At 42.3% G+C, this 230,686-nt stretch carries 194 protein-coding genes, 2 pseudogenes and 1 riboswitch (1 of these 197 cut by a window edge); of the genes and pseudogenes, 103 read left to right on the forward strand and 93 right to left on the reverse strand.

Going from position 1 to position 230,686, the window contains the following annotated elements; translation table 11 throughout:
• Window positions 1-225 precede the first annotated feature (225 nt).
• Complete coding sequence (locus ORI98_RS07450; protein WP_306134805.1) at window positions 226-1,236, forward strand: hypothetical protein; 1,011 nt, start codon at window positions 226-228, stop codon at window positions 1,234-1,236.
• 450 nt (window positions 1,237-1,686) lie between these two features.
• Here the strand turns inward: ORI98_RS07450 and ORI98_RS07455 are convergent, their stop codons facing one another.
• The 4 genes from ORI98_RS07455 to mtnC all read right to left on the reverse strand — a co-directional run bounded on the left by ORI98_RS07455 (window position 1,687) and on the right by mtnC (window position 5,249).
• Window positions 1,687-2,538: an AraC family transcriptional regulator gene (locus ORI98_RS07455; protein ID WP_063883835.1), complete on the reverse strand. Its 852-nt coding sequence runs from the start codon at window positions 2,536-2,538 to the stop codon at window positions 1,687-1,689.
• 92 nt (window positions 2,539-2,630) lie between these two features.
• Window positions 2,631-3,452, reverse strand: coding sequence for a GNAT family N-acetyltransferase (locus ORI98_RS07460; protein ID WP_306134806.1), 822 nt, complete (start codon window positions 3,450-3,452; stop codon window positions 2,631-2,633).
• Between the two features lie 343 nt (window positions 3,453-3,795).
• A complete protein-coding gene (locus ORI98_RS07465) occupies window positions 3,796-4,227 on the reverse strand; it encodes a bifunctional diaminohydroxyphosphoribosylaminopyrimidine deaminase/5-amino-6-(5-phosphoribosylamino)uracil reductase RibD (RefSeq protein ID WP_306134807.1) in 432 nt (143 codons plus the stop codon).
• A gap of 344 nt (window positions 4,228-4,571) precedes the next feature.
• The gene (gene mtnC, locus ORI98_RS07470) at window positions 4,572-5,249 is read right to left on the reverse strand and encodes an acireductone synthase (RefSeq protein WP_306134808.1); all 678 of its coding nucleotides are present in this window, start codon (window positions 5,247-5,249) and stop codon (window positions 4,572-4,574) included.
• Window positions 5,250-5,692: 443 nt separating this feature from the next.
• Between mtnC and ORI98_RS07480 the strand changes: the two genes are divergently transcribed.
• The 5 genes from ORI98_RS07480 to ORI98_RS07500 all read left to right on the forward strand — a co-directional run bounded on the left by ORI98_RS07480 (window position 5,693) and on the right by ORI98_RS07500 (window position 11,392).
• Window positions 5,693-6,853, forward strand: a complete 1,161-nt coding sequence (locus ORI98_RS07480) for an alpha/beta hydrolase-fold protein (protein WP_261298365.1) — start codon at window positions 5,693-5,695, stop codon at window positions 6,851-6,853.
• Window positions 6,854-6,940: 87 nt separating this feature from the next.
• Entirely contained in the window at window positions 6,941-7,390 is a 450-nt protein-coding gene (locus ORI98_RS07485; RefSeq protein WP_261298364.1) for a dCMP deaminase family protein, read from the forward strand.
• Window positions 7,391-7,747: 357 nt separating this feature from the next.
• Complete coding sequence (locus ORI98_RS07490) at window positions 7,748-8,074, forward strand: cytochrome c (RefSeq protein ID WP_371931134.1); 327 nt, start codon at window positions 7,748-7,750, stop codon at window positions 8,072-8,074.
• A gap of 161 nt (window positions 8,075-8,235) precedes the next feature.
• Window positions 8,236-9,963 carry a DUF3373 domain-containing protein gene (locus ORI98_RS07495; protein WP_261298362.1) on the forward strand — a complete coding sequence of 576 codons (1,728 nt, stop codon included), beginning with the start codon at window positions 8,236-8,238 and terminating at the stop codon, window positions 9,961-9,963.
• A 46-nt stretch (window positions 9,964-10,009) separates the two neighbouring features.
• Window positions 10,010-11,392 carry a tetrathionate reductase family octaheme c-type cytochrome gene (locus ORI98_RS07500; protein ID WP_371931138.1) on the forward strand — a complete coding sequence of 461 codons (1,383 nt, stop codon included), beginning with the start codon at window positions 10,010-10,012 and terminating at the stop codon, window positions 11,390-11,392.
• Between the two features lie 125 nt (window positions 11,393-11,517).
• Here the strand turns inward: ORI98_RS07500 and hutI are convergent, their stop codons facing one another.
• Window positions 11,518-12,744: an imidazolonepropionase gene (gene hutI, locus ORI98_RS07505; protein WP_261298360.1), complete on the reverse strand. Its 1,227-nt coding sequence runs from the start codon at window positions 12,742-12,744 to the stop codon at window positions 11,518-11,520.
• A gap of 117 nt (window positions 12,745-12,861) precedes the next feature.
• On the opposite strand from hutI, the gene hutC reads away from it, so the two are divergent.
• The 3 genes from hutC to hutH all read left to right on the forward strand — a co-directional run bounded on the left by hutC (window position 12,862) and on the right by hutH (window position 16,865).
• The gene (gene hutC, locus ORI98_RS07510; protein WP_261298359.1) at window positions 12,862-13,569 is read left to right on the forward strand and encodes a histidine utilization repressor; all 708 of its coding nucleotides are present in this window, start codon (window positions 12,862-12,864) and stop codon (window positions 13,567-13,569) included.
• A 69-nt stretch (window positions 13,570-13,638) separates the two neighbouring features.
• Complete coding sequence (gene hutU / locus ORI98_RS07515) at window positions 13,639-15,324, forward strand: urocanate hydratase (RefSeq protein WP_306134810.1); 1,686 nt, start codon at window positions 13,639-13,641, stop codon at window positions 15,322-15,324.
• A gap of 2 nt (window positions 15,325-15,326) precedes the next feature.
• A complete protein-coding gene (hutH, locus tag ORI98_RS07520) occupies window positions 15,327-16,865 on the forward strand; it encodes a histidine ammonia-lyase (protein ID WP_306134811.1) in 1,539 nt (512 codons plus the stop codon).
• Between the two features lie 57 nt (window positions 16,866-16,922).
• Here the strand turns inward: hutH and ORI98_RS07525 are convergent, their stop codons facing one another.
• Window positions 16,923-17,456, reverse strand: coding sequence for a TonB-dependent receptor (locus tag ORI98_RS07525; RefSeq protein ID WP_306134812.1), 534 nt, complete (start codon window positions 17,454-17,456; stop codon window positions 16,923-16,925).
• A 206-nt stretch (window positions 17,457-17,662) separates the two neighbouring features.
• On the opposite strand from ORI98_RS07525, the gene ORI98_RS07530 reads away from it, so the two are divergent.
• Window positions 17,663-18,928 carry a mechanosensitive ion channel family protein gene (locus ORI98_RS07530; protein ID WP_306134813.1) on the forward strand — a complete coding sequence of 422 codons (1,266 nt, stop codon included), beginning with the start codon at window positions 17,663-17,665 and terminating at the stop codon, window positions 18,926-18,928.
• A 75-nt stretch (window positions 18,929-19,003) separates the two neighbouring features.
• Here the strand turns inward: ORI98_RS07530 and ORI98_RS07535 are convergent, their stop codons facing one another.
• From ORI98_RS07535 to ORI98_RS07555, 5 genes are all read right to left on the reverse strand, one after another.
• Complete coding sequence (locus tag ORI98_RS07535) at window positions 19,004-19,561, reverse strand: lysophospholipid acyltransferase family protein (protein ID WP_306134814.1); 558 nt, start codon at window positions 19,559-19,561, stop codon at window positions 19,004-19,006.
• 275 nt (window positions 19,562-19,836) lie between these two features.
• On the reverse strand, window positions 19,837-20,304 hold the full coding sequence (locus tag ORI98_RS07540) for a DUF2489 domain-containing protein (protein WP_261298353.1): 468 nt from the start codon (window positions 20,302-20,304) through the stop codon (window positions 19,837-19,839).
• 68 nt (window positions 20,305-20,372) lie between these two features.
• Window positions 20,373-20,927 (reverse strand): Der GTPase-activating protein YihI, encoded by a 555-nt coding sequence (yihI, locus tag ORI98_RS07545; protein WP_261298352.1) that lies wholly within the window; start codon window positions 20,925-20,927, stop codon window positions 20,373-20,375.
• Window positions 20,928-20,981: 54 nt separating this feature from the next.
• Window positions 20,982-21,644: a class I SAM-dependent methyltransferase gene (locus ORI98_RS07550; protein ID WP_261298351.1), complete on the reverse strand. Its 663-nt coding sequence runs from the start codon at window positions 21,642-21,644 to the stop codon at window positions 20,982-20,984.
• Window positions 21,645-22,473: 829 nt separating this feature from the next.
• Window positions 22,474-23,094 (reverse strand): cytochrome c, encoded by a 621-nt coding sequence (locus ORI98_RS07555; RefSeq protein WP_261298350.1) that lies wholly within the window; start codon window positions 23,092-23,094, stop codon window positions 22,474-22,476.
• Between the two features lie 252 nt (window positions 23,095-23,346).
• Between ORI98_RS07555 and yihA the strand changes: the two genes are divergently transcribed.
• Window positions 23,347-24,003 carry a ribosome biogenesis GTP-binding protein YihA/YsxC gene (gene yihA, locus ORI98_RS07560; protein WP_261298349.1) on the forward strand — a complete coding sequence of 219 codons (657 nt, stop codon included), beginning with the start codon at window positions 23,347-23,349 and terminating at the stop codon, window positions 24,001-24,003.
• A 1,275-nt stretch (window positions 24,004-25,278) separates the two neighbouring features.
• Here the strand turns inward: yihA and polA are convergent.
• Window positions 25,279-28,044, reverse strand: coding sequence for a DNA polymerase I (gene polA, locus ORI98_RS07565; protein ID WP_261298348.1), 2,766 nt, complete (start codon window positions 28,042-28,044; stop codon window positions 25,279-25,281).
• A 523-nt stretch (window positions 28,045-28,567) separates the two neighbouring features.
• Between polA and elbB the strand changes: the two genes are divergently transcribed.
• Window positions 28,568-29,221: an isoprenoid biosynthesis glyoxalase ElbB gene (gene elbB / locus ORI98_RS07570; protein ID WP_306134815.1), complete on the forward strand. Its 654-nt coding sequence runs from the start codon at window positions 28,568-28,570 to the stop codon at window positions 29,219-29,221.
• A gap of 70 nt (window positions 29,222-29,291) precedes the next feature.
• On the opposite strand, the gene glpG is transcribed toward elbB, so the two are convergent.
• The 5 genes from glpG to ORI98_RS07595 form a co-directional block, all read right to left on the reverse strand.
• Window positions 29,292-30,134: a rhomboid family intramembrane serine protease GlpG gene (glpG, locus tag ORI98_RS07575; protein WP_306134816.1), complete on the reverse strand. Its 843-nt coding sequence runs from the start codon at window positions 30,132-30,134 to the stop codon at window positions 29,292-29,294.
• Window positions 30,131-30,439 carry a thiosulfate sulfurtransferase GlpE gene (gene glpE, locus ORI98_RS07580; RefSeq protein ID WP_261298345.1) on the reverse strand — a complete coding sequence of 103 codons (309 nt, stop codon included), beginning with the start codon at window positions 30,437-30,439 and terminating at the stop codon, window positions 30,131-30,133. The genes glpG and glpE overlap by 4 nt, the downstream gene beginning before the upstream one ends.
• A gap of 109 nt (window positions 30,440-30,548) precedes the next feature.
• Entirely contained in the window at window positions 30,549-31,574 is a 1,026-nt protein-coding gene (tdh, locus tag ORI98_RS07585; protein ID WP_261298344.1) for an L-threonine 3-dehydrogenase, read from the reverse strand.
• 45 nt (window positions 31,575-31,619) lie between these two features.
• Window positions 31,620-32,813: a glycine C-acetyltransferase gene (locus tag ORI98_RS07590; protein ID WP_306134817.1), complete on the reverse strand. Its 1,194-nt coding sequence runs from the start codon at window positions 32,811-32,813 to the stop codon at window positions 31,620-31,622.
• Window positions 32,814-33,092: 279 nt separating this feature from the next.
• The gene (locus tag ORI98_RS07595) at window positions 33,093-33,749 is read right to left on the reverse strand and encodes a TetR/AcrR family transcriptional regulator (protein WP_261298342.1); all 657 of its coding nucleotides are present in this window, start codon (window positions 33,747-33,749) and stop codon (window positions 33,093-33,095) included.
• Window positions 33,750-33,882: 133 nt separating this feature from the next.
• Here ORI98_RS07595 and waaA point away from each other — a divergent pair, with 133 nt between their 5' ends.
• Window positions 33,883-35,148 carry a lipid IV(A) 3-deoxy-D-manno-octulosonic acid transferase gene (gene waaA, locus ORI98_RS07600; RefSeq protein ID WP_306134818.1) on the forward strand — a complete coding sequence of 422 codons (1,266 nt, stop codon included), beginning with the start codon at window positions 33,883-33,885 and terminating at the stop codon, window positions 35,146-35,148.
• A gap of 6 nt (window positions 35,149-35,154) precedes the next feature.
• On the opposite strand, the gene ORI98_RS07605 is transcribed toward waaA, so the two are convergent.
• Window positions 35,155-35,889 (reverse strand): 3-deoxy-D-manno-octulosonic acid kinase, encoded by a 735-nt coding sequence (locus ORI98_RS07605; RefSeq protein WP_306134819.1) that lies wholly within the window; start codon window positions 35,887-35,889, stop codon window positions 35,155-35,157.
• 102 nt (window positions 35,890-35,991) lie between these two features.
• Here ORI98_RS07605 and ORI98_RS07610 point away from each other — a divergent pair, with 102 nt between their 5' ends.
• From ORI98_RS07610 to ORI98_RS07620, 3 genes are all read left to right on the forward strand, one after another.
• The gene (locus tag ORI98_RS07610; protein WP_261298339.1) at window positions 35,992-37,023 is read left to right on the forward strand and encodes a glycosyltransferase family 9 protein; all 1,032 of its coding nucleotides are present in this window, start codon (window positions 35,992-35,994) and stop codon (window positions 37,021-37,023) included.
• A gap of 138 nt (window positions 37,024-37,161) precedes the next feature.
• Complete coding sequence (locus ORI98_RS07615; protein WP_306134820.1) at window positions 37,162-38,241, forward strand: glycosyltransferase family 9 protein; 1,080 nt, start codon at window positions 37,162-37,164, stop codon at window positions 38,239-38,241.
• A complete protein-coding gene (locus ORI98_RS07620) occupies window positions 38,234-39,178 on the forward strand; it encodes a glycosyltransferase (protein WP_306134821.1) in 945 nt (314 codons plus the stop codon). The genes ORI98_RS07615 and ORI98_RS07620 overlap by 8 nt, the downstream gene beginning before the upstream one ends.
• A 162-nt stretch (window positions 39,179-39,340) precedes the next feature.
• Here ORI98_RS07620 and ORI98_RS07625 read toward each other — a convergent pair whose 3' ends face one another.
• Window positions 39,341-40,147 (reverse strand): glycosyltransferase family 2 protein, encoded by an 807-nt coding sequence (locus ORI98_RS07625; RefSeq protein ID WP_306134822.1) that lies wholly within the window; start codon window positions 40,145-40,147, stop codon window positions 39,341-39,343.
• Window positions 40,148-40,457: 310 nt separating this feature from the next.
• Here ORI98_RS07625 and coaD point away from each other — a divergent pair, with 310 nt between their 5' ends.
• Window positions 40,458-40,964 carry a pantetheine-phosphate adenylyltransferase gene (coaD, locus tag ORI98_RS07630; protein WP_306134823.1) on the forward strand — a complete coding sequence of 169 codons (507 nt, stop codon included), beginning with the start codon at window positions 40,458-40,460 and terminating at the stop codon, window positions 40,962-40,964.
• 4 nt (window positions 40,965-40,968) lie between these two features.
• The gene (locus ORI98_RS07635) at window positions 40,969-42,462 is read left to right on the forward strand and encodes a capsule assembly Wzi family protein (RefSeq protein WP_306134824.1); all 1,494 of its coding nucleotides are present in this window, start codon (window positions 40,969-40,971) and stop codon (window positions 42,460-42,462) included.
• 81 nt (window positions 42,463-42,543) lie between these two features.
• On the opposite strand, the gene mutM is transcribed toward ORI98_RS07635, so the two are convergent.
• From mutM to ORI98_RS07675, 8 genes are all read right to left on the reverse strand, one after another.
• Complete coding sequence (mutM, locus tag ORI98_RS07640; protein WP_306134825.1) at window positions 42,544-43,359, reverse strand: bifunctional DNA-formamidopyrimidine glycosylase/DNA-(apurinic or apyrimidinic site) lyase; 816 nt, start codon at window positions 43,357-43,359, stop codon at window positions 42,544-42,546.
• A 71-nt stretch (window positions 43,360-43,430) separates the two neighbouring features.
• Window positions 43,431-43,880 carry a hypothetical protein gene (locus tag ORI98_RS07645; protein WP_261298334.1) on the reverse strand — a complete coding sequence of 150 codons (450 nt, stop codon included), beginning with the start codon at window positions 43,878-43,880 and terminating at the stop codon, window positions 43,431-43,433.
• A gap of 59 nt (window positions 43,881-43,939) precedes the next feature.
• Window positions 43,940-44,923: a GTP 3',8-cyclase MoaA gene (moaA, locus tag ORI98_RS07650; protein ID WP_261298333.1), complete on the reverse strand. Its 984-nt coding sequence runs from the start codon at window positions 44,921-44,923 to the stop codon at window positions 43,940-43,942.
• 86 nt (window positions 44,924-45,009) lie between these two features.
• The gene (locus tag ORI98_RS07655; RefSeq protein WP_306134826.1) at window positions 45,010-46,821 is read right to left on the reverse strand and encodes a bifunctional molybdopterin-guanine dinucleotide biosynthesis adaptor protein MobB/molybdopterin molybdotransferase MoeA; all 1,812 of its coding nucleotides are present in this window, start codon (window positions 46,819-46,821) and stop codon (window positions 45,010-45,012) included.
• A 17-nt stretch (window positions 46,822-46,838) separates the two neighbouring features.
• Window positions 46,839-47,447 carry a molybdenum cofactor guanylyltransferase MobA gene (mobA, locus tag ORI98_RS07660; RefSeq protein ID WP_306134827.1) on the reverse strand — a complete coding sequence of 203 codons (609 nt, stop codon included), beginning with the start codon at window positions 47,445-47,447 and terminating at the stop codon, window positions 46,839-46,841.
• On the reverse strand, window positions 47,431-48,183 hold the full coding sequence (locus ORI98_RS07665; protein ID WP_371931135.1) for an ATP-binding cassette domain-containing protein: 753 nt from the start codon (window positions 48,181-48,183) through the stop codon (window positions 47,431-47,433). The genes mobA and ORI98_RS07665 overlap by 17 nt, the downstream gene beginning before the upstream one ends.
• The gene (locus ORI98_RS07670) at window positions 48,183-48,890 is read right to left on the reverse strand and encodes an ABC transporter permease (RefSeq protein WP_261298330.1); all 708 of its coding nucleotides are present in this window, start codon (window positions 48,888-48,890) and stop codon (window positions 48,183-48,185) included. Before ORI98_RS07670 ends, ORI98_RS07665 begins: the two co-directional genes overlap by 1 nt.
• Complete coding sequence (locus ORI98_RS07675) at window positions 48,887-49,678, reverse strand: substrate-binding domain-containing protein (RefSeq protein ID WP_261298378.1); 792 nt, start codon at window positions 49,676-49,678, stop codon at window positions 48,887-48,889. Before ORI98_RS07675 ends, ORI98_RS07670 begins: the two co-directional genes overlap by 4 nt.
• A gap of 336 nt (window positions 49,679-50,014) precedes the next feature.
• On the opposite strand from ORI98_RS07675, the gene ORI98_RS07680 reads away from it, so the two are divergent.
• Both ORI98_RS07680 and ORI98_RS07685 read left to right on the forward strand, forming a co-directional pair.
• On the forward strand, window positions 50,015-51,391 hold the full coding sequence (locus tag ORI98_RS07680; protein ID WP_261298329.1) for a sigma-54 dependent transcriptional regulator: 1,377 nt from the start codon (window positions 50,015-50,017) through the stop codon (window positions 51,389-51,391).
• Between the two features lie 44 nt (window positions 51,392-51,435).
• Window positions 51,436-53,523 carry a cache domain-containing protein gene (locus tag ORI98_RS07685; protein WP_280925408.1) on the forward strand — a complete coding sequence of 696 codons (2,088 nt, stop codon included), beginning with the start codon at window positions 51,436-51,438 and terminating at the stop codon, window positions 53,521-53,523.
• A gap of 428 nt (window positions 53,524-53,951) precedes the next feature.
• Here the strand turns inward: ORI98_RS07685 and ORI98_RS07690 are convergent, their stop codons facing one another.
• The 4 genes from ORI98_RS07690 to ORI98_RS07705 all read right to left on the reverse strand — a co-directional run bounded on the left by ORI98_RS07690 (window position 53,952) and on the right by ORI98_RS07705 (window position 59,955).
• Entirely contained in the window at window positions 53,952-54,428 is a 477-nt protein-coding gene (locus ORI98_RS07690; protein WP_306134828.1) for a GNAT family N-acetyltransferase, read from the reverse strand.
• Window positions 54,429-54,734: 306 nt separating this feature from the next.
• The gene (locus ORI98_RS07695) at window positions 54,735-55,397 is read right to left on the reverse strand and encodes a 7-cyano-7-deazaguanine/7-aminomethyl-7-deazaguanine transporter (RefSeq protein WP_261298326.1); all 663 of its coding nucleotides are present in this window, start codon (window positions 55,395-55,397) and stop codon (window positions 54,735-54,737) included.
• Between the two features lie 232 nt (window positions 55,398-55,629).
• The gene (locus ORI98_RS07700; RefSeq protein WP_261298325.1) at window positions 55,630-58,797 is read right to left on the reverse strand and encodes an efflux RND transporter permease subunit; all 3,168 of its coding nucleotides are present in this window, start codon (window positions 58,795-58,797) and stop codon (window positions 55,630-55,632) included.
• A 9-nt stretch (window positions 58,798-58,806) separates the two neighbouring features.
• Window positions 58,807-59,955 carry an efflux RND transporter periplasmic adaptor subunit gene (locus tag ORI98_RS07705; protein WP_306134829.1) on the reverse strand — a complete coding sequence of 383 codons (1,149 nt, stop codon included), beginning with the start codon at window positions 59,953-59,955 and terminating at the stop codon, window positions 58,807-58,809.
• A gap of 630 nt (window positions 59,956-60,585) precedes the next feature.
• Here ORI98_RS07705 and ORI98_RS07710 point away from each other — a divergent pair.
• Window positions 60,586-61,203, forward strand: a complete 618-nt coding sequence (locus tag ORI98_RS07710; RefSeq protein WP_306134922.1) for a TetR/AcrR family transcriptional regulator — start codon at window positions 60,586-60,588, stop codon at window positions 61,201-61,203.
• 12 nt (window positions 61,204-61,215) lie between these two features.
• Here the strand turns inward: ORI98_RS07710 and ORI98_RS07715 are convergent, their stop codons facing one another.
• Both ORI98_RS07715 and ORI98_RS07720 read right to left on the reverse strand, forming a co-directional pair.
• Complete coding sequence (locus ORI98_RS07715) at window positions 61,216-61,905, reverse strand: DNA-3-methyladenine glycosylase I (RefSeq protein ID WP_261298323.1); 690 nt, start codon at window positions 61,903-61,905, stop codon at window positions 61,216-61,218.
• Between the two features lie 84 nt (window positions 61,906-61,989).
• A complete protein-coding gene (locus ORI98_RS07720) occupies window positions 61,990-62,520 on the reverse strand; it encodes a thioesterase family protein (protein ID WP_261298322.1) in 531 nt (176 codons plus the stop codon).
• A 149-nt stretch (window positions 62,521-62,669) separates the two neighbouring features.
• Window positions 62,670-62,863, forward strand: a riboswitch (FMN riboswitch).
• Window positions 62,864-62,956: 93 nt separating this feature from the next.
• Between ORI98_RS07720 and ribB the strand changes: the two genes are divergently transcribed.
• Entirely contained in the window at window positions 62,957-63,613 is a 657-nt protein-coding gene (gene ribB / locus ORI98_RS07725) for a 3,4-dihydroxy-2-butanone-4-phosphate synthase (RefSeq protein WP_261298321.1), read from the forward strand.
• Window positions 63,614-63,736: 123 nt separating this feature from the next.
• Complete coding sequence (locus tag ORI98_RS07730; RefSeq protein WP_261298320.1) at window positions 63,737-64,213, forward strand: DM13 domain-containing protein; 477 nt, start codon at window positions 63,737-63,739, stop codon at window positions 64,211-64,213.
• Between the two features lie 190 nt (window positions 64,214-64,403).
• On the opposite strand, the gene prlC is transcribed toward ORI98_RS07730, so the two are convergent.
• A complete protein-coding gene (prlC, locus tag ORI98_RS07735; protein WP_306134830.1) occupies window positions 64,404-66,443 on the reverse strand; it encodes an oligopeptidase A in 2,040 nt (679 codons plus the stop codon).
• A gap of 367 nt (window positions 66,444-66,810) precedes the next feature.
• Here prlC and ORI98_RS07740 point away from each other — a divergent pair, with 367 nt between their 5' ends.
• The 4 genes from ORI98_RS07740 (at window position 66,811) to ORI98_RS07755 (ending at window position 70,819) form a co-directional block, all read left to right on the forward strand.
• On the forward strand, window positions 66,811-67,506 hold the full coding sequence (locus tag ORI98_RS07740; RefSeq protein ID WP_261298318.1) for a hypothetical protein: 696 nt from the start codon (window positions 66,811-66,813) through the stop codon (window positions 67,504-67,506).
• A 99-nt stretch (window positions 67,507-67,605) separates the two neighbouring features.
• Window positions 67,606-68,136 carry a hypothetical protein gene (locus ORI98_RS07745; RefSeq protein WP_306134831.1) on the forward strand — a complete coding sequence of 177 codons (531 nt, stop codon included), beginning with the start codon at window positions 67,606-67,608 and terminating at the stop codon, window positions 68,134-68,136.
• 78 nt (window positions 68,137-68,214) lie between these two features.
• The gene (gene gorA / locus ORI98_RS07750; RefSeq protein WP_261298316.1) at window positions 68,215-69,570 is read left to right on the forward strand and encodes a glutathione-disulfide reductase; all 1,356 of its coding nucleotides are present in this window, start codon (window positions 68,215-68,217) and stop codon (window positions 69,568-69,570) included.
• Between the two features lie 547 nt (window positions 69,571-70,117).
• A complete protein-coding gene (locus ORI98_RS07755) occupies window positions 70,118-70,819 on the forward strand; it encodes a DUF6445 family protein (RefSeq protein WP_306134832.1) in 702 nt (233 codons plus the stop codon).
• Between the two features lie 55 nt (window positions 70,820-70,874).
• Here the strand turns inward: ORI98_RS07755 and ORI98_RS07760 are convergent, their stop codons facing one another.
• Together ORI98_RS07760 and ORI98_RS07765 are read right to left on the reverse strand one after the other, a co-directional pair.
• Window positions 70,875-71,369: a hypothetical protein gene (locus ORI98_RS07760; RefSeq protein ID WP_261298314.1), complete on the reverse strand. Its 495-nt coding sequence runs from the start codon at window positions 71,367-71,369 to the stop codon at window positions 70,875-70,877.
• A 17-nt stretch (window positions 71,370-71,386) separates the two neighbouring features.
• Window positions 71,387-72,196, reverse strand: coding sequence for a cytochrome c3 family protein (locus ORI98_RS07765; RefSeq protein ID WP_261298313.1), 810 nt, complete (start codon window positions 72,194-72,196; stop codon window positions 71,387-71,389).
• Window positions 72,197-72,729: 533 nt separating this feature from the next.
• Between ORI98_RS07765 and ORI98_RS07770 the strand changes: the two genes are divergently transcribed.
• Together ORI98_RS07770 and ORI98_RS07775 are read left to right on the forward strand one after the other, a co-directional pair.
• Window positions 72,730-73,479: a helix-turn-helix domain-containing protein gene (locus ORI98_RS07770; RefSeq protein ID WP_261298312.1), complete on the forward strand. Its 750-nt coding sequence runs from the start codon at window positions 72,730-72,732 to the stop codon at window positions 73,477-73,479.
• Window positions 73,472-73,996, forward strand: a complete 525-nt coding sequence (locus ORI98_RS07775; RefSeq protein WP_306134833.1) for a hypothetical protein — start codon at window positions 73,472-73,474, stop codon at window positions 73,994-73,996. The genes ORI98_RS07770 and ORI98_RS07775 overlap by 8 nt, the downstream gene beginning before the upstream one ends.
• 140 nt (window positions 73,997-74,136) lie before the next feature.
• Here ORI98_RS07775 and ORI98_RS07780 read toward each other — a convergent pair whose 3' ends face one another.
• The 3 genes from ORI98_RS07780 to ORI98_RS07790 all read right to left on the reverse strand — a co-directional run bounded on the left by ORI98_RS07780 (window position 74,137) and on the right by ORI98_RS07790 (window position 77,570).
• Window positions 74,137-75,555, reverse strand: a complete 1,419-nt coding sequence (locus ORI98_RS07780; RefSeq protein WP_261298310.1) for a hypothetical protein — start codon at window positions 75,553-75,555, stop codon at window positions 74,137-74,139.
• 394 nt (window positions 75,556-75,949) lie between these two features.
• The gene (locus tag ORI98_RS07785; RefSeq protein ID WP_261298309.1) at window positions 75,950-76,858 is read right to left on the reverse strand and encodes a LysR family transcriptional regulator; all 909 of its coding nucleotides are present in this window, start codon (window positions 76,856-76,858) and stop codon (window positions 75,950-75,952) included.
• Window positions 76,859-77,141: 283 nt separating this feature from the next.
• Entirely contained in the window at window positions 77,142-77,570 is a 429-nt protein-coding gene (locus ORI98_RS07790) for a hypothetical protein (protein ID WP_261298308.1), read from the reverse strand.
• A 274-nt stretch (window positions 77,571-77,844) separates the two neighbouring features.
• Between ORI98_RS07790 and ORI98_RS07795 the strand changes: the two genes are divergently transcribed.
• Both ORI98_RS07795 and ORI98_RS07800 read left to right on the forward strand, forming a co-directional pair.
• Complete coding sequence (locus ORI98_RS07795; RefSeq protein ID WP_261298307.1) at window positions 77,845-78,258, forward strand: glycine zipper family protein; 414 nt, start codon at window positions 77,845-77,847, stop codon at window positions 78,256-78,258.
• 343 nt (window positions 78,259-78,601) lie between these two features.
• Window positions 78,602-79,075 (forward strand): CYTH domain-containing protein, encoded by a 474-nt coding sequence (locus ORI98_RS07800; protein WP_261298306.1) that lies wholly within the window; start codon window positions 78,602-78,604, stop codon window positions 79,073-79,075.
• Window positions 79,076-79,311: 236 nt separating this feature from the next.
• Here the strand turns inward: ORI98_RS07800 and ORI98_RS07805 are convergent, their stop codons facing one another.
• Window positions 79,312-80,841, reverse strand: a complete 1,530-nt coding sequence (locus ORI98_RS07805; protein ID WP_261298305.1) for a DUF3612 domain-containing protein — start codon at window positions 80,839-80,841, stop codon at window positions 79,312-79,314.
• Between the two features lie 157 nt (window positions 80,842-80,998).
• Here ORI98_RS07805 and ORI98_RS07810 point away from each other — a divergent pair, with 157 nt between their 5' ends.
• Together ORI98_RS07810 and ORI98_RS07815 are read left to right on the forward strand one after the other, a co-directional pair.
• Window positions 80,999-81,517 (forward strand): malate synthase, encoded by a 519-nt coding sequence (locus ORI98_RS07810; RefSeq protein WP_306134834.1) that lies wholly within the window; start codon window positions 80,999-81,001, stop codon window positions 81,515-81,517.
• Between the two features lie 212 nt (window positions 81,518-81,729).
• A complete protein-coding gene (locus tag ORI98_RS07815) occupies window positions 81,730-82,662 on the forward strand; it encodes a YeiH family protein (protein ID WP_306134835.1) in 933 nt (310 codons plus the stop codon).
• A 51-nt stretch (window positions 82,663-82,713) separates the two neighbouring features.
• Here ORI98_RS07815 and ORI98_RS07820 read toward each other — a convergent pair whose 3' ends face one another.
• Window positions 82,714-82,896: a hypothetical protein gene (locus tag ORI98_RS07820; protein WP_261298302.1), complete on the reverse strand. Its 183-nt coding sequence runs from the start codon at window positions 82,894-82,896 to the stop codon at window positions 82,714-82,716.
• 93 nt (window positions 82,897-82,989) lie between these two features.
• Window positions 82,990-83,634 (reverse strand): paraquat-inducible protein A, encoded by a 645-nt coding sequence (locus ORI98_RS07825; protein ID WP_306134836.1) that lies wholly within the window; start codon window positions 83,632-83,634, stop codon window positions 82,990-82,992.
• A gap of 390 nt (window positions 83,635-84,024) precedes the next feature.
• Here ORI98_RS07825 and ORI98_RS07830 point away from each other — a divergent pair, with 390 nt between their 5' ends.
• Window positions 84,025-84,372, forward strand: a complete 348-nt coding sequence (locus ORI98_RS07830) for a group 1 truncated hemoglobin (RefSeq protein WP_306134923.1) — start codon at window positions 84,025-84,027, stop codon at window positions 84,370-84,372.
• Between the two features lie 24 nt (window positions 84,373-84,396).
• Here the strand turns inward: ORI98_RS07830 and ORI98_RS07835 are convergent, their stop codons facing one another.
• Window positions 84,397-85,590 (reverse strand): HD-GYP domain-containing protein, encoded by a 1,194-nt coding sequence (locus ORI98_RS07835; RefSeq protein WP_306134837.1) that lies wholly within the window; start codon window positions 85,588-85,590, stop codon window positions 84,397-84,399.
• 348 nt (window positions 85,591-85,938) lie between these two features.
• Between ORI98_RS07835 and ORI98_RS07840 the strand changes: the two genes are divergently transcribed.
• Window positions 85,939-87,237, forward strand: a complete 1,299-nt coding sequence (locus ORI98_RS07840) for an isochorismate synthase MenF (RefSeq protein ID WP_306134924.1) — start codon at window positions 85,939-85,941, stop codon at window positions 87,235-87,237.
• A gap of 74 nt (window positions 87,238-87,311) precedes the next feature.
• Here the strand turns inward: ORI98_RS07840 and ORI98_RS07845 are convergent, their stop codons facing one another.
• The gene (locus ORI98_RS07845) at window positions 87,312-88,913 is read right to left on the reverse strand and encodes an AbgT family transporter (RefSeq protein WP_306134838.1); all 1,602 of its coding nucleotides are present in this window, start codon (window positions 88,911-88,913) and stop codon (window positions 87,312-87,314) included.
• A gap of 523 nt (window positions 88,914-89,436) precedes the next feature.
• Between ORI98_RS07845 and ORI98_RS07850 the strand changes: the two genes are divergently transcribed.
• From ORI98_RS07850 to ORI98_RS07865, 4 genes are all read left to right on the forward strand, one after another.
• Window positions 89,437-89,955: a LemA family protein gene (locus ORI98_RS07850; RefSeq protein WP_261298297.1), complete on the forward strand. Its 519-nt coding sequence runs from the start codon at window positions 89,437-89,439 to the stop codon at window positions 89,953-89,955.
• A gap of 4 nt (window positions 89,956-89,959) precedes the next feature.
• Window positions 89,960-90,874: a lytic transglycosylase domain-containing protein gene (locus ORI98_RS07855; protein WP_371931136.1), complete on the forward strand. Its 915-nt coding sequence runs from the start codon at window positions 89,960-89,962 to the stop codon at window positions 90,872-90,874.
• A 108-nt stretch (window positions 90,875-90,982) separates the two neighbouring features.
• Window positions 90,983-92,383, forward strand: coding sequence for a M28 family peptidase (locus ORI98_RS07860; RefSeq protein WP_306134839.1), 1,401 nt, complete (start codon window positions 90,983-90,985; stop codon window positions 92,381-92,383).
• Between the two features lie 20 nt (window positions 92,384-92,403).
• The gene (locus ORI98_RS07865; protein ID WP_306134840.1) at window positions 92,404-92,646 is read left to right on the forward strand and encodes a hypothetical protein; all 243 of its coding nucleotides are present in this window, start codon (window positions 92,404-92,406) and stop codon (window positions 92,644-92,646) included.
• A gap of 86 nt (window positions 92,647-92,732) precedes the next feature.
• On the opposite strand, the gene ORI98_RS07870 is transcribed toward ORI98_RS07865, so the two are convergent.
• Window positions 92,733-93,575 carry a 23S rRNA (adenine(2030)-N(6))-methyltransferase RlmJ gene (locus tag ORI98_RS07870; protein ID WP_306134841.1) on the reverse strand — a complete coding sequence of 281 codons (843 nt, stop codon included), beginning with the start codon at window positions 93,573-93,575 and terminating at the stop codon, window positions 92,733-92,735.
• 133 nt (window positions 93,576-93,708) lie between these two features.
• Between ORI98_RS07870 and ORI98_RS07875 the strand changes: the two genes are divergently transcribed.
• Entirely contained in the window at window positions 93,709-94,467 is a 759-nt protein-coding gene (locus ORI98_RS07875; protein WP_306134842.1) for a class I SAM-dependent methyltransferase, read from the forward strand.
• Window positions 94,468-94,662: 195 nt separating this feature from the next.
• On the opposite strand, the gene ORI98_RS07880 is transcribed toward ORI98_RS07875, so the two are convergent.
• The 6 genes from ORI98_RS07880 to ORI98_RS07905 form a co-directional block, all read right to left on the reverse strand.
• Window positions 94,663-95,490 carry a heme ABC transporter ATP-binding protein gene (locus ORI98_RS07880; RefSeq protein WP_306134926.1) on the reverse strand — a complete coding sequence of 276 codons (828 nt, stop codon included), beginning with the start codon at window positions 95,488-95,490 and terminating at the stop codon, window positions 94,663-94,665.
• A gap of 130 nt (window positions 95,491-95,620) precedes the next feature.
• Entirely contained in the window at window positions 95,621-96,637 is a 1,017-nt protein-coding gene (locus ORI98_RS07885; RefSeq protein WP_306134843.1) for an iron ABC transporter permease, read from the reverse strand.
• A gap of 65 nt (window positions 96,638-96,702) precedes the next feature.
• Window positions 96,703-97,605, reverse strand: coding sequence for a hemin ABC transporter substrate-binding protein (locus tag ORI98_RS07890; protein WP_306134844.1), 903 nt, complete (start codon window positions 97,603-97,605; stop codon window positions 96,703-96,705).
• A gap of 60 nt (window positions 97,606-97,665) precedes the next feature.
• Complete coding sequence (locus ORI98_RS07895) at window positions 97,666-98,088, reverse strand: biopolymer transporter ExbD (RefSeq protein ID WP_261298290.1); 423 nt, start codon at window positions 98,086-98,088, stop codon at window positions 97,666-97,668.
• Entirely contained in the window at window positions 98,085-98,864 is a 780-nt protein-coding gene (locus ORI98_RS07900) for a MotA/TolQ/ExbB proton channel family protein (protein ID WP_306134845.1), read from the reverse strand. Before ORI98_RS07900 ends, ORI98_RS07895 begins: the two co-directional genes overlap by 4 nt.
• Window positions 98,865-98,885: 21 nt before the next feature.
• On the reverse strand, window positions 98,886-99,650 hold the full coding sequence (locus ORI98_RS07905; RefSeq protein WP_306134846.1) for an energy transducer TonB: 765 nt from the start codon (window positions 99,648-99,650) through the stop codon (window positions 98,886-98,888).
• 362 nt (window positions 99,651-100,012) lie between these two features.
• On the opposite strand from ORI98_RS07905, the gene ORI98_RS07910 reads away from it, so the two are divergent.
• The 5 genes and pseudogenes from ORI98_RS07910 to ORI98_RS07930 all read left to right on the forward strand — a co-directional run bounded on the left by ORI98_RS07910 (window position 100,013) and on the right by ORI98_RS07930 (window position 106,908).
• The gene (locus tag ORI98_RS07910) at window positions 100,013-102,049 is read left to right on the forward strand and encodes a TonB-dependent hemoglobin/transferrin/lactoferrin family receptor (RefSeq protein WP_306134847.1); all 2,037 of its coding nucleotides are present in this window, start codon (window positions 100,013-100,015) and stop codon (window positions 102,047-102,049) included.
• A gap of 160 nt (window positions 102,050-102,209) precedes the next feature.
• The gene (gene hutX / locus ORI98_RS07915; protein ID WP_306134848.1) at window positions 102,210-102,719 is read left to right on the forward strand and encodes a heme utilization cystosolic carrier protein HutX; all 510 of its coding nucleotides are present in this window, start codon (window positions 102,210-102,212) and stop codon (window positions 102,717-102,719) included.
• Between the two features lie 31 nt (window positions 102,720-102,750).
• Window positions 102,751-103,293, forward strand: coding sequence for a heme utilization protein HutZ (gene hutZ / locus ORI98_RS07920; RefSeq protein WP_306134849.1), 543 nt, complete (start codon window positions 102,751-102,753; stop codon window positions 103,291-103,293).
• A 987-nt stretch (window positions 103,294-104,280) separates the two neighbouring features.
• Window positions 104,281-106,314 carry an EAL domain-containing protein gene (locus ORI98_RS07925; protein WP_306134850.1) on the forward strand — a complete coding sequence of 678 codons (2,034 nt, stop codon included), beginning with the start codon at window positions 104,281-104,283 and terminating at the stop codon, window positions 106,312-106,314.
• A gap of 106 nt (window positions 106,315-106,420) precedes the next feature.
• Window positions 106,421-106,908: pseudogene (locus ORI98_RS07930) on the forward strand (MarR family winged helix-turn-helix transcriptional regulator).
• Between the two features lie 50 nt (window positions 106,909-106,958).
• Here the strand turns inward: ORI98_RS07930 and iadA are convergent.
• From iadA to ORI98_RS07945, 3 genes are all read right to left on the reverse strand, one after another.
• Window positions 106,959-108,122 carry a beta-aspartyl-peptidase gene (gene iadA, locus ORI98_RS07935; protein ID WP_306134851.1) on the reverse strand — a complete coding sequence of 388 codons (1,164 nt, stop codon included), beginning with the start codon at window positions 108,120-108,122 and terminating at the stop codon, window positions 106,959-106,961.
• 8 nt (window positions 108,123-108,130) lie between these two features.
• Entirely contained in the window at window positions 108,131-109,579 is a 1,449-nt protein-coding gene (gene yfcC, locus ORI98_RS07940; protein ID WP_306134852.1) for a putative basic amino acid antiporter YfcC, read from the reverse strand.
• A 72-nt stretch (window positions 109,580-109,651) separates the two neighbouring features.
• The gene (locus tag ORI98_RS07945; RefSeq protein WP_306134853.1) at window positions 109,652-112,243 is read right to left on the reverse strand and encodes a TonB-dependent receptor; all 2,592 of its coding nucleotides are present in this window, start codon (window positions 112,241-112,243) and stop codon (window positions 109,652-109,654) included.
• A 347-nt stretch (window positions 112,244-112,590) separates the two neighbouring features.
• Here ORI98_RS07945 and ORI98_RS07950 point away from each other — a divergent pair, with 347 nt between their 5' ends.
• From ORI98_RS07950 to ORI98_RS07980, 7 genes are all read left to right on the forward strand, one after another.
• Entirely contained in the window at window positions 112,591-114,318 is a 1,728-nt protein-coding gene (locus ORI98_RS07950) for a cyanophycinase (RefSeq protein ID WP_306134854.1), read from the forward strand.
• Between the two features lie 67 nt (window positions 114,319-114,385).
• Window positions 114,386-115,126 (forward strand): PepSY domain-containing protein, encoded by a 741-nt coding sequence (locus ORI98_RS07955; RefSeq protein WP_306134855.1) that lies wholly within the window; start codon window positions 114,386-114,388, stop codon window positions 115,124-115,126.
• A complete protein-coding gene (locus tag ORI98_RS07960) occupies window positions 115,126-115,878 on the forward strand; it encodes a PepSY domain-containing protein (RefSeq protein ID WP_306134856.1) in 753 nt (250 codons plus the stop codon). The genes ORI98_RS07955 and ORI98_RS07960 overlap by 1 nt, the downstream gene beginning before the upstream one ends.
• Window positions 115,879-116,069: 191 nt before the next feature.
• Window positions 116,070-116,576: a hypothetical protein gene (locus ORI98_RS07965; protein WP_306134857.1), complete on the forward strand. Its 507-nt coding sequence runs from the start codon at window positions 116,070-116,072 to the stop codon at window positions 116,574-116,576.
• 93 nt (window positions 116,577-116,669) lie between these two features.
• Entirely contained in the window at window positions 116,670-118,208 is a 1,539-nt protein-coding gene (locus ORI98_RS07970; RefSeq protein ID WP_261298276.1) for an efflux RND transporter periplasmic adaptor subunit, read from the forward strand.
• Window positions 118,209-118,220: 12 nt separating this feature from the next.
• Window positions 118,221-121,355 carry an efflux RND transporter permease subunit gene (locus ORI98_RS07975; RefSeq protein ID WP_306134858.1) on the forward strand — a complete coding sequence of 1,045 codons (3,135 nt, stop codon included), beginning with the start codon at window positions 118,221-118,223 and terminating at the stop codon, window positions 121,353-121,355.
• Between the two features lie 367 nt (window positions 121,356-121,722).
• Window positions 121,723-124,191, forward strand: a complete 2,469-nt coding sequence (locus tag ORI98_RS07980) for a S9 family peptidase (protein ID WP_306134859.1) — start codon at window positions 121,723-121,725, stop codon at window positions 124,189-124,191.
• A gap of 163 nt (window positions 124,192-124,354) precedes the next feature.
• Here the strand turns inward: ORI98_RS07980 and ORI98_RS07985 are convergent, their stop codons facing one another.
• Window positions 124,355-125,272, reverse strand: a complete 918-nt coding sequence (locus ORI98_RS07985; protein ID WP_306134860.1) for a LysR family transcriptional regulator — start codon at window positions 125,270-125,272, stop codon at window positions 124,355-124,357.
• Between the two features lie 170 nt (window positions 125,273-125,442).
• Here ORI98_RS07985 and ORI98_RS07990 point away from each other — a divergent pair, with 170 nt between their 5' ends.
• Window positions 125,443-127,539, forward strand: a complete 2,097-nt coding sequence (locus tag ORI98_RS07990) for an alkyl/aryl-sulfatase (RefSeq protein ID WP_306134861.1) — start codon at window positions 125,443-125,445, stop codon at window positions 127,537-127,539.
• 58 nt (window positions 127,540-127,597) lie between these two features.
• On the opposite strand, the gene ORI98_RS07995 is transcribed toward ORI98_RS07990, so the two are convergent.
• Window positions 127,598-128,494 carry a LysR substrate-binding domain-containing protein gene (locus tag ORI98_RS07995; RefSeq protein ID WP_306134927.1) on the reverse strand — a complete coding sequence of 299 codons (897 nt, stop codon included), beginning with the start codon at window positions 128,492-128,494 and terminating at the stop codon, window positions 127,598-127,600.
• 208 nt (window positions 128,495-128,702) lie between these two features.
• On the opposite strand from ORI98_RS07995, the gene ORI98_RS08000 reads away from it, so the two are divergent.
• On the forward strand, window positions 128,703-129,671 hold the full coding sequence (locus ORI98_RS08000) for a TDT family transporter (RefSeq protein ID WP_261298271.1): 969 nt from the start codon (window positions 128,703-128,705) through the stop codon (window positions 129,669-129,671).
• A 297-nt stretch (window positions 129,672-129,968) separates the two neighbouring features.
• Here ORI98_RS08000 and ORI98_RS08005 read toward each other — a convergent pair whose 3' ends face one another.
• Together ORI98_RS08005 and ppiC are read right to left on the reverse strand one after the other, a co-directional pair.
• The gene (locus tag ORI98_RS08005) at window positions 129,969-132,362 is read right to left on the reverse strand and encodes a fatty acid cis/trans isomerase (RefSeq protein ID WP_306134862.1); all 2,394 of its coding nucleotides are present in this window, start codon (window positions 132,360-132,362) and stop codon (window positions 129,969-129,971) included.
• A 345-nt stretch (window positions 132,363-132,707) separates the two neighbouring features.
• Window positions 132,708-132,986 carry a peptidylprolyl isomerase PpiC gene (ppiC, locus tag ORI98_RS08010; protein WP_261298269.1) on the reverse strand — a complete coding sequence of 93 codons (279 nt, stop codon included), beginning with the start codon at window positions 132,984-132,986 and terminating at the stop codon, window positions 132,708-132,710.
• 325 nt (window positions 132,987-133,311) lie between these two features.
• On the opposite strand from ppiC, the gene ORI98_RS08015 reads away from it, so the two are divergent.
• From ORI98_RS08015 to hmpA, 8 genes are all read left to right on the forward strand, one after another.
• Window positions 133,312-133,758, forward strand: a complete 447-nt coding sequence (locus ORI98_RS08015; RefSeq protein WP_306134928.1) for a TlpA disulfide reductase family protein — start codon at window positions 133,312-133,314, stop codon at window positions 133,756-133,758.
• A gap of 3 nt (window positions 133,759-133,761) precedes the next feature.
• Window positions 133,762-134,001 (forward strand): DUF4266 domain-containing protein, encoded by a 240-nt coding sequence (locus ORI98_RS08020; protein WP_226412590.1) that lies wholly within the window; start codon window positions 133,762-133,764, stop codon window positions 133,999-134,001.
• Complete coding sequence (locus tag ORI98_RS08025; protein ID WP_261298268.1) at window positions 133,992-135,296, forward strand: DUF3570 domain-containing protein; 1,305 nt, start codon at window positions 133,992-133,994, stop codon at window positions 135,294-135,296. Before ORI98_RS08020 ends, ORI98_RS08025 begins: the two co-directional genes overlap by 10 nt.
• 35 nt (window positions 135,297-135,331) lie before the next feature.
• Window positions 135,332-136,246 (forward strand): FAD:protein FMN transferase, encoded by a 915-nt coding sequence (locus ORI98_RS08030; RefSeq protein WP_261298267.1) that lies wholly within the window; start codon window positions 135,332-135,334, stop codon window positions 136,244-136,246.
• Window positions 136,247-136,269: 23 nt separating this feature from the next.
• On the forward strand, window positions 136,270-136,929 hold the full coding sequence (locus ORI98_RS08035) for a response regulator transcription factor (RefSeq protein ID WP_261298266.1): 660 nt from the start codon (window positions 136,270-136,272) through the stop codon (window positions 136,927-136,929).
• A 77-nt stretch (window positions 136,930-137,006) separates the two neighbouring features.
• A complete protein-coding gene (locus ORI98_RS08040) occupies window positions 137,007-138,377 on the forward strand; it encodes a cell wall metabolism sensor histidine kinase WalK (RefSeq protein WP_306134863.1) in 1,371 nt (456 codons plus the stop codon).
• 429 nt (window positions 138,378-138,806) lie between these two features.
• Complete coding sequence (locus ORI98_RS08045; RefSeq protein WP_306134864.1) at window positions 138,807-139,280, forward strand: peroxiredoxin; 474 nt, start codon at window positions 138,807-138,809, stop codon at window positions 139,278-139,280.
• A 214-nt stretch (window positions 139,281-139,494) separates the two neighbouring features.
• The gene (gene hmpA / locus ORI98_RS08050; RefSeq protein ID WP_306134865.1) at window positions 139,495-140,688 is read left to right on the forward strand and encodes an NO-inducible flavohemoprotein; all 1,194 of its coding nucleotides are present in this window, start codon (window positions 139,495-139,497) and stop codon (window positions 140,686-140,688) included.
• 142 nt (window positions 140,689-140,830) lie between these two features.
• On the opposite strand, the gene envZ is transcribed toward hmpA, so the two are convergent.
• The 3 genes from envZ to ORI98_RS08065 all read right to left on the reverse strand — a co-directional run bounded on the left by envZ (window position 140,831) and on the right by ORI98_RS08065 (window position 143,833).
• A complete protein-coding gene (gene envZ, locus ORI98_RS08055) occupies window positions 140,831-142,165 on the reverse strand; it encodes a two-component system sensor histidine kinase EnvZ (RefSeq protein WP_306134866.1) in 1,335 nt (444 codons plus the stop codon).
• A gap of 3 nt (window positions 142,166-142,168) precedes the next feature.
• Window positions 142,169-142,894: a two-component system response regulator OmpR gene (ompR, locus tag ORI98_RS08060; RefSeq protein WP_261298262.1), complete on the reverse strand. Its 726-nt coding sequence runs from the start codon at window positions 142,892-142,894 to the stop codon at window positions 142,169-142,171.
• 243 nt (window positions 142,895-143,137) lie between these two features.
• Window positions 143,138-143,833 (reverse strand): hypothetical protein, encoded by a 696-nt coding sequence (locus ORI98_RS08065; RefSeq protein ID WP_306134867.1) that lies wholly within the window; start codon window positions 143,831-143,833, stop codon window positions 143,138-143,140.
• Between the two features lie 184 nt (window positions 143,834-144,017).
• On the opposite strand from ORI98_RS08065, the gene greB reads away from it, so the two are divergent.
• Together greB and ORI98_RS08075 are read left to right on the forward strand one after the other, a co-directional pair.
• Window positions 144,018-144,503, forward strand: coding sequence for a transcription elongation factor GreB (gene greB / locus ORI98_RS08070; RefSeq protein WP_306134868.1), 486 nt, complete (start codon window positions 144,018-144,020; stop codon window positions 144,501-144,503).
• Between the two features lie 270 nt (window positions 144,504-144,773).
• On the forward strand, window positions 144,774-146,822 hold the full coding sequence (locus ORI98_RS08075; protein ID WP_306134869.1) for a TonB-dependent siderophore receptor: 2,049 nt from the start codon (window positions 144,774-144,776) through the stop codon (window positions 146,820-146,822).
• A gap of 196 nt (window positions 146,823-147,018) precedes the next feature.
• On the opposite strand, the gene ORI98_RS08080 is transcribed toward ORI98_RS08075, so the two are convergent.
• Window positions 147,019-147,558: a response regulator transcription factor gene (locus ORI98_RS08080; protein ID WP_261298604.1), complete on the reverse strand. Its 540-nt coding sequence runs from the start codon at window positions 147,556-147,558 to the stop codon at window positions 147,019-147,021.
• Window positions 147,551-148,834 carry a sensor histidine kinase KdpD gene (locus ORI98_RS08085; RefSeq protein WP_306134870.1) on the reverse strand — a complete coding sequence of 428 codons (1,284 nt, stop codon included), beginning with the start codon at window positions 148,832-148,834 and terminating at the stop codon, window positions 147,551-147,553. Before ORI98_RS08085 ends, ORI98_RS08080 begins: the two co-directional genes overlap by 8 nt.
• A gap of 245 nt (window positions 148,835-149,079) precedes the next feature.
• On the opposite strand from ORI98_RS08085, the gene ORI98_RS08090 reads away from it, so the two are divergent.
• The gene (locus tag ORI98_RS08090; protein WP_306134871.1) at window positions 149,080-149,649 is read left to right on the forward strand and encodes a cytochrome b/b6 domain-containing protein; all 570 of its coding nucleotides are present in this window, start codon (window positions 149,080-149,082) and stop codon (window positions 149,647-149,649) included.
• 16 nt (window positions 149,650-149,665) lie between these two features.
• Here ORI98_RS08090 and ORI98_RS08095 read toward each other — a convergent pair whose 3' ends face one another.
• Window positions 149,666-152,710, reverse strand: coding sequence for a bacteriohemerythrin (locus ORI98_RS08095; protein ID WP_306134872.1), 3,045 nt, complete (start codon window positions 152,708-152,710; stop codon window positions 149,666-149,668).
• Between the two features lie 189 nt (window positions 152,711-152,899).
• Between ORI98_RS08095 and ORI98_RS08100 the strand changes: the two genes are divergently transcribed.
• Complete coding sequence (locus ORI98_RS08100) at window positions 152,900-155,239, forward strand: Tex family protein (RefSeq protein WP_306134873.1); 2,340 nt, start codon at window positions 152,900-152,902, stop codon at window positions 155,237-155,239.
• A 342-nt stretch (window positions 155,240-155,581) separates the two neighbouring features.
• Here ORI98_RS08100 and ORI98_RS08105 read toward each other — a convergent pair whose 3' ends face one another.
• From ORI98_RS08105 to ORI98_RS08115, 3 genes and pseudogenes are all read right to left on the reverse strand, one after another.
• Window positions 155,582-156,613, reverse strand: a complete 1,032-nt coding sequence (locus tag ORI98_RS08105) for an OmpA family protein (protein ID WP_306134874.1) — start codon at window positions 156,611-156,613, stop codon at window positions 155,582-155,584.
• Between the two features lie 87 nt (window positions 156,614-156,700).
• A complete protein-coding gene (locus tag ORI98_RS08110; RefSeq protein WP_306134875.1) occupies window positions 156,701-159,835 on the reverse strand; it encodes a hypothetical protein in 3,135 nt (1,044 codons plus the stop codon).
• Between the two features lie 244 nt (window positions 159,836-160,079).
• Window positions 160,080-160,606 (reverse strand): annotated as a pseudogene (locus ORI98_RS08115) (ISAs1 family transposase); the annotation flags it as partial.
• A gap of 333 nt (window positions 160,607-160,939) precedes the next feature.
• Here ORI98_RS08115 and ORI98_RS08120 point away from each other — a divergent pair.
• Entirely contained in the window at window positions 160,940-162,949 is a 2,010-nt protein-coding gene (locus ORI98_RS08120; protein WP_306134876.1) for an LTA synthase family protein, read from the forward strand.
• Between the two features lie 6 nt (window positions 162,950-162,955).
• On the opposite strand, the gene ORI98_RS08125 is transcribed toward ORI98_RS08120, so the two are convergent.
• On the reverse strand, window positions 162,956-163,399 hold the full coding sequence (locus tag ORI98_RS08125; RefSeq protein WP_306134877.1) for a hypothetical protein: 444 nt from the start codon (window positions 163,397-163,399) through the stop codon (window positions 162,956-162,958).
• 110 nt (window positions 163,400-163,509) lie between these two features.
• Window positions 163,510-164,295 (reverse strand): pimeloyl-ACP methyl ester esterase BioH, encoded by a 786-nt coding sequence (gene bioH / locus ORI98_RS08130; protein ID WP_306134878.1) that lies wholly within the window; start codon window positions 164,293-164,295, stop codon window positions 163,510-163,512.
• Between the two features lie 36 nt (window positions 164,296-164,331).
• Here bioH and ORI98_RS08135 point away from each other — a divergent pair, with 36 nt between their 5' ends.
• Window positions 164,332-165,201, forward strand: coding sequence for a ComF family protein (locus tag ORI98_RS08135; protein WP_306134879.1), 870 nt, complete (start codon window positions 164,332-164,334; stop codon window positions 165,199-165,201).
• On the opposite strand, the gene ORI98_RS08140 is transcribed toward ORI98_RS08135, so the two are convergent.
• Window positions 165,198-167,777, reverse strand: a complete 2,580-nt coding sequence (locus tag ORI98_RS08140; RefSeq protein WP_306134880.1) for a M14 family zinc carboxypeptidase — start codon at window positions 167,775-167,777, stop codon at window positions 165,198-165,200. The two genes, ORI98_RS08135 and ORI98_RS08140, sit on opposite strands and share 4 nt — an antisense overlap.
• Before the next feature lie 198 nt (window positions 167,778-167,975).
• On the opposite strand from ORI98_RS08140, the gene nfuA reads away from it, so the two are divergent.
• Both nfuA and ORI98_RS08150 read left to right on the forward strand, forming a co-directional pair.
• On the forward strand, window positions 167,976-168,554 hold the full coding sequence (nfuA, locus tag ORI98_RS08145; RefSeq protein WP_306134881.1) for a Fe-S biogenesis protein NfuA: 579 nt from the start codon (window positions 167,976-167,978) through the stop codon (window positions 168,552-168,554).
• Window positions 168,555-168,660: 106 nt separating this feature from the next.
• Entirely contained in the window at window positions 168,661-169,236 is a 576-nt protein-coding gene (locus tag ORI98_RS08150) for a type II secretion system protein (RefSeq protein ID WP_306134882.1), read from the forward strand.
• A 60-nt stretch (window positions 169,237-169,296) separates the two neighbouring features.
• Here ORI98_RS08150 and ORI98_RS08155 read toward each other — a convergent pair whose 3' ends face one another.
• Window positions 169,297-170,364 carry a PepSY domain-containing protein gene (locus ORI98_RS08155; protein ID WP_306134883.1) on the reverse strand — a complete coding sequence of 356 codons (1,068 nt, stop codon included), beginning with the start codon at window positions 170,362-170,364 and terminating at the stop codon, window positions 169,297-169,299.
• Between the two features lie 441 nt (window positions 170,365-170,805).
• Here ORI98_RS08155 and ORI98_RS08160 point away from each other — a divergent pair, with 441 nt between their 5' ends.
• Window positions 170,806-172,962, forward strand: a complete 2,157-nt coding sequence (locus ORI98_RS08160) for a TonB-dependent siderophore receptor (RefSeq protein ID WP_306134884.1) — start codon at window positions 170,806-170,808, stop codon at window positions 172,960-172,962.
• A gap of 140 nt (window positions 172,963-173,102) precedes the next feature.
• Here the strand turns inward: ORI98_RS08160 and menE are convergent, their stop codons facing one another.
• The 4 genes from menE to menD are packed head-to-tail and all read right to left on the reverse strand — an operon-like array spanning window position 173,103 to window position 178,188.
• Window positions 173,103-174,611 (reverse strand): o-succinylbenzoate--CoA ligase, encoded by a 1,509-nt coding sequence (gene menE, locus ORI98_RS08165; protein WP_306134885.1) that lies wholly within the window; start codon window positions 174,609-174,611, stop codon window positions 173,103-173,105.
• A gap of 8 nt (window positions 174,612-174,619) precedes the next feature.
• A complete protein-coding gene (gene menC / locus ORI98_RS08170; protein ID WP_261298620.1) occupies window positions 174,620-175,645 on the reverse strand; it encodes an o-succinylbenzoate synthase in 1,026 nt (341 codons plus the stop codon).
• Window positions 175,646-175,654: 9 nt separating this feature from the next.
• Entirely contained in the window at window positions 175,655-176,449 is a 795-nt protein-coding gene (menH, locus tag ORI98_RS08175) for a 2-succinyl-6-hydroxy-2,4-cyclohexadiene-1-carboxylate synthase (protein ID WP_261298621.1), read from the reverse strand.
• Entirely contained in the window at window positions 176,449-178,188 is a 1,740-nt protein-coding gene (menD, locus tag ORI98_RS08180) for a 2-succinyl-5-enolpyruvyl-6-hydroxy-3-cyclohexene-1-carboxylic-acid synthase (RefSeq protein WP_261298622.1), read from the reverse strand. The genes menH and menD overlap by 1 nt, the downstream gene beginning before the upstream one ends.
• A 425-nt stretch (window positions 178,189-178,613) precedes the next feature.
• On the opposite strand from menD, the gene ORI98_RS08185 reads away from it, so the two are divergent.
• Complete coding sequence (locus ORI98_RS08185; protein WP_261298623.1) at window positions 178,614-179,444, forward strand: HDOD domain-containing protein; 831 nt, start codon at window positions 178,614-178,616, stop codon at window positions 179,442-179,444.
• A 53-nt stretch (window positions 179,445-179,497) separates the two neighbouring features.
• On the opposite strand, the gene ORI98_RS08190 is transcribed toward ORI98_RS08185, so the two are convergent.
• Window positions 179,498-179,932 (reverse strand): Lrp/AsnC family transcriptional regulator, encoded by a 435-nt coding sequence (locus ORI98_RS08190; protein WP_261298624.1) that lies wholly within the window; start codon window positions 179,930-179,932, stop codon window positions 179,498-179,500.
• Window positions 179,933-180,072: 140 nt separating this feature from the next.
• Between ORI98_RS08190 and yjeH the strand changes: the two genes are divergently transcribed.
• Complete coding sequence (gene yjeH / locus ORI98_RS08195; RefSeq protein ID WP_306134886.1) at window positions 180,073-181,362, forward strand: L-methionine/branched-chain amino acid transporter; 1,290 nt, start codon at window positions 180,073-180,075, stop codon at window positions 181,360-181,362.
• 7 nt (window positions 181,363-181,369) lie between these two features.
• Here yjeH and ORI98_RS08200 read toward each other — a convergent pair whose 3' ends face one another.
• Together ORI98_RS08200 and ORI98_RS08205 are read right to left on the reverse strand one after the other, a co-directional pair.
• Window positions 181,370-181,819 carry a TerB family tellurite resistance protein gene (locus tag ORI98_RS08200; protein WP_261298626.1) on the reverse strand — a complete coding sequence of 150 codons (450 nt, stop codon included), beginning with the start codon at window positions 181,817-181,819 and terminating at the stop codon, window positions 181,370-181,372.
• A gap of 111 nt (window positions 181,820-181,930) precedes the next feature.
• Window positions 181,931-182,464 carry a DUF2780 domain-containing protein gene (locus tag ORI98_RS08205; RefSeq protein WP_261298627.1) on the reverse strand — a complete coding sequence of 178 codons (534 nt, stop codon included), beginning with the start codon at window positions 182,462-182,464 and terminating at the stop codon, window positions 181,931-181,933.
• Window positions 182,465-182,622: 158 nt separating this feature from the next.
• Between ORI98_RS08205 and ORI98_RS08210 the strand changes: the two genes are divergently transcribed.
• The 3 genes from ORI98_RS08210 (at window position 182,623) to ORI98_RS08220 (ending at window position 185,960) form a co-directional block, all read left to right on the forward strand.
• On the forward strand, window positions 182,623-183,357 hold the full coding sequence (locus ORI98_RS08210) for a hypothetical protein (RefSeq protein WP_261298628.1): 735 nt from the start codon (window positions 182,623-182,625) through the stop codon (window positions 183,355-183,357).
• 219 nt (window positions 183,358-183,576) lie between these two features.
• Window positions 183,577-184,995, forward strand: coding sequence for a tetratricopeptide repeat protein (locus tag ORI98_RS08215; RefSeq protein ID WP_306134887.1), 1,419 nt, complete (start codon window positions 183,577-183,579; stop codon window positions 184,993-184,995).
• A 230-nt stretch (window positions 184,996-185,225) separates the two neighbouring features.
• Complete coding sequence (locus ORI98_RS08220) at window positions 185,226-185,960, forward strand: EAL domain-containing protein (RefSeq protein ID WP_306134888.1); 735 nt, start codon at window positions 185,226-185,228, stop codon at window positions 185,958-185,960.
• Window positions 185,961-186,359: 399 nt separating this feature from the next.
• Here ORI98_RS08220 and ORI98_RS08225 read toward each other — a convergent pair whose 3' ends face one another.
• Window positions 186,360-186,722 (reverse strand): hypothetical protein, encoded by a 363-nt coding sequence (locus ORI98_RS08225; RefSeq protein WP_306134889.1) that lies wholly within the window; start codon window positions 186,720-186,722, stop codon window positions 186,360-186,362.
• 92 nt (window positions 186,723-186,814) lie between these two features.
• On the reverse strand, window positions 186,815-187,783 hold the full coding sequence (locus tag ORI98_RS08230) for a LysR family transcriptional regulator (protein ID WP_306134890.1): 969 nt from the start codon (window positions 187,781-187,783) through the stop codon (window positions 186,815-186,817).
• Window positions 187,784-187,907: 124 nt separating this feature from the next.
• Between ORI98_RS08230 and ORI98_RS08235 the strand changes: the two genes are divergently transcribed.
• On the forward strand, window positions 187,908-189,107 hold the full coding sequence (locus ORI98_RS08235; RefSeq protein ID WP_261298634.1) for a multidrug effflux MFS transporter: 1,200 nt from the start codon (window positions 187,908-187,910) through the stop codon (window positions 189,105-189,107).
• Window positions 189,108-189,167: 60 nt separating this feature from the next.
• On the opposite strand, the gene ORI98_RS08240 is transcribed toward ORI98_RS08235, so the two are convergent.
• Complete coding sequence (locus ORI98_RS08240; RefSeq protein ID WP_306134891.1) at window positions 189,168-190,115, reverse strand: hypothetical protein; 948 nt, start codon at window positions 190,113-190,115, stop codon at window positions 189,168-189,170.
• Window positions 190,116-190,189: 74 nt separating this feature from the next.
• Between ORI98_RS08240 and ORI98_RS08245 the strand changes: the two genes are divergently transcribed.
• The 7 genes from ORI98_RS08245 (at window position 190,190) to ORI98_RS08275 (ending at window position 196,213) form a co-directional block, all read left to right on the forward strand.
• Window positions 190,190-190,804: a tRNA-uridine aminocarboxypropyltransferase gene (locus tag ORI98_RS08245; protein WP_306134892.1), complete on the forward strand. Its 615-nt coding sequence runs from the start codon at window positions 190,190-190,192 to the stop codon at window positions 190,802-190,804.
• Window positions 190,801-191,172: a hypothetical protein gene (locus tag ORI98_RS08250; protein WP_306134893.1), complete on the forward strand. Its 372-nt coding sequence runs from the start codon at window positions 190,801-190,803 to the stop codon at window positions 191,170-191,172. The genes ORI98_RS08245 and ORI98_RS08250 overlap by 4 nt, the downstream gene beginning before the upstream one ends.
• 29 nt (window positions 191,173-191,201) lie before the next feature.
• Window positions 191,202-191,861, forward strand: a complete 660-nt coding sequence (locus ORI98_RS08255; RefSeq protein ID WP_306134894.1) for a class I SAM-dependent methyltransferase — start codon at window positions 191,202-191,204, stop codon at window positions 191,859-191,861.
• A 370-nt stretch (window positions 191,862-192,231) separates the two neighbouring features.
• Complete coding sequence (locus ORI98_RS08260) at window positions 192,232-193,560, forward strand: pitrilysin family protein (protein WP_306134895.1); 1,329 nt, start codon at window positions 192,232-192,234, stop codon at window positions 193,558-193,560.
• A complete protein-coding gene (locus tag ORI98_RS08265) occupies window positions 193,557-195,002 on the forward strand; it encodes a pitrilysin family protein (RefSeq protein WP_306134896.1) in 1,446 nt (481 codons plus the stop codon). Before ORI98_RS08260 ends, ORI98_RS08265 begins: the two co-directional genes overlap by 4 nt.
• Window positions 195,003-195,096: 94 nt before the next feature.
• Window positions 195,097-195,702, forward strand: a complete 606-nt coding sequence (locus ORI98_RS08270) for a hypothetical protein (protein WP_306134897.1) — start codon at window positions 195,097-195,099, stop codon at window positions 195,700-195,702.
• Window positions 195,683-196,213: a hypothetical protein gene (locus tag ORI98_RS08275; protein ID WP_371931137.1), complete on the forward strand. Its 531-nt coding sequence runs from the start codon at window positions 195,683-195,685 to the stop codon at window positions 196,211-196,213. The genes ORI98_RS08270 and ORI98_RS08275 overlap by 20 nt, the downstream gene beginning before the upstream one ends.
• 53 nt (window positions 196,214-196,266) lie before the next feature.
• Here ORI98_RS08275 and ORI98_RS08280 read toward each other — a convergent pair whose 3' ends face one another.
• From ORI98_RS08280 to ORI98_RS08305, 6 genes are all read right to left on the reverse strand, one after another.
• Entirely contained in the window at window positions 196,267-196,605 is a 339-nt protein-coding gene (locus ORI98_RS08280; RefSeq protein ID WP_306134899.1) for a DUF2956 domain-containing protein, read from the reverse strand.
• Window positions 196,602-197,066: a tRNA (uridine(34)/cytosine(34)/5-carboxymethylaminomethyluridine(34)-2'-O)-methyltransferase TrmL gene (gene trmL / locus ORI98_RS08285; protein WP_261298645.1), complete on the reverse strand. Its 465-nt coding sequence runs from the start codon at window positions 197,064-197,066 to the stop codon at window positions 196,602-196,604. Before trmL ends, ORI98_RS08280 begins: the two co-directional genes overlap by 4 nt.
• Before the next feature lie 108 nt (window positions 197,067-197,174).
• On the reverse strand, window positions 197,175-197,822 hold the full coding sequence (locus ORI98_RS08290) for a hypothetical protein (RefSeq protein ID WP_261298646.1): 648 nt from the start codon (window positions 197,820-197,822) through the stop codon (window positions 197,175-197,177).
• A 166-nt stretch (window positions 197,823-197,988) separates the two neighbouring features.
• Window positions 197,989-199,353: an ATP-binding protein gene (locus ORI98_RS08295; protein ID WP_306134900.1), complete on the reverse strand. Its 1,365-nt coding sequence runs from the start codon at window positions 199,351-199,353 to the stop codon at window positions 197,989-197,991.
• Window positions 199,353-200,039: a response regulator gene (locus ORI98_RS08300; protein WP_306134901.1), complete on the reverse strand. Its 687-nt coding sequence runs from the start codon at window positions 200,037-200,039 to the stop codon at window positions 199,353-199,355. The genes ORI98_RS08295 and ORI98_RS08300 overlap by 1 nt, the downstream gene beginning before the upstream one ends.
• 83 nt (window positions 200,040-200,122) lie before the next feature.
• Entirely contained in the window at window positions 200,123-201,559 is a 1,437-nt protein-coding gene (locus tag ORI98_RS08305) for a cytochrome C biosynthesis protein (protein ID WP_306134902.1), read from the reverse strand.
• 279 nt (window positions 201,560-201,838) lie between these two features.
• On the opposite strand from ORI98_RS08305, the gene ORI98_RS08310 reads away from it, so the two are divergent.
• Window positions 201,839-202,327, forward strand: coding sequence for a Spy/CpxP family protein refolding chaperone (locus ORI98_RS08310; RefSeq protein WP_306134903.1), 489 nt, complete (start codon window positions 201,839-201,841; stop codon window positions 202,325-202,327).
• A gap of 179 nt (window positions 202,328-202,506) precedes the next feature.
• Window positions 202,507-203,376 (forward strand): cation diffusion facilitator family transporter, encoded by an 870-nt coding sequence (locus ORI98_RS08315; protein WP_306134904.1) that lies wholly within the window; start codon window positions 202,507-202,509, stop codon window positions 203,374-203,376.
• 86 nt (window positions 203,377-203,462) lie between these two features.
• Here the strand turns inward: ORI98_RS08315 and glnG are convergent, their stop codons facing one another.
• From glnG to typA, 5 genes are all read right to left on the reverse strand, one after another.
• The gene (glnG, locus tag ORI98_RS08320) at window positions 203,463-204,875 is read right to left on the reverse strand and encodes a nitrogen regulation protein NR(I) (RefSeq protein ID WP_306134905.1); all 1,413 of its coding nucleotides are present in this window, start codon (window positions 204,873-204,875) and stop codon (window positions 203,463-203,465) included.
• 32 nt (window positions 204,876-204,907) lie between these two features.
• The gene (gene glnL / locus ORI98_RS08325; protein WP_261298653.1) at window positions 204,908-205,945 is read right to left on the reverse strand and encodes a nitrogen regulation protein NR(II); all 1,038 of its coding nucleotides are present in this window, start codon (window positions 205,943-205,945) and stop codon (window positions 204,908-204,910) included.
• 137 nt (window positions 205,946-206,082) lie between these two features.
• The gene (locus ORI98_RS08330; protein ID WP_306134906.1) at window positions 206,083-206,613 is read right to left on the reverse strand and encodes a DUF4124 domain-containing protein; all 531 of its coding nucleotides are present in this window, start codon (window positions 206,611-206,613) and stop codon (window positions 206,083-206,085) included.
• 428 nt (window positions 206,614-207,041) lie between these two features.
• On the reverse strand, window positions 207,042-207,362 hold the full coding sequence (locus tag ORI98_RS08335) for a pyrimidine/purine nucleoside phosphorylase (protein WP_306134907.1): 321 nt from the start codon (window positions 207,360-207,362) through the stop codon (window positions 207,042-207,044).
• 162 nt (window positions 207,363-207,524) lie between these two features.
• Window positions 207,525-209,336 (reverse strand): translational GTPase TypA, encoded by a 1,812-nt coding sequence (gene typA, locus ORI98_RS08340; RefSeq protein ID WP_306134908.1) that lies wholly within the window; start codon window positions 209,334-209,336, stop codon window positions 207,525-207,527.
• 565 nt (window positions 209,337-209,901) lie between these two features.
• On the opposite strand from typA, the gene glnA reads away from it, so the two are divergent.
• From glnA to glpK, 4 genes are all read left to right on the forward strand, one after another.
• Window positions 209,902-211,311, forward strand: coding sequence for a glutamate--ammonia ligase (gene glnA, locus ORI98_RS08345; RefSeq protein ID WP_306134909.1), 1,410 nt, complete (start codon window positions 209,902-209,904; stop codon window positions 211,309-211,311).
• A 443-nt stretch (window positions 211,312-211,754) separates the two neighbouring features.
• Window positions 211,755-213,107 carry an outer membrane protein transport protein gene (locus ORI98_RS08350; RefSeq protein WP_306134910.1) on the forward strand — a complete coding sequence of 451 codons (1,353 nt, stop codon included), beginning with the start codon at window positions 211,755-211,757 and terminating at the stop codon, window positions 213,105-213,107.
• 73 nt (window positions 213,108-213,180) lie between these two features.
• Window positions 213,181-213,609 (forward strand): nuclear transport factor 2 family protein, encoded by a 429-nt coding sequence (locus ORI98_RS08355; protein ID WP_306134911.1) that lies wholly within the window; start codon window positions 213,181-213,183, stop codon window positions 213,607-213,609.
• Window positions 213,610-213,709: 100 nt separating this feature from the next.
• Window positions 213,710-215,197, forward strand: coding sequence for a glycerol kinase GlpK (gene glpK, locus ORI98_RS08360; RefSeq protein ID WP_306134912.1), 1,488 nt, complete (start codon window positions 213,710-213,712; stop codon window positions 215,195-215,197).
• Between the two features lie 17 nt (window positions 215,198-215,214).
• Here the strand turns inward: glpK and ORI98_RS08365 are convergent, their stop codons facing one another.
• Window positions 215,215-215,496: a hypothetical protein gene (locus ORI98_RS08365; protein ID WP_306134913.1), complete on the reverse strand. Its 282-nt coding sequence runs from the start codon at window positions 215,494-215,496 to the stop codon at window positions 215,215-215,217.
• 539 nt (window positions 215,497-216,035) lie between these two features.
• Here ORI98_RS08365 and mraZ point away from each other — a divergent pair.
• From mraZ to ftsA, 13 genes are all read left to right on the forward strand, one after another.
• Complete coding sequence (gene mraZ / locus ORI98_RS08370) at window positions 216,036-216,494, forward strand: division/cell wall cluster transcriptional repressor MraZ (RefSeq protein WP_261298661.1); 459 nt, start codon at window positions 216,036-216,038, stop codon at window positions 216,492-216,494.
• Between the two features lie 21 nt (window positions 216,495-216,515).
• The gene (rsmH, locus tag ORI98_RS08375; protein WP_306134914.1) at window positions 216,516-217,457 is read left to right on the forward strand and encodes a 16S rRNA (cytosine(1402)-N(4))-methyltransferase RsmH; all 942 of its coding nucleotides are present in this window, start codon (window positions 216,516-216,518) and stop codon (window positions 217,455-217,457) included.
• Window positions 217,458-217,467: 10 nt separating this feature from the next.
• A complete protein-coding gene (gene ftsL, locus ORI98_RS08380; RefSeq protein WP_188842012.1) occupies window positions 217,468-217,782 on the forward strand; it encodes a cell division protein FtsL in 315 nt (104 codons plus the stop codon).
• An 11-nt stretch (window positions 217,783-217,793) separates the two neighbouring features.
• Window positions 217,794-219,530: a penicillin-binding protein 2 gene (locus ORI98_RS08385; protein ID WP_261298663.1), complete on the forward strand. Its 1,737-nt coding sequence runs from the start codon at window positions 217,794-217,796 to the stop codon at window positions 219,528-219,530.
• Window positions 219,527-221,038 (forward strand): UDP-N-acetylmuramoyl-L-alanyl-D-glutamate--2,6-diaminopimelate ligase, encoded by a 1,512-nt coding sequence (gene murE / locus ORI98_RS08390; protein WP_306134915.1) that lies wholly within the window; start codon window positions 219,527-219,529, stop codon window positions 221,036-221,038. The genes ORI98_RS08385 and murE overlap by 4 nt, the downstream gene beginning before the upstream one ends.
• Complete coding sequence (gene murF, locus ORI98_RS08395) at window positions 221,035-222,408, forward strand: UDP-N-acetylmuramoyl-tripeptide--D-alanyl-D-alanine ligase (RefSeq protein ID WP_306134916.1); 1,374 nt, start codon at window positions 221,035-221,037, stop codon at window positions 222,406-222,408. Before murE ends, murF begins: the two co-directional genes overlap by 4 nt.
• The gene (mraY, locus tag ORI98_RS08400; protein WP_306134917.1) at window positions 222,409-223,491 is read left to right on the forward strand and encodes a phospho-N-acetylmuramoyl-pentapeptide-transferase; all 1,083 of its coding nucleotides are present in this window, start codon (window positions 222,409-222,411) and stop codon (window positions 223,489-223,491) included. It begins immediately after the preceding gene.
• A gap of 6 nt (window positions 223,492-223,497) precedes the next feature.
• Window positions 223,498-224,817 carry a UDP-N-acetylmuramoyl-L-alanine--D-glutamate ligase gene (murD, locus tag ORI98_RS08405; RefSeq protein WP_306134918.1) on the forward strand — a complete coding sequence of 440 codons (1,320 nt, stop codon included), beginning with the start codon at window positions 223,498-223,500 and terminating at the stop codon, window positions 224,815-224,817.
• Window positions 224,807-226,021 (forward strand): cell division protein FtsW, encoded by a 1,215-nt coding sequence (ftsW, locus tag ORI98_RS08410; RefSeq protein ID WP_306134919.1) that lies wholly within the window; start codon window positions 224,807-224,809, stop codon window positions 226,019-226,021. The genes murD and ftsW overlap by 11 nt, the downstream gene beginning before the upstream one ends.
• A gap of 47 nt (window positions 226,022-226,068) precedes the next feature.
• A complete protein-coding gene (gene murG / locus ORI98_RS08415; protein ID WP_306134929.1) occupies window positions 226,069-227,133 on the forward strand; it encodes an undecaprenyldiphospho-muramoylpentapeptide beta-N-acetylglucosaminyltransferase in 1,065 nt (354 codons plus the stop codon).
• 1 nt (window position 227,134) lies between these two features.
• Entirely contained in the window at window positions 227,135-228,601 is a 1,467-nt protein-coding gene (murC, locus tag ORI98_RS08420; RefSeq protein ID WP_261298669.1) for a UDP-N-acetylmuramate--L-alanine ligase, read from the forward strand.
• 111 nt (window positions 228,602-228,712) lie between these two features.
• Complete coding sequence (locus tag ORI98_RS08425) at window positions 228,713-229,483, forward strand: cell division protein FtsQ/DivIB (protein ID WP_261298670.1); 771 nt, start codon at window positions 228,713-228,715, stop codon at window positions 229,481-229,483.
• On the forward strand, window positions 229,480-230,686 hold the 5' portion of the coding sequence (ftsA, locus tag ORI98_RS08430; protein WP_188842030.1) for a cell division protein FtsA. The gene runs 29 nt beyond the window's last position; the window shows 1,207 of its 1,236 coding nt (coding positions 1-1,207); its start codon is at window positions 229,480-229,482; its stop codon lies beyond the right edge, outside the window. The genes ORI98_RS08425 and ftsA overlap by 4 nt, the downstream gene beginning before the upstream one ends.

The following is a 230,686-nucleotide window of genomic DNA, read 5'->3' on the forward strand; positions in this document are numbered from 1 at the left end:
TATTCTTATATGTATCGGATGCGTTGCAATAAAATCTTCCATGGTTTGTCCTTGTATTTGACGGTAAACGTTAATTTTAAACAACTGTTTAACTTGCGACCAATTTAGCAACCATTGATACTGACAACAAGTATTATGCTATTGTTTTGTTATCAAATGGATTAGCGGCCCATCAAATGCCTTTGTGAATAGGTGGCTGCGTTGGTAAAAATGAGTCTGGTAGCCATGTTTGCAAGAATAAAATCGTTTAAATTACCTAAGCCTACCTTAATGCCTAAGTTGTTATTTCAACAGTTTTTTAGCCGGATTGTTGCAATTAGAGATCAGTTATCACTGGCGCAAAAATTTTATTTACTCGCTATACTGCTATTGTTGCTCAAACAGCCTTTAGCTTGGGTTGCCACAATTAGCTTATTGGCAATCTTATTAGAGTTTTGGCCTGTTTTTGAAAAGGTTTGGCATAGCCTGGCAGGCAAAGCGGTATTGCTGTTGTTTTATGCCATTATCGCCAATTTTGCGTTAGCGAATGCCAGTGCCGTCGTGAATGAAGTGGTTGGTGTGCCTGCGCAGCATTTCAATTACACCCATAACTTTGCCATTCTGCTGTACATTCCTGCCTGGTTTATCATTATTAGCGGTATTGTCATGTTTGTCGTGCAGATCATGTCGCCGATGTATTTTGTGTTGATGTGGCTGCTCAAACCCTTGGGTATTCATGCTCCTAAGCTTGTTGCTTATCAAGCTTTTCATCGTATGACCTTTATCATTAGGGTGATTTTATCCGTTATCGTGCTTTATCATTTATGGATGTTAATCGGATTAGATTTAGAAGATGAAATAGATGATCCTAAAAGCCATATCTCTCAGGTGTTAATTGACGATGATCAGCAGGTTAGGGAGGAGGTGTTAGCTCAGCTTGAGCAAGCTGATTCAGCTATAGATGAGAAGGCTTTGGCCAATGATGATGCTGACGTCCATGTGGATATCAACGCCGATGAAATTGATTTTAAGCAAGTGCATCAAGATTATTATCTTGGGGTTCGCAAAGCGATTGGGTATTTTGCCTTTAACTTTGAGGCCGATACTTTTTCCCGTTGTGACAAAGCGGAAGATGCTCATGTTGTTGAGCTAAACGATTATGAGATTTTAGAAATTGTGCCTGATAAGCAAAGCCAATATGGTTACTCATTTTTGGTTAAAAAATGTTTTTCAGCGGCATTTCCATTGAATAAATAATAGCTAACTTTTACTGTGGTTATAAATTTACCTGAGTATGAACGTCATTTGTTGATAATCATGTCTGAGCATTTTTAAACGCACTTTTGGACAAAAGTGTGTAGGCCTTCGAATGAAGGCGTTGGCATTTTGGGCTTATAACATTTGGTTGAGTTGGAATTGGGATTTGTGTTTAAAGTCGAATCTTCATTGTAGTTAAAAGCCTGCGGCTCGCTTATGTGCAGATAATCCAGCGAGACGCCGCAAGCACATCCATGTTTTGGATACTCGCTGGCTCATCTGCACCTGAATTTTTGTTTCTTCGATTTAGCATCATTGATGGCTGTGGCAAAAGCTAAACCAGAACAGAAGTTAACTCACTTTTGGACAAAAGCGAGCTAGAATAATCACGTCAATACTATCACTTTAGATTAGGTTCTGTAATGCGTTAGTGCCCATTGAATAGTTCCATCAGCCTAACTTTGATTTTGAACTAACACCACCATAGACATCAATCGTCAACCCTCGCTCTTTCTCATAAGTTTTAGGTGTAAAGCCAAGCTGTTTTTTAAGGTGGCGGATCAAGTGAGGTTGATCACTAAAACCAAATTTGAAGACAACTTCAACCCAATCTAGTTCAGTCGATTCACGTTGATAGAGATACTCTAGCATTGCTTCTAATCTATTCATCGACTGGCACTGTTTAAGGGTAAGCCCTGTGGTGCGTTGAAAGCTTCTTTCTAGGGTTCTTTGTGAACAATACAGTTTTTCACCCAGCTCAGATATCGTACTCTGGTCTAGATGTTTAAGTACATTGCGAGTGATTTTACTGTGCTGATCTTCGGTGCACTGTTCCAACCAAGGCGACAGCATCGTATCTAACTGCTCTACACACTGCTGTGGATTGGTTCGAGCCAGTTCAATCAGTCTGCTTTCATCCATACCTAATTGCTTGAACAATGTTGAGTCTTCCACTGACTCCACTTCATCTAGTGCCAAAGGATTGGCAGAAAAATCGGGTAAACAGTAAAGAGCGCCGACACGAAACTTGATACCAAGATGAACAAATGGCTTAGAGTGATCTAATTCAAAGGTCTGCCGATGTGGATAAAGCCAATGGCTGCCTTCTCCCTTCGCTATGCTCGGGTTCAGGTCATAAGAGTAGGCTTGATTGTTAGGTGAAAGAATCAAATGTGCCGATGGGTCAGGGTTGAGCTTTGGGAATTGATAAGTCTCTGAATCAGGGCGCTTATCAATCAACCAATAGCATTCTACATATTGGGAAACACATGGTGAGTTTGGCGACTTTAGCCAATGGATCATAACCAGTTCCGTTAGGTTTATTGATTAAGGGTACTATAAGTCAGATCGTCGTAAACCAAAATCCCCCTTACAACAGCAAGAGGGATAACAAGTTATTTGTTGTTAAATTCAACCTGAACAATGCGGTTTGAAGATGATAAACCCGCACGTTTAATGGCTTTTTGTGCACCTACATTACTGCTCTCAGTAGAACAGATAGGCGTTAAACCACGCTGATTAGCTGAGTTAACTAGCCAGTTAAGCATTTGAGTAGCAATGCCTTTTCCACGTTGTGATTGAGCGACAATCATGCCAAGGTCTGCATATCCCGTTTGGTACTCATCAAACAGACGGCACTCGCCCGTTGCAATAAGTTCATTCTCGCTCCAATAACCGAATAACTCTTTACGATTAATCAGGTTACCAAAGTAGCCTGTAAGCCACTGCTCTGGTGCACCGATAGTAGTGGCTGCAAACTCAACAAATTGCTCCAGTTGCCCTGACTCTGCTAGCTTTAGTTCAAACCCTGGAATAGTGCTTTGCTTACTCGCCTCTTTTTGCTTGTACATCAGAGAATTAACCTTCACTGCTGATGCGTTATCAAGGCTAAGTGATAGATACTGCGGCTCTGCTGTACTGACAAATGCGCCATTTACAGCCCCAATGACTGAGTTATTTTGTTCTGCGATAAGCGTGAACAGTTCTTTTGCATCCATTTTAGTATCATTACTCAGGTAGAACTGCAACATATAACCTTCGCCATTGATGCAGCAGTATCCAACTAGGGTTTCTTGTTCATAAAACCCAAAGTGTGTAGACATGGGTACAAATCCAAAGTGCCACATACCATCAAGAGGTGCTGTTGATTGTGCAAAATATGCTTGCTTTAGTGTGCTGATTTCTTCTAGATTTTCGATTGGTTTAATTTCTAACATCGCTTTTTACCTAATTTTTTGATTTACTGGAAAGCCTTCCATCTTTATCTAAAAAGTGCCTCGCTTTCGTATGTCACACATAATAAGCAATGTCTGCTCGCTAAGATTGAACAAAAACGACAATGTTTAAATCGGTTTTTTAGATGTTGGGCTAAGTTCGAACTAAGTGGCCCTCATAAGCAATTAATACCTTATTGAAGGTGTTTTCAAATAAGGATTAGTAATCGATTACTGCTGCTAATGAAAAACGCTTTGGGGCATAAATGGGTTAACCACCTAGCCAATTTTGGGGCAAAATCCTGTAATACATCACCATCCTCGCTAGGAACTTATGCGAGGTTAATTATGACTTTCCAAGATAAGGATACAAAAATTCACTAACTTCTTTTGAAGCGACACCGATATCCACTATTATGCCCTCTTTCTTTAGAGCATAAAGACCCTTTCCATTGTTCCTTTCATCAGGATCTAGGATAGCAACTACAACTCTCTTAATTCCTGATTTAATGATTACAGAAGAACATGCCGGAGTTCTGCCAACAAATGAACATGGCTCAAGAGTGACATATGCAGTCACTTCTTCCATAGGGCCATCATAAGCACTAATCGCTTCAACCTCAGCATGGTTGCCACCAATTCTTTGTGTGAATCCTTCGGCAATGACTTGCCCGCCTAGAACGAGAACGCAACCTACCGGAGGATTTGGTTGGCACTCAGGCAGAGCAGCCCGAGATACCTCCAATGCTTTAAGCATAAATGCCTTGTCTAGATCCATCTAAAGTATCCTTTTAAACTTTTGGTATACATTAACAAATCTATGCCAAAAGTGGTGTAATAAAGTTGAGTTCACTAAAGAATCAAACAAGGAATGGGGCAGAAATACGTTAGCCCTTAACCAATTTATTCCTCAAAACCGCCACAAAATATCAAACTATTATATAACCGCACATTAACGTGTAAGTTCGCTTTGTTATCACTAACCATAAATTTAATGAATAAGATTATTGTGTTAGATGATCTTATAACTAGTATTTGATGGCTTACTGAGGAAATAAAAATTTTGCCGATAAAAAAACGACCATTAAGGTCGTTTTGTTATGGGTTAACTATTGCTGTGAATTAGCATTTTAGCTCATCAAATGAGGTGATGATTTTGAACTTGGCAGTACGAGAATTAGGCTCTCTGACCATTTGGCAGGTTAGCATTCCTGCTGCGTCAGCCGCTTTTAGCTCCTCAACCATATCAGAGATAAACAGCATTTGTTTTGGCTTCAAACTAATGGTGTTGCAAATATTGCTATAGGCTTGTTTGTCTAATTTATTACCCGTGCGGGTATCAAAATGGCCACTAAAATGTGCGGTTAAATCGCCCGCATCTGTATGGCTGAACAGCAACTTTTGCGCATCAACTGACCCTGATGAAAAGCTGTAAATACGAATGTTAGCTGCAAGAATACGCTCAATGTTGTCAATAAAGTCAGGGTATATGTGGCCTTTAAATTCAGAACGATTATAGCCTTGCTTCCAAATTAGCCCTTGTAAGGTTTTTAATGGCGTGACTTTACGGTCTTCTTCAATCCATTGGTTAAGAATTTCAGTAACACGTTCAAGCGATGCATCTGGTTCTAAAGCAATATCTTTTACATCGCTGATGCAATAATCCACTAAGGCGTTATCTTGGTTTTGCGTTAAAAAATCAGCCATGGCTTTTTTAGAATATGGAAATAACACATCCTGAATAAAGTTAAGATCTGTGGTTGTGCCCGCTGTATCAACGATGATAGCTCTAATACTCATAATGCTTTGCGACTCCAAGGTGATGCTAATAATGAGATCCTATGCTTTATTGCGTAGCAAGGCTAGTCAAAACCCCTTAGATTTTCATATTTGTTAACTTATTCATAAGCTGCTAGTTTGTAAGCGAATAAGCTATTAAATAATCACCTGTGCTAGGGGCTGTTGATCTTTGCTGGTGGAATTTTGTTCGAGATAAAAACGAATTAAGCGCGGCGAGTGGAGTGAAGCCTAGCAATCTAAGCAAAGTTCACTCAACAAAGCGTAATTCGTTTTTAGCCGAATCCTTCGGACAGCGTTTGTTGGCCATTTTTACTTCGTTATCGGCTTATTATGTAGAATAACTACACAGCAAAGCCTCTGCCTTGTATAAATGGCCAACAATTCGCTGCAAAAACAACCTTGAAAGATCAACAGACCCTAGGTAAGTCATTCAAGGAACGAACATGATTAATATGTTGAAGCAAACTCCAACTCAGTATTTATGGGCTCTGCTGCTCTTGTTATTGCTGGTATTCTCTCCTCAATCAATAGCGCAACAAACACTTGATACTTTAAAGGTTACTTCAAAAAGTTATCAAGGCAGCGCAGATTTTTTGGTCACATTACCCAATAAATATGCTGAAAATACCGATAAAAAATATATCGTTTTGATCGATTTTCATCCCGCAAGCCAACCTTATTTAGCTGGGCTACATCATTGGATGAGCCATAACGGTGGATGGCCGTGGTTAGAAACCATTATTGTTACCGCGCCCGATGGCCATCCAGGTTTAGGTAAGCTGAAGACCTTTACTAATGCAGAGCAGGGGCAGGCATTTTTAAGCTATGTTGAGGATGACTTATTAGCTGCGATAGATAAGAAGTACCGTACCAATGGATTTAAAATACTCAGTGGATTTACCGGGAACGCTACATTAGGGTTGTTTACGTTAATACAAAGGCCGAAGCTATTTAATGCTTATATAGTCGCTAGCCCTATTTTGAGTGAAAATTATCTTTCAGTCATGAAGGACACGCCAAACTTGGTTCCAGCTCTGTCTAAGCTTGCACAACCACGAATGCTATTTCTATCGCGTGCCGATAGTGATTTTGAGCAAAAACAAATAGCCGATTTTGATAAGCTGGTAACGACATTAAAGCAACAAGCACCCAGCAATTTATTATGGAAAAGTAAGGTGTTTGAAGGTTCTTACTATATGTCACAGCCTGCATTGGCAACGATTTATGCCATTGAGCAAATATTTAATGATGTACATACCGTTATTGAGCCAGATTCTACTATTGGTAAAGCTGGGCCAGAAGCGATATATACGTATTTTCAACAAGTATCAAATAAGTATGGCTTTGACGTGAGCGCGGTAGATTCTTTACTTGCGTTGGCAAAATCTAAAACCAAGCTAGAAGATGCTTTGCTTGTTTATCAGTTTGCCGTTGAAAAATACCCGCAAAATGCCCATACCCACCATGGTTTAGCGCTAGGGTTTGCCGCAGTAGATGAAATGCCACAAGCGATAGCCGAATTGCAATTAGCACTGACGATGACAAAGCATCCTTTTTATCTACATCATTGGGGTAAATTACTTGAAGAATATCAAACTAAATAACCCTGATAAGGTGCTAAATTTCCTTTAGTTTATCAGGTATGATAGATCAGCATCTTAGCTTAATAATTAACGTAGAAGGCAGTCATTATGATTTCAAAGTGGGCAAAACGTTTTTTTCAAATGGCTGAGTTGGTCGGCTCATGGAGTAAAGATCCTTCCACGCAAGTGGGCGCGGTGATCACCAAACATAACCGCATTGTATCAGTGGGTTTTAATGGCTATCCCCATGGTATTTCTGATAGTGCAGAAACCGACGACCGGGACATGAAATTACTGAAAACCCTGCACGCTGAAGAAAATGCCATTTTGTTCGCAAAGCGCGACCTTGATGGCTGTGATATTTGGGTGACGCATTTCCCTTGCCCTAACTGCGCGGCTAAAATTATCCAAACCGGTATTACAGGGGTATTTTGCCCAGAACAAAGTGATGACTTTCTATCTCGTTGGGGGGATAAGATTAAAATCAGCCAAGAGATGTTTTTACAGGCGGGTGTTAAGGTAAATTGGCTGCCAGTTGATGAGCTGAACGAAAAGTAAACTTTGATTTCACGGTAAAAAAATCGCCTATATGGGCGATTTTTTTCATTTTAAACTTGTTTTTATTGTGCAATGTAATTGGTTTGACCGCTTCTATCTTATTGCTTTAGATATAACATCCCCTCCTAGCGCACCTTATTGCCTAACGCTAATACTGATTTGTTCTTAAAAGTCGCAATGCTATAAAAAGATCTATTAGATTTTATTCAACAATATTTTTATCAATTAGATTTTTCTCATGAATATGATCAACATCAAATAATCATCTATCACTTTTGGGTAACATCATTAACAAGGCAGATAAATAAAGATTTATTTTGCTTCAGCATAAAAATAGCAACTTTTGAGGGATAGATGATGAAACCAATACAACAATTAGGCGTAATAATTGCGGTGATATTAACCCTAGGCAGTACAGCCATGGCAGCAGAGGGCGGCAACCCTAAAAAAGGAAAACACCTTTACAAGAAAGAATGTAAAGCCTGCCACAGTGCAAATAGTGAAGGGCCAGAGTTAACGCCAATGGCAAAAACAATGGCTCAATGGGATAGATTCTTCACCCGTGATCAACACAAATCAAAACCTGAAGTTTTTAAAGCGCTATCAGAACAAGAACTAAAAGATATTCAACAGTTTTTGTATGACCATGCAGCAGATTCTGATCAGCCTCAAACCTGCGGCTAGCCCTTACATAGCTGATGTTATTGCTAAGTTTTAAATACCAGGCCATCAGCAAACCCAAATAAATGCAGAAAAAACGGGGATTAACCTCATGGACTTCTGCACCCTAAATTTAGCTAACGCGATGGATTTATCAACGTTAGCATAAAAAAGGAATCACTATTATGCGAACCTTAATATCAATTTTAGTGGCAAACGCATTAGCCATAAGCAGCATGGCTGTTGCCGCGGACACGGTACAAGTTAACGATGACGCACAAAAAATTGCTGAACTACAACGCCAACTAGCGGACATTACCGATGAGCTTGACGATATTAATAGTCGAGTTGATAAAACCGAAAGGCATACCGCGTTAGATAGAATTAGCATAACCGGTGACTTTAGAACCAAAGTCCATTCTTTGCATTACCAGAATGTTACCTGGAATCCTGCGATGAAAGTCGATTTTTCTGACTTTGGTGGCAAGGCAATGTCAGGCGCATTTGGATCGCCAACCGATGCAAACTCTCCCCTAGGGCAGATGATGATAGCTAATCCTGATTTGGCTCAAGCATTTCAAAGTGGCCAATTACAAGGTGTGATGCCCTATGTTTTAGCGCCTAAAACGATGCAAGACATAGATAATGATTTGTTTTATACCACGCGCTTACGTTTAGATTTAAAAGCCAAGGTGTGGGATAACGTCAGTTTTTCTGGTCGCTTAGCTATGTATAAAAATTGGGGCGACTCAACCGGTACACAGGTTTTCGACTCATGGCGATCATTCACTATGGACGGTACCAGCAGCGGTAACACAAGTGGCGACTGGTTAAGAGTCGAACGTGCTTATTTTGATTGGCGCAATATCGGTGGCAGCGAAACGTATTTGTCTATTGGCCGTCGACCATCAACCTATGGCCCACCAAGCCATTATCGCGAAAATGAAATGCGCGGCGGTACACCATCAGGGCATTTAGTGAACTTTAACTTCGACGGAGCAACTTTAGGTTACAACCTAGGGGAAATTACCGGTATTGATGGTCAGGTAGTGCGTTTTTGTTATGGGCAGGGCTTTGAGTCTCAGTGGGGGAATGGCGAAATGTTTGGCGACATTGTGACCAAAGATACTCACTTAGGCGGCTTTAATATTGATGTCGTCAATGATGGTAACCACTTCCTACAACTTACCCTTTTTGGTGCGAAAGATGTCAATGATGGCTTTAAAGGCACGATGGCATTTCCAACACAATTAGCGGGTATTTTTGCCCCTACCATGTATCAAGATATGCAAAAGTTCGACAACTTTAACTTTGTCACCCGGGTGCAACCTAGTGGTGTCATTGGTGACATGTATTTAGGTGGTATCGGCTATGCCTATGAAAGTGATGACGACATTAAAGTGTTTGGATCGCTTGGGTGGACACGTGCAGAACCCAATGGCAACAGCGGGTTATTTGGCGGCATGTTAAGTGATGCGGTATTTGAAGCTGAGCTGAATAGCACTGGCACTGAAATTATCATGGTACCTAAATATGCAGATGACAGTTCAACTAAGGATGGTTATGGCATTTATATTGGTATGCAAATACCTGCTCCATTTGGCAAATTTGGTTTGGAGTACAACTATGGTTCAGAATATTGGACGCCATTCACTCAAGCACAGGATGATCCGGTCGGCAGCAAACTAGCCACGCGCGGGCATGTGGCCGAGGCTTATTATATTTTTGACATAAATCCTCGTATGTTTATTAAGTTGGCAGGGCTTTATTACGATTATGAATACACGGGTAGCGGCACGCCTGTTGGCGCACCTCAGAAAATTGATGATGTAATGGCAGGCACTGCATTCTCGATGTTGCCTGTGGTTGATACAGCTTACGATGTTAATGCCTCATTAACCGTTAATTTCTAATCATGGTGTCCCAGCTTGCTGGGGCAAGGAGTGTACGATGAAAACCATGACATTATTTATGGTGTTTGCATTAAGTAGTTCGTTAGCTTATGCAAAGTTTGACCACAAAGAAGCGCTAACAGGGCCATTTACGCAAGGTACCGATGTGACATCCCAATGCATTGAGTGTCACGAAGATCATGCCAAAGAGTTTATGAAGTCATCGCATTGGACTTGGGAGTTAAAGCAAGAACTCCCAGGAAGAACAGTCATGCGCGGCAAGAAAAATAGCATTAACAACTTCTGTGTATCGATAAGCGGTAATGAGCCTCGCTGCACCAGTTGTCATGCGGGCTATGGTTGGAAAGACAATAGTTTTGATTTTTCTGACATGACAAAAGTCGATTGTTTGGTGTGTCACGATACTACGGGAACATATGTCAAAGAGCCCGCGGGAGCTGGCGAGCCTATGGCTAAAGTTGATCTGACGCGGGTGGCACAAAATGTTGGCCAGCCTGTGCGAGATAACTGCGGTACGTGTCACTTTTATGGTGGCGGAGGCGATGCGGTCAAGCATGGCGATTTAGACTCATCCATGTCTTATCCAGATAAAGCGACCGATGTACATATGGACACCGACGGTAACGATTTTCAGTGCCAAAGTTGCCATACCACTGAAAGTCATCAAATTACCGGCAATGCGATGGGCGTATCACCTGGTGGCGAAACCCCTATAGGTTGTGAAAATTGCCATGACAGTGCCCCACATCAAAATAAAAAGCTCAATACTCATACCGCTGCGGTAGCGTGCCAGACATGCCATATTCCATTTTTTGCTAAAAATGAGCCCACTAAAATGCGGTGGGATTGGTCTACAGCAGGAGAGAAACGACCAGAAACCAAAGATGAATATGGTAAAAGTACTTTCATGAATAAAAAAGGCAGTTTTGTGTGGCAGAAAAATGTGCCACCACAATATGCCTGGTATAACGGCAGTGCGGATGCTTACATGGCGGGAGATAAAATTGATCCTAAAGGTGTGGTGAAACTAACCTATCCACTGGGCAATATCGGTGATGCAAAGGCGAAAATTTACCCATTTAAAGTCCATACAGGTAAACAAATTTATGACACAAAACTCAATATTATTATTACCCCTAAAACCTATGGTGAAGGTGGCTACTGGGATAAATATGATTGGGATCTTGCTGCAGATTTAGGCATGAAAGCCAATGCCACTATGGTGGAAAAAGGCTTTAGCTATAGTGGTCAGCATGACTTTGTTGAAACTGAAATGTGGTGGCGTATTAACCACATGGTGTCACCTAAAGATCAAGCGCTGCAGTGTAACGACTGCCATAATAAAGGTCAGCGTTTAGACTGGAAAGCGTTAGGCTATGATGGTGACCCAATGAAAAACAAGCAAGGTAAGCGTCATACAGTGAAGTAACCCCCATACTCATGTATTAATCTTTAAAAGAGCTTAAATCGATAGTCGATTTAAGCTCTCATTTTATTGCAAAGCACCTTAAAGCTGCTTTGAAAAAGGCACATTTAATTCGATGTAGAGGCGGATTATTGTTGAATGATTTTGCCTGCTTTAATCACTTGTTCGCACGGATTAACCCCAAAGGTATAAGCCAATTCTGCCGGTGAACTAATGTCCCACAAACAAAAATCAGCTTGTTTACCTACCACTAAACTACCAACACTTTTTTCTATCCCCAATGCTTTCGCGGCATTGAGGGTCATGCCTTTAAGGGCTTCTTCAGGCGTTAGGCGGAATAATGTGCACGCCATATTCAGCATTAACTTGGTTGAGCAAATAGGCGATGAACCAGGATTGAAATCGCTAGCGATTACCATTGGCACTTTATATTGGCGCAGTAACTCAATGGGAGGCAATTTTGTTTCTCGTAAAAAGTAGTAGGCCCCAGGCAGTAATACGGCGCACGTTCCGCTTTCGCTAAGTGCTTTTACTCCAGCCTCATCCAAATGTTCAATATGATCAACAGATAATGCATTTAACCTGGCGGCAAGTTCACTGCCGCCAATATTAGATAATTGCTCGGCATGCAGTTTGATTGCTAAGCCGGCATTTTTGGCTGCAATGAGTACGCGCTCTGTTTGCTCAAGATTAAACGCAATACCTTCACAAAAGACATCCACGGCATCGGCAAGCTTATGTTGTATTACCTGCGGCAGCATATCGTTTATGACTAAGTCTACATAAGCATCGGGCTGAGTTTTATATTCGGCAGGAATGGCATGGGCGCCTAAAAATGTGGTTTTCACATCAATATGATGATGTTGTCCTAATGCCTTTGCTACCCGTAGTAACTTGAGTTCGGTTTCAGTATCTAGGCCATAGCCTGATTTTATTTCAACCGTTGTAACACCTTCTTTAGCTAAAGTATTTAGACGTTTACGTCCAAGATCAAATAGGGTCTCTTCATCGGCTTCTCGACAAGCTTTAACGGTTGAAATAATACCGCCGCCTGCGCGGGCAATGTCTTCATAACTAGCACCTTGTAAGCGCATTTCAAATTCATTGGCACGGCTGCCAGCAAAAACCAAATGGGTATGGGCATCAATAAGACCTGGGGTGATCCATTTACCTTTACCGCGGTAAATCGGCGTAGCTAATGCATCAAACTGAGGAAGATCTGCGCGAGGGCCTATCCAGGCCACTTTGCCGTCCTTCACGGCAATGGCTGCATTTTCAATCGCGCCATATGGCAAGGATGATGAGGCATCCATAGTGGCAACATTGACATCAATCCATACTTGGTCCCAGTTCATAGCCTTTTCTCTTCATTAATTCTTTTTGACTGTTAATCAAACAATACTTGATTAAGCTTGTATATACAAGCTAGGATGAGTGCAATAAATCTCCATTAATTGACATTGGAACATCTTATGGCGTTGGCAAAATTTGCTGAAATAAAACAATTTATCCTTGCCCGTATTGAAGCGGGTGAATGGGAAGAAAACGCCCGAGTGCCATCAGAAAATCAACTAACCGAGATGTTTAATTGTAGCCGAATGACTGCCAGACGGGCATTAACAGAATTGGTCGACGCAGGTATTTTAGAGCGAACCCAAGGGTTAGGGACATTTGTAGCTGGACTAAAATCGCAATCATCGTTACTGAATATCCGTAATATTGCCGATGAAATTAAAGAGCGTGGACACGGCTATACTGTTAAGCAACTTGAGCTAACCCAAATAGAAGCCATTGCGCCCATTGCGATTGCATTGGGGTTAGAGGTGGGCAGTTCAGTTTTTTATTCTGTGTTGATTCATTGTGAGCAAGGCTTACCTTTGCAGTTAGAAGAGCGCTTTGTGAATCCGCACTTAATTCCCGAGTATTTATCGCAAAATTTTACCCAGCAAACGCCGCATGAATATTTGTCCCAAGTGGCTCCGTTAACCGAGGCGCGCCATACTGTTGAAGCCATTATTGCCAGTGAGCAAATTCAACAACGCCTTGAAATTTCAGCAACCGAGCCGTGTTTACAAATTATTCGACGTACCTGGTCACGTAAAGGGGTAGTGAGTTTTGCCCGTTTAGTGCACCCCGGCAGTAAATTCAGATTAGGCGGCCATTTAACATTTAAACGTTAATGACAGCTGAATAACAAGCAAATAAATACCACAAAAATAAAACAAACCTAACAGGTTGAAGAGGAAAAAATGGATAAACGACATGACCCAAGCCGACGCATTATAGCCCCCCATGGCACCACACTAAGCTGTAAAAGTTGGTTAACTGAAGCGCCGATGCGCATGTTAATGAATAATCTGCACCCAGATGTAGCCGAAAGACCCGAAGATTTAGTCGTTTATGGTGGTATTGGTCGTGCAGCTCGTGATTGGCAAAGTTATGACAAAATTATCGAGGTATTGCAGCGTCTAGAAGATGATGAAACCTTATTAGTGCAATCTGGCAAACCTGTTGGCGTGTTCCGTACCCATGCCGATGCGCCTCGTGTATTGATTGCCAACTCAAACTTAGTGCCGCACTGGGCAAACTGGGAGCACTTTAACGAGTTAGACAAAAAAGGCTTGGCAATGTATGGCCAAATGACAGCCGGCTCTTGGATTTATATCGGTACCCAGGGCATTGTCCAAGGAACATATGAAACTTTCGTTTCTGTGGCAAAGCAGCATTTTGATGGCGTTGCTCAGGGCAAATGGGTATTAACTGGTGGTTTAGGTGGCATGGGCGGTGCTCAACCATTAGCTGGAACGATGGCGGGGTTCTCGGTATTAGCCTGTGAAGTTGATGAAACAAGAATTGATTTTCGTCTGCGTACTCGCTATGTCGATAAGAAAGCTAAAAGCTTAGATGAAGCATTGTCGATGTTAGAAGAGGCTAAAAAAGCCGGTAAACCTGTGTCTGTTGGCTTACTTGGTAATGCCGCGGATGTATTTAGTGAACTTGTTGAGCGTGGTATTACCCCTGATGTAGTCACTGACCAAACATCAGCACATGATCCGTTAAATGGCTATTTACCGCAAGGCTGGACTTTAGAGTATGCCGCTCAAATGCGTAAAACCGATGAAGCGGCGGTAGTCAAAGCGGCTAAAGAGTCTATGGCGGTGCAAGTTCAAGCTATGCTGACGTTACAAGACAAAGGTGCAGCAACCTTAGATTATGGCAACAACATTCGCCAAATGGCATTTGAGGTTGGTGTCAAAAATGCGTTTGATTTCCCAGGATTTGTGCCCGCTTATATTCGTCCATTGTTCTGTGAAGGTATTGGTCCTTTCCGTTGGGTCGCTTTATCTGGTGACCCTGAAGATATTTATAAAACCGATGCCAAAGTGAAAGAGCTGATACCTGATGATAAGCATCTGCATAACTGGCTAGATATGGCGCGTGAGCGCATTGCTTTTCAAGGATTGCCTGCGCGTATTTGTTGGGTTGGTTTAAAAGATCGTGCCCGTCTAGCCGCAGCATTTAATGACATGGTGAAAACCGGAGAATTATCAGCACCTGTAGTTATTGGTCGTGATCATCTTGATTCTGGCTCGGTGGCAAGTCCAAATCGCGAAACAGAGTCAATGATGGATGGCTCGGACGCCGTATCAGACTGGCCGTTATTGAATGCCTTGTTAAATACGGCTAGCGGTGCAACTTGGGTGTCTCTGCATCATGGTGGTGGCGTTGGAATGGGCTTTAGCCAACATTCTGGTGTGGTGATTGTGTGTGATGGTACCGATGCAGCCGCTAAGCGGGTTGAACGTGTGTTATGGAATGACCCCGCAACAGGTGTGATGCGTCATGCTGATGCCGGATATGATATTGCGAAAGACTGTGCTAACGAGCAGGGTTTAGATTTACCAATGGTTTCAAAAAGTAAGGCAGGGGCGTAATAATGGCTAAGCATGTTTTCACACTCACACCCGGTACGTTAACACTTGCAGAATTGCGTCAGATCAGCCGCAACTCTGTTGAGCTTAAGCTTGCCGATAGTGCCATCGCAGAAATTAATCAAAGTGCTGAGATTGTCCAGCAAGTATTACGTGAAGGTCGTACGGTTTATGGCATTAATACTGGATTTGGCTTATTGGCGAACACCAAGATTGCGCCTGATGACTTGCAATTGCTGCAGCGCTCTATTGTGTTGTCACATGCCGCAGGTATAGGACAATATATGCAAGATGCGACCGTTCGTTTAATGATGGTTTTAAAAATTAACTCATTAAGTCGTGGTTTTTCAGGTATTCGACTCGACGTTATTAATTTCCTGATTCAGTTGGTTAATGCTGGCGTTTATCCTTGTGTACCAGAAAAGGGGTCGGTTGGCGCGTCGGGAGATTTAGCACCATTGGCTCATATGTGTTTGCCATTACTCGGCGAAGGTGAAATGAGCTTCCAAGGTGAGCTCATCAGTGCCAAAGAAGGTTTAGAAATTGCTGGATTAGTGCCACTAGAATTAGCCGCAAAAGAAGGTTTAGCATTATTAAATGGCACACAAGCCTCAACGGCCTTAGCGTTAGAAGGTTTATTCAACGCTGAAGATTTGTTTGCAGCAAGCTCAGTGATTGGTGCGATGAGCGTTGAAGCCGCGATGGGCAGCCGTAGTCCATTTGATGCACGTATTCATGCCGCGCGTGGGCAAAAGGGTCAAATTGATTCTGCTGCAATTTTCCGCCATTTATTAGGCGAAAATTCAGAGATTAGCCAAAGCCACGCTAACTGTGAAAAAGTGCAAGACCCATACTCGTTACGATGTCAGCCACAGGTATTGGGGGCCTGTTTAACTCAGATCCGCCATGCTGCCGAAGTATTAGGCGTTGAAGCAAACGGCGTGACAGATAATCCATTAGTTTTCCAAGACACAGGCGATATTATATCCGGTGGTAATTTCCATGCTGAACCAGTTGCCATGGCGGCTGATAACTTAGCCATCGCAATTGCTGAGTTAGGGTCGATAGCTGAGCGTCGTATGGCGTTGTTGATTGACTCTAGTCTTTCAAAATTACCACCATTTTTGGTGAATAATGGCGGGGTTAATTCGGGCTTTATGATTGCACAGGTAACAGCAGCTGCTTTGGCTTCTGAAAACAAAACCTATGCGCATCCAGCATCGGTAGACAGTTTGCCGACATCTGCGAATCAAGAAGACCATGTGTCGATGGCAACATTTGCAGCACGTCGCTTACGTGACATGAGTGAAAATACCCGCGGTGTGTTGGCCATTGAGATGTTAGCCGCCGCACAGGGGCTTGATTTTAGATCACCGTTACAACCGAGTGATGCCGTAGCTAAAGCCAAAGCAGAACTAAGGGAAGTGGTGAGTTTTTATGATCAGGACCGCTTCTTTGCGCCAGATATTGAAAACGCCATTGAATTATTATTGCAAGCAAACTTCAATACTTACTTACCACTGGGGATGATCCCGAGTCGATAAGTATTGCTTCACAATACAAAGGGCAGCAATGCCTTTTGTATTGTGAGTAACAGCCGTTTACATCGTAAATCCAATGCTAAATATTGCCGCTTGAGTATAGGTATCATAACCTGCGCCAATAACAACGCCTTTAAATAAATCGTATCTTAGTCCTACTTCAGCGCCCCAATTTCTGTCTCGGCTACGCTCCCAAATGGGTTTGCCGTCAACATCTCTTGGTGAAATGTTATTGGTGTAATTGGTTTCATAGGTATATGCCGTTGCACCACCGTAAAGACTGAAGTCTTGCGAAAAACTGTAACTTACACCAAAGCGCCACATATATTCTTTCAGGTATGACTCTGCAGGTTTGGGCACTTCTATTGCAGTCTCATCACCTTTGCTATAGCCGATATAGTAACCCCAGTCACTGTATTCTGGGTCAAAATGCCTTGGTGCTATCGTCAGCCCCCACATTCCAGTTGTTGTATCTACATAGTCAACAAGTAGTGCTATTTCAGGTTTTAATCCGTCATGCTCAGCACTGGCGGCTACATTAGGCAAGCATCCTCCTAGAAAGGCAGGTAACATTAGTAGATAAAAACGTGTCATGGCATTCTCCAATTAAGCAATGCGAATATTGTTTAATCTTTCATATATGTGGTCAAATGATGATGCTAAAATCATTGTAAAAATAGCTGCTTGTAGCTTATTTGATGCCATTTTTTGGTGAATCAACACACTAAGAGTTAATGGGGTGTAGTCATATTGTTTGACATTCAGGCCGCATTTTCACAATCAAACGAACAGGATTTAACGTGAATACAAATTGGCGAGTTGAAGTAGCTTCTTGGCTAACAGAAATGGGCATCAATAGTCAGCCCACCGATGGTATATCAACCTCTGTGCTGTTGTTTGCATGTGTGGTGTTGGCAAGCATTGGCTATTTTATTACCCGTCGTTTTTTTGTTGCTGGTATTAACCAAGTGATTAGGCGTTCTAGTGTTACTTGGGATGATATTTTTATCCGCTTTAAGATGTTTGAACGACTTGCCATGTTAGTACCCGTGGTGATCTTAGACTTTTTATTGCCAATTATTTTAACTGAGCATGATGTGCTTAGTGCATTTTTAGATCGCGCGTTAAGCGCCATACTGGTTGTGCTGATTATTCGAGCAATTTATGCAGGTTTAAACGCGATAAATGAAATTGCAGATGTAAAACAGATTAATCGTAATTTACCCGTTAAAAGTTTTGTTCAGTTAACCAAGTTGTTTTTATTCTTTATTGGGCTGATTGTTATCATTGCTGTATTAACGGCTCAATCACCTGTGTATTTCTTCAGTGGTCTTGGGGTTGCAACTGGTTTTGTGATGCTAGTGTTCCGTGACACTATTTTAGGTTTTGTGGCGGGTATTCAATTAGCGGCAAACCGCATGGTCAGTAAAGGTGATTGGATCCAAATGGACAAATACGGTGCAGATGGTGCCGTAGAAGATGTCACACTGACAACGGTAAAAGTGCGTAATTGGGATAACACCATCACCATGATCCCAGCATATGCGTTAGTGTCAGATGCGTTTAAAAACTGGCGTGGTATGTCGGAGTCAGGTGGTCGCCGTATTAAGCGTTCAATTAATATTGATGTTAACAGTATTAAGTTTCTCAGTGATGAGGAAAAAACTCGCTTATCTAAAGTGAATTATTTGAAAGGGTATTTGCCTCAAAAATTGTCCGAAATCACCGCTGCGAATCAATTGATTAGCGATCTTGACATGCCGGTCAACGGCAGACGATTAACCAATATTGGTACTTTCAGGATTTATCTGCAGGAGTTTTTGCGCCAACATCCTAAAATCCATAAAAATATGACTTTGATGGTGCGTCAGCTTGCGCCGACAACAGAAGGCTTACCAATAGAAATCTATATCTTTACCAATGATACTCGTTGGGCTTATTACGAGGAGATCCAGGCCGATATTTTTGATCATGTCTTTGCCGTATTACCCGAGTTTGATTTACAAGCCTTCCAAAATCCAACAGGTATTGATATGCGTGCAATCAATCGTCAATCTCATAGCTAAATGTAGATGATGCTAAGGGCTGTACAGTGCAGCCCTTGTTGTATATGGACTGAGTTAGCCAACACATCAAGTGAGTTATTTTGATTTGTGATAAACAGGAATGGCCTTTGGGTGACGCCCTTTAATCGTGCGATAAAAGTCCATAAGTTGATTCATTTCTACTTCTATATCACCTGTAGGCTTAATGGCTTTGGTGATAATGATCTGCTTCTTTTTAAAGTCTAATCCCACAGGGACTATTTCAACGCCTGCTTGCAAAGCAATATGATAAAAACCACTTTTCCAGCGTGTCACCGGACTACGAGTCCCTTCTGGTGCCAATGCCAATTTATAGGTAGGGTCCTGCTTAAATAGCTGTACTGCTGCATCGACAAGATTATTATGTTTACGGCGGTCGACAGGACTGCCGCCTAATGCGCGAAAAATCCATCCCCATGGGGGAATAAATAATTGGTGTTTACCTAAAAAGTGGATAGGGGTATTCAGAGCGCCACGGGCCAAAATGCCAATCACAAAATCCCAGTTACTGGTATGGGGGCCAACGCTAATAATACAGGATTTATCAGGGCAGATATCACCCTCAAACTGCCAACCTAGTTTAGCTAATAGCCAGCTACAGAATCGATTTAACATAAATATCCTTCTATTGGCCCCAATGGCTAGTTATCTGTGCCTTATTATTATGAGGTTTAAGGTAGCAAATCTGTTTCTGTTGGCAAACCATTATGTTAGCCGCGCTAATGCTTTTGATGAAATAGGATGAAGTAATTGAGAGCGGCAAAGGTAAAATAACAGGTTTAATGTTGGCTTTTTCAACTGAGCCGACTCAGATAGTGCGAGAGATATGAACTAAAGTGTTGGCTCGGCATAGATAGTTATTCGGTGCATAAAAAGCGCTAGTTTTATACTTAATGAGTGGGCGCGTGTTCAAACTCGGCTATTTTTTTAGCTTCTTCCAAAATGGCATCACCCAAATCGGCTTCAGAGCGCATTCTGGCAAAATCCAGTTTCATTCGCTGCTGTTTCGGTAAGGCTTTACGTGCCTCCATTATCGGATGTGATTCGATTAGCTGGTAATGAGCAAATAGCTGGGGAAACAAAGGTGTCACTTGTTCTGTCATCGATAAGGCGTCAAATAGCTTACCGATACGCACAACCCCTTCAGAAAGCTCACAGCGGTCTTCTAGCATGGCAGCAGCAATATAACGAATGTCGGTGAGCACTTTTTGGCGGTGCTCATTAGCAACGGCCTGACGCTCTTCCAGAATGCGTTGATTATTGGCTGTTTGGCGTTTGAGTTTCAGTAATAACGTGGTGGCATAAGCACTCAGGGCGATAATAACAATAATGGCGATAATAATGAGAGCGGTAGACACTTCGGCTCCTTACTGAATTTGAAAAAATAAAACACTGGCGCATTAAGCGCCAGTCGATAGTTTAAGAATTAGTCTTTAGAGAAGTAATCGTTCAGAAGATTTTCACCTGACTCAAAACGTGCTAATAAATCATCATCAGAATCTGACTTAGCTGGTTTTTTGGTGTTTTTAGCGGGTTCAGTTTCATTTAACCCTAATCTTTCCATTAAGCGTTCGATTTGGTCTAATTGTAAATCCAACCATTTTTGATCTTCGGCAGATAAATCGCGACCCTCTTCTAACATATCAAGTAAGTTATTTAGGCGCGGATCATCTTCTAGCTTAAGCAGTTTCTGCTCATCAGTCATTTTAGGTTGCTTCGGCTTATCTTTTTCAGCCGGTTTAGGGGCTTTTACAACAGGAGTTAACGCCACTGGTTTTTTACTTCCATGACGAGGGTCTGTCGATTTGCCAGCACTTGAAGGTGCATTTTGCTTTAGCAAAGTTTCGTTATGACGACTACCAGACTTTTTGCCAGTTTCGCCACGTTTACCTTCAGGGTTTTTACGATCGGCTTTTTTGACTCTAGGAGCAAATTTAGGGCCGTTCTCTCCGCCCTTGCGAGTTTTTTTACTGCGCGCCATGATTATCTCAGTTACTTTTTAAAACAGATCACGTCGGCGACAAACCCACGTGCATTAAAATAGGATGCGCTTTATATCAGATCCTGATGATTTTTGCATCAAAATGAGCGCCTGCGATGCAAATAATAGCGTAAATTCGCTATTTTCGGCTAAATATTCGAAAGTTTGCTGTTGGTAGAAGCTTACATGGGTCGGATTGTTTTTGTAATGCCACTTATCAAAGTGGCTTAAATCCGTTAACAGTGGTGTGCTAATCGCTAACCAACCACCAGGTTTAACCAATCTTGATAGTAGCTGCCACTCTTTATTTGGGTTGCGAAAATGCTCAAAAACTTTATAGCTACAGACAAAATCATAGCTTTTTTGTAGCACGCGGTGATCCGCAGCAAAAAAGGGGTCGTATTGATTAACAGTGTGGCCAGATTCTTTAATCGTTTGTAGACATTGTTGATCTAGCAGTCGGCCAAAATTGAGTCCAGACAATGCACCAGCTTGTTGTTGGTTAATTTGCAATAACAAAGGCATGATAAATTGTGAAAGTTGACGCTGTTTAGCACTTTTAGGTGCGCGGCCATAACGCTGTTTTTCGACATTAGGCATCAAATGCGATTTAGGGTCTGCGATGACTAAGCCGCAATGTGGGCAAGCATAAAAAGCGCGCTTTTTATCTTGTAAGAAAAACCGAACCTGATGAGTACACAAAGGGCAGGGTATCATTAACTATATAAGTCCCTAAAAGTCATGTTTAGTAGTATATAGTGATTTATTACCATTGAAAATATTCAAGTTTGTTTGGATTTTTGTGAAAAATAGGCAAGAAAAAAGGTGGCAGTAAACTGCCACCTTAGAAACAGTGCAAAAAGCACCTTATTCTGATTCCAAGTTTCCATACTTGCTATGCGACTTCCCGGTCGGATCCTTCTTATTTTTTCAGCTTTCCATGCAGATTAATTGTTATCGGTCATCAATGACACTTTTTTAATATCCTGTTGCCTTCCTGACTTCAGCTTCCGTAGATGGTCTTCTATGACTCATCATATTCCTAATCGTCATCTGTGACGTGAGTATACAATCCGTGTATAAAGTACCTTCCAGTGATATCTAGCTTCCAGCATGTGCATCCTAAGCGTTAGCTTCCTTTGCCATAATTTGAATCATTCAAATTATTTCCTGTTGGCTTTTATCTCTGTTGCGTAAGGGAGTGCTAAATAGCGTAGCGACCAGTAGGTCTGTTCCTTACAAATTCTGACCTGGATTTCAAATTGAAATCGCGACTCTTGTTATTATTTTGGAGCGGTCTTAAGCGTATTATTATTATGGATTAACTTTATTCTTATATCTTAAATGACAATGTCCGAAATCTGTTTTCACATTATTATTTTTAGCAATAAACAGTTGGGTTCATCTCGGTACGGGGGGTATTTAACCCTAAAAGTGTAAGGGGTGTCAAGTATTGCTGGTTAAAGTTTACGTAAACGTCAACTTGATGCTAAAAATAATGGGCTAATCATGCCCATTATTTTACCCGCATTTAAATAGTATAAAATTACTTAATGCTTGAAATATATTTAGATAATGCTTCGATATCAGCATCAGATAATTTCTTAGCCACATCTTGCATCATGCCATTTAAATCGTTGTTACGATTTGTATCGCGGAACTTAGTCAGCTGGATTTTGATATAATTTGCGTGCTGACCACCTAATGCTGGGAAGCCTGCTGCTTCCATACCTTTCGCATCTGGACCGTGACAAGCAATACATGATGTAATACCACGTGCCATATCACCGCCTTTATACAGTGATTCGCCAGCAGCTGGAACATCGGCTACATCAGCAACAACTAAGGCTTGAGATGAGTAAAATGCAGCGAGATCAGCAATATCTTGATCGCTTAAGCCGATAGCCATACTACCCATGATTGGGTCCATACGGCCTTCTTTTCCACCCGTTTGCATCGCTGAGCGGAATTCTTTTAATTGCTTCTCTAAGTATGATGGGTGTTGACCTGCTAATTTCGGGTACATATCAATCATACTGTTGCCGTCAACACCGTGACAGGCAGAACATACGAGTGCTTTAGTTTTGCCTGCTTCAGCATTACCTTCAGCCATAGCAGGTGATGACATAGCGGCTACTACAGACAGCGCAAGAGCTAACTTTTTCATGGCGTTCCAACTTCTTGTTAATTTATTGTCCTGAGCTTACTAGGATGACCCGCAAGCGTGGTAAAATAGTTTTCCAAGCTACAATTTGGCCACAAATGAGATTTTTTAATCATTTTGGGGCATTTTTAATCACAATATGAAGCTTTGCTTGGGGTTATAATGTGATCTGGCTGATATTTTACACGAAAACGTGAAAAAGGCAGCACTTGAAACATAAATATGATGTTACGTAAACATTTTCTGGAGTAAACCGTGTCTGAATCTCAAATCGACTTCCGTCAAACTAAGTTTTTAATCAGTGCACCAGATATTGCACACTTAGATCAATATCTCCCTGGCGATGTCGGTGTTGAAATTGCATTTGCGGGTCGCTCTAATGCGGGTAAATCCAGTGCATTAAACGCATTAACCGAACAAAAAAGTTTAGCCAGAACCAGTAAAACCCCTGGTCGAACACAGCTTATCAACGTTTTTTCTTTAGATGCAGACCGTCGACTTGTTGATTTGCCTGGTTATGGTTTTGCCAAAGTGCCATTAGCGTTAAAAAATAAATGGCAGCAAGCATTAGGCGAGTATTTGCAAAAACGTGCTTGTTTAAGTGGTGTGGTGGTATTGATGGATATTCGTCATCCACTTAAAGATTTAGACATGCAAATGATTGAATGGGCAGTTTTTAGTGAAATTCCCGTGTTAGCTTTATTGACTAAATCTGACAAGCTTGCGCAAAACGTGAAGATGAAAACGGTCAATGCTGTGCGTAAAGATTTGGCTAAATTCGGCGATTGGGTTCAAGTTGAGCCATTTTCGTCAACGAAAGGGACTGGTAAGCCAAAAGTGCTGAGTATTTTAAATAAGTGGTGCAATCCACAATGGCTGCTTGAGCAACAAGCTCAGCGTGAACAAGAGTAATATGTAGATTTTACAATTTATCAATCGTTTAAGCGTAATGCTGTAGAGCATTACGCTTTTTTATTGTCTCTTATTTATGTGTTTATGCTGAATGATAAGTCGGAAGTATTCTAAACCGTCGACATCTTACTACCTGTTGGTTAGCTGATAATGTTTGAAATAGCACCGCTATAAAATAAGCAAAAAAAAACCGATAACCATAAGATTATCGGTATAAAATTCTTTAGCTCTTTTGGGGAGAAGCTAAATTCAACAAGACTCAAGCGTCATCAACTCAATTTAATGACTCTCAATGCGGGTATCATAGCGCGATATTAATCTTATTTAAAGTATTTACTCTAAATATTTTAAACCTTTCCTAAATGACTTACTTTTTGACTTATTACTTGAAAAAAATCCAAAAAAAAGCCCCAGCAATTAATATTGCTGAGGCGCCGAATTTGGCTAGTCACTATCGCTAGTGAAATAAAGGTTTGAAAGATTGAACATCTTAACCTCTGTACCCTACGACAAGAATAATACATCATTAGCCTTAAAATGAAAAACTGTTTTTCATAAAAAACGACAATTATGTGATGGTGAGCACACGTAAATTGTCAGTCTAGCGATGCTCAGTCATTAATAACCCTTCTTCGCGGTTCAGTGTCTTGCCCTAGATAAGCTGAACTTTGGTTAATAATTTCCATAACTCATTAATCATATTGATTACTTAACCCCAACTTGGGTTAATAGATGGTCTCAATAAGTTGAATTCCACTTATTGGCTAATTTTGTAGCAAACCTGTCATTTTTTGAAAACAAGACGAATTTACCTGTCAATCAATGATCTATTGCAAGTCAATCCAAGGCAGTTATGGTTGAAAATAGCTGCAGATGCTAGATTGACTCAGCAGATAGGTCTGGTTAGACGGCAAAAAGCAATGCGTAAGCGCCGCTTTATATGGCGTGGTTAAAATGCGGAAACAAACTTCAGCGCTTTATAGAACTTGGTGCTTGTTGGTTGCCATTATCTGCTGGTGCAGGTCTTGATGGTTTCCTTTAGTTGTGACATGAAAAAGCAGCCATAAGGCTGCTTTTTATCTAAATCGGGTCTTGGTGTTGGCTAAGTGGTACATTGCAAAACTCAATTATTCAGAATAACGACTTAAGTATTAACGCTTTTAATCTCGATTATTCATCTTTTTGGCCAAGTGCCGTTTAATTCAAACTTAGCAATAGTGCTATTAAGCCTTTTAGGATTAGCTATAAAGGCTTGTCCATCACAAGTTTGAAGGCCTAATGCGCTTGATCCCAATTATCGCCAATACCTGCTTCTGCCAGTAATGGCACATCTATTGTTGCAGCCTCAGCCATGAGCTGACAGATTTTTAGCTTCATAGTGTCAGCTTTATCAGCATCAACCTCAAAGACCAATTCATCGTGTACTTGCATGATCATGGTGATCTCACCTTGAGTCTCTTGTTTAATCCAATTTGCTACAGCAATCATTGCTTTTTTTATGATATCTGCAGCCGTGCCTTGCATTGGAGCGTTAATGGCGGCTCGCTCAGCGGCTTGACGACGCATTGCATTACGATCTTTTATTTCGGGTAAATATAAACGGCGACCATATAGCGTAGAAACATAGCCTTGTTCGGCAGCATCTGCGCGGGTGTCTTCCATATATTTTAATACGCCAGGGTAGCGAGCAAAGTAAGTGTCTATATAGGTTTGAGCTTCATTCCGTGGAATGTCTAACTGCTTGGCTAAGCCAAACGCGGACATGCCATAAATTAAACCAAAGTTTACCGCTTTAGCGCGTCGACGTTGTTCGGTGGTCACTTCTTCAAAGTGGACGCCAAATACTTCTGCAGCCGTTGCTCTGTGAATATCCTTTCCTTCAGCAAAAGCGGTTAATAGCCCTTTGTCCTGTGAAAGGTGTGCCATGATGCGTAACTCAATTTGTGAGTAATCGGCTGCGAGTATTTTTCGTCCTTCAGGGGCGATAAAGGCCTGACGAATACGACGTCCTTCTTCTGTGCGGATAGGAATGTTTTGTAAGTTAGGATCACTTGACGATAAACGACCCGTTGCAGCATTGGCCTGATGATAGCTGGTATGAACACGTCCGGTTGTTGAGTTCACCATCAATGGCAGTTTATCGGTATAGGTGCTTTTTAATTTTGCCAAACTGCGGTGCTGGAGAATGATTTTAGGTAATGGGTAATCTAGCGCCAATTCCACTAAAACATCTTCTGCTGTAGAAGGCGCCCCTTTTGGGGTTTTCTTTTTTACGGGATATTTTAATTTTTCGAAAAATATCGTTTGTAACTGTTTTGGCGATGCAAGATTGAACTTTTCTTCTGCAATCACGTAGGCGTCTTGTTCAAGCTTATCGAGCTTTTGAGCTAATTCATCACTTTGTTGGCTCAACAACATAGAGTCGATATAAACACCTTGGCGCTCGATATCAGATAACACTTGAATTAACGGTAACTCTAGCTCGTTAAATACACTGGCTAGTTGCATTTCCTTTTCCACTCTAGGCCATAAGTGCTGATGTAACCTGAGGGTGATATCAGCATCTTCAGCGGCATATGGTGCGGCGGTTTCGAGTGCTATTTGGTTAAAGGTAATTTGTTTGGCACCTTTACCGGCGATTTCTTCAAAACTGATATTTTTATGCCCTAAATACTTAAGCGCTAAGCCGTCCATATCATGGCGGGATGCTACCGAGTTAAACACATATGATTCAAGCATAGTGTCGTAACGTACCCCTTGTAGCTTAATGCCGGCATTGGCAAGAATACTGATATCATATTTAAGATTTTGGCCTACTTTTTGCGGTTTTGCGCCTTCAAGGATAGGGCGCAGTTTTTCTAACGCCTCTGCTTTATCAAGTTGTTGTGGTGCGCCAACGTAATCATGGCTTAACGGCAAATAAGCAGCTTTACCCGCTTCGATAGCAAATGAAATTCCAACTAACTCAGCATCCATATAATTTAAACTGGTGGTTTCGGTGTCCACTGCAATTAATTCTGCTTGAGATAATGCGCTAATCCATTGGTCAAGTTGTTCATGGGTCAAAATGGTTTGATAGTCTGTCTCAATCACTTCATTCTTGATCGGTTCTTCATCTGTTTCGACGATGCTTGAAGTCGCAGAGCTGGCTGGAGATGTGTTATCTAAGATTTCAGCTAACCAACGCTTGAATTCCATTTCACCATAACAGCTAATTAATTCATCACGGTTTTGCGGTTTAATATCAAGTTGATGCCAATCCTGTTCAAGCTCAACATCGGTTTTGATTGTGGCGAGTTCGTAAGACAGCTTGAGCATCTCGGCATTGTCGATAATTTTAGCTGGCATCGTTTTTGAGCCTCTAAAACCAACGTCGACAACGGAGTGGGGATCGGCAAGTAATTTCTCAACGCTACCTACCCCCGTTAGCATTGCCAAAGCGGTTTTTTCGCCAACGCCCGGTAAACCGGGAATGTTATCGGCTTTATCGCCCATGAGGGCTAAGAAGTCGATAATTAATTCTGGACCGACTCCAAATTTGGTTTTTACTTCTTCGGGACCCATTATGGTGTCTGTCATGGTATTGATTAGCGTGACATGCTCGTCTACTAGCTGGGCCATGTCTTTATCACCGGTACTGATTAACGTTGCCCGACCTTCTTTACTGGCTTGACGAGAGATTGTGCCAATTACATCGTCCGCTTCAACACCTTCAATACTGATCAATGGCAAGCCTAGTGCCCGAATAATACGGTGCAATGGTTCAATTTGGCTGCGTAAATCGTCAGGCATAGGTGGGCGTTGGGCTTTGTATTCACTGTACATATCATTACGAAATGTTTTGCCCTTGGCATCAAACACTACAGCAATGTGGGTAGGTTCATATCGAGAAAGCAAACTGCGCAGCATATTCACTACGCCGTAAACGGCTCCTGTTGCTTCGCCCTTTGAGTTAGTTAAGTGGGGAGGCGCATAGTAAGCGCGGTAAAGATAAGATGATCCATCGACCAAAATAAGCGGATTATGAGCAACTTTAGGCATAATATGAGTTCGTTTCTGCTGGGTTGAGAAGAATATACTGGATGTGAATATAGCATGAAATGGTGCGAGAATGTTTGAAGGTTATGAGTAACTTATCGCAGGCTTAGTGGTTTTAAAAAATTGCCATGACAAATAGTCACAGCCTGTGGATAAGTCTGTGAGTCATTTTATTCAAATAACAGGATAGTTTTAAATACGGCTAAAATTGAAAAACGTAACTTGTTGATTTTTAATTTTTATTTTAATTTTTGTGAGCAAGTTATAAGTTTGATAAATTACTCATATTATGTGGACTTTTTTATTTAACTGAGTTAGTCCCTTTAACGGCAAGCCGTTCAGTCAAGATATTTTTGAAGTTTTTATCGCTATCAGATACATTCATTTAGTGGGGTAAATGATCTGAAAATTTGGCGATGTAATTTTTTCAATGAGCTAAGTTAGCACGTTTTTTAATCAGATCAAGTGTTTTGTTGAGTATTTGTTATAAAATGCTCTAATCAATTTTTTAATGGAAAAACTGACTATGAAAAGCATCGCAGTATTACTGAGTGGTTGTGGGGTATTTGATGGTACTGAAGTGCATGAAGCCGTTTTAACCTTACTGGCTTTAGCGCGTGCAGGGGTTAAATATCAATGCTTCGCGCCTAACATTGAGCAAATGCATGTGGTGAATCATTTGACAGGCGAAGTGGCTCACGATGAAAAACGGAACGTATTAGTGGAGTCCGCTAGAATTGCCCGTGGTGAAGTGTTAAATGCCATCAGTTTGGACATTACCCAGTTTGATGCTTTGATTGTGCCTGGGGGATTTGGGGCCGCGAAAAATTTATCAAACTTTGCTACCAATGGCAGTGACTGTAGTATTTCGCCGATTGTGGAAACCTTTTTACGCGAATTTGCGCTAGCAAACAAACCTGTTGGTTATATGTGTATCGCACCAATGATGTTGCCGCTTATTTACCCAAATGCTAAAGGCACAATAGGCACGGACAGCGAAACAGGTCATATATTCAATGAAATGGGTGGCAAACATCATAGTGCCAGTGTTGTCGATATTGTGGTTGATGAAGTCAATAAAGTGGTCACCACACCTGCTTATATGCTGGCAAATAATATTGCAGAGGCAAATGAAGGCATTGAAAAGCTGGTTAATAAGGTTATTGCGATGATTGATTAACCTAACACTAACCCGGTTAGTAAGACTAAAAATGAAAACCACCGAAAGGTGGTTTTCCCCAAAGGCCTTTTTAGACTTGAGATGGTTTACGGCTATCAAACAGCGCCTGGGCTAAACCTACCAGTAAACCACCAACGTGCGCACCATTCGCAATTGGCATTCCGAGCAAATCAGTAAATCCAAGGACTAACCACACCATCATAAAGCCCATATAAGATGGTGGCAAACCAATGCCACAATTAGGGTTGCGCACGCCCATTAGCCAAGTGTAGCCCACAACGGCATAAACAACGCCAGACAGACCACCAAAATTAGGGCCAGTAATAAAAAATTGTAGAATATTGGGTAATGTACCGGCCATCAAAAGTAAAAACAGTAATGGCCGCGAACCCAAACGAGTCTCTATTTTTCCGCCTAAGTACCACCACCAGAGTAAATTAAAAATAATATGCATAGCAGAAAAGTGCATTAATGAAGGCGTAAATACTCGCCAAATTTCAGCTACATCACTATCTGGTACGGCCCCTGCAAAAGATAACGCGCTAAAGAGGGTATTTCCCATGCCTAGATTCATTAAGGCGTACACAAGGACACAGATAAAAAAGGTGATTAACGTTAATGGGCCAGCACCGGTAATAAATTGCTGAACAAGCCCTAGGGTACCTGAGCCATAATCAAATTTTGTCTGTGTGTTGCCATTATCCCATGAGGCTTGTAGATATTTTTCATCGTGAGGGTGCAACACAAATTGCGCAAACTCACTACGGGCGGTTGCTTCATGTTGTGGCCCAACTAACATAATGGCCACGCCTTGAGGAAGAGGCTCTATATAGCTCTCAATACCTAATCCTGTTAGGTAATCCACAAAAGCTTGTGCAGCACGAGCGTTAGGTAGTTGGCCAATTTCTATCATGCGTTAGCCAGACTCCATGCAGAATAACCGCCATCTAAACTATAAACATCATCAAAGCCCTGTTCGATAAGATAGTTTGCAGCACCTTGACTACTGACACCGTGGTAACAGACAACCACTAACGGTTTGTCCATATCGGCACTGGCGATAAACTGGGCGATATTTTCATTGGTTAAATTGGTTGAGCCTTGAATGTGAGCGGTGCTGAAAGAGGCGCCATCACGGATGTCAACAATCTGTACCTCATTTGAGTCTGTGGTCATATGGATAAGTTCGTTGACGGATAAATGCTTGAAAGTTGACATGTAGCACCTTAAAGAAAGAGATAATAGGTAAAAGCGTTAAGCTGATTATGTAATAAGGGGTTGTATTGATACAACCCCTTATTGGTATGGTTATTCGCTTAGGAATTGCTTAGTCCCAAGTTAAAATCACTTTACCCGATTGACCTGAGCGCATGGCATCAAATCCTTGTTGAAACTCGTCAACATTAAAATGATGGGTAATGATGGGTGATAAGTCTAATCCTGACTGAATTAAGCTGGCCATTTTGTACCAGGTTTCAAACATCTCACGGCCATAAATACCTTTGATGATTAACCCTTTGAAAATGACTTTGCTCCAATCGATAGCCATATCTCCACCAGGAATACCTAACATGGCAATTTTACCGCCGTGATTCATAGTATCTAGCATAGCGTGGAATGCAGAAGGCACGCCTGACATTTCTAATCCGACATCAAAACCTTCAGTCATGCCTAACTCTTTCATGACATCTTTTAAATTTTCTTTGGCAACGTTGACTGCGCGAGACACGCCCATTTTGCGAGCCAAATCTAAGCGGTATTCGTTAACGTCGGTAATCACTACATGGCGAGCGCCCACATGCTTACATACTGCTGCTGCCATAATGCCGATAGGACCTGCGCCAGTGATTAATACATCTTCACCCACTAAATCAAATGATAATGCGGTATGCACTGCGTTACCGAAGGGGTCAAAAATGGCGGCTAATTCATCAGGAATGTCAGCTGGAATTTTAAAAGCATTGAATGCTGGCAGCACTAGATATTCTGCGAATGCACCATCACGGTTAACGCCTACGCCTGAAGTGTTACGGCATAAATGGGTGCGACCGCCACGACAATTGCGGCAATAACCGCAGGTAATATGCCCTTCGCCAGAAACGCGATCGCCAATGCTAAAACCACGCACTTCTTGCCCCATACCGACGACTTCACCGACATATTCATGTCCGGCAATCATAGGAACAGGGATGGTTTTTTGTGCCCATTCATCCCAGTTGTAGATATGCACGTCTGTGCCACAAATTGCTGTTTTACGAATTTTGATTAATAAATCGTTGTGACCGACTTCTGGTTTTGGTGCATCCACCATCCAGATACCTTCTTCAGGCTTTAACTTACTTAATGCTTTCATCTTAATAACCTATTGTTGCCGAACTTAGGTTTACTTGATCTAAGATCAAATAATACCCATTTCTTTACCTATACGGGTAAAGGCACCGATAGCATGATCGAGCTGTTCACGGGTATGTGCCGCTGACATTTGCGTACGAATACGAGCTTGTCCTTTAGGTACTACCGGGAATGAGAAACCAATCACGTAAATGTTTTCTGCTAATAACTTGTTGGCAAAATCACTGGCAAGCTTCGCATCGCCAAGCATGACAGGAATAATTGCGTGATCAGCACCACCCAATGTAAACCCTGCTTCGGTCATTTTTTCACGGAAGTATCGGCTGTTTTCCCATACAGCTTCACGAAGCGCCTGGCCCGTTTTAAGCATTTCAAGCACACGAATCGATGCGCTCACAATTGAAGGTGCTAATGAGTTTGAAAATAAATAAGGGCGTGAGCGTTGACGTAACCATTCAACGACTTCTTTTTTAGCAGCAGTAAATCCACCAGATGCGCCACCTAAAGCTTTGCCTAATGTGCCTGTGATAATGTCGACTCTATCCATCACGTCGCAATACTCGTGGGTACCACGGCCGTTTTGGCCAATAAAACCAACTGCGTGTGAATCATCAACCATCACTAACGCACCGTATTTATCGGCTAAATCACATACGCCCTTAAGATTGGCAATGACACCATCCATAGAGAATACGCCATCTGTGGCAATCAAAATATTGCGTGCACCCGCGTCTTTAGCGGCTTGTAACTGAATTTCTAAATCGGCCATGTCGTTATTGGCATAACGGAAGCGCTTAGCTTTACATAAACGCACCCCATCAATAATAGAAGCATGGTTTAGCGCGTCAGAAACGATAGCGTCTTCAGCATCTAATAAGGTTTCGAATAACCCCGCGTTGGCGTCAAAACAAGAAGAATACAAAATCGTATCTTCCATGCCTAAAAATTCGCTAAGACTTGCTTCAAGTTGCTTATGAATATCTTGAGTGCCACAGATAAAACGCACAGAGGCCATGCCAAAGCCATGGCTATTTAAGCCTGCTTGGGCGGCTTTGATTAACTCTGGGTGGTTAGCTAACCCAAGATAGTTGTTGGCGCAAAAGTTGATAACTTTAGCGTGGTTAACTTCAATGGCCGTTTGTTGCGCAGAGGCAATAATACGTTCACTTTTATATAAACCGTCTGCTTTGACGTCGACGATTTGTTGATTAATGCGGTCGTAGAAAGAGGTTGAGGCCACCTGTTTTCTCCTAGATATTGGTTATTATGCTAATCCAATCCGTACGGTAAAACCTGTCTACACGGGGGACTGGAAGTTGGAGTTGATGGCATTCTAACCTGTATTTTTGTTGTCCCACAGTGTTTTTTATAGTCACAAATGCAACATGAACAAGATTAGGGCAATCGCGGCTTTCAAGTTAGAAAATCTAATGAATATTATGAAATAATTGTGAAAATAACGCCAGCAACCCGCATACAAGTGTAGCGGGTTAACGTAAAAAGGTTGGGGGATATTTATTTATGCAGCAACAGCGCGCTCTTGACTTGCCATATCACGATAGTGTTGCTCTAATCTATCAAAAGTGGCAATTGACGAAGGTGTTGAATACGCTTTAAAAATCATCATTACACGTAATAACCCATCGTAAAGAGTGGCTTTGGTAACCGTACCAATGCTGGTTTGAGTGAGTTGATAACTGATCCAAAAACTGACCATCATTTTAATCGTGTCAGCTAAGTCGACTATGCGTTCATCCTCAACGTCTAAAATACCGTCTTTTTTCAGTTTACGTAACACATCACTTGAACGATTTAATACTTGCTGTTGGGCATGAAGGTAGCGTTTTTTAAGGGCTTCATCTCGGCTAAGAATATCGGCTAAATTGGCATACATAAAGCGGAACTGCCATAAAGTATAAAACATGGCATCGAAGTAACCGATCAGCAAGTCGACAGTAATGGGCACATCATCATAGGGTTTAAAGCCAGATTCTAAATGACTTTCATATAAGCTAAATATGGAATTGATGATGTCTTCTTTATTGCGAAAGTGATAATACAAATTACCCGGGCTGATACCTAAGTGGGCTGCAATATGATTGGTTGTGGTGGCACGTTCGCCGTGCTCATTAAACAGCTCAAGGCTTGCAAAAACAATTTTATCGCGGGTTTTCATGCAGTTTCCAAATTTAACAAAAGTCATTTACGCGTTCAGCGACATGATAATCGAGCGTCCATATCCCTATGAATTATGATTATGTTAACATTGTGTTTATCTGACAAGTGAAAATCTCAAAAGTAGCCAATTAATGTCTCGAATTCTGTATTCCATTTTTCTATATCTGCTGTTTCCATTGGTTGTGATGTATTTTGCCGTGCGCGCCTACAAGAGCCAGGATTATCGTAGCCGCTGGAATGAACGCTTCGGATTGTGCAAATGGGCTAAAACCGATGTTATCTTTCATTGTGTATCAATGGGTGAAACCTTAGCCGCAGTGCCTTTAATTAAAAAGCTGATGGTGGCTTATCCTGATTATCGATTTACCATTACCACCACCAGTCCAACAGGTTCGAATGAGGTGATTAAAGCCTTTGGTGATAGCGTACAACATTGTTATTTACCGTTAGATTTTTCCTACGCGGTGAAACGTTTTTTACGTCAAACTCAACCTAAGATGCTTATCATCATGGAAACCGAATTGTGGCCAAACTTATTGTATTTTGCCGATAAACAACAGGTGAAATTGGTGCTGGCCAATGCACGTCTTTCGGCAAAATCAGCGCAAAAATACCAAGATAAAGCATGGCTAACTAAACCTATGCTAAAACGATTAACGACGCTTGCGGTGCAAACGCAAACTGAGGCAGACCGATTTGCCGCGTTGGGTATCGCAGTTGATAAAATACAGGTTTGTGGCAGTGTAAAGTTTGATTTGAGCATTGATGTACTAAAACAGCAGCAGGCGACATCACTAAGACAACAATGGCAGCGCACAGATGCGCCTGTCTGGGTGGCGGGCAGTGTGCACCCTGGCGAATTCGATGCAATGCTGAATGTGCATAAACAAATTTTAGCGCAATACTCTAATGCATTATTGATTATGGCTCCGCGCCATCCTGAGCAGTTTAACTTGGCGGCTATAACCGTTACTCAATCGGGATTGCAGTTAGCGCGACGCAGCATGAATGACGAGGTGAATGAGCAAACCCAGGTATTATTGGGCGATACTATGGGCGAACTCGTGATGCTGTATGGTGCGGCAGATCAAGCGTTTGTGGGTGGCACTTTAATTGATAACGGCGGCCATAATCCATTGGAACCTGCAGCCATGGGGCTAACGGTAACAGTAGGCCCAAATCACTGGGATTTTGCTGAAATTACCGCATTGCTTGAACAGGCGGGCGGGCTAAAAGTGGTTGCCAATCAAGATGCGCTAGCAACCACGTTACTGCATTACTTTGCCGATAAGCAGGCTTACCAACAAGCGGCACAAGCTGCGACGAATGTCGTAGAACAGAACCGCGGCGCGTTAGATAAGCAGTTCCAACTTATTGCGCAGCAGTTAAAGGGATAGCCATATTTACAGGTCAATCGGGTTGAGTGTTTGATACCCATCTAGCAATTGCTGCCAATTTTGACGATTGAATTGTAAAGCGGATAGCTTTGTTTGTTCTTTATTAAATGAGCGCAGCAATCTTTGTAAATTCGCCTGTTGCCACTTGGACTGCGGCGATTTGATTTCACCGCGGTCAAAATCAATCAAATAAAATTGCTCAGCAGAAATTAAAATGTTTTTCGCGTTGAGATCCGCATGGTATACGCCTCTCAGGTGAAATTTAGCGATAGTCTCGCCTAACTTCTTCCATAGCTGGCTCTCCATAGCTTGGTGTGCTAAATGAGCCACTAGATCTTTGGCGCCGTCAACGCGTTCAATAATAATATCGGCTCGATACCATAAACCAAAGCGTTCAATTTTTGCAGCAATCGGATTAGGTACGGCAAATCCTTCCTGATAAAGCTGGGCTAATAATGCCAACTCAGCGTATGCGCGCGTTCGGCTTAATCCTGTGTATAGGTAAGCATCACGGCTAAACTTCTCCATCAGTCCGCCACGCCAATAATGTCGTAAAACCCATTGTTGGTGTTGATGCTCAGCACCAGTTTGTACAAACCAAGTGGTATAACGTCCTTTTGATTGGCCCACCACGGCATTTTGACTTTGCCAATATTCCACCGTAAAACTATCGACAGTTAATGTTTCTGCGGATGAAGGGCACCAAGCGATGACGCCATTGGAGATAGATTTTACCTGCATGAATACTTGATAACCCTGCTAGATCAAAAAGACATTATACATTAAGATCACAGACTTGCATTCACTGGCAACCTTGCTGACTTAACCTAATGTTGGATACTCATGACGTTTGACCCTAAGAACATGAAATCATTGTGCCTTTTAAGGTTATCTGCCATTGGGGATGTCTGCCATGCCGTGGCGATGGTTCAGGCTATTCAGCGTGAATACCCTCAGTTACCTATTACCTGGGTAATAGGTAAAGTTGAATACCAGTTGTTAAAGCATCTGCCAGGGGTCAATTTTGTTATTTTTGATAAATCAAAAGGTTGGCGAAGTTATGTGGCTTTGCGTAACACATTGGCAGGACAACAGTTTGATGTGCTATTGCATATGCAGGTGGCATTAAGGGCAACAATAGCATCATTAATGATTAAGGCTAAAGTACGCATTGGTTTTGATAAAAAGCGCGCCAAGGAAGGTCAGTGGTTAGTAACAAATCACGCTATTGCACCTCAGGACACTCCGCACGTTTTAGATGGTTTTATGGGATTCGCCAAAAGCATTGGCGTGAAAGATATCGCCCCACGTTGGCATATTCCGGTGCCACAAGCTGACCAAGATTATGCTCAATCATTGATTGCTGATAATGAAAATGTGTTAGTTATCTGTCCAGCAGCCAGTAAAGCTGAGCGTAATTGGTTACCTGAACGTTATGCGGCAGTCGCGGATCATGCCGTGCTAAAAGGGTACAGGGTGATGCTGTGTGGCGGGCCGAGTGAGCTAGAACGCAATTTAGCGGCAAATATTATTGAACATGCTCAATGTGATATTGATAATCTCATTGGTAAAACTACCTTAACCCAGTTACTTGCGGTATTAAAACGCGCGAAAATTGTCATGGCTCCAGATACCGGCCCCTTGCATATGGCTGTTACTCAGAGTACTGCAGTGATTGGCTTGTATGCGCATTCCAATCCCGGCAGAACCGGCCCTTATTTTTATCGTGAAAACACGGTAAATGTTTATCCGCAAGCGATAGCCACGCAAGTGCAGGGTGACACTCCTTGGGGGAAACGAGCAAAAGGGGAACATTTAATGCAGATGATCGCGCTAGATAGCGTTATTCAAGTGTTCGATCGCATTTCATCTTAAGCATATAAATGGTATAAATAGCCTCTTCGTTCGCCGTTTATCTAAGTGCATTAATACTCGCTTTATGGATGAGTATCGAGTTATGCCAATTATGGAAAATTAATATTGCCGACTTTATGTAGCAATGGGAAAAGCTTAATGCCAAAAGCGCCTGTTATCTTGTTTGTGCCTGTTTCTTCAGAAGAAGGAATTGGGGAATACATGCGCTCTAAAATCGTGGCTGATGCGATTGTTGCGCGCTGGCCTGATGCCCATATCGAATTTGTACTAAACAGCTTTGCGCCGTATGCCAACGCCTGCCCTTATCCTGCTCATTTAGTCAATGACACACCGACAAAGCGTATTAAAGAAGTTAATCAACTTGTCACTCGTCTAAAGCCCGATTTAGTTGTTTTTGATGCAGCCGGAAGAAAAGCACAATTAAAGCATGCATATAAATGCGGTGCTAAAGTGGTTTTTGTAAGCCAGCATAGACGCAAGCGTGCTCGCGGAATGAAAATTGAGCGAGCTTTAGTGACCCATAGTCACTGGGTCGTGCAACCAGAATTTGTTATTGGTGACATTACCGCATTCGATAAATTTAAACTCAACCTTATCAAACGACCATTACCCATTTTTACCGGCTCTATTTTTGCCAAGCCAGACCGACAACGCTTGCAGCAATTACAAGCATTGTATGGCATTAAGCCTGGACAATATTTAGTGTATAGCTCTGGGTCGGGAGGTCATAAAGTGGGGGCAGAGCTTGCCGCTGATATTTTTGCTCAAACCGCTGCCAATGTATTTAAGCTAACCGGCATACCAAGTTTAATGGTCTATGGGCCTAACTACCCTAAGGCGTTACCTGAAATCGAAGGCGTGATTGCTATTCCTGCATTAACGAGCATCGATTTCATCAGTTTACTGAGTCAGGCCCAGGCCGCTGTGCTCAGTGGTGGAGATACGCTATTACAGGCGATTGCTTTGCATATTCCCACGCTTGCGGTTGCGGTATCAAAGGATCAACCCAGTCGAATTAAGCAGTGTGTCCAGCATCAATTAGTGCTGGGTTGCGATATCAATCCCAAAGATATGACTCACACAGCAAACTTATTAGTAGATGCCGATATCCGACAGAAATTGATTGATGAAATGCTCAAGCAGGGTGATGCTGAGGGGTTAGACATTTGCATGGCTGAGATCACTCGTTTATTAGGCGAGACAGTGAATAATGTCTAAAAGAATTGCACTGGCCATTGATAGTTTGGCTGGTGGTGGCGCAGAAAAAATTGTACTCACCCTTGCCCGTGAATTCAAACGCCTAGGGCATGAACCACATATTTTAGTGTTAAGTCCTCATTGTGATTACGTCTTACCCGCAGATATTCCTGTGCACTTTTGTTTTGATAAAGGTCAACGTCATATTGATGGTCTGTTGACACAACATCTTGCGGTAAAAAAGGTTAAACAATGGGTAACCAGTTTATCGAGCCTGTTAGGGTCGTTTGATGTGTTTTTTTCAAACCTAGACCGAACGAATTTATTATTCACTAAAGCTCAGGTTAAGCCGCTGTATTGTGTGATTCACAATGCCATTGAAGAAGAACTTAAGCGTGAGTTGAAACTCGGCCCTTTGGCATATTGGGCAATGTGGCGGGCAAAAAAAGCATTAAATCACCAGCAGTTAATTACTGTATCAAAAGGCATTGAAGACGATATTATTCAGCGAAAGCGTATTCAAGCAGCATCTATTCAAACCATATACAATCCGTTTGATATTGATGCTATTCGTCATAGTGCTGAGTTACCAAATCTTGATATCCCCAAAGGGGATTACATTATTCATGTTGGTCGGGTGGCAAAGCAAAAGCGGCACGATGTGCTGTTAAGTGCATTTGCTAAGATGCAAACTAAATTACCCTTAGTTTTGTTATGTAATAAGCCTCGAAAAGCGTTGGCGTTAGCTAAAAAATACGGCGTAGCAGATAGAGTCATTTGCCCTGGGTTTCAAGAGAATCCATTTACGTGGATTAAAAATGCGCGTTTATTAGTATTAAGCTCAGATTATGAAGGCTTTGGAAACGTCATCATGGAAAGTTTGATCTGTAATACACCTGTGGTCAGTACCGATTGCCCATTTGGCCCTAATGAAATACTCACCCAAGCATTCGCGTAGTTTTTAGTACCTAGGCGTGAGCCTGCTGCTTTAGCGGATAAAATGGAACTGGCATGAGTGGCTACCCTCCTATTGGTGACACAGACATATTCAAAAAAATTGAGATTGAATACAGTGCTACTCAATATCTAAAACTGATCCCTTAAATAACCTCAAACCCACTTATTTTTGTGCGAACTCATTGAGACCTAATGCGCAGTGAATACTTTTACTCATCTGAATTTGTTTGAGTAGTTTTTCATTTCGACTAAGGTTTTTTCGGCAGTTCTCTTGATGAGCTAAATGATAGGCTACAGCATAAAACTTCACCGTTTTACGTCGTCGGCCTAAATTAATGAGACGTTGGGCAAACTCTTGATCTTCTGGGCCCCAACCTTCAAATTCGGCATTAAAGCCATTAATATCAATGGCATCTTGACGCCAAAAAGCCATGTTGCACGCATGAATGCCTGTGACTGAATAAGGCGATTTCATGCTGAGTTTTTTATGTAACCATAAACATCGAATGGCGAGTTCTCTGCCTCGCGTTATGCCTAAGCTAAAAAATGACAGTGGTTTTGATGCTGGTTTACCAGCTTGTAAAAGTTGCTCGCTAAGAGGGTGACCTAGCTTAATCCTTTTACCTGTGACGAAATAACCAGGTTGAGCAACCTCGAGATGATCTGCGATAAAGTGTTTATCCAGTACCATGTCACCATCAATTAAAATAATATAGTCATGACTGGCTAAGGCAATCGCCTTGTTTCGGCTGCGTGATAATCTAAAGCCATTATCTTCTTGCCAACTATGAATGATTGGCATAGTAAATTGAGGGCGTAATAAGGCAATTAATATGGCGGTTTCTTCATTAGAGCCATCATCGGCAATGATAATTTCATCGGGCAAGTGCTGTTGGGTTAATATGCTTAGTAACACGGTTTTTAATGCAGCAGGCCAATTATAAGTTGTTATAATTAAGGTTGTTTTCATTTTGAAATTGGCTCGTTTTTGGATACTGTTTGCAGAGTAATTTATTTTAATAATTTGGCAATTTTTTCACCGTTTAGCGTTAATAGGCTGTTGTCAGATACCTTGTTTGTGTTCAAAAACGAATAAGTTTCACAAAAAGGTAGCTTAAATGTTGTGTAAATACTGGGATGCGACACAGTAGGTGATAGCTGTTTTGGCGGTTAACTTATACGTTAATCATTATTGAAAATATGCTATGTTATGCATATTAAAAATGGCAGGTGCTATTGTCGATTTACTTTCACCTCTATTGCCTTATAGCTGAGGATCTATGCACAGAAGAGCGATTTACCCAGGAACGTTTGATCCTGTCACTAATGGACATGCTGATTTAATTGAGCGCGCAGCTCGTTTGTTCAAACATGTCATTATTGGCATAGCATCTAATCCTTCTAAACAACCCCGATTCACCCTTGAAGAGCGGGTTGAACAAGTCAATTTGGTCACCGCGCATTTAGATAATGTTGAAGTGGTGGGGTTTACGGGGTTATTAGTGGATTTTGCCAAGGAGCAAAAGGCGAGTGTGTTAGTGCGTGGGTTAAGAGCAGTGTCTGACTTTGAGTATGAATTTCAACTAGCCAATATGAATCGTCGTCTAAGCCCCAATTTAGAAAGCGTCTTTTTAACCCCTGCGGAAGAAAATTCTTTTATTTCTTCAACGCTTGTCAAAGAGGTGGCGTTGCATGGGGGCGATGTGTCTCAATTTGTACATCCACAGGTGGCAACAGCACTTGCGGTTAAAATTGCGCAAATAAAAGCGCAGCAACAAGGTAAATAAAGTTATGTTAAATGGATTTAAACCCTCGTTATTGGCCATTGCATTGTCAATGTTAGCTGTTACCCAAAGTGAGCAAGCACAAGCCGCTCCCTGGGTGGATACGTCAGATATTTATTTAAGAGCCGACATTCAAGCGTTGGCAGATGCCGGCGTGATCACTGTGCCAGTTAACACGTATCCACTAATGTGGTCCGGCATTGGTGTTGATTTAAATAAAGCTGAACCATCACTCATGTCTGCCGATCTTGTTGATGCGTTTGCGCGAGTGAATTTTTATTATCAAAATGCCATGAATAACCGTGGCAATACCAAGCTAAAAGCCACAGTGGCAACCGATCCTGCTCGTTTTCAACATTTTGGTTCTGACTATCGTGAAAAAGGTGAGTTAGTCGGTAGCCATGAATATATGGGTGAACGTTTTGCTTATAAGGTGAGTGCTTCTGCAAATTATGATCCATCAGATGATAAAGACGTGCGTTTAGATGACTCATATTTGTCAATGATCTTGGGAAATTGGAGCATAACTGCAGGCACTTTGAGTCAATGGTGGGGACCGGGATTTGATTCGTCATTGCATAAGTCAAACAATGCTCGTCCAATGCCATCGTTAATGTTTAGCCGTAATAATGCTCAAGCATTTGAAACACCATGGCTATCTTGGTTGGGAACTTGGACCTTAACCGGTGGTGTAAGTATGTTTGAAAAAGAACGTTATGCACCACATGCTTTGCTGTGGAATTTGCGCAGTTCTATCAAGCCGTTAAAGCAGATAGAAATGGGGCTATCATGGACGGTACAATTTTGTGGTGAAGGGCAAGAATGTGATTTTGAGAGTGCCTGGAAGTCCATTACTGGCCAACGTGATTGTCGCGAAGAAAATGGCTTTGGTTGTAGTAACTATGGCAATCAAATGGCTGGCTTTGACATGCGTTTTAGCGAAACAATTTATGATGTGCCCGTGGGATTATATCTTGAGCGTACCTGTGAGGATTCGAAAGGTAAACCTTGGCAGATTGTAGACTGCGGCATGATGATGGGGGCAGATACCCGCTTTGCTTTTGACAGTCAACAATACAAATTGTTTTTTGAATATTCCGACACCATGGTGGCGTGTGGCACAGATCAAAACGTATTTAATTGTTTTTACGAACACAGCACTTATCAAAGTGGCTCGCGTTATTATGGCAGGGCGTTAGGCAGCACCTATGACAGCGATGCCAAAGTGTATGCTTTAGGGTTAGTCGGCCAGTTTAAGGACAGTCATGGCTTGACCTCTATTTTACGTTACGCACAGTTAAATAAAGACGGTATAAACCTAGGCGGTGAGTGGGCACCACAACCACCCAAAGAAGATCTATTGATGCTTGAAGTCTCTTACCGTATGCCGATGTTGTCTGGCATGGTGACCTTCGGTGGCACAGTGTCTAATTCGAAGTTTGAAATTGAAGATAATAAAACCGATGGCTCGGTATTTGGTAATTATGAATATCGTTTTTAAGGCTGAAACAGCTAAGCCCTAGGGCGTTATAAAAGGGAGCTTCGGCTCCCTTTTATATTTGTTTATTATGCCGACGATGATTTATCTAGCCTGACACAGTCCGCAAAAAACAGTTGTCCGCTGACCTAATTTTATCTCAGATAATAAGTTGCCGCAGGTAGTACAGGTCTCACCGCCACGACCATATACATGCAGTTTTTGGGCAAAATAACCAGGTTTACCATCAGCATTAGTAAAATCTTTAAGGGTAGTGCCACCTTGAGTAATGGCATTCGCTAAAATGGTTTTTACTTCAGTGACCAACACAGTTAACCTTGCTATATCAATGCTACCAGCCGCCGCTTGAGGATGGATATTCGCAGCAAATAGCGCTTCATTAGCGTAAATGTTACCCACTCCCACCACGATATGATTATCCATCAAACAGAGCTTTATAGCTTTTTGCTTACCCACTAACGCAGCCTGTAACTGATTAGGGTTAAAGGCGTCGGTAAGAGGTTCTGGCCCCAATTTTGATAATAATGGATGGGCCTCTTCAGGCAGTTCATACCACAACCAAGCGCCGAAACGACGTGGGTCGTTATAACGAAGAATACGACCATTTTGCAGCACTAAATCAATGTGATCATGCTTCTCAGCAGGAGTGCCACGCGGCAAAATACGTAAACTGCCCGACATGCCTAAATGCACGATAGTGATGCCTGCATCCGTATCTATTAGTAAATACTTGGCTCGGCGGCGGACGCTTTTGATAGTTTGCCCAACAATATTTTGCGCAACATCGGGCACTGGCCAACGCAGTGATGCATTACGAACTATCAGTTGTTCAACGGTTTGATCAACAAGATAGGGGGCAACGCCTTGGCGGGTGACTTCAACTTCTGGCAATTCAGGCATGGTTTATTGTTCCACTTTAGGGTTGATTGCTTTTCTTCGGCGGCTGATGTTTGGTGCTTTAAATCGCAACCCTAAGATTGTACGTTAACGATTGGCAATAGATCAGTACGTAAACTCGGGGGGATTTGATACCAATTAAAGCTGGGTGATTGCAACAAGCCTTCTTCTGCAAACAATAACCATACTTGGGCATCATCGATGTTTTCTATGGATAAGATGATTTTTATTGCTGAAGAGGTATGTACAGGCTCTGTTTCCAACGCTGAAATGGCGATGCTTTTCCAGGCCGCAACCCATTGCTTACAATTAAGCACGTTATCTGAACATTGCCACAGCCCTTGATTATTGACAAAAGATTGGGCATTAATTTGCAATTGTTTTAATGGTAATTCGCTATCAAATAGTGGCATAGCATCCGCAGGCAGTTGCGTGGTTTTGCTATCTATAAAGGTTAATACTGCAATCATCATTGCGCTGGCAAGAATAATAATCGTATTCCATTTTTTGCGTGATAAAGCCATAAACTCAACTAGGTGATTGATGATACTTCAAGTTTATCATCTATCACCCAAAATACGAATTACCCCCCAGTTGCATTCATGAATCGTAGAATTTGCACGCCTTCCTGATCAAAATGATGCGATTGAGGTTTAAATTTGATACCCGATAAAATGGCGGCTTTTAAGCGTTCAATATCGGCGGGAAACGCTCTGACTATGGCTTTTAAATCAATCGAGTTTTCATTGCCTAAGCATAATAGTAAGCGTCCTTCTACCGTTACCCTGACACGATTACACTCATGGCAAAAGTTATTACTGTGCGGCGAAATAAAGCCAATATGAATGTTACTGTCAGCCATTTTAAAATATTTTGCCGGTCCGCCAGTTCGTTTGCTTGAGGGCACTAAAGCATAATGTTGCTCGATTAATTGGCGCACTTCAGCACTTGAGCAATGCCTACTACGTTTACGTTCATCCATCACACCCAGAGGCATCTCTTCGATAAAAGCGATATCTAAGTTACGTTGTCTGCAGAAGTTGACTAAATCAATGACTTCATGATCATTTTGACCACGCAAGATAACCGCATTGATTTTTATTTTGCTAAAGCCCGCAGCAATAGCGGCATCGATACCGGCAATCACTCGCGCTAATTTGCCATTACGTGTTAGTTGGGTAAATAACGTCGGGTTCAGGGTGTCTAAGCTGATATTTAACCGAGATAAGCCATTGTCATATAGCGGTTTTGCGAGTTTTGACAAGCGTGAGCCATTGGTGGTCATCGACAAGTCTTCTAAGCCGGGTAATTTACCCAATAATTTCACCAACTGGTCGCAATCGGTGCGCACTAACGGCTCACCACCCGTTAAGCGGATTTTTTTTACGCCAAGTTCTGTAAACGCTTGTGCTACCCATGAAAGCTCTTCTAAAGATAACACTTGCTCGCGAGGCAAAAACTCAGGGTCTTCACTCATGCAATATACACAGCGAAAATCACAGCGATCGGTTACCGATAATCGCAGATATTCTACCTGTCGATTAAACCCATCTACAATTTGGCTCATATGTTACCTACTTTACCTACTACGTTTGCCTATCCGTTTGGCGGTATTGATGCAAATTAAGCATTCTCGCGAATGCTTAAATCATGTTAAAGCACAGCGGCGAATGGTTGAATAAAGACACGCTGGCCTTGAGCGATATGATCATCCTTTTCACCAATTACGATAAGGCAATTTCCCGTTACCATTGAACTCAGCATGCCAGAGCCTTGCGCCCCAGTTGAACTCACATGCACTTGGCCATCGCCAGCAATATGGTAAATACCCCGTAAAAACTCAGTGCGACCGGTTTTGCTGCGCAAAAACTCATCAGCAATTGCAGGAATATACTGAGGTTGCCATGTTTGCTCGCCAGCAAGCTTACGCAAAGCAGGTTGCACAAACTGTAAAAATGACACCATAACTGCGACAGGATTTCCGGGTAATCCAAAAAATAGGCTGTTATTTATCTTACCCACAGCCAGTGGTCGCCCTGGTCGCATATTGATTCGCCAAAAGTTAATTTCGCCAATCTTAGCTAACACTGTTTTGATGTAATCGGCGTTACCAACAGATACTCCACCGGAGCTAATGATAATGTCGGCTTGCTCAGATGCTTTAAGCAACGCAGCAGTTAATGCGGTTTCATTATCTTCAATAATGCCTAAGTCGATAATGTTACAACCCAATTTACGTGCCATGGCTTTGATGGTGTAGCGGTTTGAATCGTAAATACAGTTAGGTTTTAAAGGCTCACCAGGTTGGCTGACTTCATCACCAGTAGAGAATACCGCAACCGTTGGTGCTTTTACGACGTTAGCTTGAAAACAGCCTAATGAGGCTAACAAGCCTAACTCTGCCGCAGCCAAACGAGTGCCTTTACTAAGTGCGACAGCATTTAAAGCTATATCTTCGCCAGCTAAACGCACATGTTGGCCTATTTTAATGCTGGCCGCGTCTAATAATTTAACCTGGTTGTCTTGGATTTCGCATAGCTCTCGGGGCTGAATGGTATCGACGCCTTGTGGTACAGGAGCACCAGTCATAATACTCACGGCTTGGCCCGGTTGTACGACGTTGTCATATCCGTGGCCTGCGAGTACCTCAGCAACAACCTGTAATGGCGCAGCGCTGGCTACATCACTATACGCAAAACCGTAACCGTCCATTGCTGAGTTGGTGTACTGTGGAACGTTAACTGGTGAAATACAATCACTGGCCAGTACGCGATTATCTAATAGATCTAAGTCCACCATTTCGTGATCATTGATGGGGGATACTTGACTGAGAATATGTTTGATACCCTCAGCAACAGAAAGACCTTGCTGAACATTATGTGGTGTTTCTGCTGATGCTAAATCAATCGGCAATATCACCTCAGGTGCTTGCCAGTTTTGTTGATATTGCACCACGAAATCGGCAATTTGACCGACATTATTGAGGTCTAATCGAGTAAGTTCTCTCGGTGTTTGGGTTTCATCGCAACAGGCTATAGCGACAATGTTGTCATCATGGGTATGAATAAAAGGTTTACCGTGTGAGGCTCGATGAAGTTCAATTTTAGGTAATGCTAACTTTTTGAAACCTTCCACTAACACTATGTCGACTTTGTCGGCTTCAATCTGCTTTAGCAAATGCGGTAAGCTGGGATCAGAATCTAACGCTTCCTCAGTCATCAATGCCCAGCGAACGTGCGATGCCACCAACATTTGTTTGGCGCCAGCTTTACGCATTTCATAGCTATCTTTACCGGGTATATCAACATCAAAATTATGATGAGCATGTTTGATCACTGCTAGGCGCAGACCGCGACGATTTAGCTCAGGGATCAGTTGCTTTAATAATGTGGTTTTGCCTGTGCCACTGTATGCACAAAAGCCAAGAACGGGGATCGACAGTGGATTGTTAAACACACAAGACATAATTACCTCTATTTTAGTTACTGCGCTATTTGCTCGGCTAGTTGTTGTTTTTGTTCTGGTGTATTGACGTTAATAAATGCGCTGGGTTGATCGGCAAAACTGGTCACTTCATAGTGATGTTTAGCATACCAAAAATCGATTTTACGTTCGCCCGCATCTAAAAAGGCTTTCATGGAATCCCGTAAATTGGGTTTGAGTAATAACACCACAGGTTGCTCGCGTTTACCGTCGCTAGCCACCACAAGTTCGGCATCCGTTTGTTGCATAGTAGCCAGCATTCTACAGGCTAAGTCATGGGGCAGAAGTGGGCAGTCACAAGGCACTACCAGTAACAGATCCGCCTGAGTGTGACCCATGGCAGTGATCATGCCAGCAAGAGGACCTAAGTAACCAGAATCCATATCACTCATCACCTCATAACCAAACTCGCTATAACGCTGTTGATTTCGATTAGCGTTGATCATGATGCGCTGCACTTGCGGCGCTAAACGGTCAATAGTATGGCTTATCATGGGTTGGTTATTAAGCTCTACTAAGCCTTTATCATCACCGCCCATGCGTCTTGCCATACCGCCCGCAAGAATGACGGCTTCAATTGTTGGTGAGTGTTCATTTGGCGATGACATAGTGAGATCCCATTACTGAATTATCTTGTTGAGTGTCTAAATTAGGTACATGTTGACTGGTATGGATGACTTGATCTTTGATATGCCAATGTTGTTGACATAATGCCGTTAACCCACAGGTTTGATGGCTACTGATCAGTAAACCTGTGCCTTCAATTTTCAATTGATTGATCATCGCCAGTACCAGTCGCTGCGAATGTTTGTCCATATTTGAAATCGGCTCATCCAACATCAGCAACTTAGGCTGACAAATCCAGGCTCTTGCAATGGCAAGACGTTGGCGTTCACCGCCAGATAAATCACTGGCTGAATGTTGAAGTAAATCTGATAATTGTGCCATATTGATGGCTTGTTCAAGACGTTGTTGCAGTGCCTTAGTGCGGATTTTTCTTACGGGTAATCCATAGGTAAGGTTGTATTTTACCGTGCCATCAAACAAATAAGGGTGTTGATGTAAATAGACGGCTTTACCCAGTAATGAATCAGACTGCCACCATGCTGGCCGACTAAAACCTTGGCTGAATACATAACCTTGTGAGGGCTTGAGTAATCCAGCCAATATTTTCATCAGCGTCGATTTACCCGATCCATTATCGCCTTGCAAATAAATCACATCGCCTTCTACAAAACGCAGTTTGTGAGCACTGAATAACCTGCGAGCGTCAAATTGCATTAATAAATCAGTAGCTTCGACAGCTGCTTTAATCTGTGGCGGTAAAGATGTCGATTGGATCATTAATGGCTCCTAGGCAGGGCTTTACCCCGTAATGAACCTAGTGCGAAATTAAGCACTAATGCCAAAATCAACAATACTAACCCCAAGGCAATGGCTTGGGCAAAATCGCCTTTGCTGGTTTCTAATGCAATCGCGGTAGGAATATTGCGGGTGACATTCATGATATTCCCACCGACCATCATAGAACAACCCACTTCGGTTAAAATACGGCTGAAAGCGGCAACAATGGCAAGTAATAGGGCTACCCGTAACTCACGACACACGGTCCAAATCGCCATTAGCCAATTGGCGCCTAAGGTGCGTGATGTTTCCCATGCGCGGCGATCCACACTGGCAAATGCTGCTTGTGATAAGGCCACTAACACTGGCGCGCAAATTAACATTTGCCCAAATATCATGCCGTTTTGGCTAAATAACCATTTTAAGTCACCCATGGCACCGTTGCGCGTCAGTAATAAATACACCAACAAACCAATCACAACAGTGGGAATGGATTGTAAGGTTTGAATTAAATTAGTCACAATCCAGCGGCCAGGAAAATGCGTAAATGCGAGAAAAAATCCCAGCATTATAGAAGGAATTAAGGTGATAAAAAGTGCCGCAAACGAGACGGAAAAGGACACATTAATAATTGACCATACATCGGGGTCAAAAGATAGCAGCAAGCGAAATGCTTGCTGCAAAAGGGCTAACCAGCCTTCACTCATTTTTGATAAGTTGCCTTAAACAATTGCTCTCCTTGCACTGTGAATTCATTAATCATTTTTTGTGCTTCCGGACTGATTAACCAGTCACTTAATGCTTGTGCACCTTGATGATTTAGCTCTGGGTATTTTGTCGGGTTGATTAGCATCACTTGATAAGGATTCGCTAACTCTTTGCCACCTTCAAAACTAATGGTTAAATCCAGTTTAGCCTTAAAAGCCACAAAAGTACCACGGTCTGTTAACGTGTAAGCTTGTAACTCGTTAGCCATTAATAAGGTTTTACCCATACCTTGGCCTACTGAAGTATAACCTGCAAAATCGGTTTTTACGTTAGCTTGCTGCCATATCTCTAACTCTTTCATGTGAGTGCCAGAGTTATCACCCCGTGAGATAAAGGCGCTGGGTTTTGCTGCAATACGCTCAAACGCTTCAAGCACACTTTTAGCATCATGGGCACCTGCAGGATCATTTTTAGGTCCAAGTACCACAAAATCATTTTCCATTAAACCACGTGGTTGTACGCCATACCCATCTGCAACAAACTTAGCTTCAGCCACTGGAGCATGTGTCATAACAATATCAACATCACCCTGGCTTGCAAGTTTAATGGCTTGCCCTGTTCCGGTCGCAATAACTTGTACCGAATAACCCGATTTTTTTTCAAACGTAGGTAACAATGCGCTTAATAAACCTGAGTTTTCAGTGCTGGTGGTGGTGGCTAGTTTGATAACACTATGCGCTTCGTGCTCATGAGCTTGTAAAAACGGGCTAAAAGCCAAGCTACTCATTATGCTAAATGAGGCAGTAATACAGGCGATTTTTTTAAACATGAATCTATCCTTTTATACAGTGGTGATATGGCATTATTTAATGCAAAGAACATTAACCCTAAGGTAAATAACAGCTAATGTAGCCCAATGGCTAGCAAGTTAAATGCCAACTGCTTTAAGTGCAAATTCAGTTCACGCCAAAAGCTTAATTTGTGAAGCAGATCCCACGGTGATGAAAAACACATAAGACAAATTGTCCCAAGGTCACTTTTCAGTGGTTCATACTGACCTAACTTGTATCATAAGGTGCTAAAGTGAGTTCAAATTGAGTCAAAATGTCCAACCGGAGCGGTAATGAGTATGTCTACCAGTGTGAATACCAGCATGTCAGTGTTAATTGTTGATGATGAACCCGGTATGCGTAGTTTTTTATCCAAAGCGATGCTAAAAAAATTCGCTTTTGTGGAGACAGCATCAACAATTGCCGAAGCCGAACTACTTCGCAGTCAGGGACATTTTGATGTATTAATTGTTGATATTCGTTTACCCGATCGTTCAGGCATTGAGTGGCATGAAGCGTTAGATGACACCGACCGTCAATCCGATATTATTTTTATGACGGGCTATGCTGATATGGATGTTGCCATTAAGGCCTTACGGGCGGGAGCATCTGATTTTATTATGAAGCCATTTCATCTTGAGCAGATGATGACTGCGGTTGATCGCTGTATTGAAAAACGCTTACTTAAACGTGAAAACTTTATGTTAAAACGTGAGCTTTCCCATGGTCAATCGTCAACGATCATTGGCAGTAGTGACGCTATTAATGAAGTGAAACAAGTTATTGAGCGTGTGGCGCCTACCAATGCAGTGGTATTGATTGAGGGAGAGTCTGGTACTGGTAAAGAGCTTGTCGCTCGGCAGTTACATCAATTAAGTGGGCGAACTGGCCCGTTTGTTCCGGTAAATTGTGGTGCCATTGCACCAGAGTTATTAGCCAGTGAATTGTTTGGTCATATTGCCGGTTCATTTACTGGCGCTAAAACCTCACGGGAAGGATTATTTAATTTTGCCTCGGGTGGCACCATCTTTTTGGACGAGATTGGTGAAATGCCAATGAATATGCAAACTGCATTATTACGGGTACTAGAGCAGCGTGCTATTCGGCCCGTTGGTAGTGAAAAAGAGGTCAATATTGATGTGCGAGTGGTGGCCGCCACTAACCGTTTGCTGGTGGAAGAAGTTGAAAGTGGGCATTTTCGTCGTGACCTCTATTACCGCTTAAATGTGTTGAATATTTTGATCCCGCCTTTACGTGCTAGACCAGAAGATGTGGTTGAATTAACGCATCATTTTACTGTTCAAATCTCCAAAGATTTAGGCATTAAACCTGTGCTCTGGAGTCATGAAGACCTACAAGTATTAAAGCAACATGAGTGGCCGGGTAATATTCGTGAATTGAAAAACATGATTGAGCGTTGCATTTTGTTGGGCAAGCCGCCGGCGGAATATTGGAAAAAATCAGCTACGACTGAAACCATTGAAAACAGCGGTTATCCACTGGATTGGACTTTGAAAGCCGTTGAAAAAGAGCATGTCACTAAAGTAGTCGATGCCCATGAAGGGAATAAGTCTGCCGCAGCAAGAGATCTAGGAGTGTCTCGCAAAACGTTAGATAGAAAGTACAAAGATTGGCTAGGGCATACTTCTGATGAGCAAGAGGAAGGGTAACTGTGTCTTTTTTTAAGCGAATTTTTAATATCAGCTGGCAGCAAATGCAAGCCAAAGTGCGTTATCGGTTATTAATTTTAACACTGCTCCCTATTCTACTGACGCTTGTTAGCCTAGTTTTTATTACCATTTATTGGAATATTAGTTACACCAGCCAGCAGCTATTTATGAAGGTAAAGGCTGATTTAACCGTTGCTGAAAACACGCTGGAGCAAGTGCAAAATCGCCAAGAGCAACAACTGGTGCATGTGGCAAATTCATGGGCATTTCAAACCGCTTTTAAACAGCTACTTCAAGATAAGCACAATCAACAGGCACGTAAAACCATTGCCGAAGTGCTTAATCAAACTAAGCAACAGCTTAGTTTAGACTTCTTGCGGGTGGTCAGCGCGGAACAGCTTAATGGCGATACCGACTTAAATGCTTTGTTGCGGAAAAAAACTAAGTCACCTTCTTCAGGCATGATGGTGTTGTCACCCAAACGCTTAAAAGAGATTGATCCACAATTAGCGCAATATGCCGTCATCGATTTAAAATCGACTCAAAGGGCGCTTGAACCCACAAAAGATCAGGAAAAGCGTGGGTTAATTAGCCGCAGTGTATTGCCAATTATCAACCCAGACTCATCGGTATCTTGGTATCTTGATGGCGGAAACTTGCTCAATAGAGATACTGCGATTGTCGATTACATTCGTAACTTGGTCTACGACAAAGGCACCTTACCTGAGTTGTCTATCGGCACAGTAACCGTATTTTTAGACAATGTGAGAGTCAGTACCAACGTACCGATAAATGCTTCATCCTCGCAGTATTCAGATCAAAATCGCGCTTTGGGCACATTGGTCTCAGAAGAAGTGAGAGAAAAAGTGTTACTGGGAGGCCAACCTTGGGTAGACAGAGCATTTGTATTTAACGACTGGTATATCTCAGCCTATGCTCCCTTGCTTGATATCTACGGTAAGCGTATTGGGATGGTATATACCGGATTTTCCGAAGGGCCCTTTATCAATAATTACCTGTTAAATATCATCGAACTGGGCAGTATTCTCATGTTGGTGTTGTTTATTTCGGGGCTATTGGTTTATCGCGGCGCATATAGCTTGTTAAAACCGATTGAGCGAATTCATCACGTTGTCAAAGCGGTGCAATCTGGTGGCAATGTGCGCATTGGCGAGCTAGGGTTAGACCGAGACAACGAACTCGCAAATTTAGCCGAACAGTTTGATAGCATGCTGGATTTATTACAGCGTCGTAATTTGCAAATTCAGGCCGCGGCAGAACAGCTTGAAGTTAAAGTCGAACAAAGAACTAAAAGTCTGCAAGATAAAACGGAAGAGCTACAACGCAATGTGGCATTATTGAATGAAACCCGTCAGCAATTGGTTACCAATGAAAAACTTACCGCGTTAGGAGAGTTAACAGCAGGTATCGCTCATGAGATTAATAATCCTACCGCGGTGATTTTGGGTAACATGGAGTTATTGAAATTCGAGCTGGGTGACCAAGCTGAACAGGTTTCAGAAGAAATTGAATTGGTTATTCAGCAAGTTGGGCGGATCAGCACCATTATTCGCAGTTTATTGCAGTACAGTCGTCCGGGCGAATTTAATGCTCCGATTGAAATGCATCAGGTCACGCCCATTGTGGAAGAAGTACTAGTATTGGTGCGTCATTCAATTCAAAAGCAACAAGTGGTGCTGATTAAAGAACTCAACGCTAGTTGCCCGGTTGAGGTCAATCGTCCGCAGCTTCAGCAGGTATTAATTAACCTGGTGGTGAATGCCGCCCACGCCATTGAAGCCAAAAAAGAGCCCACTCGAGAGCGTATCTGGATCCGAACTCATGACTGGCTGCAAAACGATGAACCCATAGGGGTTAAAATTGAAGTAGAAGATGAAGGCGTCGGGATCAGTGCTGAGCAGCTGAGCCGTATTTTTGATCCTTTTTATACCACCCGCAAAGATGGTACAGGCTTGGGATTATCATTAAGTTACGGCATTATTAAGCGCCTTGGCGGCACGATTGAAGTGAAATCGACTGAAGGTAAAGGCACAGTGTTTATTATTGGACTTTACTACAAAGCCAAAGATGAACACACCAATAACCCTTACGATGGCTTACATTTTAGTTAACCTCAGTTTGGAATGGCAGTGGCGATAAAGCAGCTGCTTATTTATGCCAGATATTGTGTTAATTTTTATGAAGGAAGAATGAAAATAGGCTGGTGGTTGAGTTGTCAATACGCCTTATTACCAACTAAAAATGCCCAGTTTGAGGTAACGACTCAAATGTGAGATTTATCGTTGGCGATTATTCATCTTTGACTCAGAGCTATCATGGGATTTTTGGTAAAAAAAAGCCGGATGATTAATCCGGCCACAAAGAGTGTGTGAGCAATGTCGTGCTTGCGAACTCAGCGGAATAATAAAGGTGATGAAGCTTTAAAATGTAAACTGAGCTTTGGAACGCACATAAATAATAATCATTCTCATTATCGTTTGCAAGCATTATTAAAAAAGTTATTTAGGCTTTACATTACCATCATTCAAAGTCTGCTCGGCTACTGACTTGCTATAAGATTAAGCTGTTTTTGTAAATGCAGTTTATGCTGGCTAATATTACTTTGATCGGCTTCTATCGCCGTAATTTGATAGTGACGACTGACCAGCATATTCAACATGGCATTAAAGTGGTTACGAGTTTTTACAGATAGAGTGGCATAACCTTTATGTGCCGCCCACTTTTCTTGGTATTCCAACATCGATTTAGCTAAGCCTAACTGACGAAAATCGGGTAATACGCCACCTAACCAACTATAAAACTCAGTATCGTGTCTGGCATAGCCTAATTTGAATCCAGCGGCCTCACCTTCAACATAAGCAATTAAGATTAAGCAAGGTGTAGCGCTTAACCGCTGTTGAATATCCGCTTGGGTGTGTGGACAGTCTAATTCTGGGACTTGTTGCGTCAATTGGGCGATGAGTTGGCAAACTGTGTCGGTTGCATCGGTAAATTCACGAATTTCTAAATTGTACATCTAAGCTCTCCACAAGCGGTATTTGGGACATTTAAAGCCGGTTATTATAACAGGTCTGTCCAGTTGAGTTTATGATTAATTTAAGCCTATAGTTGAACGGAAACTCTGTTGTATCTTCAAGTGCTTAACGAGAAAGGGTGTTTTAGATAGGTACAGGTGTAGGCTGGTTTTACAATATTAGGGAATAAAAAAGCGTGATAGTTTTCACTATCACGCCATGGTAGTACTGAAATGTTGAGCTAATTTAGTTCACATAAGTAGGTGGTTTGTTATGACTACTTATCTCCGCAATGCGGCAATAGCGTGTTATAGAATTCGTACAGAGTGCTGGTGAGTACTGAGCAATTTATCTTGTAATACTCGCAGTAACACTCCGTAAGCCGGTAAGAATAACCCCAAGCTAACAATTAATTTAAAACCATAATCTATGGTGGCAATTTCAGGCCAGTGAACTGCCATAAAGGCATCTGTTGAAGCGTAAAATGCCACACTGAAAAACACCAATGTATCGACAAAGTTACCTATCAAGGTTGAAGCTGCAGGCGCAATCCACCATGCTCGTGCCTGTCTTAATTGGGCAAATACAGTGATATCCATTAATTGCCCTACAAGGTAGGCAACGAAGCTAGCAAAGGCGATACGAAAGACAAAAGTGTTTATTTCTAATAAGGCACTAAACTGCTGAAATTGTCCTTGATGGAATAATACACCAACTAAATACGACACAACTAAAGCGGGCAACATAGCTTTAAAGATAATTTGCCTAGCAGCTTGTTGGCCAAAAATACGTACCGTGAGATCTGTGGCTAAATACACAAATGGAAAGCTAAAGGCCCCCCAGGTAGTGTGATAACCAAACACTTGAAAAGGTAATTGAACCAGGTAATTGCTGGCGCAAATAATCAGTATATGAAAGCTGACTAAAAATAGCAGCGCACGACGCGTTTGCGTCTGAGTAAGTTTTAACATCTTGTGGCCTTTTTATTTGGGTTAGGCGGGGTGAGGGAACCCGCAAATTAATTGGCTTCAAGTGCATTTACACTCAAAGTCTGTACAGAGATTTATTATGATTATGGCTTGTTCATTAAACCCCATCATTATTTAAATGATAGCGGGTTTCGACAAGGGGGCGGGATAATACCATCGTCAATAAAAAAAGCCCAGCATAAGCTGGGCTAATTTTTACTCAACTCACAAGGTCTTAGTGGTCAGACTTATGTGTTGTTTCGGCTGGCGCATCAGAGGTTTTTTCCGCTTCAGCTTTATTTTTCTTGCGGCTGAATATGCTTTCTACCACAACAAAGAATAATGGAATAAGGAATATACCTAAGAATGTCGAGCTCATCATACCGCCAAGTACACCGGTACCAATGGCATTTTTACTGCCTGAACCCACACCGGTACTGAGCGCTAACGGAACAACACCGAAGCCAAATGCTAATGAGGTCATTAAGATTGGGCGTAAACGCACTCGTACAGCATGCAGTGTCGCTTCGATTAATCCTGCACCTTTATCATAGAAGTCTTTAGCGAACTCTACGATCAAGATGGCGTTCTTGGTTGCCAGCCCCACCGTGGTTAATAAGCCAACCTGGAAGAATACGTCATTAGGCAAACCGCGGCCATTCATTGCAAGTAAGGCACCAATTACCCCAAGCGGAACCACTAACACAACCGCAAATGGCACTGACCAACTTTCATATAGTGCAGCAAGTACTAGGAATACAACCAGAATTGATAATGCATACAATGCTGGAGCCTGGTTGCCTGATAAACGCTCTTCATAAGATAAACCGTTCCACTCAATACCAAATCCTGGTGGTAACTGCTCAACCATTTTTTCAATGTCGCTCATGGCATCACCGGTACTATAACCAGGAACCGTCGAGCCCTGAATATTCACCGCAGGTAAACCATTGAAGCGCTGTAATTGTGGCGAGCCATAGTTCCATGAACCTGTTGCAAAGGCTGAGAATGGTACCATTTCGCCTTTGGAGTTACGCACATACCAAGTGTCTAAATCGCTAGGTTGCATACGGTATTTCGCATCACCTTGTACGTAGACTTTTTTCACGCGACCACGGTCAATAAAGTCATTCACATATGAACCACCCCATGCAGATGCAAGTACACTATTGGCATTATTAATATCAATGCCTAATGCCCTTACTTTAGCGTGATCAATGTGAATTTCGTACATTGGCGCATCTTCTTGACCGTTAGGGCGAACACCGACTAAGTTAGGGTTTTGCGCTGCTAAACCGAGCAATTGGTTACGGGCTGCAATTAACGCATCATGGCCTTGGCCACTTCTGTCTTGAAGATACAAATCATAGCCATTGGCGGTACCCAGTTCGATTACCGCAGGCGGAACGAACGCAAATACCATGGCTTCTTTAATTTGCATAAAGTAACCCATCGCACGGCCAGAAATCGATTTAACGTCTTGCCCTGGCGCTTCACGCTCTGACCAATCTTTTAAACCAACAAATGACATCCCCATATTTTGGCCCATACCAGCAAAACTGAATCCCGCAACACTGAAAACAGATTTTACTGTGTCAGCTTCTTGGGTAAGGTAGTAATCACTGATATTTTCTAGCACTTTAACGGTGCTTTCTTGGGTTGAGTTAGTGGGCAAAATCGCCTGGGTAAATAAAATACCTTGGTCTTCATCGGGTAAGAATGCCGTTGGCATGCGCATGAAAATCCAAGCGGTTGCAATAACCAACACAAGATAAATGCCCATCATACGGAAACTACGTTTTAGAATTTTAGCGACACTGGCTTCATAACGTGATGTCATGCTATCGAACATACGGTTAAACCAACCAAAGAAGCCGGTATTAATATGCGTATGACCCTTAGGCAATGGCTTTAACATAGTGGCACACAGTGCAGGTGTTAAAATCAAGGCAACTAATACTGACAATGCCATCGCTGACACAATCGTAATTGAGAACTGACGGTAAATCACACCCGTTGAGCCAGACATAAAGGCCATAGGTACGAATACTGCTGAAAGGGTTAAACCAATACCGACAAGTGCGCCAGTGATTTGATCCATCGACTTACGTGTCGCTTCAAGAGGGCTTAACCCTTCTTCAGCCATCACACGTTCAACGTTTTCTACCACAACGATGGCATCATCCACCAACAGGCCAATCGCCAATACCATAGCAAACATGGTTAGCGAGTTAATCGAAAAGCCCGTCGCTGATAAAATCGCAAAGGTACCAAGCAATACTACAGGTACTGCAATCGTTGGGATCAGTGTTGCTCTGAAGTTCTGTAGGAACAGATACATAATCAAGAACACTAATACGATTGCTTCAATTAAGGTGTGTACTACGCCTTCAATCGATTTTTCAACGAATGGGGTTGTATCGTAAGGGTAATAAATTTCTAAACCATCAGGGAAATAGGCTTGTAATTCACCTAAACGCTCACGAATATTCTTGGCGGTATCCAGCGCGTTTGCGCCAGTTGCTAATTTAAAGGCTAATCCAGAAGCAGGCTTACCATTGTAAAACGATTCAACAGCATAGCTTTCTGCGCCAAGCTCAATTCGGCCAACATCTTCAAGATAAACGTTTGCCCCTGACGTATCAGATTTTAAGATAATACGTTTAAATTGCTCGGGCGTTTGTAGGCGGCTTTGTGCGGTCACAGTCGCATTTAGTTCTTGGCCTGCCATTGCTGGAGCACCACCAAGTTGACCGGCTGAAACCTGGGCATTTTGCTCACGAATCGCCGCCATGACATCAATACTGGTTAAGTTGTATTGGGTCAATTTTAGAGGGTCAAGCCATATGCGCATCGCATATTGCGCACCAAATAGTTGCAGTTCACCCACACCTGGTACACGGCTCATTGGGTCTTGAATGTTTGCTGCAACATAATCAGAAATATCGTTTTTTGCTAGCGAGCCATCTTCAGATACAAACGCAGCAACCATTAAAAATCCAGCACTGGATTTGTTAACATCAACACCCTGCGATTGCACTTCTTGAGGCAATAATGTCATTGCCGCCTGCAGTTTGTTTTGCACTTGTACTTGCGCAATATCAGGATCCGCTTCGGCGTTAAAAGTTAACGTCACAGTGGCATTACCAAAACTGTCACTGCTTGACGAAATATAACGTAGATGGTCAATACCCGTCATTCGTTGCTCAATAACCTGAGTAACGGTGTCTTCCATGGTTTTAGCCGATGCACCAGGATAAAACGCAGTAATCACCACGGTTGGTGGCGCAATACTGGGGTACTGAGCAACGGGAAGGCCTTTAATGGCCAATATCCCTGCTAGCATAATAAGAATTGAGATCACCCAAGCAAAAATAGGGCGATCAATAAAAAAGCGAGCCATAGTATTGTCCTATTTTTGTGGAGTTTCTTCAGTTAATACCTGTGGAGCAACTTTAGCGCCAGGACGAATTTTTTGTAAACCTTCTACGACTAACTTGTCACCAGGAGAAAGTCCATCAATGATGCGCCAGTTGTTATCAATCACTTCAGCCGTGGTAACAATGCGTACTTCGATGTTGTTGTCAGAGTTTACCACCATCGCCATCGCCTGCCCCTTAGTGTTACGCGTAATGGCACGTTGCGGCACTAATATCGCTTGAGGATCTTTACCTGTATCTAAACGGGCACGAACGTACATGCCAGGTAATAATACACCGTCAGGATTAGGGAACTCAGCACGTAATGTCACAGAACCTGTTGCTTCATCAACGCTGACTTCAGCAAACTGCATAATGCCTTGCTGATCGTAAGTAGAGCCATCTTCTAGAATAAGTGTCACCGCCGCATTATCACTTTTTAGTAGCTTGCCAGCTTTCAACTTACTTTTAAGACGTAATAGTTGGGCGCTAGACTGAGCAATATCAACATTGATTGGATCAAGCTGTTGAATGGTTGCCAATGTATTGCTTTGATTCGCTGTTACTAAAGCGCCTGCCGTCACCGATGATTTACCGATACGGCCAGAAATTGGCGCTTTTACTTCAGTATATTCAAGGTTGATTTTTGCTGTATTGATTGCCGCTTCAGCAACCGTAACAGAGGCTAAAGCTTCTTTATAAGCCGCTTTCGCTTCATCAAAATCCTGTACGCTAACCGCATTGGTTTTCACTAACGTTTGGTAACGTGCAGCTTTGGCTTTCGCTGATTCTAAGGCTGCATTAGCACGTGCTAAATCGGCTTCTGCGCTGACTAAAGCGGCTTTATAGGTAGCCGAATCGATTTGATAAAGAGACTGGCCTTTAGTCACTTCTTTACCTTCGATAAACCCACGCTCAGTAATAATACCTGATACTTGTGGACGCACTTCCGCTTCTAAAAACGATTTACTGCGACCAGGTAATTCAACTTGAATCGCTTGAGATTGGGCTTCTACAATCATTACGCCAACCGGAGTAGGTGGACGCTCTTGTTGAGCTTGCGCTCCATCGTCCTGTTTGCCACAGGCTGTTAACCACAACGACGCAGTGATGACTGCGGCAATTTTCAATGCTTTGTGCATGAGAGCTCCTACTCCTAATGTTCCTCATCTAAATTTGATTCAGTATGAGAAGTTGTGCAATTTAATTCGAACTGTCTATTTTGCTTCGTTGCGGTCATTACGCATAGTGACTATGAGTAAAGCCGAAGCGTTAAATTGTAAATAAATACGTTAACTAGCTTAGTTGATACGAAGTTGTTAACGGTTTTGGTTTGAATTATCGATTAATCGATAATGTCAGTAAAAAAGCGTCTACAAATTGTAGTTAGCTTAACTGCTAGATGTTGCAATTTCATTAGCAAAATGGTGCTACTAGCTGAAACTTTTTCTAGTATTTCATTTTTTGATAAATTTGTCTGTTATATGTTTTACTGACTTTTCATTGTAAAACAGGTGTTTGTTGGCATAGTTCTGAACTGCCATCGAATTAATCGCTTTAACCTGCAAGTCATTTAAGTCACTAGTTTGTTCACACATTAAGCTATATACCAATAAACATCATCAAGTTACTACGGGAAATGCTATAAAAAGCAATTATCCATATTTTTAATAACACAAGTAAACTATGCGGTGTAGTTTATGGATTTTAGCTTGAAAAGTAAACTGGTCAGTGTAAAATAGTTTCATTAACTTTTATGAATATATAGCGTGATGACGACTGAAATGAAAAGCCGCAGCCAGTTAAAACGACAAGCCATTATTGATGCAGCTAAACGCATGTTTAAAGACATCGGTGTCACTGCAAGTAGCATGGATAAATTGGCTGAGGAGGCGCAGGTTTCAAAGCGCACTGTGTATAATCATTTTGCCACAAAAGAAGCCTTAGTCATGCACCTAGTGAGTGAGTTATGGCAAGAAGCTATGATTAAAAACCAAGGTCGTTATCAGTCAAGTATTGCATTAGGCAGTCAATTAGCCGCCATTATGTTAACTGAAATTGAAGTCATCAACTCACAGGAACATATTGATTTAGCTCGGGTAGCGATTGGACATCTGTTTTATAGTCGTGATGAAATGACACGAGAAATTGAAAAAATGAAACAGCAAGAAACTGCGCTGATCCGTTGGATAAAAGCCGCACAGGCTGATAACAAACTGCAACTAGATGATGCCAATTTTGCCAGTGATCAATTAATGTCATTACTGAAAGGCCATTGTTTTTGGCCACAGGTACTCACTTGCAAACCGATATTGACCGATGTTGAACGTCAGCATTTAGCCCACGAAACGGCTCAGATGTTTTTAAGCCGCTACCAAGTTGCGAGTTAATCGATAAGCTATTTAAAGATGATTATCGCCTACACCCAAAGAAATAATACGGCTAATTTCAGCTAAATTGAGCCCGCTTTCCTGCTGCCAAGCATTAAATGCTACCTGTGTTTGTTTCAACCCCGTTTGTGAACTGAAGCCAGCATCAACAACTTTTTTCGCCTTTAAATAGCCTTGAACATCATTCGACAGCAAAAAAGTATCCTTACCAATCGAGCGTAAAAAATAAGGCCCTGTATTTCCGCCTAAACGGGTGCCTTGTTTTTTCAGTAATTGCCATAAACTAATAATGTCATCAGTTGGCCAGTGAGCAATAAGTTCAGCAAAGCTACCGTGCTTTGCTGATAAAGCTTGCACCATATATGCATTATCAATAATGGCTTGGGTTTTCTTTTGATGGCGAATAAGCGTGGCGTCAGTTGCACGTTGTTGAATTTGCTCGGGTGATAACATCAAGACTTTTTGCGGCTCAAAATCAAAGAAGGCTTTTTCGTATGCGGGCCATTTATTTTCGACTACGCGCCATACAAAACCACTTTGAAAAACCCGTTTAGACATAGCAGATAATAATTCGGCATCGCTATATTGGGCAATTTCATTGCTTGATAAGGTATCGGGCAATAACGCCTCAACAATCGCTAAACCGCCTTTTCGTTCACATGCGCGCGATAGAATATCGGCAAATTTTTCTAGCTTAGCCACAAATGCTCCTTACTTTTCGGATTTATTCATTTGAACATCATTAAAACAAAACAGCCATCAATACGATGGCTGTTTGAGTGTAGATTAGCTATTACGCTCTTTTTTGAGCTGTAGAAACTGCTTCCACTTCACTACTTCTGCTGGTAACTCAGGCTTGTCACCATAGTAACCCGCTTCAGAAACTAATGTTTCAATTGGCACTTGTTTACGATTACACACAAAAACACCACGTACATGAACAATACAATGTAGGCCTCTTGCCGTAATAAAGCGTTGTTCAATATAAAAGTATTTCTCATCCCAACCGACAACCTTGGTTTCTATTTCAAACTTTTCGAACGGCTTAATGTCGCGGATATAGGTAAACTCTGAAGCGTTGACAATCGGCATCCATTTCATTTTCAGAAACTTCTTCATCAATCCCATATCGGCAATCATATAGGTGCGCGCTAAATCCATAAACGCAGGGTAGCGTGAGTTGGTGAGATGCAAGTTAACATCACAATCAAATGGTAAAGCACGATAGCTAATTCGGCTGGTATCCAAAAAACTAATACCTGGGCAATGACGAATGCGCCACAAAAATAACCACACTAATCGAAAATACAGATTCATTTATTACCACTCCTTTGTGAGCGAAACAGGCTAACAGAGGTCATACCAGCTATCAAGCAGAGTTTATGTGATTTATACACACGTTTGTTTCATCACTTGATTGAACTTAGCTAGTTTGGGCTTTACTATATCCGGGCTGAATTTCCAGCATGAATTCTCAGGGCGGGGCGAAATTCCCCACCGGCGGTAAGTTGATTTACCTATTTTTAGCACTAGGTAAACAATAAAGCCCGCGAGCGCTCGATTCGTCGAGGTCAGCAGATTTGGTGACTTAGTATTACTCGTAAAGTAATGACTACTATTCCAGAGCCGACGGTTACAGTCCGGATGAGAGAGAATAGCAACATCACCAGTAGATATTTTCTGCTGGTGCGATTCTATTTGGTGTAAAACCCCTCTTCAAAGCCCTGATTCTGGTCAATTTTTAGGAGTAACCATGAATCAGTTATCTTTACTTTCACCTTTTGGTGAACCACTTACCCGAGTTGAAAAAGCCATTGAAGCGCTTAAGCAAGGCAAGGGTATCTTGTTACTGGATGATGAAGATCGTGAAAACGAAGGCGATTTAATCTATTCAGTTGAACACTTAACGGCTGCACAAATGGCATTAATGATCCGTGAATGCAGCGGCATTGTGTGTCTGTGTTTGACCGATGCACAAGCGAATAAGCTCGAGTTACCGCCGATGGTGGCAGACAACAATAGCGCGAACCAAACCGCATTTACCGTGTCGATTGAAGCCAAGGTTGGCGTAACCACAGGTGTTTCGGCACAAGACAGGGTCACGACAGTCAAAACCGCGACAGCTGCCAATGCCAAAGCCAGTGACTTAGCAAGACCGGGTCACGTATTTCCATTGCGTGCTCGCGCTGGCGGGGTATTAACACGTCGTGGTCACACCGAAGGTACAGTTGATTTAATGCAAATGGCCGGTTTAGGCGAGTCAGGGGTGTTGTGTGAAGTGACAAATGAAGACGGCACTATGGCGAAAACGCCTGAAATTGTCGCCTTTGCTTTAAAGCATAATATGCCAGTACTCACTATTGAAGATATGGTGATGTATCGTCAGCAGTTTGATTTAAAGTTGGCTTAAATGGAGTAAACCAGCGATAGCTACCATCGCTGGTTTTATTAACCCCAGTTTTGGTCAATAAACATATAACACAGCATGTTGCATCAATAATGGTGTAGCAACTCCATTTTAATTTGAGGCGTTATGCGTATTAAAACTTTGTTTTTATTAGTAAGTCACTTAGTGGTCGGGACGATGGGAGTTATACTTGGCATATATCTGTTACCCATCATTACGGCACCTGTGGCACCGACAGCCTCAGAAATATCGTTGCTTGTGACCCAAGCACAATATAAAACCACGTTTATTAGCGATCTCACAGACAGCGATATACTTCACTGGGGCGAGGGGGATGTGGCAGTAGGCCCACATTTTATTACCCTAGCTGGGACGTTGGCGCCAGGGCCAGATTATCAACTTTATCTTGCCTCCGAATTTGTTGAAACAGAAGCAGACTTTATGCGCTTAAAGTCGACAATGGTGAGAGTAGGAGAGGTGAAAACCTTCGAAAACTTTATTGTGCCAGTACCACAAAATATTGATCCAGCTAAATATAATACTGTGATTGTATGGTGTGAGTCTTTTAATCAGTTTATTACCTCAGCACAATATCAACATTAGCGTTACTGAGTGAGTTAAAACGATATAGTAAAAGCTTAAGTTAACTCGTTTACTTATCTTTTAACCCTCGATGGGGTTAAAGATGAATTCCTCGTCATTGCATAACGACTATTTATTTCGGTAGCAAGAACAAAGGCGCTATATAGCGCCTTTGGGTTAAAAGATAAGTGAATCGTTTATTTCAGATTAATTAAGCCGCGATACCGCTGTGGCGTAATAATGCATCAGTGTTTGGCTCGCGACCCATAAAGCGTTTAAAAAGCACCATAGGTTCTTCGCTGCCGCCCATTTCTAATACATTGTTTAAGAAGCTTTTTCCTGTTTCAGGGTTGAAAATACCTTCTTCTTCAAAACGTGAAAATGCATCGGCAGATAACACTTCAGCCCATTTATAACTGTAATAACCTGCAGCATACCCCCCTGCAAAAATATGGGCGAATCCATGTTGGAAACGGTTAAAGCTTGGCGGTGTGAGTACGGCAATTTTGCTGCGAACTTCATCAAGAATACCTTGAATGTTAGCTCCTTTAACTGGGTCAAACTCATGGTGCATTCTGAAGTCGAACAATGAAAACTCAAGTTGGCGTAACATCATCATGCCTGATTGAAAATTCTTAGCTGCAAGCATTTTATCAAGTAACGCTTTTGGTAAAGGTTCACCAGTTTCAAAATGGCCTGAGATTTCAGCCAAGGCCTCTTCTTGCCAGCACCAGTTTTCTAAAAATTGACTAGGTAATTCCACCGCGTCCCAAGGAACACCATTAATGCCCGATACACCGCCAACATCTACCTTGGTCAACATATGATGAATACCATGACCAAACTCATGGAATAAGGTCACCACTTCATCATGGGTAAATAATGCCGGCTTGCCATTGACTGGACCATTAAAATTGCAGGTTAGATACGCAACCGGTTTTTGAAGTCCGCTAGAGGTGATACGGCGACCACGGCAATCGTCCATCCATGCGCCGCCACGCTTACCTGTGCGGGCATATAAATCTAGATAAAAGCTACCTCTGTGGGTGTTTTCTGCATCAAAAATATGGAAGAAGCGCACATCTTTGTGCCATGAATCAAACTCTTGCTCTTCTTTAATCGTTAAGCCAAATAGTTTGTTAACGGTGAAAAATAAACCCGATAGCGCTTTGTTTTCAGGGAAGTATGGGCGCAGTAATTCTTGAGACACTTCATATTTATGTTGTTGTAGTTTTTCGGCGTAAAAACTTAAATCCCACGATGCCATTTCAGTGACATTATAATGTTCTTTGGCAAAGGCACGCAGTTCAGCGAGTTCACTTGCGGCTTGATCTTTTGAACGCTCACCCAGCTCATTTAAAAAGCCAAGCACCTGTTCTGGTGTTTCTGCCATTTTGGTTGCCAATGACTCATGGGCATAACTCTCAAAACCTAACAGGTTGGCAATTTCATGACGTAACGCCACAATTTCGTTCATGTTGTTTGTGTTATCAAACTCACCCGCATTAGGGCCTTGATCAGATGCGCGAGTCACAAAGGCGCGATAACATTCTTCACGTAACGGGCGATTTTCACTGTATGTCATTACAGGTAAATACGATGGGAAATCTAAAGTAAATAGCCAACCTGTTTGCTCGTTTGCTTCTGCCATCGCTTTGGCGGCGGCAAGTGCCGATTCAGGTAAGCCGGCAAGGTCTGCTTCGTCAGTAATCAGTTTGGTCCATGCTTGAGTCGCATCCAGTAATTGGTTTGAAAAATTACTGGTTAGCTCTGAAAGACGTTTAACAATTTCACCATAACGCACTTTATCGGCATCGCTTAAGCCAATACCGGATAATTCAAAATCACGCAGGCTATGTTCAATAACGGTTTTTTGAGCTTGGGTCAGATGCGCAAAATCGGCGGATTGATGAATAGACTTATAGGCTTCATAGAGTCCTTGGTGTTGGCCGACGTATGTGCCGTAATCAGATAGCAGCGGTAAACAGTCATCATGGGCTTCACGTAAGTCGTCACTGCTGATCACTGAATTCATGTGTGATACCGGAGACCATACTTTGCTGAGTTCGTCATCAACTTCTTCAAGCGGGGCAATCAAATTATCCCAAGTGTAAACCTTATTCTTAGCGAGGAGTTCGTCAATACAACTACGGCACTTCTCAATGGCTTGTTCCACTGCTGGCTTAATGTGTTCTGGTTTGATTTGCGAAAAAAGTGGTAATTCTGTTCCACTTTGCAATGGATTGCTCATGATGTGTCCTCGAAGAATAAGCGTATGGATACTTTATGAGGGCTTGAAGGCTGAAAATCAAGTCAAGATGGATTATCCCTTGATCATCAATAGATAAATAGGTTTCGTTATAAGTTACCTAACTTAAAAATTGCCGCAAGAAAGTGATGGTGATCTCGATTTTAATTTACACGCTATTTACACTCTCAATATTGACAATTAGATCGCAAATGCAACTCGTTATCATTCCTCTTTGCTATTTTGTTGGTTAATATAGGTAAAAAATTGTCAATCGCTGTTAACAGATAGAGTTATCACTATGATCAAACGGGCTTTTTTATCAGTAAGTTTACATAAATTTCTTGTTACTTTGATCCTATGGACAGCCATGCTGTCTTTTGGTGGCGGGATAACAACAAATGCGCAAGCTAAGACTGGGCCCGAGTTTGCATTTGACCTAGCATGGGACAGTCAATATATCTCCGAAGGGCGGGATAATTTAGACAAAGGCGGCATTGTTTGGGGAGTTGCTAGTGTTACAGATGGCGATTTAGTCACTTTTGTGGCTTTAGGTCGTGGCGATCAAACGCATTATATCGAGTGGAATTTCGGTCTTGAATATACGATTCATTTAACTGAAAAATTTGAAGCAACCCTAGGCTACCAACGTTTAGAATTTTATGGCGATGATCGTGGCTCCGACAATGAAGTATTCAGTTCATTAACTTACACAGGGGTTGATTGGCTAATACCTGCTATTCATTACACCTACGCAACAGAGGCTGGTGGCTACTTTGTGGAAGTTAGCTTACATAGCCCATGGGATATCACTGATAAATTAAGCATCACACCTTACGTTCTGCAAGGTTTTGACTTTCAATATGTTACCGAAGAGCATGATGGCGCAAATCATATACAGTTTGGTGTTGAAGCGGCTTATGCGATATCCGATAACATAGCATTGAGTGCTCATCTTAGCGTCACACAAGCCTTGGAGGATATTAAGCGTGAGGCATCTGAAAATCAGATCGTTGACAATTTAAATGAAACCTATGGTGGCGTGCATTTGAACTGGGTATTCTAGATTTTTAAGGTGGTTTGTGTCTGATAAAAATTAGACTACACTTTAAGGCGCAACAGGATGGTTGCGCTTTTCTATCGTTAATACTTGCAAGGATGCATTATGAAACCCATTCCACAGACTTACCTCTTGCCGATTGTTATCGGTGTTATCTCAATTCACCTTAACATTTTTGCCAATGATGAATTGAGTCAGCTTGCGCCTCAAACAGAATCGGCACTAAATACATTGAGTAACGAAAACATTTCTCAACTGGGCCAAGATGGAGTGTTTGACAGTGAAGGCCGGCCACTCAAAATTAACCCACCTTCATTGGCATTAGAATACTACGCAGATGAGGCTTTAGTTGACCGGACATGGGCTTCTAAATCCCAAGCTTCTAAATCCAAACCGACTAAATCAAAAAACAAAGTTTCACCAGCACTTGCGGCACATAAAGTTGCTAATGACCCTAGTTGCCGTTGGTTAGATAACCGAATTAGTTATCTGCAACGTAAACTTAGACCCGGTACCCAAAATCAACAGCATTTTGAGCGCGAAATGACAGCAAGATTAGATGAATGGAAGTGCTTGAAATGTGAGAGCAAGGGGCCATCTGAAGGTGATCATGCTCTTTGCCAATACAAGCGCTAGTAGGAGTTTTTGAATACCATCTAGCATCGAAGTCGATTCCTCCTTACAATGGCAACATCAATTGTAGCGGAGATTATCATGGCTCAACATTTTGACTATATTGCTTTGGGTGCCGGCAGTGGCGGTATCGCATCAGCAAATCGTGCAGCAATGCGCGGCGCAAAAGTATTAATTATAGAAGCCAAGCACGTTGGTGGAACTTGTGTAAACGTCGGCTGTGTGCCGAAAAAAGTGATGTGGTATGGCGCACACGTCGCAGAAGCCATGAACCTGTATGCTAAAGACTATGGTTTTGACGTTACCGTAAATAAGTTTGATTGGAATACCTTAGTTGAGAATCGCGAAGCATATATTGGCCGCATACATGAAGCCTACGGTCGTGGTTTTGCCAGCAATAAAGTGACCTTACTAAACGGTTATGGCAAGTTTGTGAACAACAACACCATTGAAGTGAATGGCGAGCATTACACCGCAGATCATATTTTAATCGCCACGGGTGGCGCGCCCACTATCCCTGATATTCCAGGTGCGCAATACGGTATAGATTCAAATGGATTCTTTGAATTACGTGTGCAACCAAAACGTGTTGCCGTAATTGGTGCCGGCTATATTGCAGTTGAGTTAGCGGGTGTGTTACATGCACTTGGCAGTGAAACCCATTTATTGGTCCGTAAACATGCACCTTTGCGTAATTTCGATCCAATTTTGGTTGATGCACTCGTTGAGGCTATGGCGACAGATGGCCCAACCTTACATACCAATAGCGTTCCTAAGCAAGTGGTTAAAAATGCAGATGGCAGCTTAACTCTTGAGCTTGAAAACGGTAACAGCTTGACGGTCGACACCCTTATTTGGGCGATTGGCCGTTCACCCGCGACTGGTAATATTGGCATTGAAAATACCGATGTGACCCTGAACGCCAAAGGTTATGTGGTAACCGATGAACAGCAAAATACTACCGCGAAAGGCATTTATTGTGTTGGCGATATTATGGAAGGTGGCGTAGAGCTTACCCCTGTTGCTGTTAAAGCGGGTCGTTTGTTGTCTGAGCGCTTATTTGGTCAAATGCCGAATGCCAAAATGGATTACTCGTTAATTCCAACTGTAGTATTTAGTCATCCGCCTATAGGTACTATGGGGTTAACTGAGCCTGAAGCCGCAGAGCAATATGGTGCAGATAATATTAAAGTGTACACATCAGGGTTTACCTCTATGTACACCGCTGTTACCGCTCACCGCCAAGCCTGTAAGATGAAACTAGTTTGTGCTGGCGAAAATGAAGTGGTTGTGGGGATTCACGGTATTGGTTTTGGTATGGACGAAATTCTCCAAGGTTTTGGTGTGGCCATGAAAATGGGGGCAACCAAAGCGGACTTTGATGCGGTAGTCGCCATACATCCAACTGGCGCAGAAGAGTTTGTTACTATGAGATAACGCCATTGAGATAGCCTGCCAGAGGTAAGTATTCTCTGCCTGTAACCTAAAAAAGCAAACCTAAGTGTTTGCTTTTTTTATTGGCTATTTTTGTTAAGTCGTGCGGTGATCATTTACTTAAATTACAGCTGGATAGCTGATAAGTGACATGGCTTATTATCAATAATCGCTGAGTTTTCGGTCAACGTTTTACTCAACGATATTGGCAATATTTTTGCAGCTTCATACTAAGGTTGAATATTAAAGTTATTTAAAATCAATACTATGACTGTTTTTATATTTGCCAGTAAAGTGTATGTTACGCTCGAGGTATTTTGCCAAGGTCATTACGCATGTAGGAATGCACCTTGGGAGTATTTTTATTCGCCGATAGCCATCATTTAATCATTGTCATTTTAGATTTAGCTGAAATAGATAGGCATTCACTAAACAATAAGATCTCAATTTATGTTGCGCTCGTATAGCTGTTTTAACCCTATTTGATTACTCATCTTAACGACTTTCGCTAAGTAGTGATAATACCGATATAAAGGACATCGTATTTCACATGTTTGTGTTAAATTCCAATATTCAGATACAGCTGACTTATATTCCTCACTCAAATGCCCGCATATGGATTATTGATGATGTGGTCGATAATTTTCACGAGATGTTAGATTACTGCTTTAACAAGGCTTATTTTAACCCGATTGGCGCAGAGGGAACCTTATTTCCTGGTGTGCGTGATGAGATGCCAAAGCCATATTATCAATTAATTAGCGCATTGTTTAATCGTCTAGCTATGCACTCTCAGGGGAGGTTGTTTAAACGGTACCAGCTAGGCAAAAGTTGGTTATCAAAAGTGACGGTATTGCCTGAAAACTTGGAAATAGTACAAACCATGCCTCACTTTGATTCATTGTCTGAAAATCATATGGCAGCAGTGCATTACTTGAATGAAAATCACTTAGGTGGGACCCATTTTTACCGTTACAAAGGCTCCTCTAAAATACATTTATCCCATGATGATAAAGATACCATTTTAAAGATGGTGGAACAGGTAAAGCAGTCTGCAGATGAAAGGAGAGGTTATATAAATGATAGTGATGCATTATTTGAAAAAGTGTTTTCAGTTGATGCCAAGCCCAACCGTTTAATTCTTTATGCAGGGAATATTATGCACAGTGCCAACATTACCTCTGTCGTGGATTTTGATAAGTCATCCCCCAATAACCGTACCACGATTAATTCATTTTTCACCATAGGGTAAAAAACTCGCGATATGAATAAAACCATCGCGAGTTAATTATGAGGCCGTAAAAGAGCTAATCTAAAAATGCCATTGGGAAATGAGCATTTTCTCCTTTCACTTCCAAAGCCACACGGAAGTTTACGATACCGATTTTCCAGGCCAGCTCATCTAACGTGAGTTGATACATGCCAGCTTTCAACTCTTCGATTACCATAACGCATTCCTCAGTATCAATACAGCTGGTTTGCTGCGCCTGATGCCAAGCTAACTTATATTTACTTGAATAAGGTCCTGGCTTTGGATACCCCATAAACAATAAGTTAAATGCATCGGCACCGATTACCGCTTTATCGTCATCGCCAGTCAGGTTAATAATCATGGTGCCACTTTCAGGATCAGTACTGACAAGGGCGACATCAATAACCGAAGTGTCTTTAATGCTAATAGTGGTTGCTGGTGGCTCAGGAGGCTCGGGGGGAGCAGTAACATTATCATCATCAGAGCTGTTGCAGCCAAAGAGTAAAACGAAACTTAATCCCATTATTAGGCTGAGTGTTGTTTTTTTCATGTGATGGCTCCTATTAATTAGTGACCGCCATGACAGGTGTCACAAGCCATGTTGGTTTTCACACTCGGTGCAAAAGTTGAGTCAGCCGTATGGCAAGATTGGCAACTTTCAACCGTTGCAGATACGGGGTGATCATTCACAGTTTCACCATCAAATGCTTTGTTTAACATCACGACTAACTCATAAACGACAGAGGCTGATAATTGTTTACAGCGCATACCTTTTTCATTGAATGTCTTACCATTCTTGCTGGCCCACAAGCTAATGGAAGAGTGACACAAAACAGTATTAGCAGCGGTTGGGCTACCTACTTTAGCGAGTGTTTCAGCTTTATCAGCCCCAATACCATTAAGGAAACTGTCAGTTTGAAGTGGTAGCGCTTCATTTTCATAAAAACGCATTACCTGACTTAAAAAACTGTTTGCTGGAGATCCATTAATAGAAAGAATATTCACTAACATACCTGCAGCATTGATATTGCCACATACCGTTCCTTCTCCTAGCATACCAGCATAGCCATAGTGCGCCATGGCGGTGGGCACTTGAGCAAATTTTTCAGCATCTGGAGAATTTGATTCGGCTAAGCTTTGAATAATGCTGTCAAATACCTGATACATACAGCCATTACCCGTTTCATAAGCGCGTTTTGCAACAACCATCGGATCTAGTTTTACATAAGCTAAGCGAGTGCCGACTTCTAGTTTCCAATCGCCAGCGTCTGTTGCAATTGCCGCTAATACGGGATTAGCTATTAACGCTCCACCTACAGCTGCTGATGAAACACCAATAATGCGTCCAATCGCTTGTCTTCTGTTTAATGTGTTCATAAATACCCTCATTTTTTCTATTATTTTCATCACAAGTAACATTGAAAGGATCTAGGATGGCTAACATAGCGGCCTTGCTTGGGTGGCGTAGTATGTAAAACCATTCGTTAGCATGAGTAACAAATGCAACTGCAAATGAAACGAACTCAACCTTGTTACTGGGTTAACTCAATGATGACGTTTAATAAAAAAAGAAATGAGGCCGAGGTCAAAGTAATTTAGCTGTCAATAAGAGCGCTAAAAATGGCGATGAACTATAAAGGTAATTCACTGCAAATGGCGGTTTTTTTAGTGGATTTATCTTAAATGTTGCCAATGGCAGAGTGTAATACTGATTACGAAGTATTTTTTTATATATTATCGCCAATGAAATGTGATGATTATCACGAGTAGGCAAAAGTTCGCGTTCTGTTAAGGGGAGCCGTTGTAAAAATACAGCCGATGGCAACGGCAACCAAAGTGTGAGTTGTATGGCGGTTTAATCCTAACAACTATCGTAAAATTAACGATATCGCTAATAAACAAGACGCATTATGAGGCTAAAAGTATTTGAGTTTGATGTCAGTAATAGTGTGTTGATTAACACCGAGACTCAAATTCAACATCATTTAACGAGAACGGAAGCTCAAGTACTTGAGTTGCTCGCTAATCACCCCAATCAAGTGATGTCCAAAGGGCAATTATCATGTGCGGGCTCGCAACAAGCCGTAATGAGTGAATCAGCCGTTGCCAAGGCGGTATTCACTTTACGCAAATACTTTGGTGAGCCTTATATTGATTTAATTGAGACGCTGCCCAAAAAAGGCTACCGATTAAATATATCCACACCTTCCTCTGAATGGCATCAACAACTTGCCCGCCGAAAAAAACACATTATTCTGACCAGCAGTATTATATTGTTGTCGTTGATGACATTGATCACTGCCATGCACCAATATATTTGGTTTAAAACTGCAGAGTCTCCGGTGAGAGAAAGCCGTGTTGTGACATTAAATAACCATCAACAAATTGAATTGATATGGCTACAATCACCCAAAAAATCATCGCAGCAAGTTTCCAATATGGAACAAAAAATAATAACTGCGTTTAATTTATGCCCCATTGTGAAATGGCGAGATGTGTATTTAGCGCTATCCAATGATATGCAAGTGCTGAATATTTCGATGGAAGGCTACTCAAACAATGGTGAGTTGTTGGTGAGAAACATAAAAACCAGTGACTTTACCTTACGACCAAATTTTATTTCACCTACTTGGCTGCAGGGGGTATCACTCTGTGACTAAAAAAATGAAATGGTTTGGCGCTTTTTTTATTAGCTTGCTGCTATGCAGTTTAGTGATTTATCAGCATATTAAAGCGTCTGAAGTGAACATGGTTTTATCATGTCAAAATGAGCTGGTGGCAGTCAATTCTCAAACCCAAGCTATTGAAAAAAACATAATGATTGCTGATTTTAGCTTGCAAAAACGTTCTGCCAGTATTAGCTACCGCTATTTTTCTGAAGACGGTGAGCCCATTGCGACACTGCATCTTAAAGGGGGGATTTTAAGTGCCTATAAAGAAAAGGATACTTATATTCTTAATCTGATCCAAAGTGAGCTTATTCGTCATAATCAGCAAGTATCATTACCGCAACATGCCACGCATGTACAAGCATTCGCCTTACGTAATATCGCTAAAGAAGGCGTTCATAATCTGACCATTCAGATAGTTAAAACTAATCCTGACAAAAACTTAGCACTGTTGTATTTTTTACCGAGTACCAATATTTGTGCGTGTAGCTTGATTAATATGGATTAGCTCAGCGACCATGGTTTTTTTGCTGGGACATGCTATCCATGTGAGCTAAGACTTATTGGTTTTTGAGCCGTTTTACAGTGACATTGATTTTTGCAAATCATCAAATAAATAAGTCTTAGCCAAACTGCTTTGTCAGTCTGTTACGATTTGCTGTGACTGACCACTTTGTTACCTAGGCTGCATAAAATCAACTGCGATAAAATTGTCATAACTACAGCGACAAACATCATCTTGAGGCTATCTTGACCGACAGCTTGAGTAATTAAAGATCCCAAAAATAAACCAGATACTGCCACAAACCCCCATAACCCAGCAAAACTTAACCGTTTAAGTGATGATGTTGAAACTGGCGTAAATAAGCGTGAATGATGGCTAATCCAGCCGATAAATAATCCGGTGATGAGACTACAGCCACCTGCACCAAATAATAGCGGTACGCCAGTAAGTTCTAAATCAAAACAACTGGTTAAGTAAGCAAGAATAATTCCTAGGGTAAATAGGATTTGACCGTATACCAGGCTGTTATTGGTGATCCCTAGGGCATGTCTAACCTGCTTTATATCCATGTCATTACCAGTGACTTGAATAATGTCTTCGTTACTGATGATTAAATCAGGGTTGATTTCAATATCGACCCCTTCTCTAATGTAGCGTGAAATTAATATACCTCTAGAGGAGGTTTTATTGAGGTTGTTTTTCAGCGCTAAAAGTGATGAGTTCTGTAAACCATGTTGGTTAGCGACAATTTGAAAGTGTTCTTCAATAATGTTTTTTTCTAAAGGAAGCTCAGTTCCGAGCACATTATCTTCTAGGTAGTAAATGCTATTACTGGTACCCGTAACTGTAATCGTGTCTCCCGCCATCACGGTATTTGCGTCAGTGTCATTTGAGCCTTTTTTCAATTCAAACACGATTTCAACTGCTGGGCTGTTCAGTTGCATTAACGTTTTGCCAACCACAGTGCTGTCGATATTCACTTTAAAGGCGCGTCTAACAACATTTTTAACGCTGTTTATTTGCTGGTTATCATTGATCGATGCTGCTTCAACCGATTTGGGTGCCATGTCAACGATTTGAGACGGCGTATGCCATTTCTTCAACCATGGTAATTTTTGGGTAACGATTATGATCGGCAACAGTGCGCTTGCAAACACAATCAAATCTGAAGCCGAGATATGATCGGCTGCTAGTCTTAACACCGCGACAGATTCAATGCTGAAAACCCAATACACAAAAGCAATAGCAGTAAAAGTGGTAAAACTTAGCTGTAACACTTTAATCAAAATTGATTTTTGATGCGCTTGAAGATCTTGGGTAAATAGTGAACCACCCAGATAAGCCACTACATACATAAATAAACTGAAAAATAGCCATGTTAAATTCGGGTCGTTAGCGCCGCCAGCTAGGCCGACAATAAGTCCTACTATTAATGTGCTTAAGATTGTACCCAGCGAGAATAGGCCTAAGTGAATTTTGCCCACCACAAACCCTAAAACAAGCGTAACCAGCAAAATAAAATATGCTGAAGAGGTAAAGATGTGTTCAAGTATTGCCATCATAAGCTCACTTTTTAGTGCTAAACATGATTAAAAATCCGCAGAATTCTCGCTGTTATGAATAAGGGCATGTGTAGTGATAAATGCCGTTATTCCACGCAAGAGTATTGGCTTTGTACAAAAAATGATAATCGTGTTTGATGGACGAAACCCTGCGTTGAGGGGAGTGAAGCGAGGCAAGTAACACTGTGCAGACAGTGTTTGCTATTCAGCTTAAGATGATGTTGATTTATAAAGAGTAAAGAAAAACTATTAGATATAAGCAACTTGGCAGCTAAAGTATCATTATCTTAAAACTGATAGCTCAACTGCCAAGTAAGTTACTTTTTAGAACCCAAGTCACCCAGTATTGGCCCCTTTTAGCTAAGGGGCGTAACCATTCAATGGGATATTGGGTTTAGTTTCGAACTTTATTAAGATATTTATCAAGGCAAGCTATGATCGATTTTTTGATGTCGACATTTTGTTTTGAGTGCTGGCACCACAATGATATCGGCACCAAAACCGCTTCTTTGCCATTAGTTTCATCTGCTGCAATTTCAACTATACCGTCGGAAAAGTGGTCTGATTTATTGATGGACTTTGGCAACAGTGCCCATCCTAATCCTTCTTGGACCATTTGAACTATCAAGGTTTGTTGGTCTACCACTTCATAGTTTGACGAAATGATCACTCTGCTAGCCATATCATCATCCAGCATAGATTTAAGCACAAACTGCTTTGACGATTTCATTGTGATAAATGTTTCACTGGGAGGTAACTTTGCCAATTCAGTATCTACGCCCGTGAATGGTACAAAACCCATGTTATGCAAGAGTGATGAACTTAGGCTATTGATGACTTTGCTGGTAAACACATTGACTAGGCCAAAATGAATGGAGCCATCTTGAATGCTTTGTTTAATTTCTGGCTTAGTCCGCACTAGCCAATTAACATTCATAGACGGAAAGTCTTGCATAAGTTGTTTGCGGATTTGAACCAACACATCCTGCGGGATAAAGCTGGCGTAGGCGAAAGTAATGGATTCTAATCCGCCAAATGACAGACTTAAGGCGACGCGATCAAAGGTGCGGGTTTGCTCAATGGCTTGCTTGGCATAATGATATAGTAAGGTGGCATCTTCGGTGGGCTCAACTGAGCGACCAATACGTTCAAATAAAGTAATGGCAAGCTGGTCTTCCAAATTGGTGATCACCTGACCAATAGTGGTGCGATGTTTATCCAGTTTTACGGCGGCTTTACTAAATGCCTTTTGTTCATAGACGGTCACAAAAGCAAGCAGTTGTTCTAAGCTGAAATTCATCATTTTACTCCGGCGAACATCGACATTATGCCAACATTAGCAGTCATTTAAGCGCAATTTATTATAGTTAAATTACCACATTCAATTTTAATTGTTTAAGTATTTTGATGAGTTACGGTCGCATTTATTAAAATAAGCGCTGATTGAAATCACTTACTAGCGTGCCATGTCTATTTGGTTGTTGATGAATCACAGGTGTTTATTACAGATGAAGCAGCAGTGATTTTTACGCAAAAAAAAGCCCGCAATCATGCGGGCAAAACTTTCTGGGGAGATGAAGTAAAACTTATTTGTATTCAACCACTTTGGCTACATAGGTAAATTGTCCTGATGTGCCATGGTAATCACGGTATAAATCGATTGAGAAAAACGTTGGATTATCTTGATCTATTTGTGCAGCAATGCGTTGGCTGACAACTTCAAGATCTGTTTCGCCATAAATATGAAACTGTTGCGCTTGCTCTAGGTTTCTTTCTTCAGCTTGATGTTTAGTGATGTAAATTTCACTAAACATATCAATAATAAAGCCTGTGTACTCAATTGATTCAAAACTGGCTTCTTCATCAATAGTAATAAAAAAATCTGATGCTTCAGTTACCGTAACAAGTTGTTCCATTTTTGATTCAACCTGTTGCATATCTTGGTTGTGAGTCTCATTAGCTGATACGTTTGCAGATAAAGCTAATAGGCATAGAGTAATAAGAGTTTTTTTCATAACGTTACCTTTGTTTCAATTAATGAGTGTTGATTGCGGCGCTATATAAGTATTTCACTACTCAGGTTGTACGCCGTTGTGCTTAATTGAGGCCAGTATAGGGTGAACACTGCACAGTGATTAATCGCATATGTAGGACGTAATCCTCGCATTGCCCGCTCAAATTGACATGTTCTGGATTGCAGGGGTTCATCCTACAAACAGGATGTGACTGTATAGGGCGGCTCGGTTAAATTGCGTCCATAAGATACGATTTAATCCAGAGGTCACAATTATGAATATGAACACTAAAACACTTTTACTTAGTGCAACTTTACTTTTATCAGTATCGACTTTTGCTAACGCCAATATCATTGTTGATACTAAAGGTATCGACACTGAGAAATACCATGCAGACATGTATGAGTGCCAACAACTATCATCGCAGGTCGATCATCAAGAAACCGATTCTTTAGGTCGTGACATGCTAAGGTCAACCACCAGAGGAGCACTAATTGGTGCCGCAGGTAGTGCGATTGGTGGCGGTAGCGGCTCAAAAGGTGCCAAAGTAGGTGCTGGGGTTGGTTTGATTGGTGGCGCGTTGAAACATGGTAGAGAAAGACGTAACGAAGAAGCTAATTTTGAATATCAAACCGATGCAGTTATGCACAACTGTATGGTAGGCAGAGGTTATACCGTACTTAACTAATTAAGAGTAAAGGTTAACCTGTATCATTGGCCTTTACTTTAGATAGCACTATAAGTTTGTATTCAAAAGGTTTATATTCAAAAATGCCGTGAATTTCACGGCATTTTGCTGTCTGAAAACGATTTTTCAAAATATCTATTACCCATATTATCTGCCCACCAAATGCTGTGTGAGCGCGTGAATATTATTGTGAATCTTCACTTTTGACGGAAAACCCCCGATACACTCTAGCTTTTACGCTACTTTTTTAAGTTAACAACAGATGGCTATTCACTAAAATACCTATACAAACATCGGATAACTTTGAATAATACCGCTATTATTTCTTGTAGAATTAAATCTAATGGCTATTGAAATCGAACGTAAATACCTTGTCAGCAACGATAAGTTCAAAAGCTTGTCACATAAGGCAACTCGTATTACTCAGGGGTATTTGAATTCAGATAAAGCCCGCACTGTGAGAGTGAGAGTTATGGGTGAACAGGGATTTCTCACCATTAAAGGCTTGAGTAATCAGGCTGGATTATCACGATTTGAATGGGAAAAAGAAATAAGTGTCTCTGAGGCGCAGGAGTTACTTAAACTGTGTGAACCAGGGGTTATAGATAAAACCCGCTATTTAGTTGAATACCAGCATCAAGTTTTTGAAGTGGACGAGTTTTATGGCGATAATCAGGGGTTAATTGTGGCCGAGTTGGAGATAGCCACAGAGCAACAAACTGTGTCTAAACCTGATTGGTTAGGGGATGAGGTGACAGGAGATAATCGTTACTACAATTCAACGTTGATGAAAACACCCTATACCCAATGGGTTTAGGCGAGCACATTTCTGCTGTTTGTTAAATGCTGATTAAGCTGTAACACCGTCTAAAGAACAGGTCATTATTAATGTTTTTCGATGGTAATGATGAGTTTTTTATTACCTCATTGAGTAGTCGTTTGTTCAAAAAGAGCGTTTTGGCTTGATGAAGCGTTAGAAAATGAGCTTATCTTGCCAAGTCGTTGCTATATGTTCGACTTGGCAAGTACTGAACCGCTTACTACGAACTAAAACTAGTTATCTTCACATAAGTTTTTTCCTGCGGCATAACAACTAGGTTGCCTTGGACATACAGCGCCACGTGAGCAAATTAAGCGGGCATCATTTTTAATACCACGTTCTATCCAATTAATATTAAGGATTTTTGCCACACTGGTAAGATCTTTTTTAATGTGTTTGGGGATAACAATCGAGCCGCCATTAGATGCACAAGCTTGTTTTAAATCATTGGCAATCGACAACGAATCTTTACCTTGGGCATCAATCGCTGGGTTTAAATCAATGCCAGCACATAACACATGCGGGTTGCCTGCTGAGTCTTCTACCTTGATTGATTCACAACAGTAAATCCGCGGTTGATTTCCCACATTTAAGATTGAAATTTGTGCCGAGGTGCCCGATGACGGCTCATTGATCATCCTAAATACAGCCCAATGCTGACAAGGGTCCTCCACCAAACGCATGTTTCCCCAAGGCAGCGGGATCCCATTACCGCGATACACCGCTTTGAGTTTACCTGGCGCATAGGCATCAAAGAAATGCCAATGCGGATAAGGCGACACAACCGTCATGCGGCGCATCGCAACCGATGCAGAAACTTGCAGCTGTTTATGCACACTGATTTCATAGCCGTGCCGGTCAAGTAATTGTCTAAAAGGCACTTTAGGGCACAAAAGGGCTCCGGCAAAAAAGCTCGATTCAAAATCACGCCAAGCATGTAAAATGTCCTGTGCATTTAAGGTGTTTGATTGTGGAATACTATTGTCGTCACCCTCTTCTTTACGACCTGATGTCATCACCGACTTTAAGCCATCTTTATTGTGTAAAACACAGTGGCCAATATGCACAGCTAAGTCATATTTCAAACGATGAGGGCGATTTTTTAAGGTGTTGTTCAAATAAATCGTGCTAGGAGGCTCAAAAAAAGAGGTCACTAATTGGCGCGAGCTGGCCCCCATTTCATCACGTATTTCTTGCGGAGTGCGGTCAATCCATTTAATGACTAAGCCCATTCTTGCGGCAATAGTGAGCATGTCGTCGGCCATTAATGGCATACGCTTTAAACCCACATCTTCTGCGGCACGCTCTAAATCAGGAAAATGATTTTGATGGTGTTCTTGGTGTGCGCGGATCAACAAATGTGCAAATTGTCTACCCGAGGTGCCTGTTTGTGACAGCATTTCCGGGATGGCAATTTGTAAAATATCATTAGAAAATAAAAAGCTTGGTTCCAGTGGCATACCGCTAATGCCACCTTTACTGCCTTTTTCAGGCGTAATGGCATGCTCTTCGGGCACATCGTCAAGAAACCATTCAACTTCTTTTTGAAAAACAGCGGCGATAACGGCCAACATATCAGCACTAGGGACACGTTTTCCGCGTTCAATCATGGATAAGTATGATACCGAAGGTGAATTACTTGAGTCCACGCGCATACAGCGAGCAGAGAGATCTTCCATGGTTAAGTTATTGCGTTTACGCAAGTTTCTTATCTTAGTGCCCAAAAAATGGGTCTTTCGCATCAAGCTTTTTTCATTTCTCATTTTGTATAATTCACACTGTAAAATTTTTATTGTGAAATTGTTTGTAAAAATAGCATAGACTAAAAATCAAGCTGTGAACAAGGCTTAATTCAAAACCATTTTGAATGACTATAAATAAATTAATGTGACCTACTATTGAAAAGAAGAGGATAAGGCTATGAACATGTCTACTCAAGCAAGCACCAAAGCGACCCAAAACCTTAACCACTTCATTGGTGAGCAATTTGTGGCGACAACAAATAAATTAGATCGCGCTATTAATGCGAAAGAATTGTTGGATGCTCAGTTCCCATTAGCAACAGGTTCACATCAAGATGTGACTAGCTATGTTGTTTATTACACGCACCTTTTAGCATTTCTAAAAGATGGCACTCAATGTGGATTACAAAATCCTTGTCAGTTTGTGGCATTAACCGGCCATAAAAGTGAGCCTTCATCGGTGGTATTAAAAAACAATGACACCCATGTTGAGATTTGTTTTGACCGTCAAGGCGAGATTGGTGCAGATGATTTGGCACACATTGAAGATATTCAGATAGAGATGCCAATTAAGAACCTACCGACACCTTACAAACAATGGATCAGCTTATTGCACTCAAGCTGCAAACCTACAGAAGGTCGTTGTAAAGTGTTCACGGCTAAAGATGGTAGCGATTACGCTATGCATCAGCGCTAAGCTTAATAAATGAGCCGCGAAAACTGAAAAGCCAGTAGGTCCATCCACTGGCTTTTTTTGATCTGTATTTATTGTAATTTTGTCCAAAAAAGTCGACGGCTGATCCTCAGTTCAAAAAAAATCAATTAAAGCGTGTATCAACGGATACCAAACATCGTTTGCAATGCTTGAGCTTGCTACAATAGTGCACTGCTTATTTAATGAGTTCTCTCATGCTCAACTCAGCTACAAAAAATTATAAATTATGGCTATTCATTGTAATCGGCCTTTTTTGCTTAACGCCTTTGATATCCTCTCCAGTCGCATTATTGATGGGGTTTACCCTTGCGAGCATTGGGCTGGTACCTGAACATATTGATTTAGGTAAATGGACTAAAAAATTGCTGGCCTATTCGATTGTTGGCCTAGGTTTTGGCATCAACTTACCAGAGGCCATTGAAGCCAGTAAAAATAACCTTGGTTTAATTGTCGGCTCAATCTTTTTTACCCTTATTTTAGGTTATGGCTTAGCAAAACTGCTTGGCATGGAGCCTAAAACGGGCCACTTAATTAGTTGTGGTACGGCTATTTGTGGGGGCAGTGCCATTGCGGCGGTCGCGCCAGCGATTAATGCTAAAAACGATCAAATTGCGGTGTCGTTAGCCTGTGTATTTTTGCTTAATTCCATTGCCCTATTCGTGTTTCCGACCATTGGCCATGCTTTGTCACTCAGCCAGTATGACTTTGGGGTATGGAGCGCGATTGCTATTCACGACACCTCATCGGTTGTTGGCGCAGCATCAGCTTATGGTGATGAAGCATTAAAAACGGCTACTACGGTTAAGTTGGCTAGGGCGCTGTGGATTATTCCGGTGGCATTGCTTAGTGCGTGGTTTTTTGGCGGTGATAAAAGCAAAATAAGTTTGCCTTATTTTATCTTATTTTACTGTGTGGCGATTTTAATCGCTTACTTTATCCCCCAAGGCGTGGCGGTTTACAGCTTGCTATTTATGGCGTCTAAGCATGTACTGGTGTTGTGTTTATTTTTGATTGGTGCGGCTATTACGGTTAAAAAAATGCGCGCCAATGGGCCTAAACCGTTTTTACTTGGGGTGCTGCTTTGGGTGGCTATTGGCTCGACGTCCTTGGCATATATCGTATTGTAAAGGCTTGATTGCTAGACTGAATCAGGCCGTATAGATGAGGTGAGTCAAGGATTAAGCGTCGTGCTGTTGAATGTGAGGCTTAGCCAATGCAAGCCAAATTAATCCACCAAATGAAACCAGTTCAATCAATGCTCGCGTTAACCCAGTAGTTTGAATCGAGGCAATAACTGCAATGATGCACAAGCTAATAATTGCGATGATTTTAAGCCGACGGGATAGCCAAAAACTTGCCATAAGTGCCTCCATTTCTATTTGAATATCTATAGAGGCATTATTGGTGAATGGATTTTATTGCGCCAATATCAAATTTAACTAACTCATAACGGATCAGTTTGATTGCATTTGCTGGTGGCTAGGAGTGGTTTGTTGCATATGAAATAAAGCATGGCTAGCAATTGAGAACAGGCAATATGCTAGAAAATAATAAAAGCCAGCCTCAAAATGCGCATAAGTTTGCAATAACTCCCCCATACCCGCTGAGGCATTTCCTGCCATATAGACAATAATCAACGCCACCACAAACACATCGGCCATCGACCACTTACCCACAAAGCTGATAATGCGGTTAATAATCTGCTTCATTTTGTTTGCTATAGGGAGGCAAGCAATCAGCATCAAGGTTAATTTAAGGATAGGAATAACAATACTGAACAAACCGACTAGCACGGCAACTAAAATGTTGTTTGATTGATAAAGCTCGTTGACGGTATCTAAAATACTGCGGGTTTTACGAAATACTTCCACTTCGCCTTCAATTTGGTCTAGCCCAAACATGGACACTGCCATATCGAGCATATTGCGAGCATTGCTGTTTGGTGGGGCAGATAAATTTGTTGCTAACATCTCTAAGCCTTGGTCAACAATTGCCGCTTTTTCGATAGTGCCGTTAATGGTCAAAATGGGCTGAGTGACCCCAGGAATAAGTAAGGCGAGTGATAAGGTGATCAACAGTATGGAAAGAGTCAGTTTCATTGCCGTGGCGTGCTGGATGAATGATGGCTGTATTTTTACGTGAATAGCCGAAATTGGCTAGCGCTAATTCCAGCCAAGCTATAAGTAACCTCAATTCGGGATAATAAACGCTTACCAAACAGCCCTTTGTCTTGCTAACTGCGTTTCATTAACGTGTAATAGGCCAGATAGTGACGTATTAATGTGCCTTTTTTTCAAAACAAATGACAAGTTTGCTACAAAATTAGCTAAATAGGTTGAACTCAGCTTATTGAGCTCGCCTCTTAACCCGAGTTGAGGCTAAGTCGTTGTTCATTTGTATTGAGTTGAAATAAAAGCGCTCATTACTTTGATGTTAATGAGCGCTTGATGTTACTTGGTGTTGAGGATTTTAAGTAGCTGACTAAATTGGTGTTTTTCTGCCATTTCAAGCATTTCAAGGTAACGCAGATCACCGATAGTTTTTTACAAAACTTGGCAAAATATCCACTAATAGCACACCATTTTGAACAAACGGATATTCATGCGTTTCGGCAGCGATTAATCGAGCACATGTGTATTGTATCTGGCGGTGATTGTGTCTACAAAGGCGAATCAATGTTTGATTCGCATGTGGGACTGCATATTAGTCAGGCAGACTTTGATGCAGTAGTAGGGCATTTGATTGAAGCACTAAAGCAACAACAGATTGGCATTGCAACACGTAATGCTTTATTGGCGAAGCTTGCGCCCATGTATCAGGAAATTACCTACTACTAGGTTTATTACGTTATAGGTTAACTGTTAATAAAATGGGCTAGGGTCGACATCTAAGCTACTAGGTGAAATACCACGTTCAATATTCACTTCCGCTTTTAATAAGTCCACCATCACGACATCGGTATAGCGTTTGTGTTTTAACGAATAAAAGCACTTCACTATCGGGTGCAACGCATCTCGGTTTTTGGCTTCCCAGACTATGCCGACTCGTTCGTCCGATAACTGCACTAATGAGCCCACAGGATAAACGCCCACACAACGAATAAATTCGTACACTAAAGACTGGTCTAAATGAAATGGGGTCAAACTAATAAGAATTTTAAATGCTGCAGCAGGGCTCATGGCCTCTTTGTAGCAACGAGTTGCCGTTAAGGCATCAAAGATATCAACAATACAACTCATGCGGCCATGAAGGGGTATTTCATCGCCTTTAAGTCCTTTAGGGTATCCTCTGCCATCTAATTTCTCATGATGCATTAAACACACATCTTTACTGATTTGTGATAAGCCCTGAGTATCGTCCATAATTTCAACCGCATACGTTTGATGCAGTTTCATGTGCTCAAACTCTTCAGGGGTTAATTTACCGGGTTTATGTAATATTTTATTATCAACTTTGACTTTGCCGATATCATGTAAAATACCGCCAACAGCCATTTGGCGCAGAACATCGATATCTAATTTCAAGTGCTTACCGAAAGTAACCAGTAAGAATGCCACGTTAATAGAGTGTTCAAGTAAATAAGCATCTTTTGTACGCAGCGCTGAAATACATTTAAACGCGTCAGCATCATCCATTACCGATTCAATCATTTTGTCGGCCACGGCCTCAAAAGGCGCAACCTCTACCGCTTTGCCTTCAAACGTTTCTGAAAGTACCTTTTTTATCAACCCTTTAGCTTCACTTAAAATCTGCTTTGCTTGTGTTTGCTGAATATCACGGCTGACGATAGCTTTTTTTGCTAGTGGCTTGCCAGGTACTTCTTGGGTGGTCACTTTTTTAAGGCCGCAAGTATCCGATGAGCGTTCAACATCGACCCAAACATGTTTGATATTATTTTTAACTAATTGTGCAATAGCTGTGCGGCTTTTTATCTGGCCAGCATTAGCGATAGCAACGGTACTATTATTGCGATCGATAGCTGTGACAAACATACCAAGATTCAACTTGGGAACTGGAATCTTTATGATATTAGGAGATTCGGTAGAATCACTCATTTGGCTAGCGCCCTCAAGGTCATAATGCACTTAACGATATTTTTGAGTTATTGTTATGTGGGTCCACTGTTAAGCCTTCCTTGGGTACATTTAAACTGCCTGTGTTGATACGTATTAATACACACAATGGTTTATAAAATAATTAATAGTATATAACATTCATAATAGTTATATCAGTAATCCATCAATAATAGCTAATTATAGATCACAGCCTAGCTTGCTGATGATTGACAGTAAATGATTGGTTGATTAACTTGAAGCGCTTATCGCCATGAATAGGAGTCGACATTGTCAGGCCACTTTTTTAGTTCACAATTTAATGAGTTAAAGCAAAAGCTTGAACAAGTTATGCAAGCGCCTGAGATGACGCCTATTGTGCAATTATCAGTAGAAGCTCCCGCCGTGCCGCTGTTGTCGTGGTTAAGTGCACAAACACAATACCCACGAATTTATTGGCATGGCCGCGATAAAGTTGAAGAAGTGGCAGCTATTGGTCTTTGTAAGCAATTTTATTATCAAGATCAAGTAGATGATCATCAACTCGCAGCAGATTATCAAGCTCAACGTGGCAAAGGGACAAGTCAGGATTTACGTTATTATGGTGGGGTAGCATTTGACCGCACGGTAGAGTGTTGGCCCGAGTTTGGCAGAGCGCGATTTGTATTACCACGTATTGAGCTCAGGCGCAGTGGCCAGAAAATAAAAATTTTGTTGAATCTTAATTTCGATAACCAAAATCGTGAATTAGAGTACCAACAAGCATTAGATGTCATCGCCAAAATTGAAAAGCCTAAACCGCTTTCCCCCCCGAATAAAACTCGGCTAATGAGCCGCAGTGATTTGCCGGATAAAGATAGATGGCGCGAGCTGGTTGAACAGGTTACACAACACAACTTCAATCAAACCACGCCCAAAGTAGTGTTGTCTCGCCAAACCCAAATTGAAATCGCCGAACAACTCGACCCCTGGACCGTGCTAGCCTGTTGGCAAGGCCGTAATCCCAATAGCTTTCAATTTGGTTTTCAATTTAGCCCAGACCGCACCTTTATTTCTTGTTCACCTGAGCGTTTATACCTGCGTCGGCAAAATGAATTGTTTACCGAAGCGTTAGCAGGAACAACCATTCGTGGACTCAATCAGGAAGAAGATGATTTATTGGCGCAACAATTACTTGATGATGTCAAAAACAGCCATGAGAACCAGTTGGTCAGGCAGCATATTGTCGATGCGCTGAAGCCGTTAAGTCAGTATGTGGGCGCAGATGAGAAAGCCAAAATATTCAAGTTAACCCATATTCAGCATTTACATCGGGCCATACGTGCCGAGTTAAATGCCGGCGTAAATGATTTTGATTTATTACGCGCATTACATCCTACCCCAGCCGTGGGTGGATTACCCCGTCACAGTGCCCTAAACTTTATTCGCCAACGCGAAGGCTATGCTCGAGGATGGTATGCAGGCGCATGTGGTTACTTTAATCATTATGAGTCAGAATTTTCAGTGGCCATTCGTAGTGCGTTAATTGAGCCGAGAAGAATTAGTTTATACGCAGGTGCTGGCGTGGTTGCAGGATCAGACCCTGATGCCGAGTGGCAAGAGTTAGAAAATAAACTGGCCACCATTTTATCCATTCTTATCGATTTTTAGCGTCCCCAAATATCCTTATTTGCCAGATAAAAAAACGCATCCTAAGATGCGTTTTTTATGTGACGTCGTTTGTTTTATGGGGTGTAGTAGGTAGCCGCATTCGGGCCTACAGGTAAGCCTAAAACAAATACCCATAGGAAGAAAAATAGCGTCCAGCCAATAAAGAACACTATGGTGTATGGCAACATAGTTGCAATCAAGGTGCCTATACCTAAGTCCTTTTTATAGCGACACGCCACCGCCAGAATCAAACCGAAATAACTCATCATAGGGGTGATTAAGTTTGTCACTGAATCACCAATTCGATACGCCGCTTGAATGGTTTCAGGCGCATATCCTACCAACATCAACATAGGTACAAAAATCGGTGCGGTAACGGCCCATTGCGCCGAAGCACTGCCAAGCATCAGGTTGATAAAGCCACACAGCATAATAAATAACACAAACACTAGCGGGCCCGTTAGGCCAATTGCGTTTAATGCTTGAGCTCCACCAACCGCTAGTACCGCACCTAAGTTAGTCCAATTGAAAAAGGCCACAAACTGAGCGGCAAAAAACACCAATACAATATACATGCCCATAGTGCTCATGCTGTGCGACATTGCATTAATGACATCGACATCCTTTTTCATGGTGCCAACCACTTTACCGTAAACCAAACCAGGAATGGCAAAGCCTATAAAGATAAAGGCGACAATCCCTTTTAAGAATGGCGACCCTGCCACAAGACCCGTTTCAGGGTGACGCAACGGCCCATTTTCAGGGATGATCGTTAAGGCTAATAAAGCTGAAAAAGCGATGGCTGCTAACGCTGCCATTTTTAGGCCGCGCTTTTCAATATCATTAACCTTGTCCATAGTTTGATCGTCTAAATCGCTGGCCTCACTGGCATCATATTTACCCAGTTTAGGCTCAACAATTTTTTCAGTGACTAGACCACCTAATAAAGTAATTAAAAATGTCGATGCAAACATAAAGTACCAATTAACCTCAGGGCCAACGGTATATTCAGGGTCAATCATTTGTGCTGCAGCTTCGGTAATACCCGATAATAATGGGTCTACCGTGCCAAGTAACAAGTTAGCACTGTAACCGCCCGACACCCCTGCAAAGGCGGCAGCCAATCCGGCTAAAGGATGACGTCCTAGCGAGTGGAAAATCATGGCCGCCATTGGAATTAGCACCACATAGCCAAGTTCTGCAGCCGTGTTAGAGATAATGCCTGCAAAAACGATGGTGTAAGTGACTAGTCTTTTTGATGATCCCATGACCAATAAGCGCATCGCGGCTGATAATAGGCCTGAGCGCTCTGCAATACCTACACCTAATAAGGCAACCAGTACCGTTCCTAAGGGGGTAAAGCCAGTAAAGTTAGTCACCAACCCCGACACAATACGCTGTAATCCTTCGGCACTCAGTAAACTGACTACGTGAATTAAACCATCAGGGCTTCTACCTGAAGTACCTTCCGGGCGCGGGTCAATCACTGATAAGTCAAAGTAGCCTGCTATGCCACTGGCGACGATCACCGCCACACAAAATAGAGCAAATAAGGTAATAGGGTGAGGGAGCAAATTGCCTAAACGTTCGACAATGTTTAAAAAGCGAACAAATCCGCCACTAGAGGCGAGATCAGAAGGGTTTGCCTTGCTATTTGTTTGGTGTGATTGCGTCATTGTTTTCCTTCATTCGGCTTTCCTGATACCTATCAATATATTAATGATTTTTATTCTATGGGGTATCAGAGCGATTGTTAGTATTTGGCCAATTTACAAGCTTACAGAGCAAGGGTTAACTGAAACTTAATTTATATTGGGCCAATATGTGAGGTTGGTTGTTAAAGTTAGCTTAAGGTTGGATAACTAGCGGTTAAGTCTTAGATAGGTTGGTTAAATGTATGATGTAAATTGAAAGGTGGGTTAAAAAACACTCATCGTAGCCTTGCATTTACTTTGCTGTTTATTATGAGTTTTTTTAATTATGTGAGTTTTTCTATCTACACATATTGCGCCAATGCTTGCTAAGCAATCAATTTAAATCAAATGCGATAAAATTGTTTATTTTGTCAGTCAAATGTTATGGTACGTTGATTGGTGTCAGTAAATATAGTCGTTACTTCACTGAGATTTAAGTGAAATATTGGTTAATTTATGCTTATTATTAGACATAAAAACAAAAATCATCATTAAGGAAAAAATCATGCAAGCATTGCTGCTGAGTATGAGCTTAGCTGTTATTCTCTGCTACCTTTGGTATGCCAGCCTTATTAAAAAGCGTCAGTCAGCTATTGATTCTCTTACCGTTTTGAATCAAAAAATCGATGATCGACTTGCGCTGTTAACTCAACTTTCTAACGTTAGCCAGCAACATCAACCGCTTGATGCAGAACAAACCACGCAATGGCAGCAATTGCATGAGCTAAATACTAACAGTGTTTGGTCTCAACAAATTGACCAACATTTACCGGAGATTTTAGCTGTGTGGTCAAGCATGGATATCTTGCAAAAAGCGCTGTTTTCAAACTTGCATGGTGATGTGTTAGATGAACAACTGGTTAACGACTATTTACAATTAGAACTGGATTACCAAAACGCCAGTGAGTTTTATAACCAAGCCGTGACCGATTTAAACCAAGGGGTAAAAATGTTCCCAGGTTCTGTGGTCGCCAAATTAGCCAAAGTGACCGCAATGCCAATACTTACTGTCGCAGTTGGGTAATATTGTGAATCCCCTTGCGGTTACCATGGTGAAGCAGATAAAACATCGCCATATGCTGACAATATTTAGCTATGGTGTGTGTTTGTTATTCACGCCTATCAGCCTGGCTGCAGATGAGCCCGCTAAAAAACCTGTCATCAAAGCTATTTATAAAGCTGAAATACCTTCCATTGCTGACGACAAACCACAACTGAGTTTGTTTCCCGATTTAAATCAGCTGGCGGTAACGCCCACAAGTCACGCCACTGCGGCGCTTAAATCTGCAGTGATATTGGATAATGGTTACCCATTGCCTAAACCTGAACCGAATAAAGCGGCTAAAAAGCGTGTTAAGGCAAGTTATTCTGAACATGGAATTTTGTCTGATTTGGGCGTAGAAAAACGCAAAGTGTACCAATATGAAAAAAACGGAATTACCGTTTTCAGTGATAACCAGCCTGCTCAAGGTGACTTTCGTATTCATTTATATGAATGCTTTGCTTGCCGTCCAGATTCGACCATTGACTGGTATCATATTCCGTTATTTACCAAAGAATACGCTGCTGTTATTAGTAATGCCGCTAAACGTTACCAACTTGAGCCTGCATTGATCCGCGCAGTGATCCATGCGGAATCTGCATTTCGTACTAACGTGGTATCTAACGCGGGAGCGATGGGGTTAATGCAATTAATGCCCGGTACTGCTAAAGACATGCAGGTGTCCAATGCTTTTCATGCAGAGCAAAATATTAATGGTGGCAGCCGCTATTTGGCCAAGCTGTTAGGGCAATTTAATGGCGATATCGATTTAGCGTGTGCAGCCTATAATGCAGGGCCTACCAACGTTGAGCAGTACCAGGGAATTCCGCCTTTTCCTGAAACTCAGGCTTACGTGCAAAGGGTAAAAATTCTCTACAGTCGTTACCGCAAGGCCAGTTAATAATAAATGCTTGAAGTGATTCAGGACGATTAGCTTCATATTCAACACCCACCAAGATTAAGCAAGCACTGACAGAAAAGGTGCCTTGCGCTAATAATAGGAATGTTTATGACTTTTTCTCGTCCAGTGTCATCGTTAGTGGCAACCCTCGTCAGTGTATTGCTGATCTCAACGGTACAGGCTAATCCTGCTTCAACCTCCAGCTTCGCCGCACCATCCCAAGAAGACATGCGCTTATACGACATCGCCAATGCACCACAAGCACAGCGTTTAGAAGATGATGTTCGTAAACTGGTCAGTTTTGGTACCCGTCACACTTTATCAGACACCCGTTCGACCACCCAGGGGATAGGCGCTGCAAGACGTTGGATAGAAGCCGAATTTAACCGCATATCAAAAGACTGTGGTGGCTGCTTAGAAGTGATTACCGTCAGTGATACTGTGCAAGGGAAGCGTATTGCCAAGCCAACCGAAGTGGTTAATGTTATTGCCATTCAGCGAGGTAAAACCGACCCGAAACGTGTTGTGATGATGAGCGGTGATATTGATTCACGGGTATCAGATGTACTTGACGCAACCTCAATTTCGCCCGGTGCAAACGATAACGCCTCCGGTGTAGCTGGTGCGATTGAAGCTGCTAGGGTGTTATCGCAATATCAATTTAATGGCACTATCGTGTATGCCGCCTTGTCGGGTGAAGAGCAGGGTTTACACGGTGGAGATATTCTTGCTAATTATGCTAAAAGTCAGGGCTGGCAAGTACAAGCGGTATTAAACAACGACATGATCGGCAATATTGCGGGCATTAACGGCGTGGTAAACAATGCTACCGTGCGGGTATTTTCTGAGGGAGTGCGTTTTGTTGAAACCACAGATGAAGCTAAAGAGCGTTACTTTAGTGGGGGTGAGAACGATTCTGCATCACGCAATTTGGCTCGCAATATTAAAAATTTAGTTGATCAGTACATGACCAATTTAGATGTCATGTTAGTGTATCGGCTTGACCGTTTTGGCCGTGGTGGACATCATTTACCTTTCAACAAAGCGGGTTTTCCTGCGGTGCGAGTGATGGAAACCAACGAGCACTATGATCGTCAACACCAAGATATTCGCACCGAAAACGGCATTGAATATGGCGATGTAATTGAAGGTGTTAATTTTGATTTTACCGCTAAATTAACCGCCCTAAACGCCATTAGTTTAGCATCAATGTCCTGGGCGCCCGCGCCGCCAACAGGCGTGAGTATTAAAGGCCAGGTTTCACCCGACACCACATTAAATTGGGCTAACACTGCTGATAAAACCGTGGTGGGTTATCGTGTTTATTGGCGTTTAACCACCGAGCCAGAGTGGACACATAGCCGTTATGTGGGCAATGTGACTGAATTTACCCTCAATAATAGGGTAATTGATAATTATCTTTTTGGTGTTGCCAGTGTGGCCGCCAACGGCAATGTTAGCCCTGTGGTATTTCCTGGTGCGGCTGGCGCATTTTTTAAACCGATTTAATGATTAACTTAAGGACGATGATGAGCAAAAGGATTTTACTGCTATGCCTACTGGTACCGATACTAACAGCTTGTTCTGCGCGAACCGCTACAAATGCTGGTAGCGACTTAGTTATTGGTGCATATGAAAACGAAGAAAAAAGGGAAGTTGCAGAGTCTCGTCCTGGAAGTCATTCATCGAGTAATAATACCCGTAAGGATGTAACTGCAGGAATTTTTAGTGCCATATTCGGGGCACTTTCTCGGACGTTAAATAGCGATTAGCAAGTCGATGTAACGGCACTGAAATAGTAAAAGCCCATGTAATTTGCATTGCATGGGCTTTTTAATAAAGTGCTAAATCATTATATCTATTCAGGCACTTCTTGCTTCACCACGGTTTTACCACCGCTATGGCCTAAACGGCGCTCTAGGTAGTTCAGCATTTCTTTAGCGGCAACATCTAATTGCCAAGGTGGATTAATAATCCATAACCCTGCAGCGGTCATGCCAAACTCATTACTATCAGGTTTAATCGCTTGCTCAACACGTAGCTGATTTTTAATGCCGCTGGTGGCCAGTATTTTCAACATAGATTCGGTTTGCGCTCTATCAACCACCGGATACCACAACATAAACACCCCAGTCGCAAAGCGTTTGTGCGCTTTAATAATCGCATGGGCCACATCTTGGTAGTCGGTTTTTATCTCATAGCTTGGGTCGATTAATATCACCCCACGGCGCTCAGGAGGTGGAACGGCGGCTATTAAACCTTGTAGCCCATCGCCTTTAATCACTCTAACTTGTTTATCTTGATCAAAATATTCTTCAAGTAATTCATGATCAGTACTGTGTAACTCATGGAGTACCATGCGGTCTTTAGGGCGTAATTCAGCATCAACAAAACTCGGTGAGCCCGGATAAACGGTGAGTTGATCGAACTCGCCATTAAAAATTTTTACCGCTTCAACATAGTCCGCTAACGCCGTCGGTAAATTGTTGGCATCCCATAATTTAGCTATGCCATCTAGGTACTCTCCGGTTTTTTGTGCAAACTCATCATTTAATGAGTAAGCCCCCGCTCCAGCATGGGTATCGATGTACACGTATGGCTTGTCTTTTTTCTGCATGGCTTTTAGCACTTGCAGCAACATTGAATGTTTAAGTACATCGGCATAATTGCCGGCATGATATCCGTGGCGGTAACTTAACATGAGATATTCCAAAAAGTGGCAGCGTTGACTGCAAGATAGCCGCATTATAAGTTTTCTTGCGGGTAAGGTATAGGTATTCACTGCGGTAGCGTTTTGGCATAATAGCGATATTGCCCTTTAAGTAGATAACACAGTGACCACGATTTATTTCAATCAACAATACCCAAGCCTTGTCGATATTTGCCAAAGATGGTCACTCCATTACGATCAAAATGCCCCTTTTGAGCTACGTTTTGAGCAAAACCAATTAACCCTACACAAACGGGATGAGCCAAAACTGGACGGTATCATAGTTGATTTTGTCACAGGTGCTGTCGCCCATAGGCGTAAATTTGGCGGGGGACGAGGGCAAACTATCGCTAAAGCAGTAGGGTTAAAACAAGGTGTATCGCCAACTGTGGTTGATGGCACTGCCGGTTTAGGGCGTGATGCATTTGTGTTAGCGAGTTTAGGTTGTAAGGTGATAATGGTTGAGCGGCATCCTGTCGTGGCTGCGTTATTAGAAGACGGCTTACGCCGAGCTTATGAAGATGCCGAAATTGGCCAGTGGATGAATGAACGAATGAGCCTGTTTCATGGTTCCAGCATTACCGCATTAGCAGATGCAGCCAAAGCCAGTGGCACTGAAATTGACGTAGTGTATCTTGACCCTATGTACCCACACCGTGAAAAATCGGCCTTAGTTAAAAAAGAAATGCGTGTGTTTCAAACCTTAGTTGGCGCAGACTTGGATGCCGATGGCCTGTTAGCACCAGCAATGCAATTAGCCACAAAACGCGTGGCAGTGAAGCGTCCTGACTATGCCGAAGATCTTGATGGCGCCAAACCCAGTATGGTTATCGCCAGTAAGAAAAATCGCTTTGATGTGTATGTTAAATCCGCAATGAAGTAATTCTATTTAAAGTGGTCTCTGAGGGTTGTCAAAAAAATTTTGAATAAGCATAGACGGTAGTGGAGTTTGCCATTCTTGTTGTGTTTTAGAATGCTGTTGAGCTAAAACGAATGCTCTTGGTATCTCGTGAAGCAGGGTCTCCATTCAGACGGTTCTCCCGGCTGAAGTCGATATGATGACACTATTTAACTAAAGCTAAAAAATCAGAGGCAGTTTATTGTTAGGGTCGATCACGAATGTGGGTTTGTAGTGCCAGACTTTTTCGATGATGTCAGCAGTTAATGCCTCGGCAGGTTTACCATCACTGACCACTTCACCTTGTTCTAAAACCACTAATCTATCTGCATATCGGCAGGCTTGATTTAAATCGTGCAGGACTACTATCACGCAATAGTTGTGCTTATGGGCTAATGTATGTGCTAATTCGAGTACTCTGTGCTGTTGGGCCAAATCTAACGCTGAAGTGGGCTCATCGAGTAATAAAATCGGTGTGCTTTCAGCTTGAGCCAATTGTGTTAGCACGCGGGCTAATTGCACTCGTTGCTTTTCACCGCCAGAAAGGGTGGGATAACTGCGGTATTTAAGTGCAGATAACGCAACCTGTTGCAACTGTTTATCAACTATCTCCAGCCCTTGCTGTTGGCTGATGGATAATGGGTATAAACCCATTTGTACCACTTCATGTACTTTAAACGGAAAGGTCAGCGACGCATGTTGCGGTAACACGGCTAATGACTTGGCTAATTCGGCTCGATTCCAGTTGTGTAGCGGTTTGCCTAGCATGGAGATGCTACCTGCTGACAGTTCAGTTTCTTGGCACAAGCTTTTCAATAACGTGGATTTCCCGGCGCCATTGGGGCCTAATAATGCAGTGACTTGGCCTGGCATAATCTCAAGATTGATATCATTTAATACTGGTTTTTTGCCAATATGCACCGAGAGGTTATTGATACTGACGACAGCATTTTCAGTTGCGGAACTTGAGGTCGAGCTCTCGGTCTCAGCAGACTTTTGTTCAGGCATAAAAGTCGCACTTTTTCCATCTGCAGGTGCTGATTCAAAAGGCTTTAAACCAGCAAGTGCTAAACCTGTTACTTGAGGTTCCGACGGATATGTTTTAAACATAGATTTACATTCAAGGTTTCTTAGCATGTTACACCAACTTATTACGTTGTTTGAGTAATAAAATGATAAAGAATGGTGCACCTAAAAGTGCCGTCACTAAACCAACAGGTAATTCAGAAGGGGCAACAATGGAGCGCGCACCAATATCGGCGACCACTAAAATTGCTGCGCCTAACATGGCGCTTAATGGCAGCAATAAACGGTGATCTGGGCCAATGATCATTCTGACTAAATGAGGTACGACTAACCCAATAAAGCCAATTATTCCCGTTGCAGCAACGGCAATACCCACTCCGATAGCACACAGTACAATCAGTTTAAGTTTGAGTTTATCGACATCCAGACCAAGATGACGAGCTTCGGCCTCACCAAGTAATAAAGCATTTAAGGCTTTGGCGCTTTGATTGAATTGCCAGCTGATTACCGCTAATGCAATTAAGCTTAAAATGACGTAATGCCACTGCGCGCCAGCCACTGAGCCCATCTGCCATAAAGTTAAGTCTCTTAACGCCATGTCATTGGCCATATAGGTCAATACGCCAATACCTGCTCCCGCAAGCGCGGCCACAGCAACGCCAGATAAAAGTAGTAGCACGACGGAAGTTCCACTCGGACTTGCGGCTAAACGATAAACAATTAAGGTCGTCGCAAGGCCAGCAACAAAGGCACTAAAAGCAACTAAGTATTCACCGCCATTAGGAAATAACACGATACAAATTGCCGCGCCCAATGCCGCGCCAGAAGAGACACCAATAATGCCAGGATCAGCTAGCGGGTTTCGAAATAACCCCTGCATCACTGCACCACATTGTGCCAGTGTGGCACCGACTGCTAAGGCTAAAATTGTCCGCGGCAAACGGACATTATTAATCACCAATTGCTCATGGGGAGCCACTGATGCCAACTCTTGACCTGCTGCCCAGTTCACCATGGCATTAAAGCTGGTGGACGGGCTAATTTGTAATGGTCCGATGCTGACAGACAATAGGCTTGTTATCACCAAACCAGTTAGTAAACAGGGCCAAAGCCAACGTTGATTTTCCATGTTAAATCCTAATAAAACGGATTGTTATAGTGAATGTCATCACCACTTTGATGGTCATGATGCTGCTATCGCTTTTTAATGCTAATAAAATCGCTAGCGAGGTCATCTGCAGCTGTGATGGCACTTAATCCTAAACCACCAATTAACGCTTGAGATGGCAGTTTTTTAATGTGTTGATGTTCACCAGCTGGGGTGTGCGCAAGCAATGGCATGGCTTTCAATAATTCAGCAACAGGGTCGCTTGATTCACTATCGCTGCGGTTTGAAATTAGAATCACATCGGGTTGTAGTGCTAAAATACCTTCCTGAGACACACTTTTATAACCGTCAAAACCAGCAATGTTTTGTCCGCCAGCGAGGTTAATAATGATGTCTGCAGCGGTATTGTTGCCGCCTACACGTGCAGGTCTATCAGGTTGTAATAGCAAAAATAACACCTTTGGCGCATTGCCTAGCTCTTTGAGTTTTTGCTGTTTTGAATCTAATTGATTAAAGGACAAATCAATTTTTTGTTTTAGCGCAGCCGCCTGAGATTCACGATTAAGTAACTTGCCCATTTGCTCAATGTTACTGACGAGCTCTGCTCTGGTATTGGCGCTGGGTAAAGAAACCACTTCAACTTTGGCATTGCTTAATACTTCAAGGGTAGTTTTAGGCCCCATGGCTTCGGAACCTAATAGGATCGTCGGCGATAAGGCTAAAATACCTTCCGCAGATAACATGCGGTGATACCCAAGTTTGGCAACGGAATTCAACTCTTCAGGGATTTGGCTTGTAGAATCTACACCCACTAATTCATTACTTGCATCCAGTGCTATCACTAACTCTGTAATGCCTGCGCCAGCACTGACTACGCGATTTTCTGCTATAGCACTTTGGCTTAATAGGGCACTTGAAAGCAGCATGCTTGCTGTCATCAAGCGCGTCAGTAATGAGTGTTTAGTATTGAACATTGATTGCTTAAGCATAATTAACTCCGAATTAATAAAATCGCTGGAACATTCCTAAGTGGATTGATAAAAGATGATTTAGGGTTCCATTAAAATTTGGGTATTAGTGATTTGTTGTCGCTGAAGTAATGCCAATACCGTCATTAATGGCTGAACAGGGGCATTTTTATCCGCAGCGACAACCACATTGATATCTGGTGAAGCATCCAAGACTTGGATGAATGCGGCTTCGAATTGGTCGAAATTGTCAAATTGCTTAGCATCTAATGCCCAATGGGGCGCATCAGTTAAAATATTGATTGAAATATGCTGTTTTTGAGACAAGCCCGTTAAGGTTGAGTCTGTTTCTGTTGGTACATCCACAGGCAATGTCAGCAATTGGCTATTGGCTGTGAGTAGTAAAAAAACCAACACAATAAAAATGATGTCGATAAGTGGGGTGAGATCAATTCCTACATTGAGCTGAGCTGAAGCCCCAGCTTGTCCGTCTGCGCTGATCATCTGTTTGACTCCGCTAACGTCGCAGTTGCTGCAATAGAGGCTGTTGCTTCTGTAGTGATATTAACTGCGTTTTGATTTAAAGCATTGCCTTTAAGACAAGGTGCATTGGCGCCACATGGGGTATCACAACCAATGTTTAATGCTTGATCAAAGCCGTCTAACCATAGGTTCATTTGGTTTAGGGCGTGGGCAATTCTGTTGCAACGTTTTTCGGCCCAAAGTGACAGTAAGTGCGCCATTGTGATGGCTGGCACGGCAATGATTAAACCTGCCGCCGTTGTATTCATCGCGAGCCCCAAGCCTTTTGCCAGTTGCGATGGGGTCACGGGGCCATCAGATAACCCTAGTTGACTAAACATTTCAATCAGACCAAGCACTGTACCTAAAAGACCAAGCAGAGGAGTGATAACACCAATAATCTGCAATACCTTAAGCCCAGATTGCAGCTTTTCTTTTTGCTTAAGTAACCATAAATTTAAGATTTCTTCGCGCATTGAACGAGGTTGGTCATATTGGGATAGCAAGAGTGCTGTGCCCTTGGCAAGCATGCTACGACCTTTGCTTAATAAGGTAATTAGCTGCTGCCTTTGTTCAGGAGTGGCGCTGCGAGTTTGTTGTCTTAACTCGGTTAGCCAAACATCCCGTTTTAATAGTTCATTACCTAATAAAGCGAGTCGCTCAAGGATGATCAATAAGGCTAAAAATGCACAGATAAATAGCGGCCAAGTTAAGTAACCTAACTGCTCTGACAGTTGTAGATATAATGGTTGAGACATGTTAATTCCCTATATTCAGGCTTAATGTAAAGCGAACTTCACAGGTACTCTGACGGTATAAGCTATCGCTGTTTGTGGCGATGGCGCGGCAAATTGCCATTGCTCAACAGCTTTAATAGCTGCAGCATCGAGTAGGCTGTAACCTGAACTATCGACGAGGGTAAGCGAGAGTTGCTCACCTATTTGATTAAACATGACTTCCACTGTCGCGGTGCCTTCAAAGCCACGTTTACGAGCCTTTTTAGGGTAATTGGGTTGTGCTGGTGGCGCTGCAAATGTTGGTTGTTGCAATGCAACTGTTTTTTGGGTGACTCCCTGTTTAGCGTCGACTTGCTGTTGATTGTGAGGCGCACTGGCATCTGTACTGGCAACTTCTGTTACTTCGGCAGGTGGTTGCACAGCTATTTCAGGTTCAGCTGTTTCTGCCCTAGAAGTTTCAGGATTAGAAATTGAGGATTTAGACAATGAGGGTTTAGCTTCTTCAATTTTGGTAATGACTTTTTCTGCTACAGGATTTTTAGGAGCAGCTTTAACCACAGGTTCAGGTTTAATTTCAGCTTTAGGCTGAGTAATGTGCTTTGGTTGTTTCAATTCTTCTACAGTGTTTTCGATAACTGTTGCTTGTGTGCTTGCTTGCATGGCAATCATGACACTGACAGCTTTATTTGAGCCCATTGCTGTACCTTCAGATAACTGAATCGATGGCTCACTATTTTGAGAGGCGAGTACCCCTCCTTGGATTAAAACTGTTAAACATCCGAAAGCAAAATATCGTTTAGGTGTCATCTGAAATATTCTTCTACAACATCAACGTGGTCAAATGTCGAACATATCTAAATGAAGCAATTAGTTAGCTTTGAACCTTTACATTATTTACAAAGCTATTAATAACAATTAGTTAGGTTCTTCCTTTATCTTTATTGGTTTAAATGTACAGTAAGCTGAATGAGATCGCAAATGATAATGATTTTCATTTGATCTAAATTTTGTTCTCAGGTAAAGTGCGACAAATAGTTCGTCAAAGATACACTTTGTGCTGATATTTTTGCTACTGCTTGGTGATTTACGAGTACTAATACCGCAGTGACTAGCACACCTAACTCTCTATGAACGGCAGAAAAGTCGCATTTACCATTAAGGATATAACAATGACCAAGAAGCCACTCGTTGTAGCAATGGCAATGGTTTTTAGTACCACCGCATTTGCACAAGAAAACCAAACCGTTACAGAGTTTGATGAAGTGCTTGTTACCGCTACCCGTATTAGCGAAAAAGTATCAGATTCCAGCCGCAGCGTGGCGGTGATCAGTGAAGAGAAGATGCAAGAGTCGCAGCCAGCTTCAGTCGCAGATGCATTAAAGAATGAGGCCAATATTAGCGTGACGAATGGCCCTCGCGCATCATCACAAGGCGTTGAAATTCGTGGTTTGAGTGGTCAACGTGTATTACAAACTATTGATGGTGCACGTCAAAATACCAATTCTGGTCACCGTGGTACTTATTTCATGGATCCTGAGTTACTTAGCTCTATCGAAGTCGTTCGTGGTCCAGCAAGTAGCTTATGGGGGAGTGGCGCAATTGGTGGCGTGGTCGCGCAAAACACCAAGTCTGCCCAAGATTTTTTAGAAGAAGGCGATAGGTTTGGTGGCTACATCAAGCAAGGTTTTGAAACCAATGGCGATAAGATCAAAACCAGCGGTACGCTTTACGGTTTAGCTGACAGCATTGATTGGTTGTTAAGTGGTAGCTACCACGACAGCAACAATATCAAAATGGGTAATGATCAAAGCCTTGAAAATAGCTCATCTGAAGCGACCAGTGGTTTAGCTAAAATCGGCTGGGAGCCAACGGACGATCAACGCCTGCAATTATCTGCTCGCTTTTCTGATACAGATGAATTAGTTCCAAGTAATCCATCGACCCATGTTGGCAGCTCAGTACCATTAGTGCAGCGTATTACTGAAGATCAAAACGTGACCTTAGATTACAGCCTAAACCCAACAGATAATCCGTTATTAGATTTAAATGCGACTGTGTATTGGAATAGCACCAATTACGATGAAGATCGTGTCACTAAAGATCAATTTGATAGCACTGAATTTGAAACCATTGGTTTTAGTGTCAATAACAGCTCTGCATTTGGCAACACTGTACTGACTTACGGTATTGATGGTTACCAAGATACGATTAATACCGTGCGTGATGACAAGGGTCAAACCGGTCAACGACCAGATGATATTGATGGTGAAACCACTGTTTGGGGGGCATTTACTAAAGCAGATATCAAGCTAACTGACACCCTTGCCTTAGATGTAGCAGTTCGTTACGACACCTTTGAAAATGAAAGCAACAACTTAGGTCTATCATCTGATGATAATGCCTTGACGCCTTCTGTTGGCCTAGTGTGGAGCACCACAGACTGGTTAACCTTAAGTGCTCGATATGATGAAGCATTCCGCGCACCAAGCATGGAAGAAATGTACTCAACAGGTACTCATTACTGTATTCCTTCAATTCCTGGTTTTTTACCTAACGGTCTGTGTAACACCTTCGAAATCAACCCAGATTTACAAGCTGAAAAAGCGCAAAACAAAGAGCTTAAAGCGGACATGCGTTTTGCTGATTTAGCTGGTGATGATGAGTTAGCGATTACCTTAAGTGTGTTCAGAAATGATGTTGATGACTTTATCGAGCAAAGTGTTTCTAACCCGCTATACGGTATTCCAGGCTTGGAACAAACCACCTCTTGGAACAATGTGGATGAAGCTAAACTTACGGGTTTTGAATTCAATACCCGTTACCGTTTCAAGCAAACTCGGGTGACATTTAACTACGGCCAAACCGAGGGTAAAGACAAGAATACTGATGAGTATTTATCAAATATTCCGGCTAAGAAAATGGGCATAGATTTATCGCAATCCATCATGGAAGGCGATATGAAATTGGGTACTCGTTTCACTTATGTTGCAGAGCAAGATGACTTGCCTGTAGTCAATCTTGAGCAATATGACGCTTACAAATTGTGGGATGTTTATGTGGCTTGGGAACCAGCAAAAGGCACATTTGAAGGGCTACGTGTCGACTTTGCAGTTGAAAATATCGGTGATGAGGAATATCGCCAAGCGTGGCAAACCTTGTATGAACAAGGCCGGAACTTCAAGTTGTCAGCGCGCTATTCATTTTAACCCCTTACCCGTTTAACGGTGAATAACACTGAGGTAAAAGGTTGCAGGCTTAATAGCTGTAACCTCATGACAAAAAAAGCCTCTCAAGCATTAATGTTTGAGCGGCTTTTGCGGTGTTAGTCAGTCGTATATTAGGGGTATCAATTATTGGAGATATTCCATGACAGTATCAGTCACGCAAATTCAGCAATACTTAAGCGATAATCCAGCATCGATGCCAGGTCAAGTGGCACAAGCGTTGTCCATCACAGAGCTTGAAGTGGTCACGGCATTACCGACAGATCAGCTAGCATTATTGCCATTAACAGCAAAAGATAACTTGTTAGCATCACTACCAGAGTGGGGCAATATGACCACGATTATCTCAGTATCTGGCAGTATTTTTGAATTTAAAGGTCACTTTCCAAAGGGTAAATATGCCCACGGTTACTACAACTTAATCACTAAAGGGGAAGGTTTACACGGTCATTTAAAACTAGATGACATTAGCGCTATTGCATTGATCAGCAAACCGTTTAGAGGCACAGAAAGCCACTCTATCAACTTCTTTGGCACACAGGGTGAAGTGGTTTTTAAAGTGTATTTAGGCCGCGATAAAAAGCGTGTGTTGCTTAGTGATCAAGTTGAGCGTTTTCAAGCACTCAAAGACAGCTGCACCGCAACGGCTTAACCGGTAAAAATTAAATAAAAGGAAATGTGTGATGTCGAACGAAAAAGAACAACGCTTACGCGAAAAGCTATTACCTGAAATTGAAGAATTTAAAGCTCAACGCTCCACTTTGCAGCTAGCAACACAAGATGCAGACGGCGTACCCAATGCCAGTTATGCACCTTTTGCCTTAGCTGATGATGGCTTTTATATTTTAGTCAGTGAGTTAGCCCGTCATGGCACTAATCTACAAGCCTCTGACAAGCTTTCAGTCATGTTGGTTGAAGATGAATCAGAATCTAAAAGTGTGTTCGCACGTAAGCGATTAACGTTTGATGCTACGGCTGAGGTTGTTGCAAGAGATAGCGACACATTCACTAAAGGTGTGGCTGCATTATCGGCTCGTTTTGGTGAAATGATTGATAACTTAGCTGCGTTAAAAGACTTCAACTTATTCAAACTCATCCCGCATCATGGCTTATACGTTAAAGGTTTTGGTCAGGCATTTAGCTTATCTGGTGCAGAACTATTAGATGTTGACTGGAAGCGTGATGGTCATCATGGCACAGCTAAACAGGTGACTGAACAAGCTTAAGATTTACCTTGTCCCCCCTTTGCGTATCAAAACATTGTTAGCTCTGGTTGATTTTGGTACTGATTAATTGAAGTGTGATAAGACATTAAAGTTGTTATGAACGTTAATGATGCGATAGTTTGATAAATTATCAGAGGGGCTATGTCATTTTTAGGTATTAAAGTTTGCTCATTGTTAAATACACTTTTACCCCAAAGTTTGGTGTCCTTTGAATGCAGGTTTAGCATTTTTTAAAATCAACGTCGTGGCGCTTCGCTCACACCAGACCAAAGGGGCAAAATGCACGCTTTTTTACAAAAGAAGCCCTTTGGAATCCCTCAGCGCCCCAGACGAAAAATGCTGAAAAGCGCATAATTTTCGATGGGGAACGATCCAGCTTTTAACCGAGTCTGTCGTCTGCTTCGGCCATTGTCACCTAATACTCAATCTCCTAACGCTTCCGATGGGCTCTGAAGTAAATGGATTTACAAATGTCACGATGGCAGGGATGCCAAAGAGTGACCGTGGCCCAACGAAAGCTAGCGTGGCATCCATGCCAAGCTCACAGCCTTTTTTCTATGACCTCAATTCAAATTGAGTCTGCAAGTTTCAAATTGTACTTTGTCGGCTTTTAATGTTTTTACTTTTAGCCATATAAAATATTCAATCGAAGAGGCGAAAATTTAGGGTATAAGCACGGCAGTGACCGTCCATGACATGGACGTCATGGCCGAGCTTTCAGGGACGAACTTGCAGCGTGTCACGGTTGTGCTTATACGATAGCCTGCTGCAGGCAATAGGTTAAATTGAAGTCACGGACTGACTTTATTTACCCAAGACAACTTGTTATTCATAATGTTAGGAATAATTTTTTTTCGTTTAAAAATGAGTCGCTAAAACTTGCCTAGCAATGATTTTTCGCTGACAAATGTTACAAGCTTGTTGTTGATTAATTGAGTTTCTGGAGTATTATCAAATAACCGCCTTAATGTATTAAAGGTGCTTTATTTGCCGCAAGCTTACTTTGCCCCTCGCCGCTGGTTTCACCATTTGGCTAGTTTGAATCAAACGCCTCTTATCTTATCGATGCGTGAGGGGTTTATTGCGTTAATTCCCTTTTTTGTTATCTCTTCTTTGGCCTTTATGTTGATAGGCTTACAGCCTCTTTGGCCTGGCTTTGAGGGTAAATCGACCGTTTTTGCGGTGCTAAACCAAAGCCATCGTTTGATTATGGCGATATCACCTTTAGCAATTGTGATTTCATTAAGCTACCACCTCTCAAAAAATTTACGCGTGAATACCATTGTGGGCAGTATTTTGGCGTGCTTATGCTTCATTACCCACAGTAATTACCTCATAAAAATGGAAGCGGGCTACATGCTTAGCTCTGTTTGGCCTAACTTTTATTCCATATTAATCCCGTTATTAGTGCCTTATATGGTGCGATTTTTCCGTCAATTTAAATGGTTGAAATTGGTTAAATCCACCATGGTCAGCTCATTTTTAATGAAGCACATTAACTTGGTTGTGCCCTTTATCCTGGTGTATTTAGCGTTATTTTTATTATTGCCAATACTGGATTTATTGATAGGTGATGCTGCGCAAGGGTTAGTGACGCTTGTCACCAGCTTATCTATTGAAGTTCAGGGCTTTTTGCGGATGATCATTATCCATTGCTTATGGTTTATTGGTATTCATGGTGACAATACCTACTTAAGTTTATTTTCCGATAACATCATGACACAGCCTTTTATCGCGGGTTTGTCGCTGAATAGTTTTTATAATCAATTTGTTATTGTTGGTGGCTCTGGGTGTTTGTTGTCGCTGATTATTGCCACTATGTGGCAAGGGCGCTCATTACAAGAGTTGGCCTTAATGAAGGTGTCGCTACCTTTTAACATTTTTAATTTTTGTGAGTTGATTGTTTACGCTTTACCAATTGTGTTTAATCCGGTTTATCTGATCCCATTTATCGTAGCGCCCTCTGTTAATTTTGTGATTTCGTATTGGGTGTTAAGTACTGGAATATTTGAGTTCTCATCGCAAGAAATTTCATGGATGACCCCCGTTTTGCTAAACAGTTGGTTGATCAGTGGCGATGTTAAAGTAGTACTTTATCAAGCGTTGTTAATTGTCTTGAACGTGTTTATTTATTTACCGTTTGTGCTGTTTTCGAGTCGGTTTGCCAATAATGCTAATTTAATTGAAAAACTCAGCTACAAGTTAAAATTTACAGAACTTCATCAACTTGATGCTGAAGCTCGTTATACCTCAAAGCAACAGGTGACGATTAACCGAACTGAAGAATTAAATGAGGTGTTAAACCATATTGATAATGGTCAATTGGTTTTACATTACCAACCTAAAGTGGATGTTAAGCTTAAAACTGTAATCGGCTTTGAGGCGCTTTTACGATTAAAGGAGCCCAGTGGCAAAGTATCTGGCCCCTGGTTTATGGATATTCTTGATTGCAATAACCTAGTACCCATGATTGATTTTTGGGTGATTAATAAAGTGAAACATGATCTGAGCTTATTGGCCTCACGCCAACAGTTGCCATTTTTTTCAATCAACATTCATCCTATGTCTTTACTAGAACCGAGTATTTTACAGGCTTTAGCCGAGCTGAATGCTAAGCATCCTGCGCAAATCCAAATAGAAGTATTAGAGGTGAGTTTTGATGACGAAAGCGAGCAAGCCTGGGCTAATTTGGCGCTGTTACAACAAAGTGGTTTTAGTGTGGCAATTGATGACTTTGGCCGTGGGTTTTCAAATATTTCAAGGTTAATCAAGTTATCACCTGACGATATTAAACTTGATCGTTCAATGCTATTGGCAACCAGCACTGCTGAGGGTTTGCTGTTATTTCAACATATGTCGGCACTATGTTCAGCTTTAGGTTATCGCCTAGTGGCAGAAGGGGTTGAAACAGAAGCTGAGTTAGCGATTGTTAAAGAGGCTGGAGTGCATTGTGTTCAAGGATGGTTATTTGCGAAGGCGATGCCAATTGAAGAGGCAATGGCATACCGGTTTCCAACATAATTAAATGTCGAAGGGCAAAAGTGTGGATGTTATTCGGGCGGTATGAGTAAAACTAGGCCGTAGGGCTGGTGCCGTTTATTTTATGATGTTTTATAAAAGTGTTGTGATGAAAAAATATGAAGAGCGATTAGTGTCTTTGCGCCAAGTGATCCGCGCAATTGATTTGTATTCGAAAAATTAAGTAAAGAAACAGGATTAACCAGCCCACAGTTATTGGTGTTGCAGGCTATTGCTGATCATGATGATGCTATGGTCAAAGAAGTAGCTGAAACCATTAATTTAAGCTCGGCCACCATTACCAGTATTTTAGATAGGCTTGAAAAGCGCCAACTGGTTACTCGTACTCGCTCTGTTACGGATAAACGCAAAGTGGGTATTCGCTTAACTGAACAGGGCAAAGACATTCTTAAAGACTCTCCCAAACCTTTACAAGCGCATTTCATTGCTCGTTTTGAGTCAATGGAGGATTGGGAGCAGTCACAAATGTTGGCCACCATGCAACGAATTTCAAGCATGATGGATGCAGAAGATCTTGATGCATCACCCGTATTAGAAGTGGGGCAAATACATCAGCAAGAGTATAAGCACGATTAGAGAGCGAACACTCATGTTAAGTTAGCGCTATATTACCGTTTTAATCATGATTAAAACGGTATGTTAAGACGCGATAGCCCCTCAGAAAAAACTAGCTTACCTTTACTGTATACCACTTCAATAGCCAATGTCTGCGCATTCAATAAATTAATATCGCCGTCCATATCAACAGCGACCCTGCCTTTGTGTCTTAGCCTTAATATGTTTGCCGGTGACTCAGTAATTGAGGCTAAAGCAAGCTCAATAGGCACGTTGAATAGCTTGACCGCATCCACCATAGCTTGATGTAGGCTACTGACGAGTCCCATTTGTAAATCAATCAAGTTACCTTTAGCATCAAATACTGGCAGGCTGGCATTACCATCTGAGCTCATGGTCAGTTGGCTAATGGGGGCATTTTTTTCTAGCGCTAATGCTAATGCTTGGGCGGCGGGAACTTCTCCTTGGGCAATAATTTGCGCTGTCGTGCTGGTGGTAAAATCAATAAAACCGCCCTTCAGGGCAAAATCAATTCCAGCCTCTAATAGTGATTTGCTACGGTTAATATGGGTTGGATAATATTGAGTGATCGGAATATCAAATTGGCTGATTACCTGTTCAAGTAACTCAAGTTTACTCGGCTCATCTCCCACGTGAATACTGACAATGCCCACTTTTCCAGCCAACATGCCAGCCACTCTCGCCTCAGATGTTAGGCGGGCCATTTCGTGTGAGGTGATTTGTGAGCTACGGTGATCGGCAATGGCCACTTCTCCGACACCAATAAACTTATCAATCAGCATAATGTCATGTTTTACCGACTGGGTAATGGTGACCATAGGCAAATGATAAGAGCCGGTATAGCAAAATACCGATAAGCCTTGCTCTTCCAACGCGTAGGCTTTGGCGAGAAGATTCTCTAAACTTCGGGTTTGAGCATCTGTCCCCAATACGCCTATCACAGTGGTTACGCCGCCTTTAATGGCATCGTTTATATGCATTTCAGGGGTGCGAGTCGTGTATCCACCTTCGCCACCGCCGCCAGTAATGTGTACCAGTGAGTCAACAAATCCAGGGGTTAATATTAGTCCTGATGCATCAATGACAGTTATGAATGAATTTGCACTGAGTTCAATAGTATCTTCAATGGCAAGAATTTTACCGCCGCCCAATAGAACATCTTTTTTACCCAAGTACATTGGGGCATAAACTTGTGCATTTTTAATTAATTGCATGAAAATCCTTAGCTAAAGTTGATGCTAACGGCAATGATAATAAATGTGATCGAAATGCTGACCAGTAACAACATAAAACGCCATATAAATTTAGCCCAAACAAACCAATCTATTTTAGTGACCCCAAGGCAACCAATTAGCGCGGCAGAGGTTGGGATGATTATGTTGGTTAATCCATCACCCAATTGAAACGCTAGCACAGCAATTTGACGGGGTAAGCCTAAAATATCAGACAAAGGCGCCATGATGGGCATAGTTAGCGCAGCTTGGCCTGAACCCGATGCGATGAAAAAGTTAAACACGGATTGAAATAAGTACATGAAAATCGCTGAAACGGTTTCAGGTAATTGCCCTAAAAAAAGACCGGTATAGTGCAGTAGGGTGTTTAATACTGACGGAGTATCTGCTTGATCGCCGCCTAATATAATCACAATACCTTTGGCCATACCGACAATCATCGCGGCGGGCAATAATTCTTGCGCGCCTTTTTTAAAGGCGTTAGCGACATCATTCACTTTAAGACGTTTACTGAGAATGGCGATCAAACCTATCGCACAACCTAAGGTAAAAAACTGGCTAGCCAATTCGGGAATATAATAGCCTCTGGCAATAACCCCCCAAATAACCCAAACAATACCTAGCATAAAAGTGGTCAGAATAAGGCCATCGGTTAAAGTGAACTTAACTTTTACCTGTGGCTCAGTTGAACTAATGTCTTCACTAAAGCAAGGGGATAATTGAGGATTTCGTTTTATTTTTTGAGCATAGTGCATAGTAAATGCGACACCAACAGAGGTGAAAATAAACCACATAATCACCCTAAACTCTAAGCCTGACATTAACGGAAGATCAACAATTCCCTGAGCTATTGCCACACTAAAAGGGTTCATCCAAGATGCGGCAAAACCAATTTGAGTCGCCACATAAGTGACTAACATGGTCACAATACCGTCGTAGCCTATGGCGCGCATTAATGGGAGTAGCACAATACAAAAGGCAATGGCTTCTTCGCCCATGCCAAATATCGCTCCGCCAGCGGAAAATAGTACAAATAGAATAGGAATAAAAGCCAGTTCAAACTTTTGGGTTTTAGCGATTAACGCCAAAATTCCATTATCAACTGCTTTAGTTTGCATGATGATGCCAAAGGCGCCGCCAGTAATAATGATAAACATCATTACCCCAATAGCTGATCCCCATTTGTCACCTGAAACCATGCCTTCAAAGGCAAAATTGAGGAAGCCGATTTCACCATGCTCGGCAAATAAAGGCACGCCCTGATAGTCATTGGCAAACTGAAAGCTCCCCGCAATTAATGCTGATTTATTGGTATCAGGATTGATAGCCACTTCAAAAAAACCTGCAGGGACAAAGTGGGTGGTAATTGCGGCAAATAATACAACAAAAAACAAGATGATGAAGGCATCTGGCATTTCTCGAGCGGTTTGTAACTTCATATTGTTATACTTTTTATTTTGGTGATAGAAAATGTAGGCCATGCTAAGCACAGCCTACAGGGCATATGTTTTTTAAAACTTAAAAGTATAACGTACATTCCAGCGGCGTCCGAGCCAATCATGTACTGAGCTGGCATAGCCATTAGTCGGTGAAGAAGCATAGGGCGGCTCTTCATCGGTTAGGTTGCGGACCGATAACAATACATTGTGATGTTCATTAAGTTCATAGCCAATACTGGCGCTAAAGGTTAACCAATCTTCAACGGTTTCATTATCAAACTTAAAATCACCGTCTCCCATCGAGCTAATGTAATGCCCGGAAAGACTGGCATTCCAGTGTTCTCGCTCCCAGTCTGCGCCTAAATCAATAACACGTTCAGGTCGCGCTGTTTCAGATGCGCCACTGAGTTTACCTAATAAATCCTCAACAGGACTACTTGGCGTTACCTGACGCTCAAATGAGAAAGTTTCAGTACCAGCGACATAGAACTTAAACTCACCTATTTTTTGGGTGTCCAAGCGATAATTAACATTATAATCCAAGCCATCAGTGCTTTGATTACCAACGTTAAAATAGCCTGTGCGTAAGAAGCTAATATCACCTTGGTTATCAACCACACAACCAAAATTGTCGCCTAACTCAGCAATACTGCCGACCACGTTTGCAGGATCTTTAATACAAGCATCCAAAGTGGTATTGGCATCAATATCAACAATGTCGTCATGCTCGTAGCGCCAGTAATCGACAGTTAATTGCAATTCATCGGTCGCATTCCAGGACATGCCCACGTTAATCGCTTGCGACTTTTCTGCTTCTAAGCCTTTATTGCCTAAGGTTTCTTGGTCAAACTCTAATTCGCCTAAATCGGCACCAGCTGTGCCACATAATGCGTTATAAGCTTCATCTGCACCGCAATTAATATATTGGCTGCCTAATGAAGTACCTGCCCCAAGTTGCGATAACGATGGCGCTCTAAACCCCGTGCTCCAAGATGCACGTAATACCAGCTCATCGATTGGGTTATAACGTAACGACACTTTAGGGTTTACATCACCACCAAAATCACTGTAATGGTCGTAACGTAAGGCTGCGATTAAGTCGAGAGATTCTGCTAATGGGAAGTTAAACTCACCATATGCAGCGTATTGAGTGCGATCTGCGGCGGCGTCGCTGGCGCCCAAGCCAATGATTTCATTATTAACGGCATTCACTGAAGGTTTATCAAAAATATCTTCTTTTCTGAACTCGCCACCAAATACTGAACTTACCATACCTGCAGGCAGTTCAAATAAGTCGCCAGCGAAGTTAAAATCGAGTGATAAAACTTCAGACTCACCCTGACGCACGCCAGGATCTCGTAATGCCGCTATTTGGGCTGAACTGCTATCTTGGCCTAAATTAAATGGATTAAAGCTATCGTTTGCCACCGCGGCATCTAGACGATTGGCATTCATGTATCCTGATACGTTTTTAATTTCATTGGTCGATTTACCGTAGCTCAGAGCCGACTCGACACTCCAATCGGCTATATCCCCTCTAATACCCGCTAACATACGGTAGCTTTGGGTGTCATATTCTTGAATTCGACGCTCGGGGAAACGCGTTCTTACAGTGATAAAATCACTCACACTGCCATCTAGCATATCGATATCTTGAACGTATTGAGGAACATTTACCGAATCACCGGCCACATAAGCCGTGTAACCAGCTGGAGCCTCATAGGATGAACCGTTATTTTGTTGAAACATACCTTCAGCAAAAAATTCTAAGCCACTATCAAGTCGATAGATATGATTCAAGGTGGCGCCTATGTTTTCATAGTCAGGTTGAATAGCGCGTTGAATCACGTAGTCATAGTTACAACGACTACCGCTTTTTTGAGTGTCGTCACCGCACCAATTTTCTGCATAGTCATTACCGTCAATTGACATACGCGTATTAGACTCATATGTCACATTAACCGGTCTATCACTGTTAAAAATTGGATTACGGGTAGCATAGTCAACCACAATGGTTGTATTACTATTAGTGGTTTCAAACCCGCCAGCATAGGTCAGATTGGTTTTACTGGCATCGTGGTCTGAAGTGTCATTACCATATTGTGCACTCAATTCATGGCCGACAAAATCTTTACGTAGGATAAAGTTAATTACCCCAGCTATAGCGTCAGAACCATAAATCGATGAGGCGCCATCGGTTAACACATCAATCCGTTCGATTGCAGTAAGCGGGATGGAGTTAACGTTCACAAATGAGTCTGAACCGTTTGAAAATGAATCCACTGCAACACGTCGACCATTGACTAATACTAGGGTAGAGCTTGAGCCTAGTCCTCGTAAACTGACCCCTGAAGCGCCAGCAGGAGCGCCATCAGCTCCTGCTACGCCGCCAGACTCAGAGAAAGTTCCAGCGCTTGATGCCTGGGGTAAATCACGTAAAAACTCACTGACAGATCCATAGCCTTTTTTGGCTATTTCATCTTGGCTAAAACTTTGTAAAGGGTTAGCCCCTTCCATATCGACGCCTTTAAGGCGTGATCCCGTCACTTCAACCCGTTCTACGGTCTGTTCTGGTTGTGATTTTTCTAATTCGTTGGCAACGGCTAAGGCAACAGGTGATAACGCCATGCCAAACACGGCGCATAAAAGTACTGAACTTCTCATGGTAAGCTCCCGATAAATCTCTAATTGTAATTTTTAGACGTGGCTACACTGCGCGTGAGTCAATACGCTTGGCATTAATAAATGTTTGCAGGCAGTACAACGTCAATCAAATGATTGAGAGGGGAGTAAGACGGCTAGACAAAACTCCACCAAACACTAACGTGTTCAGTAGGTTATTCGTCCCACCATTCAGACAGATACCAATTACGGAAGTGGTATCTTTGGAAAAGAGTTGCTGAAAATATCATGTTATAAAAAATAATCTTTTGTTGTTGATATGTTAAGAGGCTATCCGTAATATGATGCTTGAGTCAATACGTGGCAGACACTTTTTTTTGAGTGCAACCATGAAAATTATTTCTAGAATTAAATTATTTATATTTTTTAGCACTTTAGCTTTTTGCTTGTTATTGCAATTATTGTTTGTTGATAATGTATGGGCAAATCAAGACGTTTCACCAAAGCTAGAAAAACCATTATCACCTGGGTTTGATTTGATGTTAGTTGGGGGTGGCTTAAAAACCTGTAGCTCACTTTCACCTCATTCCTGCGTCGACAGCATCACTTTTTCACCTAATGCCAAATTATCAATCCAATATCACTTCAGCCTTGATTGGCTTGAGCGAGCACTTAATCATTTTAGCTTGCAAACATTATCTTTAAATCAAACTAACAATCTGCGCAAAGCCAGTCGAAAAGCAGCAAAAAGCAGCGTTAATTTAAACCAGTTAAAAGATGCTGTGTATCAGGTGGATAAGCATTTGTTGGATGAGTTAACCGATCAGCAATACTATGCTTTACTCGATTTATTAGAACAAGAACAACACTCTATAGATGGCCGCCCCTTGCAAGAACAGGTCAGGCTTGATGCCACAACCAAGCCTTATGGCCCGGCTATTTATCGACTATTTACCTTGCAGGCTTTACTAAAAAAACAGCAAAAAAATCCCGATGCGACACGCCCATTAATTGGTATTGTAACCGCTTCAGCCCGAGACCCGTTTGAGTCCATTTCTTTCTACACCAGTGCTTTTGAACAAGCTGGCGCTGATGTTATTTGGTTGCCCTTAGATGCGGCTTTGCAAGCCGGTATACATCATAATCAATGCGACAAATTGCCAATGTTGCGTCAGCAACTACAAGGCAATTTTGATAAAGCTCGGCTTTATCCTGATCACACACAATTACAACAACGTCTATGTGAGTCACCTGAAAAATTGTATGAGTTACTGGAAAGTATTGATGGCTTATTTTTAAACGGTGGCGATCAAAGTTTAACCTTAACGGCATGGTTAACGCCGGATAAAAAGCCGTCTAAAGCGTTAGCTGTGATTAAAAATCGCTTGGTCAATAAACAAATCGTGATTGGCGGGACGAGTGCGGGAACAGCTGTGATGACAGCGGCAAATATGATCACTGGCGGCACTAGTGACGGCGCAATTCAGCATGGTGTATTGAGTGCCACACCACCGAGTGAGCGATGCGAAATGAATCAGTGTGATGGGGATATACCCGCAACGGCAGTGACCTATCGTGCAGAGGGTGGCTTGGGGTTATTTCCTTTTGGGATAATGGATACGCATTTTTCTGAGCGGGATCGCCAAATAAGATTGTTAATGCTAACCGCCTCCACTGATAGTGAAATGGGATTTGGTGTGGATGAAAATACCGCACTGTTAGTCAATATTGCTGATAAACATCTGTCGGTTATTGGTGAGCATGGTGTGTGGGTTATCGAGCAAACTCAAGCCCGTAAAGATGATAATGGCAAATCGATATTTAAAGGGGTGTCTCATTATTTAACTTCAGGCAGCCAAGCCGATATTGATAACAAACAGCGTCTGGCTAATATTGAATTCGCCAATCGGGTGGTTTCAGTTAATATGGCTGCCAATTATCCAGCTTACCAACAGTGGGTTGTGCAAGCTTGCCGTGAGGGACGCTTATCGCGCAAACTTATCGATGATGTTGAACTTATCCTCCTCCCAAGCTCAACAACTGGGTGCCAATCAGTGCTAAACAATCAGCAAAGCTATCAAGGTATTAAGCTATTATTGCAGCAACAAGATGATTAATGATCACCTAGCTAAAACTGTTAAGGTAATAATATAAAAGTGTTTTAGCTCAAATACAGAGAAAGTCATGCATAAAACCGCAAGAACGCTTCATCAATGGTTGATGTTATTTTTAGGGCTGCAATTTGCGATATGGTCGGTCACGGGCGCTTATATGGTCTATGTGGATATCGATTTTATCCATGGCGATGATTTGGTTATCACCCCGCAATCTAAAGTGCAGCCCGCCCAGATGAATTATTCACTGCAACAGCTCATTCAAGCCTATCCCCATATTGACAAGATCAGTGTCGATACCTTGTTAGGTGAAACTGTTTATAGGCTGACCTTAGCGGATGGCGAGCCCACTAAAAAATTAGTCATTAGCGCTAATAGCGGCCAAGTGTTATCACCATTATCAGAGTTAACGGCCGTATCAGTTGCGCAATACTTTTACACGGGCAAGGGCGATGTAGCCGAGGTGACGCTGATTACCGACAACCCTCCTTTTGAGTTAAGCCCACGCCATTTACCCGCATGGCGAGTTAACTTTGATGATTTTGGATCCCCCTCGCTTTATGTGTCGGCACACACAGGCATCTTGGTGGGTAAGCGTCATGAGTTTTGGCGTTGGTTTGATTGGATGTTTAGGTTTCATATTATGGACTACAGTAGCGGTGAAGATATTGATAATGCATTGCTGTTTTGGGTCGCCTTGCTAGCCAGTGGTGGGGTACTGACTGGCATGGTGTTAGTGTATTTTAGGGTGATTAAAGGCCTGTTTTCACGCCGTAAAAAAAGCCGCGTTCAACGCGTGGGAGTTGCCTAATGCGTTGGATTAGAAAATTGCACAAATGGGCGTCGGTCATTGTCGGGATTCAGTTTGTGCTGTGGTTAGCCAGTGGCCTGTATTTCAATTTGATGGATCACACCAAAGCAGCAGGGCTAACCTATTTTAGTCAGGATATGGTGCAGCATCAGCTCGATGCGACTCAGTTGATTGAGCCTAAAGCCGTACTTGAACAACATAGTGATAGCGTGGCGCTAGATACGGTATTTTTATTGGCTAAGCCCTATTATTTACTTAGCCATCAGCAAGGCTTGTATGCGCATTCTTATCATGAATACACCTTAGTCGATGCCTATAGCGGTGAGGCGGTCACTCTTGATGAAGAGCTGGTAACAAGTTTAGCGCAAGCGTCATACACAGGTGAGGGCAAGGTAGCCGAACTCAAATTACTCACCCCACCGATTAGCGATTTTCCAAAACAACAAAACCCCACATGGCAGGTCAACTTTACTGACGACATCGATACTCAAGTGTATGTTGAGGCGCAATCTGGGCGAATAGTCGGCCACAGTGATCAGCATAAAAAGTTAGCCGATATCTTTTTTATGCTGCATTTTATGGATTATAACAACCAAGGCAGTTTCAATAATCTGCCTATGATGTTGATGGCTTTTTTCAGTGTGTGGTTAACCATGACCGGATGCTATTGGTGTATTGATTTACTCCGCAAAGGACAATATCGCCGCAAACGTCGTACTCGGTCAAAGCCCGCTGCGATAAAATTGTTATAGTTATTGCTAAATTAGGCATTTATCACACAATTACAACAATAAAAAAGTTATCATCAGCATGAATTTAGCGTTATGCTATTGCCCTTATCGACTTGTTTGTTAGCTGGGCTAACGACCAAAGTTGTTTTAGATTGAAAGCATTTTATGGTTTACACGGTCAACTCTAATAGTTGATATTTTATGAGCCTATATTGAATAATCGCCATCGTAAGATGCTGCAAGATTTATTCAGTCCGGCATATTGGATTTTGAGTGCGATGCAAAAAACACTGAAAAACTACTGGCTAATGACTTTCACTTTGTTCGCACTTGTCGGACAAGGTTTGTTAGCTAATGGTAGTTCTATGGTGCCGATGGATCATCAGCAATCCCATATGATGACTCAAGCTTTGAGTGATGGTTCAGATAATAATGTGCCTCTGACCTCAATGCAGCATGCCTCCGCTATGACAGATTGCCATGGCAATATGGTATCTGAGTCACAATCGCAGCAAGTCGATAATAGCAATAGCTGTTGTAATGGGTTAGGTGGTTGCAGTATTGATTGTAATCATTGCTTAACGATTTCCTATACCGCAGATTTAAGTGATATCCAATTTGATATTGCTAATGCGCCTGCCAATCCTGCACCACTTGCCGCTACGGTAAGTGGCTTCTCTGTCGATTCCCCCCCAGCATTTAGACCTCCAATCGCATAAGAAAATGTTTCTGCTGTGACTTAACAGCAATATTTTATTGTGTGTTTTTAACGAGTATTGGCACAACTTTGTGTTAGACCGTTCGAGGTTTATATGAAAAATTCTGTATTAAAAAACGCTGCTGTTCAACGCGTTGTATTCACTCTTTACTTTGTGTTATCTACCAGCTTAATGGTGTCGCCTGTGACATTAGCCACGGAGCATGAACACAGTGAACATGCTGGTGAGGCTTCATCGGTGTCAGCAAGCTATATTTGTCCCATGCACCCTGAGGTGACCAGCGATAAAGCTGGCCGTTGCCCTAAGTGCAACATGTTTTTGGTGGCCAAAGAAGAAGAGGAAGAAGCCGGTTCAAGTGAGGATGTTGATCATGCCGGGCATGATCATTCGGCGATGGACGCAACAGCAACAAAAGCACCCGCAGCCAGTCAGGCTGACAAGGTGTTTAATCAGCCTCAAAATACCCTACTGCCAGGTAAAAGTGCGCAGACTCCCACTAATATTAAATATGTCTGCCCGATGCATCCGCATGTGGTGTCTGATGCTCCTGGAACCTGTCCAATTTGTGGCATGAACTTAGAAAAAGTGACCTTAGGTGAAGTGGGCGAGGAGGTTGTTGTTGGGGTTTCTGGTGGCATGCAACAAGCTTTAGGCATGCGCAGTGAAACCGTTACTGAGGGCACACTGTGGAAGCTAGTCAAAACCATAGGTACAGTTGAATACAATGAAAATGCCATCGGCCATGTGCACACCCGAGTAACCGGATGGATAGAGACCCTCAAGGTGCATACCGTGGGGCAGCAAGTTAAAAAGGGTCAATTATTGTATGAGCTGTATTCGCCTGAACTGATTAATGCGCAAGATGATTACATGCAAGCCAGAGATTACCTTAAGCAGGATAAAAACCGTGGGGCAGTATTGTTGAAAAAAGCCCGTCAGCGTCTTGAATTACTGGGGGTGAGCTCGGCATCGATTCAGCAACTAGAGCGCACGGGTGAAACCCTGTATCGAGTGCCTTTTTATGCCGAGCAAGATGGCTTAATTAGTCAGCTCACCGTGCGTCATGGCATGTATGTTCAACCGGGTGATACCTTATTTGAAATCGTTGATTTAAGCAGTGTGTGGGTGATTGCCGACGTATTTGAAAATGAACAAAGCTGGTTGCAACAAGGCCGTGCAGTAGAGGTGACCTCTGCCGCGCAAGGTCTGTTTGATATTGAATCAAGCATAGATTACATCTACCCAGAGCTAGACCCAGTGACACGAGCAATGCGGGTGAGAATTCGCTTAGATAACCCGAATCAGCAATTAAAACCGGGCACCTTAGTCGATGTAAAACTGTTTGGCGGGCCAAACCGTGGAGTATTAGCCATTCCAACCGAAGCATTAATCCTGACTGGGCGAGAAAACCGTGTCGTGGTGCAACGCAGTGATAATCAATTTGCGTCGGTACCTGTCAAAGTTGGCATGATTGCTCAGGGTAAAGCAGAAATCACTGAAGGTTTAAAAGCCGGTGACAAAGTGATTGTGTCGGGGCAATTCTTGTTAGATTCAGAGGCCAGTATTCAAGGTAGCTTGCAGCGCCTAAGTGGTAGCAATAGTGCCGCAACTGATCCGCACGCAAATCATTAATCGGAGCTCACTATGTTAGAAAAAATAATTAGTGCGTCGATTAAGCAGCGAGCCATGGTGTTGTTAATGACCGTGGTCATTGCGTTAATTGGCTATCAAGCCATGCGGATGACACCTTTAGATGCCTTACCTGATTTATCTGATGTGCAGGTGATTGTAAAAACCTCCTATCCAGGGCAAACCCCTCAGTTAGTTGAAGACCAAATTACCTACCCATTGTCGACAGCGATGCTAGCCGTACCGGGTGCCAAAACCGTGCGTGGTTTTTCGATGTTTGGCGATTCTTATGTGTATATCATTTTTGAAGATGGCACAGATATTTATTGGGCTAGGTCACGGGTTTTAGAGTATTTATCGCAAACCCAAGGGCAATTACCGCCCAATGTGACGCCTTCATTAGGGCCTGATGCCTCTGGTGTGGGTTGGGTATTTCAATATGCTCTTGTTGATCGTAAAGGTAAGCATGATTTAGCCCAATTACGCTCGCTGCAGGACTGGTTTTTAAAATTAGAATTGCAAAGTGTTGAGGGTGTTTCAGAGATCGCCACCATTGGCGGTATGGAGCAGTCTTACCAAATTATTGTCGACCCTCATAAGTTAGCACTGTATCAAATTGATTTAATGACGGTGAGGAACGCACTCGATAACTCTAATAGCTCTACTGGTGGCTCGGTGATTGAAATGGCCGAAGCTGAATACATGATCAGCTCGTCCGGTTATCGCCAAACTTTAGAAGACTTTGCCGAAATTCCCTTAGGTATAGTGGCGGAATCTGGCACGCCAGTATTAATGAAAGATGTGGCGCAACTGCGAACGGGTCCTGCGGCGCGAAGAGGCATTGCCGAGCTTGATGGTCAGGGCGAAGTTGTGGGCGGTATTGTGGTGATGCGTTATGGCGAAAATGCCCTCGCTACCATTGACAACGTTAAAGCCAAACTAGCCGAAATTGAAAACGGTTTACCCGAAGGTGTTGAGTTAGTGATCACCTATGATCGCTCTGAGCTCATCTTAAACTCGGTGGATAACCTCAAACACAAAGTGTTAGAAGAAATGCTGGTGGTCGGCTTTATTTGCCTGATTTTCTTACTGCATGCCCGCTCAACCTTAGTGGCAATCATTTCATTACCCATTTCAATTTTGGTCAGCTTTATCGTGATGAACATGATTGGTGTCAATGCCAATATTATGAGTCTAGGCGGGATTGCGATTGCGATAGGTGCGGTGGTTGATGCCGCCATTGTGATGGTAGAAAACGTCCATAAACATCTGGAGCATTACCGTGACCAACATGATGGTGAAACGCCTACGGGAGAAGCTCATTGGGAGCTAGTAAGACAAGCATCCGTTGAAGTGGGGCCCGCACTGTTTTTCAGCTTGTTGATTATTACCCTAAGCTTTGTGCCTGTGTTTGCGCTTGAAGCGCAGGAAGGACGTTTATTCCATCCGTTAGCCTTTACTAAAACCTTTGCTATGGCGGCATCGGCAATATTGGCAATCACCTTAATTCCAGTGCTGATGGGTTATCTTGTGCGCGGTAAAATTCCTGCGGAAAAGAAAAACCCACTCAGTCGCCTATTAATTGCCATGTATGAACCGCTGTTACGCGTGGTGCTGCGCTTTCCTAAAATGACCATATTAGTGGCCGTTATGGCGCTTGGCAGTGCGGTATACCCGATGACAAAAATGGGCAGCGAGTTTATGCCGTCACTCGAAGAGGGTGACTTACTGTACATGCCCACTACCTTACCTGGCGTCAGCTCGGGTAAAGCGGCGGAAATATTACAACAAACCGACAGGTTGATTAAAACGGTTCCTGAAGTTAAACGAGTGTTTGGTAAGGTTGGCCGTGCGATTACCGCTACTGACCCTGCACCTCTCACTATGCTGGAAACCACCATCATGCTAAATCCACGGGATACCTGGCGTGAAGGCATGACTTTGGAGGGCATTATTAGTGAGCTGCAAAAAACCGTCAAAGTGCCTGGTATCACCAATGCGTGGGTACAGCCGATTAAAACCCGTATAGATATGTTATCAACAGGGGTAAGAACCCCCGTAGGCATCAAAATATCAGGGGCAGATATTAATGAGCTTCAGCGTATCGGCACTGAAATTGAAGCGGTAGTCAGTAAGCTACCAGGCACCTCGTCGGCCTTTGCCCAGCGCACCAGTGGTGGCCGTTATATTGATATTGAACCCGACCTTAAAAATGCGGCTCGTTATGGCATGACCTTAAAAGACATACAGGATGTGGTGCAAATGGCCATTGGCGGTATGCAAGTGGGTCAATCCATTCAAGGGCAAGAGCGCTACCCGATTAATATTCGTTATCCGCGCGAGCTCCGTGACAATATTGAAAAGCTGAAAGATTTACCCGTACTCACCAAGACAGGTAAATATTTACCTTTAGGTAATTTAGCCAGCATTACCATCAGTGATGGTGCACCTATGTTGGCCAGTGAAAATGGCCGTTTAATCAGTTGGGTATTTATTGATTTACAAGATATCTCGATTGGTGAATACATCAAAATGGCGCGTACCGCGTTAGATGAGCAAATTAATTTACCGCCGCGTTACAGCTACACCTTTGCCGGGCAATATGAATATATGCAGCGCGTTGAAGCGAAAATGAAGCTGGTGGTGCCATTGATGCTAATGGTGATCTTTATGTTGTTGATGATGACATTTAGCTCATTCGTGCAGGCGTCGGTGATCATGCTCAGTTTGCCATTTTCATTAGTGGGTAGCGCTTGGCTGTTGTATTTGCTCGACTTTAACTTCTCGGTTGCTGTGTCGGTCGGCATGATCGCCCTAGCGGGTGTTGCCGCTGAGTTTGGGGTGGTGATGCAAGTTTACCTCAACAACAGTATTAAAGACCGTCAGGCGGCAGGACAATACAATCACCGTTCAGATTTAACCGAAGCGTTAATTCATGGTGCGGTAATGCGGATACGTCCAAAAGCCATGACAGTGGCAACGATTTTCTTTGGCTTATTACCCATTATGTGGGGCAGTGGTACGGGTAATGAAGTGATGCAAAAAATCGCCGCGCCTATGGTCGGCGGTATGGTGACTGCGCCGCTGTTATCCTTGTTTGTTATACCGGCGATATATTTACTGATATACGGTCGTAAGATGGCCAAGTAACCTCAACTTGAGCTAAGAGATAAATAAAAAAGCCCTTAAAATGATTAAGGGCTTTTTACTTCCACCATCGCAAGGATAAAACAGAGCACCTAGGCTGGCGATTGATCTCGGGTTTTCCACAATGAGTACAACACGCCTGCTACCAGTAAACCAAAGGTCACTTTACAGAAAATACGGTCGTGATGTTAAAGCCGATCTTAGTCGGTATCAGGGAATTTACATTAGCTTGTAGAACTATGTTTACTTTAAACCCGAAAACAGATGCATTTTTAGGCCGTTTTTGTCAAAATGTTACAATTACATGACTTAGCACACCTTATTTTTTCAACATTTCAGTTCATAAAAATAACCTATAAAAGGACTTTCCATGAAAGCTTTTACACTGGTTTTGACCAGTTTAGCCATAGCTGTTGCTGGCATGGCGCATGGCGCCGAAATCGATCTTAACCATATTCAGCGTCTAGGTCCTGTTAACCAAAAAAGCGCAGCGCCGTTATCTAAAAGTGCTCATGCAGATGCGTTACGAGCCAATTTTGTTGCAAAGTTAACTCAGCCTGATACCACTCAACCAGTATTAGTTTTTAATCAGCCATTAACCTGGCAATCAGCGGTTGAAAAGGCCGAAGGTGAGGGGTGGTTAGCTTACCAACTTCCGCTATCAACCCAACGATTTACTCAAGGTGTACTCAAGATTAAAGGGCTTGAAAATCCACAAGTGTATTTAAATGGCCAACTTGTTAAATCAGCTGATGAAGTGCCACTGGAGTTAGCTAATGGTGATTATCAACTCATTTTATTGGCTGATGGCCAGCAAGCTGAGGTGCCATTCAGTTTAGATTGGCAAGGTAACAGTGATGTTGATGTGCTGAGTTTTGTTAAGCAAGACACGCACAGAGTGTCAGCACAGCAGTTATTTGATGCAAAAACGATTAGCAGTATGCAGTTATCGCCAAATGGTAAATACTTACTGCAATCAACGGTTGAATACTCCCCGAGTGAAGGTGATAAGGCCATTTCTGTTACCGAGTTACGTGATGTTGCTAGCAACCAAGTGCTTTACCGTTGGCAAGACAGCTTGCCGCAAAGCAGCGCATTCTCAACAGATAGCAAGCAGTTGGCTTATGTGGTTGGCCAGCAAATTGTGTTGTTAAATATCGCCGATTTATCACTAAAAGTGGCTGCTGACAAAGTTGAAAATGTCTCTGGTTTACACTGGTATGGCGATACCTTGTTATTTAGCTGGCAAAAAAACTTTAAAGCCGACGAAAAAGCTACCTCAAAGCGTTATCAAGCACTAGAGGACCGCTGGAGCTATTGGCGTAATAACAGCCAAATTTATCAGTTAGATGTGGCATCTGGCGCTATTAGACAGCTTACAGACGCTAAGCAAAGCAGTAATTTGTTAGACAGTGACATTGACTTAGGTAAGGTGTTATTGACCCGCGCTGTGGTTGATTATGCTGAGCCGGCTCATAGTCTTTCACAATTAGTGGAACTTGATCTTGCCACTTTATCTGAAACCTTAATTGGTGAGTATCGCACCTTTGGCGGCGCGCTCTATGGCGAAAATGGCATGTTTATTTTGGCTGGCCCTACCTTTATGGATGGCTTAGGCAAGCAAGATCCTGCGCTGGAAGTCAATGACTATGATGGTCAATTATATTGGCGTGAAACTAAGAGCCAGCAAGTGACAGCCCTTAGTAAAGAGTTTGACCCTGCAATTACCAGTATGACAGTGGTTGCGGGTAGAGACTTAATTTTATCAGTAATCGAAGGGGATTTTGCCCCATTGTATTTCTTCGATAAAAGCCAAAACAAGTTCAGTAAAATCGACATGGGCGTTGAAATGGTCGACCGTTTTGGTATTGCAACCGATCAAGCTTTACCTACCATAGTTTATGCCGGAACATCAGCCACTGTGCCGCAACAAGCATACGTGATGAATATCAAATCCAATCGCAAGCTGATGCTATTTGATAGTAAAGTCACCAGTTATGCCACCACACGTTTAGGCCAAATGGAAGATTTTGACTTTACCAATAAGCAAGGTCAATTGATTGATGGTCGAGTGTATTTACCGGTGGATTATGACGCCACTAAAAAGTATCCCGCGTTAGTGTATTACTATGGCGGTACCTCACCAGTAGGCCGAAACTTTAGCGGACGTTGGCCATTTAATTTATGGGCGGCACAAGGCTATGTAGTTTATGTACTGCAACCCAGTGGTGCTACTGGTTATGGTCAAGCATTCAGTGGTCGTCATGTTAATGCCTGGGGTAAACACTCTGCGGACGACATTATTGAGGGAACTCAAGCGTTCTTGCAGGCTTACACCGCCGTTGATCCTAAAAAAGTGGGTAATATGGGCGCCTCTTATGGCGGCTTTATGACCATGTATTTAGCTACCCAAACGGATATTTTTGCCGCCTCTATGTCTCATGCTGGTATCAGTAACTTGTCTTCATACTGGGGACATGGCTGGTGGGGCTATGGTTATTCTGGCGTTGCCAGTCGTGGCAGTTTTCCATGGAATAACCGTGAGTTATACGTAGACCAAAGCCCGCTGTATAACGCAGATAAAATTACTACACCGCTATTATTGATCCACGGTGATGCTGATACCAACGTACCCGTTGGCGAAAGTCATTACATGTATACCGCGCTTAAGTTATTAAATAAAGATGTTGAATTGGTCGAGTTTGCCGGTCAAGACCACCAAATCAGTGCGCGTAATATACGTTTTGACTGGTGGGACACCACAATGGCATGGTTTGATTTACAGCTGAAAGGCGAGCCAGAGTGGTGGAATACCCTTTATCCAGACACCCAAAAATAGTCTGATTAAATAACCTCAGCTCGGGATAATAAACGCTTACCAAACAGCCCTTTGTCTTGCTAACTGCGTTTCATTAACGTGTAATAAATCAGCCTCGTAATGCGAGGCTTTTTTGTTGCTATTCAACAGTGAGGTGAGCTGTTTTTTGCCCATTGATTAAACATCATTGCGTTAGACCAATATGATGCCGGTATATTTCCGTGATGGTGTCCCGCAACCATTTATGCGCAGGATTATTGCGTTGTCGTCTATGCCAAATTAACGATAATTGTACTGGTTTAATGCTAACTGGCATGTCGATAATTTGAATATTAAAAGCCTGCTGGTATTTATGGGCTAATGATTTGCTACAGGCGCCAATACAATCACTTTGAGCCACCAAAGAAATTAACGAGAGTAACGAGTTACACTCTGCCACCACTTTGCGGGTAGACAGGTTATTCTCCGCATAAAAATCAACAATAGAGGTATTTGCACGGGTGAGGTTTAGCTTAATGTGTTGCTCAGAAAAAAATTGCTCAGCAGTCAAACTGCCGTTAATGCGCGGATGATTATGGCGGCAAATCAATACAATTTCATCAGTGGCTAGGGGTTGGTAAATTAAGGTGTTATCGCGGCTATCGGTAATATCAATGGCGAGGTCGGCTTGTTGGGAAAATAGTGCCTCATTGATTTGTGTTTCATTGGTATTTTGATCTTTAAAGGTGATTAGCGGATTACCTAGCTTTTGCAAATGCAAAGTATGAGGTAGCAATTGATCTGTGATGGACTCAAATGCTAGAACCGTGAATTGCTGGTTAGAGCTTTTGCTGTCAAATACCTTGGTGTCTTCGACCAATCCTTCTAACACCTCCAATGAAGGCATCAGTTGCTCCATCAGTTGATGGCCATATAGGGTGGCGATAATGCCGCGTCCATTACGAATAAATAAGTCTTGGCCGCATAACTGTGATAACCGTTTAATCGAGCCACTGACCGCCGCTTGAGTTACGCCAAGCTGTTCAGCAGCTAAGGTGATCGACTGGTGATGGTATACCTGTGAAAACACTCTATAGAGATTTAAATCAATTTTGTTTGGCATAAGTTCTCATCATACTGTCTGCATCAATTCATAAGTATAACTTAATCGTCAACCATAGTTACCTTTGTTTATCTAAATTGTTAACAGGTTATGATAAACCTAATTAAGCCAGTGAGCATTTTCATTATTCACTAGGTATCAAGTAGCAACCTCAATATGGGTGATTATTTATGAACAAGTCCGTTATTGCTTCAATCGTTATTTCAAGTTTGTCTTTTAGCTATTCTGCTGTGGCACATGACCACGCTGCAGGCCAAGATGAGCATGCACTAACAACTTCATTTATGTACCAAGGTAAACCAGCAACTAAAGCGACTAAAGCTTATAATACAGAGTTTGCAAAAGAGCTAAAGTTTGAAGATAACAAATCTTTTCAAGAAGGTCGTGCTAATCTAATTGCCCCACTTGACGCAGCTACATCCGCTTTACTAGCAGATGCTTATGAATTTATTGGTGAAAAGACGCCAGATACAATTAATCCATCGCTTTACCGTCAAGCACAGATGAATAATGAAGCTTATGGTTTATACCAAGTAAATGATAAAATTTTCCAAGTTCGTGGTACTGACCTAGCAAACATGAGTTTAGTGCGTACCGATAATGGTTGGATTGTATTTGACCCTTTAACGACGCGTGAATCAGCTAAAGCATCGTTAAAATTTGCACTTGAAAACTTACCGTACGGTAATACCGATCCTGTTCTTGCAATGGTTTACTCGCACTCGCATGGTGATCACTTCGGGGGCTCTCGCGGTGTACAGGATATGTTTCCAGATGTAAAAGTGTATGGTTCTGCTCACATTACTAAAGAGATGGTGGATGAAAACGTACTAGCGGGTAATGCCATGTCTCGCAGAACGTCATATCAATATGGCGCAACTATGGTGCCGTCAGAAACCACGATTGTTGATGCCGCTTTGTCCAATGGCCTTGCAAAAGGTGAAGTTACTTATGTATTGCCACACTATGAAACAAACTTAAAGGGTAAATTCGAAACGGTAGTGATTGACGGCTTAGAAGTGGTGTTTATGGATGCATCAGGCACTGAAGCCGTATCAGAAGCCGTCGCTTATATCCCCAGCATGAAGACAATTTGGGCTGCTGAAGTCACCTACAAAGGCATGCATAATGTGTATACCTTACGCGGCGCTAAAGTACGTGATTCGCTTAAGTGGTCGAAAGAAATCAATAACATGATCCAAGAGTGGGGCGGTGAAGCAGAATTCTTATTCTCAGCGCACAGCTCACCAGTTTGGAGTAACAGTGACATTAATGATTTCCTAAAACTTCAACGTGACAACTATGGCTTTGTTCATAACCAATCATTACGTTTAGCTAACAATGGCGTTGTGATGCAAGATATTGGTTGGGAAATCCAAAAAGTATTACCAAAATCAATCAAAGATGCATGGCACACTAATGGTTATCACGGTACTTACTCGCACAATGCACGTGCGGTATATAACATGTACCTAGGCTACTTTGACATGAACCCGGCTAACCTCAATCCATTACCAACAAAAGCCGAAGCGGCTAAGTTTGTTGAGTATATGGGTGGTGAAAAAGCTGTGCTTAAGCATGCTAAGGCCGATTTCGCAAAAGGTGAATATAACTTTGTGGCAACAGCATTAAACAAAGTGGTTGTGAGTAACCCAAGCAACAATGATGCGCGTTCGCTACTGGCAGATACTTATGAGCAGTTAGGTTATCAATCGGAAGGCGCTGGTTGGAGAAACGTGTACCTTGCAGGGGCTCAGGAGCTGCGTATTGGTCGTCAAGCGGGTGCGCTTAAATCAGCATCAGCAGATATTATTGCTGAAATGCCAGTCGGGTCGTTACTGGATTACTTAGCGATTAAAGTGGATTCAATTAAAGCGCAAGATTATGCATTTGAAGTTAACTTGGTGCTACCAGATACTAAAGAAATCTACGTGGTGGAGCTTTCGAACGGTAACTTAAGCAACGCTAAAATTGCTAAAGTAAAAGACACAGCAACAGCAACCTTGACTATCAATCAAGCTGACATCGTTAAGCTGAATCTTAAGCAAACTACGATTAAAGAATTACTTGCAAGCAAAGCGGCTAACATTAAAGGTGATGCATCTTTCTTAGAAACCTTAGCGAAAGTGATGACAGAGTTCGACCCCGCATTTGAAATTGTGCCATTACCGTCAGATAAAGTGATTGAAGCTAATCGTGCTATTTACATGCAAGATGTCGCCAAGCCAGCACACAATGACCGTCACCATGGTCATGATAGTAAGTAAATACTGATTAACTTACTCTGCAATAAAAACCGCTCATTGAGCGGTTTTTTTATGGGGTTTAGTTTGGCCCTGTAGCTTGCCATTGCTGGCAAAAAGCCATAAAGCTTTTAAGCAGTGGGTTTTGATATTTGTCTTTATGGATTAAAAACCAAAACTTGCGCGGCATATTAATTGGCGCCGCCAACTGACGCACTCGGCCACTTTTTATCGCATATTGTGCCGCCAAAGTGGATAAACAGCCTAATCCCAGCCCTGCTGAAACACTGCTAATTAATGCCTCTGTGGTATTGATCTCAAAGGCAAGTCTCCAATGGGTCAGTTTTGGGGCCAGAATATTGATAAAAGATTCCCGTGAGCCCGAGCCGGATTCTCTTAACACCCAATCATTATTGTCCAAGTCCGAAAGACTCAGCTTTGTTTGCTTGGTTAGCGGATGATCTTTTGCACTAATAATACACATTTCATCGTTGCTAAAAGGAATTGAAATCAAATCTGGATGATGAGATTGACTTTCAATAAGGGCAATATCTAGTTCAAAATCAATTAACTTTTGGCAAATAGTGGCAGAGTTTGAAATAAATAAGCTTTGCGATAAATGCTGATGTTGTTGCCGAAATTGGCTAAGTAAATACGGGCTAATATGATTGCCTATGGTATCGCTACTGCCCAGCCTGAGCTTGCCGTACAAGGCTGGATTATCGCTAAAAAGATGCGTGATCTGCAGGGCGCGATTAAGTAATTCATCTGCCAAGGGTAACAGCTGTTGCCCTTCTTGATTAAGAATAAGCCGATTGTTTACCCGATCAAATAATGGATGAGACAGTTGTTTTTCAAGTTCTGCCAACGCCATGCTAATAGCGGCTTTAGACAAGCAAAGTTGTTCTGCTGCAGCCGTTAAGGTTTTGTATTGCGTAATAGCATGAAATACATTGAGCTGCTTCAAAGATATGTGCATGACCATAGTGATATCATTCCGCTTTTAGTGAGTCTTATCAACGCCGCCATTGATGAACCTAGCGTTAATTAGTTTGTTATCGCCCAAAATATCGTTCAGTTATTCTTAACGCATGTTCTTAATAATTGGATATACCTAAACATACAGCAAGCGTAACATCGCATTAAGAAACAAATCAACGCGTTCATCGAAATAGTGAGAGTTCAGCATGATCAACATGGCTAAAGGTAAATTAATCACCGCACCAACGCCCATGGCCGGTTTAGCTTTGGGTATTGCAAGTTTAGGCTGGTGTTGGGAAAACTTCGCCAATTTAAATGGTTATGGTCAACTCATCGGCGCCGCCATTGCGAGCGTGTTACTCATGGTGTTAGCCATAAAATTTTTACTGTTATCACATACATTGAAAGAGGATTTGGCTCATCCCGTGATTGGTAGTGTGGTCCCTACATTTGCCATGGCCACTATGGTAGTGTCTAACTCGGTAGGGCAGTTTTATTTACTGGCAGGCGATGCGTTATGGTTGTTTGCCGTAGGCTTACATTTGGTATTTTTAATAAGCTTTTTATATCACAGAGCGAAAGTATTCGAACTTCACCACATGGTGCCTAGCTGGTTTATCCCGCCCGTAGGTATCATTGTTGCTGACGTATCATTTTCGGGCACCCCACAACTGGCTTTAATCGCCCATATGGCTTTAATCTTTGGTATGGCGACCTATGCTGTGATGTTACCGTTAATGATTTATCGTTTAATGTTTAGCCATGAAGTGCCCGATGCAGCCAAGCCAACTTTGGCCGTGTTAGCTGCCCCCGCCAGCTTATCATTAGCGGGATATTTAACCGTAGCGACGACGCCATCACCTATCATTATCGCCTTACTATTTGGCATAGCAGTGTTGATGACCAGCGTTATCTACCTGGCATTTATTAAATTACTTACCCTGCCATTTAGCCCCGGCTACGCAGCGTTTACTTTCCCTATGGTGATAGGCTCTACAGCATTATTCAAAATGGTCACCTGGATGGAAACGACCAATATAGCAGTGCATTATATTGATCAAGTACGCCGATTAGCACAAATGGAACTGCTCATCGCAACTATAGTTGTCGCCTATGTGGCAGTTCGATATTTGTATTTTTATCAGCCGTTTAGAATTAAAGCGACGGTTAGTTAATCAGTGTTTTTGGTGGAGGGATTATTTGTGAATAGTCTGTGCTTTCTACCCTTGATTTTGGTGCAATCGAAGCGCCACGGCTAACCTAGTCCGTTTAGGTCGCACAGTAATCAGAACATTGGCAGGAGGAGCCAAGAGGGTATTGTTGTGAATACCCTTTGGTCGTTGCAGGATGGGGGGCCTGTGATGTTCATCCAAACGACGTTTGGTAATGGATAAAGGTAAAGCGTACTTAAATATAGTGGGCTGAGCAGCTTAATTTACCCAGCCCTTTAGTCCGCTAAACAATCAATCTCATTATCTATTTTCAACTCGATTGTAATCGAGTATCCCAGCCTCTATTGGATGATTTTTTTTGTATTGCATCATTAATATGTCACTAAAATACCAAAAAGACGGATCGGTTCTACGCACGCCAACGTTATCTAATAACCTTTTATAATCACCCTCATTTTTGACCTTTAAAACTTGGTCCAATAATGCGGGTAACTCAGCTTCTTTTAGGCGCCAAAAAGCATTGGGGTAACTGCCGAGTAGACCGTTTACAAGGGTTACGTTATCGCGTGAATATTGCCGATTGGATTCTTCATCAAACAAGCTAGAAATATTCTTATGGGCGCTATTTCTGATTAACGTAAAAAGCTGAGGATCGAGCGCAGTATCTTCAGGTTCAATCATAATAAAAGTCAGCTCTGGGAATATCGATGCATTTTCGCCTTTTACTTGGTTAATCTTTTTAAGATAACCCTTACTTTCATTTGTAAGCTGCGTTGATTCAAGTGCATAACGTGTTGGTAATACCTTTTCTAGGCGGGTCTTGAGCATGTCTAATAGTTCATGTTTGGGGTTGTCTGTGGTGTAAGTGATTGCTGGGGGGCTACTGACTTCATTGATATCACCAGCAAGATGTTTGGTTAGATACAAATGTGCATCTTGATACCAGTCAGCCAGTTCTTGGTGACGGTTTTCTGCCGGTAACAATGTTAAGAAATTTGACTCACCTTCCATGCGAAGAAGATCCATGTACATGCGTGTTATCAATTGATGGCCAAAATTACCATACACATCATAACCAGCGACAAGCAGGTAATGAATTCGCTCTAATAGAGAATAACTGATCACCCAGGCGGTTTTAGGCTGCTCACCTATTAATCCTTGCACGACAGATGCATTATCGAAATGGCGAAATACCGTTAAACTCGCATTCGAATTTGTGCCATTACCGTCCCAAATTAGCCGAGTAGTTAAATGTTCATTATTTTCAAATTTCTCATCCAAATATGCATTTTTCGCGCGAAGAAAGCGACCTTGTTGACCGGCATACTTAACCCAATTAGCAATAGGCCGTAAGGTATTACTTTCTTTTTCAGCTGGAAGGGTAAGATTTTCGTCTTGTGAACGATAAAATGCATTTTGTTGTGACATATTAGGAAGGTCTGGATCGACAAAAAACACCCAAAATCTATCATTAATAACATCGAGTGCTAGCTGGCCCCTACAAACAGGCCCCTTTATATACGCCATAATAGTATTTTGCGCATTATCAAGCATAAATTTATATCGCGCCTCGACGGGTAAGTCGGTGAAGGCGATAAGCGGGTTTGCTGCAACGCTTGCTTCATAACTTGGTAAGCTAGTAACGCTATAATTGGGCTCAATAAATAATGACTTAATACGGTCAAGCTTTGCCTCATTGAGCGCATACGGCATGTGTGTTTTATCTACGATAGTTTCGCGCACTTGTTCTAATCGGTAATAAAACACATCTGTTTCAGGATCATCGTAAGGTCGACGTGTTGCAATAATATCAACAGGTTTACCTGGTGCGGTTGTCGATCTGACCAATTGGAAGAAAGTGGGTTGGCCACTTTCTATATCATCAAAATATAAGTGGGAAACAAACAAATGTTCGAAAATATAGCGACTGGTTAGTTGCTGTTTTAATGAATTGGTATTGAGGAAGGTTTCCCATTTTTCTATCGCGTTAAGTTCAGCAATAGAAGGGGCCGGAATGGTAGCCATTGGTGCACCATTGGCAAGCCATTGCATCAAAATAGTATTTTCATGGTTTGAGATTTGCGGCAAACCATAAGGCATTCCCCATTGAGGGAATTGCTGTTCATAACGGCTCATTTCTTCAACGGAAGGGCACTGTTGATTACGATCGAGAGAGAAATCCCACGAGTCATCAAGAATGCCTTCAGTGGGCAAGGGGTGCTTTTGTTTTAACTGCAGCATTCGCGCAATAACACCCGCTTGGGTGTTGGCTTCTTCTGATTGTGTGCGTTCATTCAATACGGGGAAAAAATCTTTATCGCGCCATTCTGCCGTTGATTGGGCATCGATAAACATGCGAGTGGTATCGACGGCGAGTAACCGTGTGCCCTGGTACACTATGTCTTTATTCGCGCCCCGGTCTATTCCTTCAGCGGATGACATTTTTAGCTGACAAGGCGCGTCGTAGCAGGCATGACACACAACACATCGGTTGTCTATTATAGGCTTAACATCATTGATATAGTGCTGAGCTTGAGTAGAGGTTGTTGCTACCATGCGCTGTTGTGGCTGCGCTTCACCGTACAAAGTATCGAAATTTAAGCCCGCAAACACCGCGCATCCCGTTAAGGCGACAGCAATGAAGATGATAATTGTACGTCGGTAGTAGGTAGAAAAACGTTTATATATAGTCAATTAGCAACCTTTTGATTTGAGGTGTTTGCGTGTAATGATTATTTAAGGCTTTCAATAGAAAAAATGTTCTGCCTTCTGGGGGGCTTTTCTTGGATCGTTTGGCGATGTTACCAGTATTAACGGTCTATGAATCCAACAAACTATTTTCTAGAAGCAAGTTAACCATGGCCATTAAAATATTTGTGCTTAACATAAGCGTAAATTTTAACACTTAATTTGACGGTTACGTGCGGTAAAGCACTTTAGTTATATGTTCATTGCAATGCACTATCTTAGTGTTGCATACAAAAATAGTGTTTAAGACTTTCAAAATCCAACTTACTATGTTTACGCAGACTTTACACATCAAGTCCTGTAAAGGATCTTTACCACATGCCAGCCAAATTTTGTTTTAACTAAATGTGGGGTGATGAGCTCACCACTAAAACAAACTTTATCAAACTGCGGTACCATTTGGCCTTGTTTAAATTCACCTAAACTGCCGCCTTTTTTGCCCGATGGACAACTAGAATGTTGCTTTGCCAGCACATCAAATTTAGCGCCTTTTTTCAGTTTAGCCATAATGTCATCGGCCAACTCTTTGTGTTTGACCAAAATGTGTAATGCGCTAGCAGTGCGTGCCATGATGTGAACCTTTGATAAAATGTCGCTAATGACGGCATTATACCATTGCTTATGCCTGTTGCTAACCTTGCAAACTGAATGATATTTATCTGCTTAATTCGCCCGAATTAAGCATAATGATACTGGCATATCACTTTATGCTACTGACTGATTTTATAAAATAAACACTTATCATTTTTCCTTAAGAAAGCCTTAAGATTGGCCCGATAGATTGCCAGTATAGGGTTTATAAGGATTAATTATGCCAGCCATCCATAATCAAATTTCGTTACTGTTTTTTCGAAAAACCATCAATGCATTGTGCTTATGCTGTTGCGCTTTGTGGATGATGACTTTTACACATTCAAGCATTGCTGCGCCCGCATTAAATTATGCTGTGCAAAATGTTAAGGGTGAAACCGTTAATTTGTCAGAGTTTGCGGGCAAAGTGGTGTATGTCGACTTTTGGTCGTCCTGGTGTGGCCCTTGCCGTAAATCTTTCCCTTGGATGAACGAGATGCACGCCAAATATGCCGTCAAAGGTTTAGCTGTGGTGGCGATTAATTTGGACGTTGAACCTGAGCTTGCTGCGCAGTTTTTAACAAAGTTACCCGCGAGTTTTCCTGTGCGTTATAACCCCGAAGGCGATGTGGCGAGATCATTTGATTTACAAGGCATGCCGAGCAGCTTTTTGTTCAATCGCCAGGGCGAGTTAGTGCAACAGCATGTGGGTTTTTATGATGATAAAAAAGCCCTGTATGAGCAAGAAATTCAACAGTTGTTGGTGGAGTAGTTTATGAAAAACAATTTGATTCGATTCAATATTAAAGCTGGACTCGCTATTGTTATTTTAACCGGTTTATCGGCTTGCTCAACCTTAGGTGTTGAGCCCTGGGAAAAAGATCAACTTGCAAGAGCTGATATGGCTCTAGACAGTGAAAAGCTTGATATGGCCTTAGATGATCATATTTATTTTAGTAAAGAAGGCACCAGTGGTGGTCGCTCATTAGCGGGCGGAGGTTGCGGATGCAATTAACTCAAAAACGCAATATAGCAGGCGCCATAGCCATGGCGAGTTGCAGCTTAATTAACCCTAGTGCTCAAGCGACAGACCTTAATGACATCGTAAAATCAGACGATTGGAAAGTCGATGCCGCCATTATGTATTACGGCGAGCAAGATAGAGTGCAAGCCGCTGAAGTTATCGGCAATGTGCAGAAATCGTTTGGCGATAGTTCACTATTAGACATGAAGCTGGTGGTGGACAGTTTAACGGGTGCATCGGCGTCTGGTGCGGTGGCGCAGGATAGTAGCCAAACCTTTACTCGCCCTTCTGGCAATGGTGAATATACCGTTAATGCCGGTGAAACGCCGCTTGATGACACTTTCCACGATACTCGTGTCCAATTAAGTGCGAACTGGATGGAAGTACTTAATCCAGATTGGACCTTAAACGTGGGCTTAAATGGCTCAACCGAATTTGACTATTTATCGTTAGGTTTAAATGCAGGCCTTGAGCGTAGCTTTAATAAAAACAATACAATAGTGGCGTTATCAGGGGCGTTTACCCAAGATACCATTGATGCTGTAGGTGGCAGACCTGTGGCGTTATCTGAAATGGCACTGAGATCTCAATATGATACCGAAGCGGCGTTTCAAGCGGCATTTGATGACACGCGTCAAGCGGGGACCGATGATAAGCAAACCATTGACCTTATGCTTGGGGTAACCCAAAACATTAATCGTTATTGGTTAATGCAAGCTAACTACGGTATTTCGAATGTATCGGGTTACATGACGGATCCATATAAAGTGTTATCTCAAGTGGATAACAGTGGTACCACGCAGACTTACCTATATGAAAATCGCCCAGAAGATCGCCTAAAACACAGTGTGTTTGTAATGGCCAAAGGCGCGTTAGATTCAGGTGTAGTTGATTTTTCTTATCGCTACAGTACCGATGATTGGGATATTTCATCACATACCTTGGAAACCCATTATCGTTATTATTTGAGCCCGAGTATTTATGCTCAGATCCACCTTCGTTACTACCAACAGCAAGCAGCAAACTTTTATCAGCCATTTTTGTTGGCCGATGAGCCATTACCTGAATTTGCCAGCGCAGATTATCGTATTGGTGATATGACCGCGTATACGGTGGGATTAAAGTTTGGTCAACGGTTATCTGGCGGACATGAATTAAGCTACCGTTTAGAGTACTACCAGCAAAACCCAGAGAATAATGGTACTGAGTTAGTTGGCCAGTTGAGTCAATTTGAACAATTCCCTGCGGTGAAAGCGATCGTAGCGCAAGTGAGTTATTCGTTTTAAGATGAACACTTTAAGTGAGCAGAGAATATCCACGAATGCGTTCATCAAATGTGCTAAATAATGCCTCAACGCCGACTTTACAAGCTCGGAGTTGGGGCTTTTTAGCTTGCTTTCGTGCGATGGCAAGTCCGTGTGAACTACTGATAGCGACCAATGACCAAGCCATTGCAAAAGCAATGTTAGAGATTGCCTATAAAGAAGCTAAACGTATCGAACAAAAATACAGTCGCTTTATTGATGGTAATCCGCTGTGGCAGATCAATAATGCCCAAGGCGCAGTTACTCAAATTGATGCAGAAACCCTGCAACTACTAAGATTTTCACAGCAGTGTTATTTGTTAAGTGATGGCGACTTTGACATAAGTGCGGGTCCATTAATGCGTTTATGGCGCTTTGATGCCGGCGCTAAAGTGCCCGCCGATGCTGATATTATGCTGGCAAAAGAACAGGTAAACTTTGCAGCGGTGAAGTTTGATGAACAGCAGATCACTATGCCAGCGCAAATGAATCTTGATTTTGGCGGCATAGGTAAAGAATATGCTGTCGATAGAGTGGCTTATTTACTCGCTGAAAAATGGCCTAGTATTTCAGTATTAGTTAACTTTGGCGGTGATATTAGCTGTTTAGTCCCTAAAGTCGGTGAGCCATGGCAAATAGGGATTGAGAATCCCGAGGCATTAGATAATGCCGCAGCATTATTAAGTGTCCATCAGGGGGCTTTAGCAACCAGTGGCGATACGCGACGATTCATCGAGGTGAATGGGCGTCGTTATGGGCATATTATTAATCCAAGCACAGGTTATCCCGTGCTTGATGCACCTAGGTCTGTCACTGTCTTGGGACCTAATTGCGTCACTGCGGGAATGTTAGCAACAATGGCGATGCTGCAGGGTAAAGATGCTGAGCTTTTTCTGCAACAACAATCAGTAAACTTTAAATTATTCAGATAGTTTAAAACGTAAGGTGAATTAACATGCGGGTATTACTGGTTGAAGATAATGCATTATTGGCGCAGGGCGTGTACCTCAGTTTAACCAAATTAGGCATGCAAGTTGATCATCTTTCTAGCTATCAACAGGCATTGAATGCACTAGATTATGAAGATTTTAGTGCAATTATTCTCGACCTAGGCTTACCTGACGGTAACGGTGCCGATTTGCTTAAACAGTGGCGGAAAAAAGGCATTTCAGTGCCGACAATCGTGCTGACGGCTAACACCGATTTCGATACTCGCCTTGCATGTTTAGATATGGGCGCAGATGACTACCTGAGCAAGCCTTTTGATGTGCGCGAGCTGGCGGCAAGACTGCGTGCAATAGTCAGAAGACAATATGGATTAGATCACAATCAATTTTCTTATGGTGCGTTAAACATCGACTTTTCAAAATGCGAAGTGCTTTTTAGGGGTGAACTGGTGCAGCTTTCAAGGCGAGAATACCAATTGCTGCTTGAGTTTGCCCAATCTGCTGGACGAGTATTAACCCGAAGTCAGCTTGAACAGTTAACCTACGGGTGGGATGAGGTGGGCAGTAATTCAATTGAGGTACACATTCATCATTTGCGTAAAAAAATGGCTAATGAGTTAATCAAAACCGTGCGTGGCATTGGTTACACTTTGGTTGAGGTTGTCTAATGTTTACAGTCTTACGACAGAAACTACGGCCCATTTATTCATTACGCATGTTGATAAGTGTCTTGATAACGATTGCGATGATTATCACGGTCGTGGCCACCAATGCCTTAAGTCGTGAAGATGCCAGAGAGCAAATTGAAGAGTTGTTTGATGCGCAGATGCTTCAAACAACCAAAGTGCTAGAGTTATTTTACGTCAATCAATTTACTCAAAGTAAGGTTGAACAACTTGCCTTACAACCGATTAAGCTGCACGTTAATACTTCTGAAGTTGAAACATTTACCGAACAATCTACCGCATTGAATTTAATGTATGAGCAAAAATTGTCATTTCAGTTATTAAATTCGATGGGTGATTTGTTAGTTTATTCAGACAGTTCTGGTGATAAACCCTTAACCTCGTTTACTCAGGGATACGAGCTGCGCAATATTGATGCTGTGTCGTGGCATGTGTTTAGCTACTATTCTCAAGCACATGAAGTGTGGATTGTTACCGCACAAACTGAAGACGTACGCAAAGAATTACTTGATAAAATGATGTCTAATGCTTGGGTCGTTCCTTCAATAGTGACTCCAATAGTATTATTGATTTTGCTGCTGATAACCTATTATTTATTTAAACCAGTTAAAGCCTTAGAAACCAGTTTACTGAGTCGAACACCACAAGATTTATCCTCTTTGCACATTAATCTTCCAAGCGAGTTAGTACCCATCCAACATGCTATAAACGATTATCTCGCTCGAATTTCACAAGCCATGCAACGTGAAAGGCGCTTTAGTGCTGACGCTGCGCACGAGCTAAAAACGCCATTAGCGATTGTGAAACTTCACCATAATGGCCTGCAAGACGCGCTTAATGAAGTGTCCGAATTATTAGCGCCGCAACTAGATTATGCTCACATTCATTTAAATGCGATTGAACAAGGGGTTGAGCGCATGAGCCATATGGTCGAACAATTGCTTTTATTGTCTAGAGTTGACGCACTGCATGCTTTGAATTTAGCCCCGACTAGAGTCGACGATATTATCGACTCTTCAATAAATCAATTGATTACCATAATTACAGATTATGAATGGCAGATAGATATAGCAGATGGCTTAAAGGTAAATGTTGACCCTTTCTATATGACATTAGTGTGCAAAAATTTAATTGAAAATGCCTGTAAATATAGCCCGAAAGAATCAATTATTAGTATTGATGCAGCAGAGGTTAATGGTCAAATAGTCCTGCGTTTTTCAGATAGTGGAAAAGGTATGACAGATACTCAAATTGCCCGTGCCAAGGAGCGTTTTTATCGTGTAGATGAAAATGAAAGCCAAGGTGCTGGATTAGGTTTATCCATTTGTCAGCATATTGTTGGCCTGCACGGTGGTGAAATTCATCTGAATCCAAACCTTCCAAAGGGGTTGACCGTAGTGGTCATTTTACCGATACGCCTAAGTCAATAAGCATGCTGTAACGTCGCTATGTGGCAAACCATGCTCGACTTAAGTGCAGTTGTTAATGACTACCGATGGAGTTTCCCCTTGATTAAGCCTGTTAAGTTATCTCGCCAAATACGATATTTTTTCCTAGGTCGATATGCCTGTGGATGTGTTAACTTCGACTTAGTATTTCTGAGAGTTTTTGACTGATTAGATTGCGCATATGTTTAGAATACCAATGCGTTAGTCGGCGTCTTAAGCTGAGTTTAGGTGGTTAGTCAGAGCTCAGTATTTAATAGGCTGATTTAACTTAAATGTTAAGCCAACTTGTGGTGAATTAGGTTAGGCTAATTTATGCTAGCCCGCGTACAATATAGATATTTTCTGCCTAGATATTATTTGCAGCTGAAGGTTGCAATATTCAGGCTTCATAACACTGCTAAGGATTTAAATATGATCGCACAAGGACAAGCTTTACCTGCTGGTACTTTAGGCCAACTAACCAAAGACGGTATGGTAAATCACAATGTTACTGAGTTATTTGCCAGTAAGAAAGCGGTACTGTTTGCAGTACCTGGAGCATTTACACCAACATGTTCAGAAGCGCATTTGCCAGGTTTTGTGGTATTAGCTGATCAGCTTAAAGCCAAGGGCGTTGATTTTATTGCTTGCGTGTCGGTTAACGATGCATTCGTGATGAAAGCCTGGGGCGAAGCGCAAAATGCATCAGAACTCATGATGCTTGCCGATGGCGATGCCAGTTTTACTAAAGCGCTAGGCTTAGAGATGGATACAGCAGGTTTTGGTGGTGTACGTTCACAGCGATATGCGATGGTTGTCGATAATGGCGTGGTGACAGTATTAAATGTTGAAGCACCAAAAGCATTTGAAGCCAGTACTGCTGAAGCGGTATTAGCTGCCCTATAAGGTTTTCTTTCATCACTTTGACGTGATGATAAGCTAAAAATAACAAAGCACGCCATCATGACATTGATGGCGTGCTTTTTTATTTTAACGGCCGGTATAGCATGTATATTGGGTGAACCTGAAACAATGTTAATCCAAAAATAATTGATCTAAATCAAATAGATGTTTAGTATGCGCGTAAACATGCATTTAAAATACATATTAGAGGTTGTTTATGTTAGATCAACATACAAAAGAGATTGTTAAAAGCACTATTCCATTATTAGAGTCTGCTGGCCCAGCCTTAACGCAACACTTTTACCAACGTATGTTTACCCATAATCCTGAATTAAAAGATGTGTTTAACTTAGCGCATCAGCACACAGGAGGGCAGCCTGTTGCCTTATTCAATGCTGTAGCTGCCTACGCTAAAAATATTGATAATCTGGAAGCCTTAAGTTCAGCGGTCGAACGTATTGCCCATAAGCATACCGGTTTTTTAATTAAGCCAGAGCAATATGCGATCGTCGGTGGTCACTTGTTAGCAAGCTTAAAAGAGTTAGGTGGCGATGCGGTAACTGAAGAAGTGTTAACAGCATGGGGTAAGGCTTACGGTTTTCTGGCTGATATTTTTATTAATCGTGAAGCACAGTTATATCAACAAACTGCAGCCAAAAAAGGCGGCTGGCAAGGCACTCGTCGTTTCGTGATTAAGGCAAAGAAAGCTGAATCTTCTGTTATCACCTCATTCTTACTTGTGCCGGAAGATGGCTTGCCCGTTGTCGAGTTTATCCCTGGACAATATCTCAGTGTTTCAATTAATAACAGCCAGTTAGAAAACCAAGAAATTCGTCAATATTCGCTTTCGGATGCGCCTAATGGTTACTCATATCGCATCAGTGTAAAGCGCGAGTCCGACGGTAAAGTATCTAATTTGTTGCATGACTATTATCAAGAGGGTGATGTGATTGATGTTGTCGCACCAGCGGGTGATTTTGTACTAACAGTGACCAATAATACGCCTGTGGTGTTGATATCTGCTGGAGTAGGATTAACGCCAATGAAGAGTATGCTGAATCAGTTGCTGTCAGATTCACATAAAAGCCAAATCACTTGGGTGCATGCCTGTGAAGATGGCCAGCAACATGCTTTTAAAGGGTGTGTAGCCAACCAAGTAGCAGAGAATACTGATTTAACCCGATTTGTTTGGTATCGCAAGCCATTAGCGACAGATTTACCTGCTGAAGACTATGATTTTGAAGGTACGGTTGAGCTGGCAAAAATTGCGCAGTGGATATTACCGAATGCACATTATTATTTCTGTGGGCCACTTGGGTTTATGAAAGTGGTTAAACAACAATTATTGGCGTTGAATGTACCTGAAAGCCAGTTGCATTATGAAGTGTTTGGACCTCATTCAGCACTGTAATCGTGGTTATATAACTATTTTGAATATAAATGGACGCATTTAGCGTCCATTTATATATTTAGGTTTTTATTGAGCATAATGAATAGGCTTAATTAGATGAGGGATACCCGCTATCACTGTGTTTGAGCAGTGCTTAATTAGCCTATTTTTTTGGTAATAACACGCGTGCAATCAATCCTCCTTCCGCGCGATTGGCTAAGCTCACTTTGCCATTATGTCTATCAATAATCCGTTTAATAATGGCCAATCCTAAGCCAGATCCTACGCTTCCTCTGGCGGTGTCACCTTGGGTAAATGGTTGAAATAAATCATCCACTTTATTCATGTCAATTCCTGGGCCGTTATCTTCAACGCAAAAACCAACATAGTGTCCCTGCTCAAAAGAACTTATTTTTACCCATCCATGACCATAGCGGAAAGCATTTTCTACCAAGTTACTTAGTACGCGTTTGATGGCAACATGCTGAATGGGAATGTCGGGACAACTGGTTAGCTCGACTTCGATTTCACCTTGCCGGTTACTTTCCTGTTGCTGAATTTCTTGAATGAGTTGATTGATAGGAAAGGGCTCTCTAATGGCCTCTTGATCATGGCGAACATAAGCAATAAATTGTTTAATGATGGCGTCCATATCTTCAATATCACTGACAATACCGTCTTTAAGATATTGATCATCTTCAACCATCATTTCAGATGCTAGCCTGATGCGGGTTAAAGGGGTGCGTAAATCGTGGGAAATGCCAGCCATTAATAGCGCACGGTCTTGTTCAAGTTGTTTCATGCTCTGCGCCATTTGATTAAACGCATGAGTTACTTCTACAATTTCAGTTGATCCGCTTAAAGGTAAGGGGTCGGGGAATTTTCCTTTAGAGACGGTTACGGCAGCTTTTTGTAAGCGTTTTAACGGTTTATTTTGTTTGCGCGCAAATAGCCAGCCACCGGCGACACTGAGTGCACCAATGACTAATAAATATAAGGTGAGTGGCGATAAATCTGATTCATTAATGCCTGTCAGCGGTACTTTTATCCATAATGATGGCGCTTGCGGCGGTCTAATCCATACATCTAGATTTTCACCCTGAGAAAACCGTACTTCAGCTTCACCGCCCAAATACACAGACATTTGTTCAGACAGAAAACCATAATAAGTGGCGTTGTCTAAACCTGCTTCTTGGGCCTGTTTGAGGTTATAAACAGTCATGCCGTCGTGCCGCACCTTGGCATTGAGGGCGTCAACAATCGACAAGTGTTCGCGGCCAACCTCTACACCATCAACAAATAATATATTGATTTGACGTGCAATAAGCTGATTTATTTGCTCATAGCTGGGTTTAATAAAATAAACCGCAACCGACCAATAAGAAACCAGTTGATTGATCAGCAGCAAGCTACCAATCAATACCACAGTTTGACTAAAGGCGTTACGTGGTAAAAGGTGTTGCCACCATTTTAGTGTTAATTTGACCGGTACTGGCACGGGTTATTTTCGGGTTGAGCCATCAGGAACAAACACATAACCTAAACCCCATACCGTTTGAATATAACGTGGGTTAGCGGCATCTTTTTCAATTAAGCGGCGCAGACGAGAAACTTGCACATCGATAGAACGTTCTAGTGCAGAATAATCACGGCCCCTAGCTAAATTCATTAATTTATCGCGAGATAATGGCTCTCGAGGGTGAGAAACCAACACTTTTAACACCGCAAATTCGCCACTGGTTAACGCAATACTCTCTTCACCATGAAACATTTCACGGGTCGCTAAGTTAAGTGAAAAATCACCAAAAGCAATCACGGCTTCTTGCTGGGCTGGAGCGCCAGGTACATCAGTGGTTTGCCTGCGCATAACAGCTTTAATACGGGCTAATAATTCACGTGGGTTAAAGGGTTTAGGTAAATAATCGTCTGCGCCCAGCTCTAGGCCGATAATGCGGTCAACCTCATCACCTTTAGCCGTTAACATGACAATGGGGATAGGATTTTCTTGTTGACGTAAACGACGACAAATTGATAAGCCATCTTCACCCGGAAGCATTAAATCTAAAACCAATAAATGAAAATTTTCACGCTCAAGTAGTCTATCCATTTGTTCGGCATTGGCCGCGCTACGTACTTGATAACCTTGCTCCATTAAATAACGTTCCAATAGTGAACGCAGTCGCATGTCGTCATCAACAACGAGAATTTTAGACGTTTCTTGGCCCATGAAAATATCCTTTTATCTTTAGCATTTTCACTCAATATAACCAGTTTAGCGTCTGGCTAATAGTCTCTAAAAAGTAAGTTTCGCTATTTTGTGCGCTAAACGGTTTTTTTTATGTTAAAACATTTTGATTTTGTTGAGTTTTATGACTGTAAAATGTGACAACTGAAATTGTAACAAAAGCCACAATATCGGGATTATTGTGGCTAATTGAAGTTTCTTTGGGGTGCACTAAAGTGATTTTGGTTAAAATAATTGCCCAAACTCAAATTTTGTCGCAGTAACTTGTTCTAGGTTACTGTAAATATGAGCATAATAATTATTGGGAAAAATGATCAGGTAACTCATATCCGCAGACTGATCATCAGGCCAATAACCGAAAGTATGGTGCGCCTCAAAAGCTTGATAAAGCTGATTGCTTGGATGATTCTGGTTAGGGCCAATTGATAATATTAACTGCTGTGCATTGCTGGACAAAGTGTAATGAATTGTTTTAGCTAATAATGCAGCGCTAAAAGCGTTTTCAGTCTTGCCTAAATCTGCTGCTGATTTTAAGTCTTGTGTTGGTTTTAAGTCTGAGTCTGACTCAATCATTGCGCTGTTTTGATGACTAAAAGCAATTTCACTGGGGCGAAATAACAGTTTATCGTCATTTACCGTAACACGCCCCCAATGATGATAACTGTTTGGAGGGTTGTTAAGATCGATGACCACATGGCTGTAACTTTTATCCTGATTGATGTGGAGAAAACCCAATTGAGCATCAGATTCATACAACCAATCACCTTGCATTAAGAGCGAATTTACAACTCGTTCATCCTCGATACCATTAGCATGAGATGGCCAAGTGATTCCAACGCCCAATAAGATAATAATTAGCAGTAAACCGAGGTTATTGTGGCGGGCATAATAATCAATAAAGTGAAGCGTAGACCAGTACATATAATTCCTTTTATGTGTACGCGTGAAGGGCTAAGTATAGTTGAAAAAATAGTCTATGACCGAGCGGTGAGTCAATACAGTAATAACACTAAGCAGAGGCGCGACAATGTGCCTGTTAAAGACGAGATTCGTGATATATTAGTTTATTGATTTTTTATCTTCTAATTGTCATTGTAAGCATATTATGAGAACGGCTATTGTTACCCGTGAAGGGTTTGAAAAACTACAACAAGAACTCAATTTTTTGTGGCGTGAAGAGCGTCCTGAAATCACCAAGAAAGTGGCTTGGGCTGCCAGTTTAGGCGATCGCAGTGAGAACGCAGATTACCAATACAACAAAAAGCGTCTTCGTGAAATTGACCGCAGAGTCAGATACTTACGTAAGTCTATCGAGAACTTAAAAATAGTTGATTATGCCCCAGAGCAAGAGGGTAAGGTCTTCTTTGGTGCTTGGGTTGAAGTTGAAAATGATGACGGTCAACAACTTACCTTTCGCATTGTGGGTTACGATGAAATTTTTGGCCGCAAAGGTTACATCTCAATTGATTCTCCGATGGCGCGCGCACTGTTGAAAAAACAAGTTGATGATGAGGCTGTGGTCAGCACGCCTGAGGGTGAAAAGTGCTGGTACATTAACAAGATATTCTACCATTTGCCTGAGCAAACCTAACTTAAGCAGAGTTAAGTTTACTAAGCGTATTGCTCAATAAAAATTAAGTTTAAATATAGTCAATTTTCAGCCTAGAACAGTATAAGTTGACCGGCTTTATCACATATGGCCTATAGGCTATGCGTCAGTGTGCTGTTGTTCAAAGCAAGCTCCCTATCAAATCATAGCCTTAGACTGCGACACCTTGTCGCAGTTTCCACTTTAGCTTTTGTTATTTATGAGTAATTGCAGGCACAATTGCGTCACAATTTACCCATTAAAAATAACAACATGATCGTAAAGTGTTCCATCCTAACCCTCGTCGTAGCTGCAATTCTTGCTGGTAACCATGCTTTTGCAAATGAAATGGAAATTATCACTATTCATCATAGTGATAATCACTCAGTTGTCTCTGCCACGGATAAAGCATTGCCTGCCAAAATTGATGTGGGTGATTTATTCGAGGTGCTGCCAGGGGCATCAATCAATGGCAATGGACCATTAACTGGTATTGTGCAATATCGCGGATTATCAGGCGATAGAGTGAATACCCAAATTAACGGTGTCAAATTAGCTGGCGCAGGCCCTAATGCAATGGATACTCCGTTAAGTTATGCCAGCCTGATCATGACTGAACGCGTTGATTTATCGCGTGGTATTGCTCCAGTATCATCGGGCATAGATACTTTGGGTGGCAGTGTAAACGTGGTTGAGTCGAGCGCGGAATTTGATGTTGTTGATGGCAAAGTGGCGGCTCAATATCAAGATAACGGCCAGCGTGGCAGCTTTGGTGCGAAAGCCAATCTTGCTAATAAAGACCATGCCTTGCTGGTATATACCGATATCTTAAAAGGCAATGAAGATGTCATAACTGGTAATGGCAAACACATTATGCCGACGGACTATCAAAAGCAGATGTTTGGAGGCCAATATAAATTCAATTTAACTGATTCGCTTAGCCAAGAGGAATTTATCGGGATAGGTTATCAATATTTAGAAACTACAGATGCAGGCACACCAGCATTGCCAATGGATATCAATTTCATTCGTACCGATCACATCAATAGTCAGGGGGTGCACCTGTTTGCTGAGTGGCAACTTGACTGGCATTTAGCCTATTCAGATGCTCGTCATGGAATGGATAATTTTAGCAAGCGCATGCTTATGCCTTCAATGTCAGCACGCTACAACAATGCCGATTCTACCAGTTGGGATGGCGCGTTAGCCTTCACCAAAGATGACTGGCAAGTCGGCCTAGATATGCAAATGGCCAAGCATGATTCGGTCATAACCACCCCTGAACAGTCCATGTTTAGCATTGGAAACTTCAATGGTGTTCGCGACGACCGTTATAGCGTCTATGCACAATGGGACAAGCACATTAATCAATGGCAGCTCAATGTAGGTGCTCGGCTTAAGCAATATCAAACCGATGCTGAAAATGTACACCATTCTATGGCGGCCAATAAACCAGCGATTAACCTATTGATGACACGCTTTAATGAAGCGGATAAAAGCCAGTCACAAACCGGAGTCGACTTTGTATTTGATGCACGCTATCAAGTGAATGATGAGCTGACTTGGATTGTCGGATTAGCACGAAAACAAGCAAGTGCGTCTTATCAGCAGCGTTATCTTTGGTTGCCTATGCAGTCGACAGGTGGCTTAGCTGATGGCAAAACCTATGTGGGTCAGATGGATTTAGAGCTTGAAACCGCATATCAAATTGAGCTAGGAAATGCCTACCATAGTGGTAATTTTTCTATAAACCCAAGGATTTTTTACCATCGAATTGATGATTATATTCAAGGTATTGCTGCAACAGATCCGGTTGTATTAGCGGTAGCAGCAATGATGGGTGATGCAAATCCAATGCAGTTTGCCAATGTTGATGCTGATTTGATGGGCATGGATATTAACGCAACATATGCATTTAGTACGCAAGTCTCAATCGATATGGTTGCTAGCTATGTATCAGGCGAGCGCCGTGATATCGACGATAATTTATATCGTATTGCGCCGGCTAATATCAATATTGGCTTAAATTATGAGTCAAATTCTTGGTTTGCGCGTTTAGAAACCTTAGCAATGGCAGCACAAGATAAAGTCTCGGTTAGCCAGCTTGAACAACGCACATCGGGTTATGCTGTTGTGAATATGTTGGTGGGATATGAAGCAAAGTCTTGGCGCGTGAAAGCCGGGGTTAACAACGTGTTTGATACCGAGTATCAAGATCATTTAGCGGGGTATAACCGGGTGATGGGCAGTGAAATTCTTCCTGGAGAGCGCATGTTTGGACTGGGGATGCAGGCTTGGCTCTCTGGGGAGTACCACTTTTAGTGTAAGTCGTACCACCCTTCGTCGATGACGTCCCACTTTCACATCTCTGCTAAAAGTGAAAGTGGGCTTTTTTTATCTCATCACTGATATTTATTGATTTTTGCTGATGTGTTTAGTGATATCTGGTCATCTTCAAATAGGCATAACTTGATATAGTCGGCGATATTGATGTTGACGTTATAGATCATATGTTCTTCTAAGAACACTTTAGTGATGTCGGCTTTTTTAATAGCTTGCGCTGTAAAGTACGTCGATGCATGCCCAATTGCCTTGCTGTTTCCGACACATTGCCATTATTGGCTTGTAACACTTGTTGCAAATGTTCCCACTCTAAGCGTTGGGGGGTAATGGGGGGCTCTGCTATCACTTCATCCGCAATATCAAGGTGCTTTTTGTCGAGCGCTTTGAGCAATGTTTGAGTATCAACGGGTTTTGATAAGTAGTTATCGGCTCCTAGGCGAATAGCCTCAACGGCAGTGGCAATGCTGGCATAACCGGTAAGAAAAACCAGCGTGGCTTTAGGTAGCAATTGCCGTAATGGTTTAACTAAGTTGAGACTGTTACTGTGCTCAAGTTTCATATCCAGCAGAATGTGGCTGGGTAAATGCTGCCTTGCTAATAATAATCCCTGAGTTGCATCATGGGCGACATGGCATTCAAAACCATGTTGACTCATGCGCCGATTAAGAATGTTGGCGAGTGTGGTGTCGTCTTCAATGATCAGTAATTTATCCATGGCTATTTTTTTTCGATACAGTTGAAGAAAATGTTGTTGGTGCTTGTTTTAACGGTAATAGCACTTTCGCTACAGTGCCGCCATCAGAATGCTGATGCAGGATCAAACTTCCCCCCAACCTTTCTAAACTGGCATGGCTCAATAATAACGACACTCCCATGCCTTTTGCATCGTGAATAATATTTTCACCAATCTGGGCAATTAAATCTGCTGAGATCCCGGTACCAAAATCACGAATACTAAGACAACAGTATTGATTATCAATAGTGGCGGATAACTCAACCTGATAATCAGCATTGTTTTCGTGACTTGCCCTTGCGGCATTTTCAATTAACGACATCAATGCAGGCAGTAAGTTAGTGTCCATATTTAGAGACATTGTATTATCGTTAATATCTATTTGAGTGGTTAACGATACTTCTGGCATTAATAGCAATATCTGCTGAGTTAATGTGTCGACCAAGTTGGGAATTATTATGTTTGTTTGCTGGTTTTCACGTATTGACTGAGTTGCAGAGCGGAGGTCTGTTAGGGTTTGCTCACAGCGGCATAACGCCTGTTCTATATCTGGCAATACTCCATCGACAGGTTGATTTTCGTGTAACTCATCAACTAATAAACGCAAGCTTGCCAGTGGTGTGGCAAGCTGGTGTGCCATTTGTGCCGAAGCAGTCCCCAGTGCGAGTAGTTTTTCTTGGCGCAATTGGGCTTCTCGTAAAATATTGAGTTCAGCTTCTTTTTGGCGAACTTTTCGGGCGATGAAGGCAATGCTGGTGGTAACTATTAATGCTGATATTAAAAAGTTAAACCACATGCCAAGAAAGTGTGAGCGCATATCCATGGTGTGATCGCCCATATTGTGTTCTGGCATAACAAATATCATCAGGCTGTAGCTGGCAGTAGAAATCAGCGTTAATCCCCAAGGTGCCCATTGAGGTAATGCCACAGCAGCAACGGCGATAGGCAATAATAATAATGAAATAAATGCATTTGTCGCCCCACCGGTTAGGTACAGCCAGGCGGCCAATAGCAAGGAATCGATCACCAACGACATAAACAGCAAAGGTTCATTGTACTGATAACGATTTTTAAAACAGAAGCTTAATCCAACATAAACCGCTTCAAAAAAAAAGAGTACATAAATCAAGGCGGGTGGCGCGCTTAGGCCAAACAGGTCTGCCGCAATAAAAGTCAGCCCAAGCTTAAGCAGTAGGTATATTAATCTGAGGTGGGTGTGATGATGATTAATCAGCCCAATAGGTTTGCTGATAGGCAAAAAAGTATCCTTGTTAATGTGTTGTAAATTAAGGCAAGTTTGTAGCTGATTTTTTTAATATTATGCTGTCTATGCTCGTCGTTATGCTATGTATATCTCACATCATAATGCTATTTTACGGTTTAATGAATTGATATCCATGTCATAAGCGTTACTTAAGTTTCAGTCAGCACACTATTTAAAAAATATCGCTAATTGATATCAAATTATGCGTTAAACATACTTACATCACATCGAGGTTGATTATGAAAACATCACAAGAGTTCCCCTTGGTTCATCGACTCATTCACTGGGGCTTAGCCTTTGCAATGTTGGTGATGTTGCTGACAATATTTTTGCGTTTGGGCTGGATGGAGAAAAACCATATGGCGGCAATTATTCAGCAAGGCTTAACCAACATTTCAGTCACTATTGATAATAAAAAAGCAATCAGTATTGCCAAAATGATCCGTGGTGAGATGTTTCAGTGGCACATTTATTTTGGCTATGCTGTTGGCGTATTTTTGTCGGCGCGGTTTATCTACATGGCTAAATGTGGTTTACATTATTTATCGCCATTTAATCCGCAGGCAAACTTACAGCAAAAAATGCAAGCAGGGGTATACTGGTTGTTTTATGCTGGTGTGACTTTTTCTATGATAACTGGGCTATTGCTTAAGTTTGGCCCCGAATCTGTCGAAGAGCTGGCTGAAACGATACATAAGTTAGCCTTGTGGTATTTCATTCCGTTTATTGTGCTGCATTTAGCCGGAATTGTATTGGCTGAAGCGGGGCACGATAAAGGGCTAGTATCGAAAATGATTGGTGGCGAGTAGCGATCATTTAGCCATGTTAGGCACTATGATTGAGTTTTAGACCAGATGTTTTTGACTGATCTTGTGCCTGTATGTCGTTAACAAGCAGTTCAAACTCTTTAATAGGCACAGGCTTACCAAATAAGTAACCTTGATAATATAAGCATCCTTCACGTTGAAGAAACTGTTGTTGCTCAATGGTTTCTACACCTTCTGCTATCACCGAAAAACCAAGGCTTTCAGCCATTGAAATAATGGTTTTTACAATCGACTGATCACTTTTATCTGTGATTAGGTCACCCACGAACGAGCGGTCTATTTTTAATTGGTATAGCGGCAATTTTTTAAGGTATTGCAGCGAAGAATAGCCGGTACCAAAATCATCTAACGAAAACTGAATCCCTAATTTACCTAAGGCATGCATTTGCACTATGGTATTGCCAATGTCATCTAACAATAATGATTCTGTTAACTCCATTTTTAATCGAGATGGGTTAATGTCATATTTGTTTATTGTATCAATTACTTGATCTACAAATTCAGGCTGACGAAATTGTTTAGAACTGACATTGATGGAAATTGTCAGTGCTTTGGTCGCAGGTTGAGTTTGCCATTGTTTAAGTTGTTGGCAGGCGGTTTCTATTACCCAGCTACCAATCGCTAAAATGAGCCCAGACTCTTCTGCATAGGGAATAAACTCTACGGGGGTAATGATACCTTTTTGTGGGTGTAACCATCGAATAAGGGCTTCAGCTCCAATAGGTTGCTGTAGGTGATTGACTTGAATTTGGTAAAATAATTTAAAATGATTGTGTTTAACTGCCTCAAATAATTCATTTTCAAGTTTGGCACGTTTTAAAATTTCTTCCTGCATTGTGGGGTCGAAAAAGCGCATGGTGTTTCGACCAGCTACTTTGGCTTGGTACATGGCGATATCAGCCTGTTTCATGATTTCAGAAGTGGTGGCCGATGGATCATTGAATAACACTACGCCGATGCTTGCACTGCAATGATATTGAATGTTTTTTAGTTGAAATGAATGGCTCATGGCCGCTAAAATTTTATGGCAAATCTCGGTAGTTTGAGAGGCCGCAGTAATGCTCTGTTCACTCAATCCTTCTAAAATAATGACAAACTCATCACCACCAATTCTGGCTAGGGTATCTTCTTCACGCACGCATTCGGCTAACCTTTCGGCGATTGAAGTTAATAATAGGTCTCCCATGTCATGTCCATAGGTGTCATTGAGCATTTTGAAGCGATCAATGTCCAAAAATAATAAAGCATTATTCTTATTTAGCCGCTTGTTAGAAATGATCACCCGATTTAATCTATCCAACAATAAGCGCCTGTTAGGGAGTTGGGTGAGGTGATCATAAAAAGCCAATTGTTGTATTTTTTTCTCATTTTTTTTGCGGGTTGAAATATCGTTGATGGTGACTATGTAGTTAGTAATGTGGTTTTGATCATTACGTACCGCATCTACATATAAATAAGCCGGAAATGTAGAGCCGTTTTGATGTTGATGCCAGATTTCGCCTTCCCAACAGTCTTCATCTCGCAGTTTGTCCCAAATCTGGTTATAGAATTGTTCATCATAAAGATCGCCATTAAATAACTGCAGCGGTTTGCCAATAATATCTTGTTCTTGATAACCGGTTATTTTGCTAAAGGCACAATTGGCTTGCAAAATGTTCTTATCGGAATCAGTAATAAAAATACCTTCCTGTGATTCGAACACCTTTGCCGCAAGACGCAATTTTTGTTCAAGTTGCTTCCGCTCAGTGATATCAGAAATACCCGTGATATAACCAACTACGTTTTGTTGGTCATCAAACTCAGGCACATATTGCACCAGCAACTCTTTAGAAAATAAGCATAAATCGTAAGAGGTTGGCGTGCCAGACAGTACCTTATCAATATGGTTTTTTACTTCGCCATATATTATCTCGCCCATTGTTTCTTTAACCGTTTGGCCTACAATATCATCAGGTTGTAAACCAAATAAGGCGGCATAAGGTTTAGATACATAAATATATTTTTGTGCTTCATCGCACCTTGCTATGTAAAACGGTGAATTATCAGAGATAAATTGTAATTGTTGTTGCTGTTCAATAAGCTTAATTTCTGCCTGTTTGAACTCTGTTATGTCTTGAGCAAATCCTGAAATAGAGAAGGTGCCATTGTCGGTCACAACCCGCTTTCCACGACATTCAATCCACCTTATTTGGTTATCACTTGGGCGGGTGATTTGATATTGCACATGATGTTCGGTGCCATTGTGATAGCAAGACTTCATCGATGCCATTAATTTAGAACGATATTTAGGGTGAATGATATCGGCTAATAACGTCAACGTGGGCGAGGCATCTTTTATTATGCCCATTAAGCTATACATTTGCGCCGACCACTGAAAATGCCCGTTTAAGTTGGCAAGATCCCAATGCCCAACCTTTGCATAGTACATTGCTTTTTCGAAGCGTTTTTCACTGCGAATTAACTTCTGTTGGATTTCAGCACTTAATCTGGTTTTACGCATCAGATGCAAGGTATTGGTAGATAAGCTGGCATAGATGGAGAGAATGACATTAATGAGATGACGAGTAGAGCCTTGCATTTTTTGTTGGGTAAAATCTTCAGCTTCTTGTTTGTTCATACCACTTTCAAGTGCCAGAACATAGACGACCATGTAGCGATCACTTTCTAAAATATGCGACGCTAGCCACTGAGTCAAAAATGAGATTGTTTTTTCAAGCAATGCATCTGACGGTGTTGAGGTCAATTCAGACTGTAGCTGAAGTACCTGTTGTATGAAGATGTCGTGGCTCAGTTTATGATCGTCTACCACATCATCATCAGATAAATACTGATGCCAAATATCTTCTTCAGTTTTAAAGTGGTAAACCGTGTAATCAACCAGCTCTTTAAACACAGTGTTTAACTGGAGTTGCTGGTTGCCAAACACGGCATGACTGGCAAGTCGATTCAAAATTGCGACTAACTTTTTATGCTGATGATCAATCTTTGCCAGTCCAGTGCAAAAATTATCATCCCAAGGAAAAATGTCTATTGATTCAGTCATACCAATACCATGTGTTTTTTCATCCTTAAAACATGAGTATAGTTGCTGTAGTAAATCTTTGTAGTAAATCATTAAATCAATTTATTCATGATGTAACGCTGGACTTAATGATGACTAGCAATATCACGTTATCGTTGGTTTGTGGTATTGTGGGCCAATGTTAAAATTTAAGTCTATATAACTCCTGCTATGCAAAATATTGCCCAACTGATTGCTCAAGAATTGAATGTACGCCAACAACAGGTTGATGCCACTATCGCGCTACTTAATGATGGCGCCACAGTGCCCTTTATTGCTCGATATCGTAAAGAAGCAACCGGCGGCTTAGACGATACTCAACTACGTCAGCTGTATTCTCGTTTATCTTACCTAACTGAAATGAGCGACCGCCGCCAAGTTATCTTATCGAGTATTGATGCTCAGGGTAAGTTAACCCCAGCTTTAGCACAGGCAATTAATGACGCTGATAGCAAAACTCGCCTTGAGGATTTGTATTTACCCTACAAGCCGAAACGCAGAACCAAGGGACAGATAGCGATAGAGGCGGGTATCGAGCCTTTGGTTGATGCCTTGCTGGCGGTTCGCACCCTTGATATTGATGCCAAAGCTGCTGAATTTATTGATTCTGAAGCAGGTTTTGCCGATGCCAAAGCTGTCCAAGATGGCGCGCGATATATTCTTATGGAGCGTTTTGCAGAAGATGCCGAGTTACTGCTAAAAATCCGTCAACATTTAACCCAACAAGCTGTACTTGAAAGTAAAGTCATTAAAGGCAAAGAGAAAGAAGGTGCAAAATTTCGCGATTACTTTGAACAGAGTGAAGCGATTACCAAAGTACCATCTCATCGAGCTTTAGCAATGCTACGTGGTCGTAATGAAGGTATTTTAAGTTTAAGCATTAATGCCGATCCTGACACTGAAGCAAGTCAGGGTAGTTATTGTGAGGTGATTATTGCGGATCACTTCAAACTTAACTTAACCGATTCGAGTGTCGATCAATGGTTAAAAACGGTCGTGACGTCCACATGGCGGATTAAAATCGCCTTACAGATGGAAACCGAATTTATTGCCAAAATGCGTGAAAGCGCAGAAGAAGAAGCCATTAAAGTCTTTGCCCGTAACCTAGGCGATTTATTGATGGCAGCCCCTGCTGGCGCGAAAGCGACCATGGGATTAGACCCTGGTATTCGTACCGGTGTAAAAGTGGCTATTGTTGATAACACAGGTAAGTTAGTGGCTCACACGACGGTTTTCCCCCATGCGCCGCAAAACCTGTGGGATAAATCCATTAAAACCTTATCGAACCTGATTGGTATGCATAAGGTAGATATCATTGCCATCGGTAACGGTACAGGCTCGCGTGAGACAGACAAGTTAGCGGGCGAGTTAATTGCCATGGTGAAAGACAGTCATCCACGTCTAACCAAAGTCATGGTCAGTGAAGCAGGCGCCTCTGTTTACTCGGCATCTGAGTTTGCCGCGAATGAATTTCCTGATCTTGATGTGTCTATTCGTGGCGCAGTTTCAATCGCCCGTCGCTTACAAGACCCATTAGCTGAATTAGTGAAGATTGAACCTAAAGCCATTGGTGTTGGGCAATATCAGCATGATGTCAGTCAAAGTCAGTTATCTCAATCGTTAGAAGCTGTGGTAGAAGATTGCGTAAACAGTGTTGGTGTGGATTTAAACATGGCATCTGCGCCGTTATTAGCGCAGGTTGCGGGATTAAATAAAACCCTCGCCAAAAACGTCGTGGATTATCGTGACGAACATGGACAATTTACTAACCGTAAGCAATTGTTGAAAGTCGCGCGTCTTGGCCCAAAAGCGTTTGAACAAGCCGCAGGATTCTTACGTATTCGTCAAGGTGATAACCCATTAGACGGCTCAGCCGTGCATCCAGAAGCTTATTCGATAGTTGAGGCCATCGCCGCAACATCAAAACACGATGTTGGCCAATTAATTGGTAATAGTGAATTGCTAAAGAGCATCAATGCCGCTCAATTTGTCACAGAATCATTTGGTCTGCCGACAATCACCGATATTCTTGCTGAACTCGATAAACCTGGACGCGACCCACGAGGTGAGTTTAAAACCGCAAATTTCAAAGATGGCGTAGAAGAGCTTAAAGATCTCAAGGTTGAGATGATACTTGAAGGCGTGGTAACCAATGTGACTAACTTTGGTGCGTTTGTCGATGTTGGGGTGCATCAAGATGGTTTAGTGCATATCTCATCGCTTACCGATAAATTTGTTAGTGATCCTCATACCGTCGTAAAAGCGGGAGATGTGGTGAAGGTAAAAGTCATGGAAGTGGATATTGAGCGCCGCAGAGTCAGCTTAAGCATGCGTCTTGATGAAACGCCGCAACCATCATCAAACCAGGTCAATAAAACGCAACAGAATACGCAAGCTAAAAAGCCACAAGCGGTTAAAAAAGGCCAAAAGCCTGCTAATAGCTCTAAGGCACCCACCAATGCCGCAATGGGCAATGCCTTTGCCGACGCGTTTGCCAAAATGAAAAAGTAAGTCACTGCAGTTAACCTGAATGATGATTTCGACAACATAAACTTCGCTTCGGCGGAGTTTATTTTTGTGGCTGTCAGCGCTCTAATACGCTCAAGTAACGATTAAAAAACACTCTATTATACGATTGATAAAGCTCATCAAGCGGGTTGATTTGCTCTAAAGTGTTCAGTATTCATGCTTAACAACTACGTGTTATTAAGCATGAATACTGGATGTCTGCTAATGGTATTATTACAAGATAATTTGGAAAGATATTGCGTGTAAGTCATTTATTACATTGCACTTAAAGAATGTATGGCTATCCTCAATGCTGTAACGATAAATGACTATTCTGCGATGTCCTTATTCGCTTATTATCAAGGCAGGTATTTCGAGCTCTACTCTTCGATTAAGGTATCTTTTAATTGGATCGTCATTAGTTGCTACAGGAGATGATTCGCCAAAGGCGATTAACTTTATTCGATGTGGCTGTACGCCTTTTTCGATTAAATAGTCAGATATTGACAATGCTCGAGACATTGAAAGCTTTTGATTATAATCATTTTCACCTACTGAATCAGTATATCCTTTAATGAGGATCGTCGCTTTTGGATATTTATGTAGCTGTGTTAGTACTTCTTCTAGCTCATTTTCATCTTGCAAAGCACTGCTATCAAAATTAAATAAAATCACCTGTTTAAGCGAATCTATTTTAGTTTCTACTGCTGAAACGGGAAGCTCAGGGGCGACAGCTACTTTTCTTGGTAAATCATAGGCTACCGTTCTCTGACCAAAGCGATAGTGAACACCTAAGGTTGTCAGGTGCCCATTACTTCCTCCAATATCTTCACTGCCCAGCTTATTGACATATTGATACTCAATTCTCGCGGCCCATGAAGGGGACCACTGATATTCTAAACCAATGCCAACCATAGGAGCCCAGCCCGAGTCAGACCGAGTACTGTAAGGCCCTTGGTTTTCGCCTTGCCATGCTATCGAGCCCAATTTGGCTAATATCTCCCAGTTTTCACTAATGCCATACCGTCCGAGGACCGACGCTTCCCAAGCCGTCATTGAGCCGATATATGTTTCATCGAACCCTGTTTGAGGGTAAGTTGCAATGGCTTTTCCTAGGTCTAGATAAGCACCTTCAAATGCAAAATGTTGTGTAAATTGATAGCCAGCGAATAAGCCGTAAGCCTTGTCGTTACCATCACAAGTGGTATTCCAATCTTCACAGGCATTTTGGTAGTGCATCCAGCCCGCTTTGGCACCGAGATAAATTGAGTTATCTATAGTGGTGGATGATGTCTTGATTTCGTCAGCTTTCACTGCAGATGCTAGCATTAAAGCGGACAAGGTCGATAAAATAATAAAGAGATAACGGTCGAACATAACTTGCTCCAAGGGAAGACCTTAAAAATACTTTTCATTTGTAATTGAACATCAATTACTCTTTGTTTGGCTCTGACTTAAATGTGATTAGGGCAAAGTTTCAATACAAGCCGCATATTCCGGAATTGTGTCTGCAAGCGTGCCTGGTGACCCTGTAACCATATAAAAATCTCTATGTGAGCCACCGCCTACGTCAGATGAACTCCAATAATAATCACCATCTGTTGCCCAACCATAAGCCAATGAGATGGGAGCACGGCTCAATAAAGGATACTTTGCCAGAGTATCATCATAATACTGCTTCAAACCAAAGGGATCTGACGTATCTGTATCTCCCTCAACCGCAAGAGCCATACCTCGAGCGGTACATAATGCCTCGGCATTTGGCCATGTATACAGGGTAAACTTAACGTCACTACCATTTTCACTTCGTTCGCCGTCATGAAGTGGTGCAGAGGGAAGTAATGCGTTGAGGCGTGTGGACTCATGGATCGTCAGCGGACGATGTAGGCGTTTAGTTACACCACCAATAGAGAGTTCTATATAGTCAACTGGTGCAACAGCTCGTTGAGTAATATTGTTACTGCCATCAAGCGCGATAGGCAGCCCTCCCGTTACTTCGCTATCGGAAAAAGACGATGCGAGTAAGCAGATTTCCCCCTCCTCTGCAGTGGTAACACACACTTCGATATCATGACCGACAAGATCAAGGGCGCTTTCATCCTCAGGGTCTCTATTTATGGTGTAGCTGTTTACATTGGTGGAACGCACTGCATTTTGTGATGGGTTTGACGACTTCCAGCTGACGCTTGATATTGAGTAGCCTTTAACGTCTAAAGTCAGGGTTTCATAGAGTTTGAGTTCGCCGGTTAAAAATATGGCAGCCAGTGCCGTGGTGATACAAGTTTCACTACCAATTTTCGGCGAACCAGTAACGGCTACTGGGGTAACACAAAAGCTGATTGATTGCCCCTCACTATTGATTGGTGGCGTGTAATCAATGTTTTGACTGACTTCGACGCTATCAATTCTCCAGCTATATAAACTAATACCTTCCACGTCGCCATCAGCGTCGCTGTAGTCATATGTGACGCTGAGTAGCGAGTTAGCTTTGGGGAAAGTATCCCAAACAAGATTCGAAGCGATTGGTGCGCTACCTGGTTTTGGTGCAATCGTTTCCACCGGAGTACAGACTTCTAATCCAGTGTCATTTTCACCAAAACTGGCGATCGGCGTGACGCAGAAACTGAGATCTTTGGTTTCCTCTGATACAGGGAGCAATAATGTGTCACCTGAGGCGTAGTCAATCCCATCAATTTTCCAAGTAAGTAAACTCGCTCCTTCAGGCCGACTCTTACTGTCGCTATAGTCATAGCTTGCGATTAGCGTATTACCTACCACTGCCGCTAACGAATAGCTGAGATTTGTCGCCACAGGCGCAATATAGCTGCCGATAATGGTTTGCGTATCACAAACCTCCATTCCTTGCTTGGGCTCACCGGTAAGGGCAATAGGGGTGACACAAAACGCTAAGTTTTTACCTTCGCTGTCAACGGGTAGGGTAAACGTCAGGCCGCTGCCGCTGTCGACACCGTTGAGGCGCCAACGTGTCAGACTTATGCCTTCTAAATCGGTATCGGCATCGCTGTAGCTGTAACTGGCTGTAGTGGCACTTCCCGGTTGCAGTGGCGCGGCGATAACGACATTACTCGCCACGGGCGCGCTGCCTACTTTCGGTTGAATCGTTGCGGGAGTGGAGCATACTTGGCTACCAATACTGTTATTACCGTAGCTCGCAACAGGGGTGACACAGAAACTGAGCGACTTACCTTCGCTGTCCACTCCGAGGGTAACAGTGCTATTGCTGCCAACTTGGCTACCATCGACACGCCAACTATAGAGGCTAATGCCTTCAGGTCTTGCGGCATTGTCACTGTAAGTGTAGTTACCCGTGAGAAGTGTCCCAGTTATCGCTTGGGGTGTGATGCTCAAGTTACTGGCCACAGGCGCAATATAGCTGCCGATAATGGTTTGCGTATCACAAACCTCCATTCCTTGCTTGGGCTCACCGGTAAGGGCAATAGGGGTGACACAAAACGCTAAGTTTTTACCTTCGCTGTCAACGGGTAGGGTAAACGTCAGGCCGCTGCCGCTGTCGACACCGTTGAGGCGCCAACGTGTCAGACTTACGCCTTCTAAATCGGCATCGGCATCGCTGTAGCTGTAACTGGCTGTAGTGGCACTTCCCGGTTGTAGTGGCGTGGCGATAACGACATTACTCGCCACGGGCGCGCTGCCTACTTTCGGTTGAATCGTTGCGGGAGTGGAGCATACTTGGCTACCAATACTGTTATTACCGTAGCTCGCAACAGGGGTGACACAGAAACTGAGCGACTTACCTTCGCTGCCCACTCCGAGGGTAACAGTGCTATTGCTGCCAACTTGGCTACCATCGACACGCCAACTATAGAGGCTAATGCCTTCAGGTCTTGCGGCATTGTCACTGTAAGTGTAGTTACCCGTGAGAAGTGTCCCAGTTATCGCTTGGGGTGTGATGCTCAAGTTACTGGCCACAGGCGCAATATAGCTGCCGATAATGGTTTGCGTATCACAAACCTCCATCCCTTGCTTGGGCTCACCGGTAAGGGCAATAGGGGTGACACAAAACGCTAAGTTTTTACCTTCGCTGTCAGCGGGTAGGGTAAACGCCAGGCCGCTGCCGCTGTCCACACCATTGAGACGCCAACGTGTCAGACTTACGCCTTCTAAATCGGTATCGGCATCGCTGTAGCTGTAACTGGCTGTAGTGGCACTTCCCGGTTGCAGTGGCGCGGCGATAACGACATTACTCGCCACGGGCGCGCTGCCCATTTTGGCCTGAATAACCAAGCTTTTACTACAGACTTTATCGCCAATATTATTGTTTCCGTATGAGGCTACAGGGGTAATGCAAAACTTTACCCAATCATTTTCATTTTTTTTATCGGGAGTGAATGTTGTCGATGTAGTAATGAACTCATCATTAATAAACCATTCAAGTACAGAGTCACCTTCTGGTCTTTTGGCATTATCACTGTATAAATATTGACCTGAAATTTGAGTGTCGACTAACGCTGCTGGTCCGATGGTTAAATTACTAGCTTTCGGGGGGGTAAATGTTTCAGCTGTTGGAAATCCATCGTCATCACCGCATGCACTTAGAGTAAGTGCTACAGAAAGCATTATTAGATAGCGACAAACTTTTTTAAAAATAAAATGGATTGGATGTTCAATTTTCAATGTAAACTCTCAAAGATGTTTAAATGTTTTATTTAAAAAGATAAGTATTGCCGAGTACTTACCTAAAGATCGCATTTTATAATTTTTATATTGATGATATTTTTTTTTATTTCATTTTTTAGTTGTTAGTCAAATAAATACCATTGATTAAGAGTTTTTTGTTCAATATATATGCCAAGAGGAGTGCCTAAATCGAGGGCTCAATGCCTAGGGCGGGATTAAGCTTTGTTAAATCTCTTAACCAAAAAATCTCGTTTCTAAAATCGCTATTCCATGATGCCTTTCTTATTTTGGTTGGTTTACTGGCATTTAGCGAATGCTGCTCTAAAATATTCAGCACGATACGCCTAAATAGCGCCATCTTCTTCGCGTTTTCACGGTCACTTATCCATGAACAGTCTTCCCTAAAGGTGACGTCAAGCACCCAGTGTTGCTGGTTCTCGATGTGCCAATGCTGAGGCACAGCTTTGGCTGCAAGTTCGATGTCCAGAAGTAAATAACTTAAGTAATAATCTGTATTTATGGTGGTAACACCCTTATGTGTTCGTTGACGTTCAACTGCTATGAGAGGCTTGGCTGATGGCCATTTGGCAGCTTTGCTGGAGTTTGAAACGTCGTGCGAAGCTCCTTACGGGCATGCCCCTTGTCATCTTCTTCGAGACTCAAGATGTCGACATCGTCGTTATCCCAGTGAGCTTGGAACTGCATCTCTATTGTCGATAAAATAGCCCAAGTAAATCAATTTGATTTTCGTTTTGTGTCGGAGAATTTTATTGAATCACGTTGAGTTTTTCAGTGTCACCATTGCAGTTGACAGTTAAGGTTATGTAAATGTGATATTTATAAGAAGATAGTTGAACCTAATTTGGATTTTAACGTCTAATAAAAGATTAGATTATTCAATTGATTGATAAGTATAAAAGAGAGTTAATGACTCAAGATAAGCATAAAATCATGATTACAGACACAGTCATGCTAACATCGCCATAACGCATCCTGCTTTGTCATACACAAGCACATAATAAAAATAATATACTGGAGCAATTTATGGGGTTATTATCCCTTCTGTCGAATAAAGACTACATAAAATCAGCACGTTACCCTAAACATCAGCATAGCTTCAAAGCGATTATCATATTCGCATTAATCATTCTAGCAGTCACCACAGTTAGCCGTTTAGGGTTGTCATTGTGGCAATTAGAGCGAGTGAATGATGCACAAGGTTGGTCACATATTATTTTGCAAGGGTTGCGTGTTGATTTTGCAACCCTTTGTTGGTTATTAGGTCTTGCAGGCTTAGGCACAGCATTATTATCAGGCAAGCATGCTATTGGTAAATTGTGGACCGTATTGTTACGTATTTGGTTAACGCTAGGTTTATGGCTGATTGTTTTTCTTGAAATTTCTACACCATCATTTATTCAAGAATATGGGTTAAGGCCTAATCGCTTATATGTCGAATATTTGATTTATCCCAAAGAAGTACTGTCAATGTTGTGGGCTGGCAGAAAATTAGAGCTGTTATTAGCTTTAGTTGTTTCTGTTACTACGCTAATTGGTGGTTGGCGGTTATCTGGGTATTTCACTCGTAATGTTAGATTCCCCCGTTGGTATTGGCGTCCGATGCTTGCGGTTATTGTTATTTGTATCACCATTTTAGGTGCGCGCTCCTCTCTTGGACATCGTCCATTAAACCCCTCATTGGTGGCGTTTTCAGATGATCCTTTAGTCAATTCATTACTGCTAAATTCAAGCTACTCATTAACATTTGCGATTAAGCAAATGGGCAATGAACAGGACGCCTCTAAAGTCTACGGTAAGTTAGAGCAGCAGAAAATAATCGATATCATTCGCCAGCAAAGTGGCCGCTCTGTAGAGGCATTTACCTCTAATGAATTTCCAAGTCTGACCTTTAACCAAGCCACTTATCAAGGTAATCCTAAAAATTTGGTGATTATTTTACAGGAGAGTCTAGGGGCAAGGTTTGTCGGCAGTTTGGGTGGATTACCCTTAACCCCGAGTATCGATGAGCTGTCTTCCCAAGGTTGGTTTTTTGAAAATCTTTATGCTACAGGGACCCGTTCAGTGCGGGGTATTGAAGCCATCACCACGGGGTTTACCCCTACACCTGCAAGGGCAGTAGTGAAGTTAGGTAAAAGCCAAACTAACTTTTTTACTATCGCTGAATTATTGAAACGTCAGGGCTACTTAACCCAGTTTATTTATGGTGGTGAGAGCCATTTTGATAACATGCGTAGTTTCTTTTTAGGTAATGGCTTTAGCCAAATTATCGACCAAGACGACTATAAAAACCCTGCGTTTGTGGCATCTTGGGGGGTTTCTGATGAAGATCTATTATTCAGAGCTCATGATGAATTTACTGAAATGCACCAACAGGGAAAACCGTTCTTTAGTTTAGTGTTTAGCTCTAGTAACCATGATCCATATGAGTTTCCTGATAACCGTATTGAACTGTATGAACAGCCGCAATACACAATGCACAATGCAGTCAAATATGCTGATTACGCTGTAGGTGAGTTTTTCAAGAAAGCCCAAAAAGCGGATTATTGGAACGATACACTGTTTCTGGTGGTTGCGGATCATGACAGTCGTGTAGGAGGTGCTAGCTTAGTGCCGATTTCACGCTTTAGAATTCCAGGACTAATTTTGGGAGGTGGTGTTGATGCCAAGCGCGATCCTAGGGTGGTTAGTCAAATTGATATGGCGCCAACCTTATTATCTATGATTGGAATATCAGGCAGTTACCCTATGTTGGGCCGAGATTTAACCCAGCAAGCCTCAGATTGGCAGGGAAGAGCGTTGATGCAGTATGATAAAAACTTTGCTCTTTTAGAAGGCAAAAACGTCACCATATTGCAACCCGAACAACCAGCAAAGAGCTTTGTGTATGACTTTAGCAAAGAAACATTAACGTCACGTGAGCTTGATACTCAACAGGCAGAAAATGCCTTAGGTTGGGCCTTATGGGGCAGTGCGGCTTATAATCAGCACTGGTTTAGTTTGCCTAAGCGAGAAGCTGAGACAGAATTGCGTTAAGTGTTGTTAGGTTTTGTGTTGGCCATAGTATTGGCTAACATGCTGGCGCACCAATTGAAAATAAGCAGCATCTTGTGTCGAGGCATGATTTGCTGCTTTTTTATTATGCGGCGCCGTGGTTTCTGTTTGTGCCGAGCTAGGCAGCTTGATACGAATGTCTTTACGCTGAATTGTAGGTGAATTGCTGGCAATGACTCTTACGGGTTGGCTCAGCGGCGCTTGTTGAGCAGTTTGCTGTTGATTACTGGAACCTTGTTGCTGCTTTTGCTCAACAATTTTATACGCTGGTGTGCGCTCATTTTGTGGATTATAGGCGCGTTCAGGATGATTTTTGGTGGGTTGTTGCGGAGGAATGATTGGCGGCTTTTGTTGATTATCCACTCGTGCAAGATCCGTCGCAACATTACTGGTTGCTAAAGGTACCTGTGGATAGTGGGAATTAATCAACATAGTCAATCACCTTAGTCAGTATTTATGCATAAATACAACATCGAAAGATGGATGCGTTACCGACAATATGTTTGAATTATAGCCAATTGTATCAGGTTGTGAAAGTGAAATTAGGGCTTAAGCGTGTTGAGCCAGTGATTTATGTGCTCGATAAATAAGCTAGTATGTGAAATAAACGGTGCATGTGATGCTTTGGCTAAAATAATATCTTCCACATTTGTATTTTTTTTCAGCATGTTTACTGCTTTCCGTGGCACTAATCCATCTAATCTCCCCCAAATTCTTAACCAAGGCAGCGTCATATTGGGCAGCTGAGATCGTAAATCAACTTCAGCCAGCATATCTAAACCCTGTTGCAAACTCGTCTCGGACGGTAACGGTTTTGCCAATACCAATGACTTTATTTTGAGGATATCCGTTTTAGCGGTCTCACTGCCCATTGCCTGAATCGCCAAAAAACGCTCTACGGTTTTTGGTAGGTTTTGGTGCAGCTGGCTGGAAAATTGTTCTAATACTTGCGGTGCAATACCTGGCCAAGGGTGAGGTGTCTCAGCCAAATGTGCCATAAAACAGGGGGATGAGGCTACAGTGATCAGGGCTTTTATTTTATCGGGAAAATTTAACGCAATTTGAGTGGCGACAAGACCGCCTAGAGACCAGCCTAACCAAATGGCATTATTTGGCAGCTGCTGAATTAGCGCAGAGGCCCAGTCTGAAATGTCACCTTTAATTATCGGGCTGTCACCAAAACCGGGCAAGTCAACGTAATGCACTCTATACTGACTTAGTGCCTGTTTTAACGGTTCAAATACCGCACCATTTACCCCCCAACCGTGCAGCAACACGATATCTTGGCCATTACCTATGGTATTGATATGCAGTTTAGGGTAGGTCAAATGCTTTGCCTCTATTTAATGGAATGAATAGTGAAAATGCGTAAAAAATTTTTCAATGACAACGAAAGTGACAAGGATGTTGGTATATCTTCCCTGCTTTGGCTGACAAAAATGCGTCAGTTATTGCATCATTTCAGCTTCGAATTGCGTCGCAGTTTACCTAACCGCTGCTTGCTGTGCCAGCAAAGGATCGATCAACAAGGTTATCAACAGACATTTCCACAGAGGATGTTAACCGGCATTTGCCAAACGTGTTTAGTCAGTGGCTTGTATCAAACAGAAGTGTGTTTAGGGTGTGCTAAACCCCTAACTCTGCTGCAAGAGTACTGCGGCAGATGTATGGTCAGTCTTCCTATTAAAGTAATAGCTCCATGCAGTTATCATCAGGGGTTGGGTCACTTGGTAAGTGCAATCAAGTATCAGCGCCAGATGGCTGCATTGAATGTATTGTCACAGCAATTGGCATACCGAATACAACAACTGGTGAACTACGGCCTAATTGATTTGCCACAGGTGATTATTCCGGTGCCATTACACGCCAATCGATTACGTCAGCGAGGCTTTAATCAGGCCTGGCTGATTGCAAAGCAATTGAGCGATTTGTTGGATATCCCTATGGATGATGAATATATTTTTCGATGCCAAGACACTACGCCGCAAGCTGGACTGGATGGTAAACAGCGACGGGATAACTGTCATCAGGCGTTTGCTCTTAAAGTACAGCAACAACCTTTAAATACAGGCGTAACCCTTGCCCCATATCAACATGTGGCGATTGTCGATGATGTGGTGACGACGGGGACAACGGTGAATGAGATTGCCATATTATTAAAGCAGCATCACATTGCCACTCAGGCATGGTGCCTCGCCCGCGCGGAAGCACCTGAGTTACGTGAGTCGCTTTAAGGTGCTGCCTGGATAAAATATAAGGCATTGGCGTAGACTTTATCGCTGCCTAACCAGATATTTCTGAACATCATATTATCGGCAAATCCCACAATCGCTCCCTTGCCTTTTCGTTCCACTATCATGGCTGGCTTGTTAGCAAAGGCGCGTTGATATTCCTGTGCCATATACCCACTAGACAATAATTTATCTTGATATTGTCCCGCAACGGTAAAAGGAGCTGAATGGGTTTCAAATGCCAATGGTTTGTTTTTCATCACTGCGACCGTGTTTGGCATACCAAAGGTTAACGGATGGGATGAGTCTACAGCCAGGTTAACAATGGCGCCGCCAATATGCTGCTTAGCTTTAAAGGCGGCCTGATCGCTAAAGCGTAAGCCATCACTGTTAAACAGTTTGCTGTAATAACGCTCTGTTTGCACTTCCTGAGTTAACACATTACGTTTATTAAGCCATGTTAACGCCGCTTTTTGGGCGATAATCACACCACCATTTTGTACAAATTGTCCGAGCTTGCGGGCGCTAATATCATTCATGCTGCTAAAGTGACCTTCAGTCATAAATACATGGGTATAGCGGCTTAAATCAAGGCCATTGATGCGTTCTGCATTTACCAAGCTAACGGGGACAGAGAGTTTTTTATCTAAGTGATACCAAATTTCACCAACTTCAAAAGCATCACTGCCATAGCCACTAATGATCATTGGGACGACAGGTTTGATGGTGATGAAATCGTCAGAACCTAAGTCGATGCCGGTAAAATTAGCTGAACTTGTGGTAGCGATAACGTCCACTTGCCATTGAGTTGCGGCTTCCCAGGTGAGTTGTTTCACCTCGGCTATGCTTTTTCCCGTTTGTTTTAAGGGAATTTGTATACTGCCAGCAACAAATTTTTTCTGAATAGTCAGATCGTTTTGTGTTTGCTGTAGACTAAATTCCTGATTAGCAAACTTAACCTGCACACCTTTTGCGACTAATTGATGGACAAATCCGCTGGCGGGTGATTGTTGCCAATTAACCAATAACGCGACGCTGTTTTGTGGCCATGGTGGCGCGGCGCTGTTATTCAATTTAAGCTGATGATATTGCATCGGACGACTTGTTAGCACATCAATATCTGGAGTGACATTCGGCACCACATTTAACCCTAAAGCTGATTCAATATCCCAGGTAGAAATATCGTAAAAAGTAGGATCTTTAAAATCGGTTCGTTTATCAAACAGTGCACTCAATAATGCTTGCTGCGGCTGATTATCAGCAACAAAAATACTGTCCAGAGGACGATACTCTTGCCCTGAATGGAATAATGACTTGGTTAGGTAATTAAATTGGATGTGATGCTGGCTGAATAAATTAATCAGCTCATCACGACGAGCGGGATCGTTTAATGCGCGAATTAAGCGGCCTTTACTGCGCACTTGGTCTTCGGGTTGTTTGTCGCTGAAAAACTCGGCTTGGTAATCGATAAGTGCTTGTTTGAGGGCAAATGCTCCCTGCACACTTGAAATCGAAGTGGCAAAATGGTTCGCTATACCGGTTTGAAAAGTGACAGTGCCATTAGCCGAGGCTTGTGCTTGCCCTCGGGCGCTAGCCTGTTCAAATAATACGCCTACCGAGCCATTGATGTCGGGGTAAGTTGAACCTTTTCCATAAAAGAAATCATCAAATAACTGACCACTAAAATACACCTGCTTTGCCTCATCTAGGGCTTTGCGGTGAAAATCGGCGAGTTTTTCGGTGAGTTCATGATTTGCTTTTGGGGTTAATGGATAGATGCGGTCTACCACTCCTGGTTGAAAAAAGTAAGATTGGTTATGCCACATTTCATGAAAGTCACCTACATAGTGTGGCTGCCATTTATGGAAAAATGCTACGCGACCTTGCGACTCTTTATGGCGTAAAAACAACCAGTCACGGTTTAAATCCGCAAAGTAATGGTTGCCTCTGCCCGTTGGCCAATCTTGCCAATGCTCACGATGGTTTTCATCGGTAACAAGAGTTTGACCTTGATGATTGTTTGCCCAGGTCGCAAAACGGTCAAATCCATCGGGGTTTTGGCTTGGGGTGATCAACACTACAGCCTGTTCTAATAACTGCTTCACCCAAGGTTCTTGGCTTGCGGCTAAATAATAGCTAAAAGCGAGTGCTGCATGGGCACCGCTTGCTTCGTCACCATGAATTGAATATGCCAGCCAAATGACCAGAGGCCCTTGTTGGGAAGTCCCTTGTTTTACTTGACTGCGTTGCTGCAAAATCTGGATTAAATTTCGCTGGTTTTTGTCTGAGGTAATTACAGCGGTGAGCTGATCACGGGCTTCATGACTTAAACCTGCGCTATCTAATGAGACTCGTGGACTTTGATTGGCCAAGGTTTTTAGATAGAAATTGATTTGATCATGACGCAAATGCCACTCACCAAGCGGATATCCTAAAAAGGCTTCTGGAGAGGTTACATTTTTATCCAGTTGAATGTTGCCCATTGCTAAATCAAGTTTAGATGGTGCTGGTTGAGCACTCAGCGATGCACTCAGAATTAAGCTGGTGAGTAGTAAGCACAATAAACGAATAAAAGTCATGGTAATCAACATCAATAAATCAAGCCAGAATGGCTTAACCTTAATGCCAAATGGCGATAAGTGCCATTAAAAGGGTGTGATTTATCGCATTTTTTCGACAACAAACCACTATGAGGGCTACAAACAAAATGCAACACGGAGTATCATAGCGCTAATTCTTACTAATTTACTCAGGTATACCCTGACGGAGCAGGTTTTATGATTACCATTTCCGAAGCAGCTCAGGCGCATTTTGTTAAATTGTTAGCTGATCAAGCCGAAGGCACGCATATTCGTGTGTTTGTTATCAGCCCTGGTACCGCGCAAGCTGAATGTGGCGTATCTTATTGCCCACCAGATGCGGTAGAAGATGATGACATGGAATTACCTTTCAATGGTTTCAAGGCTATGGTTGATGAGAAAAGTGTGCCTTTTCTACAAGAAGCCACCATTGACTATGTTTCTGATCAAATGGGTTCGCAGTTAACTTTAAAAGCCCCAAATGCCAAAATGCGCAAAGTGGCTGATGATGCGCCATTAACCGAGCGTATTGAATACGTTATTCAATCTGAAATTAACCCACAGCTTGCTAGCCATGGTGGCAACATTATGTTGGTTGAAATTTCACCAGAAGGTGTTGCAGTACTTCAATTTGGTGGTGGCTGTAATGGTTGCTCACAAGTTGACATTACTTTAAAGGATGGGATCGAGAAGCAGTTACTTGATATGTTCCCAGGTGAATTAACGGGCGTGCGTGACGTAACCGATCACCAGCATGGCGAGCATTCTTACGCATAATGATGCGAGTCTGTTCGATAAAAACGCGCCAAAAGGGCGCGTTTTTTTGTTTCAAACAACCTTGGTGTTACAGTATCAATATATCGTTTTAACAAGGGAGATAGCATTGTTTAGCATAAGTAAAAAGCAGCGCGGCTTTACACTCATCGAGTTAGTAGTGGTAATTATTGTGTTGGCGATTTTAGCTGTTATTGCTGCGCAGAAATTTCTCGACATTAAACGTGATGCCGCCATCAGTGATGTGAAAGCAACCGCAGCGGCTTACCAACAGAGTTTAACGTTTGTGCATACTCGTTGGCAGATCCTTGGCAATCAGGGCGCGATGAATGATTTACCGGGTTTTGGTAATAATGATCTCGACATTAATTCGTTTGGTTACCCTATTGGGTCAGATAAAGGTAATCCGATGGGCCAACCTAAAAATATTGGTCGTGGTCAGCAAGGGTGTGTGGATTTATGGAATGGACTGTTAACAAACCCACCTTCGGTGGCGATTGCCAATAGTAATAATGATAGTGATTATGAATCATATCGTCATCAAGCTGACGTAAACCCAGATGGTCAAACCCAATGTACTTATGTCTTGAGAACCTTGGGTGATAGTGGCAATCGAAATCAGGCAGAGATTAAAATTGTTTATGATTCTATCGCTGGAACAGCACAAGCCGTCATCAAAAATTAAATTATAGTCAATGAGAAATAGCGGCCCATTGGCCGCTATTTAATTAGGCGTAACTGGCTATTAACGTGTAGCCGTTTTCGACTTAAAGGTTCTTCTATAAAAAGTGACGGTACTGAATAGCAAAATAAATATCGCCACAATAGAGATAGATGTAATTAATACTACATAGCTAAGTGGCATGTTTAGCGCATCGTGCAACGGTCTAACAAAACTAGCAATTCTTCCTGATAGTGCACGGTCACTGTATTTTAATGCCGATTCTATTTTACCTGTGTTGTAGTTCATGGTGATATTATCGGCCTGTCTTAACCACACATCGCTGTGGCTATCAAAGCGAATGCTATAGATCAAATCTGCAGGTTCGATGCTTTCGTCTGCCGAACCCCTAGGCTTATTAACCGACACTAGTATGGCTTGTGGCCATAAACGTTGTGCTGTTTCGAGTTGGCTGAGCCAGTCATTAGGTTTGCTGCTAGGGTAGCTTAGCGTTTCTTCTGCTTGGTGTTGTAAATGGCCGGTCCACAGTCCTTTATAAGTAATTAAAAAACCACTAAGACATAAGATAAATAATGGCACAGAAATAAATAAACCTAATTGGATATGGCTCTTTACCAAGCTGCTTGAGCGCGTATCAGTTGGAATGCTGTGCTTTAATCTAAATCCTTTACGTACCCGCCACCATAAATATATGCCAACTAATGTAATGACTCCGCCAGCCAAAGAGGCCCAGGCATTGGTATATTTGCCCACATCGTCCAATAAAAAATTACGGTGTAACCAAAACATTGTGCTGTAGAACGCAATATCATGGTTGGCATGTATCGCTAATTCATTCAATTGAGTATCAAGTGCGATAGATTTACCACGTGTGGCGGCTTCAATATATGGGGTATGCTCAGTTGGAAAACGCACAGAGCTCATTTGTGGATAGCGTTCAAATATGGTTTGTAGTATTTGTGCTTTTTCAACGGTGTTGAGTGCAACAAAGGTTTGTCCGTGATCATCTATACGTTTAAGTATGTCCATGCCACCTAGGTATACCCCAGTTGTCAGCACAATAAGCATTGTGATACTGATAAAAAAACCTACCCAGTTATGAAACCATTTTAAAGCTGGTACTACTTTCATATTTTACTTTCTCAACGTGTTATAGCGCTTATTGATGAACGCATGAAATTGCTTAGCGACAAGGCGATGTTGGTCGTCACGAATGTTATTTTCGAGAATGATAATTAATCTCATTTAATTCATCAATTAAAGAAGTGTAAAGATGGGTAAAAATGTGAAGCAATCGAATGTATGGCCTAATGTAATCACCCAGAACTTTACAGTTTGTAGCACATGTAAGGGCCATTGATTTATTGTTGGCTTTAGGTTCTTGTTTGTGTGACTTAATGGTGATTTGTGTTTGTTTTTATCAGTTGTTTTTCAATGGTTAATGATGAATGTCACATTAATTATCTTAATGTTGAAAATCTATTTTACTCATCCACTAATGATAATGATAATAACTATCATTAATGTTCAGTTGGTTTGGGCAAAAGTTAAATTTAACGTTAGGGTAAAGAAATGAAGGTTTCACCAATTGCAATTGCCGTTATTAGTAGCTTACTTTCCGTTGTTGTTTTCGCTGAAGAGCAAGCACCGCCGTCATCATCAACGACCAGTAACCTTTACGGTGAGGATTTCTCATTAAATATCGAACGTATCCAAATTATGGGCATGAACTTTAATAACTATAAAGTGGGTTCATCTTCTGGGGCGATGAGAGGCGATATTGACCTAATGGATACGCCACAATCGGTAAACGTAATCCCAAGTTTTGTTACGGATGAGCAACTAGCCACCAATTTATCTGAGGTGCTAGTGAATGACTCAAGTGTGACCAGTGGCAGTGAAAAATGGAACCGTCAGGTGTTTAATATTCGCGGTTTCGAGCTTGATTCCGGTAGTGGTTTTTTAATTAATGGTCAGCAGCAGTTTTCTCATTATGTGCAACCTATTGAAACCCTGCAGCAGGTTGAGGTGCTTAAAGGCCCTTCAAGTATGCTATATGGTCAATCAGGCCCAGGTGGCTTAATCAATATGGTGACCAAAAAGCCAACATATGATACAGCATTTAATTTTGAAGTGGATACTGATGAGCATGGTTCAACCCGGGTGCAATTAGATGCGGGTGGGAGCTTAAACGATGCACAAACCATTCGTTATCGCAGTGTTCTCGTCAAGCAGGACACCCGCTATTGGCGAGAATATCAGGATGATAATAGCCAGCAGGAACGCGATCGATTTTTAGGTTATCTTAATCTTGAATTCGACTTAACCGATGATGTGTTGCTATCGATTAAATATGATTACACCGATGACAAAACTGGCATTGACCGCGGTGGTTGGTTAGATAGCAGCGGCGAGTTAATCGGCGAACGTGAAGATATTTGGGATATGTCATGGGCTTTTACCGATAATCATGTGCAAAACCTTGGCGCTGATTTGAGCTGGTATATCACCGACGACTGGAAAATGAAAACCGGTTACAACCACCAAACCTTCACTCGCCAACGCCTAGACTCCTCACCCGCATTAATGACTGGATCTGAAAATCCATTTGAAGATGGCTACTATATTAGTGCGTTTGATCGTCATGATGATTGGCAGCATAAAACGGCTTATATGGATTTTACTGGTGAATTATCAGCCTTTGGTGTTGATCATCAATTGCTCATTGGCGCAAATATTTTAGATTATTACTATGGTCAAAAACGCGATGATGGCGAGAAGAAGCAACACGTTATGCCTGGTGAGTATGTGCCGCAACCGGATTTAGATTATAACCAAGGGCAGGTCAATACTGAAACAAGCTACCAGCACTATGGTTTTTATATTCAAGATTTAATTACTATTAATCAGCAGTGGCAGATATTGGCCGGGGTGCGTTATGACGAGCAGAAAAAAGACGGCGCAGGGGAAAATAGCCATTCGTTATCGCCTAAGTTTGGCGTGATATATTCGCCCACTGATAACGGCAGTATTTATGCGAACTACTCAAAAAGTTTCAATCCGCAATCAATCGTCACTAGTGACAATGATGTTAATGAAGGAATGAACTTAAACCCTGAATACGGTGAGCAATTTGAGCTTGGGACAAAATGGGAGCTATTTGATAGTGGCTTATTATTAACGGGAGCTATCTTTGATACCACTGTGACCAATGTGACAGTGCAAGAGCAGCTGGCACAGCCCATTGGGGATAAAGAATATATTACTACGCAAAATGGTAAGCAGCATCATCGTGGTTTTGAAATGGGGGCTCAGGGAGAGCTGACCGATAATCTGTTTATCACCAGTTCAATGATGTATTTAGATGCTAAGTACATCACCAGTGCAGAAGATACTCAAAATTTAGATGGAAAAACGCCTGTCGATGCGCCTGAGTGGTCGGCCAATGTGTGGACCCGCTATGAAGTTAGTGATGCTTTAGCGCTAAATTTTGGTGCTGTTTATGTTGGAGAGCGGTTTGCCAATACTCAAAACACCATCATTAAAGAAGATTATGTTAGATTCGATTTTGGTGCTGCGTATACGTTTGCTGTTAGTGATGTTGATATGAGTGTCCGTTTTAATGTGAAAAACGTATTTGATACAGAATACCTTGCCGGAGGCACTAATACGGATGTGACATTAGGAGAAGGTCGGCATTTCAGCTTGGCGTTTCAAACTAAGTTTTAAGCAACTATTAATAATGGATTGCTAATGTAAGTGGCGCTGAAAGGGTTAACCTGTCAGCGCTTTTACTGGATGTTCTTCGACAAAGAGGATGATTGAGTCAGTAACCAGTAAATCAGGTTAAGTTTAGAATGGATAACTTATCAATTTTTTGATTTATGAACGGTACTTATTACATCTGAAATAACGCGTTTACGATTAATTTTCAGGCCATCCATTGTGATATTTGGCCAGGTATAGAAATGTCGTGGACGCTTAAAGCTGGCCAGTTGTTGTGTCACCATTTGAGCGAGTTGTTGTTCAATGTTTGCAGGTAATTCATCTTGCTTATATTCAATTATCGCAGCGGGTAATAACCCAAACTTTTCATCAGCAAGTCCAAACACTAAGGCTTTGTTGACCAAAGGGTGTTGCAGTAACACGGATTCAATTTCTTCAGGTTGAATATTCTCGCCACCACAAATAAACATATTGTCCGCTCGGCCGAGTAGGATGAGTTGGCCTTTTTCATTTAATTGGCCACGATCCTGTGTGCAAAACCAACCTTGTTCATCAACGGGTAAATCCAGTTGATGTTGCTGTTCATTAACACTTAAATAGCCTTGAAACAAACACTCGCCTTTTACCCAGATTACATCATCAACCAGTTTCAATTGTCGATTAGGTAATGCGCGACCATGATGTTGCTGTAGGTTGGCTTTTGCCGTGGTGATTTGCGAACTCATTTCTGTCATGCCATAGCTTGTGTAAGTGTTCACTTTTGTCTGTGCTAGGGCTTCAATCAATGCGGCGTCAATAACGCCGCCACCAAGTAATAAGGCCTTTAATGAGCCTAACGCCTGTGGCGCTTGTTGCACAATTTCAATGGCTTGGGTTGGCACCATAGATACGTGGGTGATGGCTTCATCTTCAAGTTGCTGCGCCAAGGCGATGCGGTTTGATTTAATCACAATACAGGCTTTGGCAAGGGCGCAGCGATTCACAATGGCCAAGCCGCCTATGTGAAACAAGGGTAATGACAATAACCAACGGTCGTTATGATGCAGTGGGATATAACGGCTTGATCCCTGAGCGCTGGCAATATGATTGATTAACCCATGCACGGCCGCTTTGGGCGTACCACTGGAGCCTGATGTCAAAATGATATTAACTGGCTTGTGCGGGTTTATTTTTTGTAAGGTATAAGCGGGCTGACTATTGTCGAGTTGATCATTGCCGAGTTGACCATTGTCTAGCTGATGAACAGTGGTGATGTTTTGAGTTAAGTCAATTAACGCGGGATGGCGTTCTTGGGTCACAACTTTATCATTTTGCCAAATAAAATGGATCTGAAAACGCCTAATCAGTTGCTCGATTTGACTCACCGAAAAGCGGCCGTTGATGGGAAAAAATATGGCGCCAATTTCAACACACGCCCAATAAAGCGTCATGACTGCAAAGGTTTGCTGGGCTAAGTCGTGATTTGAGTTTTGATTAACAGGGACAATCGCTGCAATGATTGCTCCTGGCACTACCCCTTGTCTTTGCAGGTTAGCAGACAGCGCAGAAACTTGCGCTGCCCAACTCGCGTAAGGTATCGGCGTGCCTTCAAGTAGCACTGCAGCATTATCAGGTGATTGCTGCGCGGCTTGTTGAACGGGCGATAACATCATAATGCCGTCTAGCCTGTAATCAGTTTAAGCTTATTAAGCTTTAACTGACCATTTTCATCTAACAAACGTTGGCTAAATGCACTTAAGGTATCAAGCCCTGGAGGATTATCAGGAGTGAGTGCTTGGCTGATAAACGCCAAATCTGTGATGCCTACATCCGATTCTAAACTTGAGCTTAAAATACAACGCACACCTTGGTGATCGGCAAGGCTGACAATCTCTTGCATTTTACTTAATGAACCAAGCAGCATAGGTTTTAAAATGAATGCCCCGATGCCGGGTTGGTTTTGTAAGAGTTTATCGAAGTCTAAATCAGCGGTGAGCAGAAATTCATCAAGTGCGTATTTAATGCCAAGTTGCTTATATAATTCAATATTATCGCTGGGTTGCAGGCAAGGCTCTTCAACGTACTCAATTTGTTTTTTTGGTAAGCAGGCTAAAAAGTCGACCGCTTGATTAAGGGTAAAACCACGATTGGCATCAAGTCGTAGGGTTAAACTTGGCTTACGGGCTAACATCTGATGCACAAACGCGATTTCACTGTCCATATCCGTTTGGGCAACTTTGATTTTTACGCTGTTGATATTGGCTAAATCGGCCAATTTATTATCAATCGCCGAGGCGGATAGCCCGTGGTACAGCAAAGGGATATTAGCCTGCGTTTTCACTCTGGCAGGAAATTGTTGTAAGCATTTTGCAAGCAACACACTTAAGCCAAATTGAACTGAAGGATATGCACTGTTAGCAACAGCTGTGTTGAGTTCATTAACGTCTTTACCCATTAATGTGCTTTGTAACTGGGTGAGTTCAGCTGTGACCTGTTCAATGGTTTCATGGCTAAACCCTTGCAGTTGCAAACCTTCAATATCGATACCTGCTAAGGGGGCTACTTCAGCAAAAGCCTGTTGGCCATTATCTAAAACCACATTCACAATAATACCAACCCGATGATCAATACGCTGCTTCGCAACGGGTAATGGCACATTTAAATCAATTTGATATTGGTACAGATCAAGCGATGTGATGTTGGGCATAGGGCACTCTTATTTTGTGGGTTCACCGCGAAGTAATGATAGTAACGTATTACTGAAAGTATGTGGCTGCATCGAATGAATATTGTGACCAACGCCTGTAATGATAACTAATGTTAGCGAAGAGGCAGAGTGAAGTGATTGCTGCCAATCTTTGGCTAAACCCTGAAATTTTGTATCTTGTTCGCCGGTGATAAAGGTACATTGACTCGTCAGGTTATCTATCACATTCCGACAATCTTGCTGCAAGCTTAGTGATGTGGCCTGGTAGCATGCGTGCAAGTTTTTGGGATAATTATTAAGGCGTTTGGAGATTAAAAAGTGGCGTTGCTTATCACTCAGATCGCTAAAAACGGCTTGTTGATACCATTGTTGTAGAAATTGCTCAAAAGGTTGACTAAGCAATTTATCAGCCCAATTACTATCATTTAGCGCACGTTGATGTTTTTCATCATCACTCAGTAAGCCTGGGTGAGCCGACTCTAGCGTTAAACTCAAAATTGCCTGTGGTTGAAGGCTAGCAATATGCAGCGCAATGCGGCCTCCTAATGAATACCCCACCAAGTGAAACCTGTTATAACCTAAATTATCCACCGTGTTAATAATATGTTCAGCTGCGCTGAATAACCCTGGATTAGGCAAAGCGAATGAGTTGCCGCCATGGCCGGGTAAGTCGATACAGATACAATGAAAGTATTGGCTTATTTCCGCCATCATTGGCAGCCAATCTTCTTTTGCTCCCATAAAGCCATGTAACAACACCATGGCGGGTAGTTGAGGGTCACCGTACCGATTTATCCATGCCATTAGTGCTGCTTAACCCATTGGCTAATTTGCGCAATTTGGTCGCTTGCCTGAGTAGCGCTGACATTCACTTCAATGACACTGGCACAGTCAAATTCAAAGGCTTCAGTATAGGCCTCAATAAAAGACGTTAAATCATCAGCTTGACGATAAGCTAAACCGAACATGGCCGCACCGTAACCAAATTCAAAACCGTGGGGTAAGCGATAAAAATCTTGGCGTAATTGCTCAGTAGGTACAGGTAATAAATTGAAAATATTGCCGCCATCGTTATTTAAAATCACTAACACATAGGTTGAAGTAATTTGCTTTAACAGTGCCAACGAATTTAAATCATGCAAGCATGAAATATCGCCAATGATCATCGTCATTTTTTGTTGCTTATCTACCGCAATACCTGTGCTGGTGGCTATCAGTCCATCAATGCCTGATGCGCCACGATTGGTATATATTTGGGGTAACGCAGGGCCGATGGGCGCATACATGTCATATAAGCGGATGGGTAAGCTGTTACCGATAAATAATACCTGTTCAGCGCTTTGTTGCTGTGCTATCCAGCGAATAACCTGAGCTTCGCCGAATTGAGTTTGATCGATTTGCTGAGTAAATAACTCAGCTAAGGTTTCGTTGTGATTGATTAACGCTAACCCCCAATTGGCACTAGATGAGCGAGGCCAACTCAGTTTGCAAAATGCGCTAACACTGGTTTGCCAAATCTGCTTACTTTGGTGGCTAGGATCTAATCGGCTTGAACGCGGCAATACTTGCCAATAGCTATGCCAAGATTGATTTGCTAGATAGTTGATTAATCGTTTCGAAATAAAGCGCCCACCAAACACCAGTACACGTTCAGCTTGTTCTAAAAGCTTAGTGGCTTTTGGGTTAAGCAGCAGTTGATCAACATTGCCTATGACACCCGAATGTTGTCTTAGCTGTGATTGGGCATCGGTCACAATTGGCCATGCAAGTTTTTGGGCTATTTCTACGATTAACTGCGGGTTGTCGTCAGGCGACAAGGTCCCCACTACAATGATTCCTTTGCCATGGGCGAAACGTTTTAAGGTATCTTCACTGGGTAATAATGCCCCCATGTTTTGCTGATACTGGCTAAAAGGTTTGTGATGAGATAACCATTGGGTGAGTGGTTTTAAATATTGCTGTATGACCACAGGAGCATTTTTAACCTGTTTAGCTAAGGTGCTCAGTTCACTTGGGTAAAACGGTTCACGGTACATGCAGTTGATATGAATAGGCTGACTATATTGGCTAACCGCTTGATCTAGAGTGGTGAGTAACGCGCTGGCCGGAAACGCTAAATCAGGGGTTGGTAAATTCACCTGTGTTGCATAATTGGCAAAAATGGCCGGTTGGATAATTGCCTGATTTGCGCCGCAATCAATTAATTCACTAGGGCGATCACCCGATAACACAATTAAAGGAACATGGGTTAGCCAGGCTTCCACAATCGCAGGATACAAATTGGCGACCGCAGTGCCAGATGTGGTAATGATCGCTACCGGTGTGTTACTGGATTTGGCTAAACCTAGCGCCATAAATCCTAAACCACGCTCATCAAAATGAATGTGCCTGCGAATCGTTGGTTGCGATGCTGCAGCCAAGGTTAATGGCGTTGAGCGTGAACCCGGTGCCATACAGACGTGTTTAACCCCCAAACGGCAAAGTTCTTCGAGGATTATTTGCCCCCATAAAAGATTTAAATCGGCACTGGGCTGAGGTTGCATATTAAGAATTACCTGCAAAAAAGAGTCAGTTTAAGTGTAACCGTTCACACTCGCTATATCTAAAATTTCGTGCGCAATTGTAAATGATGCCTTAAAAATTTCATCAAAAACACTGAGTAAAAATCAGCAGGTTATATTTTTGTTGTGCTAATGTTATATATGTGATTTATATAAAGCGAGATACCTAAGTAATGTCAAACCCTTATATAAAAATATGCGCCATAACTAGGGCGGCTAAATAACGGTATTAATGAACAAGGTCCTGAGTGCTTTAGAGAGCCGCTAGTTTCTTTCTAACCTGCTTAAGCGACATTATTAACTCACCCGAAAAAGTGAGTCAGCAAATCCATTTTCACTAAGTGGAACATAATCTGAACTCATCCCTTATCAAAAGAGGATATGGGTGGATCCTAAGGAGAACACATATGCAGTCTGCGGCGTTATTAAAAAGAGTTGATGAGCTTCCTCGCTTACCTAAAGCAATCAGTGAATTACTTGAAGCGGTTAATAATGAAAATAGTTCGGTCAAAAGTATTTCATCTAAGGTCGCTCAAGATACCTTGATCAGTGCTCGTGTATTACGTTTAGCTAACTCAGCCCATTTTGGACGTAGCCGTGAAGTTGGGTCAATTGATGAAGCGGTGATTCGCTTAGGCATGCAAACGCTACGAACCTTGGTGATTGCATCGGCCGTGGTTGGCGCGATCCCAAAAGTTGATGGTATTGATTTAGCTTACTTCTGGGGTAAAACATTTGAGATATCGCTATATGCTCAGGAATTAGCAAAACGTTGTAATGTTCCCGCTGATGAAGCCTTCACCTGCGGCATCTTACATAATATTGGCGATTTATTAATTGCGACCGTTGAACCCAGCTTGGCAGCACAAATTCGTGCGGCGGCGGAGCAAGGTGGCGATACCCAAGAGCTTGAAACTAAACTGTTAGGCTTTGATTCGCCATCCGTAGGCGCCTTACTGGCTAAAAACTGGAAGTTTACCCCCAGTTTAGTGGCCGGAATTGAGTATCAACGCAACCCTATAGCCGCTGAGCCACAATCAAAGTTGGCGATTTTAATGTATTTGTCGCACCATATTTATACCCATTGGGATGATGAACGTGGCGAAGAGCCATTTACTGCATGGTTAGCTGGCTTAATCAATAATGCCGGTATCATCAAAATGGACATGTCGGGACTAACGGGCAAGTTAGAAGAATTACGTGGTAAAGGTATGGAGATTGGTAAGCAATTAGCTTAAACGATTTTAATGAGTACATGAAAAAAGCCAGTTTCAGCTGGCTTTTTTATTGGCTAATCCGAATTGAGGTTATTAATCCATTCACTCATCACGACATGGGTTTTAATTTTGATAATGTCGGTTTGTGCATCAATATATTCGCGTATTTCATGCAAGCGTTTCATTGAGTCTGCGTGCACGTAAACCAATAAATCCATGTCACCAGTAATGCCTTGGCAAGTAATCACTTCTGGAATACTGTGAAATACATGCACCACATCTGCGCACCGTGGGCATTTATGTTGTATTTCAAAATAGGCCGAGACCCCTTGTTTTTGCGATTCGCTTAATAGCACTTGGTAGCCGCGGATCACCCCAGAGGTTTCTAGTTTTTTGATTCGCTCTGTCACAGCGCTACGTGACAAACTGACTCTATCAGCAATAGTGGAAATACTTTGCCGCGCATCTTGGCGTAACTCATTTATAATGGCTTTATCAAATTTATCCACAACTACTCCGTCATTTTGTCGGTATTTTGCTTTTTAACCGTCATATTGTTGGTTTAATACCGCAGTTAGGCGCTCATAGCCGACAAATTGAAATTCGATTTGAATTTATAATAACCTAAAAATAGCCAGTAGAATAACAAATGAATCAAATAACAGGAACAATAGGACGTTGGCAAGGTGCTGGATTAATGGCCACCACTTTGTTGGGGACAGGGGTATTTATTTTACCGCAAATGACCATCGCGGTAGCAGGTTCGGGGGCATTATTGGGGTGGCTAATACTCACCTTAGCAATCATACCCGTGGCATTGGTATTTGGATTATTAGCCAGTCGCTTTCCCCATGCAGCGGGGCCAGCCTACTTTGTGGAAAAAGCTTTTGGCCGCACCGCTGGTAGAACCATAGGGTTAATCTTTTTGTTAGTGATCCCTATTGGTGCACCCGCTGCTATTTTAATGACCTTCCAATTTATGGATGCATTAGTGCCACTTAGAGGTGGTTGGCAACTAGTTGCTGAGTTGTTTGTAGTGTTGGTGCTATTAGGGTTAAACATTCGTGGCATTCAGGTGTCTGCCAAACTGCAATTTGGCTTAACCTTAGCAATTGTAAGTGTGGTGGCTTTATTGTTTGGCGCGAGTGGCCTGAACGCTGAGCAACTAGAATCATTTAATCAGGCCAGCCACCCACAAGTTAATACCGTCATGCTTGCTATGGGTATAGGTTTTTGGAGCTTTTTAGGTATTGAAGCCATGACCCACCTTGCCAGTGACTTTCGTCGCCCAGATAAAGACATGTTACCAGCCATTTTAATGGGCACCGTTCTGGTTGGGGTCATATACTTAGCCTGTACATTTTTACTGCTGATGGTGCCATCAGATAAAACTGGCGTAGCGATGATCAGTGCCTTTGATTACTTACTCAGCGGTAGTTTTTTACATGGATACGGTGCAAATATTATCGGAGTATTAGGCATTGCCAGTGGTTTAGCGACGGTAAACGTTTATGCAGGAAGTGCAGCAAGGTTACTATGGAGTTTTAGTAAAGAAGGTATTTTACCCAAGTATTTTGTGGTGTTAAATCGCCATGGTGTGCCATTTAGAGCCTTATTCACCATTTTAGGCGCAATGGCATTGGTTATTATCATGACCTTTTATTCTCAGCATGACTTAGAAAAACTCATTGCCTGGAGTAATGGGGTATTTGTAATTATCTACTTATTAGCCATGTTGTCAGCGGTAAGATTATTAAGTAAACGCTATCTACCTTTGATTATAGCCAGCTGTGTGTTTTGTATCGGCATAGGCATCGCGCTCGCCGACAATATGCTGTACGCGGTACTATTGGTTGTGGTTATCGCACCTTTTATGTGGTGGCAAAAAACACACTTGCAGCGTAAACATGCCACTATTCCAACACCGTCATCGGAGTAATCGGCGTTTATCTTTGTTCCATTGCTATATTACGCATTTGAATGAGCTCGCTGTGCTTGAGGTAAAGTAAATCAGCACAGCGACGAATGATCTGATCCTCATAGCGTGATAATTCACCATCAGCATAGGCTAAACGCCACATAGCAAGTAGTAGTTGTTGCTTTTCTTCTAGAGTGAATTGCTGATTAATTTCAGCGGTAAATTCGAATAAAGAGGTGGCATTACCTCTAATTAAAGTCGCTTCTTTAATCAGGTCTTGTGCTTCTTCGATACTGATATGTAATGTGTTTTTTAACATATCAGGCAACAGTGCCACTTCAGATTCATTTAGGGTTTCATCGGCATACACCACTTCAAGTAATAAGGTTGCCGCCGCCAAACTTAGTTGGTGTGCTTTGTCTTCTGGGCTTACTGCATGAGTACGTGCCTGAATAAATTGTTTGAGCTTTGCAATCATAATGACTCCTCGTTGATAACCTATCCTAGCAAAGACAATAATGCCGAGCACTGTGCTCGGCATTAATTAATGTTTAGGTTTACCATTTTACCCTTGTGGTAGGTATGTAATTTACAGTAAAGAACCTAAACCTTTCATCAATAAGTCCACTGAACCGTCACCCGATTGTTGTTGTAAATACTGCTTAGCAATATCGACCATAGGGGCGATGTATTCTTTTGATATACCGAGTTTTTCAAAAGAGTCATACACCATAGCAGCGCCTTGAAATGATGAGCCTAAGTCACCGGCTTTAGACAATAAACCTGACATGCCAGAATCGCCGCCTAGCGCGGGTGCTGCACCTAATAAAGAGTCGATTCCAGGAATGCTTTTACTTAACGCGCTAAAGTCGCTGTCACCTAAGTTGGATTGTGCTAAGCCAAGTAAAGAGCCTAATCCCCCAGCGGCTTGCTGTTCATTTAAACCTAACTGAGACATGACATTGCCCACTAATGCATTGTCAGCTAAACCTGTTGCTGCTTTAGCTTGGGCTGCTACTGGAGCCACATCACTTTTAGTGACATTGTCTAACCAGCCAGCGCTAGCGGGTGCTGCTAATAAAGCCGCCGATAATACTGAGCTAGCAATAATAAAACGGTTCATATAATCCATCCTTTGGTCAATATTGTGCTTAAACTGATTACATCTTACCGTTTTTTGGTGCATTACGACATATGAAGATTTTGTGTTGTGCAAAAGCTGTCATTTTTGGGTATCCTTAGCGCCATAACCATCTTAAGTTGATTTTTGGAATCTCATTTATGTCACTTTCAGCTATTTTGACTGAAGCTTATTACTTTTTTCGTAATCATATTAGCCAGCTTGCGGCAATGACCTTGCCGTTGTTGTTGGTTCAAGTGATGATCCAGCTTTGGCTGGGAAATGAAATGATCCAAGCTGATGTTGAGAATCCGCAATTTGGCGGGATCCATGCTGCTGCAATGATGGCGCTGCTATTATTATTTTCTACGTTAATTGCTGCGCTTACCGTTTACCTTGAAGTTCGCTCGCGTGGCCATGATGTCACTACTGCCATGGTATTCAAGCAAAGCATTCAGTTTGTACCGCCATTATTGTTGGCTGGCGTATTTTCGGGATTAGCGATATTAACCCCAGTGATGCTTTTTGCTGTATTTGGGCCAATGTGGTTAGTCGGACTGGTGATCAGTTTTTATCTATTTGCTCGGTTAGCTTATGTGAACTTTATGGTCATTGTTGAGCAGCTCACGCCATTAGAGGCCATTAAAGCCAGCTTTGTATTTACAGGGCCGATTACAACTAAAACGATAGCGATATTAATGCTATATATTCCACTATCATTAGTGGGTGGCACCTTGTCTCAAATTGCCGCACAAGTTGGGTTTCCTCTGCAGTTAATTACAGATACCTGCTTTGCATTTTTAGGATTATTTATTAACGTCGCTTTATTTCGCTTATATATGGTTAACCGTAAAACGGATTCTCAATCTAGCGATGACACTCATACAGAGGTGTAATTTACGACACCTCAGTTTGGGTTAGCGAATAAACGAGATTGAAACAGCATGCCCTCGTATGCTAGTCATCAAACTTGAACGCGACACTGATAACAGGACTAATTCATTTGCATTCGCGAGTCTATTGCAATGAATTCAATACTGTTAGCGGTGAAAAAAGGAGTGTTTATATGCGTTTATTATCTCTCGCTGAGGTGATTCAGTTTACAGGAGTGAGTATTGATAACTGATATTGAGTTAGTTAGCCAATTCTCCAGCGAGCTGGGTGAAGATTACGCTAGCGCCAAGAGTTATGTTCGCGATATTCCGACTCAAGCGTTGGTTTTTGTGCGTAGTTTTACCCATAAACTGGCAATACTCATTGCAGAACAACATCAGCTTGAGTTCAGTGGCCCCAACCTATACGACCGCATTGAGCAATTGAATCAACGCCGCTTGCTTGATGTTACAGCTATTCGAACTATGCATAAGTTGCGTGGTGATGGTAATCGTGGGGCGCATCCTGAAAAATATCATTTAACGCAAGCTCAGCTAGTGGCTTTAGCAGAGAAATCAATTAAGCAAATTGTTACCTTAGTCGTAAAGCTTTATCCCGTATTGCATTTTACTCCAGTACCTGCTTACCAATTTGTTGCATTTGATTCGATAGCGGGGAGAGATTTGTGTTATCGAGCGATGATGCAAAACGATCATCATGCGCAATATTTAGTGGCTATGTCATTAAAAGCACAAGCACTAATGGCGCAAGAACAATCAAATGTCACAGCCTTGGATGCTGATACCTCCCTAGATCTTCAAACTACTCATGATGAAGTGCAGCGTTTATTCGCTCAGGCTGCTTATTGGTTTGCGCAAGCTGCCCCATTTGAAGATGTTGCCTTGTATGAGCATGGGGTGAGTTTGTTGCATGGCTATGCTGAAAGCGGTCAAGTTAAGCAGGGTGAATTACTGATAGCGCAAGCGGCCAAAGCGGGTATAACGGATGCGCAAGCTTTACTCGGTTATTTTTATTTGGTCGGTAGTGCAGAGTTTTCCGTTGATGTTGAACAAGCAAAATCATTACTTCAGCAGGCGGCAGACGCTGAGAATATTGAGGCGATGTCTAATCTTGGTGTGCTGTATTATCAGCAACATGACCATCAGCAAGCGTTATTATGGATGAGTAAAGCGGCAGAGTCGGGATACCCGCAATCACAATACCATTTAGCATTGTTACTTGCTGAAGGCGAAAATATTGACGCAGATAAAAGTCGTTTTTGGATGCAAGAAGCCGCAGCCCAGGGGCAACTAGATGCCATGTTGCACTGCGCGACCGAAATTTTGCACAATGATAATGCTCAGGCTACCGAGCTTGAACAAGCAGAACGTTATTTACATGATGTGATTAAGTATGGTCATAACGTTACCGCAATGATTGAGCTGAGCGTGGCTTTAGCTGACGGAATGCTCAACCGAATCGATGTGGTGCAATCAGCATACTTATTGCAGCAAGCCAAGCATTATGGCAATGATATTCAGCGACAAGTGATTGAACCTTTATGGCAATCATTATTAATGCAAATCGACAGTGTTATTGCTTTGAACCCCAGCGCTGAAGAATTGGCCAGCCTGCAACAGGCTAAAACTTTGCTTCAATGAGCGAGTTTCAGCATCAAGCATCAATTAAAATAATTCACCCTCGACGTTAACGCATTTTTTATTATCTGATATTGGTGGTTTTTAGCGCAATTATTGGGTAATTGTATGCATTATATTCATCTTGGTTAACCAGATGGTTTATACGCTTTACCTGATAATACTTCTCATTTACACTTCTGCGCTCTTAGTAGAATGCAGGAGTAAGTAACGCGAGTTACTTCAGATGAAACATGAAGCATGAAGACTGTTTAAACCCTAAATGTTTAATCGATTTAATTGAGCGCAAACGCTTTGGTGTTGAATATCAACCCATTATTGATTGTAGAAGCAATGACATTTTTGCTTATGAGGCACTAGCCCGTTTTTACAATGCCGATAACACCACCATTAGACCCGATCTGGTTTATGCCTCTTTACACAGCAGCCCATTAAGTTTGTTCCAAGTGGAATATCAACAAAAAAGACTACAGTTATCTTATGCCATTAACGGCTCAAACCTTTTTGTTAACTTAGATCAAGACTCGTATTTTTCTAGCGGGGTGATTGATGAAAATAATCCTTTTTTGAAGCTATTTAAAGAGTGTCAAAAAGCGGAAATCATTGTCGAGTTGATTGAAAACTCAGAAATTAATGACGCAATAATGAGCTTGGCGATGATTAAAAACTTATCTAAAAACAACATACTTACCGCAATTGATGATGTGTGCAATCCGCAATCTATGATATCAACATCCGTTATTCAGCTCGTTAAATACATTAAACTTGATAAATATGTACTACAAAATCGGGCTAATGAAAATTTTATGTTATTGGTTAAATCGATAATCAATTATGCCCACGATGCAGATAAACAAGTTATTTTAGAGGGTGTGGAAACTGCGGATGATTTAGCGTTGGCCAATAAGCTCGGCATCGATTTTGTGCAGGGTTTTTACTATAAAAAACTATTCAAAATGGTGAAGTGATAGACTTTAACTTAAACAGGCCGAATAAATTGTTCTAGGGGACCTAGAGTGTTTTATTATTTAACCTGAACTCTGGGTAAGAGATTAGCTAAACATATGAAATTAAATAACATATATCTAACCCATGTATTCTAGAGAGATATTTTTCTTAGAACAAGGCAAATTTGTGCGTCAATAGCTGGCCTATTGCAAACAAATTTAACACAGTTATCAGTAAAAATAGCCTCTAGAAAGCAAGTTGTTATCCAGAGTTCAGGTTATTTAAGTGACATAACGGTAAGGTACAACGTTTGATGACCCAAGATGGGTCATCGGTATCGTTCGCCGCCATTGTTCAAAAAGCGGACGCATTAGTGTTAGTCGATTGTTCTTTAGGTTAGTTGTTATCCCACGCTGAGGTTAGCTAAGGGGCTCATCGGCATTATGTTCAAAGGTACGACCGCGAGCATGAGTATTTTTAGGGTGTGTAAACATGTTGGCGTAAGGTGCTGAATTTTCACGTTGGATATCTGCATTGCCTCGGTACATATCACCCTGATTACGTTGTGATGATGCGTAGGCTTGTTTCATTTTTGGTGATAAAAATGTACGGCCTAACACCTGAAAAGTAATAAAACTTAATAGACCTAATAACAGTAAAAAAGGCAGTAATATTAACGCTAACATGGCGATACTGATAAGCGAGAGCATGACAATAATAGGATTCATGGTCGAGAATCTATGCTTTAAATGCGCTGAATTAAATGACGAGTTAAATCTCATAACGGCTCCTAAATGCGATTAGCCTAATTTGTGTATCGATTATTTAAAGCAAGTTTGCCGCAGTAAGACATAATATGTCACGTTAAATGTGGTTAATGTGCCGCAAGTACTAATGCTTTAGGGATGCTATTAGAAATCATTTCTCTTACCCATTTATGCCCCGGTTCCTGATTATTACGCTCATGCCAAAGTAAGACATACGCCATGGGCATGAACTCAAATGGCAGGGGAATTTGCACTAACGAATAAAGGTTTTGTGCATGGTGCGCAAAACTGGATGGCAAAGTAAAAATCAAATCGGTATGGGCACAAATACTTGCCGCGCCGTAAAAATCTGGCACTGTGGTTGAAATGCGCCGATGGTGATTGGTGTTTGCTAAAAAGTAATCTAATGCCCACCAATCGTTACCTTCACAGCGTACTTGAACATGACTAAGAGCTAGATAGGCTTCTTTATCCCAATCTCCACGGTTGATGGCTTGTAAAATGGGGTGGTTTTGACGTACTAAGCACACTTGCTTATCGTTGAATAACGTTTGATATTCAAGGCCATCAGCAAGATCATCTGCTTTAAATTGTGATTGCGGATGTATATCGCGACCTGCGATACCAAAATCAATTTGTCCATGTTGTAAATCATATATCGACTTTTCATTCCAGCCATAAGCGTCTAACTTTAATTTAGGGGCTTGCTGTAATAAAGGCCCAATGAAATACGGGATCAGCGTTTCATAGGCACTTTCAACCATAGCTAAGGCAAAATGGCGTTGGCTAGTGGTGGGCTCAAAACTCGGAGGTTGGGTCAGTTGATACAGGTTTTGCAATGCCTGTGGTAACAGTTTTCCTAATGCTAATGCATGTGCTGTTGGTTTTAATCCGTGAGCCGTGCGTTGAAACAGTGGGTCATCTAAGGTATCGCGAAGACGGTTTAAACTTTTGCTTAAAGCTGACTGACTCAGATGTAAACGATTGGCGGCTCGCGTCACGCTTTGCTCTTCAAGTAATACTTGCAATGTCACTAGCAGGTTTAAATCGATTCTCGCAAGGTTGTCTAAATTCATTATAGATATTCCTATAGGGAAATTCATTGTGGATTTTATATCATTTCTTGTCATACCTCTAATGCGATAAAATTTCACCCTACCCAATTGTGTACCTATAGCTTAAATATGAGTGAGAAGTCTGATGCAACGTAATTTATTGCCGCTATTAATGTTCATGGTGCTGTTAAGCCCACTTGCCATTGATATTTATTTACCTTCAATGCCGACCATGGCCTTGGAGTACGGCGTATCAGACAGTCAGGTGCAATCAACCTTAGTATTATTCTTATTTGCTATGGGATTAGGACAAATTCTTATTGGGCCCCTTGCTGACCGCTTTGGGCGCCGCCCCATTGCCTTGTTTGGTATTGTGCTTTATGGCATTAGCAGTTTACTAGGAGCTTATGCTGTTGAGTTTGAATGGTTGCAGTTAGCCAGAGTGTTTCAAGGGTTAGCGGCTTGCTCTACCTCGATTGTGGTGTTCAGTGCGGTTCGCGATTGTTATAACAGCAAGCAAAGTGTGTCTATGTATAGCTATCTTAATGGGGCTATTTGCGTGGTGCCTGCGCTAGCTCCCACACTAGGAGGCTTGCTTGCTTTGCAATTTGGTTGGCGCTCTACCTTTATCTTTATGGCGTTATACGCAATCGTGGTGTTATTTTTAGTCGGCTTTAAGTTTCCTGAAACACGTCCATTGAATACCGATATTTCAGGCAAACTCTATCGTTGGGGGCGATATAAGCCGGTACTGAGCGATGGTCATTTTATGTTCTATGCCTCAACATGCATGGTCGCCATGGCTTCAATTCTTTGCTATGTATCCTATTCCCCTGTGTGGCTTATTGGTCGCTTAGGGATGTCTGAATTAACTTTTAGCGCCTTATTTGGATTAAATGCGGTGGTTAATATTGCAGCTTGCTTTGCTGCGCCTGTGTTAATTAGGCGTATTGGTAACCGTGCGGGTGTGGTGGTGGCGCTTAATTTTATGATTGCAGCAGCAGCCCTTGAGGTGGTAATGCAGTTAGTGGGACCTCAAACAGGATTAGCGGCGGGATTTGCGTTTATGCTACCAATGATGTTGCTCTGCGTTGGCTTCGCAATTTTACTCGGCCCGGCGACGAGTATGGCCTTGTCAGGTTTTGGTGAGCGGGCAGGTACGGCAACAGCGATGTTAGGTTGTATTCAAATGAGCGGCGCATCAATCTTGACTGCGTTAATTCAATTAACGGATATTTCAGCACCGTTTGCCATCGCACTATTAATGGGTGGCATGTCTAGCCTTTTACTTGCAGTAATGGGAATGCAGCGCTTTAACCATTGGCATCAAGAGCAGCATGCATAAGTTTTAAATGAAAACGCGCATTATTATTAATAATGCGCGTTATTGATGAGCTACTTACGATTAGAATCGAGCGTTGATCGCAACACCTAAGTTAGTTTCTGAGTCACTATCAACAAACACTTGTTGTGCCACAAATTTAGCAGAGAAAATATCAGAAAAATGCCAATAGTATTGGGTATTGATATTGCTGATATTTAGATTGTCATTATATCGCTGCCCATCCTGAGAATAATCCATCTTTAATTGAAGATAACTCGTTGCAACCCCTAGCGACCAAGCGTTATTAATGTACCAATCAGCTTCTACACCCAATATTAATGTGGATTTATCCACATTAACATGTGTATCAAATGGGTCTGGTTGCAGGTTTTCATTCAGCATATATCCTACGCCGTAACGATTATAAGCGGTTTTCTCGTAATTAATCCCAGCCGTTAAAAAAAGTCCAGAAGTGGATTCAAACGGGAGAAAGTGCTCATAGGTGAGGCTATATAAATCGAAATCTCGGCTTTGCTGCTTGTCTACCTCAAAGTAGTTGCCTTTGAAATATTGAGATTCACTTTGTGAAGATGTGGTATAGCCTAAGGTCAACTTTGAACCTTCAGAGAAATAATAACCGGTATTGATATGATAAGTGTCAACATCATCAAATAAGTTTAAAAATGATTTTTCATTGGCAATTTTTAAATATTCAGCGCCAATAAACCACTTTGAATCGAAAACATATTCTCCTGATAACGCATAGAGATCTTGATATTCTGTCGTTGCATATCGTGCTGAAATAACCGCGCCTTGGTTCAGGAATGCCGCTAATTGATAAGGTCTATCTGTTTGTTCTACGGCGGTAAAATAATAGCTGTATTTTGCATTGACTAGCCCGTCACTATCCTCCGAAGAGTCTAAAAAACCAATTTCGGCTTCATGATGAAATGGCAAGTTTTCTGCAGCAAAAATGGAAAATGATAAAAATGAGGCAAATAAAGCGAGTGAAACCTTTGAAAGTGTCATTAATCGTCCTTGAAGTGTTAAAATGTATGACGCGAGAGTATAAGGTTTGTTCTTAACAAGGCTGCAACAACAGTATGGCTCGATCTTATTGTATTTATTGTACATATCCTATTTCTGCATGTTTGTGCCATGCAGTTAGCTCAATTAAAATGAGTACTGAAGTGGTTGTGATGCAGCACCCTAGTGAAGTAAATCATGCCAAAAACACCGTCAGGCTAATGCAGTTGGTGATCCCACAAATGCAGGTGTTTATCGGTGAAACCTCAGAAGATTTTATTGAGTTACAAGCTTACTTAGCCCAAGCGACCAAGCCGATTTATGTGGTGTATCCGAGTGACAACAGCGTATCTGTTAGCCAAGCAAACCCAGCGAACAACGCTATCATTATCTTAATCGATGGCACCTGGCGCAAAGCCTATAAAATGCTGCAGTCTAATCCATGGTTATTAGATTATCCGGCCATTCATTTAGAGGTTGAGCACGCATCCAATTACATTATTCGTAAAGCTAAGCGCCCTGATAGTTTATCCACCCTCGAGGCCACGGCGCTATTACTATCAGCAATGGATTCTGCAGTAGACACCACACCTTTATTTGCAGCATTTGATGCAATGGTGCAACATAGATTGAGCGCCATGCCCGAAGGCATCAAAGCCCGCTATCAATTGCATAACAAGGAAGTAAAATGAAATACACTCTGTTAAGTCTCTGTCTTGCACTCGCATCACCGTCAATGGTGTTTGCCAGCGATACCATGACATCTATTGACCCCGAAAAACCGCGCAAAAAGTTGTCCTTAGAAAAACAGGCTGAGCAAGGCCGAATCGACTCCAAAAAATTAGAGCAAACTCAACTTGATAAAGCGCGTGCTGCCGCAAAAGAAACCGCTGAGCGTGAGCAAGATGTGTTATCGCATCAAGAATCAGGTGAGTGGCAGGATGAGCAGCGACAAAAAGCAAAAGCACAATTTGATGAACGTGCTGAGCGTGAGAACAAATATCTGAAACAAGCCCAAGAAGCTGCTGCCAAAGAAAGACAAATTAGTGAAGAACAATAACCCAATTCATATTATAGAGCCGTTTAGCCATGTGTAACATCTTACTCGATGCCCCTAGTCTGTGTCCGCTTTGTCATCACGATCAGCTGGCTTTATTTCATCAAGATAAAAAACGCCCTTATTTTCAATGCCAACAGTGTCAACTAGTGACTGTTCCTGCTGCATTTTATCTCGATGAAGTAGCAGAAAAGGCTTTTTATGATTTACACGATAATACTGTTGCAGATTCAGGCTATCAGCGCTTTTTATCTCGCACATTACATCCGGTGCTGAATGTTATCGCTGGTGATGCTAAAGGGCTCGATTATGGCTGCGGAGAAGGTGCTGTATTAAGTAAGATGGCCGCTGAACATGGCATAGCAGTTAATAATTACGACTTGTTTTATTTCCCTGACCAAGGGCAACTGCAGCAGCAATATGACTTTGTCACTATGACCGAAGTGATAGAACATATTGCCGATGCCCAGCAGGTGTTTAAGCAGCTACAAGGTTTGCTAAAACCCTCAGGTTTATTAGCGATTATGACTAAGCGTGTTCGTGACCATGCGGGTTTTATTCATTGGCATTATAAGCATGACCCTACACATATTAATTTTTACAGTGAGGCGACCTTTGAGTGGATCGCGCAAACCTATCAATGGCAATTAGAGATCATCGATAACGATGTGGTTTTTTTTAGGGTGCCTTAAAGAGCGCTCATTAAGTCGCGCTTTTTAAACCGAGCGACTTAAGCCTTAGCTAGGGATAGTGGTTTCAATCTTGAAAATAAAGATTTGCAAATAAATCGATACAATTGTTTTTCTCTCTTCACCTCAAAAAAATTAACAATTTTGCAAAATAAAGGTAAGTTAGCCAGTATTGCTGCTCATGCAACAAAAACGCTGGATGCCATTGCTAAAACCATCATTGACTCCGGTTAGCCTGTTACGGTGAATCACCCCGAATTAGTTGCCATAATGAGCTCTTTAATTGAAGCGGTTGTTGACTCTCATGTGTTAATTAAACCTGCTTTTTATTGGTGCCGCAAAATAGTTATTAGATAGCTCAAAGGAGCGAGATATGAAACGTACGTTAACCGCATTAATGTTACTGGCAGGATTGCTGAGTGCATCAAATGCAGCTGCAACCACAGCCAAAGATATTAATAGTTTTACGCTTGATAACGGCATGAAAATTATGGTGTTAGAGGATGGTTCTATTCCCAATGCCAACATGTACTTATTCTGGAAGGTTGGATCACGCAATGAGGTGCCGGGCATTACTGGTATTTCACATTTTTTTGAACACATGATGTTCAATGGCTCAAAAAAGTTTGGCCCAAAAATGTTTGACCGCACAATGGAAGCGGCGGGGGGGGCAAACAATGCTTACACCACAGAAGATATGACAGTATATACCGACTGGTTTCCTGCAAATGCGTTAGAAACGATCTTTGACTTAGAGGCCGACCGTATAGCGCATTTAGATATCAATCCTGAAATGGTTGAAAGCGAGCGAGGTGTGGTGCAATCAGAGCGCACAACAGGCTTAGAAAACTCAAATTGGCGTACCATTCAAGAAGCGTTAAAAGGGGTGGCATTTTCAGCGCATCCCTATAGCTGGTCAGTGATCGGCTATGAGTCTGATATTGCAGCGTGGTCATTGGAGGATTTACAGCAGTACCATAAAACCTATTATGCTCCGAACAATGCGGTGGTAGTGATTGTTGGCGATGTAAAATTAGCTGAAGTGAAAAAGTTAGCTAACCAATATTTTGCACCGATACCAGCCCAAACCCCACCCAAAGAAGTACGTACCGTTGAGCCATTGCAACATGGTGAGCGCAGAGTCTTTGTAAAAAAAGAATCAGTTAGCACCCCTAATGTGATGTTGGCATACCATATCCCCGCCACTAGCCATGCTGACTATTATGCACTTGATTTATTAAGTTCTATTTTAAGCCAAGGCAATAGCTCTCGCTTCTATCAAGGTTTAGTTGATAAGCAAATTGCAACTGCCGCAGATACTTACATGCCAATGTCGTTTGACCCTAACTTGTTTTACATTTTAGGCGTCGCAAATTCGGGTGTTGAAGCTAACACGCTTGAGTTAGCATTACTCGAGCAAATCAACTCAATTGCTACTGAAGGTGTGACTGCAGAAGAGTTGGAAAAAGTGAAAAACATCAAATTAATCAATTTTTACCGCGACATGGAAACCATTAATGGCAAGGCCAATACGCTAGGGACTTATGAGATGTATTTTGGTAGTTTCGAAAAACTTTTTGATGCGCCTGAGCGCTATAACACTGTTACTCCTGCGGATATTCAACGAGTGGCACAAACCTACTTAATTCGTGCTAATCGCACAGTAGGGGTATTAGCTGCTACAGAGGAGAGCGACAAATGAGACTTATAAAACAATCTATTAAATTGTCGTTATCGGCTTTAGCTATCGCCAGTGCCTTGTCGTTAACTGGGTGTGTAAGCACGGTTAAAAACGCTCCAGAAACCGTTGTTGAAACTGGTAGTTTTAGTTTGCCACAATACCAAACTGTTAGTTTATCTAATGGCTTAAAAGTGAATTTGATGGTGCAAAAAGAAGTGCCACTGATAACCTTAAGTGCTGTTGTGCGAGCAGGTGCGGTGAATGACACCACCTCAGGGTTGGCCAGCATAACCGCCCAGAGCTTAATGCTGGGCGCTGGTGGACAGTCTAAGGCTAAAATAGAGCAAACGCTTGATTTTATGGGAGCAAGTTTGAATACCGCCGCCGATCAAGAAGGCAGTTATATTGATGCCAGCTTTATGACAAAAGATATCGATAAAGTGCTGCCTATTTTTAGTCATGTGGTAATGGTTCCTGATTTCGACTCAACTGAATTTGCCAAACTACAGCAACGTGAAATAGTGGGGCTGTCGCAACAAAAAGAAAGCCCTCGTGCTGTCATTGGTCGTTACTTCAATAAGTTGGTGTTTGGTGATCATCCTTATGCCAATCCAAGCTCTGGCAATAGCGAGTCCATTGCTACCTTAACGATTGAACAGTTACGCGCCTTCCATAAGGGTTACTATCAGCCAAGTAATATGACCATCAGTGTAGTAGGTGACTTTGACCCTCAACAAATGCAAGCTAAGTTAGAACAGGCTTTTGGTTATTGGCAAAATACCGAAGAAGTGGTTCAGGCTAATTTAAGCCAAGGTTTGCCAGAGATGAGCCAAAGCAAAGTGCTTTTAGTCGATAAATCCGATGCGATTGAAACGACCTTTGTGATTGGGGGCATGGGGATAAGTTATGATAATCCTGATTATGTTGGTTTAACCGTGGTGAATACCATTTTAGGTGGCCGCTTTACTTCATGGTTGAATGATGAGTTAAGGGTTAACGCGGGGTTAACTTATGGGGCTCGTTCAGGATTTGTGCCTTATTCAAAAGCCGGTGTTTTTCAAATCAGTACTTTTACTAAAGCGGAAACGACAAAAGAGGCTATCGATTTAGCATTAAAAACCTATGCTAGACTTTGGCAAACAGGCATAGATCAAGCGACATTAGATTCAGCAAAAGCTTATGTTAAAGGGCAATTCCCACCTAAGTTTGAAACGGCTAGCCAATTGGCAGGCTTAATGTCTGATATGTATCTATATGGTTTCGATGATAATTTTATAAATCAATTTCAAGCTAAGGTGGATGGCTTAACCTTAGACGAAACGCAACGTTTAGTTAAACAGTACTTCCCGCAACAGCACTTACAGTATGTGTTGATTGGTAATGCCAGTAAAATTGCCGATATTGCTAAACAGTATGGCGAAGTGACTCAGGTTGATATCAAAGACAGTGGTTTTGGTCAGTAATTTACGTTGAAGCCGAAAAAGACCCACTAAGCAGTGGGTCTTTTGTTTTATCGGGTGTATATTTTTAAGTAACATTGTTAAAGAGTTTGATTAAATGGCAAAAATATCCGTGGATATATCTTCGACTGAAAATTTCATTGAAGAAAATAAAACGACCCAATCACTCTACCCACCAACCGCTCAAGCTAACTTAGATGAGCCATGGTGTCATGTCCAAGAAACCATGAATTTGCTTATTTTGGCAATGGCGCAAATAGAGCTAGGTCTAGATGATGGCGATCAAAAAGTCGCAAGTTTAGGTGAGTTATTTACCGATATGGCTTCTCATCAGCAACAGGTTAACCATTATTTGGCCACGCAAAATGACACCCCTAAAGCGATCATTGATCATGGCCAGCAATTGGCAGCTAAGGTAAATCAAGGTGTGATGGCATTTCAGTTTTACGATAGGTTATCGCAACGTTTGCAGCACGTCGTTAATGGATTGGGATTAACCAAAGAAGTGTTAGGAGATCAAGATGCAAGGCATACCCGTGCAGCTTGGCAACAAGTTAACCAACAAATCAAAAATGGTTATTCGTTAGAGGAAGAGCTCGCACTGTTTGATTGTATTTTACAGGGTGGCACACTTTCACAAGCCTTAGCACTGTATCAACAACATCTTGCAAAGCCTCAAGAAGATGATATTGAATTGTTTTAAAATCAGCTTGTGGGCTACCGTTGTTTTCTTCGGTTCTCTGCCTATATCGGCACTTGCCGCTAAGGTCTCGCTTGATGTTTTTTGCGCTTCTTTAATAGGCGAGTGGCAAGGTAGCGCGGCTAACCCCAATGGGGTCTCAAAACGAGTTACCAGTTCCATTATGTGTTCTGCAGATGGGCGAAATATGTATATTAGTGTTAGTCAGGGAGCAAGGTTTGCGAATAGTGAAACCTGGTGGTTTCGTCAACGTGGCAGTGATATTCAATTAGTGTATTCTGATGGCGTTAATGCCGATATATATCAATCACTCACTTTATATCAACAAGCTGATGCGTTTACCTTTTTAGGGGAGGGAGAGATTAAGCAGCGCCCCGCTTTGATCAGGCTTTCATTTTCAGCTACGTCAGTAGGAGCGCAAACTCAGTGGTTATGGCAGCAAAGCGCTCATTTTTTAGATGATGACAGTGATAATTATCAAGTGGTGAGAGGGGTTAGTTTGATCCCCCGTTAAGTGATAGGCCTTCGCAATTCAACACTTTTCTTCTTGGTGCTGTTTGCCACTTTTTAGCCCCAAATATACCAAGCAAAACATAACCAGCTTAATGCCAGCAAACAAATTAACCCCCATACAACCGGCGTGATCTGGTTAGAGTCATCAAACTCTAACTCTAACTCTAATTCTGGCTCATCATGCTGAGCATGTTGTTTGTGTTTGGCTTGTTGTTTACGTGCTTTATCGCTTTGTCTGGCTTTTGCTTTTTGTTGTTTTTTATATTCAGCAATGCCCTTTTCAATGCCACTGGCAATCAGCTTAGTTTGCTCTTTAGTCTGACCTTCTTTTTGGGTCGACTTAGCAATCATCAACGCGTGTTGCTGAGTTTCAATTGAAATGGGTTGCTTCATTGGGCACCTACAAAATCAAGTTGTCGCCAGGCTTCATAACTAATAATGGCAACTGAGTTTGATAAATTCAGGCTGCGACTATTGGCTGTCATAGGAATACGCAGTCTTTGTTCTAAAGGGGTGGCATTTATAATATCCATAGGTAAGCCACGGGTTTCAGGGCCAAATAACAGCACATCATCTTCGGCAAAGGCGATTTGGGTATGCGGGCGGCTGCCTTTAGTGGTACAAGCCATGATGCGCTTTCCTGCCATAGCGATGAGAAAATCTTGATAATTTTTATGGCGTGTTACACATGCTAAATCAGCATAATCTAAACCGGCACGACGCAATTTTTTTTCTTCTAAATCAAAACCAAGGGGTTCGATAAGATGTAAATGTGAACCATTGTTGGCACATAAACGAATAATGTTGCCCGTGTTTGGGGCGATTTCTGGCTCGTAAAGGGCGATATGAAACATGCTGACTTACCTCAAAAAATAACGGTGCATTATAGCGTTAGCGAAGCGACAAATCAGCTATATTAAGTAGTTTGATATTATTTGATTTTGATTATGCAAACTAGTTCTCTATAACGCTTTAAATCCTTTGGAATCTAAATGATTGAGTATTTTCTGACTTAGTGGGCAGGAAGTGTTAATCCATACTCCTATTGGAAATCTTCTGAACACTGTAGTTGAACTTTGAATTTGTTCTAAAGGAAAACCAAGTTGGTTTGCTGCGTAAGTAATAGAGTGTAAATCGGCATAGACATAATCGACTCGTTTTTTTATCAGTAAATATGTACCTTGTTGAATAGACTCAACATTAAATAATTTCGCACCATTATCAGAGAACTGTTTGATAACTCCTGCAGGTTGCATCATCCGCAGTTGTGCAATTCGCTTCCCTTCAATCTTATCACCTGTAAATTGGCTCGGTTGCACTAATCGATGTAATTTCAGTTCTAAAATGTCATCGTATAATGGAACAAGTTTATGATTTTTCTTTGTTTCAAATGGCGGAACAAAACTGGCACACCAATCTTGATTAACTAATTTTTTATGTACTCTGGCGGAAGATAAAAAGTTTGCCGTCACCTCGAAACCCGATGATGTCATGGCTTGAGATAGCTTAGCGAATGCTTCGCCCCTATCGGTTTGCTGCTGTATTAAATAGGGAGGGTATTCAATGGCATCGACGTAAAATGGTTCAGCATGAGTTATGCTCACGCTCATAGATAAAACCAACGTAAAGCAAAATAATATTACTTTACGACATGTTGTCATTTCGAGGCGCATTCCTTTCCCTTGTTAACTTATTCTCCTAAGTTTTAAGCATAGCAGAACCGCATATTAAAGTAGGGGGACGTTTATTCTTTAGAATACATAAAGTATGTGTCGTTTAAATGGGAATGTTTAATTTGATATGCAGTCCATTAGGCTTGTTATTCAACGCTTTAATATCCCCATTATGGGCTTGAATTGCCGCTTGAGTAATTGCCAGGCCTAACCCCCAGCCACCACTGATTCTATCTCGTGCGTTATCTGGGCGATAAAAGGGTCTGAAAATCGCGCTAAGTTCTTTTTCATCGATCCCTTTGCCATCATCCTTAATGTCAATGACTACCTGTTTGTTCTTTATCGCGGCCGAAATATTAACGTGTTTGTTCGCGTAGCGAATGGCATTACGTAAGACGTTTTCGATGGCTCGACACAAAGGTTTTGGGTAATGTTCAAATGCAAGGTGTTCATCAATATCAATATGCAGCTGCTTGTGCTGTTGTTCCGCTTCAAATTCAGCATCATCTAACACTTGGCTGAGCGTTTCATTTAGCTCGGTATAAATCCGCACCTCGCTAGCATTCAGTGTGACCCTTGAAAGGGTTAACAGCTCACCGATTAAGTCATCTAATTGGGTGGCTTCATATTCGATACGAGATAATTCTGTGGTGTCCTGACCTTTTTTTCGCGCCAATGCCAGTGACAGTTTTAAGCGGGTTAAAGGTGTTCGTAGCTCATGAGATATATCACCCATCAGCCTTTGTTGGTTAAGCATCATAGTTTCAATTGAGTCTGCCATACTGTTAAAGGCTTGAGCTAATTGGCCTATTTCATCGTTTCTACTGATGGTAGTTTTATCTGCACGGTGCGATAAGTCCCCTTTAGCAAGGGCATTCGCGCAGTGTTTTAGGCTATTAAGTGGTTTACTGAGATGCCAAGCAAGTAGGCCGCATAACAAGCCAGAGAATAAAATAGCGATAGTGGCGGTGAGTAATTTGTTTTCTGAAAAATACAAAAACCAAGGCCGAGGATGGCTGGCCGGTACTCTGCCATAAACCTGATAGGTTTGTTGATTAACACTGAAAGACAGTGGTCCAAAGACCAACTCATTTCTAAATTGGTGGCTAATCGGCTGCTTGGCATCTTCTGCCATCAATAAAAATTGTCTTAATGAGCGTGGGACTTTACGGCTATTAATCACCTGACCATCGTCGTTGGTTAAATAAATACGTAATGGTCTGTCGCGCTTTGAATACTGTCGTTGTAATTGATATAGCTTATCCGAGGTAAGGATATCGGGTGACTGTTGAATATCTTCAACAACTTGATGAAGCGCTTGCTGTAATCGTGCTTCTAATGGTGCGCGATCATGGCTTTGCAGTAGCATCGGCAGCATTAATACTAATGCAATAGTCAGCGAGCTGCACAGCCAGAAGCCAATCAGCAACTTAAAAAACAATCTATTTAATGGGGCTGTTGTGCGCATTAGGGGATCCAAATGTAACCTTTGCCTCGTAAGGTTTTTACCCGTGCGCGACCATCGGTTCGTTCGGGCAGTTTTTTGCGCAAGTTAGATAAATGCATATCTAAACTGCGGTCAAATGGCATCAATTTTTTCCCTAATACATTTTCGCTTAAGGTGTCTTTGGTGACTAACTCTCCCGCACTGGATAACAGATTAAACAACAAGCTAAATTCTGTGGACGTTAAGATGATTAACTGATCGTTGCAAAAGGCTTCTTGACGACTAGGGTCTAGGGATAAGTCACCCAGTGTTAATGAATCAGCCGATGCTTGCCCTTGTAAGGTAGCGTTTGCACGGCGCAAAATAGCCCGAATACGCGCAATTAATTCGCGATCATTGAAGGGTTTTGGTAGGTAATCATCAGCGCCAATTTCTAAGCCGATAACTCTGTCAATTTCATCACCGCGAGCGGTTAACATTAAAACGGGGGTTTGTTTACGTTTACGTATGCCTTTTAAGACTTCAAAGCCGCCCATTTTGGGCAGCATGACATCTAATAAGATAAGGTCGCAGTCAGAGTGTAATGCTAACGCTAACCCTGCTTGACCATCGTAAGCTTGGCTGACGACAAACCCTTCCATTTCTAAAAGTTGGGTTAATAATTCTGATAATCCGACATCATCGTCAATAAGTAAAATTCGATTCATTTCAGCCCTCAATATGCATTTAAACACTTTAGCTTAAGGCGGGCTGAGATGACATCATCATTGCACAGTTTTACATTAATCGATTATTTGAATTTCAATACTTGAGCCAGTTTGACGATAACAAATGTCAAGATAATTGAACCGATAATCAATCCTATAGATAACACAGGGTTTTGCAGTGACATAGGATCAATCACTAACATCCCCCCAAGGCCTAGCATCATGATCCCTGACATCAGTTTAAGCTTTTCACCTTCTTTTTCTGTCAGTTTACGCTTGCCTAATGTCATAGAGAATACGATAACAATTGTCGCTAATGGAATAACATAAACGACGTTATACGCAACAAGATACAGATAGCGCTCCATAACATCTAAGTTTGAAATCGAGAGCACCGAGGTATAAATCATCGGGAAACCAGCAGTACACAAAAGCTCATAGGCATTGGCTAAAATGGCTAAAATGGATGAACCGACAATCATAGTGGGTAATGAGCTGGCCTTTGATAATTTACCCATGCGCTTAATCAGGCTGCCTCTATTTTCCACTGACATAGATAAACTGACATCACCTCGGCCAAAAAAGTAGTCTTTAATATTCACCGTGGCAGCCACTAATGCCAATATGCCTGCACAGGTAATAATAATGCCGCCATCGCCACCGCCAAGCAGTTGGAATAAGTTAAGCCAGGCGCTCATGAAGATGAAGTAAATAAAGCCAGAGAAAAACACAAAAATCCCCCCGACCAACAACATGCGTTTTTTACTGCCAGCGTTAACCATAATACTGAGTAAGAACAGTAATACGAAAAAAGCACAAGGGTTAAAAGCGTCAACACCCGCTAGCACAACCGTTAACAAAGGCAGTGACATTTTTTCTGGGTGAACCGCGCCGATTAATGGAATATCCACTGGTTGCACATGAGGTTCCGCTACCTGTGTGGTGTTGCTGTCGGCAGTGTATTGTGACATTCCACAGGTGCTTGCGGCGCCATCATCTGCACTGCTTGTTTCGGCGCAGGTGCCAAATAGTGGCTCATCAGCAGGGGTATTTAGGGTAAGAAAGTCTGCAAGTTTATTACCTATGTCAGGCTGTCCGCCTTGTTTTTTATAGCAATCTATTAGTCGCTCAACAATGTATTGCCCTGTCACTTGGTGGCTGTTGTAGCCAATGATGGCTTCGCCACAAACGGCAAAATAGGGGACGGATTTTGGTTCACTGCCGGTAAGTTTGCCCATTCCCATGAGTTTATCGACATTACCTGGCTGGCTTATGAGGTAGTCTTCTACTGCTATCCAGTCAAATCGCTCGCCTAAAGCATCGATAAAGGGGTGTGCTTTTCGGCAATGTGGACAGGTTTCTGACCAGAAAAAATGTAGCTTAATAATTGTTTGGTCGGCTTGCTGGGTCATCCAAACCGAATCGTTTTGAGATGATGCTTGTGCCGCTGGGGAGGCAAATGCTGCTGAAAATAATAATATGGCCAACAATGCCCAAGAGCGTGTGAAAGTAAGATTCATGCTAGACCTTAATAAGAAATACAATCTTTAGCTAATTTTATGCTTAAGGCGAAGGCATGTAAGTATGAGGTTGCCGTTACGTTAACTTGCTCTCATTAAATCACAACATTTACAGTAATTTGTTAGCTTGATCACTGACTCATTTTCATGGGTTTACATAGCTTTACGCTAATAACACCCAAATTGACATTGCAATGGGTAAACTAGGTTCCATGTTGTGAACTTTACTAACATTCATTTAGGCTTAATAAATAAGCCATCATCAACGAGGTAATAGCTATGAAAACACGTCTTCCAATTAAAGTGGGTCTTGTTGTTCTGATTGCAAGTTCTGCACTATTAACTGGCCCGCTTTATGCTCAATCAGTCGTTGAGCCAACAGCCGATACGCAGGTTGAGAGACAATCAGAGGGTAAATATCAACATGGTCACCAAAGAAGTGGCATGCATAAGATGCTCCGTAAGTTAGATCTTACTGATGCGCAAAAAACGGATGTAAAAGCGATTGTTGAAAAATATAAAGCACAACGTCCAGACAAGCCGTCAGCAGATGTAAGAGCTGCACAAAAAGCTGAGATGGTGAGTTTAATCACCAGTGCTAATTTTGATGAAGCCAAGGCGCATGAGATCATTACAGCCAAGCAAGAGCGCAAAGCGGCGCAAATGCTACAGCATTTTAAAATGCAAAATGAAATCTACCAGTTACTGACCCCAGAACAACAGGCTAAGTTTACTCAACGCTTAGAAAAAAAAGGTAAAAAAAGATAGTCACCAGTTGCCGAACACCCATCACAAACTGTTAAGTTAATTATTAACTTAACGGTTTGCTGCTTGCATCACAATTTCACCGTCTTATCTTGTTAAAAGATGTAAACATTGTCGAAGCCATGCCCTGATCATTGCTATTATAAAGCTTAATAACGATTAATGATTGGATGAATCCGGTAATGAAAACCAACCAAAATTATGATTTTTGGGTCAAATTAGCCAGTAGAGCCTCAGTGGCCGTTGCGCTAGGCTTGATTGTCATAAAACTAATTGCATGGTTATATTCAGGTTCGGCAAGTATGTTGGCCTCGCTAACAGACTCATTCGCCGATGCGATGGCATCTATCGTCAACTTTATTGCCATTCGTTATGCAATTGTTCCTGCAGATAAAGACCATCGATATGGTCATGGCAAAGCTGAGCCGTTGGCATCGTTAGCACAATCGGGTTTTATTTTGGGGTCTGCCTGTATTTTGCTTTTTTATGGCGGAGAAAAGCTGATAAATCCTGTGCCAGTAACCCATGCAACCTTAGGTGTTGTGGTATCGATTATCGCAATTATTGTGACACTGGGATTAGTGTTACTGCAGAAAAAAGCCCTAGAGCAAACCAGCAGTACGGTGGTTGAAGCGGATTCATTGCATTATAAATCGGATTTGTTTTTAAATTCTGCGGTATTACTGGCGTTGGTGTTAGCTCACTATGGCTGGTGGTGGGCCGATGGTTTGTTTGCTGTGCTGATTGCACTTTTTATTGGGCAGCAGGCTTTAGATTTAGGCTATCGTTCAATACAAAGCTTGCTTGATAGAGAACTGGATGCTGAAACTCGAGATCAGATTAAAACCTTAGCATTGGCCGATAGCCATGTAAAAGGCATACACGATTTACGTACTCGTCAGTCAGGTAAAACCATTTTTATTCAGTTACATTTAGAGTTAGACGGTAACCAACCTTTGTTTGATGCCCATCGAATTGCCGATGCTACAGGATTAAGGATCAAGAACGCTTTCGAAGAGGCGGAAGTGATTATTCACCAAGATCCGGTTTAGGTGATACTGTTCAGTGATGGTCAGAAGCCTAGAGCAAATCTAGGCTTCATTCTGGTGCCATCTCTGTAGCCTCAACTCAGACGAGGTTACTCCATCGATAACTCTTTAAGTTTACGTGTTAGCGTATTACGCCCCCAGCCTAAACGTTTTGCCGCTTCTTGCTTATGACCTTGAGTATGCTTTAATGCGGTTTCAAGCAATATGCGTTCAAAAGCTGGCTGAACTTCAGTGAGCAGATCATTTTCACCCGCACTGAGTTTTTCATCTATCCAACTTTTCAAAGCAGATTGCCAATCACCATGACCTGATTGAGTTTGATGATTTGATACTGGGTCTTTGAGTAATTCTGGCGGTAAATCCTGAGGTAGAATTTCCTGTCCAGAGGCCATGACTGTTAGCCAACGGCAAGTGTTTTCCAGTTGACGAACGTTACCTGGCCACGGCAATTGCGATAATTTTACCGCGGTTTCTTTGGTTAATATTTTCGGTTCTACGCCAATTTCTTTGGCTGCAGAAGTAAGAAAGTGCGTTGCTAATTGAGGGATATCTTCACGGCGCTGAGATAACGGCGGTAAATGCACTCGTATCACATTTAGACGATGGAATAAGTCCTCACGAAAAGTCCCTTTTTGAACGAGTAATTCGAGATTTTGGTGGGTGGCCGCAATAATTCGCACGTCTACCTGTACCGCTTGATGTCCACCTACGCGATAAAATTGGCCATCAGACAGTACGCGTAATAAGCGCGTTTGCACATCTAGCGGCATATCGCCGATTTCATCTAGAAATAATGTGCCACCATTGGCTTGCTCAAACCGTCCCTGACGCACATTCGCCGCGCCAGTGAATGCGCCTTTTTCATGGCCAAAAAGTTCTGATTCAATTAAGTCTTTCGGAATAGCGGCCATGTTAAGTGCAATAAACGATTTGTCTTTGCGCGGGCTGTGTTTATGCAGTGCGCCAGCGACTAACTCTTTCCCCGTTCCTGATTGACCATTAATTAATACACTAATAGACGATCGAGATAAGCGTCCAATGGCACGAAACACCTCTTGCATTGAAGGAGCTTCGCCAATAATTTCAGGGGTTTTAACGGCGGCTTCTGCAGGGGCTGAAGGTGTTTGCTCGGTCGCATGGGTAAGCGCGCGCTCCACTAACGCGATAGCTTCATCAATATCAAAAGGCTTGGGCAGATATTCAAACGCTCCGGCCTGATAAGCGCTAACGGCACTGTCCAAATCGGAATGCGCCGTCATTATGATGACTGGAATATGCGGATAATGCAGTTGTAATCTGTCTAATAGCGTCAGCCCATCTGTACCAGGCATACGAATATCCGACACTATGACTTGTGGCTGTGAATGTTCTAATGCTTGCCATAATGATTCAGCCGCCGCAAAGCTGGCACTGGTTAGCTTGGCACCCGATAATGCTTTTTCTAGCACCCAACGAATGGAGCTATCATCATCTAAAACCCATACTTGTTCGCTTATTGTCATCTTGCTACCTCGTTCTGCCTTTAGGTCTAAAATTATTGTAATGGCAGCGTAATGATAAATTCGGTATGGCCGGGTGCAGAGACACAGTCTATGCGTCCGCCATGGAGTCTTGCAATGTTGTGAGCTATTGATAAACCAAGGCCTGAGCCGTCTTCTCTTCCGGTGACCATTGGATAAAATAAGGTATCCATTAGTTCGGGAGGGATCCCTGGACCGTTATCGATAATTGATAACGCTAAAACCAGTCGATATCTTTGGGTGCCAATGGTGACTTGATGTTGTGTCCGGGTTTTTATCAAAATTTCACCACCGCCATTGTCTAATGCTTGAATCGCATTTTGGACAATATTAAGCACGGCTTGTTGAAGTTGATCAGGATCCATCTGAATGTCGGGGATGGAAGGATCATAATCTCGCTTTAACGTGATGTTGTCGGGCAAAGCCATTTCAACCAGTTTTAGCACTTTTTGTACTACTTGATGGATATTATGCTCGGTATGTTGTGTTGGGCGTTGCGGTCCCAATAATCTGTCAACCAAACCACGTAAGCGGTCAGCCTGTTCAATGATTAAATGTGTGAACTCCTTTAATTCAGGTGAGTTAAGTTCTCTTGATAATAGTTGCGCAGCGCCTCTTAAGCCCCCGAGCGGATTTTTAATTTCGTGGGCTAAATTGCGAACTAAATATTGGGCTGCTTGTTGTTGTGCATCCATATTAAGTTGCTGGTGGATACGACGTTGTTGATCAACTTGGCGAAGCTCTAAAATGCTGAGGTTTTGTTCATTCTCAATAGGAATTAAGGTCAGATCTATGGTGTGATGCTGGCCATCTAAGGTAATCAACGCTGCGGTATTAACGGTAATGCCTTGATTTGACGATACGGCATCACGCAGGATATGTTCATCGACGCCTAAAAACTGATATAAATCGGGTAGGCGTAATTCAAGCAGCTTATGGTTAGCGACAGCCAATAATTGTTCAGCCGCTGCGTTGGCAAAGCGCGGCTTAAGGTTAGTATCAATAACTAACACAGCAGTGACTAAATGATTTAGTAGGTTGTTGGTGTCCATTTGCCGTCCTGAGTATTGGGTTGCACCATCATGGTGCACCAATATGGTGCATCCTGCAAGCCAGTTTCATCAAGCAAAGGTTATTCTTGATAATTAAGTAGGTTAAATTAATTCATTGTTTTTAATGATATTAATACTTACCCAGCTCTTGGGGTAGGCCGCTTTACCAAGTTTGCTTGATGAAGATAGATGGTTCTAGGAGAACTAGATGCAAGGACTTTGCCGTTTTGATCTAAGGCTTTCACCACAATGGCATGTTCACCACGATAAATGCCTTCAAGGTGAAAGGTTGTGGATGTTTGGGGTTGAGCTTTTATTTCACCATCGATAAACAAGGCCAAAAACATACCTCGTAATAATTTAGGTGCAACACTTACGGTCACATCGAATTTACCTTCATTGCTGCGAATGGTTTCTTCATGGGTCGGTGAAATAATCGTTATGGTCGTTTCCGTGGCAGCGTCAAGCTCAGGTGCGATAGGAGACTTTATTTTGGCTTCACGCAGCTCAATGGTGTTTTGGGTATTTTGTTTTACCTCGACAAGCTCAGCATTCGGCTGTGGCTCATCGCTATAATGTACCTTGCCATTTTCATCGACCCACCGATAAACCGCAGCGTTGCTGCATAAGGCAATGCTAAGTAGGCTGAGTAATAATATAAGTCGCATCTTGATTCCTTTCTCATCGAGTGACAACTGTTATAGTAGACTTTTTTGAAGCAAAAACTAGCATAGTTTATTTAGGCTGATTTACCAAAAATACCCGTTGATAGGAGATTGAGTTCAACTGGGGTTATTATCTGTTTTTAGCTTGCGCTTTGTATTGAAACCTTTATGACAAAAGGGCAATGTTTAATCATAAAGGCGTTAATGCGTTTTCAATCAAAAAGTTTGTCTACTGCAAAATTTAACAACGCTTTCTTAATGCTTATTGAGGGTGTTATTTATTGAGGTCATGGCGCTGAGTTAAGGATAAATGATGATATGTCAGAGGGAGTGGCAATCATGTTGAAGAAATTAAATAACCAGAGTTTAGAGTAATTAGCCCTGAAAATGCTTCCAAGGCTGAGCCTGCCATGAAGAGTATCAATAAGGGCTTAATAATAACTACAACAATACTCTGCTACCGCGCGAGTACGAATGCTAAAACTCACGCCTGCAGCTAATTCAAAATGAGTGCCAGCCGGGTAGTTCATCCATTCAGATGCATCTGGTAGTAGCACTTCAAAATTGCCTGAAGTCACTTGCATTTTCTCTGCTTGAGAGGTTGAAAACGTATATTCCCCAGGTAATACTACGCCTAAGGTTTGTTTTGAACCATCGGCAAAAAAAACTGCGCGACTGGTGACTTTTCCATCAAAATACACGTTTGCTTGTAGCGCAACATTGACATTTTCTAACATATTTACTCGCTCCATAAAATAACTTATGTGAATTTATATGTATTTATTGTGAATATCTAGCTATTTTTAAATGTTTTTATTCTCCATTGAAAACAACCGGACACAAAAAAGCCCAGAATAATCTGGGCTTTTTAGATATTAATAAGTGGTAATTATGACACCACTCATTAATTGCAATTAACTGCGGTTATGACGCTTACGCTCGTTCTCAGTTAAAAACTTTTTACGAACACGGATGTTCTTAGGCGTTACTTCAACTAATTCATCATCATCGATGAACTCAAGTGCTTGTTCAAGCGTTAAGTTAATCGGTGTCGTTAACACTTGTGCTTCATCAGTACCTGATGCGCGCATGTTAGTTAGCTGCTTACCTTTGAGACAGTTCACTGTCAAATCGTTAGAGCGAGCATGGATACCGACAACTTGGCCTTCATACACTTCAGCAGCGTGGCCAATAAACAGACGACCGCGGTCTTGTAAACCGAATAATGCGAATGTTAATGCTTTACCCGTTGCGTTAGAAATCAATACGCCGTTAGCACGTTGACCAATATCGCCACCTTTGTGCGGTGCGTAGTGATCAAATGAATGATAAATTAGACCAGTACCTGAAGTTGCTGTTAAGAACTCAGTTTGGAAACCGATTAAGCCACGGCTTGGGATAATAAAGTCGATACGTACACGACCCTTACCATCAAGTTGCATGTCTTTCATTTCAGCTTTACGTATACCTAACTTTTCAATTACGGTACCTTGATGTTCCTCTTGAACGTCAACAGTCACAGTTTCGAATGGTTCGTGTAGTTCGCCATCAACAGTCTTAAGAATTACTTCTGGACGTGATACCGCTAACTCGTAGCCTTCACGACGCATGTTTTCAATCAGGATTGATAAATGTAATTCACCACGACCAGAAACACGGAAACGATCTGGACTGTCAGTTTCTTCAACGCGTAATGCTACGTTGTGAACAAGTTCTGTTTGTAAACGGTCAAGAATGTTACGTGAAGTAACATACTTACCTTCTTTACCCGCGAACGGAGAAGTGTTTACTTGGAAAGTCATGGTTAATGTTGGTTCATCAACAGATAACGGTGGTAACGCTTCAACTTCAGTCACAGCACAAATAGTGTCAGAAATCTTAAGCTCACCTAAACCTGTAATTGCCACGATGTCACCAGCGTTAGCAATTTCAACTTCAGTACGGTCAAGACCCATATAACCTAATACCTGGCCCATTTTACCGTTACGCTTTTTACCGTCAGCGCCAACAATGGTCACTTGTTGGTTAGTTTTTACACTACCACGTTTAATGCGACCAATACCGATAACACCCACGTATGAGTTGTAATCGATTTGAGAAATTTGCATTTGGAATGCACCTTCCGAATCAGCGTCTGGGAAAGAAACTTTCTCAACGATGGTTTGGAAAAGTGGCGTCATGTCAGTGCTAGTTACATCAGGATCTAAGGTTGCGAAACCGTTTAATGCTGAAGCATAAACAATAGGGAAGTCTAACTGTTCGTCAGTTGCACCTAGGTTGTCGAATAAATCGAAAACTTGGTCGATAACCCAATCAGGACGTGCACCAGGTCGGTCAATCTTGTTGATAACAACGATTGGCTTAAGGCCTTGAGCAAATGCTTTTTTAGTGACGAAGCGAGTTTGTGGCATTGGGCCATCAACTGCATCTACTAGTAATAAAACTGAGTCAACCATAGACAGAACACGTTCTACTTCACCACCGAAATCGGCGTGACCTGGTGTGTCTACGATGTTAATACGGTAGTCGTTCCACTTGATGGCAGTGTTTTTTGCCAGAATGGTGATCCCACGTTCTTTTTCAAGATCGTTTGAATCCATCACCCGCTCAGTAGCTTCTCCTCGAGATGCAAGGGTTCCTGACTGCGCCAGCAACTTGTCTACCAGGGTTGTTTTGCCATGGTCAACGTGTGCAATAATGGCGATGTTACGTAAATTCTCTAGCACGGATAAAACCTCTATACCATCAAACAAAAAAAGGGGATTATTTACAGTCGCTATTAATTATAGCCACCATAAAAAAGCGTGCCATTCTACTCCAGCAAGGCTTCAGTAGATAGGATTTTTTTTGAACACCTGTTATTTTCACCCGTTTGGACAGATATATTTCGACTTATCTGGGGTAAATGGTCATTTTGATTACTCAAAGCCAGATAAACATCAAGAACACTGTTTTCTGAATTAGGTTTGGTAAATTGTTATCTAAGTGCACTTTTTGCTAATGAGTCTCTATATACTCGACATGTTCAATTACAGTGCAGTCGCCCTTAACTGTTGCACTGTATTGGTGCGGTGAAGGATCTTTTTGGTGCGCCCTAATAGTTATTTCTTTATGCAAAAAAATCAAATTGATATAATTCAATAGGTTATATATTTGGCATAAAAATAGCTTAGTAAGTGACATCATGTGAACATCACTGTTTTACATTGGTTTAACTAAGTAAAATGTACTTGGTAAACAGTAAGATTAAATTAAGAAGGGAATACCCTTGACCCTACCGGAGGCTTGAGAATGTCAGTTGAATCAGTATTAAAGCAACTTGAAGAATTAGAAGTTAAGTTTGTTGACTTACGTTTTACCGATACTAAAGGTAAAGAGCAGCACGTATCTATTCCAACTCACCAAGTTGACGCGGATTTTTTTGAAGACGGCAAAATGTTTGACGGTTCTTCTATTGCTGGCTGGAAAGGCATTAACGAATCAGACATGGTATTAATGCCTGATGCATCAACTTTCGTACTTGATCCTTTCACAGAAGAAACAACTGCGCTTATCCGTTGTGATATTTTAGAGCCAGGTACCATGACGGGTTATGACCGTGATCCACGTTCTATCGCTAAAAAAGCTGAAGAATATTTAAAGTCTACCGGTATTGCTGATACGGTTCTTATTGGCCCTGAGCCAGAGTTCTTCTTATTTGACGACGTACGTTTTGGTACTGATATGTCAGGTTGTTTCGTGAAAATCGACGCAAAAGAAGCTGCATGGAACTCTGCAAAAAGTTATGAAGAAGGTAATACGGGTCACCGCCCAATGGTGAAAGGCGGTTACTTCCCAGTCGCACCAGTTGATTCATCACAAGATCTACGTAGCGCTATGTGTTTAGTGCTTGAAGAAATGGGTCAAGTTGTTGAAGCGCATCACCATGAAGTGGCTACAGCAGGTCAGAACGAAATCGCTACACGTTTCAACACATTGACCAAGAAAGCGGATGAAATCCAAATTCTAAAGTATGTTGTTCACAACATGGCGCACGCTTATGGCAAAACAGCAACCTTTATGCCTAAGCCAATTGTTGGTGACAACGGTAGTGGTATGCATGTTCACCAGTCATTATCTAAAGATGGTGTGAACTTATTTGCTGGCGACAAGTATGCTGGTTTAAGTGACATCGCACTTTATTATATCGGCGGTATCATCAAGCACGCTCGTGCATTGAATGCATTTACTAACCCAAGTACTAACTCATATAAGCGTTTAGTGCCACACTTTGAAGCACCAGTTATGTTAGCTTACTCAGCGCGTAACCGTAGTGCATCAATCCGTATTCCTGTAGTGCCAAGCCCTAAAGGTCGTCGTATTGAAGCGCGTTTCCCAGATCCACATGCAAACCCATATTTAGGTTTTGCTGCGTTGTTAATGGCTGGTCTTGACGGTATCCAAAACAAGATCCACCCAGGCGATGCAATGGACAAAGACTTGTATGATTTACCAGCTGAAGAAGCGGCAGAAATCCCACAAGTGGCAACATCTTTAGAAAACGCTCTTGAAAACTTACAAGCTGACCATGAGTTCTTAACTAAAGGTGGCGTATTCAGTGAAGACTTTATTCAGTCTTATATCAAACTGAAAACCGCTGAAGCTGAGCGTGTTGCACGTACAACTCACCCATTAGAGTTCGAAATGTACTACAGCTTATAATCTTATCTGCTAACTCTTTAGTGTATAAGTAAAAAAACCCTGCTTAGCAGGGTTTTTTATTGGCTTTTTTACAATTAGTTACAAGCTAATGGGCCAATTTATTCACTCACCTCGCTTTAATTTTCTATTTTTTTCAGCTTACTGCTGTACCAAAGTTAATGGTATTTATGTTGACTTAGTTACTGATAATTATGGTTAAATTTTTTCTCTACATCATTGTTTTATTTATTCAGTTAACAGCGCTTAATAAAAAGGATGTTTTTAGCACACTTTGTGAGCCAGTTATCGGTAATTCTGCAGTAATTATGATGTTGCATTTATACCTTGGCTGTTGCAATAAGGCTTTAGATCCGTAAACTTGCTGCGAATAAATGTCGAGCTTTTACTCTATAAATGAGTTTGCTGAATTAAATCGACATAAAAACAATGAATAAGAGAATATAATGAAAAAAACAATACTTACTGTGGCTATTTCAGCCATTGTTTTTGGAACGACTTCACAAGCTCAAGCTGCAGGTTTTCAATTAGCAGAATTTTCATCAACCGGTTTAGGCCGTGCATTCGCAGGCGAAGCTGCCATGGCAGATAATGCCTCTGCACAGTCTCGTAACCCAGCTATGTTGAGTTATTTAGAAGGCCGCCAGCTTTCTGCCGGTGGTGTGTATGTGATGCCAAATATCGATGTTACCGGTGATATCGCTCTTGATTCACCTTTGTTTGGTGGACAAACACTGCATATTCCAGCCAGTGCCCATGACGTTGCTGGTGATGCATTTATTCCTAACTTTTATTATTCTAATCAATTAAACGATCAATGGACTTGGGGTTTAACGGTTAATTCTAACTACGGATTAGCGACTGAAATTGACCCGACCCATGCAGCAGCTATTTTTGGTAGTAAAACCTCGATCACTACCGTTGAATTTAACCCTAATATTGCCTATAAATTGGATGATGCATTTAGTATAGGTGCTGGTTTACGTGTGGTGTACGGTGAAGGCGAAATTGGTGCAACAACGCCTGCTTGGGTGGGAGCGATTAAAGCCAATCCTGCTTTACCTGCACCCGTTGCTGGTCGTTTACCGGATCCTGGTACTAGCCTTAAATCGATGGAAGGTGATGATATCAGTGTGGGTTGGAAAGCGGGTGCAAGCTGGCAAATAAACGCCGATCACCGTTTAGGTTTGGCTTATCATAGTGGTGTTAAATTAGAGTTAGACGGCCATGCTTCAGGTTTGCTTTATGATGGTGGTCAGAATGTGTCGATTGAAGGGTATTTACCGATTGAGCTACCTGCTTTTGCTGAATTAGCTTCTCATCACCAGTTAACTGAAAAATTTGCCATGCATGCCAGCGTAAACTGGACCCAATGGAGTGTATTTGATCAATTAGTAGCTTACTTTCCTGGTGAGCAAAAACCGATTGGCGATATAGAATCTGATTTAGTTAAAAACGAAAACTTCAAAGATAATTGGCGTTACGCTGTTGGCGGTACTTATCTATTGAACCACGATTGGACCCTAAGAGCGGGGATGGCGTTGGATCAAACGGCTGTTGAAGATCAATACCGCACAACGACTATTCCAGATACTGACCGCTTGTGGTTTAGTGTGGGTGCAGGATATCAAGCGACTAAAAATCTGACTGTAGATTTTGCGGTCACTTATATCAAAATGTACGGTGATGCGCCTATTAGCGAAGAACAAGATTTAGCGGGCTTAGCTTCAGTAACCTTAAATGGCGAAGCCACAGGTGATGTGTTGCTTGCTGGCGTACAATTAAGCTATAAAATGTAAGTTTAATGCTCGTTACTCTACATTAGCCTCGCATAGCGGGGCTTTTTTATATTGACTCTATTTAAGGACAGTTATGGCAAAATTGATCTGGGTTGTGTTGATTTTTGGGCTGGGATTGACCGTTCAGGCTAATGAAAAATCACAAATGGTGGCGCAATTTATAGAGGCATTTAATGAGCGAGACCCTGAGCTAATGGGTCAGATGGTAACTAAGGAGGCCTATTGGTTTGATGTTACCCGTGCAGGGATGACTAGCCAAACAACGTCTAGGGATGAGCTTGTTAAATCAATGAAAGATTACTTTGCTGATGCCAATAGAGCCCATTCTCGGGTGATAAAATCTGTTACTTCAGGTGATTTTGTCAGTACGGTAGAACAAGTCTCGTGGCAACAAGAGGGGGAGTGGTTGTCCCGTTGCAGTATTGGTGTGTACCTTTTTGAAGCTCAAAAAATTGCCGCAGTGTGGTATTACAAAGCTCATAAGTGTGACGCAAGTGATTAATTTTGTGTATTTTTTAAAGGAATTGTGCTGAAACCTTGGTTGTTTCATTTTTTACGCTAACCTATATTTAGTCTTTCACCTCCGACAAAGAGATCATCATATGACAGCGAATAAATACATTGTTGCTTTAGATCAGGGAACCACGAGTTCTAGAGCGATTGTGTTTAATCATCGGGCTGACATAGTGGCAATTTCACAACGGGAATTTAGACAGCATTATCCTTATGCGGGTTGGGTAGAGCATGACCCGATGGAAATCTGGTCATCGCAAAGCTCTTCATTAGATGAGGTGCTAACCCGAGCGGGTATTAATCGTAATGAAGTGGCCGCTATCGGCATTACTAATCAGCGTGAAACGACCATAGTGTGGAACAAGCACACAGGGAAACCTATTTATAATGCCATTGTATGGCAATGTCGTCGCAGCCAGGCAATTTGCCAACAATTAAAAGCACAAAATGTTGAAACCCTGATCCAGCAGAAAACAGGTTTAGTGTTAGACCCGTATTTTTCAGCATCAAAGATTCAGTGGATCCTAGATAATGTGACTGGTGCACGTGAACAGGCTGATGCCGGAGATCTATTATTTGGTACAGTCGATACTTGGCTAGTATGGAAACTGACCCAAGGTGAAGTGCATGTCACTGAGCCAACAAATGCTTCGCGCACCATGTTATTTAATATTCATACTCAACAATGGGATGAAGACTTACTCAAATTGTTCAATATTCCGCGACAAATGTTACCTGAAGTTAAATCTTCCTGTGAGGTCTATGGCTATACCGATCTTGCCGGCGTCCAGGGCATTCCGGTTGCGGGCATGGCTGGTGATCAGCAGTCTGCTTTATTTGGGCAATTGTGCCTGCAACCGGGAATGGTAAAAAACACTTACGGAACTGGCTGTTTTTTATTGATGAATACTGGTGATAAAGCCGTGACATCAACACACGGCTTGTTAACGACGGTGGCGATTGGTGATAAGGGGCAAGCCTGTTATGCCCTTGAAGGTTCGGTGTTTATGGGCGGTGCTATTATTCAATGGCTACGGGATGAATTAGGCATAATACAAGATGCTTATGACACCCAGTATTATGCCAATAAAGTGAGCGACACTAATGGGGTTTATGTTGTGCCTGCATTTGTCGGACTTGGAGCGCCTTATTGGGATGCCGATGCAAGAGGGGCCATTGTTGGTTTAACCCGTGGTGCCAATCGAAATCATATTATTCGCGCTGCATTAGAATCCATTGCCTATCAATCTCGTGATTTACTTGATGCGATGAGTAAAGATTCAGGGGTGACATTAAGCCAAATTCGTGTCGATGGTGGCGCGGTGGCAAATGACTTCTTAATGCAATTTCAAGCAGATATTAGCGATGTGCATGTGTTAAGACCTAAAGTCAGTGAGACCACAGCAATGGGCGCCGCGTTTCTGGCAGGACTGGCTGTGGGGGTATGGAAATCGACACAGGAATTACAATCCATTTTAGCCACAGATCGGATTTTTACCGCCACAATGAATAATGACTCACGACAAGCCTTGTATCACGGCTGGCTTAAAGCCGTTAAACAGGTTAGCACCCAATGATGTAATCAAAGCATTGGCTAAGCTTCAACATCAATATGCTTAATGGGAACTTTTAGTTCTTTAAGTGGTGCATCATCATCGGTGATGTATTCAAGATGTTCATCTTCCTTAATGGGAGCCACTTTTTTATCAGCTAACGAGGTGTGCTTACCTAGTGTAGGAGGCAATTGAGACTGTGGGGCTTCATGGCTGTCAGCGGCTATTTCACTGGTAACATCGACACGGTCAACAATACGCTTACGATTACTGATTAAACGTACTGGTGTAGCAAGCATGCTATAAATGCTGTCTAAGTTCATCTGATACTCCTTTAATGCTCATCGCTCAGATCCTTTATCGAGCGCATTGCAATTGTTATCTTTATATCGGCCAGTGTCGATTAAAAATTAGTCTAATATTTTTTGCCTGTTTATGAGCAGTTAATGGACCACCATCAGGCTGAATTCATACGAAAGCGCTATTTTTGACCTGCTTAAACATTAAGTTTCATTAAAGAAAACGGCTAAAAATGAAACTAAATATCACTAAATCGTTTTCCATTGTCGCTGAGATCTGCTGTATGTGATTGTTTATTTCTCCCACCTATGATCAAAACTGCTGAAATAACCGCCTATATGTGTCTGGTTTTATTCATTAACTCAGATATCCACGGGTAATTATTCGCTTTATGCCAACCATTTTTACACTTTATGAAAACTTGCTGCTAAGCCGCTTGGCGTCTGGATTTAATATATGTTCACATCCCTTGACAACCCTTGTGTTGTATCCCTAAACTTAGCATTTGTGGGAAAAAGTGGATCATTGTGGATCAAATTAAAAAAACAAGGACTTTATAGACGTGTTTAGAGGCGCAAGTGCAATCAATATGGACGCAAAAGGACGGATCGCTATGCCAGCGAGATTCCGTGATGCGTTACGTAATGGGCACGATGGCACGCTTATTATCACCGTTGATATTAATTCTCCCTGTTTGTTAATTTATCCCTTGCATGAGTGGGAACTCATGGAAACTAAGCTGCTGCAGTTATCAGATATCGATCCCACAGAACGCTCGTTAAAGCGAAAATTATTGGGTTATGCCCAAGAGTGTGAGCTTGACAGCCATGGGCGCATCGTTGTGCCACCAATACTCAGAAGTTTTGCCAATTTGGAAAAGAAAACCATGTTGGTAGGCTTATTAAATAAATTTGAATTATGGGAAGAAGGTGCTTGGCAGCTGCAAATGGAACAAAACCATGAGCTGATCAGCAACCAGAATTTAGCCAATCATGAAAGATTGAGCCACTTCACCCTGTAATGGAATAAAAAGAAGACCCTAATGAGTCAAGAGTTTGCCCACTTAAGCGTGTTATTAAAAGAGACCGTCGATGGTCTTAATATCGATCCAAATGGCATCTATATCGATGGCACATTTGGCCGCGGTGGACATTCACGACATGTGCTTAGCCATTTAGGACCCAATGGTCGCTTAATTGCCATTGATAGAGACCCACAAGCGATTGAAGCTGCGAAGCAATTTGCTGACGACCCACGCTTTCAAATTGTTCACGGTGGTTTTGGCCAGTTAGCCGATTATGTTGAAGAGTTAGGGCTGGTTGGCAAAATTAATGGTGTGCTGTTGGACTTAGGTGTGTCTTCACCGCAACTTGATGATGCCGATAGAGGTTTCAGCTTTTTACGCGATGGCCCTTTAGATATGCGCATGGACAATAGTCAGGGTGAAACGGCTGCTCAGTGGTTAGCAAGAGCAGAAATAGAAGATATGGCATGGGTGTTTAAAACCTATGGCGAAGAAAAAAATTCCCGTCATATAGCGCGCTGTATCGCTGCAGATAGAGACGAGAAACCCTTTTTACGCACCAAAGATTTAGCCGATTTGATTGCCCGCATTACCAAAAACAAAGAACGTAATAAGCATCCAGCCACACGGGTGTTTCAGGCGATTCGTATTTATATCAATAGTGAGTTGGAGCAAATTGATCAGGCTTTAGAAGGGGCGTTAAAAGTCCTTGCACCTGAAGGCCGATTATCGGTTATTAGTTTCCATTCATTAGAAGATCGCATGGTAAAACGTTTCATTCGTCGTCACAGCCAAGGCGAAAGTGTGCCGCATGGTTTACCCATTACCGAAGATGAAATTAATAAATCGCGAAAGTTGAAGTCAATGGGTAAGGCTATGAAGCCGTCAGATGAAGAGATTGAACAAAATCCTCGCTCACGTAGCTCAGTCCTGCGTGTAGCAGAACGCTTAGCGTACTGAGGTTAGCATTGTGAATCAGTCAGCACTGAATCTACCTCGACTTGTTTTGCAAGATATCTGGCATCACAAATGGGTGGTATTGCTCAGTATTGTGGTGATGATTAATGCGGTAGCAGTGGTTTATACCAGCCATGTGAGCCGAAAATTAACCTCACAATGGGATCAGCTTTTACAGCAACAAGACCACTTAGATATTGAATGGCGCAATTTATTATTAGAAGAACAGTCACAGTCGGAACATAGCCGTGTGACCCGAATAGCGACTAAAGATTTGAATATGTCCAGACCGCTTCCTAAAGAGGAAGTGGTGATTAGGGCCAATTGAGCATAGGGAATATGTCAAGACAAGCAAAGCGTAAGCAAAATCCTGAACTGATCCCATGGCGTTTATACGTTGTGGTGGGATTTGTCTTGCTGTTATTTGTGAGTTTGATTGCTCGCGCAGCTTATATACAAATTATTGAGCCAGATAAACTCCGCCATGAAAGTGATATGCGTACTTTGCGTACCACGAGCAATCAGGTGCAACGCGGTCTAATTACCGATCGCAATGGCGACATGTTAGCGGTAAGTGTGCCGGTTCGTGCCGTTTGGGCAGATCCTAAGCACGCACACGATCAAAAAGCCTTTGTCGATATGCGTCGTTGGCAAGCATTGGCGGATGTATTACAAGAGCCTGTTGATACGCTGGTGCAAAAAGTAAAACGCGATCCTAAAAAGCGTTTTGTTTACTTAAAACGCCAAGTAACCCCCGCTGTAGCTGATTATATTGAGCAGTTAAAAATTGGTGGCATTTACCTCAAATCAGAATCTCGTCGTTATTATCCCGCGGGCGAAATTGCTGCTCAGTTAATTGGTATTACTAATATTGATGATGTGGGTATTGAAGGTATTGAAAATACTTATAACACCTGGCTAACGGGCACGCCGTCAAAACAAAAAGTGAGAAAGTCGCGTGACGGTAGTGTGGTTGAGCGTTTAGACATAGTTCAAGAGGGTGAAAGTTCTAACGATATTGTGTTAAGTATTGATCAACGCATCCAGCAATTAGCCTACCGAGAGCTTAAGCGCGCCACAGAAACCTTTCAAGCCACCTCTGGATCGGTTGTGGTCATCGATGTACTCACTGGTGAAGTTCTGGCCATGGCGAATACACCTTCCTACAACCCCAACGCTCGCGATAATTTACAATCGCATCGTATGCGAAATCGTGCATTAACCGACACCTTTGAGCCTGGTTCGACGGTAAAACCCTTTGTGGTCGCTGCGGCATTAGAAGCCGGAACGGTAAAATCGGATGAATTGATCCCAACCTCACCTGGTTGGATGCGCATTGGTGGTCGTCAGGTGCGTGATTCAAATAATTATGGCGACATGTCGCTAGCAAAAATTTTGGTTAAATCATCAAACGTAGGTATCAGTAAACTGGCTTTATCTATGCCGGTTCAGCAATTACTTGGTACCTACCAATCAATGGGGTTAGGCAATTACTCTGGCATTAATTTAACCGGTGAAAGTGCGGGATTAATTCATGACCGTCGTCGTTGGTCTGACTTTGAACGCGCCACATTATCATTTGGTTATGGCTTTACCGCAACGCCGCTTCAATTGGCACGTATGTATGCCACGTTAGGTAGTGGTGGCGTGCTGTATCCTGTGTCTATTTTAAAGCTAAAAGAAGCACCTAAAGGGCAACAGGTTTTATCAGAAAAAGTGGCTAATGATGTTATGCAGATGCTGGTTGGGGTAACTGAAACTGGCGGAACAGCGACAAAAGCACACATTGATGGTTACCCAATTGCGGGTAAAACGGGTACCAGCCGTAAAGCGGTGGCCGGTGGTTATGGTGATGATTATGTTGCCATTTTTGCAGGTGTTGCCCCTGTCCATAACCCAAGATTAGCTATTTCTGTCGTGATTAATGAACCCAAAGGCGATAAGTATTATGGCGGCGACGTAGCTGGCCCCGCCTTTGCAAAAATCATGTCGGGGGCATTACAAATGCTAAACGTTGAGCCTATTTCCAAACGTGAAGCCATACAGATGGCGTCTGCGCCAAGGAGCGCAGAATGATGTTACTAAAAGATTTACTTGCGCCCTGGTTTTATTATGCCGGGGCTGAAACTATTTGTGGTTTAACACTTGATAGCCGCTTAGCTGAAACAGGTAAAGTGTTCGTGGCGTTGCCTGGATATAAAGTGGATGGTCGAGAATATATCACCGCGGCCATTGAAAAAGGCGCCACAGCGGTGTTGGCACATACTGATGATCCCCAAAAGCATGAAAAAGTCGATTGGATTGATGCTGTACCTGTAATTCATTTTTGCCAACTTAGCAGGCAGCTTTCAGCAGTCGCAGCTCAATACTATGCAGTTTCTAACCAGCTTAACGTGATTGGTGTAACTGGCACTAACGGTAAAACGTCAGTCAGCCAAATCATTGCTCAATTGGTCACTTTATTGGGGCAAAAAGCGGCTGTTATGGGCACGCTAGGTAATGGTTTATGGGGTGAACTCATTGACAGTGGTAACACTACTGCCGATGCCATCACCGTGATGCAGCAATTGTCGGGATTTGAGCAGCAAGGTGCAACTGTGTGTGCGATGGAAGTATCAAGTCATGGCTTGGTGCAAGGCCGCATTGAAGCGGTACCTTTTAATACCGCGGTTTTCACTAATTTAAGCCGAGACCATCTTGATTACCATGGTGATATGGATTCATATGCCGCGGCTAAAAAGCGTTTATTCAAATTTGCCTCGTTAAAAAATGGCTTGATTAACCTTGATGATGCCGTTGGTGCAAGTTGGCTAAATACATTTACGCAAGCTTCGGCTAACTCTGAACCCTCAAAAACGCAGTTTTATTCTTTTAGTGTGAACAATGCTAAGGCTGATTTTTACTGTCTAGATACGGTATTTAATGATCTTGGGGTTAGCGCTACTTTGGCTTATCCAGCAAGTGATGGTTCAAATAAGTTACAGGCTAAATTAGCGTCCCCGTTATTAGGTGAGTTCAATTTATCTAATGTGATAGCTGCAATATCGGCCTTGTCGTTACAAGGTGTCGACATGGCTGACATTCTTCAGGTCCTGCCTCAAATAAAGCCTGTAGCGGGACGCATGGAACGTTTTTCTAGCCAGGGTAAAGCTACATTAGTGGTTGATTACGCTCATACGCCAGATGCAATTGAGCAAGCTTTAAAAGCGCTGCGAGTACATTGCCATGGACAATTATGGTGTGTATTTGGTTGTGGTGGCGACCGAGATAAAGGCAAGCGCCCACTGATGGCACAAGCCGCTGAAGCTTTTGCAGACCGTGTCATGATCACCAGTGATAATGCTCGAAGCGAAGATCCGCAAGCCATTATCGATGATGTCTTAGCAGGATTATCTATACCAGAACAGGCCCAGTCAAACATCGACAGGATAAGCGCTATCAAGCAAGTTGTGGCGCAAGCGAAACCTCAAGATATTATTTTATTGGCAGGCAAAGGACATGAAACCTATCAAGAAGTGGCAGGAAAACGATTGAATTATGATGAGCGCGCATTGGCGATGCAGTTAATGGAGGCTTCATTATGATTTCGCTTTCATTAGGTCAAATAGCAAAGGTGTTAAAGGGCCAGTTGATTGGCGACGATATCATTATCAATGCCGTAAGCACTGACAGCCGTAAATGTGATCACGACAGCTTGTTTATTGCCTTAAAAGGTGAGCGTTTTGACGCCCATGAATTTGCCAACAAGGCCGTTGAAAATGGGGCTAAAGCACTATTAGTTTCAACACAGTTACCTTTAAATGTGCCACAAGTTGTGGTGTCAGACACCCATAAAGCACTCGGCCAACTAGGCCGCTTTGTGTGCCAACAGGTGGCACCTATTGCCGTGGCATTAACCGGATCTAATGGCAAAACCAGCGTTAAAGAAATGGTTGCCACTATTTTGTCGCAACAATTTCAAGTGCTGTTTACTGCGGGGAATTTTAATAACGATATTGGCGTGCCACTGACATTATTACGTTTGTCTGCGGGCGATCAGTATGGTGTGTTTGAACTTGGTGCAAACCATAAAGGTGAAATTGATTACACTAGCGCGCTGGTGCAACCTCAAGTGGCATTAGTAAATAACATTGGCAGTGCACACCTTGAAGGCTTTGGTTCTGTTGAAGGTATTGCTGAGGCAAAATCAGAGATCTTCAATCATCTTAAACAAGATGGTGTGGCGGTGATTAATGCCGATGATGCCTTTGCTGAGTTTATGTCGGCTAAAGCCGCTGGATTTAAACAGCTGCACTTTTCGCGTGTTCAGGGTATTAAAGCCGATGTACGTGCAACCGATTTAAAAGCCGACATGCACGGCTGTTATGCATTTAATCTTGAATATTTAACGCAATCAATTGCGGTGCAATTGCCTTTAGCGGGTATCCACCAAGTTAGCAATGCATTAGCCGCAGCCTGCATGTGTATTGCATTAGGGCTCGATTTAACAAAAGTAGCCAGCGGGTTAAGCCTGTTACAGCCAGTAAAAGGCAGAATGATGCCTAAAGTACTCGGGCGCTTCTTAATTGTTGATGACAGTTACAATGCCAACCCGAGTTCAGTAGAGGCTGCGATATCCTGGTTGCAACAACGTGATAGTTATCGGTGTTTAGTGCTGGGAGATTTGGGCGAATTAGGTGACAATGCTGCCCCTTTGCATGAACAGCTCGGGCAACAAGCAAAATTGGCTAATATTGATGCACTTTATTGTTGTGGCAGCTTATCTGCCAATACCAGTAAAGCATTTGGTAGCACACATTTTCAAGATGTCACTGCGCTGGCTCAGGCATTAATAGCACAATTAAATCAGTTGCCAGGCGAGGCGACCATATTAGTTAAAGGTTCTCGAAGCGCGGCAATGGAACGCGTGGTCGATTTGTTAGTAGATGCCTTCGGGTTTGGGGAGTTAGTGTAGATGCTGGTTTATCTGGCCGAATATTTAACCCAATTTTATAGTGGGTTTAACGTTTTTTCTTATGTGACATTTAGAGCTATTTTGGGCTTGCTCACTGCATTAGTTTTTAGTCTCTGGTGGGGGCCTAAGCTCATTGAACGTTTGCAGTTATTGCAAATTGGTCAAGTCGTTCGCAACGATGGACCTGAGTCGCACTTTAGTAAGCGCGGAACGCCAACAATGGGTGGACTGCTTATTCTTGCTGGCATTTTTATCAGTGTTTTATTGTGGGGTGATTTATCTAGCCGCTACGTGTTAGTTATGCTGTTTGTATTAGCCGCTTTTGGTGCGATTGGATTTTTAGATGATTACTTAAAAGTGGTCAAGAAAAACTCTAAGGGATTAATTGCCCGTTGGAAATACGCTGGGCAGTCGATTGCTGCGTTAGTGGTGGCATTTTATTTATATGCCTCATCAGCCATTCCTGGTGAAACCCAGCTTGTTGTCCCGTTTTTTAAAGATGTGATGCCACAACTTGGTATCGTGTTTATCTTTTTAGCGTATTTCACCATAGTCGGTGCAAGTAACGCGGTAAACTTAACCGATGGTTTGGATGGTTTAGCCATTATGCCAACGGTAATGGTTGCCGGTGCATTTGCTTTGATAGCCTATCTTTCAGGGCACGCACAATTTGCTAATTATTTACACATACCACACCTACCAGAAGCGGGTGAATTAGTCATTGTATGCACCGCTATTGTTGGTGCTGGACTCGGTTTTTTGTGGTTTAACACTTACCCTGCACAGGTCTTTATGGGCGATGTCGGTTCGCTAGCACTTGGTGCAGCACTGGGCACTGTCGCGGTATTAGTGCGCCAAGAAATCCTCTTGATCATCATGGGCGGTGTATTTGTAATGGAGACGGTTTCAGTCATCTTACAAGTGGGATCATACAAGCTTAGAGGGCAGCGTATTTTTCGGATGGCACCCATCCATCATCACTATGAATTAAAAGGTTGGCCAGAGCCGCGTGTGATTGTGCGTTTTTGGATTATCTCGTTATTCCTTGTGTTATTGGGTCTCGCGACCTTGAAGTTAAGGTAAATTATTATGCAATCCAATTACACGCACATAGTGTTAGGACTGGGAGCCACTGGGCTCTCAGTAGTGCGTTATTTAGTTGCACAAGGCATCAAACCTTTAGTAATGGATAGTCGTCGTAATCCTCCGGGTGAAGATGTGCTAGCAAAAGAGTTTTCAGACATTGAACTGATCACTGGTGGTTTTGATTGCCGCTATTTAGTGCAGGCCAAACAAATTATTATCAGCCCAGGCATTGCGGTTGATACGCCAGAAGTGAAAGCTGCCAGCGACATGGGTATTGAAGTTATTGGTGATGTTGAGCTTTTTGCTAGAGAGATTGCCGATAGAAAACCATGTGTAATTGGCATTACGGGTTCTAATGGTAAATCAACCGTCACCACTTTAGTTTACGACATGCTTAAAGCCGCGGATTTAAAAGTGGTTATGGGCGGTAACATTGGTATTCCGGCTCTAGATTTATTGGCATTAGATGCTGATTACTATGTGCTTGAGCTGTCGAGTTTTCAGCTTGAAACAACCTTTTCACTCAATTGCATAGCGGCAACGTGTTTGAATATCAGTGAAGATCATATGGATCGATACTGCAGTATCAACACTTATCGTGAAGCCAAATTAAATTTATATCCTCAAAGCAAATTTGTCATGTATAACCGCGATGATGAATTAACGTTCCCGCTTGAACCCATGAACCAAAATACCTTTGGTTTAGGGGTGCCAGAAGGCGACGAGTGGGGGTTGAGCGACGGTAAGATTTTTCACGGTGACAGTGAAATCATGAATTTGAACGATGTCACCCTGATAGGCTCGCATAACCATGCCAATCTACTTGCTGCGATGGCATTAGTGGATGCGTGCGGTGTTGATAAAGCCTTTGCAATCGAAGTGGCAAGCAGCTTTAAAGGGCTAAGCCATCGTTGTGAATTGGTTGCGGTAGTCGATGGTGTGACTTACATCAATGACTCAAAAGCCACCAATGTAGGCGCAACGGTTGCAGCTTTACAGGGATTAAACACTCATTTAGGGGAAGTGTTTTTAATTGCTGGTGGCGATGGTAAAGGGGCTGATTTTGCGCCGCTAACGCCCGCATTAGAGCATGTCGCAAAAGTGATTACCTTAGGTAAAGATGGTCATAAAATCGCGAAATTAAAAGCGGACAGTATCAGTGTTAGCAGCATGAAAGAAGCGGTTGATCAGGCAGCGCAATTGGCTTTCTCTGGTGATATTGTGTTGCTGTCGCCAGCCTGTGCCAGTTTGGATATGTATAAAAACTTTATGGCACGTGGCGATGACTTTAAGTTATGCGTGGAGCAGTTAGATGGCCAGTAATGAGCAATTAAGCTTATTCAAACAAAGCCTAAATGGGCTTTGGCCATCATTATTAGCGGACAATAATACGCCAGGCATGCCGTTATATGACAGGACATTTTTAGTCGCGATTATTAGCTTGATGTGTTTTGGATTTGTGATGGTGATGTCCGCATCTATGCCAGAAGCGGAGAAGCTAACCGGTAATCCATTTCATTTTATTGGGCGTCATGTTTTTTACTTAATCGGCTGCGTGGTCATTGCCTTTGTGGTTCTTAAAGCAGACGTCAGTTACTGGGAAAAAAACAGCGGCATGTTGATGATAGGCGTGCTGGTTATGTTGTGTGCTGTACTGGTTATTGGTACCTCGGTGAATGGTGCAAGGCGTTGGTTATCTATCGGGCCTATTCGCATACAAGTTGCTGAAATAGCAAAGTTTATTTTTATTGTATACATGGCGGGTTATTTGGTGCGTCGTCATGGTGAATTACGTGACAACCGTAAAGGTTTTTACAAGCCGATTGGTGTTTATGGCCTGTTCGCAGTATTGATATTATTACAGCCAGATTTAGGCACTGTGGTCGTATTGTTCGTTTGTACTGTGAGTTTGTTATTTTTGGCCGGCGCTAGAATTATCGACTTTATGGTGCTGATTTTATTAGGTGTGGCCACGTTCGTATTGTTGGTTCTGTTTGAACCTTACCGTATGCGCCGAGTGACTTCGTTTATGGATCCATGGGATGACCCATTTGGTAGTGGCTATCAGTTAACTCAGTCTCTTATGGCATATGGTCGTGGTGATTGGCTGGGGCAAGGTTTAGGCAATAGTATTCAAAAATTAGCCTATTTACCCGAAGCACACACCGACTTTATTTTTGCGGTAATTGGCGAAGAACTCGGTTTCATAGGCATTATTTGTGTATTAGTGACGCTATTTTTTATTGCTTTACGTGCTATTCGATTAGGCAACTTATGTTTGCAAATGCAACGCCCTTTTGAAAGTTATGTGGCTTACGGTGTGGGTATTTGGATTTGCTTCCAAACCGTCGTTAACGTAGGTGCCAGTATTGGTATGTTGCCAACCAAAGGACTGACATTGCCATTTATCAGTTATGGTGGCAGTAGTTTATGGGTGATGACCGCAGCAGTTATGCTGTTAGTCAGAATTGATTATGAAAGGCGAGTGAGTTTGATACAAGCAGTGCAAGGGAGGACTAAGTCGTGACAAATACAAGTGCAGTTGCTTATGGTCGCTCTCCCAAATTATTAGTGATGGCCGGTGGTACTGGTGGTCATGTTTTTCCAGCGCTTGCCGTGGCAAAACACCTAGCGGCTAAAGGCTGGCAAGTGCGATGGTTAGGAACCGCTGATCGAATGGAAGCGCGATTAGTACCACAGCATGGTTTTGATATTGAATTTATCGATATCAAAGGTGTTCGTGGCAATGGTCTATTACGTAAGCTTTCAGCTCCGTTTAAAGTCATACGCTCTATTATTCAGGCAAAAGCAGTTATTGATGATTTTAAACCGGATGTTGTTTTGGGAATGGGCGGATTTGCCAGCGGCCCCGGTGGCGTAGCGGCTAAATTATCAGGTGTGCCTGTGGTGCTGCATGAGCAAAATGCGATACCAGGTTTAACCAACAAGCTACTATCCAATATTGCGACTAAAGTGCTTTGTGCATTTGCCAATACCTTCGCCAGCACAGTAAAAAATGTTGAAGTCGTCGGTAACCCGATTAGGCAAGAGTTGGTGTCATTAGGTGATGAAGCTAAACCCCTTAACGAGGACGCCTTAAAAGTGCTTGTTGTCGGTGGCAGCCTTGGGGCGAAAGTGCTCAATGAAACGTTACCCAATACGGTAGCCAAATTATCCCATCAACATTCGGTAACTGTGTGGCATCAGGTAGGCAAAAATAACCTTGATTCAGTGAAGGCCGCATATCAACACCTTAATCAGTTGGACAAGGTTAATGTTGCTGAATTTATTGATGATATGGAAGCGGCATATCGATGGGCAGATGTCGTGGTCTGTCGTTCAGGCGCGTTAACCGTATCAGAACTTGCCGCGGTAGGTTTACCGAGTATTTTAGTGCCATATCCTCAAGCGGTGGATGATCATCAAACGATTAATGCATCCGTGTTAGTCGATGCCGGGGCAGGTTTTTTATTGCCTCAAACCATTTTAAATGCAGATTTGCTTGCAGATAAACTGCAGCTATTTGCCAGTGACAGACAAGTTTTACTCCAAATGGGGTTAAAGGCACGCGGCGTTGCAGTGTTAGATGCCACTCAACGAGTGGCAGATATATGCGCCACGGTAGCGAACAAGGGTTAACATGACAAAAACAGAAAAGTACGCACAACTTCGCACCATGATCCCTGAAATGAGACGGATCAAGCGCATTCATTTTGTTGGTATCGGCGGTGCTGGCATGGGCGGTATTGCGGAAGTGTTAGTCAATGAAGGTTACCAAATTAGTGGCTCTGACATTGCAGTGAATAGCGTGACTGAGCGATTAGCACGATTAGGTGCAAAGATTATTATTGGCCATCATGCTGACAATGTTGCTGGCGTTGATGTTGTGGTCGTATCAACGGCAATTAATAAGCAAAACCCAGAAATTATTTCCGCTCAAGAAAACCGTACCCCTATTGTACGTCGTGCAGAAATGTTAGCTGAGTTAATGCGTTACCGCCACGGCGTTGCGATTGCTGGCACGCATGGTAAAACCACCACAACCAGCCTGATTGCCAGTGTTTATGCAGAAGCGGAGCGCGATCCTACGTTCGTGATTGGTGGTTTGCTTAATAGTGCCGGAACCAATGCGCGTTTAGGGACCAGTCGCTACTTGATTGCCGAAGCTGATGAAAGCGATGCCAGCTTTTTGCACTTACAACCTATGGTCAGTGTGGTAACCAATATTGAAGCCGATCATATGGACACCTATGGCGGCGATTTTGAGGTGCTCAAAACAACGTTTGTCGACTTTTTACATAACCTGCCATTCTATGGTGTTGCGGTAATGTGTGTTGATGATCCGGTAATAGAAGAGTTGCTACCGCGTGTTGGTCGTCAAGTAGTGACCTATGGCTTTAGTGAACATGCAGATGTGCGTGCCAGTAATTTTGTTCAACAAGGACACCAATCACGGTTTACCGCACACAGAAAAGATAAGCCCGATTTAGATATTGTGTTGAATTTACCAGGGCAACACAACGTACTTAACTCGCTGGCCGCCATTGCGGTAGCAAGTGAAGATGACATAGACGATGAATCAATTGTAAAAGCACTTGCTGAGTTCGAAGGTATAGGTCGTCGCTTCCAGCACTTAGGCGAATTTGACACGCCAAATGGCAAAGTTATGTTAGTGGATGATTATGGCCATCATCCAAGTGAAGTACTTGCCACTATCAAAGCTGCACGTGCCGGATGGCCAGATAAACGTTTGGTGATGGCTTATCAACCACACCGTTATAGCCGAACACGCGATTTGTACGAAGATTTTGTTGATGTGTTGTCGCAAGTTGACTGTTTATTATTGCTTGATGTCTATGCCGCTGGAGAAAATCCAATACCGGGTGCCGATGGCCGAGCATTATGTCGCTCCATCCGAGTGCGTGGTCAAGTGGATCCTATTTTTGTTTCAGGGCCTGAACAGTTAGCGGGTGTGCTACCAGATGTATTACAAGATGGAGACTTATTGCTGACCCAAGGGGCTGGGAATATTGGCGCATTATCGCGTGATTTAGCTGCGACAGAATTGGGTTTTAATGCACAACAAAACCAAGAACAAGTTGACTAGTTTTTGTGCAGTTATGCGGTTGAAAAATCGTGCTTTTATACCGTAATCAAGCGCTATATAATGACCGGTTTGTTGCAGGGCAGAAATGGTAATCTTCGGGAGTAATTATCGGTGTCGTGGAGTAAGAAAGGACGCCAGTTAAAACAAAAGCTAAAACAAGTCGATTGGTATTTGTATTTTGGCTTACTGTTTTTGCTCAGCGTATTAGTCACAATTACATGGGGTGGGTTAAAGCTTCATGGTTTGTTGAATGATGCTGATGCGCTACCGATAGAAGCGATTGCCGTTAAAGGCGAGCGTAAATTTACCACTGATGAAGAGATCCAGACAGCTTTGCAATCGTTAATGCAAAGCAGTTTTTTTAACGCCGATGTTGTGGATGTGCAACGTGCGTTAGAAGGTTTGCCTTGGGTTTATCATGCATCGGTAAGACGAGAATGGCCTGCTAAGTTCAAGGTGACGATACAAGAGCAACAGGCTGTGGCTCACTGGAATGGGCAAGCTTGGCTTAATGTTAATGGCGAAGTGTTTGATGCAGTAGGTTATCCAGAATTAACGGATTTACCCATGTTATCTGGTCCCGATGACATGGCTGAAGAAGTGTTAGTCAGTTATGGACAGCTGGATGATTTACTTAAAATTAACGGATTCAAATTAACCAGTTTACGTTTAAGTCCACGTCATGCGTGGCAAGCCGAATTAGCTAACGGCATAAAAATAGAGCTAGGGCGTGAAGATAAAATGACTCGAATACAGCGTTTTATCAATGTATACCCGACATTGCAACAAAGCGAGAAACCTGTCGCAAAAGTCGATTTACGTTACGACACGGGTTTTGCAGTGGGCTGGGATGATACCAATAAGAGAACTGAGAAGAAATGACCAAGAATCAGGAAAGAAACCTTATCGTAGGGTTAGATATCGGAACGTCCAAGGTCGCCGTGATTATTGGTGAAGTACTACCTGACGGTGAAATTAGTGTTATTGGTTTAGGTAATCATCCTTCTCGTGGCATGGACAAAGGCGGGGTGAATGATCTCGACTCTATCGTTCGCAGTGTTCAACGAGCCCTTGATCAAGCTGAATTAATGGCTGACTGCCAAGTTTCATCTGTGTATCTGAGCATTTCGGGTAAACACATTGCCTGCCAAAATGAAAATGGCATGGTGTCGATTAACGACGAAGAAGTAACACAAGAAGATGTGGACAACGTGATCCATACCGCTCGCTCAGTCAAAATACCCACAGAGCGCCGGATATTGCACGTATTACCCCAAGAATATTCTATTGATGTTCAAGATGGCATCAAAAGCCCAATTGGCATGTCAGGCATGCGTATGGAAGCCAAAGCCCATATCGTGACCTGTGCAAACGATATGGCAAAAAACATCACCAAAAGTGTAGAGCGTTGCGGTTTAAAAGTAGATGACTTGGTGTTCTCAGGCATTGCATCAGCTGACTCTGTATTAACGAATGATGAAAAAGATTTAGGTGTGTGTATTGTCGATATTGGTGGCGGAACAACGGATATAGCCGTTTATACCAATGGTGCATTACGTCATTGTGCGGTTGTGCCTGTAGCGGGTAACCAAGTGACTAGTGATATTGCCAAAATATTCCGTACACCACTTACACATGCAGAACAAATTAAAGTGCAGTTTGCCAGTGCAAGAAGCTCAATGGTAAGCCGTGAAGACAGTATAGAAGTGCCATCTGTGGGTGGAAGACCATCGCGCAGCATGTCACGCCATACCCTGGCTGAAGTAGTAGAGCCAAGATATCAAGAATTATTTGAGTTAGTACTTAAACAGTTACAAGACAGCGGTTTAGAAGATCAAATTGCTGCAGGTATTGTACTAACTGGTGGAACATCTTCCATTACAGGTGCTGTAGACATCGCCGAAGCCACTTTCGGTATGCCTGTGCGAGTTGCCTCGCCACTGCCTGTGAAAGGATTATACGAATACGTGGACCAACCAATTTACTCAACAGGGATAGGGTTGCTTCACTATGGGGCTAGAAGGGTAATCGAACGCCAGTTTGAACGTCCGGACCGCCAAGGGGTGACTAGCTTTTTGAATCGGG

It is taken from the genome of Shewanella sp. ULN5, assembly GCF_030731885.1.
GTDB lineage: Bacteria > Pseudomonadota > Gammaproteobacteria > Enterobacterales > Shewanellaceae > Shewanella > Shewanella holmiensis.

Excerpts from the sequence above, each read along its gene's own strand:
- ORI98_RS08100 (WP_306134873.1), top strand. The coding sequence starts at position 152,900 with ATGCAAAATATTGCCCAACTGATTGCTCAAGAATTGAATGTACGCCAA.
- hutH (WP_306134811.1), top strand. The coding sequence starts at position 15,327 with ATGGCTAAGCATGTTTTCACACTCACACCCGGTACGTTAACACTTGCA.
- ORI98_RS08015 (WP_306134928.1), top strand. The coding sequence starts at position 133,312 with ATGATGACTTTTACACATTCAAGCATTGCTGCGCCCGCATTAAATTAT.
- ORI98_RS07535 (WP_306134814.1), bottom strand. The coding sequence starts at position 19,561 with ATGTTAAATCGATTCTGTAGCTGGCTATTAGCTAAACTAGGTTGGCAG.
- hutI (WP_261298360.1), bottom strand. The coding sequence starts at position 12,744 with ATGAACTGGGACCAAGTATGGATTGATGTCAATGTTGCCACTATGGAT.
- ORI98_RS07795 (WP_261298307.1), top strand. The coding sequence starts at position 77,845 with ATGAATATGAACACTAAAACACTTTTACTTAGTGCAACTTTACTTTTA.
- ORI98_RS08275 (WP_371931137.1), top strand. The coding sequence starts at position 195,683 with ATGATATTGAATTGTTTTAAAATCAGCTTGTGGGCTACCGTTGTTTTC.
- moaA (WP_261298333.1), bottom strand. The coding sequence starts at position 44,923 with ATGAGCCAAATTGTAGATGGGTTTAATCGACAGGTAGAATATCTGCGA.
- ORI98_RS07525 (WP_306134812.1), bottom strand. The coding sequence starts at position 17,456 with ATGACACGTTTTTATCTACTAATGTTACCTGCCTTTCTAGGAGGATGC.
- ORI98_RS07700 (WP_261298325.1), bottom strand. The coding sequence starts at position 58,797 with ATGGCTCGCTTTTTTATTGATCGCCCTATTTTTGCTTGGGTGATCTCA.
- ORI98_RS08140 (WP_306134880.1), bottom strand. The coding sequence starts at position 167,777 with ATGACTTTTATTCGTTTATTGTGCTTACTACTCACCAGCTTAATTCTG.
- yjeH (WP_306134886.1), top strand. The coding sequence starts at position 180,073 with ATGAATCAAATAACAGGAACAATAGGACGTTGGCAAGGTGCTGGATTA.
- ORI98_RS08025 (WP_261298268.1), top strand. The coding sequence starts at position 133,992 with ATGCAATTAACTCAAAAACGCAATATAGCAGGCGCCATAGCCATGGCG.
- ORI98_RS08335 (WP_306134907.1), bottom strand. The coding sequence starts at position 207,362 with ATGGAGCGAGTAAATATGTTAGAAAATGTCAATGTTGCGCTACAAGCA.
- ORI98_RS07465 (WP_306134807.1), bottom strand. The coding sequence starts at position 4,227 with ATGGATCTAGACAAGGCATTTATGCTTAAAGCATTGGAGGTATCTCGG.
- ORI98_RS08330 (WP_306134906.1), bottom strand. The coding sequence starts at position 206,613 with ATGCGACTTATATTATTACTCAGCCTACTTAGCATTGCCTTATGCAGC.
- ORI98_RS07655 (WP_306134826.1), bottom strand. The coding sequence starts at position 46,821 with ATGTCTTGTGTGTTTAACAATCCACTGTCGATCCCCGTTCTTGGCTTT.
- ORI98_RS07785 (WP_261298309.1), bottom strand. The coding sequence starts at position 76,858 with ATGATGAATTTCAGCTTAGAACAACTGCTTGCTTTTGTGACCGTCTAT.
- hmpA (WP_306134865.1), top strand. The coding sequence starts at position 139,495 with ATGTTAGATCAACATACAAAAGAGATTGTTAAAAGCACTATTCCATTA.
- glpE (WP_261298345.1), bottom strand. The coding sequence starts at position 30,439 with ATGTCAACTTTCAAGCATTTATCCGTCAACGAACTTATCCATATGACC.
- ORI98_RS07985 (WP_306134860.1), bottom strand. The coding sequence starts at position 125,272 with ATGCCAAACAAAATTGATTTAAATCTCTATAGAGTGTTTTCACAGGTA.
- ORI98_RS07555 (WP_261298350.1), bottom strand. The coding sequence starts at position 23,094 with ATGAAAAAGTTAGCTCTTGCGCTGTCTGTAGTAGCCGCTATGTCATCA.
- ORI98_RS08020 (WP_226412590.1), top strand. The coding sequence starts at position 133,762 with ATGAAAAACAATTTGATTCGATTCAATATTAAAGCTGGACTCGCTATT.
- glnL (WP_261298653.1), bottom strand. The coding sequence starts at position 205,945 with ATGGACACCAACAACCTACTAAATCATTTAGTCACTGCTGTGTTAGTT.
- hutZ (WP_306134849.1), top strand. The coding sequence starts at position 102,751 with ATGTCGAACGAAAAAGAACAACGCTTACGCGAAAAGCTATTACCTGAA.
- ORI98_RS08110 (WP_306134875.1), bottom strand. The coding sequence starts at position 159,835 with ATGCTTTCTGTAGCACTTACTCTAAGTGCATGCGGTGATGACGATGGA.
- ORI98_RS07550 (WP_261298351.1), bottom strand. The coding sequence starts at position 21,644 with ATGATACCCTGCCCTTTGTGTACTCATCAGGTTCGGTTTTTCTTACAA.
- hutX (WP_306134848.1), top strand. The coding sequence starts at position 102,210 with ATGACAGTATCAGTCACGCAAATTCAGCAATACTTAAGCGATAATCCA.
- glpK (WP_306134912.1), top strand. The coding sequence starts at position 213,710 with ATGACAGCGAATAAATACATTGTTGCTTTAGATCAGGGAACCACGAGT.
- elbB (WP_306134815.1), top strand. The coding sequence starts at position 28,568 with ATGAAAAGCATCGCAGTATTACTGAGTGGTTGTGGGGTATTTGATGGT.
- ORI98_RS07740 (WP_261298318.1), top strand. The coding sequence starts at position 66,811 with ATGCTGTCTTTTGGTGGCGGGATAACAACAAATGCGCAAGCTAAGACT.
- ORI98_RS08065 (WP_306134867.1), bottom strand. The coding sequence starts at position 143,833 with ATGTACTGGTCTACGCTTCACTTTATTGATTATTATGCCCGCCACAAT.
- ORI98_RS08080 (WP_261298604.1), bottom strand. The coding sequence starts at position 147,558 with ATGGATAAATTACTGATCATTGAAGACGACACCACACTCGCCAACATT.
- ORI98_RS07705 (WP_306134829.1), bottom strand. The coding sequence starts at position 59,955 with ATGCACAAAGCATTGAAAATTGCCGCAGTCATCACTGCGTCGTTGTGG.
- ORI98_RS07870 (WP_306134841.1), bottom strand. The coding sequence starts at position 93,575 with ATGTTAAGTTACCGCCACGGATATCATGCCGGCAATTATGCCGATGTA.
- ORI98_RS07460 (WP_306134806.1), bottom strand. The coding sequence starts at position 3,452 with ATGTTAGAAATTAAACCAATCGAAAATCTAGAAGAAATCAGCACACTA.
- ORI98_RS08160 (WP_306134884.1), top strand. The coding sequence starts at position 170,806 with ATGAAGGTTTCACCAATTGCAATTGCCGTTATTAGTAGCTTACTTTCC.
- ORI98_RS07495 (WP_261298362.1), top strand. The coding sequence starts at position 8,236 with ATGCGAACCTTAATATCAATTTTAGTGGCAAACGCATTAGCCATAAGC.
- rsmH (WP_306134914.1), top strand. The coding sequence starts at position 216,516 with ATGAGTCAAGAGTTTGCCCACTTAAGCGTGTTATTAAAAGAGACCGTC.
- ORI98_RS07450 (WP_306134805.1), top strand. The coding sequence starts at position 226 with ATGTTTGCAAGAATAAAATCGTTTAAATTACCTAAGCCTACCTTAATG.
- ORI98_RS07815 (WP_306134835.1), top strand. The coding sequence starts at position 81,730 with ATGCTCAACTCAGCTACAAAAAATTATAAATTATGGCTATTCATTGTA.
- ORI98_RS07625 (WP_306134822.1), bottom strand. The coding sequence starts at position 40,147 with ATGAAAACAACCTTAATTATAACAACTTATAATTGGCCTGCTGCATTA.
- hutC (WP_261298359.1), top strand. The coding sequence starts at position 12,862 with ATGGCGTTGGCAAAATTTGCTGAAATAAAACAATTTATCCTTGCCCGT.
- ORI98_RS08090 (WP_306134871.1), top strand. The coding sequence starts at position 149,080 with ATGAAAACATCACAAGAGTTCCCCTTGGTTCATCGACTCATTCACTGG.
- ORI98_RS08310 (WP_306134903.1), top strand. The coding sequence starts at position 201,839 with ATGAAAACACGTCTTCCAATTAAAGTGGGTCTTGTTGTTCTGATTGCA.
- ppiC (WP_261298269.1), bottom strand. The coding sequence starts at position 132,986 with ATGGCACGCACTGCTAGCGCATTACACATTTTGGTCAAACACAAAGAG.
- ORI98_RS08350 (WP_306134910.1), top strand. The coding sequence starts at position 211,755 with ATGAAAAAAACAATACTTACTGTGGCTATTTCAGCCATTGTTTTTGGA.
- ORI98_RS08365 (WP_306134913.1), bottom strand. The coding sequence starts at position 215,496 with ATGAACTTAGACAGCATTTATAGCATGCTTGCTACACCAGTACGTTTA.
- ORI98_RS07675 (WP_261298378.1), bottom strand. The coding sequence starts at position 49,678 with ATGAGTAGCTTGGCTTTTAGCCCGTTTTTACAAGCTCATGAGCACGAA.
- ORI98_RS08040 (WP_306134863.1), top strand. The coding sequence starts at position 137,007 with ATGATTATCACGGTCGTGGCCACCAATGCCTTAAGTCGTGAAGATGCC.
- ORI98_RS08315 (WP_306134904.1), top strand. The coding sequence starts at position 202,507 with ATGAAAACCAACCAAAATTATGATTTTTGGGTCAAATTAGCCAGTAGA.
- waaA (WP_306134818.1), top strand. The coding sequence starts at position 33,883 with ATGTCTCGAATTCTGTATTCCATTTTTCTATATCTGCTGTTTCCATTG.
- ORI98_RS08250 (WP_306134893.1), top strand. The coding sequence starts at position 190,801 with ATGAAATACACTCTGTTAAGTCTCTGTCTTGCACTCGCATCACCGTCA.
- ORI98_RS07490 (WP_371931134.1), top strand. The coding sequence starts at position 7,748 with ATGAAACCAATACAACAATTAGGCGTAATAATTGCGGTGATATTAACC.
- ORI98_RS08255 (WP_306134894.1), top strand. The coding sequence starts at position 191,202 with ATGTGTAACATCTTACTCGATGCCCCTAGTCTGTGTCCGCTTTGTCAT.
- ORI98_RS07860 (WP_306134839.1), top strand. The coding sequence starts at position 90,983 with ATGACTTTTTCTCGTCCAGTGTCATCGTTAGTGGCAACCCTCGTCAGT.
- trmL (WP_261298645.1), bottom strand. The coding sequence starts at position 197,066 with ATGTTTCATATCGCCCTTTACGAGCCAGAAATCGCCCCAAACACGGGC.
- ORI98_RS07765 (WP_261298313.1), bottom strand. The coding sequence starts at position 72,196 with ATGAACACATTAAACAGAAGACAAGCGATTGGACGCATTATTGGTGTT.
- ORI98_RS07755 (WP_306134832.1), top strand. The coding sequence starts at position 70,118 with ATGTTTGTGTTAAATTCCAATATTCAGATACAGCTGACTTATATTCCT.
- ORI98_RS07970 (WP_261298276.1), top strand. The coding sequence starts at position 116,670 with ATGAAAAATTCTGTATTAAAAAACGCTGCTGTTCAACGCGTTGTATTC.
- ORI98_RS07955 (WP_306134855.1), top strand. The coding sequence starts at position 114,386 with ATGCATAAAACCGCAAGAACGCTTCATCAATGGTTGATGTTATTTTTA.
- ompR (WP_261298262.1), bottom strand. The coding sequence starts at position 142,894 with ATGGGCCAAGAAACGTCTAAAATTCTCGTTGTTGATGACGACATGCGA.
- ORI98_RS08105 (WP_306134874.1), bottom strand. The coding sequence starts at position 156,613 with ATGTTCGACCGTTATCTCTTTATTATTTTATCGACCTTGTCCGCTTTA.
- yfcC (WP_306134852.1), bottom strand. The coding sequence starts at position 109,579 with ATGAAGTTACAAACCGCTCGAGAAATGCCAGATGCCTTCATCATCTTG.
- glnA (WP_306134909.1), top strand. The coding sequence starts at position 209,902 with ATGTCAGTTGAATCAGTATTAAAGCAACTTGAAGAATTAGAAGTTAAG.
- nfuA (WP_306134881.1), top strand. The coding sequence starts at position 167,976 with ATGATTACCATTTCCGAAGCAGCTCAGGCGCATTTTGTTAAATTGTTA.
- ORI98_RS07745 (WP_306134831.1), top strand. The coding sequence starts at position 67,606 with ATGAAACCCATTCCACAGACTTACCTCTTGCCGATTGTTATCGGTGTT.
- ORI98_RS07905 (WP_306134846.1), bottom strand. The coding sequence starts at position 99,650 with ATGACACCTAAACGATATTTTGCTTTCGGATGTTTAACAGTTTTAATC.
- glpG (WP_306134816.1), bottom strand. The coding sequence starts at position 30,134 with ATGATAGAAATTGGCCAACTACCTAACGCTCGTGCTGCACAAGCTTTT.
- ORI98_RS08030 (WP_261298267.1), top strand. The coding sequence starts at position 135,332 with ATGCGTTCATCAAATGTGCTAAATAATGCCTCAACGCCGACTTTACAA.
- murG (WP_306134929.1), top strand. The coding sequence starts at position 226,069 with ATGGCCGGTGGTACTGGTGGTCATGTTTTTCCAGCGCTTGCCGTGGCA.
- ORI98_RS07730 (WP_261298320.1), top strand. The coding sequence starts at position 63,737 with ATGCGTATTAAAACTTTGTTTTTATTAGTAAGTCACTTAGTGGTCGGG.
- ORI98_RS07680 (WP_261298329.1), top strand. The coding sequence starts at position 50,015 with ATGAGTATGTCTACCAGTGTGAATACCAGCATGTCAGTGTTAATTGTT.
- ORI98_RS08125 (WP_306134877.1), bottom strand. The coding sequence starts at position 163,399 with ATGTTGATTAATTCCCACTATCCACAGGTACCTTTAGCAACCAGTAAT.
- ORI98_RS07780 (WP_261298310.1), bottom strand. The coding sequence starts at position 75,555 with ATGATGGCAATACTTGAACACATCTTTACCTCTTCAGCATATTTTATT.
- mraY (WP_306134917.1), top strand. The coding sequence starts at position 222,409 with ATGCTGGTTTATCTGGCCGAATATTTAACCCAATTTTATAGTGGGTTT.
- ORI98_RS07720 (WP_261298322.1), bottom strand. The coding sequence starts at position 62,520 with ATGAATCTGTATTTTCGATTAGTGTGGTTATTTTTGTGGCGCATTCGT.
- ORI98_RS08280 (WP_306134899.1), bottom strand. The coding sequence starts at position 196,605 with ATGAAGCAACCCATTTCAATTGAAACTCAGCAACACGCGTTGATGATT.
- ORI98_RS07635 (WP_306134824.1), top strand. The coding sequence starts at position 40,969 with ATGTTAAATGGATTTAAACCCTCGTTATTGGCCATTGCATTGTCAATG.
- ORI98_RS07770 (WP_261298312.1), top strand. The coding sequence starts at position 72,730 with ATGAGGCTAAAAGTATTTGAGTTTGATGTCAGTAATAGTGTGTTGATT.
- ORI98_RS07610 (WP_261298339.1), top strand. The coding sequence starts at position 35,992 with ATGACGTTTGACCCTAAGAACATGAAATCATTGTGCCTTTTAAGGTTA.
- ORI98_RS08305 (WP_306134902.1), bottom strand. The coding sequence starts at position 201,559 with ATGAATCTTACTTTCACACGCTCTTGGGCATTGTTGGCCATATTATTA.
- ORI98_RS07995 (WP_306134927.1), bottom strand. The coding sequence starts at position 128,494 with ATGCACATATCTTTGAAGCAGCTCAATGTATTTCATGCTATTACGCAA.
- mutM (WP_306134825.1), bottom strand. The coding sequence starts at position 43,359 with ATGCCTGAATTGCCAGAAGTTGAAGTCACCCGCCAAGGCGTTGCCCCC.
- ORI98_RS07670 (WP_261298330.1), bottom strand. The coding sequence starts at position 48,890 with ATGAGTGAAGGCTGGTTAGCCCTTTTGCAGCAAGCATTTCGCTTGCTG.
- ORI98_RS07990 (WP_306134861.1), top strand. The coding sequence starts at position 125,443 with ATGAACAAGTCCGTTATTGCTTCAATCGTTATTTCAAGTTTGTCTTTT.
- ORI98_RS07455 (WP_063883835.1), bottom strand. The coding sequence starts at position 2,538 with ATGATCCATTGGCTAAAGTCGCCAAACTCACCATGTGTTTCCCAATAT.
- ORI98_RS07790 (WP_261298308.1), bottom strand. The coding sequence starts at position 77,570 with ATGAAAAAAACTCTTATTACTCTATGCCTATTAGCTTTATCTGCAAAC.
- ORI98_RS07885 (WP_306134843.1), bottom strand. The coding sequence starts at position 96,637 with ATGGAAAATCAACGTTGGCTTTGGCCCTGTTTACTAACTGGTTTGGTG.
- ORI98_RS07595 (WP_261298342.1), bottom strand. The coding sequence starts at position 33,749 with ATGAAAACCCGCGATAAAATTGTTTTTGCAAGCCTTGAGCTGTTTAAT.
- ORI98_RS07805 (WP_261298305.1), bottom strand. The coding sequence starts at position 80,841 with ATGAGAAATGAAAAAAGCTTGATGCGAAAGACCCATTTTTTGGGCACT.
- murF (WP_306134916.1), top strand. The coding sequence starts at position 221,035 with ATGATTTCGCTTTCATTAGGTCAAATAGCAAAGGTGTTAAAGGGCCAG.
- ORI98_RS07850 (WP_261298297.1), top strand. The coding sequence starts at position 89,437 with ATGCAAGCATTGCTGCTGAGTATGAGCTTAGCTGTTATTCTCTGCTAC.
- ORI98_RS07910 (WP_306134847.1), top strand. The coding sequence starts at position 100,013 with ATGACCAAGAAGCCACTCGTTGTAGCAATGGCAATGGTTTTTAGTACC.
- ORI98_RS07645 (WP_261298334.1), bottom strand. The coding sequence starts at position 43,880 with ATGGCTTTATCACGCAAAAAATGGAATACGATTATTATTCTTGCCAGC.
- ORI98_RS07820 (WP_261298302.1), bottom strand. The coding sequence starts at position 82,896 with ATGGCAAGTTTTTGGCTATCCCGTCGGCTTAAAATCATCGCAATTATT.
- ORI98_RS07825 (WP_306134836.1), bottom strand. The coding sequence starts at position 83,634 with ATGAAACTGACTCTTTCCATACTGTTGATCACCTTATCACTCGCCTTA.
- murE (WP_306134915.1), top strand. The coding sequence starts at position 219,527 with ATGATGTTACTAAAAGATTTACTTGCGCCCTGGTTTTATTATGCCGGG.
- ORI98_RS07890 (WP_306134844.1), bottom strand. The coding sequence starts at position 97,605 with ATGCTTAAGCAATCAATGTTCAATACTAAACACTCATTACTGACGCGC.
- hutU (WP_306134810.1), top strand. The coding sequence starts at position 13,639 with ATGGATAAACGACATGACCCAAGCCGACGCATTATAGCCCCCCATGGC.
- ORI98_RS08210 (WP_261298628.1), top strand. The coding sequence starts at position 182,623 with ATGTCACTTTCAGCTATTTTGACTGAAGCTTATTACTTTTTTCGTAAT.
- ORI98_RS07840 (WP_306134924.1), top strand. The coding sequence starts at position 85,939 with ATGCAAGCGCCTGAGATGACGCCTATTGTGCAATTATCAGTAGAAGCT.
- ORI98_RS08095 (WP_306134872.1), bottom strand. The coding sequence starts at position 152,710 with ATGACTGAATCAATAGACATTTTTCCTTGGGATGATAATTTTTGCACT.
- ORI98_RS07690 (WP_306134828.1), bottom strand. The coding sequence starts at position 54,428 with ATGTACAATTTAGAAATTCGTGAATTTACCGATGCAACCGACACAGTT.
- ORI98_RS07760 (WP_261298314.1), bottom strand. The coding sequence starts at position 71,369 with ATGAAAAAAACAACACTCAGCCTAATAATGGGATTAAGTTTCGTTTTA.
- ORI98_RS08200 (WP_261298626.1), bottom strand. The coding sequence starts at position 181,819 with ATGATTGCAAAGCTCAAACAATTTATTCAGGCACGTACTCATGCAGTA.
- menE (WP_306134885.1), bottom strand. The coding sequence starts at position 174,611 with ATGATGTTATCGCCCGTTCAACAAGCCGCGCAGCAATCACCTGATAAT.
- ORI98_RS08260 (WP_306134895.1), top strand. The coding sequence starts at position 192,232 with ATGAAACGTACGTTAACCGCATTAATGTTACTGGCAGGATTGCTGAGT.
- ORI98_RS07685 (WP_280925408.1), top strand. The coding sequence starts at position 51,436 with ATGCAAGCCAAAGTGCGTTATCGGTTATTAATTTTAACACTGCTCCCT.
- ORI98_RS07480 (WP_261298365.1), top strand. The coding sequence starts at position 5,693 with ATGATTAATATGTTGAAGCAAACTCCAACTCAGTATTTATGGGCTCTG.
- ORI98_RS08270 (WP_306134897.1), top strand. The coding sequence starts at position 195,097 with ATGGCAAAAATATCCGTGGATATATCTTCGACTGAAAATTTCATTGAA.
- ORI98_RS07895 (WP_261298290.1), bottom strand. The coding sequence starts at position 98,088 with ATGATCAGCGCAGACGGACAAGCTGGGGCTTCAGCTCAGCTCAATGTA.
- murD (WP_306134918.1), top strand. The coding sequence starts at position 223,498 with ATGCAATCCAATTACACGCACATAGTGTTAGGACTGGGAGCCACTGGG.
- gorA (WP_261298316.1), top strand. The coding sequence starts at position 68,215 with ATGGCTCAACATTTTGACTATATTGCTTTGGGTGCCGGCAGTGGCGGT.
- ORI98_RS07665 (WP_371931135.1), bottom strand. The coding sequence starts at position 48,183 with ATGATCCAATCGACATCTTTACCGCCACAGATTAAAGCAGCTGTCGAA.
- ORI98_RS07975 (WP_306134858.1), top strand. The coding sequence starts at position 118,221 with ATGTTAGAAAAAATAATTAGTGCGTCGATTAAGCAGCGAGCCATGGTG.
- ORI98_RS07605 (WP_306134819.1), bottom strand. The coding sequence starts at position 35,889 with ATGCAGGTAAAATCTATCTCCAATGGCGTCATCGCTTGGTGCCCTTCA.
- ORI98_RS07810 (WP_306134834.1), top strand. The coding sequence starts at position 80,999 with ATGAACATGTCTACTCAAGCAAGCACCAAAGCGACCCAAAACCTTAAC.
- greB (WP_306134868.1), top strand. The coding sequence starts at position 144,018 with ATGAGAACGGCTATTGTTACCCGTGAAGGGTTTGAAAAACTACAACAA.
- tdh (WP_261298344.1), bottom strand. The coding sequence starts at position 31,574 with ATGAAAGCATTAAGTAAGTTAAAGCCTGAAGAAGGTATCTGGATGGTG.
- ORI98_RS08220 (WP_306134888.1), top strand. The coding sequence starts at position 185,226 with ATGAAGCATGAAGACTGTTTAAACCCTAAATGTTTAATCGATTTAATT.
- mobA (WP_306134827.1), bottom strand. The coding sequence starts at position 47,447 with ATGTCATCGCCAAATGAACACTCACCAACAATTGAAGCCGTCATTCTT.
- ORI98_RS07485 (WP_261298364.1), top strand. The coding sequence starts at position 6,941 with ATGATTTCAAAGTGGGCAAAACGTTTTTTTCAAATGGCTGAGTTGGTC.
- polA (WP_261298348.1), bottom strand. The coding sequence starts at position 28,044 with ATGCCTAAAGTTGCTCATAATCCGCTTATTTTGGTCGATGGATCATCT.
- ORI98_RS08385 (WP_261298663.1), top strand. The coding sequence starts at position 217,794 with ATGTCAAGACAAGCAAAGCGTAAGCAAAATCCTGAACTGATCCCATGG.
- ORI98_RS08245 (WP_306134892.1), top strand. The coding sequence starts at position 190,190 with ATGGCTCGATCTTATTGTATTTATTGTACATATCCTATTTCTGCATGT.
- ORI98_RS07695 (WP_261298326.1), bottom strand. The coding sequence starts at position 55,397 with ATGTTAAAACTTACTCAGACGCAAACGCGTCGTGCGCTGCTATTTTTA.
- ORI98_RS07950 (WP_306134854.1), top strand. The coding sequence starts at position 112,591 with ATGAAAATTATTTCTAGAATTAAATTATTTATATTTTTTAGCACTTTA.
- ORI98_RS08035 (WP_261298266.1), top strand. The coding sequence starts at position 136,270 with ATGCGGGTATTACTGGTTGAAGATAATGCATTATTGGCGCAGGGCGTG.
- ORI98_RS08135 (WP_306134879.1), top strand. The coding sequence starts at position 164,332 with ATGCGTAAAAAATTTTTCAATGACAACGAAAGTGACAAGGATGTTGGT.
- ORI98_RS08205 (WP_261298627.1), bottom strand. The coding sequence starts at position 182,464 with ATGAACCGTTTTATTATTGCTAGCTCAGTATTATCGGCGGCTTTATTA.
- menH (WP_261298621.1), bottom strand. The coding sequence starts at position 176,449 with ATGGCATGGATAAATCGGTACGGTGACCCTCAACTACCCGCCATGGTG.
- ORI98_RS08355 (WP_306134911.1), top strand. The coding sequence starts at position 213,181 with ATGGCAAAATTGATCTGGGTTGTGTTGATTTTTGGGCTGGGATTGACC.
- ORI98_RS08265 (WP_306134896.1), top strand. The coding sequence starts at position 193,557 with ATGAGACTTATAAAACAATCTATTAAATTGTCGTTATCGGCTTTAGCT.
- ORI98_RS08295 (WP_306134900.1), bottom strand. The coding sequence starts at position 199,353 with ATGCGCACAACAGCCCCATTAAATAGATTGTTTTTTAAGTTGCTGATT.
- ORI98_RS08225 (WP_306134889.1), bottom strand. The coding sequence starts at position 186,722 with ATGAGATTTAACTCGTCATTTAATTCAGCGCATTTAAAGCATAGATTC.
- ORI98_RS08235 (WP_261298634.1), top strand. The coding sequence starts at position 187,908 with ATGCAACGTAATTTATTGCCGCTATTAATGTTCATGGTGCTGTTAAGC.
- ribB (WP_261298321.1), top strand. The coding sequence starts at position 62,957 with ATGAATCAGTTATCTTTACTTTCACCTTTTGGTGAACCACTTACCCGA.
- murC (WP_261298669.1), top strand. The coding sequence starts at position 227,135 with ATGACAAAAACAGAAAAGTACGCACAACTTCGCACCATGATCCCTGAA.
- ORI98_RS08230 (WP_306134890.1), bottom strand. The coding sequence starts at position 187,783 with ATGAATTTAGACAACCTTGCGAGAATCGATTTAAACCTGCTAGTGACA.
- ORI98_RS08120 (WP_306134876.1), top strand. The coding sequence starts at position 160,940 with ATGGGGTTATTATCCCTTCTGTCGAATAAAGACTACATAAAATCAGCA.
- ORI98_RS07845 (WP_306134838.1), bottom strand. The coding sequence starts at position 88,913 with ATGACGCAATCACACCAAACAAATAGCAAGGCAAACCCTTCTGATCTC.
- mtnC (WP_306134808.1), bottom strand. The coding sequence starts at position 5,249 with ATGAGTATTAGAGCTATCATCGTTGATACAGCGGGCACAACCACAGAT.
- ORI98_RS07945 (WP_306134853.1), bottom strand. The coding sequence starts at position 112,243 with ATGAGAAGTTCAGTACTTTTATGCGCCGTGTTTGGCATGGCGTTATCA.
- ORI98_RS08185 (WP_261298623.1), top strand. The coding sequence starts at position 178,614 with ATGCAGTCTGCGGCGTTATTAAAAAGAGTTGATGAGCTTCCTCGCTTA.
- ORI98_RS08290 (WP_261298646.1), bottom strand. The coding sequence starts at position 197,822 with ATGAGCGTGAGCATAACTCATGCTGAACCATTTTACGTCGATGCCATT.
- ORI98_RS07980 (WP_306134859.1), top strand. The coding sequence starts at position 121,723 with ATGAAAGCTTTTACACTGGTTTTGACCAGTTTAGCCATAGCTGTTGCT.
- ORI98_RS08075 (WP_306134869.1), top strand. The coding sequence starts at position 144,774 with ATGATCGTAAAGTGTTCCATCCTAACCCTCGTCGTAGCTGCAATTCTT.
- menD (WP_261298622.1), bottom strand. The coding sequence starts at position 178,188 with ATGCAACCTCAGCCCAGTGCCGATTTAAATCTTTTATGGGGGCAAATA.
- ORI98_RS08045 (WP_306134864.1), top strand. The coding sequence starts at position 138,807 with ATGATCGCACAAGGACAAGCTTTACCTGCTGGTACTTTAGGCCAACTA.
- iadA (WP_306134851.1), bottom strand. The coding sequence starts at position 108,122 with ATGCAATTAATTAAAAATGCACAAGTTTATGCCCCAATGTACTTGGGT.
- ORI98_RS07500 (WP_371931138.1), top strand. The coding sequence starts at position 10,010 with ATGACATTATTTATGGTGTTTGCATTAAGTAGTTCGTTAGCTTATGCA.
- ORI98_RS08300 (WP_306134901.1), bottom strand. The coding sequence starts at position 200,039 with ATGAATCGAATTTTACTTATTGACGATGATGTCGGATTATCAGAATTA.
- ORI98_RS07900 (WP_306134845.1), bottom strand. The coding sequence starts at position 98,864 with ATGTCTCAACCATTATATCTACAACTGTCAGAGCAGTTAGGTTACTTA.
- ORI98_RS07620 (WP_306134821.1), top strand. The coding sequence starts at position 38,234 with ATGTCTAAAAGAATTGCACTGGCCATTGATAGTTTGGCTGGTGGTGGC.
- ORI98_RS07880 (WP_306134926.1), bottom strand. The coding sequence starts at position 95,490 with ATGCCTGAACAAAAGTCTGCTGAGACCGAGAGCTCGACCTCAAGTTCC.
- glnG (WP_306134905.1), bottom strand. The coding sequence starts at position 204,875 with ATGACAATAAGCGAACAAGTATGGGTTTTAGATGATGATAGCTCCATT.
- yihI (WP_261298352.1), bottom strand. The coding sequence starts at position 20,927 with ATGGCGCGCAGTAAAAAAACTCGCAAGGGCGGAGAGAACGGCCCTAAA.
- ORI98_RS07960 (WP_306134856.1), top strand. The coding sequence starts at position 115,126 with ATGCGTTGGATTAGAAAATTGCACAAATGGGCGTCGGTCATTGTCGGG.
- ORI98_RS08000 (WP_261298271.1), top strand. The coding sequence starts at position 128,703 with ATGATCAACATGGCTAAAGGTAAATTAATCACCGCACCAACGCCCATG.
- ORI98_RS07835 (WP_306134837.1), bottom strand. The coding sequence starts at position 85,590 with ATGAGTGATTCTACCGAATCTCCTAATATCATAAAGATTCCAGTTCCC.
- menC (WP_261298620.1), bottom strand. The coding sequence starts at position 175,645 with ATGCCCAACATCACATCGCTTGATCTGTACCAATATCAAATTGATTTA.
- ftsW (WP_306134919.1), top strand. The coding sequence starts at position 224,807 with ATGGCCAGTAATGAGCAATTAAGCTTATTCAAACAAAGCCTAAATGGG.
- prlC (WP_306134830.1), bottom strand. The coding sequence starts at position 66,443 with ATGAGCAATCCATTGCAAAGTGGAACAGAATTACCACTTTTTTCGCAA.
- ORI98_RS07865 (WP_306134840.1), top strand. The coding sequence starts at position 92,404 with ATGAGCAAAAGGATTTTACTGCTATGCCTACTGGTACCGATACTAACA.
- ORI98_RS08240 (WP_306134891.1), bottom strand. The coding sequence starts at position 190,115 with ATGACACTTTCAAAGGTTTCACTCGCTTTATTTGCCTCATTTTTATCA.
- ORI98_RS07800 (WP_261298306.1), top strand. The coding sequence starts at position 78,602 with ATGGCTATTGAAATCGAACGTAAATACCTTGTCAGCAACGATAAGTTC.
- ORI98_RS08155 (WP_306134883.1), bottom strand. The coding sequence starts at position 170,364 with ATGAAAGTAGTACCAGCTTTAAAATGGTTTCATAACTGGGTAGGTTTT.
- ORI98_RS07615 (WP_306134820.1), top strand. The coding sequence starts at position 37,162 with ATGCCAAAAGCGCCTGTTATCTTGTTTGTGCCTGTTTCTTCAGAAGAA.
- coaD (WP_306134823.1), top strand. The coding sequence starts at position 40,458 with ATGCACAGAAGAGCGATTTACCCAGGAACGTTTGATCCTGTCACTAAT.
- ORI98_RS07710 (WP_306134922.1), top strand. The coding sequence starts at position 60,586 with ATGACGACTGAAATGAAAAGCCGCAGCCAGTTAAAACGACAAGCCATT.